Raw genomic sequence first — 222,975 nt, forward strand, 5'->3', positions numbered from 1 at the left:
GTCGATCTGGAAACCGCTTCGGGCCAGTCGCTGAGCATCGGCTATCGCGGGGTCTGGGACTGCGGCGCCTGACCGGACGGCTCAGACGAACTGTTCCCGCGTCAGCCGTTCTTCCAGCCCGTGGCCGGGGTCGAACAGGATGCGGTGGCGGATCGCCGCTTCGGACCGGATTTCGACCCACAGCACGTCCCGCACCGAATTGCGGCTGTCGGCATCGCACATCACCGGGCGTTTCGACGCTTCAAGCACATCGAAGCGTACGGTGGCCGATTTGGGCAGGATCGCCCCGCGCCAGCGCCGGGGGCGGAAGGCCGCCATCGCGGTGACCGCCAGCACATCCGAACCGATGGGAAGGATCGGGCCATGGGCGGAATAATTGTAGGCCGTCGATCCCGCGGGGGTGGAGACCAGCGCCCCGTCGCAGACCAGTTCCTCCATCCGGACGCGGCCATCGACGGTGATCCGCAGCTTGGCCGCCTGCGGCCCGGCGCGCAGCAGGCTGACCTCGTTGACGGCCAGCGCCGTCTGAACCCCGCCCACACGGTCGCCCGCGCGCATGACCAGCGGGTTGATCACCTCTTCCTCGGCGGCGGCCAGCCGTTCGGGCAGCGCCTCTTCGTCATATTCGTTCATCAGGAAGCCGATCGTGCCACAATTCATGCCGTAGACCGGGATGTCGAGATGTTCGGTCGCGTGCAGCGTCTGCAGCATGAAACCGTCGCCGCCCAGGGCCACGATCACCGTGCCGTCGGGGGCCGGGCACTGGCCATAGCGCCCGGTCAGCCGCGTCAGCGCGGCCTGCGCCGTCTCTGTCTCCGATGCCACAAAGGCGATGCGCATGGCCGTCCTTCTCGCCGCTGTGCCACCGGGACAGTCTTTGCCCGCGCGCCGGGGGATGACAAGGGCCGCCGCGCGGGGCGGGCGCAGGCCCGCGCCTTGGCGGGGAAGGCTGGATTGCGTCGCATTCCGCCTTTCCACCGCGGTCGCAAATCCGGTATGAGCGTCGCAATTCCCCTTCTGAGGAGACGCGCCATGAACGCCCCGCAACGCGATGCCGGCTTCTTCACCGAAAGCCTCGAGACCCGGGATCCGGAGATCTTCGGCGCCATCCGCAAGGAACTGGGCCGCCAGCGCGACGAGATCGAGCTGATCGCCTCGGAAAACATCGTCTCGGCGGCGGTGCTCGAGGCACAGGGATCGGTCCTGACGAACAAGTATGCCGAGGGCTATCCGGGCAAGCGGTATTACGGCGGCTGCCAGTATGTGGACATCGCGGAGACGCTGGCCATCGAACGCGCCAAGGAACTGTTCGACGCGAAATTCGCCAATGTGCAGCCGAACTCCGGCAGCCAGATGAACCAGGCGGTGTTCCTGGCGCTGCTGCAGCCGGGCGACACCTTCATGGGGCTGGACCTGAATTCGGGCGGCCACCTGACCCATGGCTCGCCGGTCAACATGTCGGGCAAGTGGTTCAACGTCGTCAGCTATGGCGTGCGGGCGCAGGACCAGCGGCTGGACATGGACGAGATCCGCGCCAAGGCGCTGGAACACAAGCCGAAGCTGATCCTCGCCGGCGGCACCGCCTATAGCCGCGAATGGGACTGGGCCGCCTTCCGCGCCATCGCCGACGAGGTGGGCGCCTGGCTGATGGTGGACATGGCCCATATCGCCGGTCTGGTGGCCGGGGGCGTCCACGCCTCGCCGGTGCCCCATGCCCATGTCGTGACCTCGACCACGCATAAAAGCCTGCGCGGCCCGCGCGGCGGCCTGATCCTGACCAATGACGAGGACATCGCCAAGAAGATCAACTCGGCGGTGTTCCCGGGCCTGCAGGGCGGCCCGCTGATGCATGTGATCGCCGCCAAGGCCGTGGCCTTCGGCGAGGCGCTGCGCCCCGAGTTCAAGGAATACGCCGCGCAGGTGAAGGCGAATGCCGCCGCCATGGCCGACCAGCTGATGAAGGGCGGGATCGACATCGTCTCGGGCGGGACCGACAACCACCTCTGCCTCGCCGACCTGCGGCCGAAGAAGGTCACCGGCAAGGCCGCCGAGGCCGCACTGGGCCGCGCGCACATCACCTGCAACAAGAACGGCGTGCCCTTCGATCCGGAAAAGCCCTTCGTGACCTCGGGCATCCGGCTGGGCGCCCCCGCCGGCACCACCCGCGGCTTCCAGGAGCCGGAGTTCCGCCAGATCGCCGACTGGATCGTCGAGGTGGTGGACGGTCTGGCCGCCAATGGCGAGGACGGCAACGGCGAGGTCGAGGCCAAGGTCCGGGCCGAGGTCGAGGCGCTCTGCGCGCGCTTCCCGCTGTATCCGAAGCTCTGAGCGCGGCACCGCGCCCGGCGCCCCTCGGATCGCGGGCGCCTCACGCCACCGTGCCTGTCACCGGGCCGCAGCCGCCAGAACATCCGGCGGCTGCTGTCGTTTTCCTCCTCCCACCCCAGCGACAGCGACGGAGGAAGACAATGCCCGATGACCGCAAGCCGATGCGCCCCGACAACCAGACCGAAACCGCCCCCGATACGGAGGAGGCCCGCCGCGAAGCGCGGTTGCGCGCCCGCACCGACGGGCTGCTGGACGACGATTTCGGCACCCCGCGCCCGGGCCGCCCCACCGGCGTCGCCGCTGCCTATCGCAGCGACCCGGATCCTTCCGGCACGGGCGAGCCGCCCACGTCGGACCTGCACCGGCCGACCGAAAGCACCGATCGGATCGCCGCCGCCGACAAGGCGGGCGCCGGCACCGCGCGCAGCCTGACGGGCAGCGAGGAAACCGGCGGCTCCGACCCCGCCAGGCCGCGGTCGAGCGTGCTGCATCTGGGCGAGGGCGACGGGCCCGAGGCGGCCGACGCCTCCACCCCCGATGACCGCGAAAGCCCCGAACGCGCCCGCGACCTGACCCGGTCGGGGGACGGAACCGGCACCGGCGACGAATGAGGGGTCAAAGGAAGCCGCGCCAGGCCAGAACCGTGACCACCAGTCCCGCCGTCACCACGACGGCGAGGCCGGACCCGGCGGCCACGTTCAGCAGATACCCCCGCGCCCGCGCGCCGCGCCCCAATGGCCGCAGATAGCGCAGACAGGCGTCATAGGCGGCCGAAACGCGTTCGAGGTCCAGTTGCAGCATCAGCTTCGGCACCTTGGCGCGCTCGGCCGCCTCGGCCAGCAGCTGCGCCTCGGCCCGGACCTTGCGCGGCAACAGCCGCCCGCCCCGCCGCAGCTTGTCGGCCAGGCCCTTGCCCCGGACCTTCAGCCGTTCCTCCATCAGCCCGGCGACGCGATCCGCCATCTGCTGCACGCTGACCGCGCTCATGCCTTCCACCGCCCTCTGCCCCGCCGCGGCCGGCCCGCGCGCCATCGCAGCCTAGCGCGGCGGCGCGCGCCGCTCAACTGCCCGCCGCGCCGGAAGGGGCTGGCGATGGCGGCGCGGGCACGCTAGCACTGCGTCATGATCCGCACCGTCCCCTATGGCCAGCTCACCGGTCAGCCGCCGCTTCTGATCGTGCACGGCCTGTTCGGTTCGGCCCGCAACTGGAACGTCATCGCCAGCCGGCTGTCCGGCGACCGGCAGGTCGTGACCGTCGACCTGCGCAACCATGGCGAAAGTCCCTGGACCGACAGCCATACCTATCCCGATCTCGCCGCCGATCTGGCCGAGGTGATCGACGCGCAGGGCGGCCGGATGGACGTGATCGGCCATTCGATGGGGGGCAAGGCCGCGATGGTGCTGGCGCTGACCCATCCCGGGCGGGTGAACCGCCTGATCGTCGCCGACATCGCCCCGGTCAGCTATGGCCATGACCGGGTCAACCTGATCGACGCGATGCAGGGGCTGGACCTGACCGGGCTGACCAGCCGCAGCGAGGCCGACCGCCGGCTGGCCGCCACCATTCCCGACGCGGGCACCCGCGCCTTCCTGCTGCAGTCGCTCGACCTGCGGGCGGATCCGCCGCGCTGGCGGCTGAACCTCGACCTGCTGAAGGCCGAGATGCCGCAGATCCTGTCCTGGCCCGGAACGGAGGGTTCGTTCGACGGGCCGACGCTGTTCCTGTCGGGCGGCGAGTCGAACTATGTGCTGCCCGAGCATCGCGGCACCATCCGTGCGCTGTTCCCGGAGGCGAAGTTCGCCCGGATCCCGGGCGCGGGCCACTGGCTGCATGCCGAAAAGCCCCGCGAATTCGAGGCGGCGGTGCAGGTGTTCCTGTCCTGACCCTTCCGCCCGCGCCGTCGCAGCCCCATCTTGCAGCTCATGGACCGGAGGACGAGATGACGGATGACGCAACACGCCTATCGGTGGCGGGGACCGCGGCCGGCGCCCATGATCCGACGCGCCGGGTGCTGGCGGTCACCGGCACGGACCGCGAGGAATTCCTGCAGGGGCTGGTCACCAATGACCTGCGCCGGCTGAAGGCCGGGCCGGTCTATGCCGCGCTGCTGACGCCGCAGGGCAAGTATCTGGCCGATTTCCTGCTGGTGGCGCAGGGCGACGCGATCCTGATCGACGTCCATGCCGATCTGGCCGAGGCGCTGGCCCGGCGGCTGGCCATGTACCGCCTGCGCGCCGATGTGCAGATCGCGGACAGCGGGCTCGCCGTGACGCGGGGTCTGGGCGAGGTGCCGCCGGGCGCCGTGGCCGATCCGCGCGACCCCCGGCTGGGCTGGCGGCTCTATGCAGCCGAACCCGGCACGGGCGAGCCGCCGGACTGGACCGCGATCCGCGTCGCCGCCGCCGTCCCCGAAAGCGGGATCGAGCTGATCCCGGACGACACCTACATCCTCGAGGCCGGGTTCGAGCGGCTGAACGGCGTCGACTTCCGCAAGGGCTGCTATGTCGGTCAGGAGGTGACGGCGCGGATGAAGCACAAGACCGAACTGCGCAAGGGCCTCGTTTCGGTGCGGGTGGAGGGAACGCCCCCCGCGCCGGGCAGCCCGATCCTGACGGCGGACGGGCGCGAGGCCGGGCGCCTGTTCAGCTGCGCGGGCGGCCGGGGGCTGGCGCATCTGCGCTTCGACCGCGCCCAGGGCCCGCTGACGGCCGGCGATGCGGTGGTCGAGGTCGAGGCGGGCTGAGGCCCGGGATGGCCCGCCTTGCGGCGCGCGACTTTCCGCCATGCAGCATCGACCGGGAACCATGACACCGCGTCCCCGTTGATGCAACGCCTTCCGTTCCTATATGAGGTCGGCTGCCTGCCCCACCGGGGGCAGGTCCGGCCGAACAACGCACAACCTGAACCCAGAAACCGAAGCAAAAGCGGATCACGACAGTGCCATGCACCTGACGCATGGCAGCCCTGACAAAACCGGTGCGCGAATCACGCCCGCTTCGGGGTATTCGGCCAGACGCCTTAAGACGCAAGAGCGACAAAAAAGGAAGACCAAGAAATGCGCGATTTCGTTGATGGCACCGCATTCAACTACGAGCAAGGCCAGCGGGCGCGGAAACTGTTCGCCGCGGTTGTCCTTGCTGCCCTGGACGATGCGATTGCCGATGACAAGAAATACGGGAACGGCCCCGAGCAGATCGCCCGCTGGGCGCGCTCGCGCGATGGCCGCGAAGTGCTGTCCTGCGCGGGCATCGACCCGAATGAACGCGTGGTGAAGGGCCTGATGGAATTCGTCGGCAAGGGTGTGCGCACCTCGGTCGCGCTGTCGCGCGAAGAGAGCGAGCGCCGCCACGCGATGGAAGAGGCCGAAGCCGCCTGACCGGCCAACGCTTGCGCCCGGTTCGGGCGACCCGGCAAGACGCGCCTCCGCAGCCCGGGGGCGCGTCTTGCCTTTCGAGGCAGGCGGTGGCCGGGGGGACGATGGGCCGGTGCGGCGGCGGCGCGTCCGGCGATTACCGCCGGGCGATAGGTCGCGCGGTTCCTCGAACCGCCTGAGACTTCCGTTTTCGGCACGGCTGGGGCCACCTCTGTCCTCGGCACGAGTCCTCGGAGCTGCGGAAGATGTGGGGCACACCCGCGGGCGGACCGGCGCGGGCCGAGGCATCGGCTGGGGGCAGGTAGGCTCCGCCTGACGGTCGGGCGACCGGCCGGTCGGAGGCTGCGGCGCGCCCGCGGTCCCTCGGCGGACTAGCGTCTGTGCTGCGCCGGGCTGGCTTCGCAAGACCAAGAGACCGCCGTCCGGTCACGGCGATCCCGATGCGCCGCCGCCCTCCGCCGCCCCCAAGCTGTGGGCGCTGTAGGCCCCCCGGGGGCGGGTCCCTACGGCACCATGCGAAGCTATAGGAGCGTTATCGCTCTACAGGGCACTGCCCCCCGATGCGGGCGCCCGCCGGCGGCGGTGCAGGACGGCATTCCGGATGCGGGCTGCGGCGAGTTAGTCGAAGTCCCGGGCGGCCAGCGCGCGCTGCACCTCGCGGTGCACCAGCTTGCGCAGGTTGCGGGTGATCCGTTCGCCGAGCGCGCCCTGCAGTTCCTCGCGGATGATCTCGCTGACGAAGCCGCGCAGCGCCGCCTCGTCGAAGATCGCGTCATCCGGTCCTGCGTCGCGAGACGCCGCACCCTCCCCAGGCTCGACGGCGACGGCCTCGACGGGCGTCCCGCGGGACGCCGCATCGGCGCCGGCCGGCGCGCCCCGCTGTGCATCGAGGATCCGGGACAGGTAGGGAATTTCCGACCAGTCCACGTCCTCGCCGGCCGCCCGACCCTCGGCCGCCCCTTCCGGAGTGTCATCCGGGTCGCCGTCCGGGTCGTCGTCTTGCCGGAGGTCCGCCCCGCCGGGGCTGTCGGCAGACGGCCCGCCGAACCGCGCGTGGGCGGGCGCGACCCGGGTCACCGGCTCCGCCAGTTCCGGCACGGGGGCCAGCGCATCGGCAGTGGCGACGATCTGGCCGTCGAAGACGGTGGGCGCATCGCCGTCCCGCCAGTCCGCTTCCTGCCAGTCCGTTTCCTGCCAGTCGCCGTCCTGCCCGTCGCTCTCCTGCCCGTCGGTCTCTCGCTCGTCCGCCCCGGTGGCCTGCGCCGTATCGTCGAGCCGCGCGGCGTCTTGCGGCGCGCCGGCTGCTTCCGGCGCAGCTTCCGGGTGGTCGTCCGGCTCCGCATGATCCGAAACCCGGTCCAGGTCGGCACGGGCGGCAATCCGCAGGCGCGGCGCCGCGACCGACTCTGCCGCGTTGCTGTCCCGTCCGGTCAACCGGCCCGCCGCCGCGCCTTCCGCGCCGGGCTCATCCTCCGGCGCGCCCGGTGCGCTCCAGTCCAGCGCCTCGGCATCCGCGTCCCAGGACTGGACCGGCAGATCGTCGGCCTCGGGCGCGGAGGCCACGACGGACAGCAGCCTGTCGGTCGACCAGTCGTCAGCAGGGTCCGCCGCATCACTGCCTGCATCGCCGCTGTCCGCATCTTCGCCGGCGCCCGTCACGGCATGGTCCGGCTCCGCCTCGGCGACCTCCGGCTCGAACTCCAGGTCGGCAGGGCCGCTGTCGACGGTCTCGGGCTGCCAGTCCTGCCCGGCCCCCGTGCCGGCAATCGCGGCCTCGAGTTCCGCGATCGTCTCCTCGAGGCTGGCATGCAGGCTCGCGCCGCCCTCCACCACCCGCAACGAGGGCGACAGGACCAGCGGCGGCGGCTCCGCACCGGCCGGGCTCGCCGCCCCTGCATCGGAGGATGGAGCGGCAAACCCGCCCCCCTCGCCGTGCGAGTCGGCCAGCGTCAGCCGCGGTTCCGTCCGGGCCGCGGCGCGCAGATCCTCGGAGACGAGGCGCCGGATCGACGACAGAACGTCCTCGATCTCGACACGGGTCATCCTGTCAGACATGAACTTCCCCCCGCCGGTTGTCGCCAAGGCAGTCAGAGTAGCCGCCCGCCGGCCCTGTTTCAACCGCGGCGCGAGACGCAGGCGAGCCGCCGCGCCCGCATCGCGGGCGCCCTGCGTCAGTTCTGGCCGAGCGCCCGCAGCACGCGGTCGAGGCTTTTGCCTTGCGGGCTGGTGATCGGCGCGTTCTTGACGGCCTCGTAATAGGCGGCGGGGTCATAGGTCGGCACGCCCAGGTTCAGTTGCTGCACGGTCAGCAGACCCATAGAGGCGAGAAGCGAATAAATCGCTACCTGCCGGTCGGCTTCCGCCGTGATCCGCAGCGCCTGTGCGTCGAGCAGGTCCTGTTCGGCGTCGAGCACGTCGAGCGTGGTCCGCGCGCCCAGTTCGGCCTCTTCCCGCACGCCGTTATAGGCGGCGGTCGCGGCGCGGATCTGTTCGCCCGTGGCGCTGATCTGCGCCTCGGCCACGTCGATCGAGGACCAGGACTGGCCGACCGACTGCCCGATGATGACACCGGTCTGCAGCAGGACGGCGCGGGTGGCGTCGCGGTTGGCGATCGCCTGACGATGCAGCGCCGCGATCGAGCCGCCGGAATAGATCGGCTGCGAGACGGAGAATTCCGCCGAGCTCGAATCCTGGCCGTCATCGTTGCGTCCGGCCGACAGCCCCAGTTCGAGGCTCGGCCCGCGCTGCGCATTGGCCAGCTGCACCTGCAGTTCCGACACGGTCACGTTCCGCTGCGCCTCGCGCAGGGACGGGTGGGTGCGCAGCGCGATGGCCTTGGCCTGTTCCAGCGAGCCGGGCAGCGGCGGCGTGGCCGGCGGCGGGGCCAGGTTGCCCGGATAGTGGCCGACGGCCGCCTTGTAGAATTCGCGCGCGACCTCGAGATCGCCTTCCGCCGCCGCCAGCGACGCCCGCGCCGAGGCGAGCGAGGCTTCGGCCAGCGCCACGTCGGTGCGCGTCACCTCGCCGACCTCGAAGCGGTTGTTGGCCGCGTCGAGTTCCTCGCCGATGACGCGGACGGAGTTGCGGTTGATCGCGACGTTCTCGATCGCCGAGCGGACCTGGAAATAGGCCGAGACGGCGTCGAGCAGCACGTCCTGTTCGACGCCCACCAGCGCCTCGCGCGTGGCGAGCACCGTTTCCTGCGCGATCTTCACCGCCAGCTGCGACCGGCCGCTGTTGAAGATCGTCAGCGAGGCCGTCAGCCCGATCGAGGCGGAATGGCCGCTGATCGTGGGGCTGCGCGAATAGCCGGAATCGGCCACGAAGGCGATCACGGGGCGCAACGCCGCCACGGCGCCCGCCACATCCTCGTCCGCCGCGCGCAACAGCGCCCGGTTCTGTTCCAGAAGGTTCGATTCCCGATATGCCGATACCAGCGCGTCGGCGAGCGTCTCGCCCAGCACCGGTGACGCGGCAAGTGCCAGCCCTGCCGACAGCAGAGAGGCCCGTAACCCCGCCCGAATGGTCCTGTTGATCATCTGCCTGTCCTGTCCTGCCCGTTTGCCCTGCGTTGCCCGCAGTCGTGACCCGCAGCCCCCGCAGGGGTGCGGCGGGTCCGTTCCTTACACGCTCCGGGCGTCCGTCCCCGTCGCCGCACCGCGGCCGGGCCGACCGTCAGAGCACGAATTCGCGCCGCGCCTCGAAGCCCGGCAGCACCGGCGCGGCAGCGTTGAAGACATAGCGCCAGCTGGTGACGCCATCGACCTTGAGCCCCACCCGTGCCACGCCAAGGCTGCCTTCCATGAACAGGCAGCCGATGCGGCCGCCCTCCTTCAGCTGGGCGAGCAGCGTGTCGGGCACGGTTTCGGCGGCGCCCTCGATCATGATCACGTCATAGGGGCCGTGCTTCGCCGCGCCTTCGGTCAGGGGCCCGGCGACCACGGCGGCATTGTCGGCGCCGAAGCCGGACAGCAGCTGCTGCGCCTCGGCCGCCAGCGCCTCGTCCTCCTCGACCGCGACCACCGCCTCGGCCATGCGCGCGATGACGGCGGCGGAATAGCCAAGCCCGCAGCCGAGATCGAGCACCAGCTCGTCCGGCTGAATGTCCAGCGCGTCGAGCATCTTGGCCAGCGTCCGCGGCTCCAGCATCACGCGGCGGGGGCCGATCTCGATGTTCTCGCCGACATAGGCGGCCTCGCGCCGGGTCGCGGGCACGAAGGCCTCGCGCGGGACGGCCAGCATCGCCTCGATGATCGGGAACTTGGTCACGTCGTTCGGGCGGACCTGCGTGTCGACCATCATCGTGCGGCGAAGGGCGAAGTCGGTCATGGAGTGAACCCGTCGGTTTGTTTCTCCTGTCGTCTTGCCACAATTGCCCGGTGGCGGCAACGGTCGGTGCTGCGCGCGCGAGGGAAGACTGCCCGGCGTTGCGCGGATGCACGGGTGGCCGGCGCACGGCCCCGGAGGACGCCGGACCGTGCGGGGCGGCCCGGGACCGGCCCCCGGCCGCTCCGGTCGCGCCGATACCCGCTTGACCCAGCCCGCGGAAGCCCCTAACTGAGCACCGGCTCCGGCGGGTTGGCGGAGAGGTTACGCAGCGGATTGCAAATCCGTGAAGACCGGTTCGATTCCGGTACCCGCCTCCACAGCTTCCCGTCCCCTGACGCCCGTCCCTAGTCGCCGTAGCGGCCGAGCCCGTCCAGATACCTCGCCACCGTCGCGGCGTGGCGGCGGGCGATGGTGACGGCCATGTCCGGCGTCACCGCCCGGAAGGCCAGCCGGTCGCCCGGCCGCAGCTGCGCCAGCGCGTCCAGGTCGGCGTCGATCACCGTGGCGATCTTCGGATAGCCGCCGGTGGTCTGGTGATCCGCCATCAGCACCGTCGCCACCCCGTCGCCCGCCACCTGCACCGAGCCGCGCGACACCGCCTCGGACGGCATGTCGAGCGTCGCGGCGGGCGGGATCGCGGGGCCGGCGAGGCGCAGGCCCATCCGGTCGAAGGCCGGGCTCAGCCGCCACGGGCCGGACAGGAAGGCGCTGCGGGCGGCCGCGTCGAAGAACCGCTCCTGCGGGCCCATCGTCACCCGGACCGCGTGACGCGGGCGGGCCGGCAGCGGCAGGATCAGGTCGGCCGCCGCCACCTCGCGCGGGGCATGGACGGTCAACCCCTGCCCCGCCGCCAGCCGCCCGCCCCCCAGACCCGAGGGCGCATGGGTGGCCCGGCTGCCCAGCCAGGGCGAGGCCTCGAGATCGCCGGCAAGGCAGAGGCAGGCCCAGCTGCCCCAGGACCCGGGCCGGATCGCCAGCCGGTCGCCGGATCGCAGCGTGCCCCGCCACCAGCCGGGCCGCGTCACCCCGTTCAGCGTCACGAGGAACCCGCCCCCCGTCACCGCAACACCTACCGCCCCCGTGGTGCAGTCGAGCACGAGGCCCCCCGGCGAGACCTCGATGCCCGCCGCCCCCGCCGGATTGCCGAGCGCGCGGTTGCCGGCGGCGAAGGCCAGCCGGTCCATCGGCCCCGACCCCGGCACGCCGAAGCGCATCAGCCCCGGCCGTCCGGCATCCTGCACGGTGACATGCGGCCCGGCGGCGACGACCTGCAGCCGTGCGGTCATGGCGCCGCCTCGTACTCCGCCCGGCTCATCGGCCGGAACCGCACCCTGTCGCCTACATCGAAGCGGAAGGGCCGGGCCGGATTGCCCGTCAGGATCGGCACCGGCGACCGGCCGAGGATCCACCAGCCGGTCGGCATGGTCAGGGTGGAGACGATGCATTGCCCCGCCGCGACCAGCAGGCTGCCCGCCGGCACATCCCGCAGCGCGGCGGGCTTGCGCGGCAGGTGCAGCGGTTCGGGCAGGCCGGTCAGATAGGCATAGCCCGGCGCGAAGCCGTAGATCGCCACCTCGTGCTCCGCCCCGGCCAGCAGCGCCACCACCCCGTCCGGGCTCAGGCCGGTGCGGCGCGCGACCTCGGCCATGTCCGGGGCCAGATCGCCCTCGCAGCAGATGCCGATCTCGTGCAGACGGCCCGGGGGGCGCGGGCCGGCGGACCGGGCGAGCAGCCCGGCGATCGCCGCCTCTGCCGCGCGATGATCCGTCAGCAGCGGGTCGAAGCGGACCAGCAGGTTGACATGGCCCGGCACCGCCTCGACGAAGCCGGGAAAGGGCGCGGCCGCCAGCGCGCGGTCCAGCGCCAGCACCCGGTCATGCACCGCGCGGGCCGGCCGGTCGGCCAGATCGACCAGCAGCCCGTGTTCCGCCACGGGCCGGAAGACCGCCTCCGCTGCCGGCACGGTCACGCCGCCCCCGGCAGGAAGGGCGCGACGCGATGCCCGGCCTGCGCCAGCCGGTCGCGCAGGTGCCGCGCCATGGCCACCGCGCCCGGCGTGTCGCCATGCAGGCAGACCGAGTGCGCGGCGAGCGGGATCGGCGGACCGTCGGCCACCGGCATCCGGCCGGTGGCGAGGAAGTCGACCAGCCGTGCCGCCACCGCTTCGGCATCGTGCAGCACCGCGCCGGGCCGGTCCCGCGGCATCAGCCGGCCGGTCGGCAGATAGGCGCGGTCGGCGAAAATCTCGGCATAGACCGGCACGCCCGCCGCCCGCGCCGCCGCCTCCAGTTCCGTCCCCGAGATCGCCAGCAGCGCCAGCCCGCCCGGCAGCGCCGCGACCGTGCCCGCGATAGCATCGGCGACCGACCGGTCGTCGGCGGCGAGGTTGGCCAGCGCGCCATGCGGCTTCACATAGGCCAGCCGCGCGCCCGCCAGCGCCGCCACGCCCGCCAGCGCCCCCACCTGCGCCGCGACCATCTGCGCGATCTCGCCCGGCGTCATCGGGACGATGCGGCGGCCGAAGCCTTCGCGGTCGGCATAGCCGGGATGGGCGCCGACGGTGACGCCCCGCGCCGCCGCCTGCCGCAGCGTGGCGAACATCGTCGCCGGATCGCCCGCATGGCCGCCGCAGGCGATGTTGGCGCTGGTCACGATGTCCAGCATCCCGGCATCGTCGCCCATCCGCCAAGGGCCGAAGCCTTCGCCCAGGTCCGAATTCAGGTCGATGGTGGCGGGCATGGCGGCGTCCCCTTCAGTCGCGCCGCCAGTCAACACCGCTTCGGCGGCGGGGTGAAGCCCCCCGGGACGCCCCGCGGAAGGCCCCCTCAGGCCGCGGCTTGCGCGCGGGCCCGCCAGCCGTGCCGGACCAGCGCCAGCAGGAACAGGCCCGTCAGGATCAGCACGATGGTCGGCGCCGGCGCGCTGTCGATCCAGAAGCTGGCATAGACGCCCGCCACCCCCGCCCCCGCCGTCAGCAGGACGGCGACCGCCATCATCGCGGCGAAGCGGCGCACCAGCAGGAAGGCGGTCGCCCCGGGCGCGATCAGGATGGCGATGGACAGCACCAGCCCCACCGAGGACAGCATGGCAACGATGGTGGCGGACAGCGCCGCCAGCAGCCCGTAGTGCAGCAGCCGGACCGGCAGGCCCAGGGCATGGGCCTGCACCGGGTCGAAGGCCTGCGCCATGAGCGCCCGCCACGCCACAAGCAATGCCAGTGCCACCCCGCCCGCGATCAGCCCGGCCGTCCACAGGTCGCCCGCGCCCACGCCCAGCATGTTGCCGAACAGGATGTGGTCGAGGTGCAGGTCGCTTTCGATCGCGGTGTACAGCACGATCCCCAGCCCGAACATGCCCGCGAAGACCACGCCCATCGCCGTGTCGGCCTTGATCCGCGACGTCTCGCGCAGGTGGCCGGCCGCCACGGCGCAGAACAGCCCTGCCCCGAAGGCGCCGAGGATCAGCGGCAGGCCCGCGACATAGGCCAGCACGATCCCCGGCAGCACCGCATGGCTGACCGCATCGCCCATCAGCGACCAGCCCTTCAGCACCAGAAGCGCCGACAGCATCCCCGCCGCCGGCGCGATCAGCAGCATCACGAGGAAGGCGTTGCGCATGAAGTCGAGCTGGAAGGGGAACAGCAGCATGTCCATCAGGCAGTCTCCGCCACCGCCGCGCGCAGCCGGCGGCGGGCGGCCAGCCGCCCGTGCTTCGGCGCGAAGACGAAGGCCAGCAGGAACAGCGCGGTCTGCAGGCAGACGATGACCCCGCCGGTGGCTCCGTCGAGGAAATAGCTGGCATAGGCGCCCACCGCGCCGGTGCCCGCGCCGATGCCGATGGACAGAAGGATCAGCCGCGGGAAGCGGTCGGTCAGCAGATAGGCCGTGGCCCCCGGCGTCACCACCAGCGCGATCACGAGGAAGGCCCCCACCGTCTGCATCGCGGCCACGGTCGAGGCTGCCAGCAGCGCGAAGAACAGCCCCCGCAGCCGGGCGGGGTTCAGCCCCTGCGTCCGCGCATGGCCCTCGTCGAAGAACACCGCCATCAGGTCGCGCCATTTCAGCGTCAGGATCGCCAGCGTCACCCCGCCGATGATCGCCAGTTGCAGCGTGTCGCCCGGCGTGATCGCCAGCACATTGCCCATGGCGATGGTCTGCACCGACACCTGCATCGGCCGCAGCGAGACGAGGAACAGCCCGAGCGCGAAGAAGGAGGTGAAGACGAGGCCGATCACCGCATCCTCCTTCAGCCCGCTGCGGGCGCGCAGCCCGAGGATCGCCGCCGCGGCCAACCCGCCCGACAGGAAGGCGCCGAGCGCGAAGGGCAGGCCCAGCATATAGGCGCCCGCCACCCCGGGCACGACGGCGTGGCTGAGCGCGTCGCCGATCAGCGACCAGCCCTTCAGCATCACGAAGGCCGACAGGAAGGCGCAGACCGCGCCCACCAGCGCCGACACCCAGATGGCATTGGTCATGTAGCCGTAGTCGAAGGGCTCCAGCAGCAGGGCCATCACTCTGCCGCCCGCGCCAGATCGAGGTCGCGCAGCCCCGGGCCGAAGGCCTGGCGCAGCCGGTCCGGGGTCAGCACCTCGGCCGTGGGGCCGCTGGCCAGCACCGTGCCGCGGACCAGCACCGCCCGGTCGCAGAAATCCGGCACCGAGACGAGGTCATGCGTCGCCACCAGCATCGTCCGCCCCTCGGCGCCGAGCGCGCGGAGCAGGGTGACGATCTGGCCTTCGGTGGCGGTATCGACCCCGGCGAAGGGTTCGTCCAAGAGGATCACCCGCGCCTCCTGCGCGAGCGCCCGGGCCAGGAACACCCGCTTGCGCTGTCCGCCCGACAATTCGCCGATCTGGCGGTGGCGGAAGGGCGCCATGCCCACCCGCGTCAGCGCCGCATCGACGGCGGCGCGGTCGGCGGCGCGCGGCCGGCGCAGGAAGCCCATGCGGCCATAGCGGCCCATCATCACCACATCCTCGACCAGCACCGGGAAGGTCCAGTCCACCTCCTCGGCCTGCGGAACATAGGCCACCGCCTGCGCCTTCAGCGCCGCGGCGACGGGCTGGCCGAGGATCTCGACCCGGCCGCCCCCCGCGGGCACCAGCCCCATCACCGTCTTGAACAGGGTGGACTTGCCGGCCCCGTTCGGTCCGATCAGCGCCGCAATCGACCCGGCCGGCACCGCGAAGCTGGCGTCGCGCAGCGCGACATGGCCGTTGCGGTAGGTGGCCGTCACATTCTCGGCGCGGATCGCGTCGGTCATCCCTGCATCCCTTCGGTCAGGCCGGTCACGATAGTTTCGGTGGTCACGCGCAAGAGGTCCAGATAGGTCGGCACCGGCCCGTCGGGTTCGCTGAGGCTGTCAACATACAGCACGCCGCCGTATTGCGCGCCGGTCTCGCGGGCGATCTGCCGCGCGGGCCGGTCCGAGACGGTGGATTCCGAGAAGACGACGCCGATGCGGTCCGCGCGCATCCGGTCCACCACCATGCGGATCTGCTGCGGGGTGCCCTGCTGGTCGGCATTGATCGGCCAGAGATACAGCTCCTTCAGCCCCAGATCGCGCGCCAGGTAGGAGAATGCCCCTTCCGACGTCACCAGCCAGCGCTGGTCCGCGGGCAGGGTGGCGATCCGGTCGCGCAGCGGCCCGACCATCGCCGCGATCTGCGCCTTGTAGGCCTCGGCATTGGCGGCATAGGCCGCGGCGCTGTCGGGATCGATGCCGGTCAGCGCGTCGCGGATGTTGTCGACATAGATCATCGCCGCCTCGGGCGACATCCAGGCATGCGGGTTGGGCTTGCCGTCATAGCTGCCGCCGGAAATCGGCATCGGCTCCACCCCGTCGGACACCGTGGCCGAGGGCACGTCGCCGAGGTTGGACAGGAACTGTTCGAACCAGCGTTCGAGGTTCATCCCGTTCCACAGGATCAGGTCGGCATCCTGCGCGGCGAGAATGTCGCGCGGCGTGGGTTCGTAGCCGTGGATCTCGGCCCCCGGCTTGGTGATCGACACCACCTCGGCCTCGTCGCCGGCGACGTTGCGGGCCATGTCGGCGATCACGGTGAAGGTGGTGACGACCTTCGGGATGTCCTGCGCGACAGCCGGCGCGGCGAGGCTGCCAAGTGACAGACACAGGGTCACGGTAAGGGCGAGGCGGCGCATGAGGTCTCCGATTCACGATGCAGTTGCTAATGATTTGCATCTGATCATCAGAATTGCAAGTCGTTCGCATGTGCAGCCGATAACTTGATCAGGCAACGCGGGCCGTGCCATCTAGGGTCCATGGACCGCCGTACCGAAGACCGCACCGATCGACTGACGCAAGCCCTGCGGACCGCGGGCGTGCGGATGACCAAGCAGCGCGCGGCGCTGGTGGCGGTGCTGGCCTCGGCCGACGATCACCCCGACGCGGTGGAGCTGTTCCGCCGCGCCGAGGAACAGGTGCCGGGCATCTCGCTGTCCACCGTCTACCGCACCCTCACCGCGCTGGAGCAGCAGGGCGTGATCCACCGCCACCAGTTCGAGGGTGCCTCGGCCCGCTTCGAACATGCCGAGGCCGCGCATCACGATCACATGATCGACGTGGATTCGGGCGACGTGATCGAATTCGCCTCGGACCGGATCGAGCGGCTGCAGGCGGAAATCGCGGCAGAGATGGGCTATGAGATCGTCCATCACCGGATGGAACTGTATGTCCGGCGCAAGGACCGGTCGTCCTGAGGATCCGGCCGTATCGGGCTGCCAACGGAGCACGGGCGGGCATGCCTCGATGCCCCGGTCGGCACCTAGCGCACAGGTTCTTCCGGCGCAGCGGCGGGGCCTCGATAAGCCCCCGCCCACCGGACCCGTGACCTTCCGATCCCGGGGTTTGCGGCCGGACGCTCCCCCGGCCCGCCGGTCACGCGGCGAGGTCCATATGGGACTGGATGAACACGGCAGGCGGCTCTGCCCCGAGGGCGCGGGAGATGTCGATGGCGGTTCCGGTCACCGCCGAGGCGATACGGGTTTCCAGTTCCGGCGTCATCCTCGAGGCCAGACATGCCGCAGCCACGGTCGCCGTCGCGAAGCCTGATGCGTCGAAGATCGGCGCGGCGATTCCGATGGTTTCCAGTTCGAAACTGCTGCCCGAGACAGCGTATGCCCCGGCCCGGATTTTCGCCAGCTGGCCGGTCAGCGCCTCTTTGCTCGTGATCGTATGTTCGGTATGCGCGCGAAAATCGACATAGGACAGCGCACTTTCCAGCAGATCGGGTCTGGCGAAGGCCAGAAACGCCAGACCGGACGCCGTCGCGTGGTAAGGAAGCGGTTGCGACGGGTCCACGTGAACGCGCGTCGCCCGCTGCGGTTCGACCACCTGAACCGTGGCCAGCGCCTCTCGCTCCGGCAGGCAGACATGGACGGTTTCCCCGATCTGTTCGGACAGCCGTTCGGCCGGGGGTCTGGCGAGGGCGACGAAGGGAAACGAGGCTTCGCGGATTCGTGCCAGCTTCAACACGGCGGTACCGAGTCGAAACGTCCGGGCAACCGGATCCTGCTCCACGAATCCGCCGGCGATCAGGCTGTTGAGCAGTCGCAGCGCCGTCGCCTTGTCCTGGCCTGCCCGGCGCGCCAGCTCGCTCAGGCCCCAGGCCGGTTCGGACACCGTGAAAAAAGACAGAAGATGGAAGGCCTTGTCCACCGTCCCCATCGACTTTCCCATTGTTCGGCATGCCTCCCGGTTCTTGAGCCGCGGTGCCCATTTCACACCAGAGTTGACACAGAGGAAAGCACTGTGCAACCTGTTTCAACCGATGGTGATAATAATGAACCGATTGACGGGTTCAGAACAGGGAGACGTACAGAATGAGCACGAAATGGATGGGCGGCATGGCCACGGCCGTTGCCTTGTCAGTGAGCTTTGTTGCCGGTCCGGCGCTGGCCGAATATCCGGAGCGGCCGGTCACCTTCATCGTTCCGTGGCCGCCGGGCGACCTGGAAGACCAGCTCACCCGCGTCATCGCCGAGGAAATGACCAGAGAGACCGGCGTTCCGGCCAAGGTCGTGAACCGGCCGGGCGGCGGCGGCATCGAGGGGGCGACAGCCGTTTCCCAGGCCGGCGCGGATGGCTACACGATCGGCTCCTTCGTGATCGATGTGCCCACCATGCATGTCATCAAGCAGAACGCGGCCTATACCCGCGACACGTTCGAGCCGATCGGGATCTTCCTGACCTATCCCTTCGCATTGGTGGCACCCGCTGACGCGCCCTATTCGAACCTCGCCGAACTCGCGGAATATGCCCGGTCCAATCCGGTTCGGCTGGGTCACTACGGCTATGACCTCGTCCCGACGATGGCGACGTTCGCGGCGGCCCAGTCTCTCGGCTTCGAGTTCAGCGCCGATGCCGCCTTCGACCTGCTGGACTGCTCGACTCTGCGGACCGGCGATGTCGATGTCATGAACACGACCATGGCGACCGTTCTCAGCTGCCTGGACGACGTGAAGGTCATTGCCGCCTATACGGACGAGCCGCTGTCGATCAAACCGGATGCCCAGCTCCTTTCCGACCAGGTCCCGGGTCTGGGCATCACCCTCTGGAACGGCCTCTTCGTTCCGGCAGGCACGCCGCAGGAGATCAAGGACATCATCGCCGCCGCTGCCGAAAAGGCCGTGATGTCGGAGCGGGCGCAGGACATTGCCAAGGCGACCGGTGCGGGCGTCTACTGGCAGGGGGCCGACGAGGCCGCCGCGCGCATCGACGCCGACTACGAGGCGGCCGAGTCGCTCGTCAAGACCGTCAACAAGCAGTGACAGCATCGCGGGCGCGGGTCTTCCGCGCCCGTCTGCCGTTTTCCAGGAGGCGACGATGACGCGCAGTGGTCCACCGGGCAGCGAACTCGAGATCGTTGAGGACGATCACGAAGAGACCGTGCCCCCCGAAGCGGAGGGTCTGGCCTCCACCATCTTCCTGATCGTGGCGATCGCGCTGCTGCTGCTTGCTCCGATGGCGACGCAATCCCAGCCCGAGGGGCGGGGATGGTATCTCGCCCCCGTCGCCTGGCCGCTCGTCAGCCTGGGGATGGCGGCGATCGCGGGCCTGGTCCTGGCCTGGGGGTTCTTGCGCGACCTGGGCAGGTCTCAGGACAGAACCGCCTTCCTGTCGCAGGCCGGTTGGGCCTTCGGCGGCAGCGCGCAGGCCATCGAGTACGCCCTCTATTTCTGCGTCTATCTGGCGGCCGTCTCCTGGCTCGGCTTCGGCATCGCGACGCTGATCTTCCTGGTCTTCGTGACCTGGCGGGCCGGACTGCGCGGGCGGAAGTGGGTGCTGACGGCCTGCTGCGTGACCGCGGGCATCGTGCTCGTGTTCCGCGTCGGGATCGGGCTGTGGTTTCCGCTCGCGCCTGTTTTCGAACTCTTGCCCGACTGGCTCGGCAACACACTGGGGACCTTTCTGTGATCGATTCCTTCCTGCTCGGCCTCGAGTACGTCGCCCATTGGCAAGTGCTGGCCGCCCTCGTTGCAGGCGCCGTACTGGGTATTCTGGTGGGCGCGGTCCCCGGCCTCGAGCCGGCGGGAGCCATGGCGATCCTGCTCCCCTTCAGCCTTCAGCTGGAGCCGCTTCCCGGCATCATGCTTCTGCTCGGTGCCTATGGCGGCGCCTGGTACGGGGGGGCGATCCCGGCGATCCTCATCCGGGTGCCAGGGACGCCGGTCAACGTTCTGACGACATATGACGGCTACCCGATGGCGAGACGGGGCGAGGCGTTCCGCGCGCTGTCGCTGGCCTATTCCTCCTCCTTCATCGGCGGCATCGTGTCGGTGCTCGCTCTGGTGCTGCTGGCGCCCTACCTCGCGAAAGTGGCCGAGCGCTTCGGCGCGCCGGAATTCGCGATGGTGGCAGTTCTCGCGCTGGTCTCGGTCCTGCTCGCGCACCAGAAGCAGATTGCCGGCGCGATCCTGTCGCTCGGGCTGGGGATGTTCCTGGGCACCGTCGGCTTCGAATCTCCCTTCAATACCCAGCGGTACACGTTCGATCAGCAATGGTTGCTGGGAGGCGTCCCGCTGGTGCCCGTCGTCATCGGCCTCTTCGCGATGTCCCAGGCCTTCGTCCTGCTGGGGTCGGATGCACGCCCGCAGGCCGACATCGCGAGCCCCGGCGAAAGCCGCTGGCGCGGGCTGGCCGAGGCGTTCAGATACCCGCGGACGCTTGCACGGTCCTGCGGGCTGGGGGTGTTCATGGGGCTTCTGCCGGGCGTCGGGGAATTCGGCGCACAGTTCCTGTCATACTCGCTGGCGCGGCGTTTCTCGAAGAAGCCCGAGGAGTTCGGCAAGGGATCCGGCGAAGGCCTCGTCGCGTCGGAATGCTCGATCAACGCCTGCACATCGACGGTTCTCGTGCCGCTCCTGTCGCTGGGGATTCCGGCCGACCCGCTGATGGCGATGCTGCTTGCGGTGTTCATGATCCACAACATCATCCCGGGGCCGGAGCTTTTCTCCAATCATCCGGAGTTCATCTCGGGCCTCTATATCTCGCTGTTCGTCCTGAACATCCTGATCCTGCTGATCCTGCTCGTTTCGACGAAAGCGATCGTGAAGCTGTCGAACATCAACCCGCGGCTCATCGGCGCGACCATTCTCGTCCTCGCGCTGGTCGGGTCCTATACGCAGAACTACCGGCTCAGCGACGCCCTGATCACCGTGATCTTCGCCATCATCGGCCGCTTCATGCTGCGGAACGGCATTCCGCCCTTCCCGCTGGTCATCGGGCTGGTTCTCGGGCCGCTGCTCGAACTCAGGATGAAGCAGTCCCTGAGCCTGTCGAACGGCGATCCGTCGGTCTTCCTGACGCGGCCGATCGCGGCGACGCTGCTCGCGCTCGCGGTGGGGGCGGTTGTCCTGTTCACGATCTCCCGCCTTCGGTCGAGAGAGAGCGGAGCCTCCTGACGGCTTCGAGGCGGCGCGGAAGCGCCGCCTCTGCCTGTCGGCGTCTCGAATGAAGTTGCAGGGTTCGTCGGCGGAACGGGGTGTCCTGCGGCCACCCCGAACGGCGTCTTTCCGGACATCGTCGATTGCGCCAGAAAGGCCGCCCGGCCCCGTCCGTCGGCAGCAGCCGGTCATCGACAGGCGCAGTCGCTATGGACGGATCAACGTCCGCGGACGGGCGCCGGTCGACGCCTCGATGGTGCAGTCAGCTATCGGAACCGTCGGCGAAGCCGGGCCTGTGGCCCGGCGGTATCGCGCCCCGTCGGCCCGAACCGTAGTGCCGGGGTCTTGTCAGGTGTCGGGGCCTATCCCGAAACGGCCGGCCGGCCGGAGGACCGGGCGGCGGCGAGCGCGGCCGACAGAACGGCGCGGTCGCCGATATGGTTGGCGAGGATCAGGATCAGACGCGCGTTGAGGCTGTGGCTCTCGTCGGGCGAGAGCCCCTCGTGAACGCCAAGAAGCTCTGCGTAGAAGCCGTCGGGATCGGGGATGTTCGGACGTTCGGTCAGCATGCGTCATGTCCCATCGCGCGGCGCATGGCGGCGCGGATCGCGGTTTCGTCGAAGGCCGGCCAGCGCCCGGCCACGTGCTGATCCGGGCGGATCAGGTACAGCCCCGCGGGCGCGGCCCCGAGGTAACGCTCCCGGATCAGGGGCGCTTCGGTCACGTCGACACTCAGGCGCCGGGCCGTTGCGCCCGCCTCTGCCAGCGTGTCCGGCGCATCGCAGCCGAGGGCCAGCAGGGTGAAGCCGTGCCCCAGGGCCGGCAGCAGGAACCCGTCGCCCAGCGGCGCATCCGGGCAGGGGGCGCCGGGGCGGCTGCGCGCCGGTGCGTCGAGCGCATCCGGGCTGTTCAGCGGCGAGCCGTCGTAGACGCACGGCACGCTCAGCCGCCCGGAATTGATCAGCGGCCGGGCGAAGGCATGATCGCGCGCGAGATCGAGAACCGCGTTGCGGAACAGGCGCGAGACCTCTGTCTTCGGTGTCAGGAAATCCGTCGAGCGCGAGGAATTGAGAATGTTCTCATCCGCCGCCTGCACCCTTTCGGCGTCATAGCTGTCCAGCAGTGCCTCGGGCGCGCCGCCTAGCACGGCCGCCAGCTTCCAGGACAGGTTGTCGGCGTCCTGCACGCCCGAATTCGCCCCGCGCGCCCCGAAGGGCGAGACCTGATGCGCGCTGTCGCCGGCAAAGAGGATCCGCCCGTGGCGGAAGGACTGCATCCGGCGGCACTGGAAGGTGTAGATCGAACACCAGTCCAGCTCATAGTCGGAATGGCCCAGCATCTGGTCGACACGGGCGCGAATGCTTTCGGGCCGCAGCTCCTTCTCCCGGTCGATGTCCCAGCCCAGCTGGAAGTCGATGCGCCAGATGTCGTCGGGCTGCTTGTGCAGCAGCGCGCTGTCGCCGGACTTGAACCACGGCTCGAACCAGAACCAGCGTTCGGTCGGGAAGTCGGCCGTCATCTTGACGTCGGCGATCAGGAAATTGTCCTCGAAGACGCGGCCTTCGAAGCCCAGACCCAGCATGCCCCGCACCGGCGAGCGGGCGCCATCGCAGGCAACCACATAGTCGGCCGCGATGCGGTAAGGGCCATCGGGGGTCATCAGGTCGAGCAGCACCCCGTCGCCCGTGTCCGTGACGCCGTCGACGCGGTTCTTGCCGCGAACCTCGATCGGCGCGCCGCCCGCCTGTGCGCGGACGATCGCTTCCATGACGAAGCGTTCGAAATGAGGCTGTTGCAGGTTGATGAAGGCGGGGTATTCGTGCCCCGCCTCGGGCAGCAGGTCGAAATCGAAGATCTCGTCGCGGTCGCGAAAGACCCGGCCCTTCTGCCAGACGATGCCCTTCTCGACCATGGCCCGGCCCGCACCGAGTCGGTCCATGATCTCGAGCGTGCGCTTGGCGAAGCACAGGGCGCGCGAGCCGAGGCCGACGCCCTCGTGATCGTCGAGGACGACGACCGGCGTGCCGCGCAGCCCCAGGTCGAGCGCGAGCGACAGCCCGACCGGACCCGCGCCCACGATGGCGACCGGATGCCGGACGGGTGTTGCGGCGTCCTGATCCGGCACGCGGGCGTAGGGGTAGAGCCGAAAGGCAAGCGGGTAGCGGTCTGCGAACGTCATTCGTCTCCTCCTCCCTGCAGGCCTCCTCAGGCCTGAAGCTGTTCCCACATCTCGATGTCGCGCTGTGCGGTCCAGATCCGCGGTGTGTCGATCCCGCGCGCCTCGTCATAGGCGCGGGCCACATTGAACGGCAGGCAGTGCTCGTAGATCGCGTAGTCCTTGAACTTGGGGTCGCACGCGTCGCGCACGGCGTCCCAGGCGTCCTTGAGGCTGCCGCCCCGGGCCGCGACCTTCTGGGCAGGGCGATAGGTCGAGTCGACGAAATCGCGGGTCGACTCGAGGGCGACCTCGACCATCTCGCGCCCGATCAGCGCATCGCCGCGTCCCGGCGCGATGCTTTGGGGATCGTAGGCCTTGACCGCGTCGAGCGTCCGGCCCCAATCGCTGAAATGCCCGTCCCCGCAATAGCAGGCGGAGTGATATTCCACGATATCGCCCGTGAACATCGTCTGCGCGTCCGGCACCCAGATGACGGCGTCGCCGGCCGTATGGGCGCGGCCGATCTGCTTGATCTCGACCTTCCGCTTGCCGAGGTAGACCGTCATCTGGTCGTTGAAAGTGGTGGTCGGCCAGGTCAGGCCGGGGATGCTCTCATGCCCCTCGAACAGGCGGGGAAACCGCTGGAACTCGCTGTCCCAGTCCTCCTGCCCGCGTTCGACGACCATGGCGCGCGCAATATCCGACATGATGATCTGGCTTGCGCCGAAGGCCGAGGCGCCGAGAACCCGGACCGCGTGGTAATGGGTCAGCACGACGTGGCTGATCGGCTTGTCCGTGACCGATCGCACGCAGTCGATCACCTTGTTCGCGAGGCGGGGGGTCGCCTGCGCCTCGACGATCATGACGCTGTCGTCCCCGATGATCACGCCGGAATTGGGATCTCCCTCGGCGGTGAAGGCGTAAAGCCCCTCACCGATCTCGGTGAAGGACGTCTTCTTCTCCGCCATGTCTCCCTGCGATGCGAATGCCTTGGCCATATCGAAGCTCCTTGCTGACTGTCGTTCGTCGTGTCGCGCCGCGCCGTGCGACCAGATCGTTGCAATCACAACGACCCTCTTATCATTGCCATCGCGGCTCAAGTCAATATTGTTGCAAGTGCAATGATATCGACGAGCTCCGCATGCCCACCCGGTTTCACCTGTCCGCTTTCCTGCCCTACCGGCTGGCTGTCCTGTCCGAGCGCATCAGCCGACGCATCTCGGTCGAGTACGACCGAAGCCACGGCCTGTCCGTCGCCGAATGGCGGGTCCTGGTTCATCTGTCGCGCTGCGGGGCGGTTTCCGTGCGGGACATCCACGACTGCGTGAACCTGGAGAAATCCCGGGTCAGCCGGGCGGTCGCGCGCCTCGAACAGGACGGCCTCGTCAGCAAGACGCCGGTCGACGGCGACGGCAGGCTGGTGGCCATTTCGCTGACGGCGACGGGACGCGCGGCCCTGGACGAGATCGTGCCGAACGCGCGCACCATCGAGAAGACCCTGCGGGACAGCGTCAGTCCGGAGGATCTCGACACGTTCTTCAGGGTGATGGAGCAATGGCACGCGGTCCTCGACCGGGACCCCGTCGCGAAACCGCGCTCGCGCATGGACCTCGACGGGGTCGAGGGACCTGCGACGCCGGGTCCCCGGGATGCCGACGGAATGCGCTGAACCGGTCATCCCCATCAGGCGACCGAGGCCAGACCCGCGTCGAGGGCCGAAAGAATGATCTCCACGTCCGCTTCGCCGACCACCAGCGGGGGCGACAGGATGATGTTGTTGCCCGAGACCCGCAGCATCGCTCCGCTCTCATAGGCCACGCGATGCACCTTGCCGATCGTCTTCTTGTCGATCGGCGTCTTGGCGTCCCGGTCCGAAACCAGTTCGACCGCGCACATGAGCCCGTGGCCGCCGCGCACATCGCCGACCAGCCCGTATTTTTCCTTGATGCGCCCGAGCCCGGCCCACAGCTGTGCGCCGCGCGCGGCTGCATTGTCCTTGACCTGAAGGCGCTCGGTCTCCCTGAGACAGGCGATGGCCGCCGCGGCGCCCACGGGATGACCGGAATAGGTATAGCCCGACCCGATGGAGCCCTTTCCCGAGCGGTCGGCCTCGAAGACCTCGGCAACCTGGTCGGCGATCATGACGGCGCCGAAGGGAAAGTAGCCATTGGTGATCGCCTTCGCCGTGCACATCAGGTCGGGCCGGACGCCCCAGTGGCGAGACCCCGACCAGCTGCCGGTTCGGCCGAAGGCGGTGATGACTTCGTCCGCGATCAGAAGGATGCCGTGCCTGTCGCAGATCTGGCGGATACCCGGCATGAAGCTTTCATGCGGGGGAATGACGCCGCCCGCGCCCAGGACCGGCTCCATGATGAAGGCGGCGACGGTCTCGGCCCCCTGAAACGCGATCTCGTCCTCGAGCGCCGCAAGGCAGAGCTGCGCGAGTCGTGCGGGATCCGTCTCGTCGAAGGGGTTGCGATAGGTGTAGGGCGCGGGAATGTGGAAGCAGCCCGGCATCAGCGGTTCGTAGGCCGTGCGGAAATTCGCATTGCCGTTCACGGAGGCGCCCAGCGTATGCGTGCCGTGATAGCCCTTCTTGAGGCTGAGGAACTTGATCCGACCGGCCTCGCCGCGCAGCTTGTGGTACTGGCGTGCGAGGCGCAGGGACACCTCCACCGAATCGGACCCGCCCGAGGTGAAGAAGGCCCGCACCAGGCCATCGGGCGCGAAGAATTCCCGCAGCATGGTGCTGAGCTCGATCACCGCGTCGTTGGAGGTGCCGCGAAAGATCGAATAGTAGGGCAGCCGGCCCAGCTGATCGGCGATGGCCTGTTTCACCGGCTCGCAGGAATAGCCGAGGTTCACGTTCCACAGCCCGCCGACCGCGTCCACCGTCTCGCGGCCATCCACGTCGACGATCCGGACGCCGTGCCCCTCGACGATGATGTCGGGCGGATTGGCGATGCTGTCGGCCGGATGCGCCATCGGGTGCCACAGGTGGCGAGCGTTGTTTTCCTTCAGAAAATTCGCGTCTTGCTGGGTCACGGCAGCCTCCGGCACAGGGTTCAGGTTGTCTCGTTCAGTCGTCCGGGTCTTCGGGGGCCTGTTCTGAATTCGGCCCCCCCACCAGCGCGGTCTCTAGCTTGCCGACCCCGGTCCGCAGGGACTCGACGAGAAACGCTTCGTGGTCGGGCGTCAGGTTCAGATCGGGCACCGCGATCGCGATGGTGCCGGACGGATCGGCGGAGCCGAGGAAGAAGGGCATGGCGACGCTGGCGACCCCTACTTCGACCGTGTTGCGCGTGCAGGCATATCCGGCGGCGCGGGTCCGCGCGAACAGCACCCGAAGCTCGTCGGGATCCGTGACCGTCAGATGCGTCAACCTCTCGCGCGGAAGTTCGAGCAGGCGTTCCTGCGTGTCCGGCGTGCAGTAGGCCAGGTAGGCAAGCCCGGACGAAGACGAGTGGAACGGGTATCTGTCCGCGGGCCGCAGGTTGATGACATTGCCCCGCGGCGGCAGGTTGTAGGCAACCGTCGACATTCCGGCCTGCCCGGCGATGCTGACATGGACCGTCTCGTTCGTCGCCCTGCACAGCCAGGCCGAGACGATCTGCGTCGCCCGGACCATCGGGATCGTCGCCTCCCGAAGCCGCGCGAGCGCGAGAAAACCCGATCCGAGAAAATAGCGCTGATTTTCAGGGTTCTGTTCGATGAAGCCGCTTTTCATCAGCGAAACCAGTATCCTGCGGACGACCGCCTTGTCCTCGCCCGTCATCCGGGCCAGTTCGTTCAAGCCGATCTCCAGCCGCTCCAGAGAGAACTGGCGCAGCAGGGTCATGGCCTTGTCGACGGTTGTCATGAGTCGCGTCCGCCTTGGTCGCCCGGGCAACATCAAGGTCATGGGTAAGATCATCCACGGGCGTCGCACCAGAAAAAAGCACCTGTAGTGCGATAATCGCACCTCTGGTGCTTTTCTTTTTGAGCTTCCTCGCCGCGTCGCCATGTTTGCCCGCAAGTCGACTCTTGCCGGCCCCCGTGGTCGCACCGTGATGAAAGGCGGAAACCCGATGACCAGCACCCTTCCCGAAAACGCTCCAGTCGTCATTGTCGGCGGTGGCATCATCGGGGTGTCGACGCTCTATCACCTCGCGAAGCGCGGTGTTCCGGCGGTCCTGATCGAACGCCGGAAGCTGGCCAGCGGCACGACCTGGCACGCGGCCGGCATCGTCGGCCAGCTGCGCGACAGCACTGCCCAGACCGAGCTTGGCAAGTACACCGCGCGCCTGTTCCGCGACCTCGAGGAAGAGACGGGTCAGGCGACGGGCTACAAGCCCAACGGCACCATCAACCTCGCCCTCGGCGACGTGCGCCACGAACAGCTGCTCCGCAGCCACGACCACGCGGTGCGCATGGGGATCGAGACGCAGCTTCTGTCCGTCGCCGAGTTGCAGGAAAAGTGGCCCTGGATCGAGACCTCGGACGTGAAGTCGGCGTTCTTCGTCCCGTCGAACGGACAGGTGAACCCGCTGGACGTGACCGTTGCGATGAGCAAGGGCGCGCGCGCGAACGGCGCGCAGGTGTTCGAGAACACCAAGGTGACCGACCTGCTCGTCAAGGACGGCAAGGTGGTGGGCGTCGAGACCGACAGGGGCGTGATCGCGACAGGCAAGGTCCTTCTGGCCGGCGGCATGTGGAGCCACCTCTTCGCCAAGGCCAAGGGCGTTACCGTGCCGCTGCACGCGACCGAGCACTTCTACATCGTGACCGAGCCGGTAGAGGGACTGCCCAAGACCCAGCCGATCCTGAACATCGCCGAAGAGCGGACCTACTGGAAGGAAGATACCGGCAAGCTGCTCATCGGTGCCTTCGAGCAGAAGGGCAAACCCTACGGCGAAAACGGCATCCCGGAGGATTTCGAATTCGACGAACTGCCCTTCGACATGGACCATGTCGAGGCGAACCTCGAGAATATGTTCGAACGGATGCCCGCCCTTGCCGAGATGGGCATCCAGACCTTCTTCAACGGGCCCGAGAGCTTCACGCCGGACGGACGCCCCTATCTGGGGCCGACTGCCGAGATCAGGGGCCTCTACGTCGCGACCGGCATGAACTCCAACGGCATCCTCAACTCGGGCGGCGTCGGGCTGACGATGGCAGAGTGGATGATCGACGGCGCGCCGTCCCGCGGGATGGGACCGATGCTGGCGCGGCGCGCCCATCCCTTCCAGTCCAACACCCGCTACAACCGGGATCGCGCGACCGAATCCGTGGGCTTCCACTACGGCGTCTCCTGGGTCGGGCGGCAGATCCACTCGGCCCGCGGTGTCCGCCGCGTCCCGCTGCACGACCGGCTGGCCGAAGCCGGCGCGACCTTCGGGGAACGGATCGGCTGGGAAGTCCCGATGTATTACGATCCGGACAAGAAGGGCTGGAACGAGGAGCCGAACCTGCGCTGGAAGGACTGGGCCCCGCATGTCCGGACCGAATGCCTGGCGGCACGCGACGCGGCCGTGCTGATCGACCAGTCGATGTATGCCAAGATCCAGGTGCAGGGGCCGGATGCCGTCCGGGCGCTCAACCGGGTCTGCGGGGCCGAGATGGACGTGGCGCCCGGCATCTCGGTCTACACGCAGTTCCTGAACACGCGCGGCGGTATCGAGGCCGATGTCACCGTGACCCGGACCGCGCATGACAGCTTCATGGTCATCACCGGCCACCCGAGCCAGATCCGGGATCAGGCCTGGATCAGGGATCACGCCGACCCCGACTGGCGGTTCGAGATCTTCGACGCGACCTCGGCATACGGGCTGATCTCGATCCACGGGCCCAGGTCCCGCGAGATCCTGTCGGCCCTGTCCGGCGTCGATCTGTCGGACGCGGCCTTCCCCTTCGGCGCCGCGCGCGAGATCGACATCGCCTATGCCCGTGGCTGGGCGATCCGCCGTTCGTTCCTGGGCGAGCTCGGCTATGAGCTGATGCTGTCCACCGAATTCATGGCCGGCGTCTACGAGGCGCTGATGGAGGTGGGCGCGAAGCACGGCCTGCGGCACATGGGCATGTATGCGATGAATTCCTGCCGGCTGGAAAAGGGCTTCCGCCACTTCGGCCATGACATTGCCGAGGACGACACGCCCTATGAGACCGGTCTCGGCTTCGCCGTGAACCTCCGCAAGGACGATTTCCTCGGCAGGGAGCGGCTCGCCGCGCAAAAGGCGAACGGACCGGCACAGAAGTACCGCACCGTGTCCTGCATCGTCGAAGGCGTCGATGCCACGGGCCCCTACCTGATCCACAACGAGCCGGTCTGGCGCGACGGCGAAATCGTCGGCCATGTCACCTCGGGCGACTGGGGCTTTCGCATCGAGGCGATGGTGGGACTCGCCAGTCTTCACAGGGATGGCGGCGTCAGCAAGGACTGGATCGAAGAGGGCGGCTTCACGGTGCAGATCGCGGGCGAGATGTACCCGCTGAAGGTCCAGCTCGCACCGTTCTACGACCCGTCCGGCGCGATCATGCGGGGCTGAAACAAGGTCCGGGGAGGTATAAAAAAATGACCGACAAGACAATCCTGATCATCGGCACATACGACACCAAGAACGATGAACTCGACTTCATCGCCAACAAGATCCGGTCGCTGGGAGGGGGCACCCTGACGCTCGATGTCAGCGTCCTCGGGGATCCCCTGCACCCGACCGACATCTCCAAGCACGAGGTCGCCCAAGCTGGCGGCAGCTCGATCGAGGAGGCCATCGCCAGCGGCAGCGAACATGTCGCCATGAACATCATGGCGACAGGTGCGTGCAGGCTGTCGCGTCAGCTGTGCGATGCGGGGCGCATCGACGGGGTGATCATACTGGGTGGCACGATGGGCACCGACCTGGCGCTCGACGTCTGCCAGGGATTGCCTCTGGGTCTGCCCAAATATGTCGTCTCGACCGTCTCATTCTCGGCGCTCATCCCTTCCGAACGCCTGTCGCCGGACGTCCAGATGATCCTCTGGACCGGCGGGCTCTACGGTCTGAACGCGATCTGCCGCTCTTCCCTGGCCCAGGCCGCCGGTGCGGTTCTGGGCGCGGCACGGGCGGCCGAGCCTGCGGCCAGCGACAAGCCGGTCATCGGCATCACCTCGCTCGGCACCTCCTGTCTGAAATACATCAAGTTCCTCAAGCCCGCTCTGGAAGAGCGCGGTTACGAGGTCGCGGTGTTCCATGCGATGGGCATGGGCGGCATGGCCTTCGAGCAGATCGCCGCGCAGAAGGGCTTCGTCTGCGTGTTCGATTTCGCGGGCTCGGAACTGGGCAACCTGCTGGCCGGCTCCGTCGTCAATGCCGGACAGGATCGCCACCGCGCCGCCGGCAGGGCCGGCATCCCGCAACTCGTGGCGCCGGGATGCATGGACCTGATCGACTTCGCGGGCTGGCAGGAGGTTCCCGAACGCTTCCGGGACCGGCCGCTGCACATCCACAACAAGCTGGTGAAGAACACCGTCTACAACGCGCAGGAGCGGCGCGAGATCGCGCGGGAACTGAACAGGCGGATCGGGGAAAGCGCCGCGCCGACGCACCTGCTCATCCCGGGCGGCGGGATCGAGGAATGGGACAAGCCCGGCGGCGACTGCCACGATCCGGAAGGTCTGGAGGCCTTCCTGTCCGAGCTGCGCGCCACCGTCGCGGACCGCGTGTCGGTCAGCGAAACCGACGCGCATATCAACGACCCCGAGTTTTCGGCCGTTGCCATGAAGATCTTCGACGACTGGGTGGCACAGGGCATCGTGCCCGCGGCGGGGCGACCGGACGCGGCATGACTTCGGACGGATCACGAGCATTCCAGACAGGGCGCAAGACATGCTGAACCAGGCATCCATCGACGCACTCCGCCACGCGAAAGTGCCACCGCAGACCCACTTCATCGGCGGCCGACGCACCCCTGCAATCGAGGGCGCCATGCTCGACGTGATCTCGCCGATCGACGGCCGGGTCCTGACGCAGATTGCCGACGGCAGTGCCGCGGATGTGGGCGCGGCGGTCGCGGCCGCGCGCGAGGCATTCGACGATGGCCGCTGGTCCCGGATGGCGCCTGCGGCCCGCAAGAAGGTTCTGCTGCGCCTCGGCGATCTGATCGAGGCGAACGCGCTGGAGCTCTCGGTTCTGGGCGTGCGCGACAACGGCACCGAAATCGGCATGGCCTTCAAGGCCGAGGCCCTGTCTGCCGCCGCCACCTTCCGCTACTATGGCGAGGCCATCGACAAGGTCTATGGCCAGATCGCGCCGACGGCAGAGAACGTGCTCGGCCTTGTGCATCACGCGCCCGTGGGCGTTGTCGGCGCCATCGTGCCGTGGAACTTCCCCCTGATGATCGGCAGCTGGAAGATCGCCCCGGCGCTTGCCGCGGGCAACTCGGTCGTGCTGAAGCCGGGCGAGACCGCCTCGCTGACGCTGCTGCGGATCGCCGAGCTTGCCAGCGAGGCGGGCGTTCCGGACGGCGTCTTCAACGTGGTAACCGGCCGCGGAAGCGTCGTCGGCGAGGCGCTCGCGCTCAGCATGGACGTCGATATCCTCGCCTTCACGGGCTCGGGTGCGACGGGGCGGCGGCTGCTGGAATATTCCGCCCGCTCGAACCTGAAGCGTTGCTACCTCGAACTGGGGGGGAAGTCGCCGAACATCGTGTTCAGCGACGCGCCCGATCTCGCGGAGGCCGCCAAGGTTTCGGCCGCCGGCATCTTCCGCAACTCGGGCCAGGTCTGCGTCGCCGGATCGCGACTGCTCGTGCAGGAGGAGGTGGCCGAGGACTTCGTGGCCGAAATCGCCCGCCACGCGGCAGCCTTCCGGGTCGGCGACCCGCTGGACCTGACCAGCCAGATCGGCGCGGTGCATTCCGAGGCCCAGCTTGCCGCCAACCTCGACTTCGTCAGGACGGCCGAAGCGGAAGGCGCAGAACGCCGGGCCGGCGGCGAACGGATCCTGGCCGAGACCGGCGGCACCTACATGCAGCCGACGGTCCTTGCCGGCGTGAAGCAGACCGACCGCCTGTTCCAGAACGAGGTCTTCGGGCCGGTCCTTTCGGTCACGACCTTCCGGGACGAGGACGAGGCGGTGCGGCTCGCCAACGGCACCGCCTTCGGGCTCGCGGCGGGTGTCTGGACGTCGAACCTGTCGCGCGCGCATCGCATGATCGGCCGCATCCGCTCGGGCGTCGTGCATGTCAACACCTATGGCGGCTCTGACCTGACCGTCCCGCTCGGCGGGCACAAGCAGTCGGGCAATGGCCACGACAAGTCCCTTCACGCCCTCGAGAAATACGTCGACCTGAAGTCGGCCTGGATCCAGCTATGACCGAAACACACGCACTCCCCGCCAAGGCCATCATCTTCGACTTCGGCGGCGTCATCTCCCGCACGCTGTTCGAGACGCACCCCCTGACCGAGGCGAGCCTCGGGCTGCCCTCCGGCAGCCTGACATGGATGGGGCCGTTCGATCCCGCGACCGATCCGCTGTGGCGCGACATGCAGGCCGATGTCATCTCGGAACGCGACTATTGGTATGCCCGCACCCGCGAACTCGGCGGCCTCGTCGGCAAGGAATGGACCGAGTTTTCGGATTTCGTGAAGGCGGTGCGCGGCGACGCGCCGGCCGAGGTGATCCGGCCCGAATTCCTGCAGACGGTGGAGGAGGCGCTTGCAGCGGGGCTGCGGCTGGCCGTCCTCTCGAACGAACTCGACCTGTTCTACGGGGCGGATTTCCGCACGAAGCTGCCGTTCCTGGCGCAGTTCGACGCCATCGTCGACGCGACCTATACCGGCATCCTGAAACCCGACCCGCGCGCCTACGAGACCTGCCTGGCCGAGCTTGGCCTGACGGCCGGCGAGTGCGTCTTCGTCGACGACCAGGACCGGAACATCAAGGGGGCCGAGAAGGTGGGGCTGCGCGCCGTCGCCTTCGACGTCACCCGCCCGGCCGAAAGCTATGCGAGGGTCCGCGCGGCGGCGGGCCTGAACCCCACAGGAGGCACGGCATGAAACGCGACATCGACACGCTGATTGCGGACCGCAAGCGACTCCTCGGGCCGAACGTCTCGACCTTCTATGACGATCCGGTGCATGTGGTGCGCGGCGAGGGCGTCTGGCTGTGGGATGCCGAGGGCCGCAAATACCTCGATTGCTACAACAACGTCCCGGTGGTGGGTCATTGCAACCCCCGCGTGGTCGAGGCGATCTGCCGTCAGGCAGCCACGCTCAACACCCACACGCGCTATCTGCATGACGGGATCCTCGACTATGTCGAGAAGCTGACCGGCACGATGGATGCCTCGCTCGACACCGCCGTCCTGACCTGCACCGGGTCCGAGGCGAACGACATCGCGCTGCGCATGGCCGAGGGCATGACCGGCAAGCGCGGGATCATCGCGACGGATGCCACCTATCACGGCAACACCGCGCTGGTGAGCCAGCTCAGCCAGTCCAACAGGCCCACCGTGGGCTTCGGCCTCGGCCAGTATTTCCGTTTCGTCGAGGCCCCCGACAGCTACCGCCACCCGGATCCGGACGGCACGCGCTTTGCCGATGCCGTGGCCGAGCAGATCGCCGAGCACGAACGGTCCGGCACCGGCTTCGCCGCGCTCGTCATCTGCCCATACTTCCTGAACGAGGGCTTTCCCGACAACCCCGACGGCTGGCTGAAGCCGGTGGCCGAGGTCGTGCGCAAGGCCGGCGGGCTGCTGATCTGCGACGAGGTGCAGTCGGGGTTCGGCCGCACCGGCACCCATATGTGGGCGCACCAGAAGATGGGCGTGGTTCCCGACGTGATCACCCTGGGCAAGCCCATGGGCAACGGCCATCCCATCGGCGGCCTCGTGACCCGCAGCGAGATCCTGTCGACCTTCCGCAAGGGCTATCGCTACTTCAACACCTTCGGCGGCAATCCTGTCTCCTGCGCGGCCGGGATGGCGGTTCTGGAGGAGATCGAGGAAAAGGGCCTGGTCGAGAACGCGCGCGTGGTGGGTCAGCACGCGCGGCGCCGGCTCGAGACGCTCCGGCAGAAATACGATTTCATCGGCAACGTGCGCGGATCCGGACTGATCTTCGGGGCGGAAATGGTCCTCGATCGCGAGACGAAGGAACCGGCGAGCGACTTCACCGACCGCGTCATCAACGCCATGCGCCATCGCGGCGTGATCCATTCCAAGCTCGGACGGCACAAGAACACGCTCAAGATCCGCCCGCCGCTGCCGTTTTCCATCCAGAACGCCGATCTGCTGTTCGATACGCTCGACGACGTTCTCTCTGAAACGCCGCTCCGGTCATGAGCGGGGTGGTCGAGACGGCCCTCGCGCAATGGGGCTTTGACGGCGCGGCCTGTCGCCTGGTGGCGGCGCGGGAGAACAAGGTCTACCGCGTCGATCACGAGGGCGCCGCCTATGCCCTGCGCCTGCACCGGCCGGGCTATTGCTCGGAGGCCGAGCTGCGGTCCGAACTGCAATGGATGGCCGCCGCCGACGCGGGCGGGCTGCACGTCCCGGCGCCCGTCGCTTCCGGGGCAGGCGCGTACCTGCACATAATCGACGGGGTCGCCGTCGACGTCCTGCGCTGGCTCGAGGGCCAGCCGTTGGGCAAGACGGGCGTGCCGCTCGAGCTTGACGACCGCACCGGCCTGTTCCGCGCCATCGGGCGCGAGATGGCCCGCCTGCACGAGGTCTCGGATGCCTGGACACCGCCCGGGGGTTTCACGCGCCGCCGCTGGGATCGCGACGGACTGCTGGGCGACGCGCCCGTCTGGGACAGGTTCTGGGACAACCCGACGCTGTCGCCGGAAGACCGGGCGCTGTTCCTGCGCCTGCGGAAGGTGGCGACGGCGGAGCTGACGGCGCGCGAGGCGGACCTCGACTACGGGCTGATCCATGCGGATCTCGTGCGCGAGAACCTGCTGATCAATGGCGACAGGGTGAACCTCATCGACTTCGACGACAGCGGCTTTGGCTTCCGCCTGTTCGACATCGCGACCACCCTGCTGCGCAACCGGACGGAACCGGACTTCGAGGCGCTGAAGGCCGCGCTGCTCGACGGCTATCTGTCGGTCCGCGACATCGACCTCGCGGCACTCGACCTCTTCGTGGTGCTGCGCGCCGCCACCTATGTGGGCTGGATCATCTCGCGCATGACCGAGGACGGGGCTGCGGCGCGAAACGCGCGCTACATCGACACCGCGCGCGGCCTGACCGAGGCCTACCTGTCACGCAAGGGAGGATGACATGAGCCGTTTCGACGGAAAGACCGTGATCGTGACCGGAGCGGGCACCGGTATCGGCGCGGCCACGGCCCGCCGCCTGTCGCAAGAAGGCGCGAACGTGATCCTCACCGGTCGGCGGCCGGAGCCCATCGAGGCTGTCGCCGCATCCTGCAACGGCGTGGCCGTCGCGGGCGACGCCGCCTCGAAGGATCACGCCGAGGCTCTCGTGGCGCTGGCCAGAAGCCGTTTCGGCGGCCTCGATGCGGTCGTCTGCAATGCCGGGGGCTTCGGCTTCGGCACCCTGACCGAAATTTCGGACGGGGACTGGGCCAGGGCGGTCGAGGCCAACCTGAACACCGCGATGGTCACCGCCCGCGCGGCCATGCCGGACCTGATCGCGCGCCGGGGCAACATCCTGATGATGGCCTCCATCGCCGCGCTCGCCTCGGGGCCCCAGGCTTGCGGCTATGTGACGATGAAACACGGCCTGATCGGCCTGACGCGCTCGATCGCGCGGGATTTCGGCCGGCATGGCGTGCGCTGCAACGCCATCTGCCCCGGCTGGGTCAGGACCGAGATGGCTGACATGGAAATGGCGGAGCTGATGGAGCGCAAGGGCCTCGGCAGCAGGGAAGAGGCCTATGCGCTGGTGACCAAGGACGTGCCGCTGGGAAAACCGGCCCTGCCGGAGGACGTCGCCGCCGCGGTCGCGTTCCTCTGCTCCGCCGAGGCGTCGATGATCACCGGCGCGGTGCTGACCGTCGACGGCGGCGCGACCGTCGTCGATGTCCCGACCCTGGCCTTCTGACATCCGGAGCTGCCTGTCCGACAGGCCCGAGAGCATGAAACGAGGATTGAAGCCATGAAGGTGCTGGTACCCGTGAAACGGGTGATCGACTACAACGTGAAGGTTCGTGTCAAGGCGGACGGCTCGGGTGTCGATCTCGCCAACGTCAAGATGTCGATGAACCCGTTCGACGAGATCGCCGTCGAAGAGGCCGTCCGCCTCAGGGAGGCCGGCACGGCCGACGAGGTCATCGCCGTGTCCATCGGCGTGAAGCAGGCGCAGGAGACGCTCAGGACGGCCCTCGCGATGGGGGCCGACCGCGCGATCCTGATCGTCGCCGCCGATGACGTGCATGTCGATATCGAGCCGCTGGCCGTCGCCAAGCTGCTCAAGGCGTTGATCGACGAGGAACAGCCGCAGCTCGTGCTTTGCGGCAAGCAGGCCATCGACAACGACTTGAACGCCACCGGCCAGATGCTGGCCGCGCTGCTCGGCTGGTCCCAGGCCACCTTCGCCTCCGAGGTCAGGGTGGAGGGCGATCATGCTCTGGTCACCCGCGAGGTCGATGGCGGCCTGCAGACCATCAAGACAAGGATGCCCGCAGTCGTCACCGTGGACCTGCGCCTGAACGAGCCGCGCTACGCCTCGCTGCCGAACATCATGAAGGCCAAGAAGAAGCCGCTGGAGGAACGGACGCCCGCCGATTTCGGCGTCGATGTCAGCCCGCGGCTGACCGTCGTGCAGACCGAAGAGCCCGCCAGCCGCGCCGCCGGTGTCATTGTCGGCTCGGTCGATGAGCTTGTGTCGAAACTCAAGGAGCGGGGAGCCGTCTGATGGCCGTTCTTCTACTTGCCGAAGTCACCGACGGCGCCCTGTCCATGGACGCCACCGCCAGGGCGGTAAGCGCCGCCGGCGCCCTCGGCGACGTCACCGTCCTGTGTGCCGGAGCCTCCGCGGCGGCCGCCGGCGCCGAAGCCGCCACCATCGCCGGCGTGGCGAAAGTGCTCGTCGCCGAGGATGCGGGCCTCGGCCACCGCCTCGCCGAGGCGACGGCCGACCTGATCGCGGGGCTGGCGGGCGACTATTCCCATATCGTCGCCCCCGCGACCACCGACGCCAAGAACGTGCTGCCCCGGGTCGCCGCGCTTCTGGACGTGATGATCCTGACGGATGTCATCTCGGTCGTCGATGCCGACACGTTCCGGCGCCCGATCTACGCCGGCAACGCGATCCAGACAGTAAAATCGGCCGACGCGACCAAGGTCATCTCGTTCCGGACCTCCTCGTTCGAGGCCGCCGGCACCGGCAATTCCGCCCCGGTGGAGACGGTCTCCGGCGCGGCCTCCGACCTGTCGGAATGGGTCGAGGACAAGGTCGCGACCTCGGACCGGCCCGAGCTGACCTCGGCCAGGATCGTCGTCTCGGGCGGTCGCGGCGTCGGCTCCGAAGAGGACTTCGCCCTGATCGAGACGCTCGCCGACAAGCTGGGCGCCGCGGTCGGCGCAAGTCGTGCGGCCGTCGACTCCGGCTTTGCCCCGAACGACTGGCAGGTGGGCCAGACCGGCAAGGTCGTGGCGCCGGACCTCTATGTCGCGGTCGGCATCTCCGGTGCGATCCAGCACCTCGCGGGGATGAAGGACTCGAAGATCATCGTCGCCATCAACAAGGACGAGGAGGCGCCGATCTTCCAGGTGGCCGACTACGGGCTGGTCGCCGACCTGTTCACCGCCGTCCCGGACCTGATCGAGAAGCTGCCATGAGCGCCCACCTCATCGACGGCAAGGCATTCGCCGGGGCCGTCCGGTCCCGCGTGGCGGCCCATGTCGCCGCCCTCGCCGCCCATGGCCAGCCGGGACTGGCCGTGGTTCTGGTGGGCGAGGACCCGGCCAGCCAGGTCTATGTCCGCTCCAAGGGGCGGATGACCGTGGAGGTCGGCATGGCCTCGGTCGAGCACCGGCTTCCCGCCGAAACCCCGGAAGCAGAGCTGCTGGCGCTGATCGACAGCCTGAACCGGGACGACAGCATCCACGGGATTCTGGTGCAGCTGCCCCTGCCGGGGCACCTGGACGCGAACCTGGTGATCAACGCCATCGATCCGGCCAAGGACGTCGACGGATTTCACGTCCTGAACGTCGGCCGCCTCGGCACGGGACAGACCGGCATGGTGCCCTGCACGCCGCTCGGCTGCCTCCTGATGCTCAAGGACTACCACGGCAGTCTTTCGGGTCTCGAAGCCGTGGTCGTCGGCCGGTCGAACATCGTCGGCAAGCCGATGGCGCAGCTCCTGCTGGGGGAAAACTGCACGGTCACGATCGCCCATTCGCGCACCGCGAACCTCGCCGGGGTCGTGCGCCGCGCCGACATCGTGGTCGCCGCCGTCGGCCGCCCCGAGATGATCGCCGGCGACTGGATCAAGCCCGGCGCCACGGTGATCGACGTCGGCATCAACCGGATCGCCGCCCCTGAAGAGGGCGCGGGCAAGACCCGGCTGGTCGGCGATTGTCATTTCGACAGCTGCGCCGCGGTGGCCGGTGCCATCACGCCGGTACCGGGCGGCGTCGGCCCGATGACCATCGCCTGCCTGCTGGTGAACACGCTTCATGCGTTCTGCGACCGAAACGGGCTTGCCCGGCCCACTGATCTGACCTGAGAGAAAGACACCATGACGTACGTCCTCACCGTCCGCTGCACCTCCCGGCGGGGCATCGTCGCCGCTGTATCCGGCTTCCTGTCCGAGCAGGGCTGCAACATCACCGACGCCGCCCAGTTCGACGATATCGAGACCGGCAGCTTCTTCGCGCGGATCAGCTTCGTCCCGGAAACGGGCGTCGATCTCGACACCCTGAAGGAGGGCTTTGCGCCCGTCGCCGAACCCTTCGGGATGGAATGGGGGATCCACGATCCCGCGGACCGCATGAAGGTCCTGATCATGGTCTCGAACTTCGGCCATTGCCTGAACGACCTGCTGTATCGCTGGCGGATCGGCGCGCTGCCCATCGAGATCGTGGGCGTCATCTCGAACCACATGACCTACCAGAAGCTGGTGGTGAACCACGACCTGCCGTTCCACCACATCAAGGTCACCCCCCAGAACAAGCCCGTGGCCGAGGCGCAGCTGTTGCAGGTGGTCGAGGATTCCGGTGCCGAACTGATCGTGCTGGCCCGTTACATGCAGATCCTGTCCGACAGCCTCTGCCAGAGGATGTCGGGCCGGATCATCAACATCCACCACAGCTTCCTGCCCAGCTTCAAGGGCGCCAACCCCTACAAGCAGGCCTTCGAGCGGGGGGTGAAGCTGATCGGGGCGACATCGCACTACGTTACCGCCGACCTCGACGAGGGGCCGATCATCGAACAGGACATCACGCGCGTCACCCATGCGCAAAGCGCGTCCGACTACGTCTCGCTCGGCCGCGACGTCGAGGCCCAGGTCCTGGCACGCGCGGTTCACGCGCATGCTCAGCACCGGGTCTTCCTCAACAAGAACAAGACCGTCGTCTTCCCCGCCAGCCCGGGGGCCTATGCGTCGGAGCGCATGGGGTAACTACAGGGGGCTTCGCGACAGGGCATGGATGGCCGGGGCCATCCTGCCCGCAGCCTCCCCACCCGGAAGGTCATCCGCCCGGCGACGACAGGAATGCCTCGCGCGCCTGGCACTCGTTCTTGAGGTCTTGCTCGTCCCAATAGCCGATCAGCACCCCCCCTTCGAGGTTGAGGTCGTAGGCCAGCGCCCTTGCGTCCGATCTGGTGATGGCCTCGTCCGACACCGTGGTCTGGGTCCGGGTGGTCCGCGACCATTTCGCCAGCACTTCGTACAGGCGTTCGCGGTCCGCCTGATGCGCAGGGTCGGCGCCAAGGTCGTTGAACTCGTCGGGGTCGGTCGCAAGATCGTAGAGCATCGGCGCAAAGCCGTCGGCATGCAGGTATTTGTAGCGGCCGTCGAAGACCATGTAGAGCCGCGCCTCGGGCACGGGCACCTCGAGCTTCACCCGTGCCAGATCGAAGGAGTAGTCATATTCGCTGATGACGTGGCGGCGCCCGGTGTCCGGCCGGTCTCCGTGCAACACGGGCAGAAGCGAGCGACCCTCGAGGATATGGGAGGCAGGCTTGCCGCCCAGGGCCTCGATGAAGGTCGGGGCGAGGTCGATTGCCTCGACCAGCGCGTCGCATGTGGTGCCGCGCGTGCCGTCCGCAGCGGGCGAAGGGTCCGCGATGATCAGCGGTACGCGGACGGATGCATCGTGGAACAGGTATTTCTCGCCCAGCCAGTGGTCGCCGAGATAGTCGCCATGATCGGACGTGAAGACGACCATCGTATCCCGGTCCAGCCTTTCGCGTTTCATGAAGTCGAACAGCAGACCCAGCTGGTCGTCGATCTGCTTGATCAGCCCCATATAGGCCGGGATCACCCGTTCCCGCGCGCCGGGGCGGTTGAAGACCTGCGAGTAACGCTCGGCCTGGAAGGCGGCGAGGATCGGGTGAGGGTCCCGCCGCTCTTCCTCCGTCCGCCGGGCCGGCAGGACGTGGTCGAGGCCATAGGCCGCATGGTAGGGCGCAGGGACGATATAGGGCCAGTGCGGCTTGATATACGACAGGTGCAGGCACCACGGACGACCGTCCATCTTGGCCTCGGCCATGAACTGCATGGCGCGGCGGGTCATGTAGGGTGTTTCGGAATGCTCCTCGGGCACGCGCGCCGGCTTGTCGGCATGGGACCAGAGCCATCCGTTCTGCAGGCTGCCGTCCGGTGCCTCGCCGGAATTGGCCCAGTGCTCCCACGGGTTCGGCCCATCGAACCCGTGGTCGCGCAGGTAGGTGTCATAGGCCGGGTCCGGGGAATAGGGACCGTCGGGATGCAGCCCGTCGTCCCGCTCGTAGGGCTCGAAGCCGCATTCCGACACGCGCACGCCGATGATCGAGTCCGGGTCGATGCCAAGCCGGTCCATTCCCTCGCCGTCGGCCACCATATGCGTCTTGCCGACCAGCACGGTGCGCGCGCCAAGGGGACGAAGATGATCGCCCAGCGTCATCTCGCCGACCTTCAGCGGCACCCCGTTCTGGGTGCTGCCGTGGCTGCGCATGTAGCGGCCGGTATAGGTGCACATTCGCGACGGGCCGCAGATCGTCGACTGCACATAGGCCTGCGTGAAGCGTACGCCCCGCGCGGCCAGCGCGTCGATATGGGGCGTATGCAGGTGCGGGTGGCCGTAGCACGACAGGTAGTCTGCGCGAAGCTGGTCGCACATGATGAACAGGATGTTGCGAGCCAAGGTCAGTCTCCGGTCTTGTCGCGGTAGTGCCAGAACAGCCAGCGGCGTTCGAGCCGGGCCATCCCGGCATTCACGATGAGTCCCGCCAGCGAGATGAAGGCGATCCCGGCGAGGCCCGCATCCACCCGGAACGTTTCCTGGCTGCGCTGCAGGTAGGTGCCGATGCCGTTGGTCGACAGGAGCATCTCCGAGGTCACCGAGACGAGCAGGCTGGACGCAATGGCCAGTCGCGCCCCGGTGACGATCATCGGCAGGGACGAGGGCCAGTCGATCAGTCGCATCGTCTCGATCCGCGACAGGTTCAGCGAGCGGGCGACGCGGCTGAGCATGGGGTGGATGGAGAGCGAGGCTTCGTAGCTGTTCATCACCAGGGGCACGGCGGCGGCATAGGTGATGATCACGATCTTGGCCCAGTCGCCGGTGCCCGCGAACAGCATCACCAGCGGAATGATCGCGGGCGGCGGCAGGGTGGCGAGCATGTCCATCAGCGGCGACAGGATGACGCCCAGGATGCGGACCCGGCCCAGGAAGATGCCCAGCGGGATCATCGTGACGCAGGCCAGCGCAAACCCTGCGGCGGCGCGCAGAAGCGTGATGCCCAGCTCCGACAGGATCACCGGCGCGTTCGACCAGATCGCCACCCCCACCTTCACGGGGCCGGGGAACAGGGGCGTTGACTGGGTCAGGGCCAGCACCTGCCAGAGCACGAGGAGGCCGAGTGGCACGGAAAGGCCCCAAAGGGCAATGCGGCGGTCGCGGGTCACTCCGGGCGCTCCATCATCCGCATATGCCAGCCGGTGAGCGCCCGGCGCAGAAGCGCCACAAGTCCGTTGAGCAGGACACCGCTGCAGGCCACGAGGAACATCAGCGCGAACACGTCGGAAGAGCGCATGGCGTAGACTTTCTTGTAGATCATGAAGCCGATACCATCGCGGCCGGCCAGCATCTCGGACACGATGACGGCGATCAGGGAGATGGTGGCGGCATAGCGGATGCCGGTGAAGATCTCCGGCAAGGCCGCGGGCAGGCGCACCTGCCACAGGATCTGGCTGCGGCTGAGGCCGAACATCCGCCCCGTATTGACCTGCACCGGACTGACAGCCTGCAGCGCGGTAACGCCGTTCAGGTAGGGTGGCCACACGGTGACAAGGATGATGACGAAGGCGTAAAGCTTCGTTCCCAGTCCCAGCATGAAGACCGCCATCGGCACGAAGGCCGCAGGCGGGATCGGCTGCAGGATGTCCGAGACATACCGGATCCCGCGCGACAGGACCGGCGACAGGTCGGACAGGATGGCCAGCGCAATCCCCAGCGAGGCCGCCGCGATCAGGCCGATCAGCGCCCGCAGGAAGGTGGTGACCCAGGCCGTGATCACGGTGCCGTCCGACAGCATCCGCCAGAAGGCGCCCACGATTTCGGGCATCGAGGGAAAGAACTTCTCCGGCACCACGCCGGCCAGATGCACCGCTTGCCAGATTCCGAAGACCAGCAGCAGGCACAACGGCACACGGAACCGTTCGGCAAACTGAAGCGCCGCGTTCATGCCGCAACCGTCCGCTGTCGCATGCTGCGGATCAGCGCCAGAACCTCGTGCCGGGCGTGGAGGAAGGCCGGATGTTCGCGCGTGGCCAGCTGGTCGCGCGGTTTCGGAAGATCAACCTCGATCTCGCGCACGACATGGGTCGGACGCGGGCCGAGGACCAGGACCCGGTCGGCCATGTAGACGGCTTCCTCGACATCATGGGTGACCAGCAGGCAGGTCTGGTTGAACCTGGCCGCAAGGTCGAGAAGCAGGTCCTGCATGTCGGCGCGGGTCTGGGCGTCCACGGCGGCCAGCGGTTCGTCCAGAAGCAGAAGCTCGGACTGCGCGGCGATGCCGCGGGCAATTGCAACGCGCTGCTGCATCCCGCCGGAGACCTGCCAGGGGTAGTGGCCGTCGAACCCGGTCAGGCCCACGGCTGACAGGATCTCCATCGCCCGGTCACGCTTTGCGGCCTTGTCCATGCCGGTCACCCGGCGCATCCCGAACAGGATGTTGTCGAGGTTCGTCTTCCAGGGAAGCAGGCTGCGGGAATAGTCCTGGAACACCACCGACAGGCCGATGGGCGGATCGGTGACGCGCTGGCCCTTGAAGCGCACCTCCCCCTCGCTCGGGGCAAGAAGGCCGGCCAGGCACATCAGCAGCGTGGTCTTGCCGCAGCCGGAGGGACCGACCAGCGAGACGAACTCGCCGGGTTCGACCGACAGGGTCAGACCTTTGATGATCGGCAGGCGATTGGAACCGGTGCCGTAGGCTTTGCCAACAGCATCCGCCGTCAGGATCGACGTCATGTGGAGCCCTCGCAGGATGGAAGGGAGGCCCGCCGCGCGGGCCCGCCGCCCGGGATCAATATTCGACCTCGGCCACGAATTCGGCCCCGTTCAGCGGGCCGGTGGTCATGCCGGTCTTGATCATCGCATCCAGAATGCGCTGCACATCATCGGCGGTCATAGTCATGCTGTCGTTCACGATGGGCAGGTTGAACGATTTCGCCGCCTCCGGCGTCAGCTCCATGTATTTGACAGCCGTCGCCTCCAGCGTGGCCCGATCGGCCAGAAGCTCTTTCCGCGCCCTGTCCATCACCTGCGCCAGCTTGACGGCCGTCTCGCCGTTGGCCGCGAGCCAGCCGTCGCTCGCAAAGAAGGCGTCGCTCATCAGGGGCTGCGACAGGTCGACCAGCGTGCCCGTGGCCAGCATGACGGCGCCGAGCTCCGCGTTTGAGGTCATCGAGGCGTAGAACGGATTGACGGTGCAGGTGGCGTCGATGTTCCCCTGCTGCAGCGCCGCTTCCTGTTCGGGGAAGGGCAGGACAACCGGCTGGACATCGTCGATCGACAGGCCTGCCGCGGTCAGGTGATCGCGCCACATCAGCTCGCACAGGCCGCCGTTGGCGTTGAAGCCGATCTTCTTGCCCTCGGTTCCCGCCATGTCGGTGATACCCGAGGCCCGGGAGGCGACGATCCAGACATAGGTCTTGTCCGGCGCAACCTCCTGTCCAAGCTGCAGGAACATCTTCACCGGCACACCGTTCAGCCGGCCGTTGATCGGCGGTATCGGCGCGGCATAGCCCACGTCGGCCTCGCCCGAAACCACGGCCGCAACGGTGGCCGGGCCGCTCTGCACCGCGATCAGGTCGGCGGCCAGCCCGGCTTCGGTGAAGTAACCTTCATCCTGGGCATAAAGCGCCGGAAGCATCGAATCCGCCAAGATGTAGGCGATCCGGACCGGCGTCTCCTGGGCCGAGGCGCCGAAGGCGCTGCCGAGGACGGCTGCCGCCGTCAGGCCGCCCAGCACACGGCGCGTGAAACTTGACATTTGCATCTCCCTGTTTCTTGTGGTTCATTGAGTGAACCAGTGGTTCATAAATGATGCGCGAGATGGAGCTTTGGGTCAACACCGTCACCACCTGATCGCCACGCGATGGAAACGGGCGTGAAAACATGGCATTAGTGCTTCAGCGCGCCATCGCGCTCCTGCGAATCTTTTCGGCGGAGACCCCCGAAATCGGTCTCAGCGAAGGGAGCCGTCTGGCCGGCGAAAGCAAGGCCACGGTCTATCGCCTGCTGACGACGCTGTGTGAGTCGGGGCTGGTCGAATGGGTTCCGGCGCGCAAGACCTATCGGCTCGGGCCCGCCGTGCTCGAGCTGGCACGCGTCCGCGAGGCGACCGTGCCGCTGGTGTCGGTGGTGGAGCCGGTGCTGGAAGAGATGCAGGAGCAGACGGGCGAGACCTGCCATTTCAGCCGGTTCAACGGCAGTGCCATGGCGGTCGTTGCCTCGGTCGAAAGCCGCAGGGTCAACCGGATCACCATGGTGGGGGTCGACGCCCTGCCCCTGTGCACCACCGCGGCCGGCCAGGTGTTCCTCGCCTTCGCCGACCCTCGCATCGTGGCCGACGCCCTTGCCAGAACCGGCATTGCCGGACGCGATCTTGAGCTGGCCCGGCAAAGGGCAGGTCAGGTCCGGGACCAGGGATATGCCACCGTGGACCATTTCGAGGACGAGCAGATCTTCGGGCTCGCCTGTCCGGTCCTGGGCCGGAACGGCAGGTTTCTCGGGGCCCTGGCCGTGACCGCTCCACCCAGCCGCAACACCGAGCAGCACTTCCGGGCGATCCTGGGAAGCCTTCATGAGGGCTGCGCGACCCTGACGACATGCCTGCCCGACTAGGCATCGGTGCGCGGGCCCGCCTTGACTTGCGGACGGCATGGCGACCCCGGGAGGAATCGAACCCCCAACCCCAGACTTAGAAGGTCCGTGCTCTATCCAGTTGAGCTACGGGGCCATGTCCGCCCTTCTGCGGCATCGGGCGCGGCGGATCAAGGGGCGGCGGGGATCACGGGGCGTAGGGATCACGCGACTGGGAGGATCACGGGGCGGCGGACAGGTCCAGCGTCATGAACAGGCTGTTCGGGTCGGGGCCATAGCCGGTGAAGGGCGGGCAGTCGGCGAAGCCCGCGGCCCGGTACAGCCCCTGCGCCGCGGCGAAGCTGGGCTGGCTGCCGGTCTCCAGGCTGACCCGCGTCAGGCCCGCGACCCTCGCCTCGGCCAGCAGGTGCTGCAGCAGGCGCCGGGCCAGACCCTGCCCCCGCAACTCGGCCAGCACATGCATCGACTTGATCTCGGCATGCCCCGGCTCGATCCGCTTCAGCGCGCCCATGCCCACCGGCCGCCCCTCTTGCCGCATCACGAAGAAATCGATCTCCGGCGCGGCGAGCTGGCCCGCATCCATCATGTGGATGCTTTCGGGCGGCGTGTCGGCATGCATCGCGGCACTGTGCCGCTGCATCAGCCCGGCCAGATCCGGGCCGAGCGGGCTTTCGCGTCCGATCGTCACCCTGCCCTCCGTCGCGGCCATCCTGCATCCCTCCGTTTGATCGCATGGTGATGGTCCGGCGCCGCCGCACCGTCAATCCCGTCCGGGGTCCCGCGGCGGGCCCGCCCCCGGATTTCGCACCATCCGGTCAAAAAACGGCAAGGCTGTCACAGGCTTGTCATGCTTGCCCCGCCCCCCCGCTTTCGCTATGCGATCCGGGTCCGGAGCAGAGGAGGCCCCCATGCTCGACCTGTCGCCGATCCGTGCCGAACTGGCCGCGCAGTACGACCTGTCCCCTTCGCTCGCGGCGGCAGAGGCCACGCGCCACATCCATGCCCGGATGGCGCGGGTGATGCCCTTCCCCGACTGGGCGGTCTATGCGCCCTATGTGATCGCCATCGAGCGGCTGAAGCGGGAGCGGAATGCCGTGGTGCTGGCGCATAACTACATGACGCCCGAGATCTATCACGGCATCGCCGATGTGGTGGGCGACAGCCTGCAACTGGCGATCCGCGCCACCGAGGTCGAGGCCGAGGTGATCGTGCAATGCGGCGTGCATTTCATGGCCGAGACGTCGAAGATCCTGAACCCCGCCAAGACGGTGCTGATGCCCGACTTGGAGGCGGGCTGCAGCCTTGCCGAATCGATCACGCCCGCCGGGATCGCCGAGATGCGCGCCCGCTTCCCCGGCGCGCCGGTGGTCAGCTATGTCAACACAACGGCGGCGGTGAAGGCGGCCTCCGACATCTGCTGCACCTCCTCCAACGCGCTGCAGATCGTCGAGGCGATGGACAGCGACACCGTGATCATGACCCCCGACCAGTATCTGGCGAAGAACGTCGCCGCGCAGTCCACGAAGCGTGTGGTCTGGTGGGAGGGCAGCTGCATCGTCCACGAACGCTATACGCCCGAGGATCTGCGCGACTATCGCCGCCATGAACCGGGCGTGGCGATCATCGCCCATCCCGAATGCCCGCCCGAGGTGGTGGCCGAGGCGGACTATACCGGCTCAACCAGCGGCATCATCGACTGGGTCACACGGCACCGGCCGGCCAAGGCGATGCTGGTCACCGAATGCTCGATGGCCGCCAATATCGCCGACGCCCTGCCCGAGGTGGATTTCGTCCGCCCCTGCAATGCCTGCCCCTACATGAAGAAGATCACGCTGGAAAAGGTGCTGTGGTCGCTGCACAGCATGACCGGCCAGGTCGAGGTGGACCCGGCCGTGGCCGTCCCCGCCCGCCGCGCGGTGCAGCGGATGATCGACCTGTCGCGGCAACTCGCAGGGGGCTGAGCGAGGTGCAGGAGGTCGAGACCGGCCGCATCGTCATCCTGGGCGCGGGCCTCGCCGCACTGTCGGCGGCGCTGACGCTGGCGCCGCGCCCGGTGCTGGTGATCTCGCCCGAACCGCTGGGGGAAGGCGCATCATCGGCCTGGGCGCAGGGCGGCGTGGCGGCGGCGATGGGCCGGGGCGACAGTCCCGCCGCCCATGCGGCCGATACCGTGGCGGCCGGCGCGGGCACCGTCGATGCCGCCGTCGCCGCTTTCGTCGCCGCCGAGGCGCCCGCCCATATCCTGCGGCTGGCCGAGGCGGGCACGGCCTTCGACCGCGATGCCGGGGGGCAGTTCCTGCTGTCGCGCGAGGCCGCCCATTCCGCCGCCCGCATCGTGCGCGTGCAGGGCGACCAGGCAGGGCGCGAGATCATGCGCAGCCTGATCGCCCGCATCCGTGCCACGCCGTCGGTCCAGGTGCTGGACCGCGCCATGGCCGAGGCGCTGGAAGTCGAGGACGGCCGCGTCACCGGGCTGCGGCTGACCCATGCCGGCGGCGGCCCGGCGCTGCGGCTGCGGGCGCCGGCGGTTCTGCTGGCGGCCGGGGGGGCCGCGGCGCTCTACGCCGTCACCACCAATCCGCCGCGCATCCGGGGGCAGGCGCTCGGCCTCGCCGCGCTGGCGGGGGCGGTGGTGGCGGATGCCGAATTCGTGCAGTTCCACCCGACCGCCATCGCCACCGGCGCCGATCCGGCCCCGCTCGCCACCGAGGCGCTGCGCGGCGAAGGCGCGCGGCTCGTGGACCGCGAGGGGCGGCGGTTCATGGCCGGGCTGCACCCGGCGATGGAACTGGCCCCGCGCGATGTGGTGGCCCGCGCCGTCTATGCCGCCGCGCAGGCGGGGCTGGCCCCGGCACTCGACTGCCGCTTCATTCCCGACCTCGCCCGGCAGTTCCCCGCCGTCCATGCCGCCTGCCGCGCCGCCGGGATCGACCCGGACCGCGAGCCGATCCCGGTGGCCGCCGCCGCGCATTACCACATGGGCGGCGTGGCGGTGGATGGCCGGGCGCGCAGTTCGCTGCCCGGGCTGTGGGTCGCGGGCGAGGCCGCCTGCACCGGGCTGCACGGAGCGAACCGGCTGGCCTCGAACGGGCTGCTGGAGGCGCTGGTCTTCGCCCGCCGGGCGGCCGCGGATATCGCCGCGACGATCCCGGCCGAAGATGGTGCCGAGGTCGCGGTAGCCCTGACGCCCGGCCCCGGCCTGCCCGCCCCCGCCGTGGCCGAGCTGCGCCGCGCGATGACCGAGGGCGCGGGCGTGGTCCGCGATGCCTCGGGCCTGCGCCGGACGCTGGCGCGGATCGCGGCGCTCGAGGCGCAGCACGGCCAGCCCGCCTTCCAGGCGATGACCGCCGCCGCGACGCTGATCGCCGCCGCGGCGCTGCGGCGCGAGGAATCGCGCGGGGCGCATATGCGCAGCGACTTTCCCGAGCCGCGCGCCGATCTGGCCCGGTCGAGCCGGATCACTTGGGCCGAGGCGCGGGCGATCCGCGATGGCCGCCCCGTTCCCGACCCGGAACGCGCCCCCGAACCGGAGCCCGCCGCATGACCGCCCTGACCCTGCCCGACCTGCTGATCGAACCCGTCATCCGCGCCGCGCTGGCCGAGGATCTGGGTCCCTGGGGCGATGTGACCAGCCGCGCCTGCATCCCGCCCGGCCGGCGGATCGAGGCGGGGCTGAACGCCCGCCGGGCCGGCCATGTTTCGGGCCTGCAGGTGGCGACGCTGGCCTTCCGGCTGGTGGACCCGGCGCTGCGGATCGAGCCGCTGGCGCAGGACGGCGACGCGGTCGAACCGGGCCAGCCGCTGATGCGGATCGCGGGCGAGGCACTGTCGGTGCTGTCGGGGGAACGGGTGGCGCTGAACTTCGCGGGGCGGCTGTCGGGCATCGCCACCCTTACCGCCGCCTTCGCCGCGCGCACCGCCGGGACCCGCGCCCGCGTCACCTGCACCCGCAAGACGACGCCGGGGCTGCGCATCCTCGAAAAGGCGGCGGTGGTGCATGGCGGCGGGTCGAGCCACCGCTTCGGCCTGTCGGACGCGATCCTGATCAAGGACAACCACATCGCCGCCGCCGGCGGGGTCGCCGCGGCGCTGACCGCCGCCGCCCGCGCCCGGTCGCACATGATGCGGATCGAGATCGAGGTGGACCGGCTGGACCAGCTCGACGAGGTGCTGGCGACCGGCGGGGCCGATGTCGTGCTGCTGGACAACATGACCACCGCCGATCTGGCGACCGCCGTCGCCCGCGTGGACGGACGGCTCGTCACCGAAGCCTCGGGCACCATGAGCCTCGACCGGATCGCCGAGGTGGCGGCGACCGGCGTCGACTTCATCTCGGTCGGGGCGCTGACGCACTCGGCGCCGGTGCTGGACCTCGGGCTCGACCTCTGAGCTCAGCGCCAGCCCATCGCGGGCGCGACATGGGTCAGGATGCTTTCGATGACATGGGCGTTGTAGTCGACGCCCAGCATGTTCGGCACCGTCAGCAGCAGCGTGTCCGCCTCGGCGATGGCCTCGTCGCGCTTCAGCTCCTCGACCAGCCGGTCGGGCTCGTCGGCATAGCCGCGCCCGAAGATCGCCCGCGTGCGGTCGATCACGCCCACCTGATCGGTTTCCTTGCCGCGGCCGAAATACATCCGGTCCCGGTCGTCCATCAGCGCAAAGATCGACCGGCTGACCGATACCCGCGGCGTCCGCTTGTGCCCGGCCTCGGCCCAGGCGTCGCGATAGGCGCGGATCTGCTTGGCCTGCTGGATGTGGAAGGGCTCGCCCGTCTCGTCATCCTTCAGGGTCGAGCTTTGCAGGTTCATCCCCAGCGTCGCCGCCCAGACGGCGGTGGCGTTGGACCCGGCGCCCCACCAGATGCGGTCGCGCAGGCCCGGCGATTGCGGTTCCAGCCGCAACAGGCCCGGCGGGTTCGGGAACATCGGCCGCGGGTTCGGCTGGGCAAAGCCGCGCCCCTCGATCTGGTCGAGGAACACTTCCGTGTGCCGCCGCGCCATGTCGGCCGCGCTTTCCCCCTCGTCGGGGCGATAGCCGAAATGCCGCCAGCCGTCGATCACCTGTTCCGGCGAGCCGCGGCTGATGCCGAGCTGCAGCCGACCGTCGGAAATCAGGTCGGCGGCGCCCGCATCCTCGACCATGTAGAGCGGGTTTTCATAGCGCATGTCGATGACGCCGGTGCCGATCTCGATGCGCGAGGTGCGCGCGCCGACCGCCGCCAGCAGCGGGAAGGGCGAGGCAAGCTGCCGGGCGAAATGGTGGACGCGGAAATAGGCGCCGTCGAGCCCCAGTTCCTCGGCCGCCACGGCAAGCTCGATCGACTGCAGCAGGACGTCCGAGGCGCTGCGCACCTGCGAGTCGCGTTCGGGCGACCAATGCCCGAAGGACAGGAAACCGAGTGTCTTCATCTGCCGCTCCTGTAGCTGTGACGGGCGCGATGCCCGTTCCTTGCCCAGGAATTTGGCCGCCGCCGTCCCGGCCCGCAACCCGCGTCCGCGCGCCGCATCTGTGCGCGGCGGGCCTTTAACCGGGGCGGAGGCGCCGCGTCAGTGCGTCCAGACGGTGCGGCGGTCGGTGGCGAAATTTTCGCCATAGCCGCGGGGGCGGACATTCGCCTTGCGCTTGTGCGGTTCCAGCACGTCGAATTCCAGCCCCTTTTCGCGCGCATAATCCTCGGCCGCCTCGCGGGTCTCGAATTTCAGCCGGACCTGGGCCTGGGTATCGTCGGAACTGGTCCAGCCCATCAGCGGGTCGATCTCGCGGCCCGAGGCGGGGGCGAATTCCAGATACCAGGTCTTGGTCTTGGCGGTGCCCGACTGCATGGCGGTCCGGGCGGGCTGATAGATGCGCGCGCGCATGGCTGACCCTCTGTTGCGACGGCCCGGTTATCGGGAAATTCCGCCGGCCGCGCAAGGGGCTGACGTGGGGCATGCCGCGCGCAACGGAGCCGGCGCAGGATGGCGCAGGCCGCCCTTTCCCCCGGACCGGGAACAAACTAGGATCATCCCGCCGCTGCCGCCGCTCCCCTTGATCCGCCGCGCCTCGCGCCGACATCAGGGCCAGCCAGAAGGGTCGCCCATGCCGCACAACAACGCCAACCTGCCGATGCACCGCCCCGAGGTGCTGACCCGCCCCAAGCTGGAAGGCGGCCGGCGTTTCGTGATGAGGACCGCCTTCCAGCCGGCGGGCGACCAGCCGCGCGCCATCGCCGAACTGGCGGGCGGGGTGCGGGCGGGCGAGCGGGACCAGGTGCTGCTGGGGGCCACGGGCACCGGCAAGACCTTCACCATGGCGAAGATCATCGAGGAAACGCAGCGCCCGGCGATCATCCTCGCCCCCAACAAGACGCTGGCGGCGCAGCTGTATGGCGAGTTCAAGGGCTTCTTCCCCGACAACGCCGTGGAGTATTTCGTCAGCTATTACGACTACTACCAGCCCGAAGCCTATGTGCCGCGGTCGGACACCTATATCGAGAAGGAAAGCCAGATCAACGAACAGATCGACCGGATGCGCCACTCGGCCACCCGGGCACTGCTGGAACGCGACGACGTGATCATCGTCGCCTCGGTCAGCTGCATTTACGGCATCGGCTCGGTCGAGACCTATTCGGCGATGACGCAGGACCTGCAGGTGGGCGGGCTCTATGACCAGCGCCGCTTCATCCAGGAACTGGTGGCGCAGCAGTACAAGCGGCTGGACGCGGCCTTCGTGCGCGGCAGCTTCCGCGTGCGGGGCGATTCCGTCGAACTGTGGCCCGCGCACCTCGAGGACCGGGCCTGGCGGTTCAGCTTTTTCGGCGAGGAACTGGAGGCGATCACCGAATTCGACCCGCTGACCGGCCAGAAGACCGACAGCTACAAGCAGATCCGCATCTATGCCAACAGCCACTATGTCACGCCGCGCCCGACGCTGCAGCAGGCGACCAAGGGCATCCGGCTGGAACTGGCGCAGCGGCTGAAGCAGCTGACCGAGGAGGGCAAGCTGCTGGAGGCGCAGCGGCTGGAACAGCGCACGAATTTCGACCTCGAGATGCTGGAGGCGACAGGCGTCTGCAACGGGATCGAGAACTATTCCCGCTATCTGACCGGCCGCGCCCCCGGCGAGCCGCCCCCCACCCTGTTCGAGTTCATCCCCGACACCGCCATCGTCTTCGCCGATGAAAGCCATGTCACCGTGCCGCAGATCGGCGGGATGTACCGGGGCGACTATCGGCGCAAGTTCACGCTGGCGGAACACGGGTTCCGCCTGCCCTCCTGCATGGACAACCGCCCGCTGAAATTCGAGGAGTGGGACGCGATGCGCCCGCAATCCGTCTTCGTCAGCGCCACCCCCGCGGCGTGGGAGATGGAACAGACCGGCGGCACCTTCGCCGAACAGGTGATCCGCCCCACCGGCCTGCTGGACCCGATGGTGGAAATCCGCCCCGTCTCGATGCAGGTGGACGACCTCCTGGACGAAATCCGCAAGGTGGCGGCGGCGGGCTTCCGCACGCTGGTCACCGTGCTGACCAAGCGCATGGCCGAGGATCTGACCGAATACCTGCACGAACAGGGCATCCGCGTCCGCTATATGCACAGCGACATCGACACGATCGAACGGATCGAGATCCTGCGCGACCTGCGGCTCGGCGCCTTCGACGTTCTGGTGGGGATCAACCTGCTGCGCGAGGGGCTCGACATCCCGGAATGCGGGCTGGTGGCGATCCTCGATGCCGACAAGGAAGGGTTCCTGCGGTCGGAAACCTCGCTGATCCAGACCATCGGCCGGGCGGCGCGGAATGCGGAAGGGCGGGTGATCATGTATGCCGACCGGATCACCGGCAGCATGGAACGCGCCATGCGCGAGACGGACCGCCGCCGCGCCAAGCAGATGGCCTATAACGAGGCGCATGGCATCACCCCGCAGACGGTGAAGAAGAACGTCGAGGATGTGCTGGCCGGGCTGTGGCAGGGCGATACCGACCAGTCGCGCGTCACCGCGAAGGTCGAGAAACCGATGGTCGGCGCCAATCTGTCGGCCCATCTCGACGCGCTGCGGTCGCAGATGCGCAAGGCGGCCGAGAACCTCGAATTCGAGGAGGCGGCCCGCCTGCGCGACGAGGTGAAGCGGCTGGAGGCGGTGGAACTGGCCGTGGCCGACGATCCGCTGGCCCGCCAGTCGGCGGTCGAGGAGGCGGCGGAGGCGGCGGTCAAGACCTCGGGCCGGTCCACCGCCGGGCGCCCGGGACAGCGCGGCGGCGTCAAGCGCAAGGGCCGGCGCGGCTGAGCCCGCCCCGCCGCTGTTAACCGCGGGTTAACCCTGCCCGCCGAGCCTCGCCCGGTGCCCGCTCATGCGGGCGATGACGGGGCGATGGCATGGCACGAACCGGGGCACGGGACTTGGCACGGGCGCTGTGCCTTGCCGCCGCCCTCTGCGCCCTGCCGGGGATCGGCCAGGCCGGCCCCTGGGCGCGCGACAAGGGCGGGGCGTTCCTGTCCCTCTCGCAAGAGGGCGGCGGCGCGGGAACAGGCTGGACCTCGGTCTATGCCGAATACGGGCTGACGCCGCGGCTGACGCTGGGCCTCGATGCCGGGCGCGGCAGCAGCGGCGACGACCAGCTGCACCTGTTCCTGCAACAGGCGATCCTGACCGGGCCGGGTCCGAACCGGCTGTCGCTGACGATGGGGGCGGGGCTGGAACGCCGCGTCGACCCCGCCAGCCCCGACATCGCCTTCGGCAGCCTCGGCCTGGCCTGGGGCCGGTCGCTGGGCACGCCGCTCGGCCCCGGCTGGGTCGCGGTCGAGCCGCAGCTGCGCCTCGGGGTCGAGGTCACCAAGGACTGGCCGCCGACGGTGCTGCTGACGCCCGATCTGAAGATGACCACGGCGCTGACCGGGCGACTGGACCTGACGCTGGGCCTGCATGTGACGGCGCGGACGATGCTGATCGGCCAGCTTCGGCTCGACCGGGGGTTCGAGACGGGCCAGGGGGCCGCGGCGGGCACCACCACGCCGGTCGCGGGCAGCGGCGGCAGCGTCTCGGCCACGGCGGTGCGGCGCATCGCCGGGCCGGCGCATCTGAGCCTCGGTCTGGCCGCTCCGCTGGGCGAGGGTGGCGAAACCGCGCTGAGGCTCGGCTCCTGGCTGCAGTTCTGAGGAAACCGCCCCCCGGCCCGCGCCGTTGTCCCGGCAGGAGGACCGCCATGACCAGACACCCCGCCCCCTTCGCCGCCCTGCTGCTCGCTGCCGCGCTGGCCGCGCCCCTGCCCGCCCGCGCCTCCAGCGAGGCCGCGTGGGAGACGTTCCGGCAAGAGGTCGTCGCCGCCTGCGAGGCGCTCCTGACCGGACCCGGCCCGCACCGGATCGACGTCAACCCCTTCGGCTCGGCCAGTTACGGGCTGGCGCTGGTCCATGTGCAGACGGGGTCCGGCGACAGTGCGACAACCGAAACGCAGGGTTGCATCTATGACAAGCGGACCAAGGTCGCGGAACTGACCGGGCCCTTCGCCCCGGCCGCCGATGACACCGCCGCCGCGGACGGCACGGCAGGCGCGGCGCCGGCGAACTAGCCGAGGATGCGGTCGATCTCGTCCGCGAGAGTTTCGACCTCGGCCGCGGCGGGGCCCTTGCGGGCGGCTTCGGTCACCCCCAGCCCCTCGCCCAGCGTCTCGGCATAGACGATGCGGTTCGCCAGCCGCGCGCCGGCCAGCTCCGCCTCCAGCTCGGCGGCCGCGCGGGCCACGTCCTCGCCCAGCCTCGTCCCGGCCTTGGTGCGGTTCAGGACCACCGTCGCGCGCTTGCCCACCCGCCGGGCAAGGTCCAGCACGCCCTCCGTCGCCCACAGGTCCACATGGCTCGACGCCACCGGGATCAGGATCAGGTCGGCCTCGCGCAGCGCGGGGCGCAGGTCGCTGTCGACCTTGGGCGGCGTGTCGATGATGACGTAATCCGCCTCGCGCTTCAGCTTCTCGCATTCATAGCCCACGCCCCAGGCCGAGGAGGTGGTGAAGTCCAGCCCCGCCTGCCCCAGCCGCTCGCGCCGGGTCATGAACCAGCGGCCGAGGCTGCCCTGCGGATCGGTGTCGAGCAGCGCGACCCGCGCGCCGCGCGCCGCGAACACCACGGCCAGGTTGGCGGCCAGCGTCGTCTTGCCCGACCCGCCCTTCTGCTGCGCCACCGCGATGACCTTGCCGCCCATCCGCCTGCCCCCCGTTCCACCATGCTGCGACAGCAGCCTAGCGAGTGGGCGGCGGGCTTGCACCATCCAATTCGGCGGCGGGGCGCGCAACCGGGGCCAGCCGGCGCTGCGCGGCGGCGCGGTCCCGCACCATCGCCACCGCAAGCTGCATCCCCAGCCCAGCCACCAGCAGCGCCGCGTCGAGCGGCACCCCGCCCCAGGGCGCCGCGAACTTCACCGCCTGCGCCGCGAAGGCCAGCACCGTGCCAAGGGCGAAGACCGTCAGCCCGTGCTGCCCCAGCAGCCGCAGCCAGCCGGCGCGGCGATGGTCGCACAGCCGCCGCACCGCCCCCAGCGAGGCCAGCGCATAGGCCAGCGCCAGCACGTGCAGCAGCCGGGGGCCGGACAGATAGGTCTTGTCGTAGTCGAACAGGAAGGCCGGCCCCGGCCCGTCGCGCAGGGCGAACATCCCCCGGTTCAGCACCTCGCCCAGCCCGTCGGCCTGCGTCCAGATCAGGATGGCCGCCAGCACCGCCAGCGCCGCGGCCAGCCAGCCGGGCCGGGCTGGAAACAGCCGCCGCTTCTGCCGGATCGCGGCGCCGCAGCAGAGCCCGATCACGAACAGCAGCTGCCAGGACAGCGGGTTGAAGAACCAGATGGATGGCGTGGGATAGGTCGGCGGCGCGATCCGCAGGCTGCCTGCCAGCAGCCAGACCAGCGCCGACCCCGCGATCAGCCGGTATGGCCAGCGCATCGCCAGCGGCAGCAGCGCGGGCGTGACCAGCAGCAGCACCGCGTAAAGCGGCAGGATGTTCATGTAGCCCAGCTGGTGCATCAGCGTGGCAAGCCCGATGAACCCGCCCACCGGATCGGCGAGGATCGGTGCGACGTTGTTGATCTCGACCATCTCGGGCGCATTCAGGAACCGCGCCGCCAGCCCCGACAGGCCCAGCGCGATCACCGTCACGGTCATATGGGCCAGGATCAGCGTCCAGGCCCGGCCCCAGACGCGGGTGACCGCCGGCCAGAACGGCGGCGCGCGGAAGCCGGGCGCATAGGCGATGCCCGCCGCCAGACCCGACATCAGCACGAAGCCTTCGGCCGCGTCGGAAAACCCGAAGTTGCGGCTGGTCCAGTGTTCGAACACCGTCCCCGGCACATGGTTGATGAAGATCATCACCAGCGCGAGGCCGCGCAACGCGTCGAGCCGCGTGTCCCGGCGGCGGGGGGCGGTGCCCGGCGCGACCGGGGGCAGGTCAGGCATCTGCCGGCATGCCTCGCGTCACCCGTCTCAGGCGAAGGCCGGCGCGGGGGCGCCGGTGTCGGCGGGTCCGGGCGCAGGGGTGCCCGCGGGCTGCGACCAGCCCTGCAGCACATGCCGCCATGCGAGGATCACCGGGCTCGGCGCCAGTTCCGTGGGCACCGTGAACAGCCGCGCCGGATCGGGGTCGCGGGGGCGGCCCTGCGACGACCAGGCGATGATCTGCGGGGCGAACAGCATCGGCAGACCCACCGGCAGCAGCCAGGCCACCAGCACCGGCGTCAGCCACCAGACGAACAGCAGGCCCGCCGCCCCGGTCAGCGCGATCCAGCGGCTGTTGGCCCAGGCCTCGGCGCTGCCCAGGGTGCCGTCGCCCCGGTTGTTGGTGGGCCAGCCACTGTCCAGCCCGAACAGGACCTGCGCCACCGACCGGGTCTGGTACAGCAGCATCACCGGCGCGATCAGGCTGGAGAATAGCAGTTCCACCAGCGTCGAGCGCAGCGCGGTGCCGCCGCCGCCGAAGCCGCGCGCCCGGCCCTTCCAGACGGCATGGCCGACGATCAGGAGCTTGGGCAGCAGCAGCAGGCCGAAGATGCCGATGGCCAGTTCCACCGCCTTTGCCGTGTCATTGTGCGGGAAGATCGGGAACAGCTGCTGATAGGGGTCGGGGAAATAGTCGGGCGTCGGCGCCAGCGCGATCGCCGCGATCGAGGCCGAGATGAAGCCCAGCCAGAACAGCGGCGCGATATAGGCGAGGATGCCCTGCAGGAAGACGAAGCGGCTCCACATCTTCAGGCCCGGGGCCATCAGCAGGCGGCTGTGCTGCAGGTTGCCCTGGCACCAGCGGCGGTCGCGCTTGGCATAGTCGACGATGTTCTCGGGTCCTTCCTCGAAACTGCCTTCGAGGTCGGTATCGACCCGCACGGTCCAACCGGCCCGGGCCAGCAGCGCCGCCTCGACATAGTCGTGGCTCAGGATATGGCCGCCGAAAGGCGGGTTCCCCGACAGCACCGGCAGACCGCAGCTTTGCGCGAAGGCGCCGACGCGGACCATCGCGTTGTGCCCCCAGAACGGCCCGGTGCGGCCCTGCATCGCGGCAAGGCCGCGTGCGAAGACCGGCGAGTAGAAATTGGCGGAAAACTGCAGCGCGCGACCGAAGCGGGACCGCGCGCCGATGATCTTCGGCAGGGTCTGCAACAGGCCCAGCTTCGGGTCCGCCTCCATCCGGCGCACCATCTCGACGATGGTGGCGCCTTCCATCAGGCTGTCGGCGTCGAGGATCAGGGCGAAGTCATATGCCGCGCCGGACCGTTCGATGAAATCTTCGATATTGCCGGCCTTCTTGCCGATATTGGCGGCGCGGCGGCGATAGAAGATCCGGTTTTCCGCCTGACGGTCGGCCACCAGCCGCAGATACCAGCGCCGCTCCTCGGCGGCGATGTCGTCCTTGCGGGTGTCGGACAGGATGGCGAAGTGGAACAGGTGCTGCCAGCCGGTCTGCGCCAGCGAGGCATCCATCGCGGCGATGCGGGCAAAAACGGCGACCGGGTCCTCGTTATAGACCGGCACCAAGATTGCGGTGCGGCCGTGGATCGGCGCCTCGCCGGCGGCGTCGGAGCGCGGGTTGCTCCAGGCCAGAAGACCCAGCATGCCGCCGCACGCGCCCCAGGCCAGCCAGAAGGTGGACAGCAGGATCAGCAGGCTGCGCGCCCAGTCCATCGCCTGCAGCCCGTCGCCGGATCCGTATTGCAGGAACAGCGCCCCGGCGGACAGGGCGATGCCGATCGACACGACCAGCGCGGCGCAGCGGGCCAGCCATGTCCACGACGGGCCCTCCTCCGGCCTGCCGGACAGGCCATCGGGGCGGTCCGTCCCGGCGCCCGGCACCGGCGTCTCGGACAAGGTCAGTTCCCGAGGCCGCGGGTGCGGACGCCCGCACCCACCAGCGCCAGAAGCCGCGTTCTCAGCCCCTCGGGGCGTTCCAGCAGCTGCTTGGGCATCCCCAGCGGCGCCACGGGAAGTGCGCCGCGCGTCACGCCGACGTCATCGGCCTCCAACGGCTGCGTCTCGGCATCCATGTTCATTCCTGCACCCATTGATACAGCCAGTTCTCTGTCAGCTTGCGGTCATACCCGGCGATATGGGCGACCAGTTCAGTCACGCTGCCGGGTCGGCCACGCACGTCGACGACGAGCCGCCAGATGTCGGTCCCGTCGATCTTGGACAGGGCCGTCACCAGCGCCTCACCTCCGCCGATATTCAGCACGGGGGCGATATCGGCATCGGGCGGCAAGGTGCCCAGCACCCCGCCTTCGAAGTCCACAACGAACTTCCGCACACCCGGTTCCGCCTCGCCGCCCGATACACCCCCCTGCCCTGCGCGGGTTTCCGCAACCCAGGCGAGTTCGCCGTTCACCTCGGGCGCGAGCGCCCCCCAGTGCAGGCGATAGCGGTATTCGCGCGACTCCCCCGCGGGGATCGGCGCGGCGGGCGTCCAGAAGGCGACGATATTGTCGTTGACCTCCAGGTCCGAGGGGATCTCGACCAGGCGCACCGACCCGTCGCCCCAGTCGCCTACAGGCTCCACCGACAGCGAGGGGCGCTGTTCATACCGCGCCTCGGCATCCTGATAGTGGTCGAAGCGGCGGTCGCGCTGATAGAGGCCGAAGCTGCGGAACCCCTGTTCGGCGAAGACCGAGGAGGACAGGCGCGGCGGGTTGTTCAGCTGCCGCCACAGGATCTCGCCATCCCGCCGCACGATGCGCAGCCCGTCGCTGTCATGCACCTTGGGGCGGTAGTCGTCGAAATCGTCGCGGTTGTTCGAGGCATAGAGGAACATCGAGGTCAGCGGCGCCACGCCAAGCTGCGCCACCTCGGCCCGGAAGAACAGCCGCGCGGTGACGTCCATCACCGTATCGGCGCCCGGCTGGATGTCGAAGCGGTAGGCGCCGGTGACGCTGGGGCTTTCCAGCGCCGCATGGACGACGACGCGGCGCGACCCGTCGCCGGGCCGTTCGATATAGAAGGCGGTGAAGCGCGGAAACTCCTCGCCCCCCGGCAGGCCGGTATTGATGGCGAGCCCGCGCGCCGACAGGCCATAGACATTGCCGCGGCCGAGCGCGCGGAAATAGCTGGCGCCGACGAAGGACACCACCTCGTCCAGCCGGTCGGCCCGGTTCAGCGGGTAAAGCAGCTTGTAACCCGCGACACCCGGCATGTCGAAATGCGGCGGGACGCGTTCCGCCAGTTCGGGCCGGTATTCGAAATCGTCGGTCGAAAACACCATTTCGCGCGCGGTGCCGTCCACCACCTCGTAGACCTGCACCGGCTCCTTGAACAGCCAGCCCATGTGGAAGGCCTGCATCCGGAACAGCCGCCCGGGTTCGTTCCAGCGGGCGCGGTCGTTGCGGAAGGTGATCTTGCGATAGTCGTCATAGCCCAGTTCCGCGAGGAAACCCTCCAGCGGCGCGGGGGGCTGCGGCTCGGCCAGCGCCTTCTGGCGCATCGTCTCGGTCAGCATGTCGAAGGAGAAGGCCGGCGGCGGCGGCGGTGCCGGGGGCGCCGCGGGCTCTGCCGGGGCGGGGGCCGGCACGGGGGCCGCCTCCTGCGCGCGGAGCGCCGGCGCGGTCAGCAGCGCCGTCTGCGCCGCCGCGGCCGCCAGCATCTGGCGTCGGCTGAGGTGAAACGGAAGCAGGCCGGGTATCGTCTTCATTCTTCCTGACATGTCCTGTGCCATCCACGCGCAGCCGGCTTCATCTTCTGGCTCGACGCAGACCAGATCGTGTCTCCGGCAGGTCGAATCAAGCCTTGCGGCGAATGGTCCGGCACCCTGCATATATCAAGGCTTTTCGCAGGTGCAGAGGGCTCGTGCTGCGCTGCGCAAAACCTTGCCCGTCCTCGCAAAAATGACACGGGATTTCCGCCGCCGATCACGTTTGCGCTATTCCGGCGGCACGGCGCGGCGCGCCGGATGCCCCCGGAGGCCCGGTCTGCAGGGAACACCCGCCCCCGCGGCCATGTTGGCACTGCGGAGGTGACGACATGGATTGGATGCAGATGCTGTTCCAGGGCTGGGAAGGGATCGTGCGGACGCTGGCGGTCGGGCTGCTGGCCTATATTGCGCTGGTCGCGTTCCTGCGCATCTCGGGCAAGCGGACGCTGGCCAAGCTGAACGCCTTCGATCTGGTGGTGACCGTGGCGCTCGGCTCCACGCTCTCGGCGATCCTGCTGCAGGAATCGATCGCGCTGGCCGAGGGCGCGACCGCGCTCGCCCTGCTGATCGCCATGCAATATGTCGTGACCTTCATCTCGGTCCGGTCGCGGCGCTTCGCGGAACTCGTCCGCGCCGAACCCGCGCTTCTGGTCCGGGACGGGACCTTCTGCCGCGAAACGATGAAACGCGAACGCATCACCGAGGACGAGGCGATGAGCGCCGTCCGCGCCTCGGGCGGCAGCCGGCTGTCGCAGGTCGCCAGCCTGATCCTCGAAAGCGACGGCACGCTGAGCGCGGTGTTCAGGGATCGCGGCTAGCCGGATCGTCCGGGCGTCTTGCGGGAGGTGGTGGAGCAGAGGGGGATCGAACCCCTGACCTCGTCATTGCGAACGACGCGCTCTCCCAACTGAGCTACTGCCCCCACGGGGCGTGTATCTGCCCCCTCGCCCCGGCATTGTCAAGCCGCGCCACCGGGGCATGTGACGCTTTCCTGTCAGGGCCACCCCGGCGCCGGGCCCGCCGGCCGGGATGCAGGTCAGGCCGCCGTCTGCGCGTGCTGGCGCACGAAGGCCACGATGTCGGAGGCGGGCCGCGCACCGGCGAGCCGCGCCACCTCGCGGCCGCGGTCGAACAGGATCAGCAACGGGATGCCGCGGATGCCGAAGCGGTGCGCCACCTCGGGATGCTGCTGCGTGTCGATCTTCGCCAGCCGCACGCCGGGGGTCAGGGCCTGCGCCGCCCGGGCAAATTCCGGCGCCATCGACCGGCAGGGCCCGCACCACGGCGCCCAGAAGTCGACCAGCAGCGGCAGACCGTCGCGGGCCGAGGAGGTGGCCAGCGTGTCCGCGTCGATCTCGGCCGGTTTCGGCGCGATCAGGCGCGCGCCGCAGGTGCCGCAGACCGGCCCGGCGGCGATGCGCGCCGCGGGCAGGCGGTTCACCTGCCCGCAGGCGTGGCAGGTCAGGGTGATGGTCTCCGGCATATCGGCCTCTCCACATTCCGTTCCGGGAATATATCGGCCTCGTCGCCACCCCCTGCAAGGTGCCGTCAGACGAAGACCAGCCCCAGCGAGATCACGATGCCGCTCAGCACCAGGTGCAGCACGCAGAACCCCATGATATCCTTCGCCTTCAGCCCGGCGATCCCCAGGATCGGCAGCGCCCAGAAGGGTTGCACCATGTTCGTCCAGGCATCGCCCCAGGCCACCGCCATCGCGGCGCGGGCGAAATCGACGCCCAGCGCCTCGGCCGCGGGCAGGATGACCGGCGCCTGCACCGCCCATTGCCCGCCGCCCGAGGGCACGAAGAAGTTGACGATGCCGGCGCTGAGGAAGGTCCAGAACGGGAAGGTCGCGGGGGTGGCCAGCGCCACCAGCCGTTCGGAAATCGTCTCCGCCAGCCCCGAGGATACCATGATCGCCATGATCCCGGCATAGAAGGGGAACTGGATGACGATGCCCGCCCCGCCCTTCATCGCCTCGTTCAGGCTGGCGAGCAGCCGGCGCGGCGTGCCGTGCAGCAGGATCGCCGCCATCAGGAACAGGAAGTTCACCACGTTCAGCGTCAGCGAGCCCGCGGACAGGAAGTACTGCACCAGCCAGGCCACGCCGCCCAGGCCGATCAGCCAGGTCAGGATGCGGCTGTTCTCCATTCGCTCGGCCGGGGTGGTGCCGGTCGCCGCGGGCGGCGGCGCCTCGTCCAGCAGCTTCGGATCGACGAAGACCTCTTCCCCCGGGCGCGGCATCATCATCCGGTTGACCAGCGGCACCACCACGAACAGCGCCGCGACGATGACCAGGTTGAAGGGCGCGAAGATGGTGGCCGAGGTCGGCACCACGCCCATCAGCGCCTCGAACGGGTGGCCGGCGGTGGCGATGGCCAGCGGCACCGACCCGGCCAGCCCGCCATGCCAGACGAGGAAGCCCGAATAGGCCGAGGCCACCAGCAGCCGGTAGTCGACCCGCACCTTGCGGGCGATTTCCTTGGCGAAGAGCGCGCCCACCACCAGACCGAAGCCCCAGTTCACCCAGCTGGCGACAAGGCTGACATAGCTGACCATGAGGATCGCCGCGCCGGGCGAGGCCGCCATGCCGGCCAGCGCCTGCAGCCCGCGCCGGACCAGCGGGGTGGAGGCCATCATGTAGCCCGTCACCAGCACCAGCAGCATCTGCATCGCGAATTGCAGCAGCGACCAGAACCCGTCGCCCCACATGCCGATCACGGCCAGGGGCGACTGCGCCTCGAAAATCACCGCCGCCGCCATGACGACCAGCGTCAGGATCGCGACGAAGATATAGGGATCGGGCAGGTAGCGTTCGACGATGCGGACCATCGGCCGCGACAGGATGTTCAGCATGGGGCCTCCCGGAAGGATGACCCGGCGGGGAGGCCGGGCCTTCGTCGGAGGCAAGGTTCGGCATTAGCCTGCCGATGTCCACCCGCCCCGGCCGGTCCGGGGCGGGCGAAATGTCACTCCGCCGCCTGCCCGTAGGCCTCTACCGGCGGGCAGATGCAGGTCAGGTTGCGGTCGCCCCAGGCATTGTCCACCCGGCCCACCGGCGGCCAGTACTTGTCCACCCGGAAGCTGGCGGGCGGGAAGCAGCCCTGCTCGCGGCCATAGGCGCGGTCCCAGTCGGCCACCAGATCCTCGACCGTGTGGGGCGCGTGGCGCAGCGGGCTGTCGGCGGCGGCGATCTCGCCCCGTTCCACCGCCGCGATCTCGTCCCGGATCGCCAGCAGCGCGGTCACGAACCGGTCGATCTCGGCCTTGGTCTCGCTCTCGGTCGGTTCCACCATCAGGGTCCCCGCCACCGGCCAGCTCATCGTCGGTGCGTGAAAGCCGTTGTCGATCAGCCGCTTGGCTATATCGTCCACCGTCACGCCCGCCTCGGCGAAGGGTCTTGTGTCGAGGATGCATTCATGCGCGACCCGGCCCCGGTTGCCCATGAACAGCACCGGATAGGCGCTCTTCAGCCGCGCCGCGATATAGTTGGCGTTCAGGATCGCCACCCGCGTCGCCTGCGTCAGCCCGGCCCCGCCCATCATCAGGCAATAGGCCCAAGAGATCAGCAGGATCGAGGCCGATCCCCAAGGCGCGGCGCTGACCGGGCCTTCCAGCCCGCCGGTTTCCGGATGCCCCGGCAGATAGGGCGCCAGATGCGCCTTCACCCCGATCGGCCCCATGCCCGGCCCGCCGCCGCCATGCGGAATGGCGAAGGTCTTGTGCAGGTTCAGGTGGCTGACATCGCCGCCGATCTCGCCGGGCTTCACCAGCCCCACCATCGCGTTCATGTTGGCGCCGTCGATATAGACCTGTCCGCCGAAGCGGTGGGTGATCGCGGCCACCTCGCGCACCGTTTCCTCGAACACGCCATGGGTCGAGGGATAGGTGATCATGCAGGCGGCCAGCCGGTCGCCCGCCGCCTCGGCCCGGGCGCGGAAGTCGTCGAGGTCGATATCGCCGTTCGGGGCCGATTTCACCGGCACCACCCGCATCCCCGCCATCTGCGCCGAGGCCGGGTTGGTGCCATGGGCCGAAACCGGGATCAGGCAGATGTCGCGATGCGCCTCGCCCCGCGCGCGGTGCCAGGCCTGGATCGTCAACAGCCCCGCATATTCCCCCTGCGCGCCGGAATTGGGTTGCATCGAAAAGGCGTCATAGCCGGTGATCGCGCACAGCTTTTCCGACAGGTCGGCGATCGCCTCGGCATAGCCCTGCGTCTGATGCGCGGGGGCGAAGGGATGCAGCGCTCCGAATTCCGGCCAGGTCAGCGGCATCATCTCGGCCGCGGCGTTCAGCTTCATCGTGCAGGAGCCGAGCGGGATCATCGCCCGGTCGAGCGCGAGGTCGCGGTCGGCCAGACGGCGCATGTAGCGCATCATCTCGGATTCCGCCCGGTTCATGCGGAAGACGGGATGGGTCAGATAGTCGCTCTGCCGCATCAGCGCGGGCGGAATGCCCCAGCCCTCGGCCGCGGGGGCGGGCTCGGAAATGCCGAAGGCATCCAGAAGCCGCGTCACCACATCCTCGTCGGTCGTCTCGTCGAGGCTGATCCCCACCCGGTCGCGCCCGACGCGGCGCAGGTTGATCCCGCGCTGTTCGGCAGCGGCGAGGATGCCGGCCTGCCCCACGCCCACCCGCACCGTGATCGTGTCGAAGAAGGATTCGGGCGCCACCTCGGCCCCGGCGGCGGCAAGGGCGCGGGCCACGCGCAGCGTGGTCAGATGCACCCGTTCCGCGATGGCGCGCAGCCCCGCGGCGCCGTGGAAGACCGCATAGAAGCCCGCCATCACCGCCAGCAGCGCCTGTGCGGTGCAGACGTTCGACGTGGCCTTTTCGCGGCGGATATGCTGTTCGCGCGTCTGCAGCGCCAGACGGTAGGCGCGGTTGCCGCGCGCATCGACCGACACGCCGACGATCCGGCCCGGCATCGCCCGCTTGTAGGCATCGCGGCAGGCGAAGAAGGCGGCATGCGGCCCGCCGAAGCCCATCGGCACCCCGAAGCGCTGCGACGAGCCAACGGCGATGTCGGCGCCCATCGCGCCCGGCTCCTTCAGCAGGCACAGGGCCAGCAGGTCGGTCGCCACCACCGCCAGCGCCCCCGCCCCCTGCAGCGCGGCGATGTCGGCGGTCAGGTCGCGGACATGCCCATGCGTGCCCGGATACTGGAACAGCGCCCCGAACACCGCCGCCGGGTCCAGCGCCGAGGCGGGGCCCACCACCACCTCGATCCCCAGGGGCAGCGCCCGGGTCCGCAGCACGGCGATGGTCTGCGGATGGCAGCTGTCCTCGACGAAGAAGGCCCGCGCCTTCGACTTCGCCACCCGTTCGGCCATGGCCATCGCCTCGGCCGCGGCGGTGCCCTCGTCCAAGAGCGAGGCATTGGCGACGGGCAGCCCGGTCAGGTCGCTGACCATGGTCTGGTAGTTCAGCAGAGCCTCGAGCCGGCCCTGCGCGATCTCCGGCTGGTAGGGCGTATAGGCCGTGTACCAGGCGGGGTTTTCCAGGATGTTGCGCTGGATCGCGGGCGGCGTGACCGTGCCGTGATAGCCCTGCCCGATCAGCGAGGCCATGACCCGGTTCTTCGCCGCGACCGCGCGCATCCGCGCCAGCAGCTCATGCTCGGCCAGCGGCGCCCAGTCCAGCGGTTCGGCCTGGCGCAGGGCGGCGGGCACCGTCTCCTCGATCAGCGCGTCCAGCGTCGGCACCCCCACCACCGCCAGCATCTCCTCCATCTCGGCGGGCGAGGGACCGATATGGCGGCGGTTGGCGAAATCGTAGGGGTCGTAGGTCGAAGGCGATACCGGCATCGTCAGCCCACCAGCGCCAGATAGGCCGCCTCGTCCATGAAGGCGTCCAGCGCGGCGGGATCGGCGATCTTCAGCCGGAACATCCAGGCCGCGCCGGTCGGATCGCTGTTCACCTGCGCCGGATCGTCGGCCAGCGCCGCATTGACCTCCACCACCTCGCCGTCGAGCGGGGCGAGGATGTCGGAGGCGGCCTTGACGCTTTCGATCACCACCACCTCATCGCCCTTCGTCACCTGCCGCCCGGCCTTGGGCAGCTCGACGAAGACGACATCGCCCAGCTGTTCGGCGGCATGGGCGGTGATGCCGACGGTGACGGAATCGCCGTCCAGCCGCAGCCATTCATGGTCTTCGGTATATTTCACGGTCATTGGTCTGGCTCCGGGATCAGCGCTTGAAACGGGCGGGAACGAAGGGCAGCGGGGCGACGGTCGCCGGAATGCGGCGGCCGCGCAATTCGCCGAAGACGATATCGCCGGGGGCAAGGTCCGCGGGCAGCAGCGCCATCGCCACCGGCGCGCCGACCGACGGGCCGAACCCGCCCGAGGTGACGCGGCCGACGAGCTGCCCGCCCTCGGCGGCGGCAAAGATCTCGGCCCCCTCGCGCAGCGGCGCCCGGCCTTCGGGGCGCAGGCCCATGCGGCGCCGCGCCGGGCCGTGCTCCAGCTCGGCAAGGATGCGCTCCGCGCCGGGGAAACCGCCGGCGCGCGCACCGTCCCGGCGCCGCACCTTCTGGATGGCCCAGCCCAGCCCCGCCTCGGCGGGCGTGATGCCGTCGTCCATGTCATGGCCGTAGAGGCACAGCCCCGCCTCCAGCCGCAGGCTGTCGCGCGCGCCAAGTCCCACCGGCGCCACGCCCGGCAGGTCCAGCAGCCGTTCGGCCAGCGTCCCGGCAAAGGCCTCGGGCACCGAAATCTCGAACCCGTCCTCGCCGGTATAGCCGGACCGGCTGATCCACAGCTCGACCCCCTGCCACAGGCGGATGCCCACATCCATGAAGGCAAAGTCGCCGGCATCCGGCACCAGCAGCGTCAGCGCGGCGGCGGCCCCCGGCCCCTGCAGCGCGATAAGCGCACGTCCCGGCACCTCGGCCACGTCGCAATCGGGCAGCATTGCCCGCAGATGCGCGATGTCGTGGTCCTTGCGCGCGGCATTGACCACGAGGAACAGGTGATCCCCCCGGTTCGCCACCATCAGATCGTCGAGGATGCCGCCAGTCGCGCCCGTCAGCAGGCCATAGCGTTGCCGCCCCTCGGGCAGCGACAGCAGATCGACGGGCATGGCCGTTTCCAGCGCGCGGGCCGCATCCTCCAGCCGGCCGCTGGCGGGGGCGACGATCACCTGCCCCATATGCGACACGTCGAACAGCCCGGCGGCGGCGCGGGTGTGCAGATGTTCGGCCATCAGCCCGGCGGGATAGTGCAGCGGCATCTCCCAGCCCGCGAAGGGCACCATCCGTGCCCCTTGCGCCAGATGCAGCCCGTGCAGGCAGGTTCGCTTCAGGTCGGCCATCGCCGCCCTCCGTTTCCATCCACGCCGGTCGTCACGCTCCGGCATCGCCCGGACAGGATCGCCCTGCCCGTTCCGATGCCCCCTCTGTCCCTTGGCCTGAGGCTGTTAGCCCTTCGGCGGGCGCGGCTCGCGCGCCACTCTCCAGAGTTCAACGGTCAGGCCGGTCCTTGCGCCTGAGAGTTTACCGGGGCGGTTGCTCCTTCGGCACCGGCCTGCCCCTGCCGAGGCGGGCGGGGGGCGGCCGGATTCTCCCGGACCTGACGCCTGACGGATAGCCGAGCGGGCCCCGGTCGCGCAAGCGGGAATGGCGCAAGCGACGCTTTGCCGCGCGAAAACGGCATCCGTGTCGGCGGCGGACCCGCGCGCCGCCTATTGGCGCGGCAGCAGGCGGACCGGGATGCCCCAGGGATCGGCCAGATCGAAGCCGCCCTCGCCCGCCGCGATTCCGGCGCGCGCGGCGATGTCGCGGGCAGTGCCGGGGTCGGCCGACAGGGCCAGCAGCGCCAGACCCGCTTGACCCTCGGGCCGCGGCCCCGCGCCCCGGCTGTTCCAGACATTGGTGCCGATGTGGTGGTGATAGCCGCCCGCGCCGAAGAAGTTCGCCCCGCGATAGCGGGCAGTCAGCGTCAGGCCCAGCATCCCGGCCCAGAACGGCTCCGTCCCCTCCAGCGCGCCGGATTGCAGATGCACATGGCCGACGGTGCCGTCCTCGGGCATTCCGGCCCAGGGGGACGTCGCCGCCGCCGCGAGCCGGTCCAGATCCAGCCGCTCGGTCGTCATGGCGATGCCTTCGGGCGTGACCGGCCAGTCGGATTTCGGCCGGTCCACATAGATCTCGATGCCGTTGCCTTCGGGATCGTCCAGATACAGCGCCTCGCTGACCCGGTGATCCGAGGCGCCCGACAGGCGGATGCCCGTCTCGGCGGCATGGCGCAGCCAGCGGCCCAGATGATCCCGCGACGGCAACAGGAAGGCGGTGTGGAACAGCCCCGCCTGGGCCGGATCGACCGGCCGCGCCGCCGGGTCGCCGCGCAGTTCCACCAGCAGCCGCCCGCCCGCGCCCAGCCGGGCCACGGACCCGTCCGAGGACAGAAGGTCCAGCCCGATACCGCGGCGGTAGAACTCGGTCTGGGCGGTCAGGTCGCGCACAGTCAGCGCCACATGGCCGATCTGCAGGGGGGCGTCACTGGTGGGCATCTTCAGGCTCCGGGTTGCGATGCCCTCAAGATGCGCCCTCCGCGTTCTGTGCGGAATTGCAAAAAATCGCGCGGCATCTATCGCATTTGCGCAGACTCGCGCGGACCGAGCGGGATCACGTCCACCCGCTGCAGGCTTTCCTGCGCGCCCGCGATCCGCAGGCTGCCCTTCACCGGCGCCACGTCGTCATAGTCGCGGCCGACCGCCACCAGCACGTGATCGGCGGCGACCATCAGGTCGTTGGTCGGATCGAACTCGACCCAGCCGCCCTCGATCCCGGTCCAGGCCCGCACCCAGGCATGCATCGCGTCGGCCCCGGCCAGCCGCTCCTCTCCGGCGGGCGGCAGGGTGCGCAGATAGCCGCTGACATAGCCGGCGGGGATGCCCAGGCCCCGCAGCGCCGCGATCATCACATGGCTGAAATCCTGGCAGACGCCGTGCCGCGCGGTGAAGGCGTGCAGGGGATCGGTCTCGACCGTGGTGGCCGTCGCGTCGAAGCGCATGTCGGCATGCAGCGCCCGGCCCACCGCCTGCACCGCGGCCAGCGCCGTCGCCCCGGCCGGCAGGATCGTGCGGGCATAGGCGGTGATCGCCCGGCGCGGGCGCACCCGGTCGGACGCGCCGAGGAAATGGTGGGGCGAGTCCGGTCCCAGCGACGGCACCGCGCGCAGTTCCTCGGCGATCCGGTCCAGGGGCGGGGTCAGGTCCAGCGAGGGTGCCTGCGCCAGCCGCTCGACCCGCGCCTGCAGGCGAAAGACGGTGCTGCGCGCGGCGGTGCGAAAGGCCAGTTCGGTGACAGCATTGCCGAAGAAATCCGCCCGGTCGATGCGTTCGGACGGGCCGGGCGTCACCGACAGCGCCCCGGCCACCAGTCGCTGCGCCCCGGGCACCGTCGCCGGCATCAGCCGCAGCAGGGTCCGCCCCAGCACCGCCGGAACCTGATAGCTGTAGTCGATGGAAGCCGAGATGTCGTAGATCACGCCTGCGCCCCCGATCCGCTAGCCGAAATAGGTCTCGGCGATCAGCCCCGCCAGATCGTCGGTGGCGCTGCGCAGCCCAGACAGCCGCGTCGTCGTCACCTCGGGCGGCGACAGCACCGCCAGCGAGGTGTGCAGTTCCAGCACCCGCCGTGGCAGCCGGCCCATGGGCTGCCGATCGCCGCCGGGCAGCCGCGCCACCTGGTCGCGGATTTCGGAGATCTGGAAGAAGACCGAACGCGGGTTGCCGCCATCCAGCGCCAGCAGGTCCACCACCGTCTCGCGGCTGGTGCCGATGGTATAGCGGCGGCGATGGGTCATCAGGCTGTCGCCCAGCTCCACGGCAAGGTCGAGCGCGCCTTCCGGGGCGCGGATATCGGCGAAGGTCGCCAGCGTCCAGGACATGACATTCGCCCGTTCCAGCGCCCGGCCCAGCGTCAGGAAGCGCCAGCCCGCGAAGCGATACATGTTGTCATGGACGAGCCCGGAAAAGCCCGACACCTGCCGCAGGAAGGCGCCGAGCGCGCGGGCCGCGTCATCGCCCGCCAGATCGCGCCCGCACATGGCGCGCGCCGCCACCGCCAGATCGGACAGCGCCACCCAGCCATCGGTCGAGAACCGGTCGCGCACCTTGCCCGCGCAGTCGCGCGCATCCTCGATCCGCGCGGCCAGCGTCTCGGCGAAGCCCGCCTGCGGGTCGAAGCCGTGCAGCCGCAGGAACTGGCCCAGTGCCTTCAGCAGCGGCCGGTCGGGCGTGCCGCTTTCGGCCAGCCGCAGGTGCCAGGCCCTCAGCAGGCGCACCGCATCCTCGGCCCGCTCGACATAGCGTCCCAGCCAGAACAGGTTGTCGGCAGCGCGCGACGGCAGGCCGCCCACCTCGGTCCGCTGCACCATGGTCGTGGCGGGCACCATCGTGTCGGCGGGCACCGGCGCATCCGAGGCGACCCAGACATCGGCGACCGATCCGCCGCGCTGCATGGCGATGGCGGTCGCGTCGCGGCTGCGGCCGATGCGGGCATAGCCGCCGGGCATCACCTGCCAGCCCTCGGGGGTGCGCACGGCAAAGGCGCGCAGGCTCATCGGCAGGGGGGCGAGCTTGCCGCCGACCAGCGCGGGCGTGGTGGACAGCGTCACCGCCTCCTGACCGACAAGGCTTGGCCCCTCGGCGGCGATCCGGGCGCGCAGGGCGCGGCGCTGGCCGGCATCGGCCGCGTCGCCCGCCACGGTGCCGTCGATGGCGTCGAAGGGCAGCCGGTAGCTTTGCGCCGGGCCGATCATCATCCGTTCCAGATGTTCCTGCACGAAGTCGCGTTCGGCCGGTTGGCCGCACCACCAGGTGGCGATGTTGGGCAGGATCAGCGGCTGCCCTGTCAGCACCTCGCAGATGCGCGGCAGGAAGGCGAGGAAGGCCCGCGTCTCGACGATCCCGGCGCCGAGCGCATTGACCAGATCGAGCCGCCCGGCCCGCACCGCCGACACGAGGCCCGGCGTGCCGATGCGCGACTGCCCGTCCAGTTCCAAGGGATCGGCAAAGCGCGCGTCCAGCCTGCGCCACAGCACGTCCACCGGCTGCGGCCCGGCGACGGTGCGGACCATCACGCTGCCGTCCTGCACCACCAGATCCTCGCCCTCCAGCAGCATGAAGCCGAGGTAGCGGGCGATATAGGTGTGTTCGTAATAGGTGTCGTTCATCGGCCCCGGCGTCAGGATGCCGATCCGGGCCTTGGCGCCGCGCATCGCCATCAGCGTCTCGCGGAAGGCGCGGAAGAACCCGGCCAGCCGTGGCACATTGGTCGCGGCGAAGGCCTCGGGGAAGACGCGGCTGGTGGCCATGCGGTTTTCCAGCGCGAAGCCCGCGCCCGAGGGCGCCTGCGTCCGGTCACCCAGAACGAACCACGATCCGTCCGGCGAGCGCCCGATCTCGAAGGCGATCATGTGCAGGAAATGGCCGCTGCGCGGGGTGACGCCCACCATCGCGCGCAGCCATTCCGGGTTCTGCGCCACCAGTTGCGGCGGCAGATGCCCCTCGGCCACCAGCCGCCCCGGGCCATAGAGATCGGCCACCACCTGTTCCAGCAAATCCGCCCGCTGCGCGAGGCCACGGGCGATCTGCGACCATTCCGCCTCGTGCACGACGACGGGCACATGGCTCAGCGGCCAGGCCCGTTCGGTGGAACCGCTTTCGGCATAAAGCCGGTAGAACACGCCCGCGTCGCGCAGATACTGGTCGCCCCGGGCGATCCGGGCGGCGATGCCCTCGCCGGGCGGACGGGCCAGCGTCTGCAACAGCGGCTGCCAGCCCGGCCGCACCCGGCCCCGCCCGTCCACCAGCTCGTCCGCCACGCCCGGCAGCGGCGCATAGCCGCCGAGCAGGGCAGCGACCGGGTCGGAGGGCGGGCCGGCGGGCGGCATCGGCGGAAAGGCGGATCGTTCCGGCACGACGTCAGGTCCCGGGCAGGCGCCTGAGGTCGAGCGTCATCGGAAATTCCGGATGCACCGCCTCCTCGGCCGGCCAATAGCCGCCGGGGCTGTGGCCATGCGGCTCGAACCGGGACAGGCGGCGGGCCTCGGCCTCGTTGCCGTTCACCGGGAAGGTGTCGTAGTTGCGCCCGCCGGGATGCGCGACGTGATAGACGCAGCCGCCGAGCGCATGGCCCGTCCAGCTGTCGAAGACGTCGAAGGTCAGCGGCGCATGCACCGGCACGACGGGATGCAGCGCCGAGGCGGGCTGCCACGCCTTGAACCGCACGCCCGCCACCGCCTCGCCCGCCGTGCCCGCGGGCCGCAGCGGCACCCGGCGGCGGTTGCAGGTGACGATATAGCGGCCGGTGTCCGCCCCGGTCAGCCGGACCTGCATCCGTTCCGTCGAACTGTCGGTATAGCGCACCGTCCCCCCGATCGCCCCCGTCTCGCCCAGCACATGCCAGGGTTCCAGCGCCTGACGCAGTTCGAGGTGGACGCCTTCATACTCTGCCTCGCCGCAGAAGGGAAAGCGGAACTCCGCCTGCGCCTTGAACCAGTCGGGCGACAGGTCGAAGCCGTGGCGGCGCAGGTCGGCCAGCACGTCGAGGAAGTCGAGCCACAGGTAATGCGGCAGCATGAAGCGGTCGGTCAGCTGCGTGCCCCAGCGGGTGAGGCTGCCGCCGGCCGGATTTTCCCAGAACCGCGCGATCAGCGCCCGGATCAGCAGTTGCTGGGCCAGGCTCATCCGCGCGTTGGGCGGCATCTCGAAGCCCCGGAACTCCACCAGCCCCAGCCGGCCGGTCGGCCCGTCGGGGGAATAAAGCTTGTCGATGCAGATCTCGGCCCGGTGGGTGTTGCCGGTCACGTCGGTCAGCAGGTTGCGCAGCAGCCGGTCGGTCAACCAAGGGAAGGGCGCCTGCCCCTGCCCCGGGAACGGGATCTGCGCCAGCGCGATCTCCAGCTCGTAGAGGCTGTCGTGCCGCGCCTCGTCGATGCGCGGCGCCTGGCTCGTCGGCCCGATGAACAGGCCCGAGAACAGGTAGCTGAGCGAGGGGTGCCGGTTCCAGTGCAGGATCAGGCTGCGCAGCAGGTCGGGCCGGCGCAGGAAGGGGCTGTCGTTCGGGGTGACGCCGCCCACGACGACATGGTTGCCGCCGCCGGTGCCGGTATGCTTGCCGTCGATCATGAACTTGTCAGCGCCCAGCCGGCACTGCCGCGCTTCCTCGTAGATCGCCTCGGTGGTGGCGACGCAGTCCTGCCAGTTGTGGGCCGGATGGATGTTCACCTCGATCACGCCGGGATCGGGCGCGACCCGGATCACGTTCAGCCGCGGATCGTGCGGCGGGGCATAGCCCTCGATATGCACCTTCAGGCCCAGCCGTTTCGCCGCCGCCTCGGCCGCGCGCAGCAGGTCCAGATAATCCTCCAGCCAGACCGTCGGCGGCATGAACACGCACAGCCGCCCGTCCCGCGGCTCGACCGACAGGGCGGTGCGCACATAGCCCTCGATCTCGGGCGCGCCCTGGGGCACGAAGCCGGCCGCCGGCGGGGCCGAGGGCACGAAGCTGGCCAAGGGCTGCGTCCGCCGCCCCTCGACCGCCGCGACGGGTTCGTAATCGGGCAGCGGCGGCCGGTCGATCGTCGGGTCGGCGGGGTTGAGATAGGGATAGGCCGAGGCGGGGACGAACGGCAGCGAGTCGAGCGGCAGGCGATAGCCGACCGGGCTGTCGCCGGGCACGAGGAACATGTGCCCCCGCCGCAGCCGCCAGCGTTCCGACCGCCAGCGAGGGCCGCCCGCCCGCGCCTGCCAGCGCTGTACCGGCAGAACGAAGCCCGAGGGCACGTTCAGCCCGCGGTCGAAGACCCGCGCGATGCGGTGGCGTTCCTCGGGGTCCTTCAGCCTGCTGTTCTCGGGGGTGACATTGGGCGGCAGGTTGGCCTCCCGCACCAGCCATTCCGCCGGATCCTCGAAGGCAGGGATCACATGTTCCTCGCCCACGTCCAGTTCCGCCGCGATCTCGCGGATCAGTTCCTGCGCCTGCAGGGGCGTCGCCTGCTGGTCCACGCCCTCGTCGGCGATCAGGCCGGCATCGCCCCAGACCGGCTGCCCGTCCGCCCGCCAGTAGAGCGAGAAGGTCCAGCGCGGCAGGGTTTCGCCCGGATACCACTTGCCCTGCCCGTAATGCAGGAAGCCGCCCGGGGCGAAGCGGCCCTGCAACCGCCGGATCAGCCGGTCCGCCAGCATCCGCTTGGTCGGGCCGACGGCGGCGGTGTTCCATTCCTCGCTTTCGAAATCGTCGATGGACACGAAGGTGGGCTCGCCCCCCATCGTCAGTCGCACATCCCCCGCGGCCAGCCGGTCGTCCACGGCGCGGCCGAGCGCGTTCAGCGCCTCCCACGCCTCGTCGGAGAAGGGCTTGGTGATGCGCGGATGTTCGGCGACCCGCGCCACCGTCATGGCGAAGTCGAATTCCACCTCGGGCGTGCCGGTGGCCGAGAAGCCGCCGGAAATCGGCGCGGCGTTGCGGAAATGCGGGGTCGCGGCCAGCGGGATGTGGCTTTCCCCGGTCAGCAGGCCCGAGGTCGGGTCGAACCCGATCCAGCCCGCGCCGGGCAGGTAGACCTCGCACCAGGCATGAAGATCGGTGAAATCCACCTCGGTCCCCGACGGGCCGTCCAGCGCCTTCAGGTCGGGCTTCAGCTGGATCAGGTAGCCCGAGACGAAACGTGCGGCGAAGCCCAGATGGCGCAGCGTGTTGACCAGCAGCCACGAGGAATCGCGGCAGGAGGCGAGCTTCTTCTCCAGCGTTTCCTCGGGCGTCTGCACGCCCGGTTCCATCCGGATGACATAGCCGATCTCGCTGGCGATCCGCGCGTTCAGGCCGACGACGAAATCGACGGTGCGCGTCCGCTCGCGCGGGATCGAGGCGAGGAAGGCCTTGAACAGCGGCCCGCCCGGTTCCGGCTTGCAATAGATCGCCAGATCCTCGATCAGGTCCGGCGGATAGTCGAAGGGCCAGGTCTCGGCGCTGTCCTCGACGAAGAAGTCGAACGGATTGTAGACCGACATGTCGGCGACCAGATCGACCTCGATCTTCAGCTCGGTCACCGGCTCGGGGAAGACGAAGCGCGCCAGCCAGTTGCCGTAGGGGTCCTGCTGGTGGTTCACGAAATGCGGCTCCGGCCCCACCTTCAGCGAATGCGAGATCACGCGCGTGCGGCTGTGCGGGGCCGGGCGCAGGCGGATGATCTGGGGGCCGAGAATGACCGGGCGGTCATAGATGTAGTGGGTGAGGTGGTAGATGCTCGCCTTGATCGCCATGGTCCCGCGCCGCTGGTTTCCTTGCGGCAAAGCGTGGCACGGAAGGCGCGGACCCCGCCAGAGGCTTTGCACCCGCCCCCGCGAAGCCCGGCAGGGCCGGCAGCCCCGCGCGAAGGATCGCCGCGTTTTTAGGCATCTGCCGCCGTCGCAGGCGACCGCGAGCGTGAAAAACCCCGCGGCACCGTCGAAGGCACCGCGGGGCTGTCCGGCGGACAGGGATGCTGAAGGCGCCGCCGGACGACCGGGCGGCTGGACGCCCGGTGTTCGGGAAAGCGGGCCGGTCAGGGCGTGACGCGGATCCAGCGGGTGGCGCTGCCGCCGTTCGGGCCTTCGCTGGTCACCCGGCGGGTGGCGCTGCCATCGCCCAGGCGACGGTCGACGGTGCGGGAATGGTCGCCGGCGGTGCTGGTACGGCTGCAATCGGCGCTGCCATTGCCATTGCCGCTGCACTGGGCCGTGGTCGAGCGGTCATAGCTGTTGCCGTTGGGTCCGGTGACGGTGCCGGTGCGGGTGCGGCCGGTGTCCGCGTCATAGCTGGCGCTGCCCGAGGCCGAGGCGGAATTGCCGTTCGGACCGGTCACGGTGCTGTCATAGCTGACCTGGGCCATCGCCGCGGGCGCGGCCAGCGTCAGGACAAGGGCGATCGTCGGGATACGGGGGGCGGTAAAGGTCATGTCGGTCTCCATCTATAGGGCGGCCGTGGCGGGCCGGGGGGGGGTGGGAAGGTCGGGTTCAGTTGCCCATGCCGACCAGCGCGCGCATCTCGCTGGTCTTGGCGGCCATCTCGGCGCGGCTGATGGCGTTGTCGCCATTGCTGTCGACAGCGGCGAACATCCGGTCGAGGCTGCCGTTGAATTCGGCCGGCGTGACCATGCCGTCGCCATTCGCGTCGAGCCGCTGGAAGCGCATGGCGTTGACCGCCTCGATCTCGCTGCGCTGGATCGCGCCGTCGCCGTTGGTGTCGATTGCCTGCATGGCACGGCCGCCGCCGAAGGGCTGGGCCTGGGCGCCGGTCGCGATCAGGGCGGCGGCGAGGGTGACGATGTGAAGGGTGGGTCGCATCTGGCGTCTCCGTCTGGTGTCTCGATGCAGCCAATCTGGGACCGCCGCGTAAGGCGCGGATGTGCGGCCCGCAAAGTCGTGTGACGTTTTGTAAAGCGACCCGTCCGCCCGCTTTTCCGGCCGGGGGCGCGATTGTATCCTCCGCCCATGCAGATCGCCCCGCCCGCAGAGGACAGCCCGCGCCGCATCGCCCTGGTCGAGGACGATGCCGAACTGCGCGCCCTGACCGCCGCGATGCTGGAGGAGGAGGGCTTCGCCGTGGCCGAACTGGCCGACGGGCGCGCGCTCGATGCCTTCCTCGCGCGCGACATGCCCGATCTGCTGCTGCTGGACCTGATGCTGCCGGGCGAGGACGGGCTGTCGATCTGCCGCAGGCTGGCCGGGCAGGTGCCCTTCCGCATCCTGATGCTGACCGCGCGGGGCGCCGATATCGACCGGATCATCGGGCTGGAACTGGGCGCGGACGACTATCTGCCGAAACCCTTCAACCCGCGCGAGTTGCTGGCGCGGATCCGGGCCCTGCTGCGCCGCGCCGCGCCGCCCGCCGAGGCGCCGCGCGAGGTCGCCGATTTCCTCGACTGGCGGCTGGACCTTGCCGCCCGCGCGCTGATCGACCGACGCAGCGGCGCGGATGCGGGGTTGTCCTCGGGCGAATACGACCTGCTTTTGCAGTTCGTGCTGGCGCCCGGCCGGGTGCTGAGCCGTGACCAGCTGCTGGACGCGACGCGCGGCCGGGCGGGCGGCCCCTTCGACCGGGCCATCGATGTGCAGGTGTCCAAGCTGCGCCGCAAGCTGGGCGACGACGCGGGCCAGCCGCAGATCCTGAAGACGGTGCGCGGCGGCGGCTACATGTTCGCGCCCCCCGTGCGCCGGATCCGGGCATGAACCGCCTGGGGCTGGGCGGACGGCTGATCCTGCTGCTGGCGGTGGCGATGTTCGCGATGCAGGCGCTGGCGCTGTCGGCCTATCTGGCCGACCGGCGCGAGGCGGTGCCGGACCGGCGCCTGATGCCCTTCCCGGATCAGCTGGAGGCGACGGTGATGCTGTTCGACGGCGCCTCGCCCGAGGAGCGGCAGCTGCTGTTGCGGGCGCTCGGCGACAGTCAGGTGCGGGCCGAACTGAGCGCCACGCCGCCGGATGCCGAACCCGGACCGCAGGACATGGACCTGCCGGGCTTCCGCCAGCGCCTGCAGGAGGTGTCGGCGGTGCTGGGAAACCGCGAGCTGCGGGTTGATGTGCCCGCGCCCGAGGGACGCCTGCCGCGCCTGCGCGCGCTGCTGAACCCGGAACGGATCCGCATCGCCGTCGCGCTGTCGGACGGGACATGGCTGGTGATCCAGCGGCAGCGGACGCTGGGCCTGACCTTGGGGGGATTGCCGCTGGGAATGCTGTCGGCCGCGCTTGCCGCGGGCATCGCCGCCTTCGCGCTGATCGCGGTCTGGGTCGAGACGCGCCCCCTGCGCCGGCTGGGACAGGCGGCCAGACGGTTCGGCCACAGCCTGACGCCCGAACCGCTGCGAGAGGCCGGCGCCCCCGATATCCGCCGGCTGATCGCCACCTTCAACGAGATGCAGGACCGCATCGCCCGGGCCGACCGCAGCCGCACCGACATGATCGCCGCGCTGTCGCATGACATGCGCACGCCGCTTGCCCGCCTGACCCTGCGGCTGCGCAAGCTGGACCCGGCCCTGCGCGATGCCGCGAGCCGGGACATCGACGACATCGCGCGCGTCGCGGACGAGGCCTTTCGCTTTGCCGCCGCCGACATCGCCACGCTCGACGGCGCGGTGGACCTGCGGGCGCTGGCGCGGGGGCTGGCCGAGGCCGCCGGGATCGCCGTCGAGGACCGGCAGCCCGGCCGCCCGCTGCGGATCGCGGGGAACGCGGCGCTGATCGGACGTGCGCTGTCGAACCTGATCGAGAATGCCCGCAGCTATGCGACCGGCGCTGTGCTGCGGATCGAACCGGGCGGCGCGCGGCACCGGCTGATCATCGAGGATGACGGGCCGGGCATTCCGGCCGAAGACCGCGCCCGGATGCTGGAGCCGTTCCAGCGCGGCGAGGCATCGCGGAACCGCGCCTCCGGGGGCAGCGGGCTGGGGCTGGCGCTGGCCAACCGGATCGTCACGCGCCATGGCGGCCGGCTGCTGCTGGAGGAGGCGCCGGGCGGCGGGCTGGCGGCCATCGTGGACCTGCCCGCGGCCTGACCGCTTGCGCGGCGGGACGGGCGGCCTATTCTGCCCGCCCCGGCAGTCCGCCCGGCATCCTGCAAGCACCCCGTCCGCGAAAGGCCCCCGTCCCGTGACCGACCTGCTGCCCAATCCGCTCGCGCGGCGGCTGTTCCTCGACCGGCACGCACTGGCCGAGGCTCCCTCCGGCCCGGCGAAGGGGGCCGATCTGCTGGCGCTGATCCACCGGCTGGGCTTCGTGCAGATCGACAGCGTGAACACGGTGGAACGGGCGCATCACATGATCCTGTGGTCACGCCGCCCGGCCTACCGCCCCGCCGCGCTGCGGGGGTTGCTGGAACGGGACCGGGCGCTGTTCGAGCACTGGACCCATGACGCCGCGGCGATCCCGGTGGACTTCCTGCCCTTCTGGCAGATGCGGTTCCGTCGCAGCGAGGCGCGCATCCGGGCCCGCTGGCGCGAGTGGCAGGGGGCGGAGTTCGAGGGGCAGCTCGACGCGGTGCTGGACCGCATCCGCGATGGCGGGCCGGTCGCCGGGGGCGACCTGTCCGACGACACCCCGCGCGAGGCGGGCTGGTGGAACTGGCATCCGTCGAAGACGGCGCTGGAATTCCTGTGGCATACCGGGCGGCTGGCGGTGACGCGCCGCGACGGGTTCACCAAGGTCTACGATCTGGCGGAACGGGTCTATCCCGCGACCGATCCGCCGGAGGATACGGCGGTGATCGACTGGGCCTGCGGCGCGGCGCTGGACAGGCTGGGCTTTGCCACCTCGGGCGAGATCGCGGCCTTCTGGGCCAAGGTCACGCCCGAAGAGGCGAAGGACTGGTGCCATGACGCGCTGGCGCGGGGCGAGATCGAACCGATCCGGGTCGAGGGCGCGGATGGCAGCCCGCGCCGCGCGTTTGCCCGGCCCGGCTGGCGCGCCGCGGCCGAGGCCGCGCCCGAACCGCCGGGCCGGGTGCGGATCCTGTCGCCCTTCGATCCCGCGCTGCGCGACCGGGCGCGGGCCGAACGGCTGTTCGGCTTTCACTACCGCATCGAGATCTTCGTGCCCGAGGCGAAGCGGCGATGGGGCTATTACGTCTTTCCGGTGATGGAGGGGGACCGGCTGATCGGCCGCGTCGATGCCCGCGCCCGCCGCGCCGAGGGCTGCCTGCGCGTCGCGGCCTTCTGGCCCGAGCCCGGGGTGCGGATGGGCGCGGGCCGGTCGCAGCGGCTGGAGGCGGAACTGGACCGGCTGGCCCGGTTCGCGGGCTGCGAGCGGGTGGAGTTCGACGCGGGCTGGCTGCGGGACGGGCCGGGCTAGGTCACACCGGCTCGCCCGCGTCCAGCCGCGCAAGGAACGCGCCTGCCTCGGCCAGCACCGTCGTGCGATGGCCGGCCTCCATCCTGTCCCAGTTGCGGTAGATCTGGGCCATGCGCGGATTGGCGGCGAAGCGGTCGCGGTGCCGGTCGAGGAAGGCCCAGTAGAGCAGGTTGAACGGGCAGGCGCGCGGGCCGCTGCGATCCTTCACCCGATAGTGGCAGGCGCCGCAATAGTCGGACATCCGGTCGATATAGGCGCCGGAACTGACATAGGGTTTCGACCCGACCACGCCGCCATCGGCGAACTGGCTCATGCCCACGGTGTTCGGCGCCTCGACCCATTCATAGGCGTCATCATAGACCTCCAGATACCATTCATGCACCTGATGCGGGTCCACCCCGGCCAGCAGCGCGAAGTTGCCCGTCACCATCAGCCGCTGGATGTGATGGGCGTGGGCGGTCTGCTGCGTCTGGCGCACCGCATGGGCCAGGCAGTTCATCCGCGTGGGCGCCCCCCAGTAAAGCGGCGGCAGCGCCCGGTCATGGCGCAGCACGTTGCGGCGGGGATAGTCCGGGCCTTCGAGGAAATAGACCCCGCGCACGAATTCGCGCCAGCCGAGGATCTGCCGGATGAAGCCCTCCGCCGACTGGATCGGCACCCTGCCCGCGTCGAAGGCCGCCTGCGCCGCGTCGCAGACCTCGCGCGCCGACAGCAGCCCCGCGTTGATGTAGGGCGACAGCAGCGAATGGTTCAGCACCCCGTCATCCGACAGCATCGCGTCCTGGTAGGGGCCGAATTCCGGCAGGGCATGGTCGATGAAATGCCGCAACAGACGCAGCGCCCCCGCCCGGTCCGTCGCATGGGTGAAGGGCCGCAGGTCGCCGAAATGGTCGCCGAAGCGCGCCTCGACCAGATCCAGCACCTCTTCGGTCAGCGCGTCGGCGTCGAAGCGCGGCGGCGCCTGGCGGAACAGGTCGGGCGCCGCGGGCTTGCGGTTCTCGCTGTCATAGTTCCAGCGCCCGCCCACCGGCTCGCGCCCCGCCATCAGATAGCCGGTCCGGCGCCGCATCTCGCGATAGAACCACTCCATCCGCAGCGCCTTGCGCCCCTCGGCCCATCGGGCGAACTCCGCGCCGGAACAGAAGAAGCGGTCGTCGGGCAGGATCGTGACCTCGAGCGGCAGGGCCTGCAGCGCCTGGATCAGCCGCCATTCCCCCGGTTCGGTCGCCAGCACCGTCTGCGCGCCCTCGGCCCCGGCATGGCGCAGCAACTCGCCGGGGATCGACTGGGCATTGTCCGGATCGTCGAGCCTTGCATAGGCGACGCGCCAGCCCGCCCTGCGCAGCGCCTCGGCATGGCGGCGCATCGCGGCGAAGAGGAAGGCGATCTTCTTCGGATGGTGCCGGACATAGGTGGCTTCGGTCATCACCTCGGCCATCACCACCAGATCGCGGGCGGGGTCGCCGGCCTTCAGCGCGGCGATGTCGGGCGTCAGCTGGTCGCCGAGGACGAGGATCAGCCGCGGTGCGGCGGGTTCAGGCATGGATCATCTTGCGGGTCATGCCGCCGTCCACGACGATCACCTGCCCGGTGACGAAGCCCGCATCCGCCAGATAGAGGACCGCATCGACGATGTCGTCGGGACGGCCCACCCGCCCGGCCGGATGCTGGGCGTGGTCCTGTTCCGACAGGTCGGCAGGCGACGGATCGCCCTTCTGCCACGCCGTCGTCTCGATCCAGCCCGGGGCCACGGCATTCGCCCGCACCGCGGGGCCCAGCCCGACCGCCAGCGCATGGGTCAGCGCCACCAGCCCGCCCTTCGCCGCGGCATAGCCATAGGTGTCGGGTTCCGACATGAAGGCGCGGGTCGAGGCGATGTTGACCACCGCCCCCTGCCCCGCCCGCAGCGCCGGCAGACAGTCGCGCACCATCAGGAAGGCCCCGGTCAGGTGCGGGCCGATCCAGCCGTTCCAGGCGTCGAGCGTCATCTCCTCCAGCGGGCCCGAGACCGGGTCCGCCGGGCCGCCATTGTTCACCAGCAGGTCGAGCCGGTCGAAGCCCGCCGCGGCCACCGCCGCGCGGATCGCGGGTTCGGACCCCAGGTCGCAGCGGATGGGCCGGACGCCGGGCCAGCCGTCCAGTTCCGCCAGCGCCGCCGCGTCGATGTCCAGCGCCGCGACCTGCCAGCCTGCCTCCGACAGCCGCCGGACCAAGGCGCGACCGATGCCTTGCGCCCCGCCGGTGACGATGGCGGTCCTGTTCGCTGTCATGCAGCCTCCTGCCGTGCCGGCCCTACCAGGGGATGGTCGCCCCGCTGTAATCCACGAAGCCGCCGCTTTGTTCGGGACCGAGCGCGTCCATCACCGCCACCAGTCGTGCCGCCGCCAGCGCCGGCGACACCTTGGGCTGGGCATAGCCGGCGGTGAAGGCAGTCTCGACGGTGCCGGGATGGAGCCCCGCGATCACGGCCTGCGGATGGGTCCGGCCGACCTCGATCGCCGCGGAGCGCAGCAGCTGGTTCAGCGCGGCCTTGGCGGCGCGGTAGGAATACCAGCCACCCAGCGAGTTGTCGCCGATCGACCCCACCCGCGCCGACAGGGCCGCGAAGACCGCGCGCCGGTCGCGGTGCAGCAGCCTCAGCCCGTGCTTCAGCACCAGAAGCGGCCCGGCGGCGTTGACCGCGACCTGCCGGGCAAGCTCCGCCGCCTCGAAGCCGCGCAGCGATTTTTCCGGCGTGCCCAGTTGGCCGGTCGCCACCACGATCAGGTCGAAAGGCGCGTCGAGCCTGGCGAGCGCGTCGGCGATGCTCGCCTCGTCGGTCACGTCGATCCCGTCCGCGCTGCGGGACAGGCCCAGCGTCTCGCCCCGCAGGGCAAGCTCTGCCGCCAGCGCCGCCCCGATCCCGCCCGACGCCCCGATGACCAGACTTCGCATACTGTCCTCCTGTAACTCGATACGGCAGGCGCGGCTTCGCGGATCAAACGCGCGGGCCCGGCCAAGGTTCGGCTGACGCTGCGGAATTTCCCTTTGCAATCGACCCGGGGCGCCTGTAGGTTCAGCACCATGACACGGGCACCGCATATCCTTTGCGCATCGGGCGAACCCCTCGCCCTGCTTCCCCGTGGTCTGCTTCTTCTTAGCCGCCTCTGAGCGTGCCTTCCGGCGCGACCGCTCGGAGGTGACCAGCGCCGGACCAGACCCAGGCCCAGAAGCAGACAGACCCGGAGTGATCCGATGACCGATACCCCCATTCAATCGCCCGCCGCCGCCGACAAGGACCGCGTGCTGATCTTCGACACCACCCTGCGCGATGGCGAACAGTCGCCCGGCGCGACCATGACCCATGCCGAGAAGCTGGAGATCGCCCAGCTGCTGGACGAGATGGGCGTGGACATCATCGAGGCCGGCTTTCCCATCGCCTCGGAAGGCGATTTCGCCGCCGTCAGCGAGATCGCGAAGAACGCCCGGCGGTCGGTGATCTGCGGCCTCGCCCGCGCGAACTACAAGGATATCGACCGCTGCTGGGAGGCGATCCGCCACGCGCGCGCCCCGCGCATCCACACCTTCATCGGCACCTCGCCGCTGCACCGCGACATCACCAAGCTGACGCAGGACGAGATGGTGACGCGCATCCACGACACCGTGACCCATGCGCGCAACCTCTGCGACAACGTGCAATGGTCGCCGATGGACGCGATCCGCACCGAACGCGACTATCTGTGCCGGGTGGTGGAAACCGCGATCAAGGCCGGCGCCACCACCATCAACATCCCCGACACCGTAGGTTACACCCTGCCCACCGAAAGCGGCGAGATCATCGCGATGCTGCTGGAACGGGTGCCGGGGGCCGACGAGGTGATCTTTGCCACCCATTGCCACAACGATCTGGGCATGGCCACGGCCAACAGCCTGGCCGCGGTGTCGGCAGGCGCGCGGCAGATCGAATGCACGATCAACGGCCTGGGCGAGCGCGCCGGCAACACCGCGCTGGAAGAGGTGGTGATGGCGCTGAAGGTCCGGCGCGACCTGATGCCCTACCGCACCGGGATCGACACCACGAAGATCATGGGGCTCAGCCGCCGGGTGGCGCAGGTCTCGGGCTTTCCGGTGCAGTTCAACAAGGCCATCGTCGGCAAGAACGCCTTCCTGCACGAAAGCGGCATCCATCAGGACGGGGTGCTGAAGAACGTCGAGACGTTCGAGATCATGCGTCCCGCCGATATCGGCCTGACCGAGACCAATATCGCCATGGGCAAGCATTCGGGCCGCGCCGCGCTGCGGGCGAAGCTGCACGATCTGGGGTTCGAGTTGGCCGAGAACCAGCTGAACGACGTCTTCGTGCGGTTCAAGGCGCTGGCCGACCGCAAGAAGGAGATCTACGACGAGGATCTGGTGGCGCTGATGGCCGATCAGGCGGCCAATACCAGCACCGACTTCCTGCAGGTGAAATGGCTGCGGGTGATCTGCGGCACCGAAGGTCAGGCGGCGGAAATCCGGATGATGGTCGATGGCGTCGAGCAGTCGGCCGAAACCTCGGGCGACGGGCCGGTGGACGCGGCCTTCAAGGCCGTGCGCGCGATCTATCCGCACGAGGCGCGGCTGCAGCTGTATCAGGTGCATGCGGTGACCGAGGGGACGGATGCGCAGGCCACCGTCAGCGTGCGGATGGAGGAGGACGGGCGCATCGTCACCGGCTCCGCCTCGGATACCGACACCATCCTCGCCAGCGTCAAGGCCTATGTCGGCGCGCTGAACCGGCTGCGGGTCCGGCGCGAGAAGACGGCGCCCGACGCGGATGTGAAGGGCGTCAGCTACCTCAGCGCCTCGTAAGGGGAAGCGGGGGGCGATTTGCCGCCGAGCCGCGCGGTGCCGGGCCTTTCGCCTTGCACCGCGCATGCCTATAAGGACGCGGATCGGGGACAGCGGGCACGGGGCAGGCCCGAGTCGCGGGTCCTTGGGGAATTCAGGCAGGAACGGCACATGGCAGGTTTTGGCGGTCTCTTCTCGTCGGACATGGCGATCGACCTCGGTACGGCGAACACGCTGGTCTACGTGAAAGGGCGCGGCATCATCCTGAACGAGCCGTCGGTGGTCGCCTACCACGTCAAGGACGGCAAGAAGCAGGTTCTGGCCGTGGGCGAGGATGCCAAGCTGATGCTGGGCCGCACCCCGGGCAGCATCGAGGCGATCCGCCCGATGCGCGACGGCGTCATCGCCGATTTCGACGTTGCCGAAGAGATGATCAAGCATTTCATCCGCAAGGTCCACAAGCGCACCACCTTCACCAAGCCCAAGGTCATCGTCTGCGTGCCCCATGGCGCGACCCCGGTGGAAAAGCGGGCGATCCGGCAGTCGGTGCTGTCGGCGGGCGCCCGCCGCGCCGGGCTGATCGCCGAACCCATCGCCGCGGCCATCGGCGCGGGCATGCCGATCACCGACCCCACCGGCAGCATGGTCGTCGATATCGGCGGCGGCACGACCGAGGTGGCGGTGCTGAGCCTTGGCGACATCGTCTATGCGCGGTCGGTCCGCGTCGGCGGCGACCGCATGGACGAGGCGATCATCTCCTACCTGCGCCGCCAGCAGAACCTGCTGGTGGGCGAATCCACCGCCGAGCGGATCAAGACCTCGATCGGCACGGCGCGGATGCCCGATGACGGGCGCGGCGCCTCGATGCTGATCCGGGGCCGCGACCTGCTGAACGGCGTGCCGAAGGAAACCGAGATCAACCAGGCGCAGGTGGCCGAGGCGCTGGCCGAACCGGTGCAGCAGATCTGCGAGGCGGTGATGATCGCGCTGGAAGCGACACCTCCCGACCTTGCCGCCGACATCGTCGACCGGGGCGTGATGCTGACCGGCGGCGGCGCCCTCCTGGGCGATCTGGACCTGGCGCTGCGCGAACAGACCGGGCTGTCGATCTCCATCGCCGACCAGTCACTGAATTGTGTGGCGCTCGGCACCGGCAAGGCGCTGGAATACGAAAAGCAGCTTCGGCATGTGATAGACTACGACAGCTGAGGCCGGGCCGCGGGACAGTTCCGCCGGACCTGCCCGCCGGACCCGCCCCGCCGAAGGATCGACCGTGGCCAGCAACCGCAACACCGACATCGATTTTGCCGGGCCGGTGCGCCGCATCCTGATTGCGGTGCTGGTGCTGGTGCTGGCCGCAACCTTCCTTGTCTGGCGGATCGACAGCCCGCGCGTCGAACGGTTCCGCGCTGCGCTGATCGACCGGGTGGTGCCCAGCATGGACTGGGCGCTGCTGCCGGTCACCAAGACCGTCGAGATGGCGGAGGGCTTCCGCTCTTATGCGCGCATCTACGAACAGAATCAGGAGCTGCGGCGCGAACTGCAGCAGATGAAGGCCTGGAAAGAGGCGGCGGTGCAGCTGGAGCAGGAGAATGCCAAGCTGCTGGCGCAGAACCAGGTGCGGCTGGACCCGCAACTGACCAGCGTCTCGGGCGTGGTGCTGGCCGACAGCGGCTCGCCGTTCCGGCAGTCGGTGCTGCTGAACGTGGGGGCGCGGGACGGGATCGTGGACGGCTGGGCGACAATGGACGGGCTGGGGCTGGTCGGCCGCATCTCGGGCGTGGGCGAGACGACAAGCCGGGTGCTGCTGCTGACCGATTCCACCAGCCGGATTCCGGTGACGATCCAGCCCACGGGGCAAAAGGCGATCCTCGCCGGCGACAACACCGCCGCGCCGCCGCTGGAATTCATCGAGAACCCCGAACAGGTGCGGCCCGGCGACCGCGTCGTCAGTTCCGGCGATGGCGGCGTCTTCCCCGCCGGCATGCTGGTCGGGCAGGTGGCGCAGGGAACCGACCGGCGGCTGCGGGTGCGGATGGCGGCGGATTATGAACGGCTCGATTTCCTGCGGGTGCTGCGCAGTCACCCGGCGGAACGGATCACCGAAACCGGGGCGCTGATCCCGCCCGAGTCGCCGCCCGTCCTGCCCGCCGATGCGCAGGCGCAGGCCTCTGCCGGGACGCCCGCGCCATGATCGACCCGGTCACCGCGCATCGCTGGTCGTTCCGCGCGCTCTATCTGGGGGTGGCGGCGCTGTTGCTGTTCCTGCGGCTTCTGCCGCTGTCGACGGCGCCGGGGGGCATCCCCGGCCCCGACCTGCTGCTGTGCCTGACCTTCGCCTGGGTGCTGCGCCGGCCCGATTGCGTGCCGCCGCTGGCACTTGCGGCGGTGTTCCTGCTGGAAGACCTGCTGACGATGCGCCCGCCGGGCCTGTGGACGCTGCTGGTGCTGCTGGCCGCGGAATTCCTGCGCGACCGGCGGCCGATGATGCGCAGCCTGCCCTTCCTGGCCGAATGGTCCTTCGTCGCGGCGGTGACGGCGGCGGTGGTTCTGGGCAACCGGGTGCTGCTGGCGATCACGATGGTGCCGCAGCCGGGGTTGGGCTTGACGCTGCTGCAGCTTGTGATGACCCTTGTCGCCTATCCGCTGGTGGTGGCGGGGTCGCGCTATCTGTTCGGCGTCCAGCCCGCCGAACTCGACGGAGCCGGGGGCCGCACATGAGACGTTCGCCCAAGGACACCCAGGAAAGCGCCCGGCGGATCACCCGCCGCGCGCTGATCCTCGGCACGGCGCAGGCCGCCTTCGTGGCGGTGCTGGGCGTGCGGATGCATCACATGCAGGTGGACGAGGCCGAGGATTTCCGCCTTCTGGCCGAGGAAAACCGCATCAACATCCGGCTGATCCCGCCGGCGCGCGGGCTGATCCACGACCGGAACGGGGCGCTTCTGGCGGGCAACGAGCAGAATTACCGGGTTGTCATCACCCGCGAGGATGCGGGCGATGTCGAGGATGTGCTGCACCGCCTCGCCCGGCTGATCCCGCTGTCGGCCGAGGATATCGACCGCACGCTGAAGGAATCGCAACGCCGGTCGGCCTTCGTGCCGATCACCGTGGCCGAGCGTCTGGACTGGGAGGATTTCAGCCGGGTCGCGGTCAATGCCCCGGCCCTGCCCGGCGTGACGCCCGAGGTCGGGCTGTCGCGGCACTATCCGCTGGGCCCCGACTTCGCCCATATCGTCGGCTATGTCGGGCCGGTCAGCGACTATGACCTGTCGAAGATGGAGAACCCCGACCCGCTGATGCAGATCCCGAAGTTCCAGATCGGCAAGATCGGGGTCGAGGCGAAGCTGGAGGATCAGCTGCGCGGCAAGGCGGGCACCAAGCGGATCGAGGTCAACGCGCTCGGCCGCGTCATGCGCGAGATCGACCGCGTCGAGGGGCAGGCCGGCGCGCGGGTGCAGCTGACCTGCGACATGCACCTGCAGAACTACGTGCAGGCCCGGCTGGGCGAGGAAAGCGCCGCCGCCGTCGCCATCGACGTGGACAGCGGCGACATCCTGGCCATCGCCTCCTCGCCCAGCTTCGACCCGAACAGCTTCGTGCGCGGCATCTCGACGGCGGAATATTCCGCGCTGATGAGCCACGATCACCGGCCGATGGCGAACAAGTCGGTGCAGGGCACCTACCCGCCCGGATCGACCTTCAAGATGGTGGTGGCGCTGGCCGCGCTCAGGGCCGGCGTCGTCCGGCCCGAGGAGACGATCTACTGCCCCGGCTATACCGAACTGGGCAATCGCCGCTTCCACTGCTGGAAGCGGGGCGGCCACGGCTCGGTCGGCATGACCGAAAGCCTGCAGCATTCCTGCGACGTCTATTACTACGAACTGGCCAAGCGGGTGGGGATCGACGCCATCGCCGAAATGGGCCGGATGCTGGGACTGGGCGTGCGCCACGACCTGCCGATGTCGGCGGTGGCCGAGGGGCTGATGCCGACCAAGGCCTGGAAGATGGAACGTCACGGCGCCGACTGGCTGGTGGGCGACTCGCTCAATGCCGGCATCGGTCAGGGCTATGTGCTGGCCTCGCCGCTGCAACTGGCGCTGATGACCGCCCGCATCTCGACCGGGCGGGCGGTGCAGCCGCGGCTGGTGCGCTCGATCGAGGGAGTGGAGGTGCCGGTGCTGCCCGCCGATCCGCTGGGCATCGACGAGGCGCATCTGCGCGCGGTCCGGCGCGGCATGCATGCGGTGGTCAACACGCGCGGCGGCACCGGCTATGGCATCCGCGTGGTGGACGACCGGATGACGATGGCGGGCAAGTCCGGCACCAGCCAGGTCCGCAACATCACGGCGGCGGAACGGGCGGCCGGGGTCGTCAGCAACGACCAGCTGCCGTGGAACCGGCGCGACCACGCGCTGTTCGTCTGCTTCGGCCCCTCCGAGGCGCCGCGCGTGGCGGTGTCGGTGGTGGTCGAGCACGGCTCGGCCGGGTCGTCTGTCGCGGGGCCGATTGCGCGGGACATCCTGCTTCAGGCGCTGTCGGGCGGACTGCCCGCGCTGACCGCCTATCCAGAAAGCCAGCGCCAGAAGATCGAGGAACAGCGGCGCAGCCTGCCGCTGATCGCGCCCGACGACAGCGGGCCTTCGACGCCGACGCGCGCGTGACCATCGGGGACCGCCGGGGATGAGCTATCTGGAATACAACGTGAAGACCGTGCCCGCCGGGCTGCGCAAGGTCTTCTACATCAACTGGCCGCTGGTGATCCTGCTGACGGCGGTCGCCTCGGCCGGGTTCCTGATGCTCTATTCCGTGGCGGGCGGCAATCTCGACCGCTGGGCGGAACCGCAGATGAAGCGCTTTGCCGTCGGGCTGGTGCTGATGTTCATCGTGGGCTTCGTGCCGATCTGGTTCTGGCGCAACATGGCGGCGCTGGCCTATCTCGTGTCGCTGGTGCTGCTGCTGATCGTGGAATTCTTCGGCCATGTCGGCATGGGCGCGCAGAGGTGGATCAACCTCGGCTTCATCATGCTGCAGCCGTCGGAGCTGATGAAGATCTCGATCGTGATGCTGCTGGCCGCCTATTACGACTGGCTCGACGTCAAGCGCAGCTCGCGCCCCCTGTGGGTGGCGATCCCGGCCCTGCTGATCCTGCTGCCGGTGGGCCTGGTGCTGACCCAGCCCGACCTCGGCACCGCGATCCAGGTCAGCCTGGGGGGCGCGATCGTGATGTTCGCGGCGGGCGTCAGCTGGATCTACTTCGCCGTGGTGATCGTGGCGGTCGTGGGCCTGGTCGCGGTGGTGATGATGTCGCGGGGGACGCCGTGGCAGCTGCTGCACGACTATCAGTTCCTGCGCATCGACACCTTCCTCGACCCGTCCACCGACCCTCTGGGCGCCGGCTATCACATCAGCCAGGCGAAGATCGCGCTCGGCTCGGGCGGATGGGCGGGCAAGGGCTTCATGCAGGGCACGCAGTCGCGGCTGAACTTCCTGCCGGAAAAGCATACCGACTTCATCTTCACCACGCTGGCCGAGGAATTCGGCTTCGTGGGCGCCTTCTCGCTGCTGCTGCTTTACGCGCTGATCATCGCCTTCTGCCTGATCTCGGCGGTGAACAACAAGGACCGCTTCTCGTCGCTGCTGACCATCGGCATCGCGGGGACGTTCTTCCTGTTCTTCGCGGTGAACATGTCGATGGTGATGGGTCTGGCGCCGGTGGTGGGGGTGCCGCTGCCGCTGGTCTCCTATGGCGGGTCGGCGATGATGGTGCTGCTGGTGGCCTTCGGACTGGTGCAAAGCGCGCATATCCACCGCCCGCGCTGACCGCCGCGCCGCTGGCGGGTTCCCTTCCCCGGCCGGACGCGGCATCAAGGCGCCAGAACCAGCCAGCGGAGATGCCGATGACCGTTCTCGTCCAGTTCGCCGCCGACCGCGACCTGTGGTCCAGCTACGAGGCGCCGCTGGCGCAGGCGCTGGCCGATGCGGGGGTGGCGGCGCGGGTGACGCCCGATGCCGTCGATCCCGCGACCGTCGACTATCTGGTCACGGCCAATGCCGCGGTCGTCGACGACTTCCGCCCCTATACGAAGGTCAAGGCGGTGCTGAACCTCTGGGCCGGGGTGGAAAAGCTGGTGGGCAACCCGACGCTGACCCAGCCCATCGCCCGCATGGTCGATCCGGCGATGACCGAGGCGATGACCGAATATGTGGTGGCGCAGGTGATGCGCCATCATCTGGGGCTGGACCGGCATATCCAGAACGCCGCCGGCGCGTGGCGGCCCGAGCGGGGGCAGAAGCTGGCCCGCGAGCGCGATGTGACGATCCTCGGGCTGGGCGAGCTGGGACAGGCGGCGGCCGCGGCGCTCGGCGCGCTGAACTTCCGCGTCACGGGCTGGAGCCGGCAGCCGCGCTTCCTGCCCGGGGCGCTGTGCCTGGCCGGGATCGACCGGCTGGACGAGGCGTTGTCGACGGCCGAGATCCTGGTGATCCTGCTGCCGCTGACAGCCCAGACGGAAAACCTGCTGGATGCGGCCCGGCTGGCGCGGCTGCCGCGCCGGGCGGTGCTGATCAATGCCGCGCGGGGGCCGATCCTCGATGACGCGGCGCTGATCGCGGCGCTGGATGCGGGGGATCTGGGCCATGCGACGCTGGACGTGTTCCGGCAGGAACCGCTGCCCGCCGACCACCCGTTCTGGGCGCATCCGGGCGTGACGGTGACGCCGCATATCGCCGCCGAGACGCGGCCCGGGACCGCCGCACGGGTGATCGCCGAGAACATCCGCAGGGGCGAGGCCGGAGAGCCCCTGCTGCATCTGGTGGAACGGGGCCGGGCCTACTAGCGCAGGATCGGCGGCTTCGTCGGGTCCATTCCCGGTCCCTTGGGGCCGGGCGCCGCGGGTTCGGCAGGCTGCTCGGGCTGCGGCAGGTCGAGCCGCAGCGCCACCCGGGCCATCGCCCGGGCGGCGGCGCTGTCGGCGGACAGGAAAGTCACGTCCAGTTCGCCCGCCTCGATGCCCGAGAAGGTCAGCGCCTCGGCCACCGCCTTGGCCAGCGCGGGTTCCGCCGCCGGGGCCGCGCCGATGAAGGCCAGCATGTGGCCCTGCCGTCCGTCGGCATAGGCGACCCCGGCCAGCAGCGCCGCCGCGGCCAGCCCCCCCATCATCGCGAGCTTCGCCTGCAGCGCCGCTAGCAGCGGCTGCGGCAACCGGCCGGGGGCGAGGAAGGTCTGCGGCAGCGCCTCTGCCGCGCCCGGCTCTGCCGCCAGCGTCTGCGCCAGCCAGACCAGCGCCTCGGGCGGCAGCAGGATTTCCGAGGGCGCGACGCCGAGGTTCAGCCCCAGCCCGATCGACTGTTCGGCCAGCATCCGCACCACCACCCGGCCCGGCAGCGCGGCATAAGGCGCGGGGCCGTCGGCGAATTCCGCAAGCCGCTCCTCGCGGTCGAAGGCCAGCACGAAAGGCCCGTCCTCCAGCGGAAACAGCCGCGGCGCGATCCGGTCGCCCTCGGCCTCGTCCGCCAGCAGCAGGAACAGTTCCGCATCCGCCACGCGTTCATAGAAGCGCAGGCGCGCGGCGTCATCCTCTGGCGCCGCCTCCATCGCGGCATGGGCGAGGTCGAGCACCGTGGTCAGGCCCTCGGTCATGGGGTCAGCACCTCCCGGACCCGGTCGCGCAGCGCGGGCAGCAGCGCCTCCGCGAACCAGGGATTGCGTTTCAGCCATCCCGTATTCCGCCAGGACGGATGCGGCAAGGGAAAGACGGCGGGCGCGTGATCGGTCCAGCGCGCGACCGTGGCCCCCACCCCGCCCGCCACCGCCGGCGCCCCCAGATGCCAGCGCTGCGCATGCCCGCCCACCAGCAGGGTCAGCGGCACCGGCCCCACCGCCGCCATCACCCGCGCCCGCCATGTCGCGGCACAGAGCGGCGGCGGCGGCAGGTCGGACCCCTTGGCATCATAGCCCGGAAAGCAGAAGGCCATCGGCACGATGGCGACCCGCGCGCGGTCATAGAACGTCTCGGCCGGCATCCCCAGCCAGTCGCGCAGCCGGTCGCCCGAGGCATCGGCGAAGGGGCGGCCCGCCGCATGGACACGCAGCCCGGGCGCCTGCCCGACGATCAGGAGGCGCGGGCGCGCGGCCGGATCGAACCACACCACCGGCCGCGGCGCATGGCCCGTCGCCGTCGCGGCGAAGCGGTCGGCGCAAAGCCGGCACGCGCCGATCTGCCGGACCAGCGCCGCACCCGCCCCCGGATCGGCGGCGGCGGGGGATGAGATGGCGGCGGGGCGGCGGGCGGGCGACATCCCCCATACCTAGGGATCGGCGGCGACCCTTGAAAGGCTGGGAACGGCTCGCGCATGTTGCCGACCGGGAACCCATCCGCTAAGCGGAACCGACGGGGAGACAAGGAGAGCCGGATGTACCGCGTGTGGGATTTCGTCAGCACCTATTCGCTGCTGCTGATCGGGGGGGCGCTGCTGGCGCTGGTCTGGGCCAATGTCTCGCCCGACACCTATCACCATGTGGTGGACTTCGTCCTGATCGAGGATTTCTTCATCGGCCACGCCCATGAGGTCAACGGCGAGATCCACCGCACGCTGACGCTGCACTATCTGGTGAACGACGTGCTGATGGCGCTGTTCTTCGCCATCGCCGCCAAGGAAGTGTGGGAGGCGATCATCCTCGAGGAAGGATCGCTGCGCGGCAAGAAGGCGGCGACGCCGCTGATCGCGACGCTGGGCGGGATGGTGGGTCCGGTCGCCGTCTATCTGGGCATCGCCGCCGTACTCGGCGTCTTCGAGCAGGTGCATCAGGGCTGGGCCATCCCCACGGCGACCGACATCGCCTTTTCCTATCTCGTGGGGCGCATGGTCTTCGGCGCGGGGCATCCGGCGATCCGCTTCCTGCTGCTGCTGGCCATCGCCGACGATGCCGGCGGGCTCCTGATCCTCGCGATCTTCTACCCCTCGGGCGAACTGGCACCGGAATGGCTGCTGCTGTCCTTCGGGGCGGCGGCGGCGGTCTTCGTGCTGGCAAACTGGCTGCCGCTCAAACTGGACCGCGGGCGCGAGCTGCAGCCCGTCTCCGTCTGGGTGCGCAAGACGCTGTCCTTCTGGCCCTACCTGATCGCCGGCTGCATCAGCTGGTACGGCTTTCAGGAGGCGGGCATCCACCCGGCGCTCGGCCTGTTGCCGATCGTGCCGACGATCCCGCATGCCGACCGCGGCTTCGGCATGTTCGCCGAGGCGGAGGAACATCTGCACGACCTGCTGAACAGCATGGAACATGCGCTGAAGGTGCCGGTCGAGGTGATCCTGCTGTTCTTCGGCCTGCTCAACGCGGGGGTAGAATTCAGCGCGATCTCCGAGCCGACCTGGCTGGTTCTGGCCGGGCTGCTGATCGGCAAGCCGGCGGGCATCCTGCTGATGGGCTGGGTGGGCGCGCGGGTGCTGGGCTTCGGCCTGCCCGAGGGCATGACCCTGCGCGACGTCTTCGTGCTGGGCTGCGTGGCGGCGATCGGCTTCACGGTGGCGCTGTTCGTGGCCTCGGTCGCCTTCGATCCCGGCCCGGTGCAGGACGCGGCGAAGATGGGCGCGCTGTTCAGCTTCTTCGCCGCGGCGGTGGCGCTGGCCGCCGGCCGCCTTCTGGGCGTGCAGAAGGTCGACTACTGAGACGCAGCGGGGCCGCGGCGGGGTGCCGCGGCCCTGCAGCACATTGTGCGTCGTTCCGGTTTTTCGCCATAATACGGGCCAAATGGGCGAATAGTCATCCGTCAGGTCCCGCGACGGCGCCGGAAGCGGGCAACAGACCTTTCGCGCGACCGGAGCGGCAGCGGATGCTGGAATTCGACACCGTCAGCAAGTCCTTCTGGACCGGTCGGCAACGCAAGGTGATCCTCGACCGTGCCTCGTTCCGGGTCGAGCTCGGCAATTCGCTGGGCATCCTCGCCCCGAACGGCACCGGCAAGACCACGATCATCAACATGATGGCGGGGCTGGAAAAGCCCGACGAGGGCACGATCACCCGCACCTGCCGGGTGTCCTTCCCGCTGGGCTTCATGGGCGGGGTGGTGGGCAAGCACACCGCAACCGAGAACGCGCGCTACATCGCCCGGCTCTACGGGCTCGACCCCGATTATGTCGAGGCGTTCAGCCGCTGGCTGTGCGGGATCGGCGAATATTTCGACATGCCGGTCGGCACCTTCAGTTCGGGGATGCGGTCGCGCTTCACCTTTTCGCTGCTGCTGGCGCTGGAATTCGATATCTACCTGATCGACGAGGGCATGCCCGCCACGACCGATGCGGAGTTCAACCGCAAGGCAGGCTCGATCCTGCGCGACCGGCTGCAGAATTCCACCGTCGTCGTGGTCTCGCACCAGGCCTCGACGCTGGAGAAGTTCTGCCGCTCGGCGGCGGTGCTGCGCGACGGGCAGCTTCACATGTTCGATACCTTGGAAGAGGCAAGACAGCTTTATGACTACTCCACCCAAGGCTAGAAAATTCCGCATCCGCCGCAGCCCCGTCGAGGCGCCGCCGGCCCCCGGTGTCGAGCCGGCCGAGGCGCCGGTAACCGGCGCGGCGGACGCTGCAGCCCTGGCCTCCGTCGCGGCCCCCTCCGTGCAGGTGCTGCGCGGCACGCCCACGCCCCGGACCGCCGCGCCCGCACCGCAGCCCGTCGCGCAAGGCGCCCGGCCCGCCCGGGCGGCGGCGCTGGTGCCCTCGCCCGCGCCCGCACCAGCGGCGCGGGACGAGGATCTGCTGCTGGCCGGCACCGAGGACGGCTTCGGCCCCGAGCCCTTCCCCACCGCGGCGGCGGCGCAGCGGGGCGCGCTGCTCGCCCCCGGCGAACGCACGGTCGAGGAGGAGATCGCCGAGATCCGGTCCGAGGGCCTGACCGGCCGGCAGCTGCGGATGGCGCGCCGGGTGGCGCAGCGCCACGGGATCGAGGTCACCTCGGATTTCGAGGCGGTGCGCCTGCTGCGCCGGCGGGGCATCGACCCGTTCCAGCGGTCGAACATGCTCGACCTCGTGGTCAGCGAGGCGGATGCGCAGAAGGTCAACCTGCCGCAGACGGTGCGGCAGGCGCCGCAGCTGCCGGGCCAGCCGCTGCCCCCGCCGGCACCGCCCAGGCCCCTGTCCGCCGAACAGCGCGCCTCGGAAATCCTGAAGGTACAGCAGGACATTGCCCGGCGGCGGCGGCGCAAGCTGGTGCTGCTGATGACCCGGCTCGCCTTCTTCGTGGCGCTGCCGACCTTCGTCGCCGCGTGGTATTACTTCGTGATGGCAACGCCGCTGTATGCGACGCGGTCGGAATTCGTGATCCAGCAGGCGGAAAGCCAGGTGTCGGGGCTGGGATCGCTGTTCTCGGGCACCCAATTCGCCACCAGCCAGGATTCGATCACCGTGCAGGGCTACCTGCAATCGCGCGAGGCGATGCTGCGGCTGGACAACGACCTCGGCTTCCGGGCGCACTGGTCGCAGCCGGGGATCGACCCGATCCAGCGGCTGGAGGCGGACGCGACCGACGAGGCCGCCTATCGCGCCTACAAGCGCAATGTCCGCATCGGCTATGACCCGACCGAGGGCATCGTGAAGATGGAAGTCATTGCCGCCGATCCGGCCGTGTCGGCGGCATTCTCCGAGGCGCTGATCGGCTATGCCGAGGAACAGGTGGACCACCTGACCCAGCGTCTGCGCGAGGACCAGATGCAAGGCGCCCGCGACAGCTATGCCGATGCCGAGGCCAAGGTGCAGGCGGCGCAGGCCCGGGTGCTGGACCTGCAGGAAAAGATGGGGGTCCTGGACCCGATTTCCGAAAACTCGGTGGTGATGGGCCAGATCGGCACCTTCGAGGTGGAACTGGCGCAGAAGCGGCTGCAACGCCAGCAATTGCTGGACAACGCGCAGCCCAATGCCGCCCGCGTCGCCGGGGTCGAGGGCGACATCGCCCGGCTGGAAGACCTGATCCGCACGCTGCGCGCGCAGCTGACCGTGGGTGCGGGGGGATCGGCCTCGCTCGCCTCGATCACCGGGCAGCTGCGGATCGCCGAGGCGGAGCTGGAAACGCGGCAACTGCTGCTGAGCCAGGCCGCGCAGCAGATGGAGGTGGCGCGGATCGAGGCCAACAAGCAGGTGCGCTATCTGTCCACCGGCGTGCGGCCGCTGCCGCCGGACGAGCCGACCTACCCCCGTGCCTTCGAGAATACGCTGGTCGCCATGCTGATCTTCGCCGGGCTCTACCTTATCTTGTCGCTGACCGCCTCGATCCTTAAGGAACAGGTCTCGGCCTGAGGAGACTGCCATGACGACGATGAAAGAGGTCCGCATCGGCGGGCTGACCGTTGGGAACGACCTGCCGCTGACGGCAATCGCCGGCCCCTGCCAGCTGGAAAGCCTCGACCATGCCCAGATGATCGCGGGGCGGATGGCCGAGGCCTGTGCCGCGGCGGGGGCGCAGTATGTCTTCAAGGCCAGCTACGACAAGGCCAACCGCACCTCGCTGTCCGGCAAGCGCGGCCTCGGGATCGACGCGGGGCTGAAGGTGCTGGAAGCGGTGAAGGCGATGGGGATGCCGGTGCTGACCGACATCCACGACGCCGAACAGGCGGTGACGGCGGCAGCGATCGTGGACGTGATCCAGATCCCCGCCTTCCTGTGCCGGCAGACCGACCTGCTGCTGGCGGCGGGCGCGACCGGCTGCGCCGTCAATATCAAGAAGGGCCAGTTCCTGGCCCCCTGGGACATGAAGAACGTGGCCGAGAAGGTGGAAAGCACCGGCAACGACCGCATCCTGCTGACCGAACGCGGTGTCAGCTTCGGCTATAACGCGCTGGTGGCCGACATGCGCAGCCTGCCGATCATGGCCGCGACCGGCTGGCCGGTGATCATGGACGCCACCCATTCGGTGCAGCAGCCGGGCGGCCAGGGCGGATCGACCGGCGGGCAGCGCGAGTTCGCCCCGGCCATGGCCCGGGCGGCGGTCAGCCTGGGCATCGCCGGGGTGTTCATCGAGACGCATGAGGACCCCGACCGCGCGCCCTCGGACGGGCCGAACATGGTGCGGCTGGACGAGATGCCGAAGCTGGTGGACCTGCTGATGGGCTTCGACCGGCTGGCCAAGGCCGATCCGCTGCGCGTCTGACGCCGCGTGCGGGGGGCTTGCGCCGACCCGGCGGATATCCGGATCGGGTAAAGGGGGAGGCCGTCAGACCGCCTGCCCCGCCGCCCAGCCCGAGGACCAGGCCCACTGGAAGTTGTAGCCCCCGAGCCAGCCGGTGACATCGACCACCTCGCCCACGAAATGCAGCCCCGGCACCGCCTTCGCCTCCATCGTGCGGGCGTCGAGCGCGTCGGTATCGACCCCGCCCAGCGTCACCTCGGCGGTGCGATAGCCTTCGGTGCCGACCGGCTTCAGCTCCATCCCGTGCAGCACCGCGGCGAGCCGGTCGAGCACGGCATTGCCCTGATCGGCCAGCCGCGCGGAAGGATCGAGCCCCGCCGCGTCGAGGACCAGCCCCGCCACCTTCTCGGGGACGAGGCGCGCCATCGCCGTGGCCAGCGCCACCCGCCCGCCGGCCTGACGCATCTGCCGGAGTGCCGCGCCCGCATCCTGCCCCCGCGCCAGATCGACGGTGATCGCCTGACCTTCGCGCCAGTAGCTCGACACCTGCAGGATCGCCGGACCGGACAGGCCGCGATGCGTGAACAGCAGCGCCTCGTCGAAGCCGGTGCGCCCGCAGCCCACCCGCGCCTCGACAGCGACGCCCGACAGCGGTTTCAGCCGCGCCAGCTCCTGTTCGGCGAAGGTCAGCGGTACCAGCGCGGGTCGCGTCTCGACCACCGGGATGCCGAACTGTTCCGCCAGCCGGTAGCCGAAGCCGGTGGCGCCGATCTTCGGGATAGACTTGCCCCCCGTCGCCACCACCAGCCGGTCGCTTTCGACGATGCCGCGGGCGGTGGCGGTGCGGAACAGGCCGCCCTCGCGGGTGACGCCGTCGACGGCGCAGCCCGTCACCAGCCGCGCCCCGGCCGCCGTGGCCCCGCCCACCAGCATGTCGACGATCTGGCTGGCCCGCCCGTCGCAGAAGAGCTGCCCCGCCGTCTTTTCATGCCAGGCGATGCCCGCCGCATCGACGCGGGCGATGAAATCCGCGGGCGTGAACCGGCGCAACGCCGACAGCGCGAATCGGGGATTGCGCGACAGGAAGCGGTCCGGCGCCGTCGACAGGTTGGTGAAGTTGCAGCGCCCCCCGCCCGAGATGCGGATCTTCTCGCCCGGGCGGTCGACATGGTCGATGACCACCACCCGCCGCCCGCGCCGCGCGGCCTCGGCGGCGGCGAAAAGCCCGGCGGCGCCCGCCCCGAGGATCAGCACGTCACAGCGTTCCATGCCCCGCCATAGCCCGCGCGGGGAAGGCCCGCAACGGGGGCAGCGGCCGCGGCGGGACCGGCCGTCGAGGCCGCGCGGGCGCCGAAAGTTTTGGCTTGCAGCCCCCCGGCGGCTTCGGTAGACAGCGCGCCAGTTGGGGCGTCGCCAAGTGGTAAGGCAGCGGTTTTTGGTACCGCCATACCCAGGTTCGAATCCTGGCGCCCCAGCCATCTCACTCACTGCGTTGTCATTGCAGAACGTGCTCAGGCCCTGCCGGTCGATCCGAGTGACCTGACGGGAACAGCGCAGACCGGAGTTCCCGATTGACAAAGCCAGACCCCAAACGCCTTCTCGAACTCGTCGTGATTGCGGACTGCGGCTCGATCACGCGGGCGGCCGAACTCCTGAACGTCTCGCAGCCCGCGCTGTCCAAGAGCATGTCGATCCTCGAGCAGTCGTTCGGAGCGAAACTGCTGGTTCGCGACCGCCGGGGTATCGAGCTGACCGAATGCGGCAAGGCGCTGATTGCCTATGCAAGGTCGATGAATTCCATTCTCGCGCGGGCGACAGAGCAGGTCACGCTCATGCGGAAGGGACTGTCCGGCAAGCTGGTTGTCGGCATCCGGCCGAACGCCGCCGTGTTCATCGTGCCCGAAGTCCTGAGACGGAGTTGTCAGACTAATGCGACGCGGTCTCTGCAAGGGCAGGCAAGCTGACCCATCAGGCCGCGAAGAGGCCGCGCCACTCGGCGAGGGCGGCGGCACGGTTCTGTTTGAAGATCGAGCGCGAGGAGAGGCTGCGTTCCTGGTTGAAGTGGTTGTGAACCGAGGCGTGGACGGAGGCAAATTTCTGCAGACATCGCATCCGCCGGAAACGTTGCATCGCCCGCTCCCGCCTTCGGAATGGCAGATGTGAGTTCTCGGCGCGGTTGTTCGTCCACCGCCCCATCTCGCGGTCGTCGCCTCGCCCCATTTCTTTCAAAGCGGCGCCGTAGGTCCGGAGGCGATCCGTCACCACCTCCCCGGGCCGACCGTGTCGTTTCATCGATTTCCTGAGGAATTTCAACGCCGCGGCCTTGTCCCGTATGACCGTGACGTAGCTCTCCAGCACCTCGCCCTCGTGGTCGACGGCCCGCCAGAGGTAATGTTGCTTGCCGTTGATCTTCACGAACATCTCGTCCAGATGCCAGCGCCACCGGCTCGACCGCATGCCCTGAACCCGGCGTTTCCGGATCTCCGCCGCGAACATCGGCCCGAACCGGTTCCACCAGTAGCGGACCGTCTCATGGCTGACTTCGACACCCCGCTCGTGCAGCAGATCCTCCACGTTCCGGAGCGACAGCGGAAAGCGGATATACATCATCACCGCAAGGCGGATGATCTCCGGAGACGTCTTGAAATAGCGGAACGGGCTACGGTTCTGGGTCATGGCAGCAGGCTACGCGCCCGCCCTGCCTCGCTCAAGCCAGTTTGCTCTGACACTTCCCGCGCAGACCCTTCCTGTCGCCCCGGTTCGGCGTCGCCGTGACCCCGAAGATGCGGGCGTCGGGATTGGCCTCGCGCACGCGGTCGATGATGCGGCGGTAGCTGTCGGCGACGGCATGGTGCGCCTCATCCACGACCAGCAGGTCGAGACGCGGCATGTCGGCAAGGTTCGAAGCCCGCGCCAGCGTCGGCACCATGGCGAAGGCGACCTGGCCGTTCCAGGATTTCTCGGTGGCGTCGATCACCGAAGTGGCGACGCCCGGCACCACGCGCTGGAACTTGGCGCGGTTCTGCGAAGTCAACTCGTCGCGATGCGCCAACACGCAGGCCTTCGCGCCGTCGCCGATCATCTCGCCGGTGACCGCCGAGAGCATGATGGTCTTGCCCGCGCCGGTGGGCGCCACACCCAGCGTGTTGCCGCGGGAGGCGAGCGCAGCCACGCTGCGCTCGACGAAGGTCTTTTGGCGGGGGCGCAGGCGCATGGCCGGTGTCTCCCTTACTGCGCCCAGCTCGGCCGACCGGCGGCGCCGGGGGCGGACGCGGGCTGGCTGGGCTGGGTGGCCGTGGCGGTCTGCTGCGGGGCCTGGCCCTGCGCCGGGGCGGCGGCGAACTGCGGCGCGACCGTGCCCATCAGCGCGGCGTAGTCGCGATGGTCGGGCGTGACCGCGGCGCGGATCTCGTTCTTGTCCTCGCCGTTGGTGTCGGTGCCGATGTCGATGCGGGCGACGAATTCGACCCCGTCGAGATCGCCGAACCCGTTGATGCGGCGGCGGGCCTGCGCCTCGGGCGAGTTGTCCTTGTCCGACACGCCGCGCGCCGAGTTGAGGATGCCGCGGATCAACCCGCGCCCCATGTTCGCCCAGTCCGGGCCCTTCGGGCTGTAGAGGCCGATCAGCGACCAGACCTTGCGCCGGGCGTAGGGCCCTTCGAGCACGGTATATTCGGCGTCCAGGTAGACGGCGCCGGTGGCGGCGCGGCGCGCCCAGCCGCCGGTCCAGCCCTGCGAGGGGTCGTCGAAGCCGCCGGGGCGGAGCGTCAGGCGCACCTTTGCGAGCGTGCCCTTCGGGATGACGTTTGTGTTGGATTGCGCGGAGTTGAAGTCGTTCCAGGGTCCGGACATTGCGCGGCTCCTTTCAGTTGGAGGATGGGACGCGCAGCGGCGTCAGTGGGGAAAAGCCACCCCGGCGACCGGATCGGGACACCGGGCATGGCCTGAGGCGCTCAGCCATGGCCGGGCTCCTCAGCGGGCGCGGGATCGGCCGGGGTCACCGGCGGCCATGTCAGGCGTTCGGAGGCAGGCGCTGCGGGGCGCTGGATCTTCTCCATCAGCCGGCCGAGATGCGGGGCCTCGACCCTGTCGAGGCGGCCCGAGCGGTCCTTGGCCGGATAGCCCCAAGGGTTCAGCGTCTGGCAGACGAAGGCGCGCTGCGGCTGGCCGCCCGGGTCCGGGATGTCGGCCATGGTGATGACCTGATCGACGATGCCCGGCAGTTCGAGCCCGGTCTTCGAGCCATCGATCTGCGGCTGGAAGACCTTGCGGTTGAAGTCGTCGAGCCGCTCGTCGAGGATGCCCACGAACCAGACATGCTTGCCGCGCGTGTGCTGCAGGTGGGTCAGCCAGCCGATCATCTCGCGGCCATGCAGCCCGTAGCCGCCGCGGATGTCGGGCTTGCCGGTCTTCTCCGAGAAGGCCTCTGGCTGGCCGCGACACCACTGGAAGCAGAGCCGCCCGGCGACGGTGATCGAGTCGATGAAGACGGTCTCGTATTTCCCGATCACCGCCGGATCGCCGTAGCGGCCGCAGACCTCGTCGAAATGCGCCTGGCTGTAGGGCTGATCCTCGCGCAGCGCCGGGTTCGGCCCGCCGATGAACACCGCAAAATCGCGGCATTCCTTCCAGGTGCGGGGACGGAGCGTGTCGATCTCCAGCCCCTCGACCGCCAGATCCCCGGCCTCGAGATCGAGGAAAAGCGTGGTCGAGGCGTTCAGCGTCCAGAGCAGGCTGGTCTTGCCGATGCCGGACCGGCCGAAGATGACGCCCTTGATGCCCTTACGCTGCGCGAGCCGTTCGTCGGCGCCGATGATGGGAAGGGCCATCACTGGCCCTCCTTCTTCAGCACCGCCGTGGCGGCGCGGTCGGCGCCGACGCAGCCCGCTTCGCGAGCGAGCTTGTAGAGCCGCTTCAGCGCGTCGGCGCGGCGGTAAGCGGCCGTGCTCTCACGCTCCGCCTCCACGATCGCGAAGGCGATCTCGTCGACGGTCGCCTCGACGACCGGCAGCGGCTCGCGCGGCTCGTCTCCGGCGCGCTGCGGGAAGGCGATGGTTTCGGGGAGGTCTTCGAGCGCGTAGCTCGCCTTGCGAAGACGGGTGATGTCGTCCGGCTGGTCCGGCATGGCTTTTCTCCGTGGGATGAGGTGATCGAGGAGGCCCATCACGCGGCCTCGCGGACGTCGGGCGCGGGCTCGGCGACGTAGATCGCCAGCAACGGCGTCCCGTCGGCATGGGCGCCGGCGTCCTCAATCTGATAGTTGCGGTTGGGCTCGCAGACCTCGGTCAGCTCCCAGCGGCGATAGAGCCCCGGAAGACGCCTGAAATCCTCGAGCGACAGATCGGCAGTGCGGTTCATGCGTGTCTGCTTTCGGTTGGAGGGAAGGCGCTCGGGGCGCTCGAATGGGAAAAGCCATCGGCGGGACCGGATCGGGACATCCGCTCAGGGGATGTCCTCGAGGGCGTCGTGCAGCCGGCGCATGGCGCGCTGGTACCGCTTGCGGGCGGCGGCCTCGGTCAGGCCCAGCTCGACCGCGACTTCCGCCTGCGAGAAGCCTTCGATCGCCACACGGATCACCAGCAGCGCGTCGTCGCCGAGCAGCTTCCGCACGGCGCCGTTCAGCCGTGCGTACCCGGCCGCGCCGATCCCGCTGTCGCCGCTGTCCGCCACCTCGTCGAGATCGGCGCCGCTGGCGAGATGTTCGCGCACCGTGTCGCGCCGGCGCATGCGGATCATGTCGCGCTCGACGTTGCGCAGCACTGTGGCCGCGATCCAGTTGACGCGCCCAAGGTCGAGGCTGCGGACCGCCTCGGTGGTGCGCGCCAGCACGTCGGACGCGACCTCGTCGGCGGTGCCGAGACTGCGCCAGAGCGACCGGCGCCGGATGGCGTCGAGGCCGGGCCAGAGTGCCAGCAACAGCATCGTCAGGGCGCAGTCGGACGCGGGCCCGTCGCCCTGCGCCGCCCTGACGAGCGCGGAGAGGATCAGGTTTTTCCGGGCGGGATCGCCGGGGGTGCTATGCAGCCCGTCCAGCAGGGCCGCCGGATCGCGGAACGGCGCTAAGGCGGCCTGCGTGCGCCGGATGGCGTCGAAACTGCGTTGGAAGTGAAGCTTGGAAGATGAATCCGTAAGGTGATCGCGGATCGCGTGCCACGCGATGGACATTGGACGCCTGCCTTGCGGCCAGGCGTCCGGCGCCTTCTCGTGGCCAGGTCAGGACGTCGCGCGTCTCTTGGGTTTCAGAGGGTTGGGTGGGGGCGCGCGTTGCCGCGCGCTTACGGCTTGTTCGTCACGTTCAGCGACCCGCAGCCGGGACAGGTCGCAAGCACCGGAAACCCGACGACATAATCGAGGGGCTTCCGGCGGATCTGCATCTGACTGCCGTTGGTCTTGCCGAGGAGCCTCCCGCAGTCATGGCACCGCCACTCCCGCGTGAATTCGGCGTCCATGGCGCCGGCTCCGCCCCCAAAAGGGCGACGCGACCGATCGATGCTGTGTTTGGAATGTTGGTTCATCCGGCGCCTTCCTTCGTGGCCTTCGAAAAACTGGACGTGCGGGATCGTTCGAAGCAGCGCATCTTGCTGCTTCGTGGTGAGGTCTTCAGGTGGACTGGATCAGTCGGGCTTAGCTGGGGGCGTCCTTGTCAGCCCCCGTCTTCTTCTTGGGACGCCAGCCGGGAGAGGCAGCAGCCTTCCGGCTCTTGCGCGCCAACTCGCGCGCCTCGCGGAACTCGGGTTCGATTTCGGCGAGTTTGTCGACGAGGCCCTGCAGGTCGTACATATTGGTCTGCCTTCCGCCGTGTTCGCCGTAGCGCTCGTGCCGACGCAGGAGCCCTTCGTTTTCCAGGTCGGTGATGTACCGCTGAACCTGGCGCTCGCTGATGCCGAGGCGGGAGGAAAGCTCCTTCTTGCTCGGGTACGGCTTGCGGGCGGCATCCCACCAGTGGTCGATGATCTGCAGCAGCACGGCGAGCTGAGACGGGTTCAGATGCAGCCGACGTTGCGCACGCAGCAGCAACGAGGGGATCATGCAGAAACCCTGCTCCATCACCTTCCCGCCCCACTTGTCCGCATTGGCGGATCGGCGCTGCTTCTTGGGCGGGGCTTCCGTTTCTGATTGATTCTGTTCGGTCATTTGTGTTCTCCTTGCCTCATAAATGCAGCCTGCCGGGGCTCCACACAAGGCTCGGAAAGTGGACGTTTGTGTCCTGGGGGTGCAGACACACGCATCCAGTCCCCCAAGTCGTCCGCGTCTCCTGATTAAGACGTCAGTTACGCAGGAGAACGTGAAGGCGCATAACAAGCATATGGAACCCCGGGACACGGATGACCTATGGGGGGCCCCTTGAGGCCGGTTTATGCGGCTCGGATTCCCGGTATCAGGCTCTTCTGACGGCAGCTGTCCCGATCAGGCCGACCACTTGGCTTTTCTCTCTCAGAGCGCGCTGCAGCCAAGCGCCGCATGACGGAGACCAAGTTGAAACGCCCAAATCCGCTCCCGCCCGACCAGATGACCCCCGCAGAACGCCGCGCCGAGCTGTGCGGCCTGCTGGCGCTCGGGCTGGTTCGGTTGCGGATGCGGGACGGGGGCGAAGTATCTGACGACACCGGAGAACGCTGCCTACACTATCCGCCCGACCAATGCCGTCATGCAACTCCAACTCACCGGAGAAATGCATGAACAAGCCCGATCCCATCCCCGTGCGCCTGGCCGCGCTCAAGACCACGCCGACGCCCGACCTGAAGAAACAGTGGCGCGACCTGTTCGACAGCGAGCCGCCGCCCTTCAACCGGCGCTACCTGGAGTCCCGCCTGGCCTATCGCATCCAGGAACTGGCCTATGGCGGGCTGAAGCCGGAGACGATCCGGCGGATTGAACGGCTGGGCGAGGAGCTGGACGGCGGCGACAGGAAGAAGCGCGGCATCCGCGCCGACCGCGACCGCCCCATCACCGGCACGCGGCTGCTGCGCGAATGGCACGGCGTCGAGCAGATTGTCACCGTCACCGCCGACGGCTTCGAATGGCAGGGGCGGCCCTACAAGTCGCTGTCCGCCATCGCCCGCGCGATCACCGGCACGCGTTGGAACGGGTGGGTCTTCTTCGGGCTCAAGAACCACAGGGGGGTGAGCGGCGGTGGCCGAAGGCCAGCGGACGATCCAGTGGATCGTTCGCAGCCGCGAACGCCCGGAGCGCGAACGGAGGGCCGGGAGACATGACGAAGCCGCCCGAAAAATCGAAGGTCGTCCGCAAGCTGCGGTGCGCCGTCTACACCCGAAAATCCTCCGAGGAAGGGCTGGAACAGGAGTTCAACAGCCTCCACGCCCAGCGCGAGGCCTGCGAGGCGTACATCGCCAGCCAGCGCTCCGAGGGCTGGGTGCTGGTCCGCGATCAGTATGACGACGGCGGCATTTCCGGCGGCACGCTGGAGCGACCCGGCCTGAAGCGGCTGTTGGAGGACATCGAGGACGGGCTGGTCGATGTCGTCGTCGTCTACAAGATCGACCGCCTCAGCCGGTCGCTGGCCGATTTCGCCAAGCTGGTCGAGGTCTTCGACCGCAATGGCGTGACCTTCGTCTCGGTCACGCAGTCGTTCAACACGACCACGTCCATGGGGCGGCTGACGCTGAACATCCTGCTGTCCTTCGCCCAGTTCGAGCGCGAAGTGACGGCCGAACGCATCCGCGACAAGGTCGCCGCGAGCCGAAAGAAGGGCATGTGGATGGGGGGCGTGCCGCCCCATGGTTATCGGGTGGAAGCCCGGAAGCTGATCACCGACGATGAGGCGGCCGAACAGGTCCGCTGGATCTTCGCCCGCTTCCTCGAGATCGGGTCCTGCACGGAACTGGCGCGAGAGGTCGGCGCACGCGGCATCCGGACGCCGCGCGGCAACCGGATAGACAAGAAATACATCTATCGGATGCTGAGCAACCGCGCCTACATCGGCGAGGCGGTCCACAAGGGCGAGTGCTATCCCGGCGAGCACGACGCGATCATCGACCGCGCGACGTGGGACCGCGTCCACGCCATCCTGCAGGAAAGCCCCCGAAAACGCGCCGCGCGCACCCGCGCCGACACGCCCGCGCTGCTGAAGGGGCTGCTCTTCGGCCCCGATGGCGCCGCGTTCTCGCCAACCCACACCCGCAAGGGCGGACGGCTGTACCGCTACTACGTCAGCCAGACGGTGTTGAAACACGGCGCCGGATCATGCCCAGTCGGCCGTGTGCCCGCGGGCGAGATCGAGGCCGCCGTGATCGACCAGCTTCGCGCTGTGTTCCGCCAGCCGGAGATTGTTGCGGGGACCTGGAAGGCGGCCCGCGCCGACGTCACCGACATCACCGAGGCCGACGCCCGTTCGGCCCTCCAGCAGCTCGATCCGCTGTGGGACGAACTGTTCCCCGCCGAGCAGGCGCGCATCTTGGCGCTGCTGGTCGCGCGCGTGGACATCGGCACGAACGGTCTCAACGTCCGTCTGCGGGTGGACGGCCTCGGCGGCCTCACGCGCGAGATGCTGGCTGACAGCAGGAGCGCGGCGGCATGACTCGCGGGACGCCGATCCCCGAGACTGTGACGCTCCACGTCCCGTTCCGCGTCGTGAAGCGCGGCGGGCGCAAGGAAATGCAGTTGCCAGAAGGCGGGACGCGCCCGGCGAGGACCGACAGCACGCTGGTCAAGGCGCTGGCGCGTGCATTCCGCTGGAAGCGGATGCTGGAATCGGGCGAGTTCGCCTCCATTGCCGAACTGGCCGAACGTGAGGGGATTGCCTCCTCCTATCTGACCCGCGTCCTTCGCCTGACGCTGCTGGCACCGGACATCGTCGAAGCGATACTGGACGGCAGACACGGGCCAGCGGTGACGTTGGCGCGCCTTATGGAGCCGCTCTCGCTAGAGTGGGCGGCACAGGGTTCGTCGCTTCGACAGGCTGAATTGCCTCCGAACCACTATGCAGCGGGGTGCACCCTGAGGGATTGACCCACTGCGAAGTATAGCATATATAACAAACATGACACAATCATACGCCATTGCCGCCACGCTGCGCGCCATCCGCGCCGAGCTCGATCTTACGCAGGAGCAGCTTGCTGAGCGGCTCGGCGTATCTTTCGCCACGGTCAACCGCTGGGAAGGCGGCGCCAACCTGCCCCAGAAGGCCGCCCGCGCCACCATTGCCGCTCTCGCTGAAGAGGCTGGGGTGGACATGGCGGAAGCAGGATCCGACGACATTGCTGCCGCCGAAAAGGTGACGCGCCGCCGGGCAGGAACACGTTCGACCACTCCGTCCACGAAGTCCATGGAGCAGATGCTCTGGGATGCCGCCTGCTCGATCCGGGGCGAGAAGGACGCAGCCAAGTTCAAGGACTACCTTCTGCCGCTGCTCTTCCTGAAGCGACTGTCCGACGTGTTCGACGACGAGATCGCGCGCCTTGCGGAGGAGTACGGCGACCGGGACACCGCCCTCGAGATTGCCGAGGACGACCACGAACTCCTCCGGTTCTATCTGCCGCCCGAGGCGAGATGGGCCGTGATCAGCGGTCGGCAGCCCTATGAATGGCCCAACGATGACCAGGGCCGCCCCACCCGCCCGAAGGATATCGGAGAGCACCTGACCAAGGCGGTGCGCGCCGTTGTGCGGCAGAACCCGTCCCTGTCCGGCGTCATCGACGTGGTCGACTTCGCTGCGGAGCGGAACGGCGAGCGAGACATCAATCCGGCCAAGCTGCGCGAGGTGGTCGAGACCTTCTCCGACTCGCGCTACCGGCTGGGCCTCGCCGACGTGCAGCCCGATTTCCTCGGCCGCGCCTACGAGTATCTGCTGCGGAAGTTCGCGGAGGGCTCGGGCCAGAGCGCTGGCGAGTTCTTCACGCCGACCGAGGTCGGCTTCCTGATGGCGCACATCATGCGCCCGCGCCCCGGCGAGGAATGCCACGACTACGCCTGCGGCTCGGCCGGCTTGCTGGTGAAGCTGCAGCTGGTCGCGCGCGAGCTCGACCCCACCAGCAAGGTTCCCCTCAAGCTTTACGGCCAGGAACTGACCGCCGAGAGCTACGCCGTCGCACAGATGAACGCGATCATCCACGACATGAGCGTCGAGATGGCGCGCGGCGACACGATGATCAATCCGAAGTTCAAGACGCCGGACAGCAAGATCCGCACCTACGACATCGTCGTCGCCAACCCGATGTGGAACCAGCCGTTCAACCCGGACATCTTCGCCGACGACCCGTTCGACCGGTTCAGGACACAGGGCGGCGCGACTACCGGCAAGGGCGATTGGGCTTGGCTCCAGCACACGATGGCCTGCCTTGGCGACCGTGGGCGGGCGGCCGTCGTCCTCGACACCGGCGCGGTGACGCGCGGCTCGGGGAGCAAGAACGAGGACAAGGAACGGAACATCCGCAAGTGGTTCGTCGAACGTGACCTGATCGACGGCGTGATCCTGCTGCCGGACAACCTGTTCTACAACACGAGCGCCGCGGGCGTGATCGTGGTTCTTTCCAATCGCAAGCCCGCCGCGCGCAAGGACAAGATCGTCCTTTTGAACGCCTCGCGGCGCGTTCAGAAGGGGCGGCCCAAGAACTTCATATCCGAAGATGATATCCGCCCGCTGGCGGCGGCCTATCTCAAAGGCGAGCCGGTCGAAGGCGAGATCGCCATCATCACCGGCGAGCAAGCGGCAGGAGCAGATTACAACCTTAGCCCGAGCCGATGGGTGGGCCCTGCATCGTCGGGCGATGAGGCTGACCTGAAGGATATTCTAGATCGCTTCGACACTGTCATCGCCGCAGAGGCGGGGATCTCGCGAGATCTCGCCGCCGCGCTCTCGAAGCTCCGGGAACTGGCCTGATGGCGGACACGACGATGCGCCTCTCCGATTTGTGCGACCTCGTCGGCGTACAAGTCGATCCAGCGAACTACGCCAATGGTGTGTATATCGGCCTTGAGCACGTCGCATCGGGTCGCTTTGTTCGGTTCGGCGAAGGTGAGGCCAGCGACGTCCAGAGTGGAAAGTATCTTTTCCAGTCCGGCGATGTTCTCTACGGCAAGCTTCGTCCATACCTCGACAAAGCAGTACTCGCTGCGGACACAGGGATCTGCACGACCGAACTGTTGGTGCTGCGTCCCAAGGAAGGTGTCGATCCGCGGTTCCTTGTTGGCGTCGTTCACGCGCCCACCTTCATCGAGCATGCCGTCTCCGGCACTACGGGTGTTCAGCATCCGCGCACGTCGTGGGGCCATATCGCCAATTACGAATTGCCCGCGTTCGACAGCCGGGAGCAGGTCAAGATCGCCAACCTGCTCTGGGAAGTGCACGACGCGATCACCGCGAACGAGGCGGCCATCGAAGCCGGGGGCGACCTCAAGCGCGCGGCTATGCGGGCGTTGTTCACGAAGGGCCTGCAGGGCGAGACGCAGAAGGAAACCGAGATCGGCCCTGTGCCGGGTAGCTGGGACGTGGGCCGCCTTGATCGGTATGCGACCATTATATCGACCAGAATGTCTTACTCCGAACTGGAGAACATCGACCCGTCCAATGACGGGGAGACAGTTAAGGTTCTCGGGATCAAGGTTGCCGACATGAACTTGCCCGGCAACGAGGTCGAACTTGTCTCAGCGAAATTGGAGAAAGACCTTCCACGCGCGATTGCCGAGTATCGCTGTGCACCACCGCGAACCATCATCTTCCCCAAACGGGGCGCGGCCATCGCGACGAACAAGAAGCGCATTGCGAATGAGTGGACTGCTTTCGACCCGAACGTGATCGGAGTGATCGGCGGAACCGATCTCGACCAAGACTTCCTGTTTCACTGGTTTCAGACGTTCGATTTGAAGACAATCACTGAACCCGGACCGACGCCACAGCTGAACAAGAAGAACCTGGAGCCTCTGACTATTCCGGTACCTCCCACTCTTGACGAACAGCGAGAGATCGTCGGCATCCTCGACGCCATCGACCGCAAGATCGACCTGCACCGCCGCAAGCGCGGCGTGCTCGACAAGCTCTTCAAGGCGCTGCTGCACAAGCTGATGACCGGCGAGATCCGGGTGTCCGACCTCGACCTTTCGGCGCTGTCCTCGGATCCGGCCGCGAGCCCGAAGAAGACCCCCGAGGTGGCCGCATGAGCAACAGCATGACCGAGGCTCTTTCGCACTTCGCAAGCCGTATGCCGCGCGTCGTTCGCGAACACGAGGTGCTGCGCGTCGCCGGATGGATGCCGGGCGAAGACCCCGATGCAGTTGCGCGCAAGGCCGCTGGCGAGGTGCTGCGCTGGGCTCAGCGTCGGGCGGGACAGCGCCTTCCGCACGGGGCCTGGGACGGCGAGAGCTTCGAACTGCCGCTGCCCGGTCGCGACCCGTCCGCCATCCGGCTCTGCGTCGGAGCGTCCGACCTCTGGGCCTTCCGCATCCACGACCCCGACAAGACCGTGCCAGGCCGGGCGTGGACGACCGAGGTTGTCCTCGGCCACGTCCCGGGCAAGCCCGCTCAGTTCAGCACCCGCCTTCTGGTCGCCACGCCCGAGGAGGACTTCTCCATCGATCCGGCGGTGCCGGGCTTCGTGCAGCAGGTCGCGGAGCAGTGCGGCCTGGTGGTTGGCTCGCAGGCTGCGTCTGCAACACCATCGGTGTACGCCGACGGCGAAGACGCCGAAGCCCTGATCGAGCACCTCACCAATCCCGGCCGCCTGCTGCCGACCATCGTGTTGACACTGGCGGACGGCGCATCCTCCCCGTACATCAATGCCGAGAAGCTCGCCGGTGTGCTAACAGGGCTGGCGCATGTTGCCGTGGCCCGTCCGGATGCCGCCTGGCGACTGACCGAGCGGTTGGGCAAGCGCCTCTCCGTCTTCGGCGGCGCAGCGAGGGTCTATCTGCCTGGCTTCGAGGACACCGCCGACCCATTCGCGCATCGGCTCGTTCTGTCGGGGCAGCTTGTTACGGTCGATGGAATAGAACGCGCAACCCGTTGGCTGCGGGAGTCCGCAGCGCAGGCCGGCCTTCAGCGAACGCGCCTTGGCGGAGATGTGCTCACCTTCTCGGCGATCCGGGCGGCGCAGCTGGAAGTGCAGCAATCGACCCTGCGGGAAGCCGATGCCAGTGATGCAGACCAGCTCGCCGCCGCACTGAAGCGGATCGATGCTCTGAAGGGCGAGATCGAGGATCTGAAGACCGAACAGACCTATTACATCGAGGAGTTCGACAAGGAGCGGGAACGCGCCGAGATTGCGGAAGCGCAGGCGCAAAAGTCGGCGTACCGGATCCAGCAGCTCACCGATCAGCTCAAGTCGAAGGGTGACGACCCCGATCAGGAGGTCCAGCTGCCTGCAGACTGGTCGGAGCTTGCTAACTGGTGCGACGAAAACCTCGCTGGCCGGCTGGTTCTGACTCCCAATGCGCATCGGGGCACGCGCAAGCCGCTCTTTCAGGATGTCGAGACCGCGGCGAGAAGCCTCCTGTGGCTTGCCACCGAGGGCCGCGACCGTTTCCGCAATGGCGGCGGAGCGCTCGCCAATATCCCCATCTTCGATGGGGCTCAGAACGCTCCCTGCGGCGCTGACGAGTTCGATTTCGACTGGAACAGCCGCAGGTTCTTGGCCGAGTGGCACATCAAGAATGGCGGTAACACCCGCGATCCGTCACGCTGCCTGAGGATCTATTACTGCTTCGACCAGCAGACCCAACAGATCATCGTCGCCGACATGCCGGCGCATCGCCGGACAGGTGCGACATGACAGGACCGGTCCATTATCATCTGGGGCAGTTCCCGCCTGCGTCCGAGCAGTTGGACTGGCCGCGCCTTGTACCACTGATCGGTCCAGCAAATGCCGCGCTCGCCCGCTATGACGGTCTCGTTGCGGCCATCCCCAATGCCAGCGTGCTGCTGTCTCCGCTGACAACCCAAGAAGCGGTGCTCTCATCGAAGATCGAGGGCACTAACGTCACCATGGGCGAGGTGCTGGAAATCGAGGCCGGAGCCGATGGCGACGTGGACCAGCCCAAGCGCGACGATGCCGAGGAAGTGCTCAACTACCGCGTGGCCCTGAGTTTCGCCGCGAATGCACTCCAAGAGCGGCCCCTTTCTCCACATCTCTTGCGCGAGGCGCATGCCTTGCTGCTGCAGGGCGTGCGTGGGCGCGACAAGAACCCCGGAGCATTCCGCGACGAACAGAACTGGATTGGACCACAAGGCTGCACCATCGATCAGGCGAGCTTCGTCCCCATCCCACAGGAGCATCTTCTCAGCGGGTTGGACACTTGGGCTGCCTACACTGCTGATCGCGTGCAACCTGATCCCCTAGTTCAGCTGGCCCTGATCCACCTCGAGTTCGAGGCACTTCATCCGTTCAAAGACGGCAACGGTCGACTTGGGAGGATGATCATTCCCCTGTTTCTGATGCAGCGGGGGGTCCTCTCCAGTCCAAGCTTCTACATGAGCGGCTACCTTGAAGGCCGACGAGAAGAGTATGTCGATCGTATGCGTGCGGTGTCGCGCACCGGCGCATGGACAGATTGGTGTTCGTTCTTCCTCGAGGGTCTCATTGAACAGGCCCACCAGAACCAGGACCGCGCCCAGCAGATCATCGCGCTGAACACCCGGATGCAGCGCGAAGTCGCCGAACGCACACACTCTCAGTTCGCAGGGCTCGCAGTTGATTTCATCTTTTCGAGGCCTGTGTTCCCCACGCCCGTGTTCGTCGAGAACTCCGGCATCCCGCGAGAGTCCGCACAGCGGCTCCTCCGCCTGCTGCGAGACGGTGACGATCCGATCCTCAGAACAATCCGGCCAGGCTCCGGGCGCAGGCCGGCCATCCTTGCCTTCCCTGAACTCTTGAACATAGCCGAGGGGAGGAATGTGCTTTGAGCGTTATCCGCTACACACAACTGCGCTTGCGTGTAACGAGGCTCTCCTTCGCTACACGCAAATGGGCTTTCTGTTCATCCGTGACACACAACGGCAGACCAACGGTGCGGTGCGATGTCTGAGATCCGGATCAGTGAGGCTGGCACCGTCCAGTTCCCGATGGTGAAGCACGCCGCCGAGATCGGCTGGACGCCGATTGCGCCAGAGGTGGCCAAACAGAAGCGCGGCGGCGAAGCCGGTATGATGCTGCGTGACGAGCTGGAAGCGGCACTCAGCAAGTTCAATCCGTGGATGACGTCCGACGCCATCCGGCAGGTGATAGAAAAGCTGGAAGCAATCCCGCCCACCATCGAGGGCAATCGAGACATGCTCGCCTGGCTGCGCGGCGAACGGCAATGGTACGACGAGGGTGAAAAGCGCCACCGCCACGTCCAGCTCATCGATTTCGAGCGTCCGGGCGAAAACGTCTTCCAAGTCACCTGGGAATGGAAACTGAAGCCGCCGGCGCGCAAGGGCAACCGGGCGGATGTGATGTTCGTCATCAATGGCGTTCCCGTCTGCATCGTCGAGCACAAGAACCCCAAGGACGGCGGCGCCATCGATCGGGGTGTTACGCAGCTCAAGCGCTACGAGAAGGAGACGCCCGAGCTGATCGGCACGCCGCAGCTCTTCAACGTCACGCATCTGCTCGACTATTGGTATGGCGTGACCTGGAACGCCAACCGCCGCTACATGGCGCGCTGGAAGCAGAAGCCCGAGGAGACCTACAAGTTCGCGGTTCAGGCATTCTTCGAGCCCACCGACTTCCTCCGCACGCTCCGCGACTGGATCCTGTTCTATGTCGAGGACGGCGAGACGCGGAAATCCATCCTGCGTCAGCACCAGCGTGTTGCTGTCGACAAGATCGTAGAGCGGTGTGAGGACAAGGCCAAGAAGCGTGGGCTCGTGTGGCACACACAGGGCTCGGGCAAGACCTTCACCCTGCTTACCGCCGCACGCCTCATCCTTGAGGACAAGACGCGCTTCCAGAACGCCACCGTCATCCTGGTGGTAGATCGCACCGAGCTCGAAGGCCAGCTCAAGGGGTGGGTTGAGAAGCTGCTCGGCGAGATGCAGAGCCAGGATATCCCGGTCTGGCGGGCCAACTCCAAGACCGAGGTGCAGGATCTCATCAAGACCGATAAGCGCGGCCTGATCATCTCGATGATCCACAAGTTCGAGGGAATCGACAAAGACGCTAACACCCGGGAGAACATTTACGTCTTCATCGACGAGGCACACCGCTCAGTCGCCAAGGATCTCGGCACCTACATGATGGCTGCGGTTCCGAACGCAACCATCATCGGCTTCACCGGCACACCGATTGCCAAGACGGCGCAGGGTGAAGGCACTTTCAAGATCTTCGGGACTGAGGACGAGCAGGGCTATCTCGACAAATACTCGATCCGTGAGTCGATCGAGGACGAAACCACGCTCCCCATCCGCCACACCATGGCACCGAGCGAGATGACCGTGCCCGCCGAGCGACTGGACAAGGAGTTCTTTGAGCTCGCCGCTGCCGAGGGCGTGACCGATATTGACGAGCTGAACAAGGTGCTCGACCGCGCCGTTGGCCTCCGCACTTTCCTCACCGCCGACGACCGCATTGAGAAGGTTGCCGCCTTTGTCGCCGAGCATTTCCGGGAGAAGGTCCACCCACTCGGTTACAAGGCTTTTCTGGTCGGCGTGAACCGCGAAGCCTGCGCCAAGTACAAACGGGCTCTGGACAGGCTGCTACCGCCCGAGTGGTCAGAGGCAGTATACACGGACAATGCAGCGGACGTGGTTGACCGCCCACTGGTGGCCGAGGTGCAGCTATCGCCGGAACGCGAAGCCGATGTGAGGCTGCTTTTTAAGAAGCCGAACGAAGATCCCAAGATTCTGATCGTCACCGACAAGCTGCTAACCGGCTACGATGCGCCATTGCTCTACTGCATGTATCTCGACAAGCCGATGCGCGACCACGTGCTGCTGCAGGCCATCGCCCGGGTGAACCGCCCCTATGTCGATGCCAACGGGGTGCAGAAACGGGTCGGCCTCGTCGTCGACTTCGTGGGCGTGCTACGCGAGCTGAAGAAGGCCCTGCAGTTCGACAGTTCCGACGTCAGTGGCGTGATCGAGGATCTGGACCTCTTGCTCCAGGATTTTCTTGGCCGCATCGAGAAGGCGAAGGGCGACTTTCTCGACGTCGAGGACGAGGGCAGCGCCGACGAGAAGCTGGAGAAGCTGGTGTATGGCCGGTTTCTCGACCCTGAGCCGCGCAAGGCGTTTTTCGAGGCCTACAAGGAAATCGAAGCCTTGTGGGAAATCCTCTCTCCGTCGCCCGAACTGCGCGATCACATCACAACGTTCAAGCGCCTCGCGCAGCTCTATGCTGCCGTGCGGAATGCCTATGCCGACCGCGTTGGCTATCTCGCAGACCTTGCCTACAAGACGCGCCGCCTGGTCGAGGAGAGCGCGACGCAGGAAGGCCTAGGGAAGCTGACCAAGACCGTGACCTTCGACGTCAAGACGCTGGAAGGCCTGCGCGGCGAGCGTGGCTCGGATGAGGGCAAGGTATTCAACCTCGTGCGCGGACTTCAAAAGGAGATCGAGGACGAGGCGGATACAGCGCCGGTTCTGCAGTCGCTGAAGGACCGGGCCGAGCGGATCCTGAAGGATCTGGAGAATCGAAACACCACTGGTCTCGCGGCCATGGACATGCTGGCGGCGCTGGCAAAGGAAAAGGAGGAGGCGATCAAGGCCGCCAAGGATAGCGGGCTCTCCGCGCGAGCGTTCGGTGTCTACTGGAACCTCAAGGACGACGAACCTCTCCGTAACGCCGGCATTTCTGCCATGGAACTGGCGCGCGACGCGGAAACTGAGATGCATCGTTTCCCGAACGCCAGGGTCAATGACGACGAACGTCGGAAGCTGCGCGCCACCCTCTACCGCCCGCTTCTCGGGCTCGGCAAAGAGGATCGCGGCCGGGTTGTAGATCTGGTGCTGGCGATCCTCCTCGACGGCGATCACGATGCCGAATCCTGAAGACCGACGCGCCTCTCTCCGCGCCCGGGTCGACTACTGGTGTGAGCGTCTGAAGGCGACACCGCGCATTGTCCGAATCCAGCGCATGACGCGCAAGTGGGGATCATGCTCAACCGGCGGTATCGTCACACTTGCCGAGGACCTGGCCGATCAGGAGAAGTGCTTCCAGGACTTCGTGATCGCACACGAGTTGCTGCATCTGCGGGTTCCCAACCATGGCAAAGTCTTCAAGGCGCTGATGACAGCGCATGTGCCCCGCTGGCGTGAACATGAGAAGCACCGCTTGGCCGGAAATCGGTCAGGGGTTTCTCGATGATCGGGCATCACCACACAAGTCCCACTCGAGGATCGAAGGGACAGCCCAGCCACTTCGTAATTCGACCAAAGGTTCGATTTCTGTTCCTTCTCAAAGAATGTCCCTGAAATCGAAGTGTTCAGCAGACAGAAAAATAACCTCTGCAAATTCAATGCCTTGTGAAGAATTCACCAAACTGGCGCAGTCATCAGGTCCGGAGAATATCGACCCTGAGAGACCGCTTTCGGGCCTCCTGGCGCAGAGGCCAGTGCTCAGCCGCACCCGCATAACCCTCGAAAACAACGGAAAAATCCGGCCGGAGCCGGATGGGGAGAACGCTTTCGCGAGGGCAAGTGGCGGAGTGGAAGGGATTCGAACCCTCGAGACGGTTTCCCGTCTGCACCCTTAGCAGGGGTGTGCCTTCGACCACTCGGCCACCACTCCGCTGACCCGTATAGGGGGCAAGGTGCCGGGAAACAAGCACATTCCCACGGCGTCGGGGCAAGGCCGCCAAGCGGCTGTTTTCGGGGGCTTTCGCGGGTTCTCCGGAACCGCGTATGATTCGCCTGCGGAAGAGCGCGGGGCTGCTCCCGACATCTTCGGGATGCCGAGGGGACCGCGCCGGGGTCTGTCCAAATGGGTGCGCCGCCGGTCGCGCAAGACCCTGCAGGCCGAACCCCTCCGCGGTGGTGAGCTGGCGGCGGACGATTGCGGACGTCTGATCGGGTCCGCCCGTCCTGTGACGAGGCTCCGGCCCGCATCCGACCCGCGAAACAGCGCCTGGAACAGCGCGCGGATCGGCCCGGCCTTCCGTCCGGTATCGGGTTCCTCAATGACGGGCCGCTCGAACGGGACCCGCGCAACCATAGCGCCGGCCCCGCCCCGCCTCCCCCTGCCCCACGACAGTCCCCGCGCCGCGTTCAGCCGCGCAGGGTGGCGCCCACCGCCTTCGTCACCTTCTCGACGATCCTGGCCGAGACGGCGGCGATGTCCTCCTCCGTCAGGGTCTTCGCCTGCGGCTGCAGCCGCACGGTGATCGCCAGCGACTTCTTGCCCGGGCCCATCTGCGCCTCGGCCTTCTCGCCCGCGAACTGGTCGAAGACGCGGACGCTGTCGATCAGCGCCTTGTCGGCGCCCTGCGCGGCATTGACCACATGCAGCGCCTCGACCCCCGCATCGACGACGAAGGCAAAGTCACGCTCCACCGCCTGGAGGTCCGAGATCGCCAGCGCCGGCCGCGTCGGCGTCCTGGCCTTGGGGAAGGGCACGTTTTCCACCATCACGGTGAAGGCCATCGCCGCGCCCTTCACCCCGCTGTCGCGCAGCACCCGGGGATGCAGCTCGCCGAAGACGGCCAGCACCTTCGGCCCCAGCCGGATCACGCCCGCCCGGCCGGGATGGAACCAGCCCGGCAGCTTGCGGTCCACCTGCACCCGGGCCGGCGCCCCGATCGCCGCCAGCACCGCCTCGACATCCGCCTTGGCGTCGAACACGTCGACCGGTCGGCGCCCGCCATAGGGGTCGCGCGGCCCGGTGGCCCCCACCAGCAGCCCCGCCGCCTGCAGGTGCTGTTCGCCCGGCTCGCCGCCGTGGAAGGCGGGGCCGACCTCGAACAGCGCCAGATCGGCGAAGCCGCGCGCCTGGTTCCGCGCCGCCGCGGCCAGCAGGCCGGGCAGCAGGTCGGGCCGCATATGGGTCATCTCCGACGAGATCGGGTTCTCGATCCGCACGGCATCGCTGCCGCCGCCGAACAGCGCCGCCTGCGCCCCGCCGATGAAGCTGTAGGTGACGCATTCGTTGTAGCCGAGCGCCGCCAGCGTCCGCCGCGCCGCGCGTTCGCGCAGCTGGATCGGCGTCAGGATCGTGTCCGGCACGCCCGCCACCGGCCGGGCCAGCGGTTTGCCCACCAGTTTCGTCAGCGAGGCGATGCGCGCCACCTCCTCGATCAGGTCGGCCTCGCCCAGGATGTCGGGACGCCACGAAGGCGGGGTCGCCATATCCCCCGCCAGCGTGAAGCCGAGCGCCGCCAGCGTCGCGCGCTGCTCGGCCTCGGGGATGTCCATGCCGACGAGGCTGACCACGCGGGCCGGGTCCAGCCGATAGGCGCGGGTCATGTCCGGGGCGGCGCCCGCCTCGACCACCTCCGACGCCGCGCCGCCGCAGAGGTCGAGGATCATCCGCGTCGCCAGTTCCATCCCGTCGCGGGTGAAGGCCGGGTCGATCCCCCGCTCGAACCGGTAGCGCGCGTCGGAATGGATGCGCAGCGCCCGCCCCGTGGTCGCGGTGCGGATCGGGTCGAAATAGGCGGCCTCGAGGAAGACCTCGGTGGTCTGGTCGGTGCAGCCGGTCTCTTCGCCGCCCATCACGCCGCCCAGGCTTTCGACCGTGTCGCCGGCGGCGATCACGGTCATGCCGGGTTTCAGGTCATGGGTCTTGCCGTCCAGCGCCAGCAGGCTTTCGCCCGGCCGCGCGAAGCGCACCGTCAGCCCGCCCGCGACCTTGCTCGCGTCGAAGACATGCAGCGGGCGGTTCAGGTCGAAGGTGAAGAGGTTGGTGATATCGACCAGCTTGGAGATCGGCCGCAGCCCGATCGCCTTCAGCCGCGCCTGCAGCCAGTCGGGGCTGGGGCCGTTGGTCACGCCCCGGATCACCCGGCCGAGGAAATGCGGGCAGGCGCGGTCCGCGACCTCGGGGGCCAGCGTCACCGGCACCGGGCAGGGGAAGGTGCCGGGCACCGGCTGCACGGCGAGCGGCTTCAGCACGCCCAGCCCCCGCGCCGCCAGATCGCGCGCGATCCCGCGCACGCCCAGGGCATCGGGCCGGTTCGGCGTGATCTTGATATGGATCATCGGGTCCACGGCGGCGGGGCGGTTGGCCGCCAGCCAGTCGGTGAATTTCTGCCCGACCTCGCCGGAGGGCAGCTCGATGATGCCGTCATGCTCCTCGCTCAGCTCCAGCTCGCGTTCCGAGGCCATCATCCCGTGGCTTTCGACGCCGCGGATCTTGCCCACCCCCAGCGTGGTGTCGATGCCGGGGACATAGTCGCCGGGCTTGCACAGTACCACGGTGATGCCGGCGCGGGCATTCGGGGCGCCGCAGACGATCTGCTTCTCGCCCTCGTCGGTCAGCACGCGGCAGACGCGCAGCCGGTCGGCATCGGGGTGCTGGGTCGCCTCCAGCACCCTGGCGAGGGTGAAGGGCGCGAGCTTGCGGGCCGGGTCCGTCACCTCCTCGACTTCCAGCCCCAGATCGGTGAGGGCATAGAGGATGTCGTCGAGGCTCGCCTCGGTGTCGAGATGGTCCTTGAGCCAGGAGAGGGTGAATTTCATGGCTGTCGCTCCCTGTGGTCGGGCGGCCGCGCGGGTCCGGCCGGTCTGCCGCCTCCTTTGCCGGATTCCTGCCGCAAAAGGGAAGCCCCAAGGCGTGAAAAGGTCACGCCGCCACCGGGTTTCTGCTGTCTTTCGGTGTCAGGGTGCCGGGATCGGGACGACAGGATGGGCAAGGGCAATGGCAGGGCGCGGATACCGGCATGACCGGGGACTGGGGGCGGCGGCGCTGCGGCTCGTCGCCGCCGCCGCGCTGCTCGCGCTGTGCGCCGGGGCCGGCTGGATGCAAAGCCACCCGGCCGAGCGGGGGCCGCAGATGATCCGCACCACGTCCGAGGTCGCGGGCGACTGCTCGCGCAGCACCCTGACCGGATCGGGCGGCGGCTGCGGCGGCCTGTCGGTGGGCAAGGTGGCCTTCACCAGCGCGATGCGCTAGCCCTTCGGGTCGAGAGGGCCGTCGATCCCCGACAGGTCGGAATAGGAGCCCTCGCGCATCAGCCGCACCTCGCGCACCAGCCGCAGCGCCGGCTTGGAGGCGAAGAACAGCGAGCCTGCCAGATAGAGGCTGACCCGCAGCGTCTGCGACGCGTCGACGAAATACAGCAGCGACCCGATGACGAAGCAGATCGAGGCCGCGAAGTCGACGGCGGTGTAGATCAGTTCGTACCGGGCATAGATGCGGCGTGTCTGCTCGCTCCGGTTGCGCAGGTTGCGGTGGAACAGATGGATCAGCGGGATCGTCTCGGCGCGGCCGGTCATCGGAGCCTCCCTCGTCTGGCGGGTCACCTACCTGCCCCAAACTCCGAACGCCGCCGGCAGGTCCAGCGGGGCCAGGCGAGTGTGGCGGCGGCCAGCCGAAGTCGCTTTCGGCGAAGGCGCGCAGGTCAGTCGGGGAGGTCAAAGCTCGCGGTCGTATCGAGATGAGAGAGGGTGAATTTCATGACAGGTTGATCCCCAGCTTTTCCGTTACCGCTTGTTTGACGTAAGCAATTGCAATGTCTTTGAAAACTCCAAGGGTCACCCCGCCGACCTTGCTTGCCCCGTCCTTGGTTTTCTTCCAGATACCTTCGTCGCGGATCGCATCCAAGTAGTCATGACCTGCGTTCTTGATACGAAAGAAGCCGAGGTTGGCGTCTTCCCCTTCGATGAGACCAGCGTCTTTCATCAGCAAGAGCTGATATGCGTCATCGGGGGACAGATTGTTCATCAGGTCCACGTAGCCCGAGCAAAAGTCTTCTTCCGGATCGACTGGAATTGCCTCGGCCCGAAGAAGTAGATTTCGCATTCTGTCCAAATCGCGGCTCGGCATTACCTACTTACCCCCCAGCCACGCTCGGCAGGTCCAGCGCGCTAAACCCATAGTGGCGCAGCCAGCGCAAGTCGCTTTCGAAATAGGCGCGCAGGTCGGGCATGCCGAGGCTCGTTTCGGTTCGAGATGGCCCTTGGGCTAGGGAAGGGTGAATTTCATTCGGGAGCTCCCGCGAAGAATTCTGCCCAGCCTACAAGAACAGAAGTCAGGATCGATATGATAAGGCCCACAAAAACAGTGGCCCAATTACGTTTGACGTTGTTCCACGCCCTCAGCAAGACACTGCTTTCATCAAGTAGATCATGGCCTGCGGAAGTAAGCCCGATGTAGGTTTCTGCGTAGGGATCCTCATCATTACTGCCAGTTCCCAACCAAGGCGCGTCGCTAACCCTGTCACTGCGGAGGTAGCCATCGCGTATCAGCAACCTAATATTGTACGCTTGTTCATCACTCCAGTCCGGCGTATTCGTATCATCATAGCCGCCATAGTTGCGGCTGAACCTTTCAAAACGCGTCATCGGATTTGAGTCTGCCTCAATCTGGCGCAGTATCGAGAGCTGAAGCGTCTTGTCCCGTTTCACCTGCTCAACCCCCCGAACACCGTCGGCAGGTCCAGCGCGCTGAAGCCGTAGTGGCGCAGCCAGCGCAGGTCACTCTCAAAAAATGCCCGCAGGTCGGGGATGCCGTATTTCAGCATCGCGATCCGGTCGATGCCCATGCCGAAGGCGAAGCCCTGCCACTGGTCCGGGTCGACCCCGGCGGCGGACAGCACCTTGGGATGCACCATGCCGGACCCGAGGATCTCCATCCAGCTGTCGCCCTGCCCGATCTTCAGCTGGCCGCCTTCCCAGGAACAGCGGATATCGACCTCGGCCGAGGGCTCGGTGAAGGGGAAATGGCTGGCGCGGAAGCGCAGTTCGACCTCGGCCACCTCGAAATAGGTGCGGCAGAACTCCTCCAGCACCCATTTCAGGTTCGCCATGCTGATGTCGCGGTCGATGGCCAGCCCCTCGACCTGGTGGAACATCGGCGTATGGGTCTGGTCCATGTCCATGCGATAGACCCGGCCGGGCGCGATCACCCGGATCGGCGCGCCGCGGTCGGCCATCGCCCGGATCTGCACGGGGCTGGTATGGGTGCGCAGCACATGGGGCGGCCGGTCGTCGCCTTCGGCCCGCGCCATGAAGAAGGTGTCATGCTCCTGCCGGGCGGGATGTTCCGGCGGGATGTTCAGCGCGTCGAAGTTGAACCAGTCGCTTTCGATCTGCGGCCCCTCGGCCACGGCAAAGCCCATGTCGGCGAAGATCGCGGTGACCTCGTCCGTCACCTGGCTGACCGGGTGGATGGTGCCCTCGCGCCGGGGACGGCCCGGCAGGGTCACGTCCAGCCATTCCGCGCGCAGCCGTTCGTCCAGCGCCGCATCGGCCAGCGCGGTCTTGCGGGCGCGCAGGGCGGCGTCGATCTCGTCCTTCAGGACGTTCAGCTGGGCGCCGGCGGCCTTGCGCGCCTCGGGCTCCATCTTGCCCAGCGTCGCCATCAGGGCGCTGATCTCGCCCTTCTTGCCAAGCGCGGCCAGCCGGACCGATTCAAGCGCCGCCTCGTCGGCGGCGGCGGTCACGGCCTCGATATACTTGCCCCTGAGCGTGTCGATCTGGTCCATTCCCGGCCCTCCAGCGTCTGGGTCGGGGTTAAGCGGCGCAGGGGCCGATTGCAAGGGCCGGGCGGGTCCGGCGCCGGGTCAGAACACGATCTGCGCCCCGCGCGCCAGCTTGAATCCGTGGCCCGAGGCATTGCGGCATTCGAGCCCCGTCTGCAGCGACAGGCAGACGATGCCGCCGAAACTGCCGGTCACCCCGTAAGGCGCGACATCCTGCACCGAGGCGGCGAGCCGGCTGTCCAGATGCCGGTCGGTGCATTCCATCTCGACCGGGCCGGTATCGCGCATGAAGAAGACATGCCCCCAGAAGGCCATGCAATCCGCGGGCGCCGGCCGGGCGGGCGGGCCCGAGCGGTCGACGATCGTGCACAGGATGTCGGAGCTGCCGGCCTCGATCCCGACGCTGCAATAGACGTTCCCCGACGGCATCCGGAACAGGAAGACATCGGCGCGGGCGGTGGAGGGGGCCAGCGGCAGGATGGCGAGAACGAGGAGTGCGAGACGGCGCATACGGGATACCCTGACACTGGACGGAGACGCGCGAGTGAGTCCGGCGCAGGATAGCACGGCCTGCGCCGGTTTTCATGACGGCGTCGCGGACGGGCCCCGGGGGAAGGCCCCCGACGTCGGCCGGCTATTTCCAGATCGTCGGGTCGATCCCCTCGCCCAGCGTCGGATGGTCGGCCAGATGCAGCTTCGGCTCCGCCCCCGCCGCGCGCTGCGCGAAATAGTTGCGGGTCAGGTAGACGACCGTCCCCGACAGCGCCACGATGGCAACCAGGTTGATCGTCGCCATCAGCCCCATCGAGGCATCGGCGAGGTTGAAGACCGTCGCCACCGCCTGCAGCGCGCCCCACAGCACCATCGCCAGCACGATCAGCCGCAGCGCCATCAGCGGCCCCTTGCCGCCGAGGCCGAGGAAGGACATCGCCATTTCCGAATAGGCGTAGTTGCCGATGATCGAGGTAAAGGCGAAGAAGAAGATCGCCACGGCGATAAAGACCGGCCCCAGCCCGCCGATATGGCTTTCCAGCGCCATCTGCGTCAGCTGCGTGCCCGTCGCCTCGCCCCCCGGCGCATAGACGCCCGACAGCAGGATCATCAGCGCGGTGCAGGAGCAGATGACGATGGTGTCGATGAACACGCCCAGCGACTGCACCAGGCCCTGGCTCGACGGGTGATGCGGCTGCGGGCGGGCGGCGGCGGCGATGTTCGGGGCGGACCCCATGCCCGCCTCGTTGGAAAACAGCCCCCGCTTCACCCCGTTCAGCATCGCCGCCGCCATGCCACCCGCGACGCCACCCGCCACCTCGGTCAGGCCAAAGGCGCTGCCGACGATCTGGCCGATCATGCCCGGCACCTGCGGCAGATGCGTCACCAGCACGTAGAGCGCGATCAGCAGGTAGATCCCCGCCATCGCCGGCACGACATATTCCGCGACGGTGGCGATCTTGCGGATACCGCCAAAGATCACCAGCGCGGTCAGCGCAGCCACGGCGAGGCCGGTCGCGATCTTGGGCAAGCCGAAGGCGCCCACCATCGCGTCGGCGATGGAGTTGGCCTGCACCGCGTTGAAGACCAGGCCGAAGGACAGGATCAGGCAGACCGAGAACACACCGCCCAGCCAGGGCAGGCCCAGCCCCTTGGCGATGTAGAAGGCCGGACCGCCGCGATAGACGCCGGTGCCGCCTTCGCCCGGATCGTGCACCTTGTAAAGCTGCGCGAGCGTCGATTCCGCATAGGCCGTCGCCATCCCCACCAGCGCCACGATCCACATCCAGAAGATCGCCCCCGGCCCGCCGAGGTTCAGCGCCACCGCGACACCCGCGATATTGCCGGTGCCGACCCGGCTGGCCAGGCTGGTGCACAGCGCCTGGAACGGCGAAATCCCCTCGCGATCGGTCGTGGGGGCCGAGGTGACGACGCGGAACATCTCGCCGAAATGCACGAACTGCTGAAACCGCAGCCGGATGGTGAAATAGACGCCCACCGCCAGCAGGCCATAGATCAGCACATAGCCCCAGAAGACCGTGTTCAGAAAGTCGATGATCGCGTTCATGCCGCCTGTCCCTCGCCTGTCGGTCGTTGCCCCGTCATCCGCTATCGTGGCGGGTTCCGCCGGTCGGTGCGGCGGGTTTCCCCAGCCTGACCACGGGTTCGGACGCTGACAAGCACGAAAACATGCAGATCGGATGCGAAATGAGGCTCAGCCGGGCAGGGTGAGGATGACGGCACCCCGATCCGTCGCAACCACGGTATGTTCGTATTGCACCACCGGCGCGGGCGGATCGCTGCGCAGCGTCCAGCCGTCGCCGCCCTCCACCGCCTGCCGGCCGCCCAGCGACAGGAACGGTTCCACCGTCAGCACCAGCCCGCGATGGATGCGCCGCCGGTCGCCCCGGCTGGGCCAGGTCGCGACGGTCTCGGGCGGCTCGTGCAGCGCGCGGCCGACCCCGTGGCTCGCGAGGTTGCGGATCAGCGTATAGCCCCGGGCCGAGGCGAAGCGGCCGATGGCCTGGCCTATCCCGGCCAGCGGGCGGTCGCTGCCGACCTGCGCGATGCCGATCTGCATCGCCTTCCGCCCGTCGCGGCACAGCCGGTCCAGCGCCGGCGCATCGCCGCCCGGGCGCAGCCGGAAGCTGGCGCCGGTATCGGCATAGAAGCCGTCCCTGTGCGCCGAGACGTCGATATTGACCAGATCGCCGGGCGCGAGCACCCGCGCGCCCGGGATGCCATGGGCGATTTCCTCGTTGACGCTGATGCAGGTGGCGCCCGGAAAGCCATAGCTCGTTTCCGGCGCCGGGATCGCGCCCTCGCGGTCCAGCAGCGCCCGGCCGATGGCGTCAAGCTCGCGGGTGGTCATCCCCGGTTCCATCGCCCCGGCCATCGCCTGCAGGGTATTGGCGACGATGCGGCCGATGGCGCGCAGCCCGTCGAGCTCCTGTTGCCGGGTGACGGTCATCGGCTGTCCTTCCGAAGGCTGCGGGCGCGAAAGCGGCCCCTGAAACGGAAAACCCCGCGCCAGGGCGCGGGGTCCATGTCGTCCGGACGCCGTCGGCGATCAGGCGGCGGCGGGCATCGCCGCGCGGGCCTTCTCGACGATGCCGGCGAAGGCCGCCGGTTCGTTCACGGCCAGATCGGCCAGAACCTTGCGGTCGACCTCGATCCCGGCCAGCGACAGCGCGTTGATGAACCGCGAATAGGTCAGCGCCGGGTCGATCTCGCGCACGGCGGCGTTGATGCGCTGGATCCACAGCGCGCGGAAGTTCCGCTTGCGCACCTTGCGGTCGCGGGTCGCGTACTGGTTCGCCTTGTCCACCGCCTGGGTGGCAGTGCGGAAGTTGCGGCTGCGGGCGCTGTAATAGCCCGAAGCTTCCTTGATGACCTTGCGGTGACGGGCGTGGGTCACCTTGCCGGATTTGACGCGTGCCATGTGCCTGTCTCCTTAGCGGTTGTACGGCATGTATTTCTTGACGATCTTCTCGTCGGCGTCGCTCAGGATCATGGTCCCGGTGACATCGCGGATGAATTTCGTCGAACGCTTGATCATGCCGTGGCGCTTGCCCGCCGGGCCGGCCTTCACCTTGCCGGTGGCGGTGAAGGAGAACCGCTTCTTGGCCGCGGATTTCGTCTTCATCTTGGGCATTTCCATCTCCTCTTGCGAGTTGTCATGCGCACGACTCGGCAATGCCACTCGGCCGGCCGCGCGATCAGAGCGCGCCCAATAGACGCTCGCGGGGGGCTTGGCAAGGGGCTTGGCACGGATCCGGGTACGATCAGCGCAGAAGCCGGGCAAAGGTCGCCAGCACCACGTCGGGAATGGCCGCGGGGTCATAGCGTCCGGGGGCCATGACCAGCGCCGCGCCGATCGCCGCGCCCCCGGCCAGGGCCAGCGTCAGCGCGAACCAGGGGCGGCGGCGGTCCGACCAGGCCGAGACCAGCGACGGCACCGACAGCAGCGCCGCCACCAGCCCCAGCGTCAGCAGGATGTCGGGGTCCATCGCGCGCCTCAGGACCGCGGGCCGGGGCGCACGGGCGCCCGCGGCCGGAATGGGCCGCACCCCGCAAGACCGGGGTGCGCGCCGTTCATTCCGGGTCGGTGCGGAAGATCAGCCGCTCGTCGCAGGGGGCAACGCGCAGGATGTTGGTGGTGCCCTGCACGTTGAAGGGCACGCCCGCGGTCACGAGGATCATCTCGCTTTCCGTGGCAAAGCCCTCGGCCTTGGCCGCCCGCGCCGCGCCGACGACCGCGCCCTTGAACCGGTCCACCGGCGCGCAGAACGCCCCGTGCACGCCCCAGGTCAGGCACAGCCGGCGCAGCACGCTCTGGAACGGGGTCAGCGCGATGATCGGCACGCGCGGCCGTTCCCGCGCGACGAGGTTCACCGTCTTGCCGCTTTGGGTGTAGCAGCAGATGGCCTTGATCGCATCGGTCGATTCCGCCAGTTCCCGCGCCGCGGCGACGATGCCCTCGGCGATGGTGGACCGGCCCGACCGGCGGCTGGCCTCGATCACGTCGCGATAGGTGGGATCGGTCTCGACCGAGCGGGCGACGTTGTCCATCGTCGTCACCGCCTCGACCGGATAGCGGCCGGCGGCGGATTCGGCCGACAGCATCACCGCATCGGCGCCCTCGTAGATCGCATGGGCCACGTCCGACACCTCGGCCCGGGTCGGCATCGGGCTTTCGATCATCGATTCCAGCATCTGGGTGGCGACGATCACCGGCTTGCCGGCGGCGCGGCACTTGCGCACCAGACGCTTCTGGATCGGCGGCACCGAATGCACCGGCAGTTCGACCCCCAGATCGCCCCGCGCCACCATGATCCCGTCCGACACGGCGAGGATGTCCTCGAACCGCGACAGGGCGGCGGGCTTCTCGATCTTGGCGAGGATCGCCGCCCGGCCCCTGGCCAGTTGCCGCGCCTCGTCCATGTCCTCGGGCCGTTGCACGAAGGACAGGGCCAGCCAGTCCGCCCCCAGCTCGCAGGCGAATTCCAGATCCTCGCGGTCCTTGGGCGACAGCGCCGCCAGCGGCAGCACCACGTCCGGCACGTTCACACCCTTGCGGTTGGAAATCGTGCCGCCGATCGTCACCGTGCAATCGGCGAAATCCGGGCCGCAGGTTTCGACCCGCATCCGGATCTTGCCGTCGTTCACCAGCAGCGTGCTGCCCGGCACCAGCGCCGCGAAGATTTCGGGATGCGGCAGGCAGACCCGGTGCCCCTCGCCCGGCGTGTCGTCGAGGTCGAAGCGAAAGCTCTGCCCCTCTTCCAGATCGGCGGCGCCGGCGGAAAAGGTGCCGACGCGCAGCTTCGGCCCCTGCAGGTCCGCCAGCACCCCGATCGGCCGGCCGACATCGGCCTCGATCGCGCGGATGATGTCGTAGCGCGCTTTCTGTTCGGCATGGGTGCCGTGGCTCATGTTCAGGCGGAACACGTCGGCCCCGGCCTCGAACAGGGCGCGGATGGTGTCATAATCGCTGGAGGCCGGCCCGAGGGTGGCCACGATCTTTACTTTGCGAAGGCGTCTCATCCTGCCTCGTTAGGTCTATCGTGTCGGTTGCGCGGTGGGCCGCGCTCTCTATGGCGGAAATCCCTGCGGGTCGCAACTGGCGCAGGCCACCGCCTTGCCCTAAACCCGGAACGGCACGAAAACATGACCCGCAATGACCTTTGAAGCCTATTCCATCATCGGCCAGACGCGCCCGGGGCGCTGGCTCGTCACCTGCGACCACGCGTCGAACGCGGTGCCCGACAGCGTCGGCGGCGGGGATCTGGGGATCGCCCCCGCCGACATGGCCCGCCACATCGCCTATGACGTCGGCGCCGCCGGGCTGGCCGAGGGGCTCGGGCAGCGGCTGGACTCGCCGGTGCTGCGGTCCAACTTCTCGCGCCTCGTGATCGACCCGAACCGGGGCGAGGACGACCCGACGCTGCTGATGAAGCTCTATGACGGGACGGTGATCCCCGCCAACCGGCTGGCCGACGCGGCCGAGACGGAACGGCGGCTGGCGGCCTTTCACCGCCCCTATCACGCGGCCTATGCGCAGCTTGCGGCGCGGCGGACCGACACCGCCATCTGCGCCGTCCACAGCTTCACCCCGCGCCTGCGCGGCCGCCCGCCCCGGCCCTGGCAGGTGGGCATCCTCTATTCGCACCGGGACGAGCGGCTGGCACGGCCGCTGATCGCGCGGCTGCAGGCGATGGGCCTGTGCGTGGGCGACAACGAGCCCTATTCCGGCCATCTGGACGGCGACGCCATCGACCGCCACGCCCTGACCCCGGGCCGGCCGAACGTCTTGATCGAGCTGCGCAACGACCTCATCTCGGACAGGGCGGGCCAGCAGGACTGGGCCGCCCGGCTGGCCCCGGTGCTGGTCGAGACGCTGGCCGCCTCCGGCCTCTGATCGAAAGGACAAGCCATGGACGACGCCACCCGGACCGAGATCGAGGCCGCGGCCTTCCGTGCCCTCAGGGCGCATCTGATCGAGGCGCGGCCCGATGTGCAGAACATCGACCTGATGAACCTCGCGGGGTTCTGCCGCAACTGCCTGTCGCGCTGGTATCAGGAGGCGGCCGAGGCCCGCGGCGTCAGCCTGTCCAAGGACGCGGCGCGGGAAATCTTCTACGGCATGCCCTATGCCGACTGGCAGGCCCGCCACCAGACCGAGGCCAGCGACTCGCAGAAGGCGGCGTTCGAGACGGCCTTCCGCGACAATGTCGGCCCGCGCGGCTGACGCATGCGGAACGGGCAGTTCCCGGCGCGGACCCGGCGCCGGCGTTTCCCCGGCGGGGACAATGACGGGCCAGGCCCGTGACTGGCCAAGCGGAGCCGGGCGCCGCCTCGCCTTCGGGTTGACTCGGGGTCGAGGAGGGCCAACGTTCGATACAAGCAGAACGCGAACCGGCCAGGGCCTCGGGAATAGAAACATGTTGGAACTCATCTCGCTGCTGACGCTCGGGACTCTTGCCGATACCGGCGCCGATACGGATGCCGACGAAGTCAGCGGCGACGAAGACGAGGCGCTGATCGCCGAGGAGACCGGCGACGAGGCGGGGTCCCTTCTCGACTTCGACGCCGAGGACGATGACGCCGCGGGTGACGCCCTGGCCGTGGCCGATCCGTGGGACGGCGACGCGGCGGATGCGGCCTACGCGGCCGAGCAGGACCAGTGGGACGCGGAGTCCGAATGGGATGCCGCGGATTGGGAAGACGACGCGCAGGACGCCGGCCCCGCCGAGGACGCCACCCCCGCCACTGTCATCAGCGACTATCAGCCGGGCCTCGACCAGATCGAGATCACCATCTACGCCCCCGCCCCCGACGGCGCGGTGGACGTCGACCTGCAAAGCACCGCCGACGGGCTGAGCACCGAGATCCTCGTGGCCGGCAAGGTGCAGGCGGTTCTGGACGGCGTCCTGCCCGACGACGTGAACGCCAACGACCTGTTCATCGAGTTCGTGGGGTAAGCACCGCTCCCGGCTCTGCCGGGACATGCCGGTCCGGTGGACCGTCACCGGCGCGCGAGGCTTCGGGTCACGACCCGGAGTTCGGCGCCACTCCCCGCCCCTGATTGATCCGGTCGGCCAGATCGCGCAGGTCCGCTTCCGTCAGGCCCGACGCGGGCAGGCCCATGTGGATGGTCTTGCCGGTGGACCGCACCCGCACGGTCAGGACATGGCTCTTGCCGCCCCGGTGATGCCGGGTAAGGGCTGTGACCGGCCCCACCGCTGCCAGGTCGATCTCCCTCGTCCCGAACAGATGGGTGTAGCGGATGCGCGTGGCCGACCAGCGCAGGCGCGGCAGACGCCGGACGGCGCAGAGCACCGCGATGGCCGTGCCCGGCAGGAACAGGCATAGGCCGGCCAGATACAGCGCCCGCCGCTCATCCCCGGTCCAGAGGCCGAAGGCCGCCGCGGCAGTCAGGGTGCCCCCCGCCGCGGCAAGCCCCAGCCAGCGGCCGCGCCGGGCGCGGATCTCGAACACAGGCAGGTCCTGCGCTGCGTCCGGCTGTGCCGCTCCGGATCGGTCCGGCGGACGGATCGCCGGCCCGTCGACCGTCGTCACACCGCCGCCTTGCGTCCCTGGTCGAGGTAGATCTCGCGCAGGCGCAGCGCGACCGGACCGGGCTTGCCGGCGCCGACCGGCACTCCGTCGATCTCGACCACCGGCATCACGAAGGTCGAGGCGCCGGTGATGAAAGCCTCGTCGGCGGCCTGCGCCTCGGCGATGGTGAAGGTTTTCTCGACGATCTCCATCTGCGCCTCGCGCGCATATTCCAGCAGCGTGGCGCGGGTGATCCCGTGCAGGATGTCGTTCGACAGGGGGCGGGTGATGATCTTGCCGCCCTTGACGATATAGGCGTTGTTGGCGGTGCCCTCGGTCACCAGCCCGTCCTGCACGAACCACGCATCGTCCACGCCGGCCTTCTTGGCCATCATCTTGCCCATCGACGGATACAGCAGCTGCACCGTCTTGATGTCGCGCCGGCCCCAGCGGATGTCGGGGATCGAAATCACGCGGATGCCCTGTTCGGCGCCGGCGGGATCGGCAAGGCCGGGTTTCGACTGGGTGAACAGCACCACGGTCGGCGCCACGTCATCGGCCGGGAAGGCAAAGTCGCGGTCGCCGGGGTCGCCCCGGCTGATCTGCAGGTAGACGAGGCCATTGGTGATCTCGTTCCGCGCCACGAGTTCGCGGTGGATCGCCAGCAGGTCATCGGCCGTCAGCGGCTCGGCGATCTGCAGCTCGTTCAGCGAGCGTTTCAGCCGCGCGCAATGGCCCTCGAAATCCAGCAGCTTGCCATCGAGGACCGAGGTCACCTCGTAGACCGCATCCGCAAAGACGAAGCCGCGGTCGAAGATCGAGATCTTCGCCTCGGATTCCGGCAGGTATTCCCCGTTCAGATAGACGATGCGGCCCATATGTCCCTCCGTATGCGCCAGCCGTCAGCCCCAGAGCGCGGCCTCGGGCGGCCAGACCTTGCCTCCGCTGTAATCCAGCGGATGGTCGCGGTCTTCGGCCAGAAGCAGCGGCCCGTCAAGATCGACCACCGCCGCGCCCTGCGCCACCAGCACCGCGGGCGCCATGGCGAGGCTCGAGCCCACCATGCAGCCCACCATCACCCCGAAGCCGCGCGACCGCGCCTCGTCGCGCAGCGCCAGCGCCTCGGTCAGGCCGCCGGTCTTGTCGAGCTTGATGTTGACCATGTCGTACTTGCCCGCCAGCGCGTCCAGCGAATGCCGGTCGTGGCAGGATTCGTCGGCGCAGACCGGCACCGGCCGGGCCATGGCCGCCAGCATCTCGTCCGCCCCGGCGGGCAGCGGCTGTTCGACCAGCTTCACCCCCATCTTCAGCAGATGCGGCGCCAGATCGGCATAGATCTCGGGCGTCCAGCCCTCGTTGGCATCGACGACGATGGGCGTATCGGGCGCACCGGCCCGCACCGCCGCCAGGCGGGCCATGTCGTTGGGCGTGCCCAGCTTGATCTTCAGCACCGGGCGATGCGCATTGGCGGCGGCCTGTTCGCGCATCCGCTCCGGTTCGTCCAGCGACAGCGTGTAGCAGGTGACGAGCGGCCCCGGCGCCGGCAGGCCGGCCAGATCCCAGGCCCGGCGCCCGGCGCGCTTGGCCTCCAGATCCCACAGGGCGCAGTCCACCGCGTTGCGGGCCGCGCCCGCCGGCAGCAGGTGCTGCAGTTCCGGCCGGGTAAAGCGCGCGGGCAGGCTCTCGATCTGCGCGGTGACGCTATCCAGCGTCTCGCCATAGCGGGCATAGGGCACGCATTCGCCCCGGCCGGTGACACCGCCCTCGGTGATCCGCACGGTCAGCACCCGCGCCTCGGTCCGCGAGCCGCGGCTGATGGTGAAGACCTGCGCGAGGCGAAACGTGTCGGGGGTAACGGTCAGTTCCATCGTCACACCGCCGCCAGCGCATCCACCAGCTTGCCCGCGCCAAAGCGGAACGGGTCGGTCGCGGGCAAGCCCATCCGCGCCTCGACCTCGGCCAGATAGGCGCGTGCCTCGTCCTCGGGCATGTGCTGGGTGTTGACTGAACAGCCGACCACCACGCAATCCGGGTTGGCCACGCGCGCCAGCAGCAGCGCCGTATCGCGAACCTGTTCCATCGTCGGCATCTCATAATCCGGCAGGCCGCGCATGTGCGGGCGCGTCGGTTCGTGGCAAATCACCAGCGCGTCGGGCTGGCCGCCATGGACCAGCGCCAGCGTCACCCCGGAATAGCTGACGTGATAGAGGCTGCCCTGCCCCTCGATCAGGTCCCAGTGGTCGGGGTCGTTGTCCGGGGTCAGATATTCGATGGACCCGGCCATGAAATCCGCGATCACCGCATCTAGCGGCACCCCGTCGCCGGTGATCAGGATGCCGGTCTGGCCGGTAGCGCGGAAACTGGCCTTCATGCCGCGCGCCCGCATCTCTTTCTCCATGCAGAGCGCGGTGTACATCTTGCCGACCGAACAGTCGGTGCCGACCGCCAGCATCCGCTTGCCCGCGCGCTTCTTGCCGTTGGCTATGGGATACTCGACCTCGGGCACCCGCACGTCATGCAGCTTGCGGCCCGTGGCGGCGGCGACGGCGGCAAGGTCCGGCTCGTCGCGCAGCAGGTTGTGCAGGCCCGAGGCCAGGTCGAAGCCTTCCTCCAGCGCCGCCACCAGCACCTTCTTCCAGGCGGGCGAGATCACGCCCCCGCGGTTGGCCACGCCCACCACCAGCGTCTTGCAGCCCGCCGCCTTCGCCTCGGCCAGCGTCATGTCGGTCAGGCCCAGATCGGCCTTGCAGCCCTCCATCCGGAACTGGCCGACGGCATATTCCGGGCGCCAGTCCTTGATCCCTTGCGCGACCTTCGCGGCCAGCGCGTCCGGCGCATCGCCGAGGAACAGCAGGTAGGGCGTCTCGATCATCGCCATCGGTGGCTCCTTCATTGGGGAGGGGTCGTCCGGCAAAGACTATCCGTCCGCCGGGAAATATCCTCGGTTATTCGCGTCCGTTCCGGCGAAACGCGCCAATGATCCCGCGAAAATCCGGCATTCTGCCGAAGATTCCGGCGATCCTTCGTGGCGGCTCCGCCCGCTTCGACCGGCGCAGGACGGATATTCGCGGAAGATGGGCCGGAAAAGAACGACGGCCGCGAAAGAGACTCGTTGACAGGATGCCCGAATCCGTCGCAGCGTGGTGTCACGAAAGATTAACACAGTGGCACTCTGGAAAGTGACGCCCGGTCGCGACGGGGAGGGGAGGCCCCGACGCGACACTTCGGGAGGAGCGCGCCCCGCAGCCCGGCTGCGGGGCGTTTCGCTGTCTGCCCGCAGGTTCAGAAATCCAGCCCGAAGGACGCCTGCACCAGCGTCTCGTCGCCGATGCCGTCGATGGCTCCCGCCTCGATGAAGGCGCCGGCCAGCGCATAGCGGGCGCTGAGGCCCCAGACATCGGCCCTGCCCTCCTCGAAGCTCATGTAGCTGGCGGTCACGTCCAGCCGTTCCAGCGGGCGCACCGTGGCCCAGACCTTGGTCGAGGTCACGTCACCCGACGCCGACAGATCGTCGAGACCGACGGAGGCCAAGCCATCGGCGGCGTCATCGTCCAGCCACTCGCCGAAATCGACCGATGCGTCGAGCGTGACGTAAGAGGCGCCCAGATCGAACCGGGCCGTCTGGAATTCGGCACTGCCGGTCAGGAAGGTCGAATCGCCCCCGTCGGCATCGAGGTATTCGCCGCCCAGCGACAGTTCGACCATCCCGGCCTTGCCGCGCACGACGCCCTGCAGCACCTTGGGGCCACCGTCCTCGAACTCGTGATAGGTCACCCCCACCGCCACGTTCTGCCGCACCAGATCGTAGCTGAGGCCATAGGGCACCTCGGAGGCGGCGAGGTAGTAGAGACCGGACAGGCCCTGGCCGTCGATCAGGCCGAAATCCAGCACCTCGATCAGCCGGAAGCCGCCGATCTGCGGCGTGTCCATGTACTTGTCCAGCGCGAAGCGCGGCACCCCCGCCCCGACCAGACCGAAACCGGTGTCCAGCACCGCCGCCCCGTAGAAGGCGCTTTCGCTCTCGTCCTCGGAAAAGCCCTCCGCACCCAGTTCCACCCCGACGGGCAGCCCGAACAGCGTGCCGGTCGCAATGCCGATATCCATGTCGAGATAGGCGCCGGTCGCCTCTTCATCGTCATACATGTAATGTTCGACCTCGACCCCGCCGCGGGCGTAGATGCCGTCCCCGATCGGCGTGGTGACCTGTGCCGCGGCCCCGGTCGCCGCCAGCGCCGCGAGGCCCGTCAGCGCGAGCCGGGCGCCATCATGCAGGTTCCTGCCCATTTTCTTCTCCTTCACTGCCATTGTGCGGGAACACTGTCGTGCGACTGCGGTTCCACCGCCTCCGCCACCGCAGCAGATTGGTGCCGCGACGTTGCAAATCCGCCCGCAGACCGCCATAAATCCCCCGGACCGCACCGGCCGCGACTTGCGCGCAGAACGGGCGCAGAACGGAGCGCAGAATGAACTATCTCGAATTCGAAAAGCCTCTGGCCGAAATCGAAGGCAAGGCCGAGGAGCTGCGCGCGCTGGCCCGCAGCAATTCCGAGATGGATGTCGAGAAAGAGGCCGCGGCGCTGGACCGCAAGGCCGAGGCGATGCTGAAGGATCTGTACAAGGACCTGTCGCCCTGGCGCAAATGCCTCGTCGCGCGCCACCCGGACCGGCCGCATTGCCGCGACTATGTAGACGCGCTGTTCACCGAATACACGCCCTTGGCCGGCGACCGGAACTTTGCCGACGACCATTCGGTGATGGGCGGGATCGCCCGGTTCAACGACCAGCCGGTGATGGTGATCGGCCATGAGAAGGGCCATGACACCAAAAGCCGGATCGAGCACAATTTCGGCATGGCGCGTCCCGAAGGCTATCGCAAGGCGATCCGGCTGATGGACATGGCGCATCGCTTCGGCCTGCCGATCGTGACGCTGGTCGACACGCCCGGCGCCTATCCCGGCAAGGGCGCCGAGGAACGCGGCCAGTCCGAGGCCATCGCCCGTTCGACCGAGAAATGCCTGCAGGTCGGCGTGCCGCTGATCTCGGTCATCATCGGCGAGGGCGGGTCCGGCGGGGCCGTGGCCTTCGCCACTGCCAACCGCATCGCGATGCTGGAACATTCGATCTATTCGGTGATCTCGCCCGAAGGCTGCGCCTCGATCCTGTGGAAGGATTCCGAAAAGATGCGCGAGGCGGCCGAGGCGCTGCGCCTGACCGCGCAGGACCTGCTGAAGCTGGGCGTGATCGACCGGATCGTGAAAGAGCCGCTGGGAGGCGCACAGCGCGGCCGGGCCGAGACCATCGCCAATGTCGGCAAGGCCATCGAGACGATGCTGAAGGAACTGTCCGGCAAGAAGCCCGATGCGCTGATCCGCGACCGGCGCCACAAGTATCTGGACATGGGATCGAAGGGGCTGGCCGCCTGATGCCGGGCGGGGCCTGGGGGCTCGTCCTCGTCGCGGGCATTCTCGAATGCGCATGGGCGCTCGGGCTGAAATGGTCCGACGGCTTTTCGCGGCCCTGGCCCACCGCGCTGACGATCATCGGCGCGCTGGCCAGCTTCTTCCTGCTGGCGCAGGCGATGAAGACGCTGCCCGTGGGCACCGCCTATGCGGTCTGGACGGGGATCGGCGCGCTCGGCACGGCGACGCTGGGGATCGCGATCATGGGCGAACCGGCGACGCTGCTGCGCATCGCCGGGATCGCGCTGATCGTGTCGGGGATCATCGCGCTGAAACTGGCCTGACGGTCGCCGCCGGCCGCGAGCGGCTTTCCAGATCGGCCGCCAGCAGCGCGGCATTGCGCCGGTGGCTCTTGAACGCGATGTCGAAGATGTCGCCCACCAGCGGGATCGCCCCCACCAGCCAGTCCACACCGGCATTGGCGACCATCCGGGCGATGGTGCGCCGCCGCGCGCCGGCCTGCACCGCCTCGTTGATCATCCAGGCGGAAATTGCCAGACCGACCGTGTCGCCGACGCCGGGCACCAGCCCGATGATACCGTCGAGCCCCAGCCGGATGCCGGTGCCGGGCACGACCCAGCGGCTGTCCATCAGCCGGGCGATGCGGCGGATGCGCTCCAGCCGGGCGTGATCGGGGTCGCGGATGTCCATGCGGGCCAAACGCGCGGGGCCGGCTTCGGGTCCGGCCTACCACATGGATTTCGCCGCCCGGTCCGGCCATTCCGCGTCATAGGCGGTGCCGCCGACCTCGCCCGCCGTCAGCGCGGCCAGCATCTGGCCCGCCGTGGGCAGGCCCGCGCTTTCATCGGCACCCGACCACAGCCGCGACCGCATCAGCGCCCGGGCGCACTGGAAATAGACCTCGTCCACCGCGATCACCGCCACCGTGCGCGGCAGCTTGCCGTCCCGGGCGAAGCTGTCGCGCAGCCCCTGATCCGCGGTGACCCGGCCCCGGCCGTTGACCCGGATGACATTGGTCGAGCCGGGGATCATGAACATCAGGCTGCAGCGCCCGTCGCGCACCAGATTGCGCAGGCTGTCGATCCGGTCGTTGCCGCGCCAGTCGGGCAGCGCCAGCGTCCGGTCGTCGAGCAACCGCACCACCGGTCCGTCATCGCCGCGGGGCGACCCGTCGGTGCCTTCCGGCCCCACCGTCACCAGCACGGCAAAGCGGGACCGTTCCACCCAGTCCCGGTAGGGTCCGGCCAGCCGGTCCGCCACCTTGCGGGTCGAGGTCGGCTGCGGCCTGCCATAGAGGGCGGCCAGATCGTCGAGATTGTCGAGGAACTGCATCGGCATCACTCCTTCCGGGGCGTCCCGGTCTTGCGGGGCTTCTTTGGCGGCGGCACCGGCAGATCGGCCCATGCCGCGCGGATCAGCGCGACCAGCGCCCCGGCATCGTCCACATCCTCGACCGGCAGGTAGGGCGTGATCTGCGGCACCGGCCGTTCCAGCGCCACATCGCCCGCCAATGCCAGCGCGCCGGGCGTGGGCTTCACGAACAGCCGGTCGCCAATCACCAGCCCCACCACCTTGCCTTCGAGGTAGATCGCGTATTCCCCGAACATCCGCCGGGCCGATACCACCCCGGCCGGCTCCATCTGTTCCAGCAGGAACGCGACGGTGCCGGGGGCGGTCGCCATCTCAGCCGCGCCCGGGCCGGAAGCCCGCCTCGGCCATCAGGTCGTCCGAGGCCGTCTCCACCTCGGATTCGAGCCGCGCCATGAATTCGGGCAGCGGCAGGCCCGGCGGGATCGGCGGCAGGAATTCCACCACCGCCAGCCCCGGGCGCCGCAGCACGCCCCGCCGCGGCCAGAACAGCCCGACATTGGTGGCCGCCGGCACGCAGGTTTGTCCGAGCTGGGAATAGAGCGCCCCGGTCCCCGGCTTGTAGGGCATCGCCGCACCGGGGGCGACGCGGGTGCCCTGCGGATAGATGATCAGCTGTCCCGGCAGGGCGCGGCCCGTCTCGACATCGGCCAGCATCTGCTGGATCGCCTGCCCCCGCCGGCCGCGATGCACCGGCACGCAACCGATGCGGATCGCGTACCAGCCCAGGATCGGCGCCCACAGCAATTCGCGCTTCATGATGAACTTGGGCCGCGGCACCGCGCTGACGATCAGGATGATGTCGAGAAAGCTCTGATGCTTGGCGGCGATCAGCACCTCGCCTGTCGGCACCGTGCCGCGGATCACCGTGCGCAGGCCCAGCATGCGCTCTGCGCTCCAGCGGACCCAGCGGCACCAGGTCTGCACCGCGTCATAGGCGGCCTCGCGCCGGAAAAACACCTGCGGCGTGAACCAGACCGCCATCAGCGCCATCATCGCGTAGATCTGGATCGAGAAGACCAGCGACAGCAGCCAGCGCATCACATCAGCCCCTTCAGCGCCCGCAGCGCCGCCGCGCGGGTGGCGGCCAGTGCGACCGCGCCCCCCAGCACCGGCAACAGCGGCAGCCACAGCCATTCGCCGCCCTGAAAGCCGAGCCCGGTAAGGAAGCTGCCGGTCTCGACCGAGGGCACCAGCGCCAGCATCAGGGCGGCCAGCGCCGTGCCCGCCGCCGCCCCGCCCGCCGCGCGCAGGGTGAAGCGGCGCACGAAGGCCTGCGCGATATAGCGGTCGTGCGCGCCCACCAGCCGCAGCACCCGGATCACCTGCCCGTTCGCGGCCAGCGCCGCCTGCGCGGCCAGCGTGATCATCGCCGCCGTCGCCGCACCGATCAGCACAAGCGAGGCCACCGCCACCAGCCGCATCCGCCCCGCCGCCGCCACCAGCGGCCGCCGCCAGCGGTCGTGGTCGTCCAGCACCGCGCCCGGCGCCTCGGCCTGCAGGCGCAGGCGCAGGCCCTCGGGGTCGAAGCCGGTGCCCTCTTCCACCACCTCGATCAGCGCCGGGATCGGCAGCGTCTCGATCGGCAGGTCGGGGCCGAACCACGGCGCCAGCAGGGCCTGCGTCTCGTCCGCCGGCAATTCACGGGCCGAGGCGATGCCCGGCGTGGTTTCCAGCACCGCCAGCACCGCCTGCACCTGCCGCTCCTGCTGGTCCTCGGGGGCCGAGACGCGGATCGTCGCCGATTGCGCAAGCGCGTCCGACCAGCGATCCGCCAGTCGCCCCGCCGCGAAGGACAGCGCCAGCGCGAAGACGGCTAGGAAGGCCATCGCCGCGGCCGAGAACACCGTCAGCCGCGCGGTGAAGCCCGAGGGCGGCACCACCCGGTCCGATTGCAGGTCCGAGGTCAGAAACGCCCTCGCCCGGGCCAGTTGCGCGTTCACAGGTCCGCCCCCGCCAGATGCAGCCGCCGCCCCTTGATCCGCAGCACCCGCGCCGCGACCTGCGCCTTGGCGCTGCGGATCAGGTTCATGTCATGGGTGGCGATCACCACGGTCTTGCCCATCCGGTTCAGCTCCACCAGCAGGTGCAGCAGGCGCTGCGACATCTCCCAGTCGACATTGCCGGTGGGCTCGTCCGCCAATATCACGTCCGGTCCCATGATCACTGCCCGGGCCAGCGCCGCGCGCTGCCGTTCGCCCCCCGACAGTTCCGGCGGCAGGGCATCCATCTGGCCCTTCAGCCCGACCCAGCCCAACAGTTCCACCAGTTCGCGCGTGTCGATCGGGCGGTCGGCCACCAGCAGCGGCAGGGCCACGTTTTCCGCCACCGACAGATGGTCGAGGAACTGGCAGTCCTGATGCACCACGCCGATCCGCCGGCGCAGTTCCGCGATCTCGTCGCGCCCGAGCCCCCGCACGCTCTGGTCGAAGACGGTGACGCGGCCGGCCGAGGGCAGCAGCTCGGCATAGAGCAGCTTGAGGAAAGTGGTCTTGCCGGCGCCGGACGGGCCCGTGAGGAAGTGGAACGACCCCGGCGCGAGCTTCAGCGACATCTCGGTCAGAAGTTCGCCACCGCCATAGCCGTAGCTCACGTTCTCCAGCTCGATCACCGGTCTCTCTCCACCCGCAAGGCGCCGATCTTGTCGCATGGACAAATGCTTGGAGATCGGTCCACCGCTTGCTACAACATGCCGAAGACAATGACCAGAAGACCGGGACCGCAACGGCGGATCGCGGCACCCGGGGGGCGGGTGGGGGTACGAGATGCGGCTGACATGCCCGAACTGCAACGCGCAGTATGAGGTCGACGAACGGGTGATCCCCGAAGCCGGCCGCGACGTGCAGTGTTCGAACTGCGGCCAGACCTGGTTCCAGCTGCCGCTGTCGCGGCTGGCGCCGCCGCCGCCCGAACCGGACGAGGACCTGCCCTTCGACGAAGGCGCGCTCGCCGCCGACCTGCCCGAGGCGCCGCTGGACGAGGACTTCGGAGAAACCGCGCCTCCCGAGGACGGCACCGAGCCGCCGGAGGACGCGCCGGCGATGCCCGCCGCCGCCGAGGCGGCCGAGGATGACCTTCCCCCCGGCCTGGCCGAGGCGCTGGCGGAGGATGACCGCCCCGCCCCCGAGGCGAAGACGGACGACGAGGCCCCCGCCGACGTCTGGCCCGAGGAGGTCTGGCCCGCCGATGCGCAGGCCGAGCATTACCTGCAGAACGCCGAGGCACCGCTGCCGGACCCCGAGGCTCCCGCGCCCGCCATTCCCGGCACCCTGCGGCGCCGCACGCTCGACGCCGCGGTGCTGAACGTCCTGCGGGAAGAGGCCGAACGCGAGGCGCGGGCGCGCCACCGGGCCAGCGCGGTGGAGGTGCAGCCGGAACTGGCGCTCGACCCGGCCCGGCCCGGCCATGCCGCCCCGCCGCCCTCCGGCGCCGATCCCTCGCCGGCCCCCGAACGGTCGGAACGGGGCGCGCATCTGCGGGGCGAGGATCCGGAACTGGAGGCCGAGATCGCCGCGGCCAACCGCCCGCCGCGCCGCGACCTGCTGCCGGATATCGAGATGATCAACTCGACCCTGCGCGCCACCTCGGACCGGGGCCGTGACGCGGCGGCGCAGGACGCGCCGGAAACCGTGCGCCGGGCGCGCAGCGGCTTTCGCCTCGGCTTCGGCCTGTCGCTGGCGGCGGCGGCGGTGGTGCTGGGCCTCTACATCTCGGCCCCGGCGCTCGGCCGCAGCGTGCCGGCGCTGATGCCGGCGCTGACCGCCTATGTCGCGACGCTGGATCGCGGGCGGCTCTGGCTCGACGGGCAGATCGCGGCGCGGATCGGTGCGCTGCAGGACGGCAGCTAGCCGGGCGACCCGGCGGGAGGCGGCATGACCAAGTATCTGATCTCCTTCCCCGCCGAGGCGATGGTGCTGACCGAGGACGAGTTCGTGCAGGCCGGTATCGACAGCCATGCGGTGATCGCCGAGGCCCAGGCGGCGGGCGTCTATGTCTTCGCGGGCGGCATCCACGAGGGCATCGCGCCGGTTCTGGTGCCGGCCGAGGGTCCGGTCACACCCGGCACCCACCCGGGCAGCCGGCTGACGGGCGGGTTCACGGTGCTGGAGCTGCCGACACGCGCCGCGGCAGAGGACTGGGCGCGCAAGCTGGCCGCCGCCTGCCGCTGCCCGCAGGAGCTGCGCGCCTTCATGGACGACCCGCTGAGCTGACAGGGGCGCTGTTAGAACCGGTCCAGCAGCCGGCGCAGATAGTCCAGTTCCAGATCGGGCCGCTCCTGTTCGCCGGCGCGGCGGCGGATTTCGTCCAGCAGGTCGCGGGCCCGCCGATAGACATCCTCGCCCTGCAGCAGGTTTTCGTCGGACCCGGCGCGCCCGCCCTGCCCCAGCACCCGGCCCAGGGGGTCGCGCTGGCCGCCCTGCCCGTTCTGCGCCTGCCGCTGGTCGCCCTCGCCCGGCTGGCCGCCCGGCTGCTGGCCCTGCTGGCCGTTCTGGCGGGCCATCTCCTCGCCCAGATTGCGCAGCCCCTCGCGCAGCTGCTCGATCGCCTCGGCCTGCCGGTCGATCGCGGTGCCGGTATCGCCGTCGCGCAGCGCCTGTTCGGCCTGATCCATCGCGCGCCCGGCCCGGCCGAGCGCATCCCGCGCCGCGTCCCCGGCCTCGGACCCCGCGCCGGGCAGATTGCCCTGCTGGCGGCCCAGTTCGTTTCGCAGCGCCTGCTGGCGGTCGGCGAGACTGCCGCCGCCCTGCCCCGGCTGGCCCTGGCCCGGTTGGCCTTGGCCCGGCTGGCCCTGTCCAGGCTGTCCTTGCCCCGGTTGCCCCTGCCCGGGCTGTCCTTGTCCCGGCTGGCCCTGCCCCGGCTGACCCTGCTGGCCCTGACCCTCCTGCCCTTCGCGGAAGGTCTCGTCCGACAGGCCCTGCTGTTCGCGCAGCGTGTCGGCCAGATCCTGCATCGCCTGCCCGCCCGGCATGTCGCCTTCGCCGCCCTGGCCTTGCGTGACGCGCATGTTCTCCATCATGCGGTTGAACTGCTCCAGCAGTTCCTGCGCCTCGGCCATGCGGCCTTCTTCCATCAGGCGCTGGATTTCATCCATCATCTGCTGGATCTGGTCGCCGGTAATCTGCTGGCCCTGCCCCTGCGCCATCTGCTCTTCGGGCATCTGTTCGCCGCGTTCGGCCAGCTGGCGGATATAGTCGTCCGTCGCCTGCCGCAGCTCGTCCATCAGCGCCTGTATCTCTTCGGGGCTCGCGCCATTGCGGATCGCCTCGGACAGGCGCTCCTGCGCGCGCTGCATCCGGGCCAGCGCATCCGACAGGCCGCCATCCTCGATCAGGACGGCGATCTCCCACAGTTCCTCGGCCATCTCGTCGCGCAGTTCGGACGGCATCCGGCCGTCCACCAGCCCCGCCTCCATCCGCCGCATGGCAACGCTCAGCATCAGATACGAGCGCGGGTTGCGGAAGAAGCCTTCGGGCCGGTTGCGGATCGCGCGCAGCACCTGCAGGCTGCGCCCGGCATTGTCGCCCGACCACAGCAGGTCGCGCCGCATCTCGATGATCGCCGCCGCCAGCGGGTCGAAGAAGCGCCGTCCCGGCAGGATCAGCGACCGCTCCTCGCTCTGCCCCGTCTGGCCGAGGCCGTCTTCCACCGTCAGCACCATCTTCACCGGCAGGTTGGCGAAAGGGTGCTTCGAGGCATTGTCGATCAGCGTTTCCTCGAACGAGGCGCGGTCGCCGGTGATCGGCAGCGGCAGGTCCAGCACATAGGGATCGCGCGGTTCCGGTTCCGCGGCGAGGCCGAAGCGGCGGTCCACCGCGGCGAGGTCGAGCGTGATCTCCGCCCGGCCGGCGACGATCTGGAAATCGTCGGTGGCGGTGAAGGGCTGGCCCATCTGCCCGTCGGCCTCGCGCCGGATCGCGCCGGAAAAGGCCACGGCCGGCCCCCGGTCCGGCAGGACCACCACCTCGAAGGCGCGGCCGCCCGCGCCCTCGACGGTCACGGTGCCCGACCGGGCCGCCGCGAATTCCGCCGATTGCGGCGGCGCGGCCGCGGTGGATGTTCCGGCGGCGTCGCCCTGCTCAGGCGGCGGGGGTGCCGCGTCTGCCACGTCCTGTTCCACCCGGATCGACCCCGGCGTGCCGTAGAAGCGGAAGGTGAAGCGGCTGCCTTCGGGCAGTTCCAGCCGCTCGACCTCCAGCGCGTTCAGATAGAGGCTCGGGCGTCCGGTATAGGCGGGCGGCTCTACCCAGCCTTCCCAGCTCGGCCCGGCGGCGGCAGAGGCGGGGTTGCCGCCCGCCGCGATCTCGGCCACCTCGGCCACGCGCGACGGCGCCCCGAAGATCACCGCCAGCACGAACAGCATCAGCGCCGCATAGCGCAGACCATAGCGGTCTCGCGAGGCCAGCCGCAGGTCCGGCGCACGGGCGCGGGCGGCGGCGGCGCGGGCCGCCATGCGCTGCAGGTGAATGCGCCAGACGGCAGAGGCCGCGCTGTCCTCGCGGCCGAGCGCCTGCGTCTCGGCCAGCGCCGCCAGCGGCCGGCCCGGCAGCCCGGAATCGAGCCGCGCCGCCGCCTCGGCCCGGCTGGGCCAGCGGAACCGCCGCAGCCCCGTCACCAGCGTCGCCACCAGCCCCAGAACCACCGCCACCAGCGTGACCCACAGCACTTCCAGCGGCAGCACATCCTGCAGGCCGAAGGCGAAGGCCGCCGCGGCGGCGAGCAGCAGCGTGCTGAACGGCCAGAAGCCGCGCGCCAGACGTTCGGCGAACAGCGCCGCCCGCGTCAGCCGCAGCGGCACGCGCAGGCGGGCCATCGCGCCCTCGCGGATGCGCGCGTCCTCCTGCCGATCCTCGCGTTCGTCCCGGCGCGTCATGAACCCCCGTCTTGTCTGGAAGACGCCTCGGCTGACGGCCCGGACCGGTCGGGCCAGGCGGCCGGCAGGGTCAGGGCGTCACAGCCATACGGGGATGCTATCGCGGTTGAGGATTTCGTCAAACGTCGGTCTGGCGCGGATGACGGCGAAGTGATCCCCCTTGACCAGCACCTCGGGCACCAGCGGCCGGGTATTGTATTCGCTGGCCATTACCGCGCCATAGGCCCCGGCCGAGCGGAAGGCGATCAGATCGCCCGCCGCGACGGGCGGCAGGGGGCGTGCGCGGGCGAAGGTGTCGCCCGTCTCGCAGACCGGGCCCACCACGTCATAGGGGTGGCCCTCGGTCGCGGCGGCGGGTTCGATCACCGGCACGATGTCGTGATGCGCGCCATACATCGAGGGGCGCACCAGATCGTTCATCGCCGCGTCGAGGATCAGGAAGTCGCGGTCCTCGCCTTGCTTCACATAGATCGTCGCGGCGACCAGCAGGCCGGCATTGCCGGAAATCAGCCGGCCCGGCTCGATCTCGATCTCGCAGCCCAGATCGCCCACGGTCCGCTTGATCAGCGCGCCATAGTCGGCGGGCAACGGCGGCGCCTCGTTCGACCGGGTATAGGGGATGCCCAGCCCCCCGCCCAGATCGAGGCGCCGGATGGCGTGCCCGTCCGCCCGCAGCGCCCGGGTCAGGTCCGCCACCTTCAGATAGGCCTGCTCGAAGGGCTCGAGGTCGGTCAGCTGGCTGCCGATATGCACGTCGACGGCGCAGACCTCGATCCCGGGCAGGCGGGCGGCCAGGGCATAGACCTCACGCGCGCGGGCGATCGGGATGCCGAACTTGTTCTCCTTCCGGCCGGTCGCGATCTTTTCATGCGTCTTCGCGTCGACATCCGGGTTCACCCGCATTGCGATGGGGGCCACCGCGTCCAGCGCCAACGCCACCTCGGACAGGGCCAGCAGCTCGGGTTCGGATTCGACGTTGAACTGGCGGATGCCGCCTTGCAGGGCCAGCCGCATCTCCTCGCGCGTCTTGCCGACGCCGGAAAACACGATCCGCCCGCCCGGCACGCCCGCCGCCTTTGCCCGCAGATATTCGCCGCCCGAGACGACGTCCATCCCGGCCCCCAGATCGGCCAGCACCTTCAGCACCGCGAGGTTGGAATTCGACTTGACCGCGAAGCAGACCAGATGCGGCAGCGGCGACAGCGCCTCGGTGAACAGGCGGTAGTGCCGTTCCAGCGTGGCGGTGGAATAGACGTAGAAGGGCGTGCCCACCGCCGCGGCGATGTCGGGGATCGCCACGTCCTCGGCATGCAGGATGCCGTCGCGATACAGGAAATGGTCCATCGGGGTCTCCGCCGTTGCGGCGCCTGAATAGCAGGTTCGCGGGCCTATGCAATTTGCCCGATGCCGCCCGGCCGGGTCAGCCGACCGGCCGCGTGCGCAGGAACAGGTACAGCGGCAGCCCGCAGGCCAGCCCGATGCCGAAGGTGGCCGGGATCGCCACCAGCGCCCACCAGTTGCGCCGCACCCATGTCTCGGCCAGCACCCAGACGGTCAGGGCCGCGGCTGCGAGGGTCAGGTCCCAGACCAGCCCCTCGGTCGCGCGGTTGACGAACCATGCGTCGATCAGGCCCGCGAGCCCCCCGCCCTCGGCCCTCATATGCGCAAGGAAGTGCCGCATCGGCAGCACCGCCCCGGCCACGGCCAAAGCGAGGTAGATCAGGCGCAGGGTCGAGATGCGGGCGCGGGGCTGGGTCATGCGTCTGTTCTACCGCCCCGACGACGCCCGGCAAGCCCTTGGCGGGACGAGCCGGCTCAGGGCCGGCCGGTCACGCCCATCTCGACCTGCCCGGTCACCTGCAGCCCCGTTTGCGGCGCGGGTTCGGTCCGGCCCGCAGGCGGCACCGGCGGCCCGTCCACGCCGCAGCCCGCCACGACCAGTATCGCGGCCAGCGCCGCACCCGTCATCATCGTCCGCGTCATTCCGATCCCTCCAGCCGCGCCGTCCAGCGCGCCACCTGTGCCCGCACCTGATCCGGCGCGGTGCCGCCATAGCTCTGGCGGCTGGCGACCGAATTGTGGACCCCCAGCACGGAATACACCTCCTGCGTGATCGCGGGATGCACCGCCTGCATCTCGGTCAGGCCCAGGTCCGGCAGGTCGCATCCGGCCGCCTCGGCCAGCGCCACCAGCGCGCCGGTGACGTGATGCGCCTCGCGGAACGGCAGGCCCGCCTCGCGCACCAGCCAGTCGGCAAGGTCGGTCGCCGTGGAAAACCCGCTGGCCGCCGCCTTTTCGAGGTTCGCACGGTTGGCGGCCATGTCGGCCACCATGCCCGTCATCGCCGCCAGCGCCAGCATCAGCGTGTCGGCGGCGTCGAAGACCTGTTCCTTGTCTTCCTGCATGTCCTTGGAATAGGCCAGCGGCAGGCCCTTCATCACCGTGAACAGCGCCACCGTCGCCCCGAGGATGCGGCCGATCTTGGCCCGGATCAGCTCGGCCGCGTCTGGGTTCTTCTTCTGCGGCATGATCGACGATCCGGTGGAAAACCGGTCGCTCAGCGCCACGAAGCGGAACTGCGCCGAGGACCAGATCACCAGTTCTTCCGCAAACCGCGACAGGTGCACCGCGCAGATCGACGCGGCCGACAGGAATTCCAGCGCAAAGTCGCGGTCGCTGACCGCGTCGAGGCTGTTGGCCATCGGCCGGTCGAAGCCCAGCGCCTCGGCCGTCATCTGCCGGTCGATCGGAAAGCCGGTGCCCGCCAGCGCCGCCGCCCCCAGCGGGCTTTCGTTCATCCGGGCGCGGGCGTCGCGGAACCGCCCGACATCGCGGCCGAACATTTCCACATAGGCCATCATGTGATGGCCCCATGTCACCGGCTGCGCGGTCTGCAGATGGGTGAAGCCCGGCATCACCCAGTCCGCCCCCGCCGCCGCCTGCGCCAGCAGCGCCCGGATCAGCGCGGTCAGCGCCTCGGCCGCCTGATCGCACTGGTCGCGTACCCACAGCCGGAAATCGGTCGCCACCTGATCGTTGCGCGACCGCGCCGTGTGCAGCCGCCCCGCCGGTTCGCCGATGATCTCTTTCAGCCGCGCCTCGACATTCATGTGAATGTCTTCCAGTTCGGTGCGGAAGGGGAAGTCGCCCGCCTCGATCTCTGACAAGACCGTGAGCAGCCCTTCCCGGATCGCCGCCGCATCGCTATCCGTCAGGATGCCCGTCGCCGCCAGCATTGCGGCATGGGCCCGGCTGCCGGCGATGTCCTGCGCGTAGAGCCGCCTGTCGAACCCGATCGAGGCGTTGATCGCCTCCATGATCGCGTCCGGCCCTGCGGCGAAACGCCCGCCCCACATCTGGTTGGAGGTTCTGCTATCGCCTGTGCCGTCGGTCATCCGTCCCGCCCCCGTGGAGGTGTCATGCGTCTTCTTCGTTCCGCCGTCCTCTACACGGCCTTCGCCTTCGCTGCAAACGCGGCCACGGCGATGCCCGACCTTGCGCCGCTGCTGCAGGGCGACATGCGCAAGCTGGTCCCCGCCGATGCGCCCGGCGCGCCGGTCGAGGGCGCGCTGGTGGATGCGGCCGATGCGCCGGTGGACCTGTCGGCGCATCGCGGCAAGTGGCTGCTGGTGAACTTCTGGGCGACCTGGTGCGCGCCCTGCCGGGCCGAGATGCCGATGCTCGACCGGCTGCAGGCGGAATTCGGCGGCGACCGGTTCGCGGTGCTGCCCGTCGCCACCGGGCGCAACCCGCTGCCCGCGATCCACGACTTTTATGTCGACGAGGGCCTGACCGCGCTGCCGATCCTGCGCGACCCGAAACAGCAGTTCGCCCGGCAGATGGCGGTGCTGGGCCTGCCGGTGACGGTGCTGATCGACCCCGAGGGACGCGAGGTGGCGCGGATGCAGGGCGAGGCGCATTGGGACGGGCCCGAGGCGAAGGCCCTGGTCGCCGCGCTGATCGCCGGCGAGTGATCCCCGGCGCCCGGTTTTCCCGCCGCTACAGGCTGAAGCGTGCGCCCTCCTCCGCCACCGCGGCATGGCAGCGGCATCCCGTCAGGTGGTCGTTCACCATCCCCGTCGCCTGCATGAAGGCATAGGTGATGACCGGCCCGCAGAAGCGGAAGCCCGCCTTCTTCAGCGCCTTCGACATGGCCTCGGCCTCGGGCGTCGCCGCAGGCACCTCGGCCGAGGTGGCAAAGCGGTGCTGCCGCGGCGCCCCCTCGACGAAGCGCCACAGGAAGGGTGCGAAGCCCTCGCGTGCCTCGATCTCCAGATAGGCGCGGGCATTGCCGATGGTCGCCTCGATCTTGCCCCGGTGCCGCACGATGCCCGGATCGGCCAGCAGCCGCGCCACCTCGGGCTCGCCCCATGCGGCGATGACCTCGGGGCGGAACCCGGCGAAGGCCGCGCGGAACGCGTCGCGCTTGCGCAGGATGGTGATCCAGGCGAGCCCCGCCTGAAACCCGTCGAGCACCAGCTTTTCCCAGAGCGCCCGCCCGTCCGGTTCCGGCCGGCCCCATTCGTCGTCGTGATAGGCGACATACAGCGGGTCGGTCCCGCACCAGCCGCAGCGATCGTCCGTCATCTCGCCCCTTCACCACACGTTAAGACCGGCCGGCGCAGGATCGCCGGGACAGGAGGGAGACATGCCCGCACCGCCCAGGTCAAGAGCAGAGGTCGCGCGGATCTTCCGCGGCCCCGGCGCAGCCGCCCCCTCCGCCGCGGCGATCGCCGGGGATCCTGCGAGCCCGCTCGACCATGCCGTGCGCCTGCGCGACGACGACGTCATCGCCATGGTCGCCGCCGCGCTGGACCGGCAGGATGCGGTGCTGGCCTTCCAGCCGGTGGTGCAGGCGGCCCGCCCCGCCACCATCGCCTATCACGAGGCGCTGATCCGGCTGATGGACGAAACCGGCCGCACCATCCCGGCCCGCGACTTCATGGCGACGGTCGAGACGACGGAACTGGGCCGCCGCCTCGACTGCCTCGCGCTCGACATGGGGCTCGCCGCACTGGCCGAGGCGCCGGGGCTGCGCCTGTCGGTCAACATGTCGGCCCGCTCCATCGGCTACCGCCCCTGGGCGCAACTGCTGGAACGGGGGCTCGACACGGACCTGACGGTGGCGGAACGGCTGATCCTCGAGATTTCGGAGGTCTCGGCGATGCTGCTGCCCGATCTGGTGCGCGCCTTCATGCAGGCGCAGCAGGGCCGCGGCGTGGCCTTCGCGCTGGACGATTTCGGCGCGGGCGCGGTGTCCTTCCGCCATCTGCGCGAATTCTGGTTCGACCTCGTCAAGATCGACGGGCAGTTCATCCGGGGCATCGCGGGCAGCCCCGACAACCAGGTGCTGACCGAGGCGCTGCTGTCCGTCGCGCGGCAGTTCGACATGTTCACCGTGGCAGAGGCCGTCGAATCCGCCGAAGACGCGGCGATGCTGCAGAAGATGGGTTTCGACTGCCTGCAGGGCTACTACTTCGGTGCCCCCACGATCCAGCCGCCCTGGCGGATGCCGCCGCCCCGGCAGGCCGCGCGGGGCGCCTGATCGGGGATTCCCAAGGTTCGGAAAAGCGCGCAAGATGCGCATCCGGTTCCCGCGGGTCAGCGGCCAATCCGCGCAGGCAGTTCCGCCGGCGGCCCCGTTCGCCCGGCCGGGCCGTCCCTCCACCGGGCACGGCCCGCCCCGCCGGCAGGCCGGCGCGGGGTGCCGCAAGGCCTTGGCGGCGCAGGCATCGCCCCGGGCCATGGCATCGCGCGCAAGGCAGCCGAGCCCCCCGAGACCCCCGTGCCGCGTGCGGCGCATGGCCGGACTGCGCCCCCGCACCGCCCGCGGGTGCTTGACCCCGAGGCAGCATCGGGCATTCTGCGCCCAACGTTGCCGTATCGGCGGGCCGGGAGGGTCCGTACCGGTCGCAACCAGTCGTGACCTGGGAGAGGACCCTCATGACCAACGTCGTTATCGTCTCTGCCGCCCGCACCGCCGTGGGCAGTTTCGGCGGCGCCTTCGCCAATACCCCCGCGCATGACCTTGGCGCGGCGGTGCTGGAGGCGCTGGTGGCCCGCGCCGGGATCGACAAGTCCGAGGTCTCGGAAACCATCCTCGGCCAGGTGCTGACCGCGGGTCAGGGCCAGAACCCCGCCCGGCAGGCGCATATCAACGCCGGCCTGCCGAAGGAAAGCGCCGCCTGGGGCATCAACCAGGTCTGCGGTTCGGGCCTGCGGGCGGTGGCGCTCGGGGCGCAGCACATCCTGCTGGGCGACGCGACCGTGGTCGCCGCGGGCGGGCAGGAAAACATGTCGATGGCGCCGCATTGCCAGAACCTGCGGCAGGGCCACAAGATGGGCGACCTGTCCTTCATCGACACGATGATCAAGGACGGGCTGTGGGATGCCTTCAACGGCTATCACATGGGCCAGACCGCGGAAAACGTCGCGAACCAGTGGCAGATCAGCCGCGACATGCAGGACGAATTCGCGCTGGCGAGCCAGAACAAGGCCGAGGCCGCGCAGAAGGCCGGCCGCTTCTCGGACGAGATCATCGCCTTCACCGTCAAGACCCGCAAGGGCGACACGGTGGTGGATGCCGACGAATACATCCGCCACGGTGCCACCATCGAGGCGATGCAGAAGCTGCGCCCCGCCTTCGCCAAGGACGGCAGCGTGACCGCCGGCAATGCGAGCGGCATCAACGACGGTGCGGCGGGCGTGCTGCTGATGTCCGAGGAGGAGGCGGCGAAGCGCGGGCTGACGCCCATCGCGCGCATCGCCTCCTATGCCACGGCGGGGCTCGACCCGTCGATCATGGGCACCGGCCCGATCCCGGCCAGCCGCAAGGCGCTGGACAAGGCCGGCTGGAAGGTGGCCGACCTCGACCTGGTCGAGGCGAACGAGGCCTTCGCTGCCCAGGCCTGCGCCGTGAACAAGGACATGGGCTGGAACCCCGAGATCGTGAACGTCAACGGCGGCGCCATCGCCATCGGCCATCCGATCGGCGCCTCCGGCGCGCGGGTGCTGAACACCCTGCTGTTCGAGATGAAGCGGCGCGGCGCGAAGAAGGGCCTCGCCACGCTCTGCATCGGCGGCGGCATGGGCGTCGCCATGTGCCTTGAAGGCCTGTAAGACCGAGAATGCTGCGTGCGCAACATTATTGCGCACTCAGCCGGTCGAAGTATAACAGACTTTCAAGAACGTGACGGAAATGGGAGGAATCATGTCCAGGGTAGCACTGGTCACCGGTGGAACGCGCGGTATCGGCGCGGCGATCTCGCAGGCACTGCATGCGGCGGGCTACAAGGTCGCCGCCAACTATGCCGGAAATGACGAGGCGGCGGCGAAATTCACCGCCGAAACGGGCGTTCCCGCCTATAGATGGTCGGTCGCCGAATACGAGGCCTGCGTCGAGGGCATCGCCAGGGTCGAGGCCGATCTCGGCCCGGTGGAGGTGCTGGTGAACAATGCCGGCATCACCCGCGACGCCATGTTCCACAAGATGACGCCGCAGCAGTGGCGCGAGGTGATGGACACCAACCTGACCGGCCTGTTCAACATGACCCACCCGCTGTGGCCCGGGATGCGCGAGCGCAAGTTCGGCCGGGTGATCAGCATCAGCTCGATCAACGGGCAAAAGGGCCAGATGGGTCAGGCCAACTATTCTGCGGCGAAGGCCGGCGACATCGGCTTTACCAAGGCGCTGGCGCAAGAGGGGGCGAAGGCCGGCATCACCGTCAACGCGATCTGCCCCGGCTATATCGCGACCGAGATGGTGATGGCGGTGCCGGAAAAGGTGCGCGAGTCGATCATCGCGCAGATCCCGGTGGGCCGTCTGGGCGAGCCGGAAGAGGTGGCGCGCTGCGTGGTGTTCCTCGCCTCGGACGAGGCGGGGTTCATCACCGGCTCGACCCTGACCGCGAATGGCGGGCAATATTTCGTCTGAGCTGCCGGGCAAGGCAGTTCCGGGGGCCGTCCCGCGCGGGGCGGCCCCCTTTTTCATGCCCGGGCCACGCGCCGCTTGCACCGGGCCGCCGCCGCGGCGATGAACGGCGGGGGGACAACAGAGAGGGCACATGACGCGCGGCAGGGCGACCTCGATCGGTTTCATTGCGATCCTGCTGTGGTCGCTGCTGGCGCTGTTCACCGTGGGTTCGGCCCCGGTGCCGCCGCTGTTGCTGAACGCGCTGACCTTCGCGCTCGGCGGCGGTCTGGGTCTGGTCTGGATCGCGCGCAGCGGCGGCTTTGCGCAACTGGCCCGGGTGCCCCTGCGGATCTATGCCTTCGGCACGCTGGGGCTGTTCGGCTATCACCTGCTGTATTTTTCGGCGCTGCGGCTGGCGCCCCCGGCCGAGGCGGGGCTGATCGCCTATCTCTGGCCGCTGCTGATCGTGCTGTTCTCGGGCCTGCTGCCGGGCGAGCGGCTGACGCGGCTGCATGTGATCGGCGCGCTGGTCGCCTTCGCCGGCGCGGCGCTGATCGTGGGCGGGCGCATCGCCGGCGGGGTCACGCTGACCGGCCCCGCGATGGCGGGCTATGGCCTGGCCTTCCTCTGCGCCCTGACCTGGTCGGCGTATTCCATCCTCTCCCGCCGGTTGGGAGAGGTGCCGACCGCCAGCGTGGCGGTCTTCTGCATCGCCACGGCGATCCTGTCGGCGGCGGCGCATCTGGCACTGGAAATCCCGGCCTGGCCGGCCGGGGCATGGGGCTGGGCCGCTGTCGCCGCTCTCGGGCTCGGCCCCGTGGGGCTGGCCTTCTACGTCTGGGACATCGGCGTAAAGCGCGGCGACATCCAGCTTCTGGGGACCGCATCCTATGCGGCGCCGCTGCTGTCGACGCTTGCGCTGGTTCTGGCAGGAGAGGCGCGGGCGGACCTGCGCCTTCTCCTTGCGGCTGGATTGATTGCGGGAGGTGCGGCGCTGGCCGCGCGGGCGGGGCGCCGCAACACGTCACCGAAGGGCGACGCGCCGGTCAGTGCTGCTGAAGCCGGGTGATCTGCTCCTTGATCCGCAGCTTCTGCTTCTTCAGGTCGGAAATCGTCAGATGATCGCAAGATGGGCTGCGTTCCTGCCGCTCTACCTCGGCCGAAAGGTTCTGGTGTTTCTTCCGCAGCTCCGTCAGGTGCGAACTCAGGGACATCTTCGTCTCCTTCTTCTGCTGGTTGAACCTTCCCCTCAAGTGCACCACGAAACCCGAGTCGTGTCACGTCCAAGAAACATAAACGTCGTCCAGATGTTACACGCTTGCCGGTTCTTGCCGGTCGTCGCGCCTGCACGACGCAAGGCTTCGCCGAGCCGTCAGAAGTGAAGCGGCGCCCCCTTGCGCAGGATCGCCTCCGCCTCGGGGCGGTGATCGTCGCCATCCTGTCCATGCGCCGCGCCGTCATGCACCACGAAGGGCGCGGCCATCGCAAAAGCACCGCGCCCGCCCTTGCGCGCCCGCAGGATCACCCGCCCCGCCGGGCGGCCGGCGCGCGGCGCGATCGGCAGCAGCGTGGCGCTGCCCGCCCGGTCATCGAGGCCCGCCAGCAGGTCCGGCAGGCGCGCCGCCTCCTGGATGACCCACAGCCAGCCGTCGGGCCGCAGCCGCCGCAGCCCGGCATCCAGCCAGCGCGCCAGCGGCAGCACCTCGCGCAGGCCCGTCTCGCGCCCCGGATCGGCCGCCGCGGTGCCGCCGCCGGCGGGATACCAGGGCGGGTTCATCATCACATGGTCGAACTGCCGCGACCTCAGCGTGGCGGGCATCGCCTCCACATCGCCCTCGATCACCGTCAGCGCGATGCCATTGCGTGCGGCATTCAGCCGCGCGAGGTCCGCATAGACGGGTTGCAGTTCCAGCCCGGTCAGCGCCAGCCCCCCGACCCGCGCGCCCAGGCAGAGGGATGCCACCCCCGCCCCGCAGCCCAGTTCCAGCACCGCCTGCCCCGGACGCGCCGTCACCGCCGCGGCCAGGAACACGGGGTCGGTCGCGGCGCGATAGCCGTGCCGCGGCTGCCAGACGCGCAGCCGCCCGCCCAGAAAGCCGTCATCAGTCAAGTCGCCCAAAGCGGCGGGGGCCTCGGGCGCGGTCACGCTCAGCCCTCCAGCGGGATGTCGTTGTCGGCCATGATCGCACGGGCGCGGAACAGGTCGGCATCCCGCACCATCAGCCGCCGCGGCAGGATGCCCAGCGATCCTTCGAGGATGCTCATATGGACGTCCATCTGAAACGCCGCTATACCCTCGCCCTGTAAGAGAACGGTGGCAAAGGCGATCCGGGTGGGGTCGGTCGAGCGCAGAAGTTCCTTCATGATCCGCGACTAAAGGGCAGTCGCCCGGCTTTGTCGAGCGCCAAGGGGGTGGGCATGAGCCTGGATGAAACCGCGACCAAACCGCATGATCGCCTCGCCGCGCATCTTTCCGCCGACATGCAGGCCGTCAACGCGCTGATCCGCGACCGGATGGCCTCGGAACATGCGCCGCGCATCCCCGAGGTGACCGCGCATCTGGTCGAGGCGGGGGGCAAGCGGCTGCGGCCGATGCTGACGCTGGCGGCCGCGCGGCTGTGCGGCTATCCCGGCCCCTATCATGTGCACCTGGCGGCGACGGTGGAATTCATCCATACGGCGACGCTGCTGCATGACGACGTGGTCGACGAAAGCCGCCAGCGCCGCGGTCGTCCGACCGCGAACCTGCTGTGGGACAACAAGTCGAGCGTGCTGGTCGGCGACTATCTGTTCGCGCGCAGCTTCCAGCTGATGACCGAAGCGGGCAACATGCGCGTGCTGTCGATCCTGTCGAATGCCTCGGCGGTGATCGCGGAAGGCGAGGTGCTGCAACTGACCGCCGCGCAGGACCTGCGCACCGACGAGGCGGTCTATCTGCAGGTGATCCGCGGCAAGACCGCCGCGCTGTTCGCTGCCGCGACCGAAGTGGGCGGCGTGCTCGCCGGCGCGCCCGAGGATCAGGTGCAGGCGCTGCACGACTATGGCGACGCGCTCGGCATCGCCTTCCAGATGGTCGATGACCTGCTGGATTACGGCGGGGTGGCCGAAACCATCGGCAAGAACACCGGCGACGATTTCCGCGAACGCAAGCTGACCCTGCCGGTGATCCAGGCCGTGGCGCAGGCCGATGCCGAGGAACATGTCTTCTGGACCCGGGTGATCGAGAAGGGCGACCAGCGCGAGGGCGATCTCGACCACGCGCTGATGCTGATGCGCCGGCACGGCACGCTACAGGCCACGCGCGATGCCGCGCTGGACTGGGCCGGGCGGGCGCGGGACGCGCTCGGCGCCCTGCCGGCGGGCGAATTGCGCGACATGCTGGCCGATCTGGCCGACTACGTGGTGGCGCGGGTCGCCTGATCGGCGGCCGCGGGCTGCTGCCACAGCCCGGCGTCGGCCACCCACCAGCCCGGCTGCGCCCGGGCGAGGGCCGCCGCGGCCGCGGCCGATCCGGCCTCCGTCGCGAACAGGCCGAAGCAGGTGGCCCCCGATCCCGACATCCGCGCCAGCAGGCAGCCGGGCTGCGCCGCCAGCGCGGCCAGCACCTCGCCCACCCGCGGTTCCAGCGCGCGGGCGGCGGGTTCCAGATCGTTGCGGCAGGCGCGCAGGTAACCTGCCAGCGCCGGGGCATCCGGCCAGCGCGCCGGCAGGTCCGGCAGGGGCGGGTTGTCGCGCCGGTCGAGCGCGCGGAAGATCGCGGGGGTCGCCACCGGCACGCCCGGATTGACCAGCACCAGCCGGCAGTCGGGCAGGCCCGGCAGATCGTCCAGCCGCTCGCCGATGCCCCGCATCCGGCGCGGGCGCGGTTGCAGGCAGACGGGCAGGTCCGCGCCGAGGGCCAGCACCGCCGCCGCGTCGGGCAGGGCCATGCCCCACAACCGGGCCAGCGCCCGCAGCGCCGCCGCCGCATCCGACGATCCGCCGCCGATGCCCGAGGCCGCGGGCAGCCGCTTCGTCAGCACGATCCGCGCGCCGCGATCCGGCGACAGCAGCCGCGCCGCCCGCAGCACCAGATTGTCCGGCCCCTCGGGCACGCCCGCCGCGCGCGGACCGTCCACCCGCAGCGTCAGGCCCGCCTCCGGCTCCACCGCCAGCCCGTCGCCCGCATCGGCGAAGACCACCAGACTGTCCAGCAGGTGATAACCGTCATCGCGCCGTCCGGTCACATGCAGCGCGAGGTTGATCTTGGCCGGCGCGAAGTCCTCAGTCGGCATTCTGGGTGACGGCAAGGGGCGCGGCGCCTTCCTCGGCCAGCACGGCGTCCAGCCCGATCTCCAGCTTGCGCCGGATCCGGTCCGGGTCCACCTCGTCGGCATTCATGCCGGCGTCCTGGCTGAAGGACAGCGCCCGCTTCCACTGGAACTCGGCCTCGCGCTTGCGTCCGACCGCCCAGTAGACATCGCCGAGATGGTCGTTCAGCACCGCATCGACCGGCATCAGAGCCACGGCCTTTTCCATCGGCGCCACCGCATCGTCATAGCGGCCCAGCCGGTAATAGGCCCAGGCGAGGCTGTCGACGATATAGCCGTCCTCGGGCCGCTCGGCCACGGCACGTTCGATCATCGACTGCGCCTCTTCGAGGTTGCGGCGCTGTTCGAGGAACGAATAGCCGAGGTAGTTCAGCACCTGCGGCTGGTTCGGGCGCAGGTCCAGCGCCTTGCGCATGTCGGTTTCGGCGCGGTCATAGTCCTTCTGCCGCTCATAGCTGATGCCGCGGGCATAATAGACGGGCCACTGCGCCTCGGCATCGCCGTCGAACAGGGCGATGGCGGCGTCATAGGCCCTGATCGCGTCGGCATAGCGTTCCGCCTGCCGCAGCGTGTCGCCCAGATTGGCCAGGATCACCGGCTGGTCCGGATAGCTGCGCGCCAGCTGTTCCAGCACCTCGATCGCCGCGTCGCGCCGGTCGGAGGCGATCAGCGCCTCGGCCCGGCCCAGTTCCGCCGCCGGATAGGCGGGGGATTCGCGGGGGATGCTGCCATAGACCGCGGTCGCCAGTTCGAACTGGTCCTGCCGTTCCAGAAGCCCCGCCACCAGCAGCAGCGTGTCCGGCTCGTCCGGCCGCAGGAACTGCGCCAGCCGCGCATAGACCAGCGTGAAGACGTCGTTGCCCTCGCCCGTCAGGGCCGAGGCGAGCGAGTGATAGATCTCGGCCACGCCCTCTTCGGGCGAGCGCACCACGTCGAAGGGCAGGGTTTCGCCCGCCTCCAGCTTTTCGGCCATCTCGGTGAAGACGGGGTCGCCCTCGCGGCCGAAGGTGTCGTCGATCAACCCCAGCGCATCGTCGCGGCGTTCCAGCTGGCTGAGGATCTGGGCATGGGCCAGCACCGCCCGCCGCGTCATCCGCAAGGGCCCGGCATCCTCGGCGGCGAGGATCGCGTCCGCGCCCTCCAGATCGCCGACCGAGGCCAGCGCCATCGCCTTGTGATATTGCGCGAAGGTGGCAAGGCCCTCGGTTTCGGCCACCGCGTCGAAGGCCACCAGCGCCTCGGACATCCGCCCGCGCCCGATTTCGGCCCAGGCCCGCATCAGCCCCTCGACCAGCGGCGAGGTCATCGCCACGCCGTCGAGATCGGCCAGCACCGCGTCCCAGTCCCCGCGCGCGGCCATGTCGGTCATCGCCACCAGATCGGCGACCTGGGTGCGGGTGGTCCCGGCCCGCATCGCATCGGCCACAGCCACCGCGCCGTCGAAATCGCCCATGCCGATCCGGGACAGGATGGCGCTTTCCATCAGTTCGGCATTCTGCCGGTCATAAATCAGCGCCCGGGTGAAATAGTCGGCGGCGGCGCGGAAATCGCTGTTCCCGCTGGCCACCCGTGCCGCCAGATAGGGTCCGGCGACCCCTTCCGCGCGCAAGGGCGCGGCAAGGCCGGTCCAGGCGCCCGCGGCGACGATCACGGCAAGCGACAGGGCAAGGGCGGGGCGGCGGAACGCGGGCACCATGGTTTCCTTCGGCTGGGCGGCGGTTCGGGTCAGGTTAGGGCCGCCCCCGGGCCTTGGCAATTGCGCGATGCCCCGCCCGGGGCCGGAATCACCCGCCCCGCCCGCCTGCTCGCGCGATTGTCACCGCCCCCGCCCGCAGGCCGTCAGCAAGCCGGTCGCGGGCGGGACATCGGTCACATGTTCGGATAGTTCGGCCCGTCGCCACCCTGCGGCGTGGTCCAGACGATGTTCTGCGTCGGGTCCTTGATGTCGCAGGTCTTGCAGTGCACGCAGTTCTGGAAGTTGATCTGGAAGCGCGGCGTCCCCGCCTCGTCGCGGATCACCTCATAGACGCCGGCCGGGCAATAGCGCTGCGCCGGTTCGTCATAGAGCGGCAGGTTGACCGCGATCGGCACCGCCGGATCGCGCAGCTTCAGGTGGCAGGGCTGGCTTTCCTCGTGGTTGGTGAAGGAATAGGCCACGTTGGTCAGCCGGTCGAAGCCCAGCTTGCCGTCGGGCCTCGGATAGTCGATGGGCTTGAACTTCGACGCCTCGCCCGTCGCCGCCGCGTCGGTCTTGCCATGCTTCAGCGACCCGAACAGCGGCGCACCGAACAGCGACGCTGCCCACATGTCGAGCCCGCCGAGCGCAAGGCTCGCGCCCAGACCCCAGCGCGACCACATCGGCTTGACGTTGCGGACCTTGCGCAGATCGGCGGCGATGGGGCCGGACCGCACATCCGCCTCGTATTCCGTCAGCTCGTCCCCGGCCCGGCCCGCCGCCAGCGCGGCATGGGCGGCCTCGGCCGCGGCCTTGCCCGACAGCATCGCGTTGTGGTTGCCCTTGATGCGCGGCACGTTGACCATGCCCGCCGAACAGCCCAGCAGGGCCCCGCCGGGGAAGGTCAGCTTCGGCATCGACTGCAACCCGCCCTCGCTGATCGCCCGCGCGCCATAGGCCACGCGCTTGCCGCCCTCCAGCAGGTCCCGGACCATCGGGTGCAGCTTGAAGCGCTGGAACTCCATGTAGGGGTAAAGGTGCGGGTTGGCGTAGTTCAGGTGGACGACGAAGCCGATCAGGATCTGGTTGTTCTCGGCGTGGTAGATGAACGACCCGCCCCCGGCATTCGACCCCAGCGGCCAGCCCATCGTGTGGGTGACGGTGCCCTCGCGGTGCTTCGCGGGGTCGATCTCCCAGATCTCCTTCATGCCGATGCCGTATTTCTGCGGCTCGTGGTCGCGCGACAGGTCGAACCTGGCGATGACCTCCTTCGACAGCGAGCCGCGCACGCCCTCGGCCAGCAGCACATACTTGCCCAGCAGTTCCATGCCGGGTTCATAGCCCTCGCCGATCGTCCCGTCGGAGTTCTTGCCGAATTCGCCCGCGACGACGCCCGCGACGCGGCCATCCTTGCCCCAGACGATCTCGCTGGCCGACATTCCGGGGAAGATCTCGACCCCCAGGCCTTCCGCCACGCCGGCCATCCAGCGGCAGACATTGCCCATGCTGACGATATAGTTGCCGTGGTTCGACATCAGCGGCGGCATCGGCCAGTTCGGCACCCGGAGCTTGCCCGCCGGCCCCAGCAGGTAGAAGTTGTCCTCCTTCACCTCGGTCCGGATCGGCGCGTCCATGCTGCGCCAGTCGGGCAGCAGCGCGTCGAGGCCCGCAGGGTCCAGCACCGCGCCCGACAGGATATGCGCGCCGACCTCCGACCCCTTTTCCAGAACCACCACGTTCAGGTCGGGGTCGAGCTGTTTCAGACGGATCGCCGCCGACAGGCCCGACGGCCCGGCACCGACGATCACCACGTCGTATTCCATCGACTCCCGCTCGATCGTGGTCATGGCTTTTCCTCCCGGCTCGCGCGTGCTGGCAATTTTCTTTCGCCGCAACGGTTAACTTACCCTGCGACAGGCTGCAACGCTGACGCCGCATCATGGCGATGGCTCCGGTGGCGGCATCTCTGCCCGCGCGGGTTCCGAAGTCGCTTGCAATCGGGCGTCATTGCGGGTCTGGTGCTGCGAACGAGTTCGCGACGACGCGCCGCGCCTCCGCCTTGGGGGTCCGCGGTGCATTTGCCTGACAGAGTGCGATGGAAAAGATACCGATGACGCGCGCCGGCCACGCCGCGCTGGATGACGAACTGAAGCAGCTGAAATCGGTCGAACGGCCGGCCGTGATCAAGGCGATCGCCGAGGCGCGCGAACATGGCGACCTGTCCGAGAACGCGGAATACCATGCCGCGCGCGAACGCCAGAGCTTCGTCGAGGGCCGGATCAAGGAGCTGGAATCGATCATCGGCCGGGCCGAGGTGATCGACCCCGCCCGCCTGTCCGGCAGCATCAAGTTCGGTGCCACCGTGACGCTGGTCGACGAGGACACCGAGGAAGAGCGCACCTACCAGATCGTCGGCGAGGCCGAGGCCGATCTGGAACGCGGCCTTCTCAATGTCCGCTCGCCCCTCGCCCGCGCGCTGATCGGCAAGGACGAGGGCGACACCGTCGAGGTGCGCAGCCCCGGCGGCGAGAAGAGCTACGAGATCATTTCCATCCGGTTCGTCTGAGACGGGGCCCCAGCGATGACCGACCGGCAGGAGGACCGCCCGCTGGATGTCGGGATCGGCCTTATCGGGCGGGAAGAGCCCCTGCCCCGCATCTCGGTCGCCGAGGTGACGGCGGCAGTGCTGACGCTGCTGTGGCTGGGTCTGGTGGTGCTGTTCTTCCTCGTCACCGACCGGGTCGCCAATCCCGACCTGCCCGGCACGCTGGCCACCGTCCTCATGCTGGTCGCGATCTTCCTCCCGGTGGGCATGATCTGGGTCGCGGCCACCACCGCGCGCAGCGCCCGCGCGCTCAGGGCCGAGGCGCGGCGCCTGCAGGGCGCGGTCGAGGCAATGCGCACCGCCTATGTCCAGCAAAGCCAGCAGTCCGCGATGGGCCGCCCCTCGGTCGAGCGGAAGCTGGACGAGATCGCGGCGGCACAGCGCCAGACCGAAAGCGCCATCGCCACCTTCGCCTCGCGCCGGGACCACGCGCAATTGCCCGCGCCGGACCGCAAGGCCGCGCTGCCCGCCCCGAAGATGAAGGTGATCGACGAACAGCCGGCGCTGGCGCTCGGCACCCCGGCCGAGGATCTGCGGATGCCGGTGTCGGTGTCCGACTTCATCCTCGCGCTGAACTTCCCCGAAAGCCCCGAGGATCGCGACGGCTTCCGCGCCCTGCGCCGGGCGCTGGAAGACCGGACGATGGCCCGGCTGATCCGCGCCGCGCAGGATGTGCTGACCCTGCTGGCGCAGGACGGCATCTACATGGACGACCTGCGCCCCGACCGCGCCCGGCCCGAGGTCTGGCGCCGCTTTGCCGCGGGCGAGCGGGGCCGGGGCATCGCCGCGCTTGGCGGGGTGCGCGACCGGTCCTCGCTGGCGCTGACGGCGGGACGGATGCGGCAGGACACGGTGTTCCGCGATGCGGCGCATCATTTCCTGCGCCAGTTCGACCGCACCTTTCAGGACTTCGAGCGTTCCGCCACCGATCAGGACGTGGCCGATTTCGCCGAAACGCGCACCGCCCGCGCCTTCATGCTGCTCGGCCGGGTGACGGGCACCTTCGACTGAGGTGCCCGCCCGCCGGGTTACGCCGCCTTCAGCCCTTCGGCCCGCACCCAGTCCAGCGTGCGATCCAGCGCGCGGCCCATCCGGGCGACGATCTCGTCGATGTCGGACTCGGTCACGATCAGCGGCGGGCACAGGGCCAGCGTCTCGCCGATGGCGCGGAAGATCAGGCCCTCGTCCTGCCCGAACAGCGCCGCCTGCGCCGTGACCTTGCCCGCCGGCGCGAAAGAGGCGCGGCTGCCCTTGTCGGCCACCAGTTCCACCCCGGCGATCAGGCCGATGCCGCGCACCTCGCCCACCAGCGGGTGACCGGCAAAGCCGCGCAGCCCGTCCTGCAGCCGCGGCCCCAGCCGGGCGGCGGCGCCGAACAGGTCGCGTTCTTCCATGATCTTCAGGTTTTCCAGCGCCACCGCCGTCGCAACCGGGTGGCCCGAGGCTGTATAGCCATGGCCAAAAGTGCCGATCTTGTGGCTATTGTCGGCGATGACGTCATAGATCGCCTCGCTGAACATCACCGCGGCCAGCGGCATGTAGCTGGAGGTGATCTGCTTCGACAGCGACATGATGTCGGGGGTGAAGCCGAAGGTTTCGCAGCCGAACCGCTGTCCGGTGCGGCCGAAACCGGTGATGACCTCGTCGGCCACCAGCAGGATGTCATGCTTGCGGCAGATCGCCTCGACCCCCTGCCAATAGCCGGCGGGCGGCACCATCACGCCCCCCGCGCCCATCAGCGGCTCGCCGATGAAGGCGGCGATGGTGTCGGCGCCCTCGCGCTCGATGACCGCTTCCAGTTCCGCCAGCAGCCGCGCGGTGAACTCCGCCTCGGTCTCGCCCGGGCCGCCGAAGCGGTAGAAATGCGGGCAGGTCAGGTGGATCACCGGGATCGCCGGCAGGTCGAAGTCGCGGTGGTTGTTGGGCAGGCCGGTCAGGCTCGCCGCCGCCACGGTGACGCCGTGATAGCCCTTGGTGCGGGCGAGGAACTTCTTCTTCTGCGGCAGGCCGCGGGCATTGTTGTAGTACCACACCATCTTGACGACGGTGTCGTTCGCCTCGGAGCCGGAGTTGGTATAGAAGACCCGCGTCATCGGGTCGGGCGTGATCTCGACCAGCTTCTCCGACAGCCGGATCGAGGGTTCATGCGCCTTGGCTGCGAAGGTGTGGTAGAAGGGAAGCTCCCGCATCTGCCGCGTCGCCGCCTCGACCAGCCGCTGCTCGCCGAAGCCGAGCGCCACGGACCACAGCCCCGCCAGCCCCTCGATATATTGCTTGCCCGCCTGGTCCCAGACATGGATGCCATCGCCGCGCGCGATGATCATCGGCCCCTTCTCCTCCAGCATCCGCGCATCGGTATAGGGATGCAGCGCGGTGGCGATGTCGGTGGCGGCGAGCGAATTCGACAGGCTGGTCATGGCGACCGTCTCCTTTCCAACTGTCAGACCTGCCAGCCATAGCAGGCCCGCGCCGGCCCGCGCCATGCCCTGCGCGACGTTTCGCCTGCTGCAATCGCCCGAAAGCGACGCGGGCGGCAGGCTACAGCGTCACCGCGGGTTCCGCCCGCCCGCGCCCGGCGCCCGCCACGGCCTGCACCATCCCGGCGCGCGGCGCGGCGGCGCGGGCGTCGTCATCCATCCCCTCCAGCGCCGTGGTGACGTAGAGCGTCGTCAGACCGGGGCCGCCGAAGGCCGGACAGGTGACGTTCGGCGCGTCAAAGGCCACCGTGCGGACGACCGCGCCCGCCTCGTCGAAGGCCGCGACCCGGCCCCCGCCCCAGAGCGCGCACCAGAACAGCCCATCGGCGTCGATCACCGCGCCGTCCGGGTTCAGCCCCCGGTCCGACAGGTCGAGCCAGGGCCGCGCCGGACCCGCCGGCCAACCCTCGCCGTCCAGCGGCAGGCGCCAGACCCGCTGCCGGGGCGTGTCGGCGTAAAGCGCATGATCCCTCGCAAAGCAGATGGCGTTCGGCGTGGTCAGCCCCTCGACCAGCCGCCGCACTTCGCCCCGGTGCCAGCGCCAGATCGCGCCGCGGTCCCGCGCGCCCTCCTTGTCTGTGGTCGAGATCCAGAACCCGCCCCAGGGATCGGCCCGGCCGTCATTGCTGCGCAGGGCGGGATCCTCGTCCAGCACCGCAAGGGCCGTGGCCGTGCCGCGCCCCAGGTCGAACCGCCACAGCCGCCTTTCGCCGCCCAGGATCAGCGTGTCGTCATCGACCCATCCCGCGGCGGAACAGGTTTCCAGCAGCGCCCAGGCCAGCGGGCCGGTCTCGTCGCGCGACAGCAGCCGCCCCTCGGGGATGTCGAACCAGAACAGCTGCCCCCGGCCGGGATGCCACAGCAGCCCCTCGCCCAGTTCCGAACGGCGGCTGTCGAAGACCTGCGGCGGCCCTGCTTGAGCCCCTGTGTCCGTCGCGGGGTCCATCCCCGTCTCCGTCCCTGCCGATGCGTCAGCCATCCGATCCTCCACCGTTCCGCCCGACGGGCAACGTATCGGCCGCGCTTTCGGTTGCGGGCCTTGCCTCGCCGCGCCGTTCGGGCATGATGCGGAAGGGCCGCGGCGATGGCGTCGCCGCAAGGGGTTCGCCCCGCCGCCCGTCACCGTCCTGAACGCCGGGACCTTTCGGGGTCCGCCGCATCGCGCGACCCCGCAGCACGAGGTCTGACCGATGAACACCCCCGCTTCCGCCCGCCCCGAAAGCTATCGCTTCCACAATGGCGAGAAGGCCGCCCTGCCCTTCGCCGCCGAGGAATATGCCGCCCGGCTGGAGGGTCTGCGCGACATCATGGACCTGCACTCGCTGGACGCGGTGGTGCTGACCTCGATGCACAACGTCGCCTATTACTCGGGCTTTCTCTACTGCTCCTTCGGGCGGCCCTATGCCTGCGTGGTGACGCGCGAGGATTGCGTGACGGTCAGCGCCGGCATCGACGCGGGCCAGCCGTGGCGGCGGTCGGTGGGCGACAACGTCACCTATACCGACTGGGCGCGCGACAATTTCTGGCGCACGGTCGCCGGCGTCGCCGGCACCGGCCGCGCCATCGGCTGCGAGGCCGATCACCTGACGATGGTGCAGGCGGAAAAGCTGAACCACTTCCTGCAGCCGAAGCGCGGCATGGACATCGCCCCCGCGACGATGGCGCAGCGGATGGTGAAGTCCGAGGCCGAGATCGACCTGATCCGCCACGGCGCGCAGGTGGCCGATATCGGCGGCCACGCGATCCGCGAGGCGGTGCGCGTCGACGCGACGGAACTGCAGGTGGCGATGGCCGGGCGCGACGCGATGGAGGCCGAGATCGCCCGCCGCTTCCCGGACGCGGAATACCGCGACACCTGGGTGTGGTGCCAGTCGGGCCCCAACACCGACGGCGCCCACAACCCCGTCACCAACCGCGCGATCCGGTCCGGCGACATCCTCAGCCTCAACTGCTTTCCCATGATCTCGGGCTATTACACCGCGCTGGAACGCACCCTGTTCGCTGGCGCGCCGGACGCGGCGAGCCTGTCCCTCTGGCAGGCCAATGTCGCGGCGCATGAATACGGGATGAGCCTGCTGCGCCCGGGCGTCAGCTGCGCCGAGGTGACGGCGCGGATCAACGACTTCCTCGCCGAACGCGACCTCCTGCGCTACCGGACCTTCGGCTATGGCCACAGCTTCGGCCTCCTGTCGCATTACTACGGGCGCGAGGCGGGGCTGGAACTGCGCGAGGACATCGACACCGTGCTGGAACCGGGAATGGTGATCAGCATGGAGCCGATGCTGACCATCCCCGAGGGCCAGCCCGGCGCAGGCGGATACCGCGAACACGATATCTTGGTCATCGGCGAGGACGGGGCGGAAAACATCACCGGCTATCCCTATGGACCGGAGTTCAACGTGATCGGCTGACGCGCGGCGAAACGGGGGCAAGGCGTCCCGCCGCCTGCCCTAGCGTCATGCAACATTCAGCCGGATGTCACGAAAGCGTTACCCGAGCCGCCGATTGCTCCTGCAACCCAACCTCGGAGGATGCTCGTCCATGTCGATCCGGCTTTCCAGCCTCACCTCGGTGCTCGCGCTCGCCACCGCCTTCCCGGCGGCGGCGGACATGACCTTCAACCGTGTCGCCTCTTTCGCCACGCCGATGAACATGGCCGAGGGCGAGGACCGCATGCGCGCCACCTCGGCCGAGATCATCTCGGCCTCGGAAGACGGGATGACGCTGGTCTATTCCGACAGCCCGCTGGGCGTCGTGGGCCTGATCGACATCACCGATCCGGCCGCGCCCAAAGCCGGCGGCAATATCGAGATGGGCGGTGAGCCGACCACCGCGCAGATCATCGGCAATCATGCCTTCGTGGGCGTGAACACCTCGGAAAGCTACACCGCGCCCTCGGGCAAGCTGGTGACGGTGGACATGACCTCGCACGAGATCCTCGGCGAGTGCGACCTCGGCGGCCAGCCCGACTCGGTCGCGCGGGCGAAGGACGGCAGCTTCATCACCGTCGCGATCGAGAACGAGCGCGACGAGGACGTGAATGACGGCATGATCCCGCAGATGCCCGCGGGCTTCGTGGTCAAGGTGCCGGTCACGGACGGTGTGGCCGATTGCGCCAACCTGCAGCAGATCGACGTGACCGGCCTGGCCGAGGTCGCGGGCGACGACCCGGAACCCGAATATGTGGATGTGAACGAGGCGGGCGAGATCGTCGTCACCCTGCAGGAAAACAACCACATCGTCGTCATCGGCACCGATGGCGCGGTGGCCAGCCACTTCTCGGCCGGCACCGTCGATCTGGACGGCATCGACACCGAGGATGACGGCAAGCTCGACTTCTCGGGCAGCGCGACCGCCGTGCCGCGCGAACCCGATGGCGTGAAGTGGATCGACAACGACCATTTCGCCACCGCCAACGAGGGCGACTATGAAGGCGGCTCGCGCAGCTGGTCGATCTTCAACAAGGACGGCACGCTGGTCTACGAAGATGCGGGCGCGCTGGAAAAGGCCATCGCCGCCATCGGCCACTATCCGGACAAGCGGTCCGACGCCAAGGGCGTGGAGCCGGAATCGATCGACTTCGCCGTGTTCGACGGCACGCCGATGATCTTCGTCGCCACCGAACGCGCCTCGGTCATCGGCGCCTATGACGCGACCGACCCGGCCGCGCCGCAGCTGGTGCAGCTGATCGCCTCGGGCATCAGCCCGGAAGGCATGGTGTCGATCCCCTCGCGCAACCTGCTCGCCACCGCGAACGAGGTCGATCTGGGCGAAGACGGGCTCGCCCGCGCCCATGTGATGATCTACGAACGGGCCGAAGGCGAGGCCGCCTATCCGATGATCACCGCCGAGGGCGCGGACGAGGCCATCGGCTGGGGCGCGCTGTCCGCGCTGGCCGCCGATCCGGAACGGGCCGGCCATCTCTGGGCAGCCTCGGACAGCGCCTATGGCGCGCAGCCGTCGATCTACAGCATCGACGCCACGCAGAAGCCCGCCCGCATCACCGGCAAGATCGTCGTCACCCGTGACGGCCATCCGGCGCAGAAGCTGGACATCGAAGGCATCGCCGCCGATGGCGAAGGCGGCTTCTGGCTGGCTTCGGAAGGCCGCAGCGACCGGCTGATCCCGCATGCGATCTACCACGTCGATGCCGAAGGCGAGATCCAGGACGAGATCGCCCTGCCCGCCGACCTGCTGAAGAACGAGATCCGCTTCGGCTTCGAAGGCATCGCGGTCCAGGGCGATACGCTGTGGATGGCCGTGCAGCGCGAATGGGGCGACGATCCCAAGGGCCAGGTCAAGCTGCTGGCCTACAACACCGACTCCGAGGAATGGGGCGCGGTCGCCTACCCGCTGGAGCCGAAGGGCGAAGGCTGGATGGGCCTGTCCGAGATCACCATCGACGGCGACTGGGTCTATATTGTCGAGCGCGACAACCTGGTCGGCGACGCCGCGGTGGTGAAGAAGATCTTCCGCTTCCCGGCCAGCGAACTGGCGCCGGCGGCGATCGGCTCGGAACTGCCGAAGGTGACGAAGGAAGAGGTCCGCGACCTGATCCCCGACCTGAAGTCGCTGAACGGCTTCGTGCTGGACAAGGTCGAGGGCTTCGCCATCGACGCGGCCGGCGAAGGCTGGGTGGTGACCGACAATGACGGCATCGACGACCACTCGGGCGAGACCCTGTTCTGGTCCATCGGCAACATGCGCTGATCTGTCCGGCAGGACGAAGTCACGAAACGGTGGGGGCCTCCGCGCATCGCGCGGGGGCCTTTTTCCTGCGCCCGCGGTCCAAGGGGTTGACGCCATCGCGCGGCATGCGCTGATAGGACGATGTTTTTTCCCGGCGCAGGCATCCAGCCACTGCCATGGCGCGTTGCGGCGGGGATAATCGCCTGAAAGGAACGCGCGTGATCCTGCTGCCTGCTGCCGCCCCCTCTTTCCGATCCGCCCTCGCCCTGATGTCGCTGGCGCTGCTCGCCGCCTGCGGCGGGGGCGGCGCACCGCAACAGATGGGCCCGTCCGGCCCGCCCCCGCATGTGGTGGCGATGTACCAGACGGTGCAGGACGGCGAGTACACCATCCCCGCCGTCAACCCGGGCTATCTGGTGCCGCAGAACGTGCGCCAGACCGTCAGCTACAACGGCCCGGACCTGCCCGGCACCATCGTGGTCGATCCGCATGCCCGCGTGCTGTACTACGTCGAGGAAGGCGGCATGGCCACGCGCTATGGCATCGCCGTGGGCCGCGAGGGACGGGGCTTCACCGGCGCCGCCGTCATCAGCCGCGAGGCCGAATGGCCGCGCTGGCAGCCGACGGCCAACATGGTCCGCACCGATCCCGAGGTCTATGGCCCCTATCGCAACGGCATCGAAGGCGGGCTCGACAATCCGCTGGGCGCACGCGCGCTCTACCTCTACCGGGGCGGCCGCGACACCTATTACCGCATCCACGGCACCAACAATTCCTCGACCATCGGCCGCGCCACCTCGGCCGGCTGCATCCGCCTGTTCAACCAGGACATCCTCGACCTCTACGACCGCGTGCCGCTCGGCACCCCGGTCAAGGTGCGGACGCTGGAGGAATCCATCGCGCTGGAAGGTCAGATGGTCGAAGGGCCGGACGGGCTGATGATCCCGCTCGCCTCGCTGCCCGCCGATGTGCAGAACGCCATCGCCATGGGCCAGACGCCCTGGCCGCCCTTCGTGGCCGAAAGCTCGATCAGCCCCGCCAACAGCATCGGCAGCGCAGAGGGCCTTGCCGCCGCCGGCCTGAACGACCCGGCAGCGGTGACGGTGGTGCCGATCAACTGATCCCGCGTCCGGCGCGCGCCTCGCCGCGCGCCGGTCCCCGCATCACGGCGGGTCGCGGTCGAAATGGCGCATCTGGTGCATGCGCTCGTGCAGGATCGTCACGATGCCGATGGCCCCGTCCGGCAGCCAACGCCAATAGACGACATGCCGGCGATAGCGGATGTAGAAGCCGTCGACGCCGAACTCGGCCGGAACCGGGCGCGAGGCCACGGTCCGGGCGGCCAGCCGGTCGAAGAGGTCGAACAACCCTTCCAGATAGGTGCGCGCCTGATCCTCGCCCCAGCGATCGCGCGTGTAGCGAAAGATCTCGTCGATCTGTGCCGCGGCCCTGCGCTGGACCCTGACCTGCGGCACGGTCAGCGGGCGTTGCGGGCGACGACCTCTGCCGCGGTCAGCGGCAGGTAATCCGCCTCCTCCGCCGCGAAGGCAAGCCGCAGCTCGGCGCTCAGCCGGGCGAAGGCCTGCCGCTCGCTGTCGTCCCGATCGCGGCGGATCAGGTCGCGGACATATTCGCTGACATTCTCATAAGCGCCGTCCTCGCCCACCTTTTCGGCCACATAGGCACCCAGCACCGGCCCCAGCCGCACGGTCATGGTCGTCATGGCGGACTTCGGCATCGCGCACCTCGCGTATTCGTCCTGAACAATATCGAATACGCGACGTCGGGTCCATCATTCCAGGATCACGAAGTCCTTCAGCGTCGTCTCCACGCATTCCCATGTCCCGGCGAAGCCCGGGTGGATCAGCACGCTGTCCCCGGCGGCCAGTTCCTGCGGCTCTTTCCCGTCCTCGGTCAGGATCGACAGGCCGGACAGGATGTGGATGTATTCCCACTCCGAATAGCTCACGCGCCAGATGCCGGGGGTCGTCTGCCACATCCCGGCATAGAGGCTGCCGTGTTCCTCGTGCAGCCATGTCGTGTGGACCGGATCGCCGGCGATCACGACCGAAGGGTCGGGCCGTTCCACCGTGGGTTCGACACTGTCGCGGTCGAGGCGCAGGAAATGGGTCATCGTCTCTCCGGGGGTCATCGTCTCTGGGTCACGGGGTCCAGCGCACGGCGGACAGGTCGTTGGCCGGGGTCGGCGCGTTCTGCCACAGCCCCTCCAGCCGGGCGTCGGCGACGCCGGTCTTGGCCAGCTGGAACAGATAGGCGTTCACATGATCCCCGGCGATCATGCGCTGCATGTCCTTCAGGATCGCGCTGCGCCCGGCCGAATCGGCGGTGGCGTTCAGCCGGTCGTTCAGCGCGACGAAATCCGGCCGGGCATAGCCGAAGTAGTAATCGGGCCGGGCATAGATGCCGATGTCCATCGGTTCGACATGGGCGACGATGGTCAGGTCGAAGTCGCGGCCCTTGAACACCTGTTCCAGCCATTGCGCCCATTCGAGGTTGGCGATCTCCGTCCGGATGCCGACGGCGCGCAACTCGGCGGCGATGATCTCGCCCCCCCGGCGGGCATAGGCGGGCGGCGGCAGCGCCAGCCGCAGGGTCAGATCCCCGGCCCCCGCCTCGGCCAGCAGCGCGCGCGCCCGGTCGGGATCGTGGGGCGACAGGTCCAGCAGGTCGACATAATCCGGGTTGTGCGGCGCGAAATGGGTGCCGATGGGCGTGCCCTGGCCGAACATCGCGCCCTCGATGATCTCGTCCCGGTTCACCGCCAGCGCGATCGCCTCGCGCACCCGCGGGTCGTCCAGCGGCGGCTTGGCGTTGTTCATGGCAAGGATCGTCTCGCCCTCGGTGGTGCCGACGATCACCTTGAACCGGGGATCGGCCGCCAGTGCCGGCAGGGTTTCCGGCGCGGGATAGATCGGGAAGGCGTCCACGTCGCCCGCCATCAGCGCGGCGAAGGCGGCGGTCGGGTCGGGGATGAAGCGGAAGGTGGCGCGGGTCAGGGCGGGGATCTCGCCCCAGTACTCCGGCCAGGCCGCGAGCGTGACATGATCGCCCTGCACCCAGTCGGCCAGCCGGAACGGCCCGGTGCCCACCGGCGCCGTCGCCGCCTGCGCCGCGGTTTCGGGCGCGAGGATCACCGCATCGCCCCAGGCCATGTTCCAGTCGAAGGCGCCGTTCGGGGCCGACAGCCGCACCACCACCGTCATCGGATCGGGCAGTTCCACCGCCTCGATCCCCGCGAACAGCGCCTTCTGCGCATTGGCGCTGTCCGGCGCGCGGGCGCGGTCGAGGCTGAATTTGACGTCCGCCGCGTCAAAGGCGCTGCCGTCGTGGAAGGTCACGCCGGGCCGCAGGTGGAAGGTCCAGACGCGGCCGTCCTCGCTCGCCTCCCACCGTTCGGCCAGGGCGGGCAGCACCTCGCCCGCCGGGCCAAAGCGTGTCAGCCCTTCGAACAGGTTGCCATAGACCACCTCGTCGATGGCCGCCGCCGCCCCCGCCGTCGGGTCGAGGTTCGGGGGTTCCAGCGCCATGCCCAGAACCAGCGTGTCGGGCGGGGCGGCCAGCGCCGGCAGCGCGGCCAGAACCAGCGGCGCGAGCGTCAGGCGAAGCGGTCGGGTCATCGGCGTCTCCTCGGAAGGCCGGGCCGTCCGATGTGACACCGCGCGACCGCGCGGATCAAGGCCCGATCCCTTCGCCGCTGCAGAAAGCCCTTGGTCCCCGCGGCATCCCCGCCTAGAAACCGCCTCGAGCGGCCCCGGTGCCGCCGGGGAGGCCAAGGGGGGATCCGCCATGAGTGCCAGCACGGAGCGCGCCCGGCGCGCGACGCCGTCCGACATCCGCGCGCGCAAGGGGGGCACGCCGGTCGTCTGCCTGACCGCCTATACCACGCCGATGGCCCGGCTGGTCGATGCCGCCTGCGACGTGGCGCTGGTGGGCGACAGCGTAGGGATGGTGCTGCACGGCCTGCCCTCGACGCTGGGCGTGACGCTGGAGATGATGATCCTGCACGGGCAGGCGGTGGCGCGGGGGCTGGACCGCGCCTGTCTGGTGATCGACATGCCCTTCGGCAGCTATGAGGAAGGGCCGGAACAGGCCTTCCGCCATGCCGCCCGGCTGATGGCCGAAACCGGCGCGCAGGCGGTGAAGCTGGAAGGCGGCCGGCACATGGCGGCGACGGTGGCCTTCCTCGTGGCGCGGGGCATTCCGGTGATGGGCCATGTCGGCCTGACCCCGCAATCGGTTAATGCCTTCGGTGGCTACCGGGTGCAGGGGCGCGGCGCCGATGCCGACCGGGTCGCCGCCGATGCTCGCGCGGTGGCCGAGGCCGGTGCCTTTGCCGTGGTGCTGGAAAAGGTGCCCGCCGCCCTCGCCGACCGGATCACCGCCGAGATCGCGGTGCCCACCATCGGCATCGGCGCCAGCCCCGGCTGCGACGGGCAGGTGCTGGTCGTCGACGACATGCTGGGCCTGTTCGGGGACTTCCGGCCGAAATTCGTCCGCCGCTATGCCGAGCTTGGCGACGGCGCCGCCGCCGCGATCGCCGCCTATGCCGAGGATGTCCGCGCCCGCCGCTTTCCGGGGCCGGAGCATGTCTTCACCGCCGGAGAGGGCGCATGACCCCGCCGATCCTGCGCCGGGTGGCCGATCTGCGCGCCGCGGTCGCGGGCTGGCGGCGGGCGGGCGAGAAGGTCGCACTGGTGCCGACGATGGGCGCGCTGCATGAAGGGCATCTGAGCCTCGTGCGCCGCGCCCGGGCCGAGGCCGCCCGGGTGGTGGTGTCCGTCTTCGTCAACCCCACCCAGTTCAACAACCCCGACGATCTGGCGAAATATCCCCGCACGGAAAAGGCCGATGCCGCGCTGCTGGCACCGCTGTCGGTGGATGCCGTCTTCGCGCCGGCGGCGGAGGAGGTCTATCCGGGCGGCCATGCGACGACGGTGCGGGTGACGGGGGTCAGCGAGCCGCTGGAAGGCGCGCACCGGCCCGGGCATTTCGACGGCGTGGCGACGGTGGTGACAAAGCTCTTCGGGATGGTGCAGCCGGATGTCGCCTGTTTCGGCGAGAAGGACTGGCAGCAGTTGCAGGTGGTGCGGCGGCTGGTCGCCGATCTCGACCTGCCGGTGCGGATCGTCGGCTGCCCCACGGTGCGCGAAACCGACGGTCTGGCGCTGTCGTCGCGCAATGTGCGGCTGTCGGCGGCGGACCGCGCCCGCGCCGCCGCCCTGCCCCACGCGCTGCGGCAGGCGGCCCTGGACGTCGCCGCCGGGGACGACGCCGCCGCCGCGACCGGCCGGCTGCGGGCGGCGCTGGCCGCGGCGGGGTTCGACAGCGTCGATTATGCCGAATGCCGGGATGCGGCCACGCTCGGCCCCGCGCGGCCCGGCGATCCGGCACGTCTGCTGGTCGCGGCTTGGGCGGGGGGCGTGCGCCTGATCGACAACATGGCGGTCCCGCCCGAAGGCTGAGGGCTCAGCCGCCGGGCAGCAGATCGTCCAGCACCAGCGCCATCACCGTGGCGCTGTCGATCATGTCGGCGATGCCGATCCATTCGTCGGGCTGATGGGCAAGGTCCAGCACCCCCGGCCCATAGGCGATGCAGTTCTTCAGCCGCCCGATGCGGTCGATATGCTTCTGGTCATAGGTGCCGGGCGAAACCACGAACCCCGCCTCGGCCCCCAGCACCCGCGCGACCGCCCGCGCCGTCGCCCGCACCACCGGCGCGTCGCGGTCGGTCATCGTCGGCTGCACCTCGAACAGGTCGCGGATTGCATAGTCGAAGCCGGGCCTGCGGGCGCGGACCCGGTCCAGCAGCGCGCGCATCTCGGCCTTCACCTCCTCCACCGCCTCCTCGATCAGGACGCGGCGGTCGATAACGATCCGGCAGCGGTCGGCGACGCAGGGGGCGGGCAGGCCGGTATAGCCGGGTTCGGGTTCCGCCTCGCCGCCATGGATCGAGTTGACGTTGAGCGTCGAGGCCCGCGCGCCCTCGGGGATCACCGGCATCGCGGTGCGCCTGGCGGCGAGCATCGGGTAAAGATGCGTCTCCATCTCCTCCAGCACCGCGCCCATGTGGCGGATGGCGCTGTCGCCGAGGAATGGCATCGAGCCATGGGCGATGCGGCCCTTCGTCTCGATCTCGGCCCACCAGACGCCGCGATGGCCCAGGCAGATGCGGTCCTTGTGCAGCGGTTCGGGGATGATGACGTGCTGCACCCTGTCGGGCGAGAACCGGCCCTGTTCCGCCAGCCAGGCGACGCCGCCGAAGCCGCCCGATTCCTCGTCTGCCGTGGCCGACAGTTCCACCGCCCCGGCAAAACCCGGGCGCAGCGCCACGAAGGCCTCGGCCGCGATCACCGCCGCGGCGATGCCGCCCTTCATGTCGCAGGCGCCGCGGCCGAAGATGCGGCCGCCGGGATGATCCATGTCGATCTCGGCCCCGAAGGGATCGCGTGTCCAGCCATGGCCGACCTCGACCACGTCGTGATGGCCGTTGAAATGCACGCAAGGCCCCGGCCCCGCGCCCTCGATCCGGGCGATCAGGTTCCAGCGGGGATACCGGTCGCTGTCGCCGGGGGCCCCGGTCGCGCGCAACAGCTCGCACCGCCAGCCGCGCGCCGTCAGCCGCGCCGCCAGCATCTCGCAGATCTCGCGATACATCCGGCCCGGCGGGTTCAGCGTCGGGATGCGGATCAGGTCCTGCGTCAGCGCGACCAGATCGTCGCCGCGGGACTCGACCTCGGCGCGGAAGGGAAGGGCGGCATCGTCCATGGGCCAAGGCTAGGCCCGCGCCGCGCGTGGCACAATGGCCGTGGCACAATGCCCCCGCCGCCCGCCCCCGCGGCGATTGCCCGCGCGGGGCCGGGCGGCTAATCCTGAGGCATCCGCTGGCGGAGGGTGCAGGATGCTGGTGCTGTTCCGAAGTCTGGCCGTGATGGCCGTGGTCCTGACGGTGGTCTACTGGCTGGTCTCGGCCTATGCCCGGTCGCTGCGGCGCGAGCGGCTGGAACGGGACTGGGACGAGAATCCGCCCGAGAACGCGACCGGGGCCGACCGCGCCGCCTTCGTCGCGCGGGGGATGGAGGCCTATCGCCACAGCCTGCGGCACCGGCTGATCTGGCTGATCTATGTGCTGCCGCTGGTGGCCACGGCGGCGATCGTCTACACCGTGAACGTCCAGTAACCGGGGGATGGCATGCGCTATGTGAAATGGGGTCTGGCGGCACTGGCGGCGCTGATCGTGGCGCTGTTCCTGCACTATACCCTGCCCCGGCACGACACGGTGCGCATCACCGACACCTACAACCGGCTGACGACGCTGGGGTCGAACCGCATCTTCTATGCCTCGGCCGACAGCGGCACGGGTGCCGCGAGCACCGGCACCGGCGGCGAGACGCGGGACATCCTGTTCATCCAGGCGGTGCGCCCGAACGGCCGCGTCGTGGTCTACCGCAACGAGGATACGGGCTGGGTCTGGCCGCCCTATTTCAAGTATGACAGTTCCAACCTGCAGGCCGAGGCCGCGAACCTGCGGTCGGATGCGGGAAACCCGCAATGGGCGATCGTCACCCGCTATGGCTGGCGCATTCCGTTCCTGTCGGCCTATCCGAACGCGGTGGCGATCCGGGCCGTCGATGGCCCGGTGTCGAGCGGCTTTCCGTGGCTGAACACCGTGATCCTGGTCATGCTGGCGCTGCTGGTCCTGGTGGCGCGGCGGATGTGGCTGCAGTTCCGGGAACGGACGCTGGACCCGATCTTCCGCGGCGCGGGCGACCGCTGGGACCGGGTCGAGGACCGCGCCGATACCGCCCGCCGCGACGCGCGCACCGGCTGGGGCCGGTTCCGCGCCCGGCTGCGGGGGCTGTTCCGCTAGGCGCTCAGGCCGGCCCCGCCACCTCGGGCGCGACGGTCAGGATCGCCTGCCGCCCGGCATAGCGCAGGCCGAACCGGGTCAGGGGCGGCGGCACCATCCGTTCCACCACCTCCTGCGTCACGTCGAAGCCCGCCTCGCGCAGCAGCGCCGCGACCTCGGCGGCGGCGGTCGCGCTGATGTCGCCACCGGCCGCGCCGGGCAGGGGGCCGTCATCCTGCGTCGCCAGTACCCGGATCGTGACGTGATCCACCCCGTTCAGCCGCGACAGGATGAACCGGGTCGAGGCCGCGTCGAGGAACGCCGGCTGCCTGGACCCGCCGGACCGGGCCTCCGCGCCTTCGGACCCGCCTTCGGACCCGTCCGAGGGCGCGGAGGCCCGGTCCGGCTGCCGCATCTTCCACATCATCTGCCGTCCCCCAATTCCGCTCGCGCCCCCGCGCGGCGTCACCCTTCTGCCTAGCAGCCGGGCGCGCATCAGCGAAAGCGGCCTTGGCGGCGCCTTGCGGATTTCCGCGGCCTCGCGGGGCGTGAACGGCGGCTTCCCGCCTTGCCCCGCCGCCCCCTTGCCGGCCCGGACCGTACGCGCCGCGCCTGCCCGCCCTGCCTTTTGCCCGGAAAGGGTGCTTATATCGCCCCGGCCAAAGGAGAATTGCCATGACACTCGATGCCCGCGCCGTGCAGGTGCTGGAAACCGTCACCACCGCCACGCTGACCACGATCCTGCTGAAGAAGGGCCTGCGCAATGTCTGGATCCGCGGCGCGATGCCGCTGCGGCCCGGGCAGACCCGTGTCGTGGGCCCGGCCTTCACCCTGCGATTCGTCCCGGCGCGCGAGGATCTGGCGACGCCCGCCAGCTGGGGCAGCCCGATCTCGACCCGCGCCGCGATCGAGGCAATGCCGGAAGGCGCCGTCGCGGTGATCGACGCCATGGGCGTGACCGATGCGGGCGTCTTCGGCGACATCCTCTGCGCGCGGATGGCCCGGCGCAACGTCGCGGCGCTGGTCACCGACGGGGTGGTGCGCGATCTGGCGGGGGTGCTGGGCACCGGCCTGCCGGTCTGGGCCCGGGGCGCGGCGGCACCGCCCTCGGTCGCGGGCCTGACCTTCGTCGGCTGGAACGAGACCATCGGCTGCGGCGGCGTCTGCATCCAGCCGGGCGAAACCATCGTCGCCGATCAGGACGGCGTCGTGGTGATCCCGGCGGCCCTGCTGGACGAGGTGCTGGCCGAGGCGCCGGAACAGGAGCGGATGGAGGGCTGGATCGTGGACGAGGTCGGCCGCGGCGCGGTGCTGCCCGGGCTCTATCCGATGAATGCCGAGACTAAGGCGCGCTATGACGCCTGGCGCAAGGACGCGTGAGCCGGGCGGCCCGGCCCGGCATTGCGCCCGGCCGGGGTTCCTCTAGTCTGGCCGCAAGAACGGGCAGACACGAAGGAAGCGCACGGGCATGACGGGCAGGATGATCCTCGGCAGGCGACAGTTCGGCTTTGGCATGGGGGCGCTGGCGCTGTCCGCCTGCGCGGGCACGCCGGCCCTGCAAGGCAGCGGGCCGGCGCCCCTAGCCGATGACCTGCGCCCGGTGCCCGATGCCGGACATGCCGCCTGGGTCGCGGCCTTCCGCGGCCGGGCGCTGGCGGGCGGCATCTCTGCCGCGACCTTCGACGCCGCCTTCCGCAACGCGGGCTTCGTGCCCGGCGTCATCACCCGCGACCGCAACCAGCCCGAATCCTCGCGCACGCTGGAGGACTACCTGTCCATCGCCGTCTCGGACGAACGGGTGGCCAAGGGGCGGGCCGCCTATGCCCGCCAGCGGTCCACACTGGCCGCGATCGAGACGCGCTATGGCGTCGATCCGACCATCGTCACCGCGATCTGGGGGCTGGAAAGCTTCTATGGCGAACGGCGGGGCGACGTGCCGGTGGTCTCGGCCACCTCGACACTCGCCTATGAGGGGCGGCGCGCGGCCTTCTTCGAACAGCAGCTGCTGGCGGCGCTGAAGATCCTGCAGGCGGGCGACGTCGCCCCCGACCGCATGACCGGAAGCTGGGCGGGCGCGATGGGGCATACCCAGTTCATCCCGACCTCCTACCTCGCCTATGCGGTGGATTTCACCGGCGACGGCCGCCGCGACATCTGGTCGGACGATCCCACCGACTCGCTGGCCTCGACGGCGGCCTATCTGTCGCGCTCGGGCTGGCAACGCGGGCTGCGATGGGGCGGCGAGGCCGGGCCCGGCGCGCCCGCGGGCCGGATCATCCAGCCACAGCCGGGCGGGCCGCAATTCGCCGTCACCGGCAATTTCGACGCGATCAAGCGCTACAACAATTCCGACCTCTACGCGATCGGCGTGGGGCATCTGGCCGACCGGATCGGCGGGGCCGGGCCGCTGCGCGGCAGCTTCCCGCCCGATGCCAACGGCATGACCAAAGACGACCGCATCGCACTGCAGCGGCGGCTGACGGCGCGCGGCTACGATACCGGCGGCACCGATGGCGTCATCGGCACGAAAAGCCGCGCCGCGATCAGCGCCTATCAGGCCAGCATCGGCCAGCCCGCCACCGGGGTGCCGTCGCTGGCGCTGCTCGCCTCGCTGTGACGCCGCCGGTCACCCGCGCCGAACTGGACGCCGCCCTGGCGCAGGTGCGGGCCGCGCCCAGGGATGACGCGCCGGTGCTGGAACTGACCTTCCGGCCCGGCTATGGCCAGCGGCTGCACCCGCCCCGGCTGTCCCTGACCGCGGCGCGGGGTGTCCTGCTGGAGGGACAGGCCGAACGCTGGCCCGTGGCGCCCTGGATGCGGCTGGCGGATGGCAGCCCCGATCCCCGCATCCAGGTGTCGATCCTGCCCCGCCGCGTCATGGACCTCGTCTGGCGGGACCGCGAGGGCACCCCGCATCCCGGCGACACGATCATCGCCGATCTGGACATGTCCGAGGCCAACCTGCCCGCGGGCAGCCTGCTGTCCGTGGGCTCCGCGACGCTGCGGGTGTCGGATGTGTTCAACGACGCCTGCGTGAAATGGAAGGTCCGCTACGGGGCCGAGGCGAAGGACTGGATCACCGCCCCGGGCCACCCGCCCCTGCGCCTGCGCGGCATCCTGTGCGAGATCGTGGCGGATGGCGAGGTGGCGGTGGGCGACCCTATCCGCAAGGGTCATTAGCGCCCGCGATCCGGCCGGCCGATCGGCCGATCCATCCGGGTGCCCCGGGAGGCCCTCAGGCCACCAGCGCCTCGGCCCGCTTCAGGTCGACGCTGACCAGCTGGCTGACGCCCTGTTCCTGCATCGTCACGCCGAACAGCCGGTCCATCCGGCTCATGGTGACGGCATGGTGGGTGATGATCAGGAAGCGGGTGTCGGTGCGCCGGGTCATCTCGTCCAGCAAATCGCAGAAGCGCGTCACGTTGGCATCGTCGAGCGGTGCGTCGACCTCGTCCAGCACGCAGATCGGCGCCGGATTCGCCAGGAACACCGCGAAGATCAGCGCCAGCGCCGTCAGCGTCTGTTCGCCCCCGGACAACAGCGACAGGGTGCTGAGTTTCTTGCCCGGCGGCTGGCACATGATCTCCAGCCCCGCCTCCAGCGGGTCGTCGGATTCGACCAGAACCAGATTGGCCTCGCCGCCGCCGAAGAGATGGGTGAAGAGCGTGCGGAAACTCTCGTTCACCTGTTCGAAGGCGGTCAGCAGCCGTTCGCGCCCCTCGCGGTTCAGCCCCGAGATACCGGCACGCAGCTTGCGGATCGCCTCTTCCAGATCGGCCTTTTCCTGCACCAGCGTGTCGTGCTCGGTCTGGACCTCGCGCGCGTCCTCCTCGGCCCGCAGGTTGACCGCGCCCAAGGCCTCGCGCTGGCGCTTCAGCCGGTTCACCTCGGCCTCCAGCGCCTCGGCATCGGGCATGCGGTCGGGATCGGCGCCGAGGCTTGCCAGCAGTTCCATCGGCAGCAGGTCCGTCTCGTCGCGGATGCGCTCGGCGGCATAGGCGACGGTCTCGCGCGCGGCATCGGCCCGGGCCTCGGCGCGGGCGCGGCCTTCGCGGGCCTCCGATCCGGCGCGTTCGGCCTCGCGTTCCGCCGCGCCGGCCTCGCGCAGGGCCAGTTCCGCCGCGGCCAGCCGTTCGGCGGCGGCGGCACGGCGCGCCTCGGCCCCGGCGATGGCCGCGCCCAGTTCCTCGCGCTTGGCCGCGATCTCTTCGGGCGCGGCGGCGGCCTCGTGCAGGTCCTCCTCGGTCCCGGCGCGGCGTGCGGCCAGTTCCGCCGACCGCTTCTCGGCGGTGTCGAGCCGCAGTCGCCAGCCGGAAACTTCCTTGGTGATCTCCTGACGGCGGCGGGTGCGGGCCTCGCCCTCGCGGCGCAACTCGTCCTGCGCCGCGCGGCGGGCCATCATCATCATCCGCGCCGCCTCGACCGTCTGGCGGACCTCCTCGACGCCCGCCCGCGCGGTGTCGAGATCGGGCAGATCCGCCGCCGCGGCCTCGGCATCCTCCAGCCGGATCTGCGCCTCTTCGGCATCCTCGGCATGGCGGGCGCTGGCGAGCCGGGCGCTTTCCAGCCGCCCCGCCGCGATCGACCGTTCCGCCTCGGCCCGGCTCGAGGCGCGGCTCGCATCCGCCATGCGCCGGTCGGCCTCGCGCCGGGCGTCGCGGGCGGCCTGATCGGCGCGCGTGGCCTCGGCCAGCATGGCCGTCAGCCGCTCATGCGCCAGCCGCGCGCCCTCGGCCCGCGCCGCGGCATCCTCCAGATCGCGCTTCAGCTCCACCAGCCGGTTCAGCTGCCGCAGGCGCAGCGCGGCGGCCGAGGGCGCATCCTCGGCCCCGGCGCGGAACCCGTCCCACCGCCACAGATCGCCCTCGGGGCTGACCAGACGCTGCCCAGGCTGCAGCGCCGCCTGCAGCGCCGCGCCCTGCCCCCGCTCTACCAGACCGATCTGCCCCAGCCGGCGCGCCAGCGCCCCGGGCGCCGTCACCCGCGCGGCCAGGGGCGCGGCCCCGCCGGGCAGCGCGGGCGCGGAGTCGTAGGGCGGCAGCGCCACCCAGCCCGAGGCCGCATCCGCATCGGCCAGGGGCGCGCGCAGGTCATCCGCCAGCGCCGCACCGAGCGCCGCCTCATAGCCCGGTTCCACCGTCAGCCGGTCCAGCATCTGGGTGCCGGCGCTCGATTCCCGCTCGACCAGCCGCGCCAGTGCCTGCACCTCGGCCCGCAGCGCGCTGGCCTCGCCCTCGGCCCCCGACCGGGCCGCCCGCGCCGCGGCCTCGCGCGCCTGCACCTCGGCCCGGGCGGATTCGGCCTCTTGCAGCGCGGCCTCGCTGTCCTCGGCGGCGATGGAAGCCTCGGCCATCTGCTCTTCGGCCCCGGCATGCGCCTCGGCGGCGCGGGCCAGCGCGGCAGCGGCCTCGGTCTCGGCCCGGCGGGCGGTCTCGGCCGCGGCCTGCGCCTTGGCGAGCCCGCCGCGCGCATCCGCCGCCACCCGCTGCACCGACTGGTGCCGCGCGGCCAGACGGGCGACATCCTCGGTCAGCTGCGACAGCGCCGCCTCGCGGTCGGCCAGGATGCCTGCCGCCTCTTTCGCGGCCTCCGTCGCCTCGGCCAGCCGGTCCTCGTGCCCCTCCGCCGCCTTCAGGATCTGCGCCTGTTCCCAGTCCAGCCGCTGGATCGTCTCGACCGCGTCGCGGTTCAGGCCGGCCTCGCGCTCGCGGTCGCGGTCGATCTGCGCCAGACGGGCGGTCAGCGTCTCGATCCGTTCGCGGGCGCGGTCGGCCTCGGCGCCGAGCGCATCGCGGCTGACCACCAGCCGCTGCAGGATCGCGCCGGCGACCGCCTCTTCCTCGCGCAGGGGGGGAAGGCGATCCTCGGCCTCGGCCCGGGCCTTCGCCGCGGCCCGCGCCCCCTGTTCGGCCAGGGCCGCCGCGCGCAGCCGCTGCGCCAGATCGGCCTCGGCCGCGGTGCGGGCCTGATCCGCCTCGCGCCAGCGGCGATACAGCAGCGTGCCCTCGGCCCGGCGCAGATCCTCGCCGATCTCGCGATAGCGCGCCGCCTGCCGGGCCTGCCGCGCCAGCGTCGCCAGCTGCCCGGCCAGCTGTTCCACCACGTCATCGACCCGCAGCAGGTTCTGCTCGGCCGCCGACAGCCGCAGTTCCGCCTCGTGCCGCCGCTGATAGAGGCCGGCGATCCCCGCCGCCTCTTCGAGGATGCGGCGGCGGTTCTTCGGCCGGGCATTGATCAGTTCCGAAATCTGCCCCTGCCGCACCAGCGCCGGACTGGTCGCGCCGGTCGAGGCATCGGCGAACAGCATCTGCACGTCGCGGGCGCGCACGTCCTTGGTGTTGACCTTGTAGGCCGATCCGGCATCGCGGGTGATCCGCCGGATGATTTCCAGCTGATCCGCATCGTTGAAGCCCGAAGGCGCCAGCCGTTCGCCATTGTCGATGACCAGCGCCACCTCGGCGAAGTTGCGGGCGGTGCGGGTGGCGGCGCCGGCGAAGATGACGTCCTCCATCCCCTCGCCGCGCATGGCGGTGGGACGCGTCTCGCCCATGACCCAACGCAGCGCCTCCAGCAGGTTGGACTTGCCGCAGCCGTTGGGGCCCACCACGCCGGTCAGACCCTCGTGGATCACGAGGTCCGTGGGGTCGACGAAGCTTTTGAAGCCATTGAGCCTGAGGCGGGTGAAGCGCAAGGATAAGGTCCGATTCCCGAGGGTCCGCTGATCGGGCATGGTCGGCCGAAGCGGACCCCGAGTCAATCGGGCCTACCCTATGTGGCGGAGTGACGGCGCCGATCCACAAGACTTGGGAGTTGGAATGCGGCAGTTGACGGCTGAGGATGACATGGGGCCGGTGCTGGCGCTGATCCGGGCCGCCTTTGCCTATATGGAGCGACGGATCGACCCGCCCTCGTCGATGGCGGGGCTGACGGTGCAGGATCTGGCGCGCGCCGCGGCGGCCGGAGAGGTGTGGTCGACGGGCGATCCCCTCTTCGCCTGCATGGTGCTGACCCCGCGCCCCGATGCGCTGTATCTGGGCAAGCTGGCGGTCGCGGCGGCGATGCAGGGGCGGGGACTGGGCCGCCGGATGGTCGAACGGGCCGAGGTCCGCGCCCGGGCGCGCGGGCTGCCGGCGGTCGAACTGCAATGCCGGATCGAGCTGCTGGAACTGCACCGCTTCTATCGTGGCCTCGGCTATGTCGAGGTGGCCCGCACCGCGCATCCCGGCTTCGACCGCCCGACCAGCCTCACCTTTCGCAAGGGACTGGCCTGAACCCATGCGGCTCCCCTGTGCGGCGGAATCCCGCCCGGCTTGTACCACGATTGCCACAGACCATCTCGCGAACCTGTCGCGGGGTGGGGTTTCCCTTTCCCGCGCACTATGTTCCCCGGGTCCATCCCAGTCGAGAGGCTCCGCGTGACTGCGCTCAGGTCTTCCCCCTCCGCGAGATCCAGGATCGTCGCGATGCTCGCCGCCGCCGCGATCGGCCTGTCCGCCTGTGCCGGTGGCGATGCCGCCGTCAGCCGCGATGCTGTCAACGACCCGTTCGAGGCGCAGAACCGCCGCGTCCACGCCTTCAACCGGGGCATCGACCGGGCGCTGGTGAAGCCGTCGTCGCAGGTCTATGGCCGCGCCGTGCCGGGCTTCCTGCGCATCGGCATCACCAATGTGGGCAACAACCTGGGCCTGCCCGCCGCCGTCGCCAACAATGTGCTGCAGGGCCGGGTGGAGCCTGCTGCCACCAACACCCTGCGCTTCCTCGTCAACACGACCTTCGGGCTGGGCGGCGTGCTCGACCCCGCGACCGACATGGGCCTGACCGAACGCGAAACCGATTTCGGCGAAACGCTGCATGTCTGGGGCGCGGCCGAGGGACCCTATGTCGAACTGCCCCTGATCGGCCCGTCGACGGTGCGCGACACGGCCGGCATGGTGATGGGCGTCTTCCTCGACCCGCTCGGCGCCGCCCTCGACAGCCCCGAGTCGGAATATGTGCTCGGGGTGCGCGTCCTTTCAACTATCGGTGAACGGTACCGCTATTCCGACACCATCGACTCCCTTCTGTACCAGAGCGCGGATAGCTATGCGCAGGCGCGGCTGCTCTACCTGCAGAACCGCCGGTTCGAACTGGGCACCGAGGCCGAGGAGGAAGCTTATGATCCCTACGAAGACCCCTATGCGCAGTGAGGTCAGCCGCAGGCGCCTGCTGGCGCTGGCCGCGGCGGCGGGCGCGTCGACCGCGGCGCTGGCCCCCGGTGCCGCGCGCGCGCTGACCACCGACGAGGCGCGGGCGCTGATCGACCGGCTGGTGGCCGAAATCAACGGCGTCATCAATTCCGGCGGTTCGGAATCGGCGATGTTCGCCGAGTTCGAGCGCATCTTCACCCGCTATGCCGACGTGGCGATCATCGCGCAAAGCGCGCTCGGCCCCGCCGCGCGCCAGGCCAGCCCCGCGCAGATGCAGGCGTTCACGGCGGCCTTCCGCACCTATATCTCGCGCAAATACGGGCGGCGGTTCCGCGAGTTCATCGGCGGGCGGATCGAGGTAACGGGCGCCGAACCGGTGAAGAGCTTCTTCGAGGTGATCTCGACCGCCTATCTGCGCGGCGAGGCGCCGTTCGAGGTGCGCTTCCAGGTGTCGGACCGGTCCGGTCGCGACCTGTTCTTCAACATCATCATCGAGGGCGTGAACATGCTCGCCTCGGAACGGGCCGAGATCGGGGCGCTGCTCGACGCACGCGGCGGCGACCTGAACCGGCTGACGGCGGACCTGCCCGGGCTGGGCTGAGGCGCCGTCCGGACGGAAGGGCCATGACGCCGCGGTCAGAGCGGCGTCATCCCCTCCGTCAGCCAGCCGGCGAATTCCGCCTCGCCGACCTGCCCCGCCGCCAGATCCTCCATCATCCTGACGCCGTCCAGCGTCGGCGGCCGGAACGCCCATCCGTTCAGGCGCAGGAAGGTGAGCGCGGTCACGAAGGCCGTGCGCTTGTTGCCATCGACGAAGGCATGCGCCTTGGCGATGCCGAAGGCATAGGCCGCGGCGAGATCGGCCGGGCCGGCCTCGGCATAGGTCGCGCGATGCCTGGCGCGGGCGCAGCCCATCTCCAGCAGCGCCCGGTCGCGCAGACCGGCGGCGCCACCGTGGCGGGCGATCTGTCGGTCGTGGATGGCGATGACGGCAGCCAGCGGAACCCAGACAGGTTCCGTCACGCAAGCGCCTGAAGCAGGTCGCGGTTCTCGTCCATCACGATCTCGGCCGCGGCCAGTGCAGCGGCGACGGAAGGATCGTGCGGCAGGATCCGGAGACTGCCGTCATCGCCGCGCAGCACGAACAGCGTGTCGCCCTCCTTGACGTCGAGAATGGCGAGCATCTCGGTCGTCAGGGTCATCACGGCCGAATTGCCGACCTTGCGTATCTTGGTCTCGATCATGTCACGGCTCCGTGGGCATACCTGTGTATATACGCGCCACCCGCCGTTCCGGCAAGCGGCGCGCCGGGTGGCCCTCAGTTCCGGTTGCCGAACATCGAGCCCAGCACATCCATCAGGATCTGCTCGGCCACGTCGCCGCCGGACTGCCGGGGCGGGTTCTGCGGCATCGGCGCGCTTTGCGCCTGCCAGTCGCCGCCGGCATAGCCGGGGGGTACCTGATCGGGGGCGGGGGTGGTCGGCGCCTGCCCATAGGCCTCGGTCGGCCGGTCCATCGGCAGTTCGTGGATCGGCAGGCCCTCATGCACGCGCAGCATCACCTCGCGCCAGATATCGGCCGGGATGCCGCCGCCGGTGACGCCCTGCATCGGCGAGTTGTCGTCATAGCCCATCCAGACGCCCGCCACGTAGTCCGCGGTGAAGCCGATGAACCACGCGTCGCGCAGGGCCGAGGTGGTGCCGGTCTTGCCCGCCGCCGGACGGTCGCCCAGCTTCGCCCGCCCGCCGGTGCCGCGCTCGATGACCTGGGTCATCATGTAGACCAGCTGTCGCGCCGCGGTTTCCGAGATCACGCGCTCGCCATAGCCGCCCTCCTGGCCCATCAGCGGGTCGTCCTCGCCCTTCAGCCGCAGGTCGAGGATGCCGTAGGGCCGGACCGAGGTGCCGCCGTTCAGGATGCCGGCATAGGCGCCCGTCATCTCGATCAGCGTCGATTCGGAGGCGCCGAGCGCCAGCGCCGGACCGTTGGCAAGGTCATGGGCGAAGCCGAAGCCTTCGGCGATGTCGCGCACCATGTCGCGGCCCACCGCCTCCTGCACGCGGACGGTCGAGGTGTTGACCGATTTCGCCAGCGCCGTCAGCAGGTCGATCTGCCCCAGATAGCGCCCCTTTTCGTAGTTCTGCGGCGACCATGGCCCCGATCCCGGCACGTCGATGGTCAGCGGCTCGTCCATCACCGTCGAGCTGGGCGGATAACCCAGTTCCAGCGCCGCCGCATAGACGAAGGGCTTGAAGGTCGAACCGGGCTGCCGCTTGGCCTGCGTGGCGCGGTTGAAGCTGCCCGCCGTCGCCGTCTTGCGACCGCCGACCATCGCCCGCACCGCGCCATCGGCCGACATCACCACGATGGCCGCCTGCGCGTTGGAGCCGTCCTTCAGCTTTTCGCTGAACACGCTGTCCAGCGCCTCTTCGGCCGCGTCCTGCAGGCGCTGATCCAGCGTGGTGCGGATCACCACGTCCTCGGTCGTGTCGCGGGTCAGGAAATCGGGGCCGGATTCCATGATCCAGTCGGCGAAATAGCCGCCCGCCTGCTTGGCTGCCGCCTCGGACAGCTGCGCGGGATGGGCGCGGGCCTCGTCGGCCTCGGCGGTGGTCAGATAGCCCTGATCCTGCATCAGCCCGATGATCAGGCTGGCCCGCTGCTGCGAGCGTTCCAGGTTCGCGGTCGGCGCATAGCGCGACGGCGCCTTCAGCAGGCCCGCCAGCATCGCCGCCTCGGCCGGGGAGACGTTCGCGGCCGACTTGCCGAAATAGCGCTGCGCCGCCGCCTCGAACCCGCGCGCCCCCGCGCCCAGATAGGCGCGGTTCAGGTAGATGGTCAGGATGTTGTCCTTGCCGTATTTCGCCTCCATGGCGAAGGAGAAGGGCACTTCCTTCAGCTTGCGCCAGACCGAGGACACCCGGCAATCGGCCTCGTAGGCGGCTTCCGAGTCCCATTTCTGCGGGTCGAAGGGCACGCCGAGGCAGATCAGCTTGGCCACCTGCTGGGTGATGGTGGACCCGCCATTGCCTTCCAGCGGTCCCCGGCCTTCGGCCAGGTTGATGCGGACGGCGCTGGCGATGCCGCGCGGGCTGATCCCGAGATGGCGATAGAAGCGCCGGTCCTCGGTCGCCACCACCGCATGTTCCAGGTGCTCGGAGACGTTGTCGACGGTGATCTGCCCGCCGAAGGTCTCGCCCCGCCAGGCGAAGACCTTGCCTTCGCCGTCCAGCATGGTGACCGACCCACGGGTCCGCGCATCCAGAAGCGACTCGACCGGGGGAAGCTGGGTGTAGAAATGCGCCGTGGCGAGGCCCAGCACCACCGCGATCCCCAGCCCGACGCGCCAGCCGATGCCCCAGAGGATGCGCCAGATCGCGCCGAAGAGGCCGCCCACCAGCCGCACGACGATATTGCCGGACCGGCGCGCGGGCTTGCGGCGCGCGGTTTTCGCGCGCGCCCCCGCACTGGCGGGCGCGGGCTTGGCCGCGGGCTTCGCGGGTTTCCGCGACGCCTTGTCCTGCGCACCATAGCGCCGGTCCGCAACCAGAGGTGGCTTCCTGCCGCCCGTTCCCTTCATGCCGTCACCGCCCGATCTGCCGCCACCACATCGCGGGGGCCGAACCCGCCGCGCGTTTCTTTTGGCCGCACAATACCCGGTCCCGTCCCGGATGTGGAGGCGCGAGGCTTCACGATTCGGTTTGCAGATTGATCAATAATTCATCGCATCTGCACAAATGTTCATTTTTTGTGCAGATACCTGCCGCCGGAAGCGGCGGATGAACCCTGCCTTCCTTGTAACGCCGGCGTGAAACCGGCCTTCTGCGCTCGGGCCGGCACAACACGTCTGGCTTTCGAGGCGCTGCCAGAGGGAAGGGAAACGACGTGAAACTCATCATTGCAGCAATCAAGCCGTTCAAGCTGGAGGAGGTGCGCGAGGCGCTCACCGCCATCGGCGTGCGCGGCATGATGGTGACCGAGGTGAAGGGCTTCGGCTCGCAGTCCGGGCACACCGAGATCTACCGCGGCGCCGAATACGCCGTGAATTTCGTGCCCAAGGTGAAGCTCGAGATCGTGGTTTCGGACGCGCTGGCCGATCAGGTCGTCGAGACGATCCAGAAGACGGCGAAGACCGACAAGATCGGCGACGGCAAGATCTTCGTGCTGGACGTCGCCCAGGCGGTGCGGGTGCGCACCGGCGAACTCAACGACGACGCGCTGTGACGTGATCGGGACAGGGGAAAAGAAGGACATGTCGAACCTCAAGAAAATTCTGGGCCTTGCCGCGCTGACCGCGGCCGCGGCCCTGCCTGCCTTCGCGCAGGATGCGGCCCCCGCCGCCGAAGCTGTCGCCGAGGCCGTTGCCGAGGCCGCGGGCCCGATCACCGAAAAGGGCGACGTGGCGTGGATGATGGTGTCCTCGCTGCTGGTGCTGTTCATGCTGATCCCGGGCCTCGCGCTGTTCTATGGCGGCCTGGTGCGCACCAAGAACATGCTGTCGGTGATGATGCAGTGCACCGTGGTCGGCGCCATGGTGATGGTGATCTGGGCCGTCTACGGCTATTCCTTCGCCTTCGGCGGCAGCACCTCGCCCTTCTGGGGCGGCATGGGCAAGATGTTCCTCGCGGGCGTCACGCCGGACTCGACGGCGGCCACCTTCTCGGACGGCATCGTGCTGCCCGAATATGTGTTCATCGCCTTCCAGATGACCTTCGCCGCCATCACGCCGGCGCTGTTCATCGGCGCCTTCGCCGAACGGATCAAGTTCTCGGCGGTGCTGCTGTTCTCGGCCCTCTGGGTGACCTTCGTCTACTTCCCGGTCGCGCACATGGTCTGGGACGGCGCGGGCCTGATCTTCAACATGGGCGCCATCGACTTCGCCGGCGGCACCGTGGTGCACATCAATGCCGGGATCGCGGCGCTGGTCGCCTGCATCGTCGTCGGCCCGCGCGTCGGACTGGGCAAGGACATGATGGCCCCGCATTCGATGACGCTGACCATGGTCGGCGCGGCGATGCTGTGGGTCGGCTGGTTCGGCTTCAACGCCGGCTCCAACCTCGAAGCCACCGCCGGCGCGACGCTGGCGCTGCTGAACACCTTCCTCGCCACCGCCGGCGCGATCCTCGCCTGGTGCGTGGTGGAAGCGATGGCGCGGGGCAAGGCCTCGGGTCTGGGCGCCGCCTCGGGCATGATCGCCGGTCTGGTGGCGATCACCCCGGCCTGCGGCACCACCGGCCCGGTCGGCGCGATCTTCCTCGGCGCGCTCGCCTCGATCGTCTGCTACTTCTTCGTCTCGGTCGTGAAGAACAAGTTCGGCTATGACGACAGCCTCGACGTGTTCGGCATCCACGGCATCGGCGGGATCGTCGGCGCCATCGGCACCGGCATCCTGGCCGCGCCGTCGCTGGGCGGCACCGGCTTCATCACCGAGGCCGGCACGATGGGGTCGCAGATCGTGGCGCAGTTCAAGGGCGTGATCATCACCATCCTCTGGAGCGGCATCGGCTCGCTGATCCTGCTCTATATCACCAAGGCGATCACCGGGCTGCGCGTGCATGTCGACGACGAACGTCAGGGCCTCGACCTGACCTCGCACGGCGAAAGCGCCTACCACTCGTAACCCTCCGGGGTGCAACCGACGACGCGTCCCCGCACCTCCTCCCGCGGGGCGCGACTTCCGGCCGGACCTTCGGGTCCGGCCGTTTTTGTTGTGGCGCGTGCAGGGCGACTCAGCGACGGCAGGACATGTGATCACGGCCTGCAATTCCGTGATCACAAAAACACGTTTCTGCGCCCGGATGCGAACTTGCGACGGCATTGCGGTCATCCGAGGCGTGACTTGGCGGAAAAAACCGCTATTGATCGTGCAAAACCAGCCCGCCCGTCCGCTGGTCCGTCCGCCGGCCGAGGCCGGGGCGGGCCGGGCCCGCCAGAAGAAGGAACGCATCATGGCCGATGCCAGGAAGGTACAGCGCCCGCTGTCGCCCTTCATGATCGGGCCGTACTACCGGCCCCAGTTGACCTCCATCTCGTCGATCACGATCCGCATCACCGGCATCGCGACCATCGGCACGGTCTTCCTGCTGGTCTGCTGGCTGCTGGCCGCCGCCAGCTCGGCCGAGGCCTTCGCCATCATGGACGGGCTGCTGACCAGCATCCTGGGCGACGTGCTGCTGACGCTGGCGACCTGGGCCATCTGGTATCACGTGCTCGGGCGGCTGCGTCACCTGGTCTGGGACATGGGCTACCTTCTCGATATCCCGGCCAGCGAAACGATGGCCAAGGGCATGTTCATCGGCGCCACCCTGCTGACGCTGATCACCGTGTTCGTGGTCTGAGGAGGTTCAGATGCACTACATGACGGATCGCAAGCGCGCCGAAGGCATGGGCTCCAGCCGGTCGGGGACCCATCACCACTGGCAGATGATGGCCAGTTCCGCGGCGCTGGTGGTGCTGGTGCCGCTCTTCGTCTTCACCTTCGGCCCGGCGCTCGGCCAAGGCCATGACGAGGTTCTGGCGCTGTTCGCGCGCCCCTTCCCGGCCATCGTCACGGCACTGACCCTGATCGCGGTCGCGCTTCATTGCCGCAGCGAGGCGGAAGAGGCGATCATCGACTACATGCATGGCGCGGCGGCCAAGCTGACGCTGGTCGCGCTGACGGCGCTGACCTACACGCTGATCGTGGCCGGGCTGTTCGCCCTGGTCAAACTCGCCCTGTAAGCCGGAAAGACGACATGACTGCTGCATACGAATACGAGACGCATGTGTATGACGTCGTGGTCGTGGGCGCCGGCGGCTCGGGCCTGCGGGCGACGCTGGGCATGGCCGAACAGGGCCTGCGCACCGCCTGCGTGACCAAGGTCTTCCCCACCCGCAGCCACACCGTCGCGGCACAGGGCGGCATCGCCGCCAGCCTGTCCAACATGGGCCCCGACAACTGGCAATGGCACATGTACGACACCGTGAAAGGGTCGGACTGGCTGGGCGATACCGATGCGATGGAATACCTCGCCCGCTCGGCCCCCGCCGCGGTCTACGAGCTGGAACATTACGGCGTGCCCTTCAGCCGCACCGAAGAGGGCAAGATCTACCAGCGCCCCTTCGGCGGCCACACGACCGAATTCGGCGAAGGGCCGCCGGTGCAGCGCACCTGCGCCGCCGCCGACCGCACCGGCCATGCGATCCTGCACACGCTGTATGGCCGGTCGCTGAAGGAACAGGCCGAATTCTTCATCGAATACTTCGCCATCGACCTGATCATGTCGGACGACGGCAAGCGCTGCACCGGCGTGCTGGCCTGGAAGCTCGATGACGGCACGATGCATGTCTTCTCGGCCAAGATGGTGGTGCTGGCCACCGGCGGCTATGGCCGGGCCTATTTCTCGGCGACCTCGGCCCATACCTGCACCGGCGACGGCGGCGGGATGGTGGCGCGGGCCGGGCTGCCGCTGCAGGACATGGAATTCGTGCAGTTCCACCCGACCGGCATCTACGGCTCGGGCTGCCTGATCACCGAGGGCGCGCGCGGCGAGGGCGGCTATCTGACCAATTCCGAGGGCGAGCGGTTCATGGAACGCTATGCCCCCACCTACAAGGATCTGGCCAGCCGCGACGTGGTCAGCCGCTGCATGACGATGGAAATCCGCGAGGGCCGCGGCGTCGGCCCCGACAAGGACCATATCTTCCTGCACCTGAACCACCTGCCGCCGGAAACGCTGCATGAACGGCTGCCGGGCATTTCGGAATCCGCCAAGATCTTCGCGGGCGTCGACGTGACCAAGCAGCCGATCCCGGTGCTGCCGACGGTGCACTACAACATGGGCGGCATCCCCACGAACTATTGGGGCGAGGTGCTGGACCCCACCGACGGCAACCCGGACGCGGTGTTCGAGGGGCTGATGGCCGTGGGCGAGGCCGGCTGCGCCAGCGTGCACGGCGCCAACCGGCTCGGCTCGAACTCGCTGATCGACCTCGTGGTCTTCGGCCGCGCCGCCGCGCATCGCGCGGGCGAGATCCTGAAGCCCGGCACGCCCAATCCCGATCTGGGCCGGGCCAGCCTCCAGGCCGCATTCGACCGTTTCGACGGGCTGCGCCACGCCTCGGGCGCGATCCCGACCGCCGACCTGCGGCTGGAGATGCAGAAGACCATGCAGGCCGATGCCGCCGTCTTCCGCACCGACAAGACGCTGGCCGAGGGTGTCGAGAAGATGAGCCGCGTGGCCGAGAAGATGGGCGACCTGAAGGTCACCGACCGCAGCCTCGTCTGGAACAGCGACCTGATGGAGACGCTGGAACTGACCAACCTGATGCCGAACGCGCTGGCCACCATCGTGTCGGCCGAGGCGCGCAAGGAATCGCGCGGCGCCCATGCGCACGAGGACTGGCCGAACCGCGACGACGAGACCTGGCGCAAGCACAGCCTCGCCTGGGTGGACGGGTCCCGGGTCACGCTGGGCTATCGCCCCGTGCATCTCGACCCGCTGACGACGGCGGACGAAGGCGGGATCGACCTGAAGAAGATCGCGCCGAAGGCCCGGGTCTACTGATGCGCGCCATCGCGGCATATGGCGTGGCGCTGGCCATGCTGGCCGCGGGCTGCGGCCCGATCCCGGTGGACCGGGCCGAACGCTTCTGCGCGCGGCAGCTGTCGACGCCGCAGCCGGTGACCGGCAAGGCCGAATTCGGCGTGTCGGACGGCAACTTCCACAACGGCTACGAGCTCGACATCGCCCTGCAGTCGAACGCGGGCGATCCGGCCGCGGCCTACAACTCCTGCGTGGTGCGCAAGTCGGGCGAGTTCCCGACGCGGCCCTGGCACAGCCTCGGGGGCGGGGCATGATCCGCCGCCCCCTGCCCCGTTTCGCCGACGTCTGCCTTGCGGCAGCGCCCACCCGATGCTCCGGCCCAGCCACCCAAGCGGCCGCCACAACCCCGGACTGACTGGAAGGGACCGTCACATGGTGCAATTCACCCTCCCCAAGAACTCGAAGATCCGCGTCGGCAAGACCTGGCCCCGCCCCGAGGGCGCGACCAACGTGCGCAAGTTCCAGATCTATCGCTGGAACCCGGACGATGGCGAAAACCCCCGGGTCGATACCTATTTCGTCGACATGGACAGGTGCGGCCCGATGGTTCTGGACGCGCTGATCAAGATCAAGAACGAGATCGACCCGACCCTGACCTTCCGCCGGTCCTGCCGCGAGGGCATCTGCGGCTCCTGCGCGATGAACATCGACGGGATCAACACGCTGGCCTGCATCTATGGCCTCGACGAGGTGAAGGGCGACGTGCGGATCAACCCGCTGCCGCACATGCCGGTGATCAAGGACCTGATCCCCGACCTGACGCTGTTCTACGCGCAGCACGCCTCGATCATGCCGTGGCTGGAAACCAAGACCAACCGGCCGGCCAAGGAATGGCGCCAGTCGATCGAGGACCGCAAGAAGCTCGACGGTCTTTATGAATGCGTGATGTGCGCCTCCTGCTCGACCGCCTGCCCCAGCTACTGGTGGAACTCGGACCGCTATCTCGGCCCGGCCGCGCTGCTGCACGCCTATCGCTGGATCATCGATTCCCGTGACGAGGCGACGGGCGAGCGGCTGGACGGGCTCGAGGATCCGTTCAAGCTGTATCGCTGCCACACGATCATGAACTGCGCCAAGACCTGCCCCAAGGGCCTGAACCCGGCGAAGGCGATTGCCGAGATCAAGAAGATGATGGTGGAACGGATCGTCTGACCCGCAGCCTGCCCGCGCGCGCACGGCCCCGGTCCCCGGACCGGGGCCGTTTCGCTGCGTTGCGGCGACCGCATGGCGTGGTTGCAGAACCGGGGGTGGTCGGGCGGCGGCGATGCGCCTACCTCCGGTCCAGCAACAGCCGAAGGTCGAACCGATGTTCATGTCCCTTCTGCGGCCCCGGGCCGCAGCCGCCCCCACCGCGATGCCGGCCGACGCATCGCCCGCGCCGGTCGCGGCCCCGCCCGCATCCGAGGCGGTGCCCGCCTATTACGACCCCTTGCCCGCCAGCCCGGCGACGCCCCGGCCGCAGACCGCGCTTGAACAGATGTATGCCTATTACGAGGCCGCCTGAGCCGGCGGGCCCGATCGGGGGGCCGTCATGCCGCTGGTCCTGATCGGGTTCGTGCTGTTCTTCGTGCTGGCCTGGTGGTGGCATCGCAGCCGCAGCCTGACCCGCGACTGCCTGTGGCGCGAGGATCGCCGCCGCGCCGGACCCGGCGAAAGCTGGTTCCACTGCCTCGCCTGCGGGGCGGAACTGACCCTGCCGCGCGGGCAGGAACCCCGCGACTGCCTGCGCGGGCGGACCGGTCGCGGAGCGGACTAGCCGGTCGCGACCTTCAGGTCGCCATACATGCCCCATTCCGTCCAGGACCCGTCATAGAGCGCGTGGTCCCGATGCCCGATCCGTTCCAGCGCAAGGCTCAGGATCGCCGCCGAAACGCCCGACCCGCAGGTGGTGATCGCCGGTTTCGCCAGATCGACCCCGGCCTGGGTGAAGGCCTGGCGCAGTTCCTCGACCGGGCGCATCGTGCCGTCGGCGTTCAGCAGCCGGCCGAAGGGCAGGTTCCGGGAGTTGGGGATATGGCCCGAGCGCAGGCCGGGCCGCGGCTCCGGCTCTTCGCCGCGAAAACGGGGGGCGCTGCGGGCATCGACGATCTGCGGATCGCCCAGCTTCGAGGCGGCGGCGACCTCGGTCACGTCCTTCACCAGCCGGGGCTGGCGCTGCACGGTCAGGTGCCGGTCGCGGATCTGCGGCGGCAGATCGTCCACCGGGCGGCCCTCGGCCAGCCATTTCGGCAAGCCCCCGTCCAGCACCGCCACATCGGTCTTGCCCATCAGCCGGAACAGCCACCAGACCCGCGGCGCGGAAAAGATGCCGGCGCCGTCATAGATCACCACCTGCTGCCCGTCGCCCACGCCCATGGCGCGCAGCCGGGCCACGAACTTTTCCGGCGGCGGCGCCATATGCGGCAGGTCGGAGCGCAGGTCGGAAATCTCGTCGATGTCGAAGAACCGGGCGCCGGGGATGTGCCGCAGATCGTATTCCGCCCGCGGGTCGCGGTTCATCGCCGGCAGATACCACGAGCCGTCGAGGATGCGCAGGTCCGGGTCGCGCAGGTTCGCCTCCAGCCAGCCGGTCGATACCAGCGTCTTCGGATCGTCCATGTCCCGCCCCCTCACGCGCGATTTCCCCTGCCATACCGGCTGGCGCGCGCGGCGACAACCTCGGGCCGGGCTCAGGCCCCGCCTTGTTTCAGCAGACGCGCCTTCTGCCGGTCCCAGTCGCGCTTGGCCGAGGTTTCGCGCTTGTCGGCCAGCTTCTTGCCCTTGGCGATGCCCAGCTTCAGCTTCACCACGCCGCGGTCGTTGAAATACATGACCAGGGGTACGATGGTCATCCCTTCGCGCCCGACCGCGTTCCACAGCCGCGACAGTTCCTTGCGGTTGACCAGCAGCTTGCGCCGCCGCCGCTCCTCGTGCCCGAAGACGCCGGCCTGCATGTAGGGCGCGATATAGCCGTTGATCAGCCACAGCTCGCCGCCTTCGACGCTGGCATAGCTTTCGGCGATGTTGGCCTGCCCCTGCCGCAGCGATTTCACCTCGGACCCCATCAGCACGATCCCGGCCTCGAGATCGCTTTCGATGGCATAGTCGAACCGCGCGCGGCGGTTTTCGGCGATCAGCTTGCTGTTGGGGTCGTGCTTCTTTTGCGACATGATCGGGCCGAGATAGGCGCTCGCGCCCGCGCTGTCCAGTGCCGTGGCCCGGCAGCGGCGGGCGGGACACGTGCCCCGCCCCCCGCCGTCGCCGCGTCAGATCAGCCCGGCATGGCGCATGGCCGCGTCGATCCGGGCCTTGGTGCTGTCCATCAGCTCGGTCAGCGGCAGCCGCACCTCGGCCGCGCACAGGCCCAGCCTCGACATGCCGTATTTCGCCCCTGCCAGCCCCGGTTCGATGAAAATCGCCTCGTGCAGCGGCATCAGCCGGTCCTGGTAGTCCAGCGCGGCGGCATAGTCGCCGCGCAGCGTCGCCTCCTGGAATTCCGCGCAGAGCCGCGGCGCCACGTTGGCGGTGACGCTGATGCAGCCGACCCCGCCATGCGCGTTGAAGCCGAGCGCCGTCGCATCCTCGCCCGACAGCTGGATGAAATCCGGCCCGCAGCTGGCGCGCTGCTGGCTGACACGCTCCAGCCGGCCGGTCGCGTCCTTGACGCCGACGATGCGCGGCAGCTTCGCCAGTTCGCCCATCGTCTCGGGCGTCATGTCGATCACCGACCGCCCGGGGATGTTGTAGATGACGATCGGCAGGCTGCAGGCATCGTGCATCGCGGTAAAATGCGCGATCAGGCCCCGCTGCGTCGGCTTGTTGTAATAGGGCGTCACCACCAGCGCACCGTCGGCGCCCACCTCTTCGGCGTGGCGGATCAGTCCGATCCCTTCGGCGGTGGCATTCGATCCGGCCCCGGCGATCACCGGGATCCGGCCTTCCGCCGCCTCGACCACGGCGGCGATGACCTGCCCGTGTTCCTCGTGGCTGAGCGTCGGGCTTTCGCCGGTGGTGCCCACGGGCACGATCCCGTGGCTGCCCTCGGCCACATGCCAGGCGACGAGCTTCTTCAGCGTGTCGAAGTCCACTTGGCCGTCCTTGAACGGCGTGACCAGGGCTGGAATGGACCCCTTGAACATGACACGCTCCTGCAGAGGGGCGCCGGGTCGGGCCGGATGGCGGGACTCGGGCGCGGTTGATCGGCGCATCCCTAGCGGGCCGGCGCGCACTTGCCAAGTTTGTGTGTTGAGCCGCCCGCCCGGCCGCGGCTAGGGTCCGGGCATTCCGCCCTGTCCCCGACCGCGAAAGGACCCCATGCTGCGCCGCCTTGCCCCCGCCTTCCTTCTCGCCACCAGCCTCGCCGGCCCCGCCGGGGCCGAGGATGCCGCGGCGTTGCGGCAGGCGCTGGCGACCGGCGGCGCGGGCGACTGGCCGGTGGCGATGGGGCAGGCGCGGCTCTCCGGCCCGGTGGCCATCGACATCCTCGACTGGCAGCGCCTGCGCGCGGGCGAGGGCACCTTCGCCGAGGCGCGCGACTTCCTCGGCCGGAACCCCGACTGGCCGGGCCTGCCCCTGCTGCGCAAGGCGGCCGAAGGCCGGATCGAGGCGGGCGAGGACCCGGCCGTGGTCATCGCCTTCTTCTCGCTCGACGCCCCGCAGACCGGCAGCGGCGCGCTGGCGCTGGCCGAGGCCTTTGCCGCGCAGGACCGCACGGCCGAGGCGCAGGCCGAGGCGGTGCGCGCCTGGCGCGACCTGTCGCTGACGGCGGAGGAGGAGGCGCGGCTCCTGTCCCGCTGGGGCGAGGTGCTGGCCGATCACCACGGCGGGCGGATGGCGGCGCTCCTGGATGCCGGACGGCTGACCGAGGCGCGGCGGATGCTGCCACGCGTCACCGCCGGCACACGGGCGGTGGCCGAGGCGCGGATCGCGCTGCAGGCGCAGGCGCCCGGCGTCGACGCGCTGATCGGGGCGGTGCCCGAATACATGGCGGGATCGGCGGGGCTGGCGCATGACCGCTTCATCTGGCGCATCCGCAAGGACCGCTACGACGATGCCGCGGCCCTGCTGCTGGAACGGTCCGGCAGCGCCGACAGCCTGGGCCGCCCCGAGGCCTGGGCGGAATGGCGCGCGATCCTCGCCCGGCGCGAGATGCGTCTGGGGCGGCCGGAACAGGCCTATCGCATCGCCACGGCGCATCACCTGACCGAAGGGTCGGACTATGCCGATCTGGAATGGCTGGCGGGCTATCTGGCGCTGCGCCGGCTTGACCGGCCCGAGGATGCGCTGGCGCATTTCGGCCGCTTCCAGTCTGCGGTATCCAGCCCGATCAGCCTCGGCCGCGCCGGATACTGGCAGGGCCGCGCCTTCGAGGCGCTTGGCCGCACCGCCGAGGCCGAGGCCGCCTATCGCTTCGGCGCGCAATACCAGACCTCGTTCTACGGGCTGATGGCGGCGGAAAAGCTGGGCCTGCCGCTTGCCCCCGAACTGACCGCCGCGGATGCCCCCCCGGACTGGCGGGGCGCGGGCTTCACCGCCTCGCGCGTGTTCCAGGCGGGAGAGCTGCTTTATGCCGCCGGCGACACGGCGCAGGGCGAGCGGTTCCTGCTGCATCTGGCCGAAACCCTGCCGGTGGACGATCTGGCGGCGCTGGCGGGCTATGCGCTGGAAAAGGATCATCCGCATCTGGCGCTTCTGGTGGCCAAGCAGGCCGCGGCGCGCGGGCGCATCCTGCCCGCCGCCTATTTCCCGATGAACGGCATGCAGGCGATGGACCTGCCGGTGGCGCCGGAACTGGCGCTGTCGATCGCCCGGCGCGAAAGCGAGTTCGACCCCGAGGTGATCAGCCATGCCGGCGCACGGGGGCTGATGCAGGTGATGCCGGGCACGGCCAAGCTGATGGCCGACAAGATCGGCCAGCCCTATGCGCTGTCGCGGCTGACCGGCGACTGGCAGTACAACGCGGCGCTCGGCGCGGCCTATCTGGCGCATCTGGAGGAAGAGTTCGGCACCGCCGCCGCCCTGATCGCGGCCGGCTACAATGCCGGGCCGGGCCGGCCCCGGCAATGGGTGGCCGATTACGGCGACCCGCGCCGCCCCGAGGTGGATGTCGTCGACTGGATCGAGAGCATCCCCTTCGTCGAGACGCAGAACTACGTGATGCGGGTCACCGAATGCCTGCCGATCTATCGGGCGCGGCTGACCGGGCAGAACCAGCCGATCCGGCTGACCGACGAGTTGAAGGGCCTGCTCTAGATCCGCCGCGCGGGCAGCGGCGCGCCCTTGCGCCGCGACCGCCACAGCGTGAACAGCCCCGCGCCCACGACGATAGCCGCACCCGCCACCACCTCGGGGCGCAGCACCTCGCCGAACAGCGTCAGCCCGACCGCCGTGACCCAGACCAGCTGCAGATAGGCGAAGGGCTGCAGGGCCGAGGCCTCGGCCACCTCATAGGCGCGGATCAGCATCCAGTGTGCGGACATCGCGCCGATGCACAGGACCAGCATCCAGCCCCAGTCCGCCGGGGTCATCCATTCCCAGTGCCAGATGCCGACCGCGGTGATGGCCACCGCGCCGACGGTGCCCGTCCAGAAGAAGCTGACCGAGGCCGCATCCTCGCGTCCGACATAGCGGGTCAACAGACCGTAGAGCGCGAACATCGCCGCCGCGACCAGCGGCACCGCGGCCTCGGGCGCGAAGACGGCGCGCCCCGGCTGCAGGATCACAAGCACGCCGACGAAGCCGATGGCGATGGCCGTCCAGCGCCGCCAGCCCACCCTTTCGCGCAGGACCGGGCCGGACAGCGCCGCCACCAGCAGCGGATAGCAGGTGAAGACGGCGTGGGATTCGACCAGACCCAGCAGGGTGAAGGACAGCACCATCACGCAGATCTCGCCCACCAGCAGCAGCCCGCGCAGCGCCTGCACCAGCGGACGGCGGCTGCGGGCGGCGGCGCGCAGGCCCCCGGGCGCCCGGGCCGCGACGGCCAGCACGAAGGCGGCGAAGAACCAGTAGCGGATCATCACCACCATCAGCACGTTGTATTCGCCGGCCAGATGCCGGGACAGCGCGTCCTGCAGGGCGAAGATCACCGTCGTCCCCACCATCAGCGCAATGCCCTTGCGCGTATCCTGTTCGGTCACGCCGACGGTCCCCCGGTCAATGTCCCGCGGGACATGTGGCGCTTGCCGGCATGGCCCGCGGCGCGTTCGACGGCGAAGCCCGCCGCGGACAGCGCCCGCCGGACGAAGCCTGCGGCGGTATAGGTGGCAAAGCTGCCGCCGGGCGCGGTGTGGCGCGCGACCTCGGCCATCAGGTCCGGATCCCACATCTCGGGGTTCTTCGCGGGCGAGAACCCGTCGAGGAACCAGGCATCCGCGATGCCCGGCCAGCGGGGCAACGTCTGGCGGGCGTCGCCGGTGACGACCTCGACATCGACGGGGCCGAGCGCGAAGCGCCGTGCCCCCTGCCCCCAGGCCTCAAGGAAGGGCCCGGCCACCGCCGCCGCCTCGGGGAAGGCCGCCAGCGCGCGGGCGATGTCGGCGGCAGGCATCGGGAACGCCTCGAAGCTGGTGAAGCTCAGCCGCCCGGCCACCCCGGCATCCTGCCAGCAGATCAGCGCGGCGAGCAGGTTCAGCCCGGTGCCGAAGCCCAGTTCGGCGATGCGAAAGCCGGGGGCAAACCGGCCGGGCAACCCGTTCCCGGCCAGAAACACGTGCCGGGTCTCGGCCAGCCCGTCGGCGAGGCTGAAATAGGGGTCGTCGAAACGCGTCGAGACGGGGATCGCCCCGTCGCGCCATTCCAGCCCGCAGATCTGGTCCTCGCCCGTCATATGCCTTAGCCCTTCGGCCTGCAGCTATGACCAAGGGCCGGGGGAAGTGCAATGGCGGGCCGCAGACCCGAACTGACCGTGCATGGCGGGGGCATCTTCGGCCTGTCGGTCGCCTGGACCTGCCTGCGCGCAGGCGCCGCGGTGCGGGTGGTGGACCGGGCGCGCATCGGGGCGGGATCGTCGGGGGGGCTGGTCGGGGCGCTGGCCCCGCATGTGCCGGAAAACTGGAACCCGAAGAAGGCATTCCAGCTGGACAGCCTGCTGATGGCTGAAAGGTTCTGGGCCGGGGTCGCGGCGGCGGGCGGGGTCGATCCGGGCTATGCGCGGACGGGCCGCTGGCAGCCGCTGGCCGATGCCGCCGCGCGCGATCTGGCGCAGGCGCGGGCGGCAGGGGCCGGGGCGCTGTGGCGTGGGCAGGCCGTCTGGCGGGTGATCCCGGCCCCGCCCGGCGACTGGACGCCCCGCAGCGCCACGGGCCTGCTGGTCGAGGACACCCTTTCCGCCCGGCTGTCGCCCCGCGCCGCGGGGGCGGCGCTGGCCGCGGCGATCCGCGCCGGCGGCGGACAGGTGGAGGAAGGGATCGAGGCAAAGGACGGTCCCGGCCTGCATCTGTGGGCGACGGGGGCGGCGGGGCTGGCGGACCTGGCGCGCGATCTGGGGCGGACGGTCGGCACCGGCATCAAGGGCCAGGCCGCGCTGATGCGTCCCGTCCTGCCGGTGGCCGACCTGCCGCAGCTTTTCGTCGAGGGGCTGCACATCGTGCCCCATGCCGACGGCACGGTGGCGATCGGGTCCACCACCGAACGGGAGTTCGCCGCGCCCGATACCACCGACGATCAACTCGATGCGCTGATCGCCGCCGCCCGCGCCGCCTGCCCGGCGCTGGCCGATGCGCCGGTCATCGACCGCTGGGCCGGGCTGCGCCCCCGCGCCCGCAGCCGCGCGCCGATGCTGGGGCCCTGGCCGGGGCGGCCGGGGCATTTCATCGCCAATGGCGGCTTCAAGATCGGCTTCGGCATGGCGCCGAAGGTGGCAGAGGTGATGGCGGCGCTGATGCTGGAGGGGCGCGACGCGATCCCGGCGGGCTTCCGCGTCGAGGATAGCCTCTAGCCCTCGCGCAGCACCGCGATCATCCGGGCGACGTTGTCGGGGTCGGCATCCGGCGTGATCCCGTGGCCGAGGTTGAAGATATGCGGCCTGCCCGCAAAGGCGGCCCGGATGCGCCGCACCTCGGCATCCAGCGCCGCGCCGCCGGTGACCATGTGGCGCGGGTCGAGATTACCCTGCACGCAGCCATCCACCTGCACATGCGCCGCCGCCCATTCGGCGCTGACGGAATTGTCGATGGCCACGCAGTCCGCCCCGGTGGCACGGGCAAAGCCGACATAGCCTTGGCCCGCCTCGCGCGGGAAGGCGATGACGGGCAGGCCGGGATGACGCTCTTTCAGCGCGGCGATGATCCGCCGCGCGGGGTCCAGCGCGAAGTCGCGGAAGTCCTCGCCCCGCAGGCTGCCCGCCCAGCTGTCGAACAGCTTCACCACCTCGGCCCCCGCCTCGACCTGCCGCGACAGGTAGTGGATCGTCGCCTCGGTGATCCGGTCGATCAGCCCCGTGAAGGTGGCGCGGTCCGTCTGTTTCAGCCGGTGCGCCGGCCCCTGATCCGGGGTGCCGCGCCCGGCGATCATGTAGGTCGCCACCGTCCAGGGCGCGCCGGCAAAGCCGATCAGCGTCGTTTCGCGCGGCAGGTCGCGGGCGAGGATGCGGACGGTGTCGTAGACCGGGGACAGCGTGTCGTCGATCGCGCCGACCGGGCGCAGCGCCGCCAGTTCGGCGGGCGTCGTGACGGTCGACAGGCGCGGCCCCTCGCCCGCCTCGAACCGCAGGTCGAGGCCGAGCGCCTGGGGCACCAGCAGGATGTCGGCGAACAGGATCGCCGCGTCGAAGCCATAGCGGCGGATCGGCTGCAGCGTCACCTCGGCGGCCAGGTCGGGCGTATAGCACAGCGCCAGGAAATCGCCGGCCTGCGCGCGGGTGGCGCGGTATTCCGGCAGGTAGCGCCCCGCCTGCCGCATCATCCAGACCGGCGGCACCGCCAGCGTCTCGCCCGCAAGGGCGCGCAGGATGGTCTTGCGGGGGGCGGTGGCCGGGGCGGTCCCGTTCTTGGGGGCGGACTGGGTCATCGGCATCTCCTTGCCCGGCCCTTCATCGCCGGGTGCGGCGGGATGTCAAGCGGCGCGCCATTGCGCGGGCCTTTTGCCGCGGCTATGCCGGAGGTCATGCAGATGCCCGACGCCCATGCCCCGCTGAAGATCGGCACCCGCGGCTCGCCGCTGGCGCTGGCCCAGGCCTTCGAGACGCGCCGCCGCCTGATGGCGGCGCATGGCCTGCCCGAGGACGCGTTCGAGATCGTGGTGATCAAGACCACGGGCGACCGGGTGCTGGACCGCCCCCTGAAGGAACTGGGCGGCAAGGGCCTGTTCACGAAGGAAATCGAGGACCAGCTGCTGGCCGGGCAGATCGACATCGCCGTGCATTCGATGAAGGACATGCCGGTGGCGCAGCCCGGCGGGCTGGTCATCGACTGCTTCCTGCCGCGCGAGGATGTGCGCGATGCCTTCGTCTCGCCCCATGCGGCGCGGATCGCCGACCTGCCGCCGGGGGCGGTGGTCGGCACCTCCAGCCTGCGGCGGCGGGCGCAACTGGCCCATCGCCGCCCCGACCTGCGGCTGGTGGAGTTTCGCGGCAACGTGCAGACCCGGCTGCGGAAGCTGGACGAGGGCGTGGCGGTGGCGACCTTCCTGGCGATGGCGGGGCTGAACCGGCTGGGCATGGCCGATGTGGCGCGCGGCGCCATCGCGCCCGAGGACATGCTGCCCGCGGTGGCGCAGGGCGCCATCGGCGTGGAACGGCGGCTGGACGATCCGCGCGCGGCCTTCCTGCTGGCCGCGATTCATGACCGGCCGACGGGGCACCGGGTGGCGGCCGAACGCAGCTATCTCGCCACGCTCGACGGGTCCTGCGAGACGCCGATCGCCGGGCTCGCTGTGCTGGAGGGCGACAGGCTGTGGCTGAGGGGCGAGATCCTGCGCCCGGACGGATCGGATGCCATCGCCGACGAACGGCGCGGCACGGTGGCAGAGGCCGAGGCGATGGGCGCCGATCTGGCGCGCGACCTGCTGGGCCGGGCGCCCAAGGGCTTCTTCGACTGGCGCTGAGGCGGACGGGCGCCGAGCAGACTCGCGAAGAGCCGGCGCTAGTCTTCCTTCTCCATCGTGCATTGCAGCGGGTGCTGGTGCCGGCGGGCAAAATCCATCACCTGCGCGACCTTGGTTTCCGCCACCTCGAAGCTGAAGACGCCGACCACCGCCACGCCCTTCTTGTGGACCGTCAGCATGATCTCGAACGCCTGCGCGTGGTTCAGCCCGAAGAAGCGTTCCAGGATATGCACGACGAATTCCATCGGCGTGTAATCGTCGTTCAGCAGCAGCACCTTGTACAGCGGCGGGCGCTGCGTCTTCGGCCGGGTCTTGGTGATCACCGACGTGTCGTCGCCGGGAGGACCGGGCCGGTCAGCAAGGATCAGGGGCAGCAGCGGCACAAGACGCTCCGGGAGATCTGGGATCGGGAGGATTCGAAACGCGGGGTTCGGGACACCAATATAGGGCAGAGGCGCCGTCGGGGAAGACCCGCATTGCACCGGGACCGAATCCGGCGCAGGACTTTGGCCCCGCAAGGAGCGATTCCCATGCCCGATCCCGGCCCCTTCCCGACCGCCGCGGTCACCACCGTCGCCTTCGATGCCGATGACACGCTGTGGCACAACGAGCGGTTCTTCAAGCTGACGCAGGCGCGTTTCGCCGAGTTGCTGGCGGATCATGCCCCGGCCGAGGGGCTGCAGGACCGCCTGCATGCGGCCGAGACCCGCAACCTCGCGCGCTATGGTTTCGGGGTGAAGGGCTTCGTGCTGTCGATGATCGAGACGGCGATCGAGGTGACCGAGGACCGGGTGCCCGCCCGCGTCATCCGCGACATCCTCGAGACCGGGCGCGAGATGCTGGACCACCCGGTCGAACTGCTGCCCCATGCCGCCGAGGCGGTCGCGGCGGCGGCGCGGCACCGGGTGCTGCTGATCACCAAGGGCGACCTCATGCATCAGGAACAGAAGCTGGCGCGGTCGGGGCTGGGCGAGCTGTTCCACGGGGTCGAGATCGTGGCCGACAAGACCCCGCCCGTCTATGCGCGGATCTTCGCCCGGCACGGCGAGGGCGCGGAGCGGGCGCTGATGGTCGGCAATTCGATGAAATCCGACGTGCTGCCGGTGATCGAGGCGGGGGGCTGGGGTGTCTTCGTGCCGCATGATCTGGTCTGGGACTATGAACGGGCCGAGGCGCCCGCGGACCATCCCCGCTATCGGGCACTGACGGATCTGGGCGGGCTCGGCCCGCTGCTGGACGATCTGGCGCAGATATAGTGGGCTGCGGCCGCACCGCCCCCAAGGTGTTCCATCGGCGGAATCAGGCTGAAGCTCGCCGCGAAACATATTGAAAAACGGGTATTTTCCGCCTGCCCAACTCGTGCTAGCCTGACTGTGAAATCCCGGCATCAGATCGGGATCCGAGGCAGTGAAAGGCAGGAACCGTGATCAGGTTTCCGGGGCGATGGCTCTTCCATCGGCTGTCGGCGTGTATCGTCGCCACGGCCATGACCGTGGTGCCGGCATTGGCGGCACCCTATGCCGCGCTGGTGATGGACGCGCGGACGGGCGAGGTTCTGTATCAGGAGAATGCCGAGACGCGGCTGCATCCGGCCTCGCTGACCAAGATGATGACGCTCTACATCGCCTTCGAGGCGATCGAGCATGGCGAGATCAGCCTCGACAGCAAGGTGACGGTGTCGAAGAACGCCGCCGCCGAGCCGCCGTCGAAGCTGGGGCTGAAGCCGGGCCAGCAGATCGCGCTGCGCTATCTGATCCGGGCGGCGGCGATCAAGTCGGCCAACGACGCGGCCACCGCCATCGGCGAAGCCGTGGGCGGGTCCGAGGCGGCCTTTGCCGAACGGATGAACCGCACCGCCCGCCAGCTGGGCATGAAGAACACCAGCTTCCGCAACGCCAACGGGCTGACGCAGGAGGGTCACCTGTCCACCGCCCATGACATGACGATCCTCGGGCGGCGGCTGTTCTACGACTATCCCCAGTATTACAACATCTTCTCGCGCCGCTCGGCCGATGCCGGCATCGCGCAGGTGGCCAGCACCAACCGCCGCTTCCTTGACGCCTATGAGGGCGCGGACGGCATCAAGACCGGCTATACCAACGCGGCCGGGTTCAACCTGACCGCCTCGGCGCATCGCGGCAACAAGCGGATCATCGCGACGGTGCTGGGCGGCAAGTCGACCGCTTGGCGCAACCAGAAGATGGTGGAACTGCTGGATCTGGGCTTTGCCCGCGCGCCGAACGGCGCCCGCACCATCAAGCCCGAGGCGGTGGCCTATCTGGGGCCGGGCCGCGACAGCCTGCCGGAATCGCCCGGCGGCGCCGGCAAGATCATCCGCCTGCAGGTGGCGGTGCTGACCAGCCCGCGGCCGCGGATGCGCCCGGGTGCCGCCGCGGCCCCGGTCGCCGCGCCGCCGCCCGAGATGCTGGTGGCGATGCAGGACAATATCGACGCGGTGCTGGCGCAGGTGCACGATGCCCCGGCCGCCGTGGCAGAGGCAGTGCCCGAAGCCGTTCCCGAGGTGGTGGCCGAGATCGCGCCCGAGGTGGAACTGGCCGCCGCGGCGACCGCGCCCGCGATCCCGGCGCTGCGCCCGATGGCCCGGCCCGCGGCCCTGGCCGTCGCCGCGCTGCAGCCCGCCGCCGAGGCCGTGGCCGAAACCGTCGCCCAAAGCGTGGGCGAGGCGGCGGAGGCGCCGGTCGAGGTCGCCGCCGTTCTGCCCGGGGCCGTGACGGCCGCCCCGGCCCCGATTCCGACCGCGACCCAGGCCGCGGTTCCGGTGACGCCGGTCGAAACCCAGGTGGCCGAATTCCAGAGCACCGCGCCCCAGCCCGAGACGCTGGAACTGGCGGCGGCGCTGGCCCCGGCGCCGGTCGCCCGGCCCGGCACCATCATCCTGATGTCGGCACAGACGGACGCCCCGGCCCCGGAACCCGAACTGGAGGTGGTCAGCCGCGTCTCGACCTCGGGCGGGCGGCATCACGGCATCAGCATCGGCCTGTTCAATACGCGCTACAACGCGGAACGGGCGCTGCTGCAGACGGCGCTGACCGAGTCCTCGGTGCTGGAGGGCAGCCTGCGCAAGGTTGTCACCCGCGCGACGGGCTTCGACGCGAATTTCGTCGGCATGACGGAAGAAATGGCCGAGGCCGCCTGCCGCCGTCTGCAGGCCCGCAGCCAGGATTGCGAGGTGGTGGGGCCGTGACGCCCCGCCACACCGGCCTCAGCGCATAGGCGTCAGGGCTTCGGTCGGTCGTCCCAGTCCCGGTTGAGGATGCGCCGCGCATCGCCTTCGGGATCGTCATACTGGTTGTCCCGGAGCGACCAGAAGAAGGCGGCGAGCCCCATCCCCCCCAGGAACAGCGAGATCGGGATCAGCCAGGCGAGCATTTCCATCGGGGCCTCCTAGCGCAGGCGCAGCGCGTTCAGGGACACGCTGATCGAGGAGATCGACATCGCCAGCGCGGCCGCCAGCGGCGTCGCCAGCCCGATCAGCGCCACCGGCACCGCGATGACGTTATAGCCGAAGGACAGCGCGAAATTCTCGCGGATGCGGCGGCGGGCCTTCACCGCCACGCGCAGGGCCTCGGCCACCGGGGCCAGATCCTGCCCCAGCAGCACGATGTCCGAGGCCGCCCGCGCCGCATCCAGCGCCGAGGCCGGCGAGATCGAGGCATGGGCCGCCGCCAGCGCCGCGGTGTCGTTCAGCCCGTCGCCCACCATCAGCACGCGGCGCCCCTGCGCGGACAGGTCCGCCACCAGCGCGGCCTTTTCCGCCGGCAGCGCCTCGGCCCGCCAGTCGGCGATGCCCAGCCGTCCGGCGAGTGCCGCCACCACGGCGGGCACGTCGCCCGAGACCAGCCAGACCGACAGCCCCCGCGCCCTCAGCGCCGCCACCGCCTCGGCCGCGCCGGGGCGCAAACGGTCGGCGAAGGCGATGGCACGGGGGGCACCGGTGCCGGTGTCGAGATAGGTGGCGGTCGTGGCGGCGGGCGTGGCCCCGACCCATCCGGCCCGGCCAAGGCGGACGGTGCGGCCCTGCCACTGCCCCTCGATGCCATAGCCCGGCACCTCGCGCAGGGCGGCGACCGGGGTGGCGACCACCCCCCTGCCCCGCACCGCCTCGGCCAGCGCGCACGCCAGCGGATGGGACGAGGCCCCCGCCAGCGCCGCGGCCAGCGCCAGATCCTCCGGCGGCAGCGCATCCAGGTCCAGCGGTTCCGGTGCGCCGAGCGTCAGGGTGCCGGTCTTGTCGAAGACGACGCAATCGACCTCGGCCAGGCGTTCCAGCGCGGTACCGTCCTTGATCAGCAGCCCCTTGCGGAACAGCCGGCCGGAGGCCGCGGTGACGACGGCGGGCACGGCCAGGCCGAGCGCGCAGGGGCAGGTGATGATCAGCACCGCCGCCGCGACGTTCAGCGCATGGCGCACGTCGCCGCCGGTGATCCGCAGCCAGGCGAGGAAGGACGTCAGCGCCAGCAGATGCACGGCGGGGGAATAGAACCGCGCCGCCCGATCGGCCAGCGAGGTATAACGGCTGCGGGCGCTTTCGGCGATGGCGACCAGTTCCGCCATCCGGTGCAGGCTCGACTCGCGCCCCGCCGCCGTCACCCGCACCGTCAGCGGGCCGGTGAGGTTGACCTCGCCCGCGCTGACGGCCGTGCCCTCGCCCGCCCAGACCGGCAGGCTTTCGCCCGTCAGCAGGCTGCGGTCCAGCTCGCTCGCGCCCTCGGTCACGATGCCGTCGGCCGGCATCCGCGCCCCCGGCCGCACCAGCACCCGGTCGCCGGGGCGCAGTTCGGCCACCGGCACTACAGTCTCGGTCCCGCCGGCCAGCCGGGTCGCGCGCGGCACCTCCAGCGCGGCCAGTTCCTCGGCGGCGGACCGGGCGATGGCGCGGGTGCGATAGTCCAGATAGCGGCCGACCAGCAGGAAGAAGGACAGCATGACCGCCGCGTCGAAATAGGCGTGATGCCCATGCTGCGCCGTCTCGTAGACCGAGATGCCCGAGGCGAGGATCAGAGCGAGGCTGATCGGCACGTCCATCCCCAGCCGGCGCGCCTTCAGCGCGGTCCAGGCGCTGGCGAAGAAGGGCTGGCCGGCGAAGATCACCGTGGGCAGGGCGATGGCGGCGGAAATCCAGTGGAACAGGTCGCGGGTCGCGGCCTCGGCCCCCGACCAGACCGCGACCGACAACAGCATGACGTTCATCATCGCGAAGCCCGACACGCCGATCCGCATCAAGAGGTCGCGGCCGCGCCGGTCGGTCGCGGTCATCGCCAGCGTGTCGGGGTCGAGCTCATGCGCCTCGTATCCGATGGCGTCCAGCACGCGGATCAGCGTTTCGGCCGTCACCTGCGGCGCGGCCTCGATCGCGGCGCGCTTCAGCGTCAGGTTCACGCGCGCGGTCCGCACGCCCGGCACGCTTGCCAGGGCCCGTTCGACATCGGCGATGCAGGTCGCGCAATGGGCGGTCGGCAGCGACAGGAACAGCCGCGCCGCGGAAGGGCCGGATGCGGACGGCGCCGCGGCCAGCCGCTCGGCCGCGGGGGCGGCGAGGCAGGCCGGGCAGGCGGACAGGGCGGGCGTGGTCATTCCGCCCTCTCCGGCACCATCAGGTCATAGCGCTGCCGGAAGGCGGTGCCATCCGCCGCCCGCGCCTCCAGATGCAGCAGCCAGGCCCCCGGGGCGAGGCCGAGCGGCGCCGTGTAAAGCCCGCCGGAATAGGTCAGTTCCACCGGCCGGTCCTCGCGCGCATGGGTGGTGCGCCCGACGATGACCGACAATGCCGCCACCGGCGCGGGCCGGCCCTGCGCGTCGCGGATCACCAGCGTCAGCACGCCGCCCTCATAGCTGTGCCCCACCTGCCAGCCGAGCGCCTGCTGCGCGGCGCGGTCGGCGTCGAAGCTCTGGCTCGCGACATAGGAATTCGCCACCTCCAGCCCCGGGAAGGTGCCCACGGCCTGCACCGCCATGAAGACGTTGACGCTGATGATCAGCGCGAAGGCCGACACGGTGATCGCCAGGACCATGCGCCCGGTCAGGGGCCGTCCGCGCGTTGCCTCGGTCATGCTACTGTCCTTTCCCGTTGAAGATCGTGTCCACCGACACCCGGTCGCGGCTGGTGGTATCCTCGATCCAGATCGCGATCTGGCTGCGCTCGGCGGCGGCGGCGGCGCTGCCCGCCGGGGCCACGACGTAGAGCCGCGTCTCGCCCAGCGTGTCGGCGGCGATGTCCTGCGCGGCCTCGGTCCCGCCCTCGACGGTCACGGCGAGGTCCGGGACGCCCGCCACGCTGAAGGCAAAGCTGCGCGGCTCGTGCTGCTTGTTGCGGACCCGCACCTCGTAGGTGTTGCGGATCGACCCGTCCGACAGGGTGACGAAGATCGGGTTGCGGACCGGCGTCACGCTGACATCGAAGGGCGAGCGCAGGAACAGCGCCACCACCAGCGCCACGCCGATACCGCCCCACAGCACGAAATAGACCAGCGTGCGGACCCGGAAGATGTGTTTCCAGATCTTCTTCGGATGGGCGCCGGCGCGTTCCGCCGCCTCGTCCTTCAGCGCCAGATAGTCGATCAGGCCGCGCGGCTTGCCGATCTTGCCCATCACCTCGTCGCAGGCGTCGATGCACAGCGCGCAGGTGATGCAGGCCAGCTGCTGCCCGTCGCGGATGTCGATGCCCATCGGGCAGACGTTGACGCAGGCCATGCAATCGATGCAGTCGCCGAGCGCCGCCGCGCCCTCGGCCTTGCGATGCTTGCCGCGCGGCTCGCCCCGCCATTCGCGATAGGCGACGGTGATCGTGTCCTCGTCCATCATCGCCGCCTGGATGCGCGGCCAGGGGCAGGCATAGATGCAGATCTGTTCGCGGGCGAAGCCGCCGAAGGCGAAGGTGGTCAGCGTCAGGATCACGATCGTCATCCAGGCCGCCGGATGCGCCTGCAGCGTCACCAGATCGCGCAGCAGCGTCGGCGCATCGGTGAAGTAGAAGACCCAGGCCCCGCCCGTCGCGACCCCGATCAGCAACCACAGCGTCCACTTCACCGCCCGCAGCCGCGCCTTGCGCAGGTCCCATTTCTGGTTCCACAGCCGCAGCCGCGCGTTCCGGTCGCCTTCGACCCAGCGTTCGACGAGGATGTAGAGGTCGGTCCAGACCGTCTGCGGGCAGGCATAGCCGCACCACACCCGGCCGAGCGCCGAGGTGAACAGGAACAGGCCCAGCCCTGCCATGATCAGCAGGCCGGCAACGAAGTAGAATTCGTGCGGCCAGATTTCGATCATGAAGAAGAAGAAGCGTCGGTTGGCGAGATCGACCAGCACCGCCTGATCCGGCATTCCGGGGCCGCGGTCCCAGCGGATCCAGGGCGTGACGTAGTAGATGCCCAGCATCATCGCCATCAGCACCCATTTCAGGCTGCGGAACCGCCCCTTCACCCGGCGCGGGAAGACCGGCTCGCGCGCGGCATAGAGGGCAGTGGGTTCGGTCGTGCTCATGGCGAGGCTCCGGCAGGAGGTGGCTCACCCCGGTCTAGGTCAAGGCGGCACGCCACACTTTGACCTGCATCAACATTCGGAAAGTCCGCGATACATCATTCCCGCCGGACCTGCGGCGGGGCGTCGCATCGGGCCGCGCGGGTTCAGGTGGCGCGGGTTCAGGTGGCGCGGGTTCGGATGGCGGGGTCCCGCGCCTCCGGCGGCAGGCGGCGCAGCAGCCACAGCCCGTACAGGAAGTTGGGCAGGATCAGCAGCATCGGCAGCAGATAGGCCAGCGGATTGTCCGGCGCGCCCGGCTGCACCTCGCCCGGCGGAACCGCCGCGACCGCCGCGGCGGCCAGCAGGAAGTTCCACGCCGCATGGTACAGCATGCAGGGCAACAGCGACCCGGTGCGCAGCACCGTCGCCATGAAGAACACCCCGGTCATGAAGGCGGTCAGCGCCTGGATCGCCGCGGCCAGCGGCTGGCCGGTGGTGAAGGCGTTCAGCAGATGCACGCAGCCGAACAGCGCGGAACTGGCCCAGACCGAGGGCCAGAGGCCAAGCCGCGTCCGCAGCGCCGCGAACAGCACGCCGCGGAACATCAGCTCTTCGGAAAAGCCCACGGCCAGCATGTTGACCACCAGCACCGCGACCACCGGCGCGGGCGGCAGGCCCACCACCGCCACGGCGGCAAGGAACAGCAGCAGATAGACCGAGGGCAGCAGGAAGATGCGCAGCGCCGGCCAGACCCGCGGCAGGGTCAGCCCGATGTCGCGCCACCCGGCGAGGCGGACCAGAACCGCCAGGAACAGCCCCGCCCCGATGACCCGCCAGGCGATGGTGGCCGACACCTTGTCCACCAATGCCACCGGGTCGGCCGGGCGCCAGATGCCCCAGGTCGTGATCGCCGTCCACAGGACAAGCGCAAGCAGGGCGAGGGCGAGACGGTTCCGATGGGGCACGATTACTGACCTTCCTGACGCGACTATGGCGGAGCGGACCGCGGCGGTAAACGCCCGCGCGCGGCGGAAGGTCCGGCGCCGGCGCATCGCCCGGCGATGCCCGCGCGACCGCCTGCTTGGGCGCCGCAGGCCGGCGGCTAGGCTGCCGATGACGGCGGGGCGGCGATACAGGCGGGTCGATGACGGGGCGTGAGGCAATGGCCGCGACACTGCGGTGGATCGGGCGGCACTGGCGGGCGATCCTGCTGGTGCTGGCCCTGCCGCTGCTGCTGTGGCTGGCGGCGCTGGCGGGATGGGGGCTGCTGATGCTGGCCGGCGCGCTCTGGCACGGCTTCTGGCTGCTGGCGGCCTTCGTTCGGGCAGCGCTGCCGGGCTGAGCGTCTCGCGGACGGCCGGAAGGATGCTGGGGGGAAAAGGTGGCACCGGCCGCCCCCAGGAAACGCGCGAACAGGACGAGGCGCCGGTGCCAGTGCCCCGGGCGCACAACCCGTGGCATGGCTCTGGATAGGCCGATTCGCCGGCTCCGGCCTTGACCTAGGTCAACAGCCGCCCGGCGCGGCGCGTCACCGAACGCGAAAGGCGCCGGACCCGCCGGCGCCTTCCCCTCGTGTCATGGTCGCATGGGCCTATTCGCCGCCGCCGAGGCTGTGGACATAGCTCGCCACCGCCCGGATCTCGGCCTCGCTCAGCCGCGTGTTCCAGTTCGGCATCACCCCGAAGCGGGCATTGGTCACGGTTTCGGTCAGGCTGGCTTCGTCGCCGCCGTACAGCCAGATGGCATCCGTCAGGTTCGGGGCGCCCTGGCTGCGGTCGCCGGTGCCTTCCTCCATATGGCAGGCGGCGCAGTTGTCGGCGAAGACCGTCGCGCCCTCGGCGGCCAGCACCGCGTCATGCGGCTGCCCCGAGATCGCCAGCACATGCTGCACCACCGCCGCGATCTGCGCCTCTTCCAGCAGCCCGTCCGCGCCGAACTTCGGCATCTCCGAATAGCGCGCCTCGCCATCGGTGGTGTTGCGGATGCCGTGGGTCACGGTGGCGTGGATGTCCTCGATCGAACCGCCCCACAGCCAGTCGTTGTCCAGAAGGTTGGGATAGCCCTCGGCCCCCGCGGCGCCCGATCCGTGGCATTGCGCGCACCAGGTGCGGAAGACGGCGCCGCCCGCGTTCATCGCATAGTTCGACAGGTCGGGATCGGCGGCGATCTGCGTCAGGTCGGTCGCGGCCAGACGCGCCTCGATGGGCGCGTTGGCGGCCTCGACGCGGGCGATCTCTGCCGCGACATCGGCCCGGGTGGACTGGCCGAGGATGCCGGGGGTGGCGCCGCTGATCAGCGGCCAGGCCGGATAGGCGATGGTGTAGAGCAGCGCCCAGATGATCGTGGCGTAGAAGGTCCACAGCCACCAGCGCGGCAGCGGGTTGTTCAGTTCCTCGATCCCGTCCCATTCATGGCCGGTGGTCCCGACCTGCCCGGCCGGGGTCTTGGTGGGAGCCTTGCTCATGTCCTGGCCTCCTTGGCCATGTGGGGGGCCGGATCGGGGGCCACATCGGGCGCCCTGTCCGGCCCGCAGCCGCAGCTGCCGCAGTCGCCCGCGCAGCCGGCGGCCGGCCGATCCTCGTTGCGGAAGGGAATGTTCGCGGTGTCGCGATAGGCGCGGCTGCTGCCGGGCCGGTAGGCCCAGAGGATGACGCCCGCGAAGAAGCAGGTCAGCGCCAGCAGCGCCCAGCTGTCCGCGAATTCCCGAAGCAGGTGATAGTCCATCACGCCCCCCTCACCGGCTCGCATCCGGGGTGAAGGTCGAGAAGTCGACCATCGTGCCCAGAACCTGCAGATAGGCGACCAGGGCATCCATCTCGGTCACGCCGGGGGCGCGGTCGAAATTGCTGACCACGGCGCCGGGATAGCGTTCCAGCAGACCGTCATAGTCGCTGTCCGGGTCCGCCTGCGCGGTGAAGTCGTCCTTCGCTGCCTCGATCATTTCGGGGGTATAGGGCACGCCGACCAGCTTGTGGGTGTTCAGCAGGTCCTCGATATGTTCGGGCTCGATGAGACGGTCGGACAGGAAGCCGTATTTCGGCATCACCGATTCCGGCACCACCGATTGCGGGTCGGTCAGGTGATCGACATGCCATTCGTCGGAATAGCGGGCGCCGACCCGGGCCAGATCCGGCCCAGTCCGCTTCGACCCCCACTGGAACGGATGATCGTACATCGATTCCGCGGCAAGGCTGTAATGGCCGTAGCGTTCGACCTCGTCCCGCATCGGGCGGATCATCTGGCTGTGGCAGACATAGCAGCCTTCGCGGACATAGATGTCGCGGCCGGTCAGTTCCAGCGGCGTGTAGGGGCGCACGCCCTCCACCTTCTCGATGGTGTTCTCGAGATAGAAGAGCGGCGCGATTTCGACGATGCCGCCGATCGTGACCACGAAGAGCGAGGCCACCAGCAGCAATGTGGCGTTCTTTTCCAGAACCGCGTGCTTGTCGAGGATTGCCATGCCCGGCGCTCCTATTCGGCCGGGACCGCGACCGGAACCGGCCCGCGGGCAGGTTGCCGGGCGACGGTAGCCCAGAGGTTGTAGACCATGATGATCGCGCCGGTCAGGTACATGACCCCGCCGAGCCCGCGCACCACATACATCGGGAACTTGGCCGCGACCGTGTCCGCGAAGGCATTGACGAGGAAGCCTTGGCTATCGACCTCGCGCCACATCAGGCCTTCCATGATGCCGGTGACCCACATCGCGGCCGCGTAGAGAACGATGCCGATGGTGGCCAGCCAGAAGTGCCAGCTGACGAGGCTGAGGCTGTAGAGCCGTTCGCGGTTCCAGAGCCGCGGCACGAGGAAGTAGAGCGCGCCGAAGGTGATCATCCCGTTCCAGCCGAGCGCGCCGGAATGCACGTGGCCGATGGTCCAGTCGGTATAGTGGCTGAGCGAGTTGACCGCCTTGATCGACATCATCGGCCCCTCGAATGTGGACATGCCGTAGAAGCCGACTGCGACCACCATCATCCGGATCACCGGGTCGGTGCGCAGCTTGTCCCAGGCCCCCGACAGGGTCATCAGCCCGTTGATCATCCCGCCCCAGGACGGCATCCACAGCATGATCGAGAACACCATGCCCAGCGTCGAGGCCCAGTCGGGCAGCGCGGTGTAGTGCAGGTGGTGCGGACCCGCCCAGATGTAGAGGAAGATCAGCGCCCAGAAGTGGATGATCGACAGCTTGTAGCTGTAGACCGGCCGCTCGGCCTGCTTGGGCACGAAGTAGTACATCATGCCGAGGAAGCCCGCGGTCAGGAAGAAGCCGACGGCGTTGTGGCCATACCACCACTGCGTCATCGCGTCCTGCACGCCCGCGAACAGCTGCACCGACTTCGACCCGAAGACCGACACCGGGATCGCGATGTTGTTCACCACATGCAGCATGGCGATGGTGACGATGAAGCTGAGGTAGAACCAGTTGGCGACGTAGATATGCCGCTCTTTCCGGTTCAGGATCGTGCCGAGGAAGACGGCCAGATAGGCGACCCAGACGATGGTCAGCCACCAGTCCACATACCATTCCGGTTCGGCATATTCCTTCGACTGGGTGGCACCGAGGATATAGCCCGTGGCCGCCAGCACGATCACCAGCTGATAGCCCCAGAACACGAACCAGGCGAGGTTGCCGCCCCACAGCCGCGCCGCCGAGGTGCGCTGCACCACGTAGAACGAGCTCATCAGCAGCGCGTTGCCGCCGAAGGCGAAGATCACCGCCGAAGTGTGCAGCGGACGCAGCTTGCCGAAGTTCATGTAGCCGTCCGCCCAGCCGAAGTTGAGGTCGGGGAAGGCCAGCTGGAAGGCGATGAAGGTGCCGGCGAGAAAGCCCACCACGCCCCAGAGCGAGGTGGCGATCACCCCGGCGCGGATCACGCCGTCGTTGTATTCGTCCAGGCGCGGCGGACGAGGTTCGTCCATGCGCCGCAAGACCCACAGGAACGTCACCGCGGCCGCGAGCATCACGGTCAGTGCGTTCACCATGTAGGCCAGATCGCGCGCATAATTGGCCGCGATCGCGGCCAGCACCGCGATGGCACCAAGCACGATCAGCTTGATATAGTCCCACATATCGTTGCGTCCCTTGTCCTGTCGCTGCCGGCGACTCGTGCCGGCGATGGCTTTGCAGACTGGTCCGCTTCTGGGGCGCGGCGCGGGGCAACGCCTTGATCTGGGTCAACTGATCGGAAAAGGCCGGTTTGATCCGCATCAAGGCGGCGCAGGGGGGCGGGGTCTACGACTCGGCCCGGGACCAATCGGCTCAGGGAGATCCGCCACATGGCCTACAAGTCCATCCTCACCATCGTCACCGATCCGCAGGCACAGGCCGCACAGATCGACGCGGCCGTGGCGCTTGCCCGGGCCGAGGACGCGCATCTGGAACTGTTCTCGCTTGGCATCGACCGGACGCAGACGGGCTATTACTACGCCGGGGCAACCGGCTTCGTGTATCAGGAGATGATCGAGCAGGCGCAGCGCGACGTGGCCGAGGTCGAGGCCGCGCTGCGCCAGCGCATGGCCGCCGAGGACATCCGCTGGTCCTGCGAGGCGGCCGTGGCCCAGCTGGGCGCGATGAGCGGGCTGATCGCCCTGCGCGCCCGCTTCGCCGATCTGGTCGTGCAGATGAAGCCCTATGCCAAGGGCCAGCCCGGCGAATGCGAGGCCATTGTCGAGGCCGCGATGTTCGAGGGCGGCGCACCGCTGCTGGTCGTGCCGGAAACCGGGCTGCAGGCCATCCCGGGCCAGCGCGTCGTCATCGCCTGGAACCAGAGCGTCGAGGCGCTGAACGCGGTGCATGCGGCGCTGCCGATCCTCAAACGGGCGGCGATGGTCAACATCGCGGTGATCGACCCGCCCCAGCACGGACCGGAACGGTCGGACCCGGCCGGCCTCTTGTCGCAATGGCTGTCGCGCCACGGGGTGCGGGCCGAGGTTTCGGTGCTGGCCAAGACGATGCCGCGCATTTCGGACATCCTGGCGCGGCACCTGCGCGACACGGATGCCGACCTTCTGGTGATGGGGGCCTACGGCCATTCCCGGTTCCGCGAGGCGATCCTCGGCGGCGCCACCCGCAACACGCTGGAAGCGACCGAACGCCCGGTGTTCATGGCGCACTAGGTTGCCGCGCCGGCCTCTAGGCCGAAGGGACGCTGGCCTTGCCTACACGGGCCAGCGTCTGGCGCAACTGAACCAGCGCGTCGGTTTCGCTAGGAGACCGTCCAGAAACGCTGCTCAACGTCTGCTTCAGGCTTTGGACGACCACGCCACGCTGGGCAAGCGTGCACATCAAGGTGCCTCCGACGAACCCTGCCGCGAAGCCGGCGAGCCAGCCGGGAACGGCGCCCACGACCGGAATTACCACGGTCCCTGCCCCGGCCATGCCGACCGCGCCCGCTCCGCCAAGGGGAATGCCGCCCTTCAAAGCGCAGTGGCGGATGATTGCGGCCAGAGTTCGCGCTTCGGTCTGCTCGAGCCCGAGCAGGGTCCCGAGTTCGCGCTGCATCTGTCGTTCGGCGTCGAAGTCACTCATCTCGGTCCCCGGTAACCCACGCGATGCAGCCGTCAGTTCAGATACCCGCCGTCATAATCGTCGCCCGCCTCGTCCAGCAGGCGGTCGAAATCGGGGACGGTCACGTGGCGCTTGCCCTCGAGCTCGATGATCCCGTCGCGCTTCAGCGCCGACACCTGCCGGCTGACGGTTTCCAGCGTCAGGCCCAGGTAATCGGCCATCGCCTCGCGCGTCAGCGGCAGGTCGAAGGACATCCGCCCCTGCATCGGCCGCAGCTTCAGCGAGGCGTCGCGCCGCGCGATGATGGCCAGCAGCGAGGCGATCTTCTCGCGCGCGGTCTTGCGCCCCAGAAGCAGCATCCATTCCCGCGCCGCGTCCAGTTCGTCCAGCGTCATTTCCAGCAGCCGGTGGCCGACATTGGGGGTGCTGACCAGCATCTCCTCGAACGGGCGCTTGCGGAAGCAGCACATCAGGAGGTCGGTGGTGGCGATGACGTTGTAGGCCGCCGTCTCGCGCCCCGGGCGGCCGACGAAATCCGACGGCAACAGCAGGCCCACCATCTGCGTGCGCCCGTCCTCCATCGTCTGGGTCAGGGTGGCGATGCCCGACACGACCGAGGCCACGAAATCCATGCGGTCGCCGGACCAGATGACGGTCTGCCCCGCCTCGTAGCTGCGATAGTATTTCAGCTCTTCCAGCCGGGCCAGCTCGTCGCTGCCACAGCGCGAACAGACCGCCCGGTGCCGGATCGGGCAGTCTCCGCAATGAAGCGACAGCGAGGGGGCGTCCTGAAGCGACATCTGAGGATTGATTTGGGTCAAGGCTGATCGGCGCACGGTCCCCTATCCCTACGCCCATGACACAGGAATCGCAACTTCATCGTCTGGGACTGTTCGACGCGCGGGTGCCGCGCTACACCAGCTATCCGACCGCGCCGCAGTTCGGCACGGCGGTCGGGCCCGACCGGTTCGCCGACTGGATCGGCGCGGTGCCGGAAGGTGAGGCGATCTCGCTTTACCTGCATGTGCCCTTCTGCCGCAGGCTCTGCTGGTTCTGCGCCTGCCGCACCCAGGGCACGAAAAGCGAGGATCCCGTCCGCAGCTATGCCGAGACGCTGGTACGGGAAATCGCGCTGCTGGCCCGGCACCTGCCGCGCGGGGTGCGGCTGGCGCGGCTGCACTGGGGCGGCGGCACCCCGACGCTGATGCCGCCCGAGGTGATGCACCGGATCGGCGAGGCGATCCTGTCCACGGTGCCCCTGGCCGAGGGCGGCGAATTTTCGGTCGAGATCGACCCGAACGAGATCGACGCCCCAAGGCTCGACGTGCTGGCATCGCTGGGGATGAACCGCGCCTCGATCGGCGTGCAGGATTTCGACCCGCTGATCCAGAAGATCATCGGCCGCGAACAGAGCCACGAGGTGACCCGCCGGACCGTGGACCTGATCCGCGAGCGCGGCGTGCCGTCGCTGAACGCCGACATCCTGTTCGGCCTGCCGACCCAGACCCCGGTGAAGATCGCGGATTCGGTGCAAAAGCTGCTGGGGCTGTCGCCGGACCGCGTGGCGCTCTACGGCTATGCGCATGTGCCCTGGGTGGCGCGGCGCCAGCAGATGATCCCCTCGGACACGCTGCCCAACCCGATGGAGCGGCTGGCCCTGTTCGAGACGGCGCGGCAGCTGTTCCTGTGGGACGGTTACCAGGAAATCGGCATCGACCACTTCGCCCGGCCCGGGGACGGTCTGGCGCGGGCGGCGCGCGAGGGCCGGCTGCGCCGCAACTTCCAGGGCTATACCGACGACACCGCGCCGGTGCTGATCGGGCTCGGGGCCTCGGCGATTTCGCGCTTCCCGCAAGGTTATGCGCAGAACGCGCCGGCGACCTCGGCCCATGTGAAGGCGATCGAGGAAGGCGGCTTCTCGACCGCGCGCGGGCATGAGTTCCGGGGCGAGGATCTGCTGCGCGCCCGGATGATCGAGGCGGTGATGTGCGACTTCCGCATCGACCGGGCCGAACTGCTGCGCGACTTCGACACCACGCCCGCGCGGATCGACGCGCTGTTCGGGTTGGCGCAGGCCGCCTTCGGCGACATGCTGACAGTGGGGCCCGAGGGCCTTTCGGTGCCCGAGGTGGCGCGGCCGCTGACCCGGATGATCGCCCGCAGCTTCGACGCGTTCGACCTGTCGAAGGCCGGCCACAGCCCCGCGATCTGACCCGGGCTCAGCCGCCCCGCAATTCGACGAAGTCCACCAGCCGGGGCAGGCAGACCGTGGTCAGGTCATAGCGGGCCACGGCTGCGGCGCGGGCGGCGGCGGCGAGCGGCGCATGGCCGGCCGGATCGGCCAGCGCGGCGGTCAGCGCGGCGGACCAGCCCGGCACGTCGAAGAAGTCCACCAGCCGCGCCGTGACCCCGTCTTCCAGCGCCTCCGCCACCGGCGGGGTGCGCGAGGCGACGATGGCCGCGCCCGCCGCCATCGCCTCGATCAGCGACCAGCTGAGCACGAAGGGATAGGTCAGATAGGCGTGGACCCGCGTCACCTGCAGCAGCGACAGGAACTGCGGATAGGGCAGGCGGCCGAGGAAATGCACCCGCTCCAGGTCCAGCTGCCCGTCGAGTTCCGCCAGCAGCCGCCGCTTCCAGCTGGTGCCGCAGGGGGGCTTCGCGCCATAGCTCTGGCCCTCGTCCCCCACGATCACCGCCTGCGCCTGCGGCCGGGCCGCCAGCACCGCCGGCAGCGCCCGCAGGAAGGTATGGATGCCGCGATAGGGTTCCAGACTGCGCGAGACATAGCTTAGCACCTCGTCGCCCGGCCGCAGCACCCGGCCATCGGGCAGGTCCAGCCGCGCGGCCGGGTCGGGCCGGATCCGGGCCGTATCGACGCCGTCATGAATGACGGTGATCTTCTCGCGCAGGCCCGGCGGGAACGAGGCCGCCTGCCATTCGGTCGGCGCCAGCGCCGCGTCGCAATCGACCAGCGCCTGGGTCATGTGGGCGCGCCGCGTCAGGGTGATCATCCGCTGGTCGAGGCTGTCCTGCCGGAATTCGGGGTCGAAGTCGGTGTCGAGCCCGCGGGTGCCATACATGAACTCGGCATAGGCGAGGTGCCGCGCCTCGGGCCAGACCTCGCGCAGATACAGCGTCTCGCCCCAGCCGGTATGGCCCAGCACCACGTCGGGGCGGAACCCGTGCCGGTCGCGCAGGGCGGCGGCGGCGCGGGCGGCGGCGATGCCGCGCAGCGTCGCCTTGTGGAAGGTGGCCACCGGGCCGGCGATCGCCTCTTCCGCCGCCTTGTCCCAGCGATAGTGCATGGTCCTCACCCGCGTCGGGCGGCGGTTGCCCTCGGCCGTCAGGGCCAGCACCTCGTGCCCGCGCGCGGCCAGCGCCGGCGCCAGATGCAGGAACTGCGCCGGAAAGTTCTGGTGGACCAGCAGGACCCGCATCAGGCGTCCGTCTGCGCATCCCCGCGCGGGTGGCGCGCGTCCGGCGCCGCGCGCCCGAAGGCCGCCGCGAACAGTTCGCGCGTATAGGGATGCGCGGGGGCGGAAAAGACGGTCGCGGCATCGCCCGCCTCGACCACGTCGCCGCGCTTCATCACCATCACCTTGTGGCTGAGCGCGCGCACCACCCGCAGGTCATGGCTGATGAACAGATAGGCCAGCCCGTGCCGCCGCTGCAGGTCACGCAGCAGATCGACGATCTGCACCTGCACCGTCATGTCCAGCGCCGAGGTCGGCTCGTCCAGCACCACCAGCTTCGGCTGCAGGATCATCGCGCGGGCGATGGCGATGCGCTGGCGCTGGCCGCCGGAAAATTCGTGCGGATAGCGGGTCATCGCGGCGGGGTCGAGCCCCACCTCCTCCATCATCGCGGCCACCATCCCGCGCCGGTCGCGGCCCGGTTCCACCCCGTGCACGCCCAGCCCCTCGGCGATGATCTGCTCCGCCGTCATGCGGGGGCTGAGGCTGCCGAACGGGTCCTGGAACACGATCTGCATGTCG

General features: G+C 69.3%; 223 protein-coding genes, 5 tRNA genes, 1 pseudogene and 1 riboswitch (2 of these 230 running past the window's edge). Of the genes and pseudogenes, 102 read left to right on the plus strand and 127 right to left on the minus strand.

The window, feature by feature from the left end; translation table 11 throughout:
• Positions 1-72, plus strand: the 3' portion of a protein-coding gene (locus EEY80_RS01155; protein WP_126974723.1) for a DUF305 domain-containing protein. The gene continues 840 nt to the left of window position 1, outside the view; only the last 72 of its 912 coding nucleotides appear in the window; the start codon falls outside the window, past its left edge; its stop codon occupies positions 70-72.
• Positions 73-81: 9 nt separating this feature from the next.
• Here the strand turns inward: EEY80_RS01155 and EEY80_RS01160 are convergent, their stop codons facing one another.
• On the minus strand, positions 82-840 hold the full coding sequence (locus tag EEY80_RS01160; RefSeq protein WP_126974724.1) for an NAD kinase: 759 nt from the start codon (positions 838-840) through the stop codon (positions 82-84).
• 192 nt (positions 841-1,032) lie between these two features.
• On the opposite strand from EEY80_RS01160, the gene glyA reads away from it, so the two are divergent.
• Both glyA and EEY80_RS01170 read left to right on the plus strand, forming a co-directional pair.
• A complete protein-coding gene (glyA, locus tag EEY80_RS01165) occupies positions 1,033-2,328 on the plus strand; it encodes a serine hydroxymethyltransferase (RefSeq protein ID WP_126974725.1) in 1,296 nt (431 codons plus the stop codon).
• A 140-nt stretch (positions 2,329-2,468) separates the two neighbouring features.
• Positions 2,469-2,939 (plus strand): hypothetical protein, encoded by a 471-nt coding sequence (locus EEY80_RS01170; protein WP_126974726.1) that lies wholly within the window; start codon positions 2,469-2,471, stop codon positions 2,937-2,939.
• Positions 2,940-2,943: 4 nt separating this feature from the next.
• Here EEY80_RS01170 and EEY80_RS01175 read toward each other — a convergent pair whose 3' ends face one another.
• A complete protein-coding gene (locus tag EEY80_RS01175; protein WP_126974727.1) occupies positions 2,944-3,315 on the minus strand; it encodes a hypothetical protein in 372 nt (123 codons plus the stop codon).
• 135 nt (positions 3,316-3,450) lie between these two features.
• Here EEY80_RS01175 and EEY80_RS01180 point away from each other — a divergent pair, with 135 nt between their 5' ends.
• From EEY80_RS01180 to EEY80_RS01190, 3 genes are all read left to right on the plus strand, one after another.
• Positions 3,451-4,212 (plus strand): alpha/beta fold hydrolase, encoded by a 762-nt coding sequence (locus tag EEY80_RS01180; RefSeq protein ID WP_126974728.1) that lies wholly within the window; start codon positions 3,451-3,453, stop codon positions 4,210-4,212.
• 56 nt (positions 4,213-4,268) lie between these two features.
• Positions 4,269-5,072 carry a CAF17-like 4Fe-4S cluster assembly/insertion protein YgfZ gene (gene ygfZ / locus EEY80_RS01185; protein ID WP_126974729.1) on the plus strand — a complete coding sequence of 268 codons (804 nt, stop codon included), beginning with the start codon at positions 4,269-4,271 and terminating at the stop codon, positions 5,070-5,072.
• Between the two features lie 312 nt (positions 5,073-5,384).
• A complete protein-coding gene (locus EEY80_RS01190; protein WP_126974730.1) occupies positions 5,385-5,705 on the plus strand; it encodes a DUF6280 family protein in 321 nt (106 codons plus the stop codon).
• Between the two features lie 615 nt (positions 5,706-6,320).
• On the opposite strand, the gene EEY80_RS01195 is transcribed toward EEY80_RS01190, so the two are convergent.
• The 3 genes from EEY80_RS01195 to EEY80_RS01205 form a co-directional block, all read right to left on the minus strand.
• The gene (locus EEY80_RS01195) at positions 6,321-7,757 is read right to left on the minus strand and encodes a hypothetical protein (RefSeq protein ID WP_126974731.1); all 1,437 of its coding nucleotides are present in this window, start codon (positions 7,755-7,757) and stop codon (positions 6,321-6,323) included.
• Between the two features lie 116 nt (positions 7,758-7,873).
• Complete coding sequence (locus tag EEY80_RS01200; protein WP_126974732.1) at positions 7,874-9,241, minus strand: TolC family outer membrane protein; 1,368 nt, start codon at positions 9,239-9,241, stop codon at positions 7,874-7,876.
• A gap of 136 nt (positions 9,242-9,377) precedes the next feature.
• Positions 9,378-10,031 carry a protein-L-isoaspartate O-methyltransferase family protein gene (locus EEY80_RS01205; protein WP_126974733.1) on the minus strand — a complete coding sequence of 218 codons (654 nt, stop codon included), beginning with the start codon at positions 10,029-10,031 and terminating at the stop codon, positions 9,378-9,380.
• Between the two features lie 243 nt (positions 10,032-10,274).
• Between EEY80_RS01205 and EEY80_RS01210 the strand changes: the two genes are divergently transcribed.
• Positions 10,275-10,348, plus strand: a tRNA-Cys gene (locus EEY80_RS01210).
• A 27-nt stretch (positions 10,349-10,375) separates the two neighbouring features.
• Here EEY80_RS01210 and EEY80_RS01215 read toward each other — a convergent pair.
• The 7 genes from EEY80_RS01215 to EEY80_RS01245 form a co-directional block, all read right to left on the minus strand.
• On the minus strand, positions 10,376-11,317 hold the full coding sequence (locus EEY80_RS01215; protein ID WP_164738095.1) for a 5-oxoprolinase subunit C family protein: 942 nt from the start codon (positions 11,315-11,317) through the stop codon (positions 10,376-10,378).
• Positions 11,314-12,000: a 5-oxoprolinase subunit B family protein gene (locus EEY80_RS01220; RefSeq protein WP_205749006.1), complete on the minus strand. Its 687-nt coding sequence runs from the start codon at positions 11,998-12,000 to the stop codon at positions 11,314-11,316. The genes EEY80_RS01215 and EEY80_RS01220 overlap by 4 nt, the downstream gene beginning before the upstream one ends.
• Complete coding sequence (locus EEY80_RS01225; protein WP_126974735.1) at positions 11,997-12,770, minus strand: LamB/YcsF family protein; 774 nt, start codon at positions 12,768-12,770, stop codon at positions 11,997-11,999. The genes EEY80_RS01220 and EEY80_RS01225 overlap by 4 nt, the downstream gene beginning before the upstream one ends.
• Before the next feature lie 86 nt (positions 12,771-12,856).
• On the minus strand, positions 12,857-13,687 hold the full coding sequence (locus EEY80_RS01230; protein WP_328590487.1) for a metal ABC transporter permease: 831 nt from the start codon (positions 13,685-13,687) through the stop codon (positions 12,857-12,859).
• The gene (locus EEY80_RS01235; RefSeq protein WP_126974737.1) at positions 13,684-14,541 is read right to left on the minus strand and encodes a metal ABC transporter permease; all 858 of its coding nucleotides are present in this window, start codon (positions 14,539-14,541) and stop codon (positions 13,684-13,686) included. The genes EEY80_RS01230 and EEY80_RS01235 overlap by 4 nt, the downstream gene beginning before the upstream one ends.
• Entirely contained in the window at positions 14,541-15,293 is a 753-nt protein-coding gene (locus EEY80_RS01240) for a metal ABC transporter ATP-binding protein (protein WP_126974738.1), read from the minus strand. Before EEY80_RS01240 ends, EEY80_RS01235 begins: the two co-directional genes overlap by 1 nt.
• Complete coding sequence (locus EEY80_RS01245) at positions 15,290-16,192, minus strand: metal ABC transporter substrate-binding protein (RefSeq protein ID WP_126974739.1); 903 nt, start codon at positions 16,190-16,192, stop codon at positions 15,290-15,292. Before EEY80_RS01245 ends, EEY80_RS01240 begins: the two co-directional genes overlap by 4 nt.
• A gap of 120 nt (positions 16,193-16,312) precedes the next feature.
• Between EEY80_RS01245 and EEY80_RS01250 the strand changes: the two genes are divergently transcribed.
• A complete protein-coding gene (locus tag EEY80_RS01250) occupies positions 16,313-16,750 on the plus strand; it encodes a Fur family transcriptional regulator (RefSeq protein ID WP_126974740.1) in 438 nt (145 codons plus the stop codon).
• Positions 16,751-16,928: 178 nt separating this feature from the next.
• Here EEY80_RS01250 and EEY80_RS01255 read toward each other — a convergent pair whose 3' ends face one another.
• Positions 16,929-17,729 (minus strand): IclR family transcriptional regulator, encoded by an 801-nt coding sequence (locus EEY80_RS01255; RefSeq protein WP_205749007.1) that lies wholly within the window; start codon positions 17,727-17,729, stop codon positions 16,929-16,931.
• Between the two features lie 143 nt (positions 17,730-17,872).
• Here EEY80_RS01255 and EEY80_RS01260 point away from each other — a divergent pair, with 143 nt between their 5' ends.
• From EEY80_RS01260 to EEY80_RS01270, 3 genes are read left to right on the plus strand one after another with little or no spacing between them, the layout of a single operon-like run.
• On the plus strand, positions 17,873-18,820 hold the full coding sequence (locus tag EEY80_RS01260) for a tripartite tricarboxylate transporter substrate binding protein (protein ID WP_126974742.1): 948 nt from the start codon (positions 17,873-17,875) through the stop codon (positions 18,818-18,820).
• A 55-nt stretch (positions 18,821-18,875) separates the two neighbouring features.
• On the plus strand, positions 18,876-19,466 hold the full coding sequence (locus tag EEY80_RS01265) for a tripartite tricarboxylate transporter TctB family protein (protein WP_126974743.1): 591 nt from the start codon (positions 18,876-18,878) through the stop codon (positions 19,464-19,466).
• Positions 19,463-20,953: a tripartite tricarboxylate transporter permease gene (locus EEY80_RS01270; RefSeq protein WP_235829672.1), complete on the plus strand. Its 1,491-nt coding sequence runs from the start codon at positions 19,463-19,465 to the stop codon at positions 20,951-20,953. Before EEY80_RS01265 ends, EEY80_RS01270 begins: the two co-directional genes overlap by 4 nt.
• Positions 20,954-21,297: 344 nt before the next feature.
• Here the strand turns inward: EEY80_RS01270 and EEY80_RS01275 are convergent, their stop codons facing one another.
• The 3 genes from EEY80_RS01275 to EEY80_RS01285 are packed head-to-tail and all read right to left on the minus strand — an operon-like array spanning position 21,298 to position 24,091.
• Positions 21,298-21,504 carry a DUF2783 domain-containing protein gene (locus EEY80_RS01275; protein ID WP_126974744.1) on the minus strand — a complete coding sequence of 69 codons (207 nt, stop codon included), beginning with the start codon at positions 21,502-21,504 and terminating at the stop codon, positions 21,298-21,300.
• Positions 21,498-23,114, minus strand: a complete 1,617-nt coding sequence (locus tag EEY80_RS01280; protein ID WP_126974745.1) for an FAD-dependent oxidoreductase — start codon at positions 23,112-23,114, stop codon at positions 21,498-21,500. The genes EEY80_RS01275 and EEY80_RS01280 overlap by 7 nt, the downstream gene beginning before the upstream one ends.
• Positions 23,115-23,140: 26 nt before the next feature.
• Positions 23,141-24,091: an MBL fold metallo-hydrolase gene (locus EEY80_RS01285; protein ID WP_126974746.1), complete on the minus strand. Its 951-nt coding sequence runs from the start codon at positions 24,089-24,091 to the stop codon at positions 23,141-23,143.
• 143 nt (positions 24,092-24,234) lie between these two features.
• Here EEY80_RS01285 and EEY80_RS01290 point away from each other — a divergent pair, with 143 nt between their 5' ends.
• Complete coding sequence (locus EEY80_RS01290) at positions 24,235-24,762, plus strand: MarR family winged helix-turn-helix transcriptional regulator (protein ID WP_164738096.1); 528 nt, start codon at positions 24,235-24,237, stop codon at positions 24,760-24,762.
• 14 nt (positions 24,763-24,776) lie between these two features.
• On the opposite strand, the gene EEY80_RS01295 is transcribed toward EEY80_RS01290, so the two are convergent.
• Complete coding sequence (locus EEY80_RS01295; protein ID WP_126974748.1) at positions 24,777-26,138, minus strand: aspartate aminotransferase family protein; 1,362 nt, start codon at positions 26,136-26,138, stop codon at positions 24,777-24,779.
• Between the two features lie 34 nt (positions 26,139-26,172).
• On the minus strand, positions 26,173-26,952 hold the full coding sequence (locus EEY80_RS01300; protein WP_164738097.1) for an IclR family transcriptional regulator: 780 nt from the start codon (positions 26,950-26,952) through the stop codon (positions 26,173-26,175).
• Positions 26,953-27,160: 208 nt separating this feature from the next.
• Here EEY80_RS01300 and EEY80_RS01305 point away from each other — a divergent pair, with 208 nt between their 5' ends.
• Genes EEY80_RS01305 through purU form a run of 11 tightly spaced genes read left to right on the plus strand, consistent with a single transcriptional unit; the run spans position 27,161 to position 39,645 of the window.
• Positions 27,161-29,617 (plus strand): FAD-dependent oxidoreductase, encoded by a 2,457-nt coding sequence (locus EEY80_RS01305; protein ID WP_126974750.1) that lies wholly within the window; start codon positions 27,161-27,163, stop codon positions 29,615-29,617.
• Between the two features lie 26 nt (positions 29,618-29,643).
• Complete coding sequence (locus EEY80_RS01310) at positions 29,644-30,897, plus strand: Tm-1-like ATP-binding domain-containing protein (RefSeq protein WP_126974751.1); 1,254 nt, start codon at positions 29,644-29,646, stop codon at positions 30,895-30,897.
• Between the two features lie 40 nt (positions 30,898-30,937).
• Complete coding sequence (locus tag EEY80_RS01315) at positions 30,938-32,425, plus strand: aldehyde dehydrogenase (RefSeq protein ID WP_126974752.1); 1,488 nt, start codon at positions 30,938-30,940, stop codon at positions 32,423-32,425.
• Complete coding sequence (locus EEY80_RS01320; RefSeq protein WP_126974753.1) at positions 32,422-33,108, plus strand: HAD-IA family hydrolase; 687 nt, start codon at positions 32,422-32,424, stop codon at positions 33,106-33,108. The genes EEY80_RS01315 and EEY80_RS01320 overlap by 4 nt, the downstream gene beginning before the upstream one ends.
• Positions 33,105-34,394: an aspartate aminotransferase family protein gene (locus tag EEY80_RS01325; protein WP_126974754.1), complete on the plus strand. Its 1,290-nt coding sequence runs from the start codon at positions 33,105-33,107 to the stop codon at positions 34,392-34,394. Before EEY80_RS01320 ends, EEY80_RS01325 begins: the two co-directional genes overlap by 4 nt.
• A complete protein-coding gene (locus EEY80_RS01330; protein ID WP_126974755.1) occupies positions 34,391-35,335 on the plus strand; it encodes a phosphotransferase enzyme family protein in 945 nt (314 codons plus the stop codon). Before EEY80_RS01325 ends, EEY80_RS01330 begins: the two co-directional genes overlap by 4 nt.
• Before the next feature lies 1 nt (position 35,336).
• Complete coding sequence (locus EEY80_RS01335) at positions 35,337-36,122, plus strand: SDR family NAD(P)-dependent oxidoreductase (RefSeq protein WP_126974756.1); 786 nt, start codon at positions 35,337-35,339, stop codon at positions 36,120-36,122.
• A gap of 54 nt (positions 36,123-36,176) precedes the next feature.
• Entirely contained in the window at positions 36,177-36,935 is a 759-nt protein-coding gene (locus EEY80_RS01340) for an electron transfer flavoprotein subunit beta/FixA family protein (protein WP_126974757.1), read from the plus strand.
• Positions 36,935-37,861, plus strand: a complete 927-nt coding sequence (locus tag EEY80_RS01345; RefSeq protein WP_126974758.1) for an electron transfer flavoprotein subunit alpha/FixB family protein — start codon at positions 36,935-36,937, stop codon at positions 37,859-37,861. The genes EEY80_RS01340 and EEY80_RS01345 overlap by 1 nt, the downstream gene beginning before the upstream one ends.
• Complete coding sequence (gene folD, locus EEY80_RS01350) at positions 37,858-38,751, plus strand: bifunctional methylenetetrahydrofolate dehydrogenase/methenyltetrahydrofolate cyclohydrolase FolD (protein WP_126974759.1); 894 nt, start codon at positions 37,858-37,860, stop codon at positions 38,749-38,751. Before EEY80_RS01345 ends, folD begins: the two co-directional genes overlap by 4 nt.
• 12 nt (positions 38,752-38,763) lie before the next feature.
• Positions 38,764-39,645 carry a formyltetrahydrofolate deformylase gene (purU, locus tag EEY80_RS01355; protein ID WP_126974760.1) on the plus strand — a complete coding sequence of 294 codons (882 nt, stop codon included), beginning with the start codon at positions 38,764-38,766 and terminating at the stop codon, positions 39,643-39,645.
• A gap of 70 nt (positions 39,646-39,715) precedes the next feature.
• Here purU and EEY80_RS01360 read toward each other — a convergent pair whose 3' ends face one another.
• From EEY80_RS01360 to EEY80_RS01380, 5 genes are read right to left on the minus strand one after another with little or no spacing between them, the layout of a single operon-like run.
• Positions 39,716-41,371: a sulfatase-like hydrolase/transferase gene (locus EEY80_RS01360; RefSeq protein WP_407920705.1), complete on the minus strand. Its 1,656-nt coding sequence runs from the start codon at positions 41,369-41,371 to the stop codon at positions 39,716-39,718.
• A gap of 2 nt (positions 41,372-41,373) precedes the next feature.
• A complete protein-coding gene (locus EEY80_RS01365; protein ID WP_126974761.1) occupies positions 41,374-42,096 on the minus strand; it encodes an ABC transporter permease in 723 nt (240 codons plus the stop codon).
• A gap of 35 nt (positions 42,097-42,131) precedes the next feature.
• A complete protein-coding gene (locus tag EEY80_RS01370; RefSeq protein WP_126974762.1) occupies positions 42,132-42,914 on the minus strand; it encodes an ABC transporter permease in 783 nt (260 codons plus the stop codon).
• The gene (locus tag EEY80_RS01375; RefSeq protein ID WP_126974763.1) at positions 42,911-43,702 is read right to left on the minus strand and encodes an ABC transporter ATP-binding protein; all 792 of its coding nucleotides are present in this window, start codon (positions 43,700-43,702) and stop codon (positions 42,911-42,913) included. The genes EEY80_RS01370 and EEY80_RS01375 overlap by 4 nt, the downstream gene beginning before the upstream one ends.
• Before the next feature lie 55 nt (positions 43,703-43,757).
• Positions 43,758-44,726, minus strand: a complete 969-nt coding sequence (locus tag EEY80_RS01380) for an ABC transporter substrate-binding protein (protein WP_164738099.1) — start codon at positions 44,724-44,726, stop codon at positions 43,758-43,760.
• Positions 44,727-44,851: 125 nt separating this feature from the next.
• Between EEY80_RS01380 and EEY80_RS01385 the strand changes: the two genes are divergently transcribed.
• Complete coding sequence (locus EEY80_RS01385; protein WP_126974765.1) at positions 44,852-45,580, plus strand: IclR family transcriptional regulator; 729 nt, start codon at positions 44,852-44,854, stop codon at positions 45,578-45,580.
• Between the two features lie 38 nt (positions 45,581-45,618).
• Here EEY80_RS01385 and EEY80_RS01390 read toward each other — a convergent pair.
• Positions 45,619-45,695, minus strand: a tRNA-Arg gene (locus EEY80_RS01390).
• 84 nt (positions 45,696-45,779) lie between these two features.
• The gene (locus EEY80_RS01395) at positions 45,780-46,268 is read right to left on the minus strand and encodes a GNAT family N-acetyltransferase (protein ID WP_126974766.1); all 489 of its coding nucleotides are present in this window, start codon (positions 46,266-46,268) and stop codon (positions 45,780-45,782) included.
• A 199-nt stretch (positions 46,269-46,467) separates the two neighbouring features.
• On the opposite strand from EEY80_RS01395, the gene nadA reads away from it, so the two are divergent.
• The 3 genes from nadA to nadC are packed head-to-tail and all read left to right on the plus strand — an operon-like array spanning position 46,468 to position 49,948.
• A complete protein-coding gene (gene nadA / locus EEY80_RS01400) occupies positions 46,468-47,520 on the plus strand; it encodes a quinolinate synthase NadA (protein ID WP_126974767.1) in 1,053 nt (350 codons plus the stop codon).
• Positions 47,521-47,525: 5 nt separating this feature from the next.
• Positions 47,526-49,103, plus strand: a complete 1,578-nt coding sequence (locus EEY80_RS01405) for an L-aspartate oxidase (protein ID WP_126974768.1) — start codon at positions 47,526-47,528, stop codon at positions 49,101-49,103.
• On the plus strand, positions 49,100-49,948 hold the full coding sequence (gene nadC, locus EEY80_RS01410) for a carboxylating nicotinate-nucleotide diphosphorylase (protein ID WP_126974769.1): 849 nt from the start codon (positions 49,100-49,102) through the stop codon (positions 49,946-49,948). Before EEY80_RS01405 ends, nadC begins: the two co-directional genes overlap by 4 nt.
• Positions 49,949-49,950: 2 nt before the next feature.
• Here the strand turns inward: nadC and EEY80_RS01415 are convergent, their stop codons facing one another.
• Together EEY80_RS01415 and EEY80_RS01420 are read right to left on the minus strand one after the other, a co-directional pair.
• Positions 49,951-50,967 (minus strand): LLM class flavin-dependent oxidoreductase, encoded by a 1,017-nt coding sequence (locus EEY80_RS01415; RefSeq protein WP_126974770.1) that lies wholly within the window; start codon positions 50,965-50,967, stop codon positions 49,951-49,953.
• A gap of 138 nt (positions 50,968-51,105) precedes the next feature.
• On the minus strand, positions 51,106-51,417 hold the full coding sequence (locus EEY80_RS01420) for an ETC complex I subunit (RefSeq protein WP_126974771.1): 312 nt from the start codon (positions 51,415-51,417) through the stop codon (positions 51,106-51,108).
• A 220-nt stretch (positions 51,418-51,637) separates the two neighbouring features.
• Here EEY80_RS01420 and uvrB point away from each other — a divergent pair, with 220 nt between their 5' ends.
• From uvrB to EEY80_RS01435, 3 genes are all read left to right on the plus strand, one after another.
• Positions 51,638-53,824, plus strand: coding sequence for an excinuclease ABC subunit UvrB (uvrB, locus tag EEY80_RS01425; protein WP_126974772.1), 2,187 nt, complete (start codon positions 51,638-51,640; stop codon positions 53,822-53,824).
• An 89-nt stretch (positions 53,825-53,913) separates the two neighbouring features.
• Positions 53,914-54,693 (plus strand): hypothetical protein, encoded by a 780-nt coding sequence (locus tag EEY80_RS01430; RefSeq protein WP_126974773.1) that lies wholly within the window; start codon positions 53,914-53,916, stop codon positions 54,691-54,693.
• A 47-nt stretch (positions 54,694-54,740) separates the two neighbouring features.
• Positions 54,741-55,106 carry a hypothetical protein gene (locus EEY80_RS01435; RefSeq protein WP_126974774.1) on the plus strand — a complete coding sequence of 122 codons (366 nt, stop codon included), beginning with the start codon at positions 54,741-54,743 and terminating at the stop codon, positions 55,104-55,106.
• Here the strand turns inward: EEY80_RS01435 and parA are convergent.
• From parA to EEY80_RS01455, 5 genes are all read right to left on the minus strand, one after another.
• The gene (parA, locus tag EEY80_RS01440; protein ID WP_126974775.1) at positions 55,103-55,735 is read right to left on the minus strand and encodes a ParA family partition ATPase; all 633 of its coding nucleotides are present in this window, start codon (positions 55,733-55,735) and stop codon (positions 55,103-55,105) included. The two genes, EEY80_RS01435 and parA, sit on opposite strands and share 4 nt — an antisense overlap.
• A 37-nt stretch (positions 55,736-55,772) precedes the next feature.
• Positions 55,773-56,978: an OpgC family protein gene (locus tag EEY80_RS01445; RefSeq protein WP_126974776.1), complete on the minus strand. Its 1,206-nt coding sequence runs from the start codon at positions 56,976-56,978 to the stop codon at positions 55,773-55,775.
• A 27-nt stretch (positions 56,979-57,005) separates the two neighbouring features.
• Positions 57,006-58,766 (minus strand): glucans biosynthesis glucosyltransferase MdoH, encoded by a 1,761-nt coding sequence (mdoH, locus tag EEY80_RS01450; protein ID WP_407920709.1) that lies wholly within the window; start codon positions 58,764-58,766, stop codon positions 57,006-57,008.
• A gap of 113 nt (positions 58,767-58,879) precedes the next feature.
• The gene (locus EEY80_RS19950; RefSeq protein WP_164738100.1) at positions 58,880-59,053 is read right to left on the minus strand and encodes a hypothetical protein; all 174 of its coding nucleotides are present in this window, start codon (positions 59,051-59,053) and stop codon (positions 58,880-58,882) included.
• Between the two features lie 2 nt (positions 59,054-59,055).
• Positions 59,056-60,687, minus strand: coding sequence for a glucan biosynthesis protein (locus tag EEY80_RS01455; RefSeq protein WP_126974777.1), 1,632 nt, complete (start codon positions 60,685-60,687; stop codon positions 59,056-59,058).
• A 329-nt stretch (positions 60,688-61,016) separates the two neighbouring features.
• Between EEY80_RS01455 and EEY80_RS01460 the strand changes: the two genes are divergently transcribed.
• Complete coding sequence (locus tag EEY80_RS01460; protein ID WP_126974778.1) at positions 61,017-61,505, plus strand: DUF421 domain-containing protein; 489 nt, start codon at positions 61,017-61,019, stop codon at positions 61,503-61,505.
• Positions 61,506-61,533: 28 nt separating this feature from the next.
• On the opposite strand, the gene EEY80_RS01465 is transcribed toward EEY80_RS01460, so the two are convergent.
• From EEY80_RS01465 to EEY80_RS01520, 12 genes are all read right to left on the minus strand, one after another.
• Positions 61,534-61,609 (minus strand) — tRNA-Ala (locus EEY80_RS01465).
• 114 nt (positions 61,610-61,723) lie between these two features.
• Positions 61,724-62,170 (minus strand): thioredoxin family protein, encoded by a 447-nt coding sequence (locus tag EEY80_RS01470; protein WP_126974779.1) that lies wholly within the window; start codon positions 62,168-62,170, stop codon positions 61,724-61,726.
• Positions 62,171-62,235: 65 nt separating this feature from the next.
• On the minus strand, positions 62,236-63,543 hold the full coding sequence (locus EEY80_RS01475) for a short-chain fatty acid transporter (RefSeq protein WP_126974780.1): 1,308 nt from the start codon (positions 63,541-63,543) through the stop codon (positions 62,236-62,238).
• 113 nt (positions 63,544-63,656) lie between these two features.
• Positions 63,657-66,497 carry an aminomethyl-transferring glycine dehydrogenase gene (gcvP, locus tag EEY80_RS01480; RefSeq protein ID WP_126974781.1) on the minus strand — a complete coding sequence of 947 codons (2,841 nt, stop codon included), beginning with the start codon at positions 66,495-66,497 and terminating at the stop codon, positions 63,657-63,659.
• A 2-nt stretch (positions 66,498-66,499) separates the two neighbouring features.
• The gene (gene gcvH / locus EEY80_RS01485; RefSeq protein WP_126975079.1) at positions 66,500-66,859 is read right to left on the minus strand and encodes a glycine cleavage system protein GcvH; all 360 of its coding nucleotides are present in this window, start codon (positions 66,857-66,859) and stop codon (positions 66,500-66,502) included.
• A 22-nt stretch (positions 66,860-66,881) separates the two neighbouring features.
• A complete protein-coding gene (gene gcvT, locus EEY80_RS01490; RefSeq protein WP_126974782.1) occupies positions 66,882-68,006 on the minus strand; it encodes a glycine cleavage system aminomethyltransferase GcvT in 1,125 nt (374 codons plus the stop codon).
• Between the two features lie 74 nt (positions 68,007-68,080).
• A riboswitch (glycine riboswitch) is annotated at positions 68,081-68,161 on the minus strand.
• Positions 68,162-68,375: 214 nt separating this feature from the next.
• Entirely contained in the window at positions 68,376-69,203 is an 828-nt protein-coding gene (locus tag EEY80_RS01495; protein WP_126974783.1) for a VOC family protein, read from the minus strand.
• Between the two features lie 77 nt (positions 69,204-69,280).
• On the minus strand, positions 69,281-70,183 hold the full coding sequence (locus EEY80_RS01500) for a transglutaminase family protein (RefSeq protein WP_126974784.1): 903 nt from the start codon (positions 70,181-70,183) through the stop codon (positions 69,281-69,283).
• Positions 70,184-70,201: 18 nt separating this feature from the next.
• The gene (locus EEY80_RS01505; RefSeq protein WP_126975080.1) at positions 70,202-72,592 is read right to left on the minus strand and encodes a circularly permuted type 2 ATP-grasp protein; all 2,391 of its coding nucleotides are present in this window, start codon (positions 72,590-72,592) and stop codon (positions 70,202-70,204) included.
• A 31-nt stretch (positions 72,593-72,623) separates the two neighbouring features.
• Positions 72,624-75,965: a transglutaminase family protein gene (locus EEY80_RS01510; RefSeq protein WP_126974785.1), complete on the minus strand. Its 3,342-nt coding sequence runs from the start codon at positions 75,963-75,965 to the stop codon at positions 72,624-72,626.
• 281 nt (positions 75,966-76,246) lie between these two features.
• Positions 76,247-76,639 (minus strand): hypothetical protein, encoded by a 393-nt coding sequence (locus EEY80_RS01515; RefSeq protein ID WP_126974786.1) that lies wholly within the window; start codon positions 76,637-76,639, stop codon positions 76,247-76,249.
• 58 nt (positions 76,640-76,697) lie between these two features.
• Positions 76,698-77,027: an EF-hand domain-containing protein gene (locus EEY80_RS01520; protein ID WP_126974787.1), complete on the minus strand. Its 330-nt coding sequence runs from the start codon at positions 77,025-77,027 to the stop codon at positions 76,698-76,700.
• 132 nt (positions 77,028-77,159) lie between these two features.
• On the opposite strand from EEY80_RS01520, the gene EEY80_RS01525 reads away from it, so the two are divergent.
• The 3 genes from EEY80_RS01525 (at position 77,160) to EEY80_RS01535 (ending at position 80,525) form a co-directional block, all read left to right on the plus strand.
• Positions 77,160-77,912, plus strand: a complete 753-nt coding sequence (locus EEY80_RS01525; protein ID WP_328590478.1) for a response regulator — start codon at positions 77,160-77,162, stop codon at positions 77,910-77,912.
• The gene (locus EEY80_RS01530) at positions 77,909-79,234 is read left to right on the plus strand and encodes an ATP-binding protein (RefSeq protein WP_235829673.1); all 1,326 of its coding nucleotides are present in this window, start codon (positions 77,909-77,911) and stop codon (positions 79,232-79,234) included. Before EEY80_RS01525 ends, EEY80_RS01530 begins: the two co-directional genes overlap by 4 nt.
• Before the next feature lie 94 nt (positions 79,235-79,328).
• Positions 79,329-80,525 carry a winged helix-turn-helix domain-containing protein gene (locus EEY80_RS01535; RefSeq protein WP_235829674.1) on the plus strand — a complete coding sequence of 399 codons (1,197 nt, stop codon included), beginning with the start codon at positions 79,329-79,331 and terminating at the stop codon, positions 80,523-80,525.
• Position 80,526: 1 nt separating this feature from the next.
• Here the strand turns inward: EEY80_RS01535 and EEY80_RS01540 are convergent, their stop codons facing one another.
• The 3 genes from EEY80_RS01540 to EEY80_RS01550 are packed head-to-tail and all read right to left on the minus strand — an operon-like array spanning position 80,527 to position 83,459.
• Positions 80,527-82,068, minus strand: a complete 1,542-nt coding sequence (locus tag EEY80_RS01540) for a cryptochrome/photolyase family protein (protein WP_126974789.1) — start codon at positions 82,066-82,068, stop codon at positions 80,527-80,529.
• A complete protein-coding gene (locus EEY80_RS01545) occupies positions 82,061-82,795 on the minus strand; it encodes an SDR family oxidoreductase (RefSeq protein ID WP_126974790.1) in 735 nt (244 codons plus the stop codon). Before EEY80_RS01545 ends, EEY80_RS01540 begins: the two co-directional genes overlap by 8 nt.
• A gap of 22 nt (positions 82,796-82,817) precedes the next feature.
• Positions 82,818-83,459, minus strand: a complete 642-nt coding sequence (locus tag EEY80_RS01550) for an SDR family NAD(P)-dependent oxidoreductase (RefSeq protein ID WP_126974791.1) — start codon at positions 83,457-83,459, stop codon at positions 82,818-82,820.
• 300 nt (positions 83,460-83,759) lie between these two features.
• On the opposite strand from EEY80_RS01550, the gene EEY80_RS01555 reads away from it, so the two are divergent.
• The 7 genes from EEY80_RS01555 (at position 83,760) to EEY80_RS01585 (ending at position 92,173) form a co-directional block, all read left to right on the plus strand.
• Positions 83,760-85,355, plus strand: coding sequence for a 2-isopropylmalate synthase (locus EEY80_RS01555; RefSeq protein ID WP_126974792.1), 1,596 nt, complete (start codon positions 83,760-83,762; stop codon positions 85,353-85,355).
• A gap of 150 nt (positions 85,356-85,505) precedes the next feature.
• A complete protein-coding gene (locus tag EEY80_RS01560; RefSeq protein WP_126974793.1) occupies positions 85,506-86,543 on the plus strand; it encodes a rod shape-determining protein in 1,038 nt (345 codons plus the stop codon).
• Between the two features lie 64 nt (positions 86,544-86,607).
• Entirely contained in the window at positions 86,608-87,528 is a 921-nt protein-coding gene (mreC, locus tag EEY80_RS01565) for a rod shape-determining protein MreC (RefSeq protein WP_126974794.1), read from the plus strand.
• The gene (locus EEY80_RS01570) at positions 87,525-88,055 is read left to right on the plus strand and encodes a rod shape-determining protein MreD (RefSeq protein WP_126974795.1); all 531 of its coding nucleotides are present in this window, start codon (positions 87,525-87,527) and stop codon (positions 88,053-88,055) included. Before mreC ends, EEY80_RS01570 begins: the two co-directional genes overlap by 4 nt.
• A complete protein-coding gene (gene mrdA / locus EEY80_RS01575) occupies positions 88,052-89,998 on the plus strand; it encodes a penicillin-binding protein 2 (RefSeq protein WP_126974796.1) in 1,947 nt (648 codons plus the stop codon). The genes EEY80_RS01570 and mrdA overlap by 4 nt, the downstream gene beginning before the upstream one ends.
• Before the next feature lie 19 nt (positions 89,999-90,017).
• Positions 90,018-91,157 (plus strand): rod shape-determining protein RodA, encoded by a 1,140-nt coding sequence (gene rodA, locus EEY80_RS01580; RefSeq protein ID WP_126974797.1) that lies wholly within the window; start codon positions 90,018-90,020, stop codon positions 91,155-91,157.
• 77 nt (positions 91,158-91,234) lie between these two features.
• Complete coding sequence (locus EEY80_RS01585) at positions 91,235-92,173, plus strand: 2-hydroxyacid dehydrogenase (protein WP_126974798.1); 939 nt, start codon at positions 91,235-91,237, stop codon at positions 92,171-92,173.
• Here the strand turns inward: EEY80_RS01585 and EEY80_RS01590 are convergent.
• A complete protein-coding gene (locus EEY80_RS01590) occupies positions 92,170-92,976 on the minus strand; it encodes an SseB family protein (protein WP_126974799.1) in 807 nt (268 codons plus the stop codon). The two genes, EEY80_RS01585 and EEY80_RS01590, sit on opposite strands and share 4 nt — an antisense overlap.
• Complete coding sequence (locus EEY80_RS01595) at positions 92,973-93,635, minus strand: uracil-DNA glycosylase family protein (protein WP_126974800.1); 663 nt, start codon at positions 93,633-93,635, stop codon at positions 92,973-92,975. Before EEY80_RS01595 ends, EEY80_RS01590 begins: the two co-directional genes overlap by 4 nt.
• Positions 93,636-93,749: 114 nt before the next feature.
• On the opposite strand from EEY80_RS01595, the gene EEY80_RS01600 reads away from it, so the two are divergent.
• From EEY80_RS01600 to kdsA, 4 genes are all read left to right on the plus strand, one after another.
• A complete protein-coding gene (locus EEY80_RS01600) occupies positions 93,750-95,003 on the plus strand; it encodes a Na+/H+ antiporter NhaA (protein ID WP_126974801.1) in 1,254 nt (417 codons plus the stop codon).
• Between the two features lie 164 nt (positions 95,004-95,167).
• A complete protein-coding gene (locus tag EEY80_RS01605; protein ID WP_126974802.1) occupies positions 95,168-95,827 on the plus strand; it encodes an ABC transporter ATP-binding protein in 660 nt (219 codons plus the stop codon).
• A complete protein-coding gene (locus tag EEY80_RS01610; protein WP_126974803.1) occupies positions 95,805-97,622 on the plus strand; it encodes a capsule biosynthesis protein in 1,818 nt (605 codons plus the stop codon). The genes EEY80_RS01605 and EEY80_RS01610 overlap by 23 nt, the downstream gene beginning before the upstream one ends.
• Positions 97,623-97,641: 19 nt before the next feature.
• A complete protein-coding gene (kdsA, locus tag EEY80_RS01615; RefSeq protein ID WP_126975083.1) occupies positions 97,642-98,472 on the plus strand; it encodes a 3-deoxy-8-phosphooctulonate synthase in 831 nt (276 codons plus the stop codon).
• Between the two features lie 63 nt (positions 98,473-98,535).
• Here kdsA and EEY80_RS01620 read toward each other — a convergent pair whose 3' ends face one another.
• Entirely contained in the window at positions 98,536-99,720 is a 1,185-nt protein-coding gene (locus tag EEY80_RS01620; RefSeq protein ID WP_126974804.1) for a BaiN/RdsA family NAD(P)/FAD-dependent oxidoreductase, read from the minus strand.
• 134 nt (positions 99,721-99,854) lie between these two features.
• On the opposite strand from EEY80_RS01620, the gene EEY80_RS01625 reads away from it, so the two are divergent.
• Positions 99,855-99,929 (plus strand) — tRNA-Gln (locus tag EEY80_RS01625).
• Between the two features lie 93 nt (positions 99,930-100,022).
• The gene (locus EEY80_RS01630; protein ID WP_126974805.1) at positions 100,023-100,415 is read left to right on the plus strand and encodes a LysR family transcriptional regulator; all 393 of its coding nucleotides are present in this window, start codon (positions 100,023-100,025) and stop codon (positions 100,413-100,415) included.
• A 4-nt stretch (positions 100,416-100,419) separates the two neighbouring features.
• On the opposite strand, the gene EEY80_RS01635 is transcribed toward EEY80_RS01630, so the two are convergent.
• From EEY80_RS01635 to EEY80_RS01670, 9 genes are all read right to left on the minus strand, one after another.
• Positions 100,420-101,127 carry an IS6 family transposase gene (locus tag EEY80_RS01635; protein WP_126974806.1) on the minus strand — a complete coding sequence of 236 codons (708 nt, stop codon included), beginning with the start codon at positions 101,125-101,127 and terminating at the stop codon, positions 100,420-100,422.
• 31 nt (positions 101,128-101,158) lie between these two features.
• Positions 101,159-101,665 (minus strand): DEAD/DEAH box helicase, encoded by a 507-nt coding sequence (locus tag EEY80_RS01640; protein WP_235829675.1) that lies wholly within the window; start codon positions 101,663-101,665, stop codon positions 101,159-101,161.
• Positions 101,666-101,679: 14 nt separating this feature from the next.
• On the minus strand, positions 101,680-102,303 hold the full coding sequence (locus EEY80_RS01645; protein WP_126974807.1) for a hypothetical protein: 624 nt from the start codon (positions 102,301-102,303) through the stop codon (positions 101,680-101,682).
• Between the two features lie 101 nt (positions 102,304-102,404).
• Entirely contained in the window at positions 102,405-103,280 is an 876-nt protein-coding gene (locus EEY80_RS01650) for an ATP-binding protein (RefSeq protein WP_126974808.1), read from the minus strand.
• Positions 103,280-103,576: a hypothetical protein gene (locus tag EEY80_RS01655; RefSeq protein WP_126974809.1), complete on the minus strand. Its 297-nt coding sequence runs from the start codon at positions 103,574-103,576 to the stop codon at positions 103,280-103,282. Before EEY80_RS01655 ends, EEY80_RS01650 begins: the two co-directional genes overlap by 1 nt.
• A gap of 38 nt (positions 103,577-103,614) precedes the next feature.
• Positions 103,615-103,809 carry a hypothetical protein gene (locus EEY80_RS01660; RefSeq protein WP_018303655.1) on the minus strand — a complete coding sequence of 65 codons (195 nt, stop codon included), beginning with the start codon at positions 103,807-103,809 and terminating at the stop codon, positions 103,615-103,617.
• A gap of 84 nt (positions 103,810-103,893) precedes the next feature.
• On the minus strand, positions 103,894-104,616 hold the full coding sequence (locus tag EEY80_RS01665; protein ID WP_126974810.1) for an RNA polymerase sigma factor: 723 nt from the start codon (positions 104,614-104,616) through the stop codon (positions 103,894-103,896).
• Positions 104,617-104,726: 110 nt separating this feature from the next.
• Complete coding sequence (locus tag EEY80_RS19955; RefSeq protein WP_164738101.1) at positions 104,727-104,900, minus strand: hypothetical protein; 174 nt, start codon at positions 104,898-104,900, stop codon at positions 104,727-104,729.
• A gap of 175 nt (positions 104,901-105,075) precedes the next feature.
• The gene (locus EEY80_RS01670) at positions 105,076-105,585 is read right to left on the minus strand and encodes a helix-turn-helix domain-containing protein (RefSeq protein WP_126974811.1); all 510 of its coding nucleotides are present in this window, start codon (positions 105,583-105,585) and stop codon (positions 105,076-105,078) included.
• A 542-nt stretch (positions 105,586-106,127) separates the two neighbouring features.
• Here EEY80_RS01670 and EEY80_RS01680 point away from each other — a divergent pair.
• The 9 genes and pseudogenes from EEY80_RS01680 to EEY80_RS01720 form a co-directional block, all read left to right on the plus strand.
• Positions 106,128-106,574: pseudogene (locus tag EEY80_RS01680) on the plus strand (DUF2924 domain-containing protein); the annotation flags it as partial.
• 89 nt (positions 106,575-106,663) lie between these two features.
• On the plus strand, positions 106,664-107,989 hold the full coding sequence (locus EEY80_RS01685; RefSeq protein ID WP_126974812.1) for a recombinase family protein: 1,326 nt from the start codon (positions 106,664-106,666) through the stop codon (positions 107,987-107,989).
• Positions 107,986-108,420: a hypothetical protein gene (locus EEY80_RS01690; protein ID WP_126974813.1), complete on the plus strand. Its 435-nt coding sequence runs from the start codon at positions 107,986-107,988 to the stop codon at positions 108,418-108,420. Before EEY80_RS01685 ends, EEY80_RS01690 begins: the two co-directional genes overlap by 4 nt.
• A gap of 31 nt (positions 108,421-108,451) precedes the next feature.
• On the plus strand, positions 108,452-110,290 hold the full coding sequence (locus tag EEY80_RS01695; protein ID WP_126974814.1) for an N-6 DNA methylase: 1,839 nt from the start codon (positions 108,452-108,454) through the stop codon (positions 110,288-110,290).
• Positions 110,290-111,567 (plus strand): restriction endonuclease subunit S, encoded by a 1,278-nt coding sequence (locus EEY80_RS01700; RefSeq protein ID WP_126974815.1) that lies wholly within the window; start codon positions 110,290-110,292, stop codon positions 111,565-111,567. Before EEY80_RS01695 ends, EEY80_RS01700 begins: the two co-directional genes overlap by 1 nt.
• Positions 111,564-113,174: a coiled-coil domain-containing protein gene (locus EEY80_RS01705; RefSeq protein WP_126974816.1), complete on the plus strand. Its 1,611-nt coding sequence runs from the start codon at positions 111,564-111,566 to the stop codon at positions 113,172-113,174. Before EEY80_RS01700 ends, EEY80_RS01705 begins: the two co-directional genes overlap by 4 nt.
• Positions 113,171-114,304 carry a Fic family protein gene (locus tag EEY80_RS01710; protein WP_126974817.1) on the plus strand — a complete coding sequence of 378 codons (1,134 nt, stop codon included), beginning with the start codon at positions 113,171-113,173 and terminating at the stop codon, positions 114,302-114,304. Before EEY80_RS01705 ends, EEY80_RS01710 begins: the two co-directional genes overlap by 4 nt.
• A gap of 114 nt (positions 114,305-114,418) precedes the next feature.
• Complete coding sequence (locus EEY80_RS01715; protein ID WP_126974818.1) at positions 114,419-117,370, plus strand: type I restriction endonuclease subunit R; 2,952 nt, start codon at positions 114,419-114,421, stop codon at positions 117,368-117,370.
• Positions 117,357-117,686, plus strand: a complete 330-nt coding sequence (locus EEY80_RS01720) for a M48 metallopeptidase family protein (protein WP_126974819.1) — start codon at positions 117,357-117,359, stop codon at positions 117,684-117,686. Before EEY80_RS01715 ends, EEY80_RS01720 begins: the two co-directional genes overlap by 14 nt.
• 333 nt (positions 117,687-118,019) lie before the next feature.
• Here the strand turns inward: EEY80_RS01720 and EEY80_RS01725 are convergent.
• Both EEY80_RS01725 and pheT read right to left on the minus strand, forming a co-directional pair.
• Positions 118,020-118,109 (minus strand) — tRNA-Ser (locus EEY80_RS01725).
• 476 nt (positions 118,110-118,585) lie between these two features.
• Complete coding sequence (gene pheT, locus EEY80_RS01730) at positions 118,586-120,994, minus strand: phenylalanine--tRNA ligase subunit beta (RefSeq protein ID WP_126974820.1); 2,409 nt, start codon at positions 120,992-120,994, stop codon at positions 118,586-118,588.
• 178 nt (positions 120,995-121,172) lie between these two features.
• Here pheT and EEY80_RS01735 point away from each other — a divergent pair, with 178 nt between their 5' ends.
• Positions 121,173-121,427 (plus strand): hypothetical protein, encoded by a 255-nt coding sequence (locus EEY80_RS01735; protein WP_126974821.1) that lies wholly within the window; start codon positions 121,173-121,175, stop codon positions 121,425-121,427.
• Here the strand turns inward: EEY80_RS01735 and EEY80_RS01740 are convergent.
• The 11 genes from EEY80_RS01740 to pyk form a co-directional block, all read right to left on the minus strand.
• Positions 121,424-121,750 carry a YrhK family protein gene (locus EEY80_RS01740; protein WP_126974822.1) on the minus strand — a complete coding sequence of 109 codons (327 nt, stop codon included), beginning with the start codon at positions 121,748-121,750 and terminating at the stop codon, positions 121,424-121,426. The genes EEY80_RS01735 and EEY80_RS01740 overlap by 4 nt on opposite strands.
• A 178-nt stretch (positions 121,751-121,928) precedes the next feature.
• A complete protein-coding gene (locus EEY80_RS01745; protein ID WP_126974823.1) occupies positions 121,929-122,300 on the minus strand; it encodes a DUF2513 domain-containing protein in 372 nt (123 codons plus the stop codon).
• A 155-nt stretch (positions 122,301-122,455) separates the two neighbouring features.
• Positions 122,456-122,881, minus strand: a complete 426-nt coding sequence (locus tag EEY80_RS01750) for a hypothetical protein (RefSeq protein ID WP_126974824.1) — start codon at positions 122,879-122,881, stop codon at positions 122,456-122,458.
• Positions 122,878-123,951 carry a phenylalanine--tRNA ligase subunit alpha gene (gene pheS, locus EEY80_RS01755; protein ID WP_407920710.1) on the minus strand — a complete coding sequence of 358 codons (1,074 nt, stop codon included), beginning with the start codon at positions 123,949-123,951 and terminating at the stop codon, positions 122,878-122,880. Before pheS ends, EEY80_RS01750 begins: the two co-directional genes overlap by 4 nt.
• A gap of 87 nt (positions 123,952-124,038) precedes the next feature.
• Entirely contained in the window at positions 124,039-124,467 is a 429-nt protein-coding gene (locus EEY80_RS01760; RefSeq protein WP_126974826.1) for a DUF6636 domain-containing protein, read from the minus strand.
• Between the two features lie 124 nt (positions 124,468-124,591).
• Positions 124,592-126,016, minus strand: a complete 1,425-nt coding sequence (locus EEY80_RS01765) for an alanine/glycine:cation symporter family protein (RefSeq protein WP_126974827.1) — start codon at positions 126,014-126,016, stop codon at positions 124,592-124,594.
• 147 nt (positions 126,017-126,163) lie between these two features.
• Complete coding sequence (map, locus tag EEY80_RS01770; protein WP_126974828.1) at positions 126,164-126,919, minus strand: type I methionyl aminopeptidase; 756 nt, start codon at positions 126,917-126,919, stop codon at positions 126,164-126,166.
• A gap of 99 nt (positions 126,920-127,018) precedes the next feature.
• Entirely contained in the window at positions 127,019-127,390 is a 372-nt protein-coding gene (gene rplT, locus EEY80_RS01775) for a 50S ribosomal protein L20 (RefSeq protein ID WP_126974829.1), read from the minus strand.
• A gap of 12 nt (positions 127,391-127,402) precedes the next feature.
• Positions 127,403-127,603 (minus strand): 50S ribosomal protein L35, encoded by a 201-nt coding sequence (gene rpmI, locus EEY80_RS01780; protein WP_126974830.1) that lies wholly within the window; start codon positions 127,601-127,603, stop codon positions 127,403-127,405.
• Between the two features lie 130 nt (positions 127,604-127,733).
• On the minus strand, positions 127,734-127,958 hold the full coding sequence (locus tag EEY80_RS01785; RefSeq protein ID WP_126974831.1) for a hypothetical protein: 225 nt from the start codon (positions 127,956-127,958) through the stop codon (positions 127,734-127,736).
• A gap of 85 nt (positions 127,959-128,043) precedes the next feature.
• Complete coding sequence (pyk, locus tag EEY80_RS01790; protein WP_126974832.1) at positions 128,044-129,492, minus strand: pyruvate kinase; 1,449 nt, start codon at positions 129,490-129,492, stop codon at positions 128,044-128,046.
• 133 nt (positions 129,493-129,625) lie between these two features.
• On the opposite strand from pyk, the gene EEY80_RS01795 reads away from it, so the two are divergent.
• From EEY80_RS01795 to EEY80_RS01805, 3 genes are all read left to right on the plus strand, one after another.
• The gene (locus EEY80_RS01795; protein ID WP_126974833.1) at positions 129,626-130,366 is read left to right on the plus strand and encodes an N-formylglutamate amidohydrolase; all 741 of its coding nucleotides are present in this window, start codon (positions 129,626-129,628) and stop codon (positions 130,364-130,366) included.
• A 15-nt stretch (positions 130,367-130,381) separates the two neighbouring features.
• Entirely contained in the window at positions 130,382-130,696 is a 315-nt protein-coding gene (locus EEY80_RS01800) for a DUF1244 domain-containing protein (protein WP_126974834.1), read from the plus strand.
• 193 nt (positions 130,697-130,889) lie between these two features.
• Positions 130,890-131,429, plus strand: coding sequence for a hypothetical protein (locus tag EEY80_RS01805; RefSeq protein WP_126974835.1), 540 nt, complete (start codon positions 130,890-130,892; stop codon positions 131,427-131,429).
• Positions 131,430-131,496: 67 nt separating this feature from the next.
• Here the strand turns inward: EEY80_RS01805 and EEY80_RS19960 are convergent, their stop codons facing one another.
• The 5 genes from EEY80_RS19960 to EEY80_RS01825 form a co-directional block, all read right to left on the minus strand.
• Positions 131,497-131,946 carry a hypothetical protein gene (locus EEY80_RS19960; RefSeq protein ID WP_164738102.1) on the minus strand — a complete coding sequence of 150 codons (450 nt, stop codon included), beginning with the start codon at positions 131,944-131,946 and terminating at the stop codon, positions 131,497-131,499.
• 77 nt (positions 131,947-132,023) lie between these two features.
• Complete coding sequence (locus tag EEY80_RS01810; RefSeq protein ID WP_126974836.1) at positions 132,024-132,884, minus strand: D-amino-acid transaminase; 861 nt, start codon at positions 132,882-132,884, stop codon at positions 132,024-132,026.
• A 24-nt stretch (positions 132,885-132,908) separates the two neighbouring features.
• Positions 132,909-133,874, minus strand: coding sequence for an N-acetyl-D-Glu racemase DgcA (dgcA, locus tag EEY80_RS01815; protein ID WP_126974837.1), 966 nt, complete (start codon positions 133,872-133,874; stop codon positions 132,909-132,911).
• Positions 133,875-133,876: 2 nt separating this feature from the next.
• Complete coding sequence (gene dgcN, locus EEY80_RS01820; RefSeq protein WP_126975085.1) at positions 133,877-134,878, minus strand: N-acetyltransferase DgcN; 1,002 nt, start codon at positions 134,876-134,878, stop codon at positions 133,877-133,879.
• 410 nt (positions 134,879-135,288) lie between these two features.
• Positions 135,289-136,290, minus strand: coding sequence for a hypothetical protein (locus EEY80_RS01825; protein ID WP_126974838.1), 1,002 nt, complete (start codon positions 136,288-136,290; stop codon positions 135,289-135,291).
• A 179-nt stretch (positions 136,291-136,469) separates the two neighbouring features.
• On the opposite strand from EEY80_RS01825, the gene EEY80_RS01830 reads away from it, so the two are divergent.
• Both EEY80_RS01830 and EEY80_RS01835 read left to right on the plus strand, forming a co-directional pair.
• Positions 136,470-137,429, plus strand: coding sequence for an acetyl-CoA carboxylase carboxyltransferase subunit alpha (locus EEY80_RS01830; RefSeq protein WP_126974839.1), 960 nt, complete (start codon positions 136,470-136,472; stop codon positions 137,427-137,429).
• Positions 137,429-137,749, plus strand: a complete 321-nt coding sequence (locus EEY80_RS01835) for a DMT family transporter (RefSeq protein WP_126974840.1) — start codon at positions 137,429-137,431, stop codon at positions 137,747-137,749. Before EEY80_RS01830 ends, EEY80_RS01835 begins: the two co-directional genes overlap by 1 nt.
• Here the strand turns inward: EEY80_RS01835 and EEY80_RS01840 are convergent.
• The 6 genes from EEY80_RS01840 to EEY80_RS01865 are packed head-to-tail and all read right to left on the minus strand — an operon-like array spanning position 137,727 to position 141,405.
• Positions 137,727-138,116 carry a DUF4112 domain-containing protein gene (locus EEY80_RS01840; RefSeq protein ID WP_126974841.1) on the minus strand — a complete coding sequence of 130 codons (390 nt, stop codon included), beginning with the start codon at positions 138,114-138,116 and terminating at the stop codon, positions 137,727-137,729. The two genes, EEY80_RS01835 and EEY80_RS01840, sit on opposite strands and share 23 nt — an antisense overlap.
• Before the next feature lie 36 nt (positions 138,117-138,152).
• Complete coding sequence (locus EEY80_RS01845) at positions 138,153-138,758, minus strand: pyridoxamine 5'-phosphate oxidase family protein (protein ID WP_126975086.1); 606 nt, start codon at positions 138,756-138,758, stop codon at positions 138,153-138,155.
• Positions 138,759-138,763: 5 nt separating this feature from the next.
• Positions 138,764-139,108 carry a TfoX/Sxy family protein gene (locus EEY80_RS01850; protein ID WP_126974842.1) on the minus strand — a complete coding sequence of 115 codons (345 nt, stop codon included), beginning with the start codon at positions 139,106-139,108 and terminating at the stop codon, positions 138,764-138,766.
• A 1-nt stretch (position 139,109) separates the two neighbouring features.
• Positions 139,110-139,835, minus strand: a complete 726-nt coding sequence (locus tag EEY80_RS01855; protein ID WP_126974843.1) for a lysophospholipid acyltransferase family protein — start codon at positions 139,833-139,835, stop codon at positions 139,110-139,112.
• Complete coding sequence (locus EEY80_RS01860) at positions 139,835-140,737, minus strand: cell division protein FtsX (RefSeq protein ID WP_126974844.1); 903 nt, start codon at positions 140,735-140,737, stop codon at positions 139,835-139,837. Before EEY80_RS01860 ends, EEY80_RS01855 begins: the two co-directional genes overlap by 1 nt.
• Positions 140,734-141,405: a cell division ATP-binding protein FtsE gene (locus EEY80_RS01865; protein WP_126974845.1), complete on the minus strand. Its 672-nt coding sequence runs from the start codon at positions 141,403-141,405 to the stop codon at positions 140,734-140,736. The genes EEY80_RS01860 and EEY80_RS01865 overlap by 4 nt, the downstream gene beginning before the upstream one ends.
• Before the next feature lie 154 nt (positions 141,406-141,559).
• Between EEY80_RS01865 and EEY80_RS01870 the strand changes: the two genes are divergently transcribed.
• Together EEY80_RS01870 and EEY80_RS01875 are read left to right on the plus strand one after the other, a co-directional pair.
• Positions 141,560-142,642: a zinc-ribbon domain-containing protein gene (locus EEY80_RS01870; RefSeq protein WP_126974846.1), complete on the plus strand. Its 1,083-nt coding sequence runs from the start codon at positions 141,560-141,562 to the stop codon at positions 142,640-142,642.
• 24 nt (positions 142,643-142,666) lie between these two features.
• Positions 142,667-143,005 carry a YciI family protein gene (locus EEY80_RS01875; protein ID WP_126974847.1) on the plus strand — a complete coding sequence of 113 codons (339 nt, stop codon included), beginning with the start codon at positions 142,667-142,669 and terminating at the stop codon, positions 143,003-143,005.
• A gap of 11 nt (positions 143,006-143,016) precedes the next feature.
• Here EEY80_RS01875 and EEY80_RS01880 read toward each other — a convergent pair whose 3' ends face one another.
• From EEY80_RS01880 to argH, 5 genes are all read right to left on the minus strand, one after another.
• On the minus strand, positions 143,017-145,665 hold the full coding sequence (locus tag EEY80_RS01880; protein WP_235829676.1) for a TIGR02302 family protein: 2,649 nt from the start codon (positions 145,663-145,665) through the stop codon (positions 143,017-143,019).
• Between the two features lie 78 nt (positions 145,666-145,743).
• Positions 145,744-147,009 (minus strand): diaminopimelate decarboxylase, encoded by a 1,266-nt coding sequence (gene lysA / locus EEY80_RS01885; protein WP_126974848.1) that lies wholly within the window; start codon positions 147,007-147,009, stop codon positions 145,744-145,746.
• A 76-nt stretch (positions 147,010-147,085) separates the two neighbouring features.
• Positions 147,086-147,403 (minus strand): DUF2834 domain-containing protein, encoded by a 318-nt coding sequence (locus EEY80_RS01890; protein WP_126975088.1) that lies wholly within the window; start codon positions 147,401-147,403, stop codon positions 147,086-147,088.
• A 77-nt stretch (positions 147,404-147,480) separates the two neighbouring features.
• Positions 147,481-147,648, minus strand: coding sequence for a hypothetical protein (locus EEY80_RS19965; protein ID WP_164738103.1), 168 nt, complete (start codon positions 147,646-147,648; stop codon positions 147,481-147,483).
• Complete coding sequence (gene argH, locus EEY80_RS01895; protein WP_126974849.1) at positions 147,645-149,060, minus strand: argininosuccinate lyase; 1,416 nt, start codon at positions 149,058-149,060, stop codon at positions 147,645-147,647. The genes EEY80_RS19965 and argH overlap by 4 nt, the downstream gene beginning before the upstream one ends.
• Before the next feature lie 24 nt (positions 149,061-149,084).
• Between argH and EEY80_RS01900 the strand changes: the two genes are divergently transcribed.
• Entirely contained in the window at positions 149,085-149,639 is a 555-nt protein-coding gene (locus EEY80_RS01900) for a TlpA family protein disulfide reductase (protein ID WP_126974850.1), read from the plus strand.
• A 25-nt stretch (positions 149,640-149,664) separates the two neighbouring features.
• Here EEY80_RS01900 and EEY80_RS01905 read toward each other — a convergent pair whose 3' ends face one another.
• A complete protein-coding gene (locus EEY80_RS01905; protein WP_126974851.1) occupies positions 149,665-150,252 on the minus strand; it encodes a DNA-3-methyladenine glycosylase I in 588 nt (195 codons plus the stop codon).
• Between the two features lie 61 nt (positions 150,253-150,313).
• Between EEY80_RS01905 and EEY80_RS01910 the strand changes: the two genes are divergently transcribed.
• The 4 genes from EEY80_RS01910 (at position 150,314) to yddG (ending at position 154,646) form a co-directional block, all read left to right on the plus strand.
• Positions 150,314-151,210, plus strand: a complete 897-nt coding sequence (locus EEY80_RS01910; RefSeq protein WP_126974852.1) for an EAL domain-containing protein — start codon at positions 150,314-150,316, stop codon at positions 151,208-151,210.
• Positions 151,211-151,608: 398 nt separating this feature from the next.
• Positions 151,609-152,784: an acetyl-CoA C-acetyltransferase gene (locus tag EEY80_RS01915; RefSeq protein WP_126974853.1), complete on the plus strand. Its 1,176-nt coding sequence runs from the start codon at positions 151,609-151,611 to the stop codon at positions 152,782-152,784.
• Positions 152,785-152,875: 91 nt separating this feature from the next.
• The gene (gene phbB, locus EEY80_RS01920) at positions 152,876-153,598 is read left to right on the plus strand and encodes a beta-ketoacyl-ACP reductase (protein WP_126974854.1); all 723 of its coding nucleotides are present in this window, start codon (positions 152,876-152,878) and stop codon (positions 153,596-153,598) included.
• 130 nt (positions 153,599-153,728) lie between these two features.
• Positions 153,729-154,646 carry an aromatic amino acid exporter YddG gene (gene yddG / locus EEY80_RS01925; RefSeq protein WP_126974855.1) on the plus strand — a complete coding sequence of 306 codons (918 nt, stop codon included), beginning with the start codon at positions 153,729-153,731 and terminating at the stop codon, positions 154,644-154,646.
• Here the strand turns inward: yddG and EEY80_RS01930 are convergent.
• The 3 genes from EEY80_RS01930 to EEY80_RS01940 all read right to left on the minus strand — a co-directional run bounded on the left by EEY80_RS01930 (position 154,624) and on the right by EEY80_RS01940 (position 155,941).
• Entirely contained in the window at positions 154,624-154,791 is a 168-nt protein-coding gene (locus EEY80_RS01930) for a YdcH family protein (protein ID WP_126974856.1), read from the minus strand. The two genes, yddG and EEY80_RS01930, sit on opposite strands and share 23 nt — an antisense overlap.
• A 158-nt stretch (positions 154,792-154,949) precedes the next feature.
• Complete coding sequence (locus EEY80_RS01935) at positions 154,950-155,723, minus strand: tRNA1(Val) (adenine(37)-N6)-methyltransferase (protein WP_235829677.1); 774 nt, start codon at positions 155,721-155,723, stop codon at positions 154,950-154,952.
• 2 nt (positions 155,724-155,725) lie between these two features.
• The gene (locus EEY80_RS01940) at positions 155,726-155,941 is read right to left on the minus strand and encodes a putative signal transducing protein (RefSeq protein WP_126974857.1); all 216 of its coding nucleotides are present in this window, start codon (positions 155,939-155,941) and stop codon (positions 155,726-155,728) included.
• 54 nt (positions 155,942-155,995) lie between these two features.
• Between EEY80_RS01940 and EEY80_RS01945 the strand changes: the two genes are divergently transcribed.
• Positions 155,996-156,997, plus strand: coding sequence for a polyprenyl synthetase family protein (locus tag EEY80_RS01945; RefSeq protein ID WP_126974858.1), 1,002 nt, complete (start codon positions 155,996-155,998; stop codon positions 156,995-156,997).
• On the opposite strand, the gene EEY80_RS01950 is transcribed toward EEY80_RS01945, so the two are convergent.
• The 3 genes from EEY80_RS01950 to EEY80_RS01960 all read right to left on the minus strand — a co-directional run bounded on the left by EEY80_RS01950 (position 156,973) and on the right by EEY80_RS01960 (position 161,409).
• A complete protein-coding gene (locus tag EEY80_RS01950; RefSeq protein ID WP_126974859.1) occupies positions 156,973-157,851 on the minus strand; it encodes a 4-(cytidine 5'-diphospho)-2-C-methyl-D-erythritol kinase in 879 nt (292 codons plus the stop codon). The two genes, EEY80_RS01945 and EEY80_RS01950, sit on opposite strands and share 25 nt — an antisense overlap.
• Positions 157,841-159,583: a tetratricopeptide repeat protein gene (locus EEY80_RS01955; protein WP_126974860.1), complete on the minus strand. Its 1,743-nt coding sequence runs from the start codon at positions 159,581-159,583 to the stop codon at positions 157,841-157,843. The genes EEY80_RS01950 and EEY80_RS01955 overlap by 11 nt, the downstream gene beginning before the upstream one ends.
• Before the next feature lie 173 nt (positions 159,584-159,756).
• Entirely contained in the window at positions 159,757-161,409 is a 1,653-nt protein-coding gene (locus EEY80_RS01960; RefSeq protein ID WP_126974861.1) for an electron transfer flavoprotein-ubiquinone oxidoreductase, read from the minus strand.
• Between the two features lie 248 nt (positions 161,410-161,657).
• Here EEY80_RS01960 and greA point away from each other — a divergent pair, with 248 nt between their 5' ends.
• Both greA and EEY80_RS01970 read left to right on the plus strand, forming a co-directional pair.
• On the plus strand, positions 161,658-162,128 hold the full coding sequence (gene greA, locus EEY80_RS01965; RefSeq protein ID WP_164738104.1) for a transcription elongation factor GreA: 471 nt from the start codon (positions 161,658-161,660) through the stop codon (positions 162,126-162,128).
• 15 nt (positions 162,129-162,143) lie between these two features.
• Entirely contained in the window at positions 162,144-163,178 is a 1,035-nt protein-coding gene (locus EEY80_RS01970) for a hypothetical protein (RefSeq protein ID WP_126974863.1), read from the plus strand.
• Between the two features lie 17 nt (positions 163,179-163,195).
• On the opposite strand, the gene EEY80_RS01975 is transcribed toward EEY80_RS01970, so the two are convergent.
• Together EEY80_RS01975 and EEY80_RS01980 are read right to left on the minus strand one after the other, a co-directional pair.
• Positions 163,196-164,584 (minus strand): aspartate aminotransferase family protein, encoded by a 1,389-nt coding sequence (locus EEY80_RS01975; protein ID WP_126974864.1) that lies wholly within the window; start codon positions 164,582-164,584, stop codon positions 163,196-163,198.
• 121 nt (positions 164,585-164,705) lie between these two features.
• Positions 164,706-165,623: an SMP-30/gluconolactonase/LRE family protein gene (locus EEY80_RS01980; protein WP_235829678.1), complete on the minus strand. Its 918-nt coding sequence runs from the start codon at positions 165,621-165,623 to the stop codon at positions 164,706-164,708.
• A gap of 211 nt (positions 165,624-165,834) precedes the next feature.
• Between EEY80_RS01980 and EEY80_RS01985 the strand changes: the two genes are divergently transcribed.
• The 3 genes from EEY80_RS01985 to EEY80_RS01995 all read left to right on the plus strand — a co-directional run bounded on the left by EEY80_RS01985 (position 165,835) and on the right by EEY80_RS01995 (position 170,454).
• Entirely contained in the window at positions 165,835-167,055 is a 1,221-nt protein-coding gene (locus tag EEY80_RS01985; protein WP_126974865.1) for an aminopeptidase P family protein, read from the plus strand.
• Between the two features lie 130 nt (positions 167,056-167,185).
• On the plus strand, positions 167,186-169,354 hold the full coding sequence (locus tag EEY80_RS01990) for an esterase-like activity of phytase family protein (protein ID WP_126974866.1): 2,169 nt from the start codon (positions 167,186-167,188) through the stop codon (positions 169,352-169,354).
• Positions 169,355-169,536: 182 nt separating this feature from the next.
• Positions 169,537-170,454 (plus strand): L,D-transpeptidase, encoded by a 918-nt coding sequence (locus EEY80_RS01995; RefSeq protein ID WP_407920711.1) that lies wholly within the window; start codon positions 169,537-169,539, stop codon positions 170,452-170,454.
• Between the two features lie 42 nt (positions 170,455-170,496).
• Here EEY80_RS01995 and EEY80_RS02000 read toward each other — a convergent pair whose 3' ends face one another.
• Genes EEY80_RS02000 through EEY80_RS02015 form a run of 4 tightly spaced genes read right to left on the minus strand, consistent with a single transcriptional unit; the run spans position 170,497 to position 172,971 of the window.
• Positions 170,497-170,808 carry a type II toxin-antitoxin system RelE/ParE family toxin gene (locus EEY80_RS02000; RefSeq protein ID WP_126974867.1) on the minus strand — a complete coding sequence of 104 codons (312 nt, stop codon included), beginning with the start codon at positions 170,806-170,808 and terminating at the stop codon, positions 170,497-170,499.
• 2 nt (positions 170,809-170,810) lie between these two features.
• Entirely contained in the window at positions 170,811-171,071 is a 261-nt protein-coding gene (locus EEY80_RS02005) for an addiction module antitoxin (protein ID WP_126974868.1), read from the minus strand.
• A gap of 54 nt (positions 171,072-171,125) precedes the next feature.
• The gene (locus EEY80_RS02010) at positions 171,126-171,467 is read right to left on the minus strand and encodes a cupin domain-containing protein (RefSeq protein ID WP_126974869.1); all 342 of its coding nucleotides are present in this window, start codon (positions 171,465-171,467) and stop codon (positions 171,126-171,128) included.
• A gap of 28 nt (positions 171,468-171,495) precedes the next feature.
• Complete coding sequence (locus EEY80_RS02015) at positions 171,496-172,971, minus strand: ABC transporter substrate-binding protein (RefSeq protein WP_126974870.1); 1,476 nt, start codon at positions 172,969-172,971, stop codon at positions 171,496-171,498.
• 169 nt (positions 172,972-173,140) lie between these two features.
• Between EEY80_RS02015 and panB the strand changes: the two genes are divergently transcribed.
• Together panB and panC are read left to right on the plus strand one after the other, a co-directional pair.
• A complete protein-coding gene (gene panB, locus EEY80_RS02020) occupies positions 173,141-173,968 on the plus strand; it encodes a 3-methyl-2-oxobutanoate hydroxymethyltransferase (protein WP_126974871.1) in 828 nt (275 codons plus the stop codon).
• Positions 173,965-174,816 carry a pantoate--beta-alanine ligase gene (gene panC / locus EEY80_RS02025; protein ID WP_126974872.1) on the plus strand — a complete coding sequence of 284 codons (852 nt, stop codon included), beginning with the start codon at positions 173,965-173,967 and terminating at the stop codon, positions 174,814-174,816. The genes panB and panC overlap by 4 nt, the downstream gene beginning before the upstream one ends.
• Positions 174,817-174,820: 4 nt before the next feature.
• Here the strand turns inward: panC and EEY80_RS02030 are convergent, their stop codons facing one another.
• The gene (locus tag EEY80_RS02030; RefSeq protein WP_126974873.1) at positions 174,821-176,119 is read right to left on the minus strand and encodes an acetylornithine deacetylase/succinyl-diaminopimelate desuccinylase family protein; all 1,299 of its coding nucleotides are present in this window, start codon (positions 176,117-176,119) and stop codon (positions 174,821-174,823) included.
• A 133-nt stretch (positions 176,120-176,252) separates the two neighbouring features.
• On the opposite strand from EEY80_RS02030, the gene EEY80_RS02035 reads away from it, so the two are divergent.
• Together EEY80_RS02035 and EEY80_RS02040 are read left to right on the plus strand one after the other, a co-directional pair.
• Positions 176,253-176,531 (plus strand): hypothetical protein, encoded by a 279-nt coding sequence (locus EEY80_RS02035; protein ID WP_126974874.1) that lies wholly within the window; start codon positions 176,253-176,255, stop codon positions 176,529-176,531.
• Between the two features lie 12 nt (positions 176,532-176,543).
• On the plus strand, positions 176,544-177,221 hold the full coding sequence (locus EEY80_RS02040; RefSeq protein WP_126974875.1) for a DUF1523 family protein: 678 nt from the start codon (positions 176,544-176,546) through the stop codon (positions 177,219-177,221).
• Between the two features lie 4 nt (positions 177,222-177,225).
• Here the strand turns inward: EEY80_RS02040 and EEY80_RS02045 are convergent, their stop codons facing one another.
• Positions 177,226-177,627 carry a hypothetical protein gene (locus EEY80_RS02045; RefSeq protein ID WP_126974876.1) on the minus strand — a complete coding sequence of 134 codons (402 nt, stop codon included), beginning with the start codon at positions 177,625-177,627 and terminating at the stop codon, positions 177,226-177,228.
• A 248-nt stretch (positions 177,628-177,875) separates the two neighbouring features.
• Here EEY80_RS02045 and EEY80_RS02050 point away from each other — a divergent pair, with 248 nt between their 5' ends.
• The 3 genes from EEY80_RS02050 to EEY80_RS02060 all read left to right on the plus strand — a co-directional run bounded on the left by EEY80_RS02050 (position 177,876) and on the right by EEY80_RS02060 (position 180,380).
• Positions 177,876-178,580: a ribonuclease activity regulator RraA gene (locus EEY80_RS02050; protein WP_126974877.1), complete on the plus strand. Its 705-nt coding sequence runs from the start codon at positions 177,876-177,878 to the stop codon at positions 178,578-178,580.
• A 100-nt stretch (positions 178,581-178,680) separates the two neighbouring features.
• Positions 178,681-179,817 carry a lytic murein transglycosylase gene (locus EEY80_RS02055; protein WP_126975092.1) on the plus strand — a complete coding sequence of 379 codons (1,137 nt, stop codon included), beginning with the start codon at positions 178,681-178,683 and terminating at the stop codon, positions 179,815-179,817.
• A complete protein-coding gene (locus EEY80_RS02060) occupies positions 179,814-180,380 on the plus strand; it encodes an MOSC domain-containing protein (RefSeq protein ID WP_126974878.1) in 567 nt (188 codons plus the stop codon). Before EEY80_RS02055 ends, EEY80_RS02060 begins: the two co-directional genes overlap by 4 nt.
• A gap of 55 nt (positions 180,381-180,435) precedes the next feature.
• Here the strand turns inward: EEY80_RS02060 and smc are convergent, their stop codons facing one another.
• Positions 180,436-183,891 carry a chromosome segregation protein SMC gene (smc, locus tag EEY80_RS02065; protein WP_126974879.1) on the minus strand — a complete coding sequence of 1,152 codons (3,456 nt, stop codon included), beginning with the start codon at positions 183,889-183,891 and terminating at the stop codon, positions 180,436-180,438.
• A gap of 124 nt (positions 183,892-184,015) precedes the next feature.
• Between smc and EEY80_RS02070 the strand changes: the two genes are divergently transcribed.
• The 3 genes from EEY80_RS02070 to EEY80_RS02080 all read left to right on the plus strand — a co-directional run bounded on the left by EEY80_RS02070 (position 184,016) and on the right by EEY80_RS02080 (position 185,987).
• A complete protein-coding gene (locus EEY80_RS02070) occupies positions 184,016-184,471 on the plus strand; it encodes a GNAT family N-acetyltransferase (RefSeq protein WP_126974880.1) in 456 nt (151 codons plus the stop codon).
• 192 nt (positions 184,472-184,663) lie between these two features.
• Positions 184,664-185,386 carry an MlaA family lipoprotein gene (locus tag EEY80_RS02075; RefSeq protein ID WP_235829679.1) on the plus strand — a complete coding sequence of 241 codons (723 nt, stop codon included), beginning with the start codon at positions 184,664-184,666 and terminating at the stop codon, positions 185,384-185,386.
• A complete protein-coding gene (locus tag EEY80_RS02080) occupies positions 185,376-185,987 on the plus strand; it encodes an MlaC/ttg2D family ABC transporter substrate-binding protein (protein WP_126974882.1) in 612 nt (203 codons plus the stop codon). Before EEY80_RS02075 ends, EEY80_RS02080 begins: the two co-directional genes overlap by 11 nt.
• 35 nt (positions 185,988-186,022) lie before the next feature.
• Here the strand turns inward: EEY80_RS02080 and EEY80_RS02085 are convergent, their stop codons facing one another.
• The 3 genes from EEY80_RS02085 to EEY80_RS02095 all read right to left on the minus strand — a co-directional run bounded on the left by EEY80_RS02085 (position 186,023) and on the right by EEY80_RS02095 (position 188,966).
• On the minus strand, positions 186,023-186,409 hold the full coding sequence (locus EEY80_RS02085) for a type II toxin-antitoxin system death-on-curing family toxin (RefSeq protein WP_126974883.1): 387 nt from the start codon (positions 186,407-186,409) through the stop codon (positions 186,023-186,025).
• Positions 186,406-186,630: an AbrB/MazE/SpoVT family DNA-binding domain-containing protein gene (locus EEY80_RS02090; RefSeq protein WP_126974884.1), complete on the minus strand. Its 225-nt coding sequence runs from the start codon at positions 186,628-186,630 to the stop codon at positions 186,406-186,408. Before EEY80_RS02090 ends, EEY80_RS02085 begins: the two co-directional genes overlap by 4 nt.
• Before the next feature lie 74 nt (positions 186,631-186,704).
• A complete protein-coding gene (locus EEY80_RS02095) occupies positions 186,705-188,966 on the minus strand; it encodes a transglycosylase domain-containing protein (RefSeq protein ID WP_126974885.1) in 2,262 nt (753 codons plus the stop codon).
• A gap of 305 nt (positions 188,967-189,271) precedes the next feature.
• Here EEY80_RS02095 and EEY80_RS02100 point away from each other — a divergent pair, with 305 nt between their 5' ends.
• From EEY80_RS02100 to EEY80_RS02140, 9 genes are all read left to right on the plus strand, one after another.
• Positions 189,272-189,610: a P-II family nitrogen regulator gene (locus EEY80_RS02100; protein WP_126974886.1), complete on the plus strand. Its 339-nt coding sequence runs from the start codon at positions 189,272-189,274 to the stop codon at positions 189,608-189,610.
• A 28-nt stretch (positions 189,611-189,638) separates the two neighbouring features.
• Positions 189,639-191,006 carry an ammonium transporter gene (locus EEY80_RS02105; RefSeq protein WP_126974887.1) on the plus strand — a complete coding sequence of 456 codons (1,368 nt, stop codon included), beginning with the start codon at positions 189,639-189,641 and terminating at the stop codon, positions 191,004-191,006.
• Between the two features lie 328 nt (positions 191,007-191,334).
• On the plus strand, positions 191,335-191,724 hold the full coding sequence (gene sdhC, locus EEY80_RS02110; protein ID WP_126974888.1) for a succinate dehydrogenase, cytochrome b556 subunit: 390 nt from the start codon (positions 191,335-191,337) through the stop codon (positions 191,722-191,724).
• 10 nt (positions 191,725-191,734) lie between these two features.
• Positions 191,735-192,106 (plus strand): succinate dehydrogenase, hydrophobic membrane anchor protein, encoded by a 372-nt coding sequence (sdhD, locus tag EEY80_RS02115; RefSeq protein WP_126974889.1) that lies wholly within the window; start codon positions 191,735-191,737, stop codon positions 192,104-192,106.
• Positions 192,107-192,120: 14 nt separating this feature from the next.
• Positions 192,121-193,932, plus strand: a complete 1,812-nt coding sequence (gene sdhA, locus EEY80_RS02120; RefSeq protein WP_126974890.1) for a succinate dehydrogenase flavoprotein subunit — start codon at positions 192,121-192,123, stop codon at positions 193,930-193,932.
• Positions 193,932-194,225: a hypothetical protein gene (locus EEY80_RS02125; protein WP_126974891.1), complete on the plus strand. Its 294-nt coding sequence runs from the start codon at positions 193,932-193,934 to the stop codon at positions 194,223-194,225. The genes sdhA and EEY80_RS02125 overlap by 1 nt, the downstream gene beginning before the upstream one ends.
• A gap of 118 nt (positions 194,226-194,343) precedes the next feature.
• On the plus strand, positions 194,344-195,123 hold the full coding sequence (locus EEY80_RS02130) for a succinate dehydrogenase iron-sulfur subunit (RefSeq protein ID WP_126974892.1): 780 nt from the start codon (positions 194,344-194,346) through the stop codon (positions 195,121-195,123).
• A gap of 154 nt (positions 195,124-195,277) precedes the next feature.
• The gene (locus EEY80_RS02135) at positions 195,278-195,475 is read left to right on the plus strand and encodes a hypothetical protein (protein ID WP_126974893.1); all 198 of its coding nucleotides are present in this window, start codon (positions 195,278-195,280) and stop codon (positions 195,473-195,475) included.
• A gap of 27 nt (positions 195,476-195,502) precedes the next feature.
• Entirely contained in the window at positions 195,503-195,727 is a 225-nt protein-coding gene (locus EEY80_RS02140; RefSeq protein WP_126974894.1) for a hypothetical protein, read from the plus strand.
• Here EEY80_RS02140 and sseA read toward each other — a convergent pair.
• The 3 genes from sseA to dapA all read right to left on the minus strand — a co-directional run bounded on the left by sseA (position 195,724) and on the right by dapA (position 198,089).
• Positions 195,724-196,569, minus strand: a complete 846-nt coding sequence (sseA, locus tag EEY80_RS02145; protein WP_126974895.1) for a 3-mercaptopyruvate sulfurtransferase — start codon at positions 196,567-196,569, stop codon at positions 195,724-195,726. The genes EEY80_RS02140 and sseA overlap by 4 nt on opposite strands.
• Before the next feature lie 71 nt (positions 196,570-196,640).
• Positions 196,641-197,120, minus strand: coding sequence for an SsrA-binding protein SmpB (gene smpB, locus EEY80_RS02150; protein WP_126974896.1), 480 nt, complete (start codon positions 197,118-197,120; stop codon positions 196,641-196,643).
• Between the two features lie 96 nt (positions 197,121-197,216).
• Positions 197,217-198,089 carry a 4-hydroxy-tetrahydrodipicolinate synthase gene (dapA, locus tag EEY80_RS02155; RefSeq protein ID WP_126974897.1) on the minus strand — a complete coding sequence of 291 codons (873 nt, stop codon included), beginning with the start codon at positions 198,087-198,089 and terminating at the stop codon, positions 197,217-197,219.
• A gap of 175 nt (positions 198,090-198,264) precedes the next feature.
• Here dapA and EEY80_RS02160 point away from each other — a divergent pair, with 175 nt between their 5' ends.
• Positions 198,265-200,202 carry a lytic transglycosylase domain-containing protein gene (locus EEY80_RS02160; protein ID WP_126974898.1) on the plus strand — a complete coding sequence of 646 codons (1,938 nt, stop codon included), beginning with the start codon at positions 198,265-198,267 and terminating at the stop codon, positions 200,200-200,202.
• On the opposite strand, the gene EEY80_RS02165 is transcribed toward EEY80_RS02160, so the two are convergent.
• Both EEY80_RS02165 and mnmD read right to left on the minus strand, forming a co-directional pair.
• Positions 200,199-201,089, minus strand: coding sequence for a DMT family transporter (locus EEY80_RS02165; protein ID WP_205749009.1), 891 nt, complete (start codon positions 201,087-201,089; stop codon positions 200,199-200,201). The genes EEY80_RS02160 and EEY80_RS02165 overlap by 4 nt on opposite strands.
• Positions 201,086-201,778 carry a tRNA (5-methylaminomethyl-2-thiouridine)(34)-methyltransferase MnmD gene (gene mnmD / locus EEY80_RS02170; RefSeq protein WP_126974899.1) on the minus strand — a complete coding sequence of 231 codons (693 nt, stop codon included), beginning with the start codon at positions 201,776-201,778 and terminating at the stop codon, positions 201,086-201,088. Before mnmD ends, EEY80_RS02165 begins: the two co-directional genes overlap by 4 nt.
• A gap of 51 nt (positions 201,779-201,829) precedes the next feature.
• On the opposite strand from mnmD, the gene EEY80_RS02175 reads away from it, so the two are divergent.
• A complete protein-coding gene (locus EEY80_RS02175; protein WP_126974900.1) occupies positions 201,830-202,888 on the plus strand; it encodes an NAD(P)/FAD-dependent oxidoreductase in 1,059 nt (352 codons plus the stop codon).
• Here EEY80_RS02175 and hemE read toward each other — a convergent pair.
• The gene (hemE, locus tag EEY80_RS02180; RefSeq protein WP_126974901.1) at positions 202,885-203,958 is read right to left on the minus strand and encodes a uroporphyrinogen decarboxylase; all 1,074 of its coding nucleotides are present in this window, start codon (positions 203,956-203,958) and stop codon (positions 202,885-202,887) included. The genes EEY80_RS02175 and hemE overlap by 4 nt on opposite strands.
• Positions 203,959-204,060: 102 nt before the next feature.
• Between hemE and hemC the strand changes: the two genes are divergently transcribed.
• Positions 204,061-204,993: a hydroxymethylbilane synthase gene (gene hemC / locus EEY80_RS02185; protein WP_164738105.1), complete on the plus strand. Its 933-nt coding sequence runs from the start codon at positions 204,061-204,063 to the stop codon at positions 204,991-204,993.
• Positions 204,994-205,031: 38 nt separating this feature from the next.
• On the opposite strand, the gene clpS is transcribed toward hemC, so the two are convergent.
• Complete coding sequence (clpS, locus tag EEY80_RS02190; protein ID WP_126974903.1) at positions 205,032-205,376, minus strand: ATP-dependent Clp protease adapter ClpS; 345 nt, start codon at positions 205,374-205,376, stop codon at positions 205,032-205,034.
• 147 nt (positions 205,377-205,523) lie between these two features.
• Here clpS and EEY80_RS02195 point away from each other — a divergent pair, with 147 nt between their 5' ends.
• Together EEY80_RS02195 and EEY80_RS02200 are read left to right on the plus strand one after the other, a co-directional pair.
• Complete coding sequence (locus EEY80_RS02195) at positions 205,524-206,249, plus strand: HAD family hydrolase (RefSeq protein ID WP_126974904.1); 726 nt, start codon at positions 205,524-205,526, stop codon at positions 206,247-206,249.
• 167 nt (positions 206,250-206,416) lie between these two features.
• Positions 206,417-208,198, plus strand: a complete 1,782-nt coding sequence (locus EEY80_RS02200; protein ID WP_407920706.1) for a D-alanyl-D-alanine carboxypeptidase family protein — start codon at positions 206,417-206,419, stop codon at positions 208,196-208,198.
• A 32-nt stretch (positions 208,199-208,230) separates the two neighbouring features.
• On the opposite strand, the gene ccoS is transcribed toward EEY80_RS02200, so the two are convergent.
• From ccoS to EEY80_RS02225, 5 genes are all read right to left on the minus strand, one after another.
• The gene (gene ccoS / locus EEY80_RS02205) at positions 208,231-208,389 is read right to left on the minus strand and encodes a cbb3-type cytochrome oxidase assembly protein CcoS (RefSeq protein WP_126974905.1); all 159 of its coding nucleotides are present in this window, start codon (positions 208,387-208,389) and stop codon (positions 208,231-208,233) included.
• 9 nt (positions 208,390-208,398) lie between these two features.
• The gene (locus tag EEY80_RS02210; RefSeq protein WP_126974906.1) at positions 208,399-210,588 is read right to left on the minus strand and encodes a heavy metal translocating P-type ATPase; all 2,190 of its coding nucleotides are present in this window, start codon (positions 210,586-210,588) and stop codon (positions 208,399-208,401) included.
• Complete coding sequence (locus EEY80_RS02215) at positions 210,585-211,064, minus strand: FixH family protein (RefSeq protein WP_126974907.1); 480 nt, start codon at positions 211,062-211,064, stop codon at positions 210,585-210,587. Before EEY80_RS02215 ends, EEY80_RS02210 begins: the two co-directional genes overlap by 4 nt.
• A gap of 1 nt (position 211,065) precedes the next feature.
• Positions 211,066-212,490 (minus strand): cytochrome c oxidase accessory protein CcoG, encoded by a 1,425-nt coding sequence (gene ccoG / locus EEY80_RS02220; protein ID WP_126974908.1) that lies wholly within the window; start codon positions 212,488-212,490, stop codon positions 211,066-211,068.
• A 158-nt stretch (positions 212,491-212,648) separates the two neighbouring features.
• Positions 212,649-213,434 (minus strand): CPBP family intramembrane glutamic endopeptidase, encoded by a 786-nt coding sequence (locus EEY80_RS02225; protein WP_164738106.1) that lies wholly within the window; start codon positions 213,432-213,434, stop codon positions 212,649-212,651.
• Positions 213,435-213,631: 197 nt separating this feature from the next.
• On the opposite strand from EEY80_RS02225, the gene EEY80_RS02230 reads away from it, so the two are divergent.
• The gene (locus tag EEY80_RS02230) at positions 213,632-213,811 is read left to right on the plus strand and encodes a hypothetical protein (protein ID WP_126974910.1); all 180 of its coding nucleotides are present in this window, start codon (positions 213,632-213,634) and stop codon (positions 213,809-213,811) included.
• A gap of 249 nt (positions 213,812-214,060) precedes the next feature.
• On the opposite strand, the gene ccoP is transcribed toward EEY80_RS02230, so the two are convergent.
• The 4 genes from ccoP to ccoN are packed head-to-tail and all read right to left on the minus strand — an operon-like array spanning position 214,061 to position 217,539.
• A complete protein-coding gene (gene ccoP / locus EEY80_RS02235; RefSeq protein ID WP_126974911.1) occupies positions 214,061-214,933 on the minus strand; it encodes a cytochrome-c oxidase, cbb3-type subunit III in 873 nt (290 codons plus the stop codon).
• Complete coding sequence (locus tag EEY80_RS02240) at positions 214,930-215,193, minus strand: cbb3-type cytochrome oxidase subunit 3 (RefSeq protein ID WP_126974912.1); 264 nt, start codon at positions 215,191-215,193, stop codon at positions 214,930-214,932. Before EEY80_RS02240 ends, ccoP begins: the two co-directional genes overlap by 4 nt.
• A 10-nt stretch (positions 215,194-215,203) precedes the next feature.
• On the minus strand, positions 215,204-215,929 hold the full coding sequence (ccoO, locus tag EEY80_RS02245) for a cytochrome-c oxidase, cbb3-type subunit II (RefSeq protein ID WP_126974913.1): 726 nt from the start codon (positions 215,927-215,929) through the stop codon (positions 215,204-215,206).
• Positions 215,930-215,940: 11 nt separating this feature from the next.
• A complete protein-coding gene (gene ccoN / locus EEY80_RS02250; protein WP_126974914.1) occupies positions 215,941-217,539 on the minus strand; it encodes a cytochrome-c oxidase, cbb3-type subunit I in 1,599 nt (532 codons plus the stop codon).
• Positions 217,540-217,746: 207 nt separating this feature from the next.
• Here ccoN and EEY80_RS02255 point away from each other — a divergent pair, with 207 nt between their 5' ends.
• Positions 217,747-218,586 carry a universal stress protein gene (locus EEY80_RS02255; RefSeq protein WP_126974915.1) on the plus strand — a complete coding sequence of 280 codons (840 nt, stop codon included), beginning with the start codon at positions 217,747-217,749 and terminating at the stop codon, positions 218,584-218,586.
• A gap of 16 nt (positions 218,587-218,602) precedes the next feature.
• On the opposite strand, the gene EEY80_RS20255 is transcribed toward EEY80_RS02255, so the two are convergent.
• Complete coding sequence (locus tag EEY80_RS20255; RefSeq protein WP_205749010.1) at positions 218,603-218,998, minus strand: hypothetical protein; 396 nt, start codon at positions 218,996-218,998, stop codon at positions 218,603-218,605.
• Positions 218,999-219,030: 32 nt separating this feature from the next.
• On the minus strand, positions 219,031-219,777 hold the full coding sequence (gene fnrL, locus EEY80_RS02265; RefSeq protein ID WP_126974916.1) for a transcriptional regulator FnrL: 747 nt from the start codon (positions 219,775-219,777) through the stop codon (positions 219,031-219,033).
• Positions 219,778-219,833: 56 nt separating this feature from the next.
• Between fnrL and hemN the strand changes: the two genes are divergently transcribed.
• Positions 219,834-221,189 (plus strand): oxygen-independent coproporphyrinogen III oxidase, encoded by a 1,356-nt coding sequence (hemN, locus tag EEY80_RS02270; RefSeq protein ID WP_126974917.1) that lies wholly within the window; start codon positions 219,834-219,836, stop codon positions 221,187-221,189.
• 7 nt (positions 221,190-221,196) lie between these two features.
• Here the strand turns inward: hemN and EEY80_RS02275 are convergent, their stop codons facing one another.
• Positions 221,197-222,417 carry a glycosyltransferase gene (locus EEY80_RS02275; protein ID WP_126974918.1) on the minus strand — a complete coding sequence of 407 codons (1,221 nt, stop codon included), beginning with the start codon at positions 222,415-222,417 and terminating at the stop codon, positions 221,197-221,199.
• Positions 222,417-222,975 carry the 3' portion of an ABC transporter ATP-binding protein gene (locus EEY80_RS02280; RefSeq protein WP_126974919.1) on the minus strand. 1,082 nt of this gene lie beyond the right edge of the window, so the window shows 559 of its 1,641 coding nt (coding positions 1,083-1,641); its start codon lies beyond the right edge, outside the window; its stop codon occupies positions 222,417-222,419. Before EEY80_RS02280 ends, EEY80_RS02275 begins: the two co-directional genes overlap by 1 nt.

Origin of the sequence: Frigidibacter oleivorans (assembly GCF_003993775.1) — a bacterium.
Classification (GTDB): domain Bacteria; phylum Pseudomonadota; class Alphaproteobacteria; order Rhodobacterales; family Rhodobacteraceae; genus Frigidibacter; species Frigidibacter oleivorans.

Coding starts and splice junctions, on each gene's coding strand:
- EEY80_RS01160 (WP_126974724.1), bottom strand. CDS start 840: ATGCGCATCGCCTTTGTGGCATCGGAGACAGAGACGGCGCAGGCCGCG.
- glyA (WP_126974725.1), top strand. CDS start 1,033: ATGAACGCCCCGCAACGCGATGCCGGCTTCTTCACCGAAAGCCTCGAG.
- EEY80_RS01170 (WP_126974726.1), top strand. CDS start 2,469: ATGCCCGATGACCGCAAGCCGATGCGCCCCGACAACCAGACCGAAACC.
- EEY80_RS01175 (WP_126974727.1), bottom strand. CDS start 3,315: ATGAGCGCGGTCAGCGTGCAGCAGATGGCGGATCGCGTCGCCGGGCTG.
- EEY80_RS01180 (WP_126974728.1), top strand. CDS start 3,451: ATGATCCGCACCGTCCCCTATGGCCAGCTCACCGGTCAGCCGCCGCTT.
- ygfZ (WP_126974729.1), top strand. CDS start 4,269: ATGACGGATGACGCAACACGCCTATCGGTGGCGGGGACCGCGGCCGGC.
- EEY80_RS01190 (WP_126974730.1), top strand. CDS start 5,385: ATGCGCGATTTCGTTGATGGCACCGCATTCAACTACGAGCAAGGCCAG.
- EEY80_RS01195 (WP_126974731.1), bottom strand. CDS start 7,757: ATGTCTGACAGGATGACCCGTGTCGAGATCGAGGACGTTCTGTCGTCG.
- EEY80_RS01200 (WP_126974732.1), bottom strand. CDS start 9,241: ATGATCAACAGGACCATTCGGGCGGGGTTACGGGCCTCTCTGCTGTCG.
- EEY80_RS01205 (WP_126974733.1), bottom strand. CDS start 10,031: ATGACCGACTTCGCCCTTCGCCGCACGATGATGGTCGACACGCAGGTC.
- EEY80_RS01215 (WP_164738095.1), bottom strand. CDS start 11,317: ATGACCGCACGGCTGCAGGTCGTCGCCGCCGGGCCGCATGTCACCGTG.
- EEY80_RS01225 (WP_126974735.1), bottom strand. CDS start 12,770: ATGCCCGCCACCATCGACCTGAATTCGGACCTGGGCGAAGGCTTCGGC.
- EEY80_RS01235 (WP_126974737.1), bottom strand. CDS start 14,541: ATGGCCCTGCTGCTGGAGCCCTTCGACTACGGCTACATGACCAATGCC.
- EEY80_RS01240 (WP_126974738.1), bottom strand. CDS start 15,293: ATGACCGACGCGATCCGCGCCGAGAATGTGACGGCCACCTACCGCAAC.
- EEY80_RS01245 (WP_126974739.1), bottom strand. CDS start 16,192: ATGCGCCGCCTCGCCCTTACCGTGACCCTGTGTCTGTCACTTGGCAGC.
- EEY80_RS01250 (WP_126974740.1), top strand. CDS start 16,313: ATGGACCGCCGTACCGAAGACCGCACCGATCGACTGACGCAAGCCCTG.
- EEY80_RS01255 (WP_205749007.1), bottom strand. CDS start 17,729: ATGGGAAAGTCGATGGGGACGGTGGACAAGGCCTTCCATCTTCTGTCT.
- EEY80_RS01260 (WP_126974742.1), top strand. CDS start 17,873: ATGAGCACGAAATGGATGGGCGGCATGGCCACGGCCGTTGCCTTGTCA.
- EEY80_RS01265 (WP_126974743.1), top strand. CDS start 18,876: ATGACGCGCAGTGGTCCACCGGGCAGCGAACTCGAGATCGTTGAGGAC.
- EEY80_RS01275 (WP_126974744.1), bottom strand. CDS start 21,504: ATGCTGACCGAACGTCCGAACATCCCCGATCCCGACGGCTTCTACGCA.
- EEY80_RS01280 (WP_126974745.1), bottom strand. CDS start 23,114: ATGACGTTCGCAGACCGCTACCCGCTTGCCTTTCGGCTCTACCCCTAC.
- EEY80_RS01285 (WP_126974746.1), bottom strand. CDS start 24,091: ATGGCCAAGGCATTCGCATCGCAGGGAGACATGGCGGAGAAGAAGACG.
- EEY80_RS01290 (WP_164738096.1), top strand. CDS start 24,235: ATGCCCACCCGGTTTCACCTGTCCGCTTTCCTGCCCTACCGGCTGGCT.
- EEY80_RS01300 (WP_164738097.1), bottom strand. CDS start 26,952: ATGACAACCGTCGACAAGGCCATGACCCTGCTGCGCCAGTTCTCTCTG.
- EEY80_RS01305 (WP_126974750.1), top strand. CDS start 27,161: ATGACCAGCACCCTTCCCGAAAACGCTCCAGTCGTCATTGTCGGCGGT.
- EEY80_RS01310 (WP_126974751.1), top strand. CDS start 29,644: ATGACCGACAAGACAATCCTGATCATCGGCACATACGACACCAAGAAC.
- EEY80_RS01315 (WP_126974752.1), top strand. CDS start 30,938: ATGCTGAACCAGGCATCCATCGACGCACTCCGCCACGCGAAAGTGCCA.
- EEY80_RS01320 (WP_126974753.1), top strand. CDS start 32,422: ATGACCGAAACACACGCACTCCCCGCCAAGGCCATCATCTTCGACTTC.
- EEY80_RS01325 (WP_126974754.1), top strand. CDS start 33,105: ATGAAACGCGACATCGACACGCTGATTGCGGACCGCAAGCGACTCCTC.
- EEY80_RS01330 (WP_126974755.1), top strand. CDS start 34,391: ATGAGCGGGGTGGTCGAGACGGCCCTCGCGCAATGGGGCTTTGACGGC.
- EEY80_RS01335 (WP_126974756.1), top strand. CDS start 35,337: ATGAGCCGTTTCGACGGAAAGACCGTGATCGTGACCGGAGCGGGCACC.
- EEY80_RS01340 (WP_126974757.1), top strand. CDS start 36,177: ATGAAGGTGCTGGTACCCGTGAAACGGGTGATCGACTACAACGTGAAG.
- EEY80_RS01345 (WP_126974758.1), top strand. CDS start 36,935: ATGGCCGTTCTTCTACTTGCCGAAGTCACCGACGGCGCCCTGTCCATG.
- folD (WP_126974759.1), top strand. CDS start 37,858: ATGAGCGCCCACCTCATCGACGGCAAGGCATTCGCCGGGGCCGTCCGG.
- purU (WP_126974760.1), top strand. CDS start 38,764: ATGACGTACGTCCTCACCGTCCGCTGCACCTCCCGGCGGGGCATCGTC.
- EEY80_RS01370 (WP_126974762.1), bottom strand. CDS start 42,914: ATGAACGCGGCGCTTCAGTTTGCCGAACGGTTCCGTGTGCCGTTGTGC.
- EEY80_RS01375 (WP_126974763.1), bottom strand. CDS start 43,702: ATGACGTCGATCCTGACGGCGGATGCTGTTGGCAAAGCCTACGGCACC.
- EEY80_RS01380 (WP_164738099.1), bottom strand. CDS start 44,726: ATGTCAAGTTTCACGCGCCGTGTGCTGGGCGGCCTGACGGCGGCAGCC.
- EEY80_RS01385 (WP_126974765.1), top strand. CDS start 44,852: ATGGCATTAGTGCTTCAGCGCGCCATCGCGCTCCTGCGAATCTTTTCG.
- EEY80_RS01395 (WP_126974766.1), bottom strand. CDS start 46,268: ATGGCCGCGACGGAGGGCAGGGTGACGATCGGACGCGAAAGCCCGCTC.
- nadA (WP_126974767.1), top strand. CDS start 46,468: ATGCTCGACCTGTCGCCGATCCGTGCCGAACTGGCCGCGCAGTACGAC.
- nadC (WP_126974769.1), top strand. CDS start 49,100: ATGACCGCCCTGACCCTGCCCGACCTGCTGATCGAACCCGTCATCCGC.
- EEY80_RS01415 (WP_126974770.1), bottom strand. CDS start 50,967: ATGAAGACACTCGGTTTCCTGTCCTTCGGGCATTGGTCGCCCGAACGC.
- EEY80_RS01420 (WP_126974771.1), bottom strand. CDS start 51,417: ATGCGCGCGCGCATCTATCAGCCCGCCCGGACCGCCATGCAGTCGGGC.
- uvrB (WP_126974772.1), top strand. CDS start 51,638: ATGCCGCACAACAACGCCAACCTGCCGATGCACCGCCCCGAGGTGCTG.
- EEY80_RS01430 (WP_126974773.1), top strand. CDS start 53,914: ATGGCACGAACCGGGGCACGGGACTTGGCACGGGCGCTGTGCCTTGCC.
- EEY80_RS01435 (WP_126974774.1), top strand. CDS start 54,741: ATGACCAGACACCCCGCCCCCTTCGCCGCCCTGCTGCTCGCTGCCGCG.
- parA (WP_126974775.1), bottom strand. CDS start 55,735: ATGGGCGGCAAGGTCATCGCGGTGGCGCAGCAGAAGGGCGGGTCGGGC.
- EEY80_RS01445 (WP_126974776.1), bottom strand. CDS start 56,978: ATGCCTGACCTGCCCCCGGTCGCGCCGGGCACCGCCCCCCGCCGCCGG.
- EEY80_RS19950 (WP_164738100.1), bottom strand. CDS start 59,053: ATGGATGCCGAGACGCAGCCGTTGGAGGCCGATGACGTCGGCGTGACG.
- EEY80_RS01455 (WP_126974777.1), bottom strand. CDS start 60,687: ATGAAGACGATACCCGGCCTGCTTCCGTTTCACCTCAGCCGACGCCAG.
- EEY80_RS01460 (WP_126974778.1), top strand. CDS start 61,017: ATGGATTGGATGCAGATGCTGTTCCAGGGCTGGGAAGGGATCGTGCGG.
- EEY80_RS01470 (WP_126974779.1), bottom strand. CDS start 62,170: ATGCCGGAGACCATCACCCTGACCTGCCACGCCTGCGGGCAGGTGAAC.
- EEY80_RS01475 (WP_126974780.1), bottom strand. CDS start 63,543: ATGCTGAACATCCTGTCGCGGCCGATGGTCCGCATCGTCGAACGCTAC.
- gcvP (WP_126974781.1), bottom strand. CDS start 66,497: ATGCCGGTATCGCCTTCGACCTACGACCCCTACGATTTCGCCAACCGC.
- gcvT (WP_126974782.1), bottom strand. CDS start 68,006: ATGGCCGACCTGAAGCGAACCTGCCTGCACGGGCTGCATCTGGCGCAA.
- EEY80_RS01495 (WP_126974783.1), bottom strand. CDS start 69,203: ATGCCCACCAGTGACGCCCCCCTGCAGATCGGCCATGTGGCGCTGACT.
- EEY80_RS01505 (WP_126975080.1), bottom strand. CDS start 72,592: ATGCCGCCCGCCGGCCCGCCCTCCGACCCGGTCGCTGCCCTGCTCGGC.
- EEY80_RS01510 (WP_126974785.1), bottom strand. CDS start 75,965: ATGGCGATCAAGGCGAGCATCTACCACCTCACCCACTACATCTATGAC.
- EEY80_RS01515 (WP_126974786.1), bottom strand. CDS start 76,639: ATGACCTTTACCGCCCCCCGTATCCCGACGATCGCCCTTGTCCTGACG.
- EEY80_RS01520 (WP_126974787.1), bottom strand. CDS start 77,027: ATGCGACCCACCCTTCACATCGTCACCCTCGCCGCCGCCCTGATCGCG.
- EEY80_RS01530 (WP_235829673.1), top strand. CDS start 77,909: ATGAACCGCCTGGGGCTGGGCGGACGGCTGATCCTGCTGCTGGCGGTG.
- EEY80_RS01540 (WP_126974789.1), bottom strand. CDS start 82,068: ATGCCTGAACCCGCCGCACCGCGGCTGATCCTCGTCCTCGGCGACCAG.
- EEY80_RS01545 (WP_126974790.1), bottom strand. CDS start 82,795: ATGACAGCGAACAGGACCGCCATCGTCACCGGCGGGGCGCAAGGCATC.
- EEY80_RS01550 (WP_126974791.1), bottom strand. CDS start 83,459: ATGCGAAGTCTGGTCATCGGGGCGTCGGGCGGGATCGGGGCGGCGCTG.
- EEY80_RS01555 (WP_126974792.1), top strand. CDS start 83,760: ATGACCGATACCCCCATTCAATCGCCCGCCGCCGCCGACAAGGACCGC.
- EEY80_RS01560 (WP_126974793.1), top strand. CDS start 85,506: ATGGCAGGTTTTGGCGGTCTCTTCTCGTCGGACATGGCGATCGACCTC.
- EEY80_RS01570 (WP_126974795.1), top strand. CDS start 87,525: ATGATCGACCCGGTCACCGCGCATCGCTGGTCGTTCCGCGCGCTCTAT.
- mrdA (WP_126974796.1), top strand. CDS start 88,052: ATGAGACGTTCGCCCAAGGACACCCAGGAAAGCGCCCGGCGGATCACC.
- rodA (WP_126974797.1), top strand. CDS start 90,018: ATGAGCTATCTGGAATACAACGTGAAGACCGTGCCCGCCGGGCTGCGC.
- EEY80_RS01585 (WP_126974798.1), top strand. CDS start 91,235: ATGACCGTTCTCGTCCAGTTCGCCGCCGACCGCGACCTGTGGTCCAGC.
- EEY80_RS01590 (WP_126974799.1), bottom strand. CDS start 92,976: ATGACCGAGGGCCTGACCACGGTGCTCGACCTCGCCCATGCCGCGATG.
- EEY80_RS01595 (WP_126974800.1), bottom strand. CDS start 93,635: ATGTCGCCCGCCCGCCGCCCCGCCGCCATCTCATCCCCCGCCGCCGCC.
- EEY80_RS01600 (WP_126974801.1), top strand. CDS start 93,750: ATGTACCGCGTGTGGGATTTCGTCAGCACCTATTCGCTGCTGCTGATC.
- EEY80_RS01605 (WP_126974802.1), top strand. CDS start 95,168: ATGCTGGAATTCGACACCGTCAGCAAGTCCTTCTGGACCGGTCGGCAA.
- EEY80_RS01610 (WP_126974803.1), top strand. CDS start 95,805: ATGACTACTCCACCCAAGGCTAGAAAATTCCGCATCCGCCGCAGCCCC.
- kdsA (WP_126975083.1), top strand. CDS start 97,642: ATGAAAGAGGTCCGCATCGGCGGGCTGACCGTTGGGAACGACCTGCCG.
- EEY80_RS01620 (WP_126974804.1), bottom strand. CDS start 99,720: ATGGAACGCTGTGACGTGCTGATCCTCGGGGCGGGCGCCGCCGGGCTT.
- EEY80_RS01635 (WP_126974806.1), bottom strand. CDS start 101,127: ATGACCCAGAACCGTAGCCCGTTCCGCTATTTCAAGACGTCTCCGGAG.
- EEY80_RS01640 (WP_235829675.1), bottom strand. CDS start 101,665: ATGCGCCTGCGCCCCCGCCAAAAGACCTTCGTCGAGCGCAGCGTGGCT.
- EEY80_RS01645 (WP_126974807.1), bottom strand. CDS start 102,303: ATGTCCGGACCCTGGAACGACTTCAACTCCGCGCAATCCAACACAAAC.
- EEY80_RS01650 (WP_126974808.1), bottom strand. CDS start 103,280: ATGGCCCTTCCCATCATCGGCGCCGACGAACGGCTCGCGCAGCGTAAG.
- EEY80_RS01655 (WP_126974809.1), bottom strand. CDS start 103,576: ATGCCGGACCAGCCGGACGACATCACCCGTCTTCGCAAGGCGAGCTAC.
- EEY80_RS01660 (WP_018303655.1), bottom strand. CDS start 103,809: ATGAACCGCACTGCCGATCTGTCGCTCGAGGATTTCAGGCGTCTTCCG.
- EEY80_RS01665 (WP_126974810.1), bottom strand. CDS start 104,616: ATGTCCATCGCGTGGCACGCGATCCGCGATCACCTTACGGATTCATCT.
- EEY80_RS19955 (WP_164738101.1), bottom strand. CDS start 104,900: ATGGACGCCGAATTCACGCGGGAGTGGCGGTGCCATGACTGCGGGAGG.
- EEY80_RS01670 (WP_126974811.1), bottom strand. CDS start 105,585: ATGACCGAACAGAATCAATCAGAAACGGAAGCCCCGCCCAAGAAGCAG.
- EEY80_RS01685 (WP_126974812.1), top strand. CDS start 106,664: ATGACGAAGCCGCCCGAAAAATCGAAGGTCGTCCGCAAGCTGCGGTGC.
- EEY80_RS01690 (WP_126974813.1), top strand. CDS start 107,986: ATGACTCGCGGGACGCCGATCCCCGAGACTGTGACGCTCCACGTCCCG.
- EEY80_RS01695 (WP_126974814.1), top strand. CDS start 108,452: ATGACACAATCATACGCCATTGCCGCCACGCTGCGCGCCATCCGCGCC.
- EEY80_RS01700 (WP_126974815.1), top strand. CDS start 110,290: ATGGCGGACACGACGATGCGCCTCTCCGATTTGTGCGACCTCGTCGGC.
- EEY80_RS01705 (WP_126974816.1), top strand. CDS start 111,564: ATGAGCAACAGCATGACCGAGGCTCTTTCGCACTTCGCAAGCCGTATG.
- EEY80_RS01710 (WP_126974817.1), top strand. CDS start 113,171: ATGACAGGACCGGTCCATTATCATCTGGGGCAGTTCCCGCCTGCGTCC.
- EEY80_RS01715 (WP_126974818.1), top strand. CDS start 114,419: ATGTCTGAGATCCGGATCAGTGAGGCTGGCACCGTCCAGTTCCCGATG.
- EEY80_RS01720 (WP_126974819.1), top strand. CDS start 117,357: ATGCCGAATCCTGAAGACCGACGCGCCTCTCTCCGCGCCCGGGTCGAC.
- pheT (WP_126974820.1), bottom strand. CDS start 120,994: ATGAAATTCACCCTCTCCTGGCTCAAGGACCATCTCGACACCGAGGCG.
- EEY80_RS01735 (WP_126974821.1), top strand. CDS start 121,173: ATGGCAGGGCGCGGATACCGGCATGACCGGGGACTGGGGGCGGCGGCG.
- EEY80_RS01740 (WP_126974822.1), bottom strand. CDS start 121,750: ATGACCGGCCGCGCCGAGACGATCCCGCTGATCCATCTGTTCCACCGC.
- EEY80_RS01745 (WP_126974823.1), bottom strand. CDS start 122,300: ATGCCGAGCCGCGATTTGGACAGAATGCGAAATCTACTTCTTCGGGCC.
- EEY80_RS01760 (WP_126974826.1), bottom strand. CDS start 124,467: ATGCGCCGTCTCGCACTCCTCGTTCTCGCCATCCTGCCGCTGGCCCCC.
- EEY80_RS01765 (WP_126974827.1), bottom strand. CDS start 126,016: ATGAACGCGATCATCGACTTTCTGAACACGGTCTTCTGGGGCTATGTG.
- map (WP_126974828.1), bottom strand. CDS start 126,919: ATGACCGTCACCCGGCAACAGGAGCTCGACGGGCTGCGCGCCATCGGC.
- rplT (WP_126974829.1), bottom strand. CDS start 127,390: ATGGCACGCGTCAAATCCGGCAAGGTGACCCACGCCCGTCACCGCAAG.
- rpmI (WP_126974830.1), bottom strand. CDS start 127,603: ATGCCCAAGATGAAGACGAAATCCGCGGCCAAGAAGCGGTTCTCCTTC.
- EEY80_RS01785 (WP_126974831.1), bottom strand. CDS start 127,958: ATGGACCCCGACATCCTGCTGACGCTGGGGCTGGTGGCGGCGCTGCTG.
- pyk (WP_126974832.1), bottom strand. CDS start 129,492: ATGAGACGCCTTCGCAAAGTAAAGATCGTGGCCACCCTCGGGCCGGCC.
- EEY80_RS01795 (WP_126974833.1), top strand. CDS start 129,626: ATGACCTTTGAAGCCTATTCCATCATCGGCCAGACGCGCCCGGGGCGC.
- EEY80_RS01800 (WP_126974834.1), top strand. CDS start 130,382: ATGGACGACGCCACCCGGACCGAGATCGAGGCCGCGGCCTTCCGTGCC.
- EEY80_RS01805 (WP_126974835.1), top strand. CDS start 130,890: ATGTTGGAACTCATCTCGCTGCTGACGCTCGGGACTCTTGCCGATACC.
- EEY80_RS01810 (WP_126974836.1), bottom strand. CDS start 132,884: ATGGGCCGCATCGTCTATCTGAACGGGGAATACCTGCCGGAATCCGAG.
- dgcA (WP_126974837.1), bottom strand. CDS start 133,874: ATGGAACTGACCGTTACCCCCGACACGTTTCGCCTCGCGCAGGTCTTC.
- dgcN (WP_126975085.1), bottom strand. CDS start 134,878: ATGATCGAGACGCCCTACCTGCTGTTCCTCGGCGATGCGCCGGACGCG.
- EEY80_RS01825 (WP_126974838.1), bottom strand. CDS start 136,290: ATGGGCAGGAACCTGCATGATGGCGCCCGGCTCGCGCTGACGGGCCTC.
- EEY80_RS01830 (WP_126974839.1), top strand. CDS start 136,470: ATGAACTATCTCGAATTCGAAAAGCCTCTGGCCGAAATCGAAGGCAAG.
- EEY80_RS01835 (WP_126974840.1), top strand. CDS start 137,429: ATGCCGGGCGGGGCCTGGGGGCTCGTCCTCGTCGCGGGCATTCTCGAA.
- EEY80_RS01840 (WP_126974841.1), bottom strand. CDS start 138,116: ATGGACATCCGCGACCCCGATCACGCCCGGCTGGAGCGCATCCGCCGC.
- EEY80_RS01845 (WP_126975086.1), bottom strand. CDS start 138,758: ATGCAGTTCCTCGACAATCTCGACGATCTGGCCGCCCTCTATGGCAGG.
- EEY80_RS01850 (WP_126974842.1), bottom strand. CDS start 139,108: ATGGCGACCGCCCCCGGCACCGTCGCGTTCCTGCTGGAACAGATGGAG.
- EEY80_RS01855 (WP_126974843.1), bottom strand. CDS start 139,835: ATGCGCTGGCTGCTGTCGCTGGTCTTCTCGATCCAGATCTACGCGATG.
- EEY80_RS01870 (WP_126974846.1), top strand. CDS start 141,560: ATGCGGCTGACATGCCCGAACTGCAACGCGCAGTATGAGGTCGACGAA.
- EEY80_RS01875 (WP_126974847.1), top strand. CDS start 142,667: ATGACCAAGTATCTGATCTCCTTCCCCGCCGAGGCGATGGTGCTGACC.
- EEY80_RS01880 (WP_235829676.1), bottom strand. CDS start 145,665: ATGACGCGCCGGGACGAACGCGAGGATCGGCAGGAGGACGCGCGCATC.
- lysA (WP_126974848.1), bottom strand. CDS start 147,009: ATGGACCATTTCCTGTATCGCGACGGCATCCTGCATGCCGAGGACGTG.
- EEY80_RS19965 (WP_164738103.1), bottom strand. CDS start 147,648: ATGACGCGGACGATGATGACGGGTGCGGCGCTGGCCGCGATACTGGTC.
- argH (WP_126974849.1), bottom strand. CDS start 149,060: ATGACCGACGGCACAGGCGATAGCAGAACCTCCAACCAGATGTGGGGC.
- EEY80_RS01900 (WP_126974850.1), top strand. CDS start 149,085: ATGCGTCTTCTTCGTTCCGCCGTCCTCTACACGGCCTTCGCCTTCGCT.
- EEY80_RS01905 (WP_126974851.1), bottom strand. CDS start 150,252: ATGACGGACGATCGCTGCGGCTGGTGCGGGACCGACCCGCTGTATGTC.
- EEY80_RS01910 (WP_126974852.1), top strand. CDS start 150,314: ATGCCCGCACCGCCCAGGTCAAGAGCAGAGGTCGCGCGGATCTTCCGC.
- EEY80_RS01915 (WP_126974853.1), top strand. CDS start 151,609: ATGACCAACGTCGTTATCGTCTCTGCCGCCCGCACCGCCGTGGGCAGT.
- phbB (WP_126974854.1), top strand. CDS start 152,876: ATGTCCAGGGTAGCACTGGTCACCGGTGGAACGCGCGGTATCGGCGCG.
- yddG (WP_126974855.1), top strand. CDS start 153,729: ATGACGCGCGGCAGGGCGACCTCGATCGGTTTCATTGCGATCCTGCTG.
- EEY80_RS01930 (WP_126974856.1), bottom strand. CDS start 154,791: ATGTCCCTGAGTTCGCACCTGACGGAGCTGCGGAAGAAACACCAGAAC.
- EEY80_RS01940 (WP_126974857.1), bottom strand. CDS start 155,941: ATGAAGGAACTTCTGCGCTCGACCGACCCCACCCGGATCGCCTTTGCC.
- EEY80_RS01945 (WP_126974858.1), top strand. CDS start 155,996: ATGAGCCTGGATGAAACCGCGACCAAACCGCATGATCGCCTCGCCGCG.
- EEY80_RS01950 (WP_126974859.1), bottom strand. CDS start 157,851: ATGCCGACTGAGGACTTCGCGCCGGCCAAGATCAACCTCGCGCTGCAT.
- EEY80_RS01955 (WP_126974860.1), bottom strand. CDS start 159,583: ATGGTGCCCGCGTTCCGCCGCCCCGCCCTTGCCCTGTCGCTTGCCGTG.
- EEY80_RS01960 (WP_126974861.1), bottom strand. CDS start 161,409: ATGACCACGATCGAGCGGGAGTCGATGGAATACGACGTGGTGATCGTC.
- greA (WP_164738104.1), top strand. CDS start 161,658: ATGGAAAAGATACCGATGACGCGCGCCGGCCACGCCGCGCTGGATGAC.
- EEY80_RS01970 (WP_126974863.1), top strand. CDS start 162,144: ATGACCGACCGGCAGGAGGACCGCCCGCTGGATGTCGGGATCGGCCTT.
- EEY80_RS01975 (WP_126974864.1), bottom strand. CDS start 164,584: ATGACCAGCCTGTCGAATTCGCTCGCCGCCACCGACATCGCCACCGCG.
- EEY80_RS01980 (WP_235829678.1), bottom strand. CDS start 165,623: ATGGCTGACGCATCGGCAGGGACGGAGACGGGGATGGACCCCGCGACG.
- EEY80_RS01985 (WP_126974865.1), top strand. CDS start 165,835: ATGAACACCCCCGCTTCCGCCCGCCCCGAAAGCTATCGCTTCCACAAT.
- EEY80_RS01990 (WP_126974866.1), top strand. CDS start 167,186: ATGTCGATCCGGCTTTCCAGCCTCACCTCGGTGCTCGCGCTCGCCACC.
- EEY80_RS02005 (WP_126974868.1), bottom strand. CDS start 171,071: ATGCCGAAGTCCGCCATGACGACCATGACCGTGCGGCTGGGGCCGGTG.
- EEY80_RS02010 (WP_126974869.1), bottom strand. CDS start 171,467: ATGACCCATTTCCTGCGCCTCGACCGCGACAGTGTCGAACCCACGGTG.
- EEY80_RS02015 (WP_126974870.1), bottom strand. CDS start 172,971: ATGACCCGACCGCTTCGCCTGACGCTCGCGCCGCTGGTTCTGGCCGCG.
- panB (WP_126974871.1), top strand. CDS start 173,141: ATGAGTGCCAGCACGGAGCGCGCCCGGCGCGCGACGCCGTCCGACATC.
- panC (WP_126974872.1), top strand. CDS start 173,965: ATGACCCCGCCGATCCTGCGCCGGGTGGCCGATCTGCGCGCCGCGGTC.
- EEY80_RS02030 (WP_126974873.1), bottom strand. CDS start 176,119: ATGGACGATGCCGCCCTTCCCTTCCGCGCCGAGGTCGAGTCCCGCGGC.
- EEY80_RS02035 (WP_126974874.1), top strand. CDS start 176,253: ATGCTGGTGCTGTTCCGAAGTCTGGCCGTGATGGCCGTGGTCCTGACG.
- EEY80_RS02040 (WP_126974875.1), top strand. CDS start 176,544: ATGCGCTATGTGAAATGGGGTCTGGCGGCACTGGCGGCGCTGATCGTG.
- EEY80_RS02045 (WP_126974876.1), bottom strand. CDS start 177,627: ATGATGTGGAAGATGCGGCAGCCGGACCGGGCCTCCGCGCCCTCGGAC.
- EEY80_RS02050 (WP_126974877.1), top strand. CDS start 177,876: ATGACACTCGATGCCCGCGCCGTGCAGGTGCTGGAAACCGTCACCACC.
- EEY80_RS02055 (WP_126975092.1), top strand. CDS start 178,681: ATGATCCTCGGCAGGCGACAGTTCGGCTTTGGCATGGGGGCGCTGGCG.
- EEY80_RS02070 (WP_126974880.1), top strand. CDS start 184,016: ATGCGGCAGTTGACGGCTGAGGATGACATGGGGCCGGTGCTGGCGCTG.
- EEY80_RS02075 (WP_235829679.1), top strand. CDS start 184,664: ATGCTCGCCGCCGCCGCGATCGGCCTGTCCGCCTGTGCCGGTGGCGAT.
- EEY80_RS02080 (WP_126974882.1), top strand. CDS start 185,376: ATGCGCAGTGAGGTCAGCCGCAGGCGCCTGCTGGCGCTGGCCGCGGCG.
- EEY80_RS02090 (WP_126974884.1), bottom strand. CDS start 186,630: ATGATCGAGACCAAGATACGCAAGGTCGGCAATTCGGCCGTGATGACC.
- EEY80_RS02095 (WP_126974885.1), bottom strand. CDS start 188,966: ATGAAGGGAACGGGCGGCAGGAAGCCACCTCTGGTTGCGGACCGGCGC.
- EEY80_RS02105 (WP_126974887.1), top strand. CDS start 189,639: ATGTCGAACCTCAAGAAAATTCTGGGCCTTGCCGCGCTGACCGCGGCC.
- sdhC (WP_126974888.1), top strand. CDS start 191,335: ATGGCCGATGCCAGGAAGGTACAGCGCCCGCTGTCGCCCTTCATGATC.
- sdhD (WP_126974889.1), top strand. CDS start 191,735: ATGCACTACATGACGGATCGCAAGCGCGCCGAAGGCATGGGCTCCAGC.
- sdhA (WP_126974890.1), top strand. CDS start 192,121: ATGACTGCTGCATACGAATACGAGACGCATGTGTATGACGTCGTGGTC.
- EEY80_RS02125 (WP_126974891.1), top strand. CDS start 193,932: ATGCGCGCCATCGCGGCATATGGCGTGGCGCTGGCCATGCTGGCCGCG.
- EEY80_RS02130 (WP_126974892.1), top strand. CDS start 194,344: ATGGTGCAATTCACCCTCCCCAAGAACTCGAAGATCCGCGTCGGCAAG.
- EEY80_RS02135 (WP_126974893.1), top strand. CDS start 195,278: ATGTTCATGTCCCTTCTGCGGCCCCGGGCCGCAGCCGCCCCCACCGCG.
- EEY80_RS02140 (WP_126974894.1), top strand. CDS start 195,503: ATGCCGCTGGTCCTGATCGGGTTCGTGCTGTTCTTCGTGCTGGCCTGG.
- sseA (WP_126974895.1), bottom strand. CDS start 196,569: ATGGACGATCCGAAGACGCTGGTATCGACCGGCTGGCTGGAGGCGAAC.
- smpB (WP_126974896.1), bottom strand. CDS start 197,120: ATGTCGCAAAAGAAGCACGACCCCAACAGCAAGCTGATCGCCGAAAAC.
- dapA (WP_126974897.1), bottom strand. CDS start 198,089: ATGTTCAAGGGGTCCATTCCAGCCCTGGTCACGCCGTTCAAGGACGGC.
- EEY80_RS02160 (WP_126974898.1), top strand. CDS start 198,265: ATGCTGCGCCGCCTTGCCCCCGCCTTCCTTCTCGCCACCAGCCTCGCC.
- mnmD (WP_126974899.1), bottom strand. CDS start 201,778: ATGACGGGCGAGGACCAGATCTGCGGGCTGGAATGGCGCGACGGGGCG.
- EEY80_RS02175 (WP_126974900.1), top strand. CDS start 201,830: ATGGCGGGCCGCAGACCCGAACTGACCGTGCATGGCGGGGGCATCTTC.
- hemE (WP_126974901.1), bottom strand. CDS start 203,958: ATGACCCAGTCCGCCCCCAAGAACGGGACCGCCCCGGCCACCGCCCCC.
- hemC (WP_164738105.1), top strand. CDS start 204,061: ATGCCCGACGCCCATGCCCCGCTGAAGATCGGCACCCGCGGCTCGCCG.
- EEY80_RS02195 (WP_126974904.1), top strand. CDS start 205,524: ATGCCCGATCCCGGCCCCTTCCCGACCGCCGCGGTCACCACCGTCGCC.
- ccoS (WP_126974905.1), bottom strand. CDS start 208,389: ATGGAAATGCTCGCCTGGCTGATCCCGATCTCGCTGTTCCTGGGGGGG.
- EEY80_RS02210 (WP_126974906.1), bottom strand. CDS start 210,588: ATGACCACGCCCGCCCTGTCCGCCTGCCCGGCCTGCCTCGCCGCCCCC.
- EEY80_RS02215 (WP_126974907.1), bottom strand. CDS start 211,064: ATGACCGAGGCAACGCGCGGACGGCCCCTGACCGGGCGCATGGTCCTG.
- ccoG (WP_126974908.1), bottom strand. CDS start 212,490: ATGAGCACGACCGAACCCACTGCCCTCTATGCCGCGCGCGAGCCGGTC.
- EEY80_RS02230 (WP_126974910.1), top strand. CDS start 213,632: ATGGCCGCGACACTGCGGTGGATCGGGCGGCACTGGCGGGCGATCCTG.
- ccoP (WP_126974911.1), bottom strand. CDS start 214,933: ATGAGCAAGGCTCCCACCAAGACCCCGGCCGGGCAGGTCGGGACCACC.
- EEY80_RS02240 (WP_126974912.1), bottom strand. CDS start 215,193: ATGGACTATCACCTGCTTCGGGAATTCGCGGACAGCTGGGCGCTGCTG.
- ccoO (WP_126974913.1), bottom strand. CDS start 215,929: ATGGCAATCCTCGACAAGCACGCGGTTCTGGAAAAGAACGCCACATTG.
- ccoN (WP_126974914.1), bottom strand. CDS start 217,539: ATGTGGGACTATATCAAGCTGATCGTGCTTGGTGCCATCGCGGTGCTG.
- EEY80_RS02255 (WP_126974915.1), top strand. CDS start 217,747: ATGGCCTACAAGTCCATCCTCACCATCGTCACCGATCCGCAGGCACAG.
- EEY80_RS20255 (WP_205749010.1), bottom strand. CDS start 218,998: ATGAGTGACTTCGACGCCGAACGACAGATGCAGCGCGAACTCGGGACC.
- fnrL (WP_126974916.1), bottom strand. CDS start 219,777: ATGTCGCTTCAGGACGCCCCCTCGCTGTCGCTTCATTGCGGAGACTGC.
- hemN (WP_126974917.1), top strand. CDS start 219,834: ATGACACAGGAATCGCAACTTCATCGTCTGGGACTGTTCGACGCGCGG.
- EEY80_RS02275 (WP_126974918.1), bottom strand. CDS start 222,417: ATGCGGGTCCTGCTGGTCCACCAGAACTTTCCGGCGCAGTTCCTGCAT.